The organism is Telluria sp. AC161 (assembly GCF_979258535.1).
Map to the genome: position 1 here is coordinate 4,626,524 of NZ_OZ409861.1, position 230,686 is coordinate 4,857,209.

The window sequence follows — 230,686 nt, forward strand, 5'->3', positions numbered from 1 at the left end:
GATCTCGGCCATCGGCTTGAACGACGTGATGACCATGACGTACAGCGGCAGCAAAAAGAACAGGGCGGCGCTCAGCAAAAAGGCGTAGATGCCGATGCGGGCCGGCGAAAGGCGCGCTGTCATGCGTGCCCGCCGTTCAGGCGCGCGCGGCGGCTGCGCGCATACGCATACGGCGCGAGCAGGGCCAGCACCGGCACCAGCAGCGTCACGGCGCCGGCCGATGCCAGGCCGATGTTCGAGCGCAGGAACAGATGGTCCATGATGAACTTGGCGGGTACTTCGCTGGCGATGCCGGGTCCGCCCTGCGTCATCGCGACGACGGCATCGAACAGCTTGACGACGGCGGTTGAGAGCAGCAGGAACACGGTCGCCACCGTGGGGCCGAGCATCGGCAGCACGATCTGCAGGTACACGCGCCAGGCCGGAATGCCATCGAGCCGCGCAGCCTTGTAGATCTCGGGATCGATGCCGCGCAGGCCGGCCAGCATCAGCGCCATGACCAGCCCCGAAGCCTGCCATACGGTGGCGATGACGACGGTGTAGATCACCAGGTCCTGGTGCACGATCCAGTCGAACGAAAAACCGGGGAAGCCCAGCTGGCGCACGGCGCCTTCGATGCCGCTGCCGGGCGCCAGCAGCCATTGCCACACGAGGCCCGTGGCGATGAACGACATCGCATACGGATACAGGAACACGGTGCGCAGCAGGCCTTCGCCCTTGACGTTCTGGTCGATGAACACGGCCAGCAGAAAACCGATGACCATGCAGGCGACGATGAACACCGCGCCGTAGACGGCCAGATTATGCAGCGAGAGCAGCCAGCGCTCGTTGTCGAACAGGCGCACGTACTGCGCCACGCCAATGAATTTATCGGACGGGAAGGTGCGCGAGGCCGTGAACGACGTGCGCAGTGTCCACAGCGCGCCGCCGACGTAAGCCAGCAGCACCGTCAGCGCCATCGGCAGCAGGGCGATATGGGGACTGAGGTGCCGGGAGAGTCGGGATGCGTGCATGGCGTCAGTACTTCAGGGCGCGGGCAATGCTGCGCTGGACCTTCTCGACGCGCGTGTCCATATTCCAGTACGCGGTCAGGATGTCCTGCATAGCGCCGTTCTGGTCGGGCGTCAGATAGACCTCGGTCACGCCGACCTGGCGCGTGCGGTCCTTGATGATGGCCACGCCCTTTTGCGCGCACAGGTCGAGCTCATTGGACTGGGCATCCAGGCGCACGGGGATCGAGCCTTTCAGCTTGCTGAAGGCGATCTGCAATGCGGGCTGCGAGACGACTTGCGCCAGCAGTTGCTGGGCCTTGATGGCGTCCGGCTTGTCGGTGCGCGGAAAAACGAAGACGTCGCCTTGCATCAGGTAGGGCGTATCGGGCTTGAGGCCGGCGATGCAGCCGTAGTGCTGGCCGGGCAGCTGGCCGGCGTTGGTGAATTCGCCCTTGGCCCAGTCGCCCATCACCTGAAAGCCCGCACGGCCGCTGATGACCAGCGCGGTGGCGTCGTTCCAGTTGCGGCCCGGCGCGCCGGGATCGACGTACGATTTCATGCGCTTGAAGGCCAGCAGCACGTCGCGAAAGGCGGGCGAGAGGATCGTGGCCTGGTCACGGTCGCGAATCACTTTCAGGTACAGATCGCGCCCGCCAATATTGGCGAGTAGAGCCGAGAACAGCACGGTCTCCTGCCACGACTGGCCGCCGTGGGCGAGCGGGATGAGACCCGCGGCCTTCAGTTTGTCGAGCGCGGCGAAAAGTTCGGGCATGCTCGCCGGTTCACGCGTGATGCCGGCCTTCTTGAAGGCGGCTTTCGAGTACCAGATCCACGTCTGCATGTGGATATTGAGCGGCACCGCGTAGTAGTGGCCATCGTGCTTGATGACGTCGATCAGCGGCTCGGGCAGGATGCGGTCCCAGTCCTGGGCCTTCGCGACGGCGTCGACGTTGTTGAGCATATTCTGCTCGATGACGTCGGTGAACTGCCTGGAGGTGTTGAACTGCGCAGCGGTCGGCGGATTGCCGCCAATGATGCGGTTGATGGTGACGGCGCGCGACTGGTCGCCGCCCGCGATGGCGCTGTCGATCCACACGCCGCCGGCAGCACGAAACGCCTGGGCGACCTGCTTGACGGCGTTCGATTCGCCGCCGGAGGTCCACCAGTGGATGACTTCTGCTGTCGGTGCGGCCGCACTGGCTGGCGCGCTACCGAGCACGATACTCAGCGCACCTGCAGCGGCGCACAACCATGCGCAGGCTGCTGCCAGGTTGCGGGATTTGACCATCTTGTCTCCGTTCAGTGCCATGTTTTTTTGGCACGTTGGAAACGTTACCATTGGCTTTGCCTGACTATAGCATCGGGTCAATTGACGGTCAAACTAAACTTGCGGATTGGGGCAGCGACCGAAGCGGAAAAAACGCACATGGTTTTCTTCCTCGTGTAGAGTAATAGTTAATATTTCAAGCGGCGAAAAAGGTGGTTGCCGCACCTGGCGGTTGCATGACGCTTCGGAGGCATGTTGAGAAATTCGAAAATATTTCCACGTGTACGATACCTCGGGATCTATGTTGATCGGGCAGGCCTGTTTGCCTGCCACGCTCGCGCAACATCAATCGCGCTGACCATTGCGCATGGCAGCCGCCCATGAGTCGCCCGGTCATTTTACTTGTCGACGATGAGCCCGCCAACCTGGCCATGATGCGCAAGGTGCTCAGCGATGACTACACGCTGGTGTTTGCCCGTAACGGCGCCGAAACCATGGCGGCGCTCCACAAGCATCGACCGGCCATGGTGTTACTGGACATCGGTCTGCCCGACATCAACGGCTACGACCTTTGCCTTAAAATCAAGCAGAGCGATACGACCGGGACCATCCAGGTCATTTTCGTAACGGCGTACGCCGACCCCGTGAATGAAGCCGCCGGGTTCTTTGCTGGCGGCGTCGACTACATCACGAAACCCGTGTCGCCCCCGATCGTGCGCGCGCGCGTCGCCAGCCATTTATCTCAGGTGCGCGCGGAACTGCTGGCCAGGAGCTACCGCGAGGCCATCTCGATGCTGGGCCAGGCAGGGCATTTCAACGATACCGATACCGGTGCGCACATCTGGCGCATGGCCGCCTATGCAAAGGCGCTTGCCAAAGGAGCAGGGTGGAGCGCCGAAGACAGCGAGCAACTCGAACTGGCAGCGCCAATGCATGACACCGGCAAAATAGGGATTCCCCAGTCCATCCTGCGCAAACCCGGTCCACTGGACGACGCCGAGTGGGCCATCATGAAAACCCATCCGCAGATCGGCTACGACATCCTGAGCAAAAGCGCTGCACAGGTGTTCCAGCTCGCCGCCGAGGTGGCGTTGTATCACCACGAAAAGTGGGATGGCAGCGGCTATCCGGCCGGCCTGGCCGGCGAGGCCATCCCCCTATCGGCGCGCCTGGTGGCGCTCGCCGACGTGTTCGATGCCCTGAGCATCAAGCGCCCGTACAAGGAAGCGTGGGGTGTCGACAAAATCGTGGCCTATGTGGATAGCCGCTCGGGGACGGATTTCGATCCGGCGCTGGTGGCGGTGTTTCACAGGACGCTGCCGGAGTTGCTCGATATACAGCAGACGTGGGATGCGCGGGATGGTGAACTGGACCAGGCGTCGGGGATGATCCAGAAAAAAAGCCCAGCCTGAAAGGGTGGGCTTTTTGAAAGCTGGTACCGACTACCGATTTCGGATTGGCTATTATTTTCTGTTCTGTCGCGTAACGTTCTTCGCAGTTTCTTTACGCGCGACGCCGGCGGCGCAAGCCCGCTATCAGAGCAAGTCCGGCGCCCAGCAAAGCGATCTGGCTGGGTTCTGGCACTTCGGCAGTCGTCAGGCGCAAATTATCCAGATTCAGGATGTAGTTTGGATTGTTCGGCAAGATCGAGAATCCAAAAATTAACTCGCTCGATGTGACTGAAAGAACACCGCGCAGGAAGGCACTGCCAGCCAGCGGATTGGTCAAGGTGTCGGAGGTCAACACATTGCCGTCGCGCCCATAGGCCGTTAGCGTAGCATCCCAGTACGAATAGCTGTCGATGCTGATACCAGTCACAGCGGTAGTGAAGTAACCAATCGGGTTGGTCGAGCTGATGAAGTGATTCAATGGATCACCATTGAAAAAATCAGCCTGCATCAAGGTGCCTTGGTTAAACATCAGACCGATTTGCTCGTACTGGTTGCTCAATGGCTGCAATTGATAATTGCCGGAGGGCGTATCGTCCGCAGTGCCGAGCACGCCATCAATGCCTGGCAAGGTTTCAAAGTCAATCAGGATTTCACCGGCATGGCTACTAGCGGCAGAACATGCCAAGGCCACAGAAAAGAGCGTAGGAATTACATGTCGCAAGAACTTAGGCATTGATTTTCCAGTAAGGGTAATTGCATTATCTGTGAGCACCTTGCAATATTGACCCACCGCAAGATTGAACTTTAAGGCTAAGCACAAATTGGGCCACTTTCGTAGTTTCAATAAAATCAAGCAGTTATTACGCGCTATAGAAGCCTTTCAACTGGGATGTAAGTATTTTCGACAGATATATCCATTTTTTGCGAGCTGAAGTAAGTCCGTCATCCGCCGAAATGGCTTTCCTCGACCATTTCGCGTGAACGGCTGCTTGGTATGGCTGGCAGGGGATATCCGGCTCGTTCTATGCGCTTGCGAGATTGCGTTGCACCTTCACATGCTATGTCGTCGACAAGCGCCATTTGGACTCCTCGATCGTCCATGCACTGCGTGAAAGCGCTTAATCCGTCGCCTGGATTGTTCAAGCCGGGTATACACGAGTTACATGGCACCCAGAAAGCAAAAGGCCCAATCCTGAGGATTGGGCCTTTTGCTTGACTAACTGGTGCCGGCTGCCGGTTTCGAACTGGCCACCTGATGATTACAAATCAACTGCTCTACCAAATGAGCTAAGCCGGCGTGATCTTTAGAGCAAGAATTATACGCTATTTGATCCGCGTGAGGGTCGGTCGTCCACCCTTCTTTGGTGGCTCGTCATCGCCACCCGACGGCGGAGTAGACACTTCCGTATCCGGCACCACCGGCGAATCCACGCCCTTCGATGGCACCGCCGACAGCGCTGGCCCCGCAGGCGCCGTACCCACTTCAGGCGCCGATCCATCCGACGACGCAGCAGGCAATGCACCCACTTCGAACGCCATCCCCTGGCCATTTTCATTGGCATAAATCGCCAGTACATTGTGCACAGGGATGTAGATTTCGCGCGACACGCCGTTGAAGCGTGCCCGGAAGTGGACTGCGTCGTTGTCCATCTTCAGCGCCGAGGTGGCGCCGAAGCTGATGTTCAGGATGATCTCGCCCTTGCGGACGTATTCCATCGGCACCGTCGTCGATCCATCGACCTTGACTGCGAGGTAAGGCGTAAAGCCACTGTCGGTGCACCATTCGTAGATGGCGCGCAGCAGGTAGGGTTTGGTGGAGATCTCTGACATGGTGGTATGGGCTAGCAATACAGGCAAAACGGGCGTTCGCGCCAGTCTATCGGATTCGCCCGAAGAACGTCCGATTCCGGCGCGTACGGTGCGGCTGAGGACAGGGGCGGCAACAAGCCCGCCCCAGGTCCATCAACGACGCATCACTTTCTCGGACGGGGTCAGCGCCTCGATGTAGGCAGGGCGCGAGAAGATGCGCTCGGCGTATTTCATCAGCGGTGCAGCCGTCTTCGACAGTTCGATACCGTAGTGATCCAGGCGCCAGAGCAGCGGCGCGATAGCCACGTCGAGCATCGAGAACTCATCACCCAGCATGTACTTGTTCTTCAGGAACAGCGGTGCCAGCGTCGTCAGGCGGTCGCGGATTTCGGTGCGGGCCTTGTCGTGGATCTTGTCGTTCGACTTGTTGCGCTCGCTTTCCAGCGTGTGCACGTGGACGAACAGCTCTTTTTCGAAGTTGAACAGCATCAGGCGGGCACGGGCGCGCATCAGCGGGTCGGCCGGCATCAGTTGCGGATGCGGGAAGCGCTCGTCGATGTACTCGTTGATGATGTTCGATTCGTACAGGATCAGTTCGCGCTCGACCAGGATCGGCACCTGGCCGTACGGGTTCATCGTCGAAATATCTTCCGGCTTGTTGAACAGGTCGACGTCGCGCACTTCGAAGTCCATGCCCTTTTCGAACAGGACGAGGCGGCAGCGTTGGGAGAACGGGCACGTGGTGCCGGAGTAGAGAACCATCATGGTTTATAGTTCCTTAAGAAACAAAGGGGTGCAGCGCCGAGCACTCACCCCAGAGAAATGATTGCCCGTATTATAGCCAACCGGACAACGAAAGCGAATTACTTCACTTCTTTCCAGTACGATTCATTCAATCGCCAGGCCAAAAAGGCGAAAATCGTCAAGAACAGGAGCACGAATGCCCCCAGTCGCTTGCGTGTTGCCTGGGCCGGCTCGGCCATCCAGACCATGTAGGCAACGAGGTCGGCCGTGGCGGTGTTGAACTCCTGCTGGGTCATGGTGCCGGGGCTCACTTGCTCAAAGCGGGCGAAGGTGTGAACCATCTTGCCGGCTTCATGCGGATCGGGCTGCTCCGTGAACTTCGCCGTGCGGATCCCCTGCTGCAGCCACATGGCGTGCGGCATCGCGACATTCGGCACCACCATATTGTTCCAGCCGGTCGGGCGCGTCTCGTCCTGGTAGAACGTGCGCAGATAGGTGTACAGATAGTCGGCGCCCGAGCCGCCTGGCGACGCCTTGGCGCGCGCGATCACCGACAAATCCGGCGGCACCGCGCCGAACCAGGCCTTGGCATCGTTCGGTCGCATGGCCGTGGTCATCATGTCGCCGACCTTGTCGGCAGAAAACAACAAGTTTTGCCGGATCTGGTCGTCTGTCAGGCCCAGGTCGCGCAGGCGGTTGTAGCGCATCGACGCGGCCGAGTGGCAATTGAGGCAGTGGTTGACGAACAGTTTGGCGCCGTTCTGCAGCGACGCCAGGTCGGCGCGGTCCGGGGCGCGGTCGAGCGGAAAGCTGCCTTCGGCGGCGAATGCCAGGCCGGGCGCCAGGGCCAGGATGGCGATCAGTTTTTTCACAAGCAATGTCATGGGATGTCCTTGTGCGCGGGTCCGAAGGCGTCAGTGCGGGGTGAAGGTGACACGGGTCGGCACCGGCTTGAAGGTGCCCATCGTGCTCCACCACGGCATCAGGAGGAAGAACCCGAAGTACGCCAGCGTGCACACTTGCGAGATCAGCGTGAACGCGGCCGTCGGCAATTGCGTGCCCAGATAGCCCAGCGTCACGAACACCACGGCAAACACCGCATACACCCACTTGTGCCAGTCGGGACGGTAGCGCAGCGAGCGGGCCGGCGAGTGGTCCAGCCATGGCATGCCGGCAATGATCATCACCGACGAGCCGAACAGCACCACGCCCCAGAACTTGGCGTCGAGCACCTGTGGCAGCATGCCGATGACCAGCAGCAGGCCGACCACGGCAATGATCGCCTTAGTTGTGAAGGCCAGGCGCGACTTGAACCAGATGAACACCACGTAGGCCGCGACCGCTGCCATCAGCACGTACATGAAGTCGGCCGTCGTGGCGCGCAGCACCGAATAGAACGGCGTGAAGTACCAGGTCGGCGCGATGTGCGACGGGGTCTTCATCGAGTCGGCCGGCAGGAAGTTGTTGTACTCGAGGAAGTAGCCGCCCATCTCTGGGGCGAAGAACACGACCGCCGAGAACAGCAGCAGGAACACGCTTACGCCGAACAGATCCTTGGTGGTGTAGTACGGGTGCGACGGGATCGTGTCGAGCGGGTAGCCGTCCGGGCCGATGTGGTCCTTGACTTCGATGCCGTCCGGATTGTTCGAACCCACCTCATGCAGCGCCGTCAGGTGGGCCACTACCAGGCCGATGATGACCAGGGGCAGGGCGATCACGTGGAAGGCGAAGAAGCGGTTCAGCGTGGCGTCCGACACCACGTAATCGCCGCGGATCCACAGCGACAGGTCGCTGCCGATCACGGGAATCGCGCCGAACAGGTTGACGATCACCTGCGCGCCCCAGTACGACATCTGGCCCCACGGCAGCAGGTAGCCGAAGAACGCCTCGGCCATCAGGCACAAAAAGATGCCGAAGCCGAACAGCCAGACCAGCTCGCGCGGTTTGCGGTACGAGCCGTACATGAGGCCGCGCGCCATGTGCAGGTAGACAACGATGAAGAAGGCCGAGGCGCCGGTCGAGTGCATGTAACGCACCAGCCAGCCCCACGGCACTTCGCGCATGATGTACTCGACCGAGCCGAAGGCCAGCGCCGCGTCGGGCTTGTAGTGCATCGTGAGGAAAATGCCGGTGACGATCTGCAGCACCAGCACGAGGGCCGAGAGCGAGCCGAACAGATACCAGACGTTGAAATTCTTGGGCGCGTGGTACTTGCCCCACTGATCGTTCCACAGCTTGCTGGCCGGAAAGCGGTCGTCGACCCAGGCCAGTGCCTTCTGCGCCGCCGGTGCATCGGCGGGCAGCTTTGTCTCCTTGAACGCGCCCATGGTTACGCCTCGCCTTTCTCGTCTTTGCCGATCACGATCCTGCTGTCGGAGAGATACATGTACGGTGGGACATCCATATTCGTCGGCGCCGGCTTGTTCTTGAAGACGCGTGCGGACAAATCGAAGGTCGAGCCATGGCACGGGCACAGGAAGCCGCCGGGCCAGTTGTCGGGCAGGTTCGGCTGCGGGCCGGCCGCCAGGCGCGATGACGGCGAACAGCCAAGGTGCGAGCAGATGCCCACGGTGACCAGCACTTCCTTGTGTTCGACGCGCGAGCGGTGGGGGTTCTTGCAGTATTCCGGCATCTCGAGCTGGAATATCTTTTCGGAGGCGGGGTCGGCCAGTTCAGCCTGGTCTTTTTCAAGCGTGGCCATCATGGCGGGGGTGCGGCGCAGGATCCAGACCGGCTTGCCGCGCCATTCGACGACTTTCATTTCGCCGGGGGCGACGTCGCCGATATCGACTTCAACCGGTGCGCCTGCGGCCTTGGCGCGTTCGGATGGCTGGAAGGTGCTGACCAGGGCTCCCGCCGTGGCCACGCCGACGACGCCGCCCGCGGCGCATGTCGCGACCAGCAAGCCCCGTCGACCAGGATCGACCTGCTTTTGAGTACTCATACCAACCCCACTCCGTGAATATACGAATTATAAGAATTAAGTCCGAGCTTCCAGCTTGCAAAATTATATGTGAACGGCAACACCTATAGAAAAAATATTGTCTTGCCTACACGCCTTGGAAAAATGGTCTTTTGCACCATCCCGGCGCCCCGCCGGACGCCGTCGCCGAGAGGCATCGGTTATCATGCAACAACTTATTTCAACAACAATGAGAGGGGTTAATCATGGCAATGATGGACGAATTCAAGAAGTTTGCGATGCGCGGCAATGTGATGGACCTGGCCGTCGGCGTGATCATCGGTGGGGCCTTTGGCCGCATCGTCGATTCGCTGGTCAAGGATGTCATCATGCCGCCGATCGGCGCGCTGTTCGGTGGTCTTGATTTCGCCAATTATTACATTCCCCTCAACAACCAAGGCTATAACCTACCACTTGCCGAGGCACAAAAGGCGGGTGCCGTGCTGGCGTACGGCAATTTCTTGACAATCATGCTGAACTTTATCCTGCTTGCATTTGTCATCTTCCAGATGGTACGCCTGATGAACCGCCTGCGCGGCCCGGTCGAAGCGCCGACACCGGCTGCCACGCCCGAAGACGTACTGCTGCTGCGCGAGATCCGGGATGCCCTCAAAAAGTGAAAGATGACATCGTCCGCGACATAAGGCCCCCGCATCCGTTGCGGCGCTTCTGGGTCCGTTCATGGCTGCTGTTTGCGCAAACGGTCACGGTGGTGCTGGCCATCTGGTTTGTCGTGGCCGCGTTGCGGCCGGCCTGGCTCGAGTCGACGCCGGCGCCGAAGCAAGTGCAGGTGGGCACGCCGGGCAAACCGGTGCCGATGCTGCAGGCGCCGCCCCGGCCCGCCACCGGCAGCTACCGCGACGCTGCCGCCAAGGCGATGTCGTCGGTGGTCAATATCTACACGAGCAAGGCCTCGCGCGAAGCGCATCCGCTGCTGAAAGACCCGCTGTTTCGCCGCTTCTTCGGCGGCGACCGCGCGCCGCAGGACGAGCAACTGGCCAGCCTCGGCTCGGGCGTCATCGTCAGCAGCGACGGTTACATCGTCACCAATTTCCATGTGATCGATGGCGCTGATGCGATCGAGGTGGGCCTGGCCGATGGCCGCAAGGCCGCGGCAACGCTGGTCGGCACCGATCCGGAGACCGACCTGGCCGTGATCCGCATCAAGGAGCGCAACTTGCCGGTGATGGTACTGGGCGACCCGGAACTGGCGCGGGTGGGCGACGTGGTACTGGCCATCGGCAACCCGTTCGGTGTCGGCCAGACGGTTACGATGGGCATCATCTCGGCACTGGGGCGCAATAACCTGCACATCAACCACGTCGAGAATTTCATCCAGACCGATGCCGCGATCAACTTCGGCAACTCGGGCGGGGCGCTGGTCGATACCAATGGCCACCTGCTGGGCATCAATTCGGCGATCTACTCGCAAAGCGGTGGCTCGGTGGGCATCGGGTTTGCCATTCCCGTGTCCACCGCCAAGAGCGTGCTGGACGCCATCGTCAAGAACGGTGAGGTGGTGCGTGGCTGGATCGGCATCGAGTCGCAGGACATCACCCCCGAAATGGTCGAGAGCTTTGGCCTGACTAAACGCAGCGGCGCCATGATTGCCGGCGTGGTGCGCGGCGGGCCGGCCGAGCGTGCCGGCATTCAGCCGGGCGACATCCTGGTGGCAGTTGCTGGTAAAAAAGTGGCTGATACGAGCGAGATGCTCAAGCTGGTGGCCCAGCTCGAGCCGGGCGCGTCCGTACCGATGACGATCGTGCGCCAGGGGCGCGAAACAGCGATCGCCGTCAAGGTCGGTCGCCGTCCACGCCAGACGCCCTGAACTTCTTGAATTCTATTTTCGGACCCACATGCACCTGCGCGACCTGACGCAATACCTGAACGAACTGACCGAGAGCAATAACCGCCCCTGGTTCATCATGAACAAGCCGCGCTACGATATCCTGCGCGAAGAATTCCAGGAGGTTGTCACCGAGCTGATCCGTGCCATCACGGCCTTCGACAAGCAGGTTGCGGCCTGCAACCCGAAGAAGGCGATGTTCCGCATCAACCGCGACATCCGCTTTTCAAAGAACAAGACGCCGTACAAGACGCGCTTTTCGGCCGGCATCACGCCGAACGACAAGCGCCGGCCCAGTGCAGGCGGTGGCTCGACCTATTATTTCCAGATCGATGCCAACGGCAAGCTCGGTTTTGGCGTCGGCGAATACCTGCCGCCACCGCCGCGCCTGAAGGCCATTCGCGAGCACGTGGTCAACGATGCGACGGGTTTTGGCAAAATGTTGAAGAATAAGCATCTCCGCGCCACCTATGGTGACCTCCTGGACGAGGACAAGTTGCAGCGTCCACCAAAGGGTTTCGATGCGGATCATCCGCATGTCGAGTACCTGAAGCTGAAAAGCTTCTTCGTGTGGACCGAAGTCGATCTGGCGCTCAATGCGCCGGAAAAGCTGGTGCCGCAACTGGCGCAGGGATTCAAGGACGCGTTTGCGCTGGTCACCTGGCTGCGCAGCGTTCCAGAACAACACGACGAATAGAGGAGGGCGACATGGCCTTGCATCACGCTACATCCGGCGAGAAAATCGCATTGCAACGCGGCGATAACGATATCGCCCATTTCACCTCGGTGGCCCTGGTCAAGACCGAGCATATGGAACTGATCCGGCTGGTGTTGCCGGTGGAACGCCCCATCCCCGAACACCGGGTCGATGGCGAAGTGACGGTGCTGTGCCTCGAAGGCGAGATCGCCGTCGATGCGCACGGTGCGACGACGTCGCTATTGCCGAACGAAATGGTGTATCTGAGCGGCGGTGTGCCGCACACGATCCGCGCCGTGAAGGACGCGGTGGCGCTCATGACGATCTTGATCGGTGGACCAAGCGAATAAATTTCACGGTCGCGGTATGTGATCTGAATTGGGTTCCCGCCTTAGCGGGAACGACGTGCTACGGGACGTGATCGAAGCCCTTGCGCGTCGAATTCGGCCACCTTCTGTAACGTCGTTCCCGCGGAGGCGGGAACCCAAGTTCGTCATGTAGCCGCTACGCGACTTCAATCCTCGGATCGCGCGCCAGCAAGCCCGCCGCCGTCCGCGCGGCATCGACCCCATCGAACAGCACGCCCGCCACCGCCTCGGTAATCGGCATGTCCACGCCCAGCTTGTGCGCCAGTTCGCGTACTGCCTTTGCACACGGCACGCCTTCGGCCACATGCCCCAGCTCGGCCACGATGGTGGCCAGCGCCTTGCCCTCGGCCAGCGCCAGGCCCACGCGCCGGTTACGCGACAGATCGCCTGTGCACGTCAGGATCAGGTCGCCCATGCCACTGAGGCCCATGAACGTGCCCGGCTGCGCGCCCAGCGCCAGTCCCAGGCGCGTGATCTCGGCCAGTCCGCGCGTGATCAGCGCGGCGCGGGCATTCAAGCCCAGGCCCAGGCCATCCGATGTGCCGGTGGCAATGGCCATCACGTTCTTGACGGCGCCGCCGACTTCCACGCCGACCAGGTCGTCGCACGAATACACGCGCAGGTTGTCGCCATGCGCCAGCGCGACGACGCGTTCGCGTAAAGCGCGCGAGCTCGACGCCACGGTCAGCGCGCACGGCAGGCCGCGTGCTACTTCCTGGGCGAACGATGGGCCGGACAGCGCTGCGCCCGGCACGGCGTCGCCCAGGACTTGCGCGACCACCTGGTGCGGCAGCAGGGCGGTGCCGGCCTCGAAGCCCTTGCACAGCCAGACGACATTCGGGATCGAGCGGCCGCGCAATTGCTCGAGCAGGGGACGCAGGCCGGCCACCGGGCAGGCCAGGATCAGGAGCGGCGTCTCATCCGGCGCGCTCGTGGCGACATGGGCCAGCGCCGCGTCGAAGTCGGCGCTCACACGCAGGGCAGCTGGCAGCGGATGGCCCGGCAGGTAGGCGCGGTTGTCGCGCGCGGCCTCGATCTCTTGCATCTGCTGGGGATTGCGGCCCCACAGCAGCACGTCGTGGCGCGCCGCCAGGGCGATGGCCACGGCAGTACCCCAGGCGCCAGCGCCCAGGACAGTAATTTTGGTGAGCTTATTCTGTTGCATGGAACTCCTGCAGAGGATTACAGGCCCCAGACATCCGAGACCTCGATGTGATCAAAGGCGAATGCGCGCGGGGCGACCGGCAATGCGGCGCATGAGGCGCATGAGGCAATCAACGGGGAGCCGGCAAGACGGCGGGCGGAGAACATGGCGGGCCTGGATGGTGGTTGAAACCGGGACGCCGGCCATCTGGCACGAACGCGGCGTGGCGCCGCGTTCGTCGGGTACGACTGCTGCTTAGTTCGACGGCGCTGCTGCGGCTTCGGCCATGGCCTGGGCGCGCTGCTGGTAGAAGGCTTCGAAGTTGATCTCGGCCAGGTGCACTGGCGGGAAGCCGGCACGGCTGATCACGTCAGCGATGTTTGCGCGCAGGTAAGGATAGATGATGTTCGGGCAGCCGATCCCCAGCAGCGGATCCATCTGGTCAGCCGGAATATTGCGGGCTTCGAAGATGCCTGCCTGCTTGCCTTCGACCAGGAACGCAACCTTGTCCTTGACCTTGGCGGTGACGGTGATCGTCACGGTCGACTCGTAGATGCCTTCGGCGATGCTTTCAGCACCCACGTCGAGCGACACTTCGATCGCTGGCGCTTCTTGCTCCAGGAAGATCGATGGCGAGTTCGGTTGCTCCAGCGACATGTCTTTCAGGTAGACGCGTTGGATTTGGAATACTGGTTGCAGAGTTTCGTCGGACATGGAACGCTTTCTAATAATAGTGGGAAGTGGCGGGCCACTCCGGTTGCCTGGTCGAGCGCGACGTCGTGAACGGGCCGTCGGATCGAACACGACGGCAATTGTAGCAAAATCAACTTGCTTGCAATAGCAGTCTTGCCGCCGACGGCCGCGCTACGCAGTGCGCATACAGCTTACTCGCCCTTGAGCAGCGGGTCCAGGCGGCCTGCCTGGTCCAGCGCATACAGTTCGTCGAAGCCGCCGACGTGCGTATCGCCAATATAAATCTGTGGCACTGTGCGGCGACCGGTGCGCTGCATCATGACCTGGCGCTGCTCGGGATCCAGGTCGACACGGATGCCTTCGATCTCGGTGACACCCTTGGCTTCGAGCAGGCGCTCGGCGCGGACGCAGTAAGGGCAAGATGCGGTGTGGTACAAAACGACGTGAGCTGCCATGATGAATCCTTTCGTGTGCCCGATCGACTCGATGGGGCGGTTTATTTGGTGAGCGGCAAGCCTGCAGCCTTCCAGGCCGCCAGGCCGCCTTCCAGGCTGTGGACGTCCTCGAAACCGGCCGCCTGCAACTGGCGCGCGGCCTTGTCGCTGCGTGCGCCAGTCTGGCAGACCATGACGACAGTCCGGTTTTTCGACTTGTCCAGTTCGCCAATGCGAGCACCCAAGTCTGCCAGCGGGATGTGTTTCGCGTCGCGCAGGTGACCGGCGGCGAATTCTTCGCTGCTGCGTACGTCGACGATCGTGGTCTTGCCGCGGTTGATCATCTGCGTCAGCTGCAGCGGCGATGCGCGTTTTCCGCGCGGCGCCAGGGCTGGCCACAACAGCGCGCCGCCAGCGAGAACCGCGATCGCTACGAGGAAAATGTTATCGATAATGAATTTCACAAGGGTTCCGATTGGTTGAACTGAATCGGGGCATTATAAAATAGATGCTGGACCGGACATCAACCAGAAATTTTGCGAAAAGAGCTTTCATGTACAAAATCGTATTCATGCGCCATGGCGAATCCACCTGGAACCTGGAAAACCGCTTCACCGGCTGGGTCGACGTCGACCTGACTGCCAAGGGTGTGGCTGAAGCAAAGGCCGCTGGCCGCGCGCTCAAGGAGGCCGGTTTCACGTTCGACCTCACGTATACCTCGGTGCTCAAGCGCGCGATCCGCACGCTGTGGCTGGCGCTGGACGAGATGGATGCGATGTATCTGCCGGTCAAGAACGACTGGCGCCTGAACGAGCGCCACTACGGCGCGCTGCAGGGCCTCGACAAGGGCGAGACCGCCGCCAAGTTCGGCGACGAGCAGGTGCTGGTCTGGCGCCGCAGCTACGACACGCCGCCGCCGGCGCTCGAGAAGGATGATTCGCGTACGTCGTTCAATGACCCGCGCTACGCCAGCCTGGACGAGAGCCAGATTCCGCTGACCGAATGCCTGAAAGACACCGTGGCGCGCGTGATGCCGGCCTGGAACGACGAGATCGCGCCAGCCATCCGCGCCGGCAAGAACATCCTGATTTCGGCCCACGGCAACAGCCTGCGCGCCATCATCAAGATGCTCGACAACATCAGCGATGCCGACATCGTGGGCCTGAACATCCCGAACGGCCAGCCGCTCGTGTACGAACTCGACGCCGACCTCAAGCCGATCAAGCACTACTACCTGGGCGACCAGGCGGCGATTGCCGCTGCCATGGCCGCGGTCGCAAACCAAGGGAAGGCGAAGTAATCTTTTGCGTTTGCCAACCATGAAGGACGCCGGCAGCAAGCTGTTGTGCACACTGCTGGCGGTCGCGCTGTCCGGCGCGTTCGCGTCGGACGCGTGGGCGCAGCGCCAGACCGAGCGCAGCCGCCAGAAAGCGGCGGCCGAGAAGCAGCGCGCCGGCATCCAGCAACAGCTGGCGGCCATCAAGCGCGACATCAACCAGACCGAAAACGCCAAGGAAGACGCGGCCGACACGCTGGCCGAGTCCGAGGCCGCCATTTCCGACGCCAACCGCGCGCTGCGCGATCTGGCCGAGGAACAGGATACGACGGCAACCCGGCTGCAATCGCTGGCCACCCAGCAAGCCCAGCTGGCGCAGACCATCGGCGCCCAGCAACAGCAGCTGGCCAGGCTGCTGCGCGAACATTATGTGGCTGGCAACGAAGACCGCATCAAGCTGCTGCTCTCGGGGGATAACCCAAACCGCATCAGCCGCGACCTGCAACTGATGGCGTACGTGTCGCAGGCCCAGGCGCGCCTGCTCGACTCGGTGCGCAGCAATCTGGCGCAGGTCGAAGTCAACCGCGACAAGGTTGAAAACGCCCAGCAAGAGCTGGAAGAAATCGCCCAGGAACAACTCGATCAGAAAGCCATGCTCGAGAAGGAAAAGGCGCGCCGCGCGGCGCTGCTGGGCACGCTGTCGAGCAAGCTGGCCGACCAGCGCAAGCAGGCCGACCGCCTGAAGGGCGACGAAGAGCGCATGTCCGGCCTCGTCGACCGACTGGCGCGCCTGATCCGTGAACAGGCCGAAGCCGAGCGCAAGCGTCAGGTAGCGGCCGCGGCCGCGGCTGCAGCGAAAGCCAAAGCCAAGGCCGAGGCCGATGAAAAAGCCCGCCTGCTGGCACAGGCGCGCGCCAAGGCGGCGGCCGACCGGCGTGCCGAGCGCGAACGTGAACGTGAACGCATCGCGCGCCAGAACGCGAACGCCAAGCCGGGCGTCAAGCCCGAGCCGCTGCCGGCGCCACTTCCCGCACCGGTCAAGGAAGCACCGGTCGTGGTTGAGCAGCCGCGACCAGCGCCAACCCGGCCTGAGCCGGCGCCGGCGCCCGAGGTTGCGCTGGGTCCGGCAGCGCCGTCCGGCTCGTTTGCCTCGCTCAAGGGCCGCATGAGCAGCCCGATCAATGGCAGTGTCGTCGCGCGCTTCGGCACCCGCCGCGGCGACGGTCCGAACTGGAAAGGCACCTTCTTCAAGGCGCCCGAAGGCACCGAAGTACGCGCCGTGGCCCCAGGCCGCGTCGTGCATGCCGACTGGATGCGGGGCTTTGGCAATCTGATCATCATCGACCATGGCGGCGAGTACCTGTCGATCTATGGCTACAACCAGGCGCTGCTCAAACGCCCAGGCGACAGCGTGCGCGCGGGCGAGGCGGTGGCCAGCGCGGGCAACACCGGTGGCAACGAAGAATCGGGGCTATACTTTGAGCTCAGGCGTAACGGCAAGGCGTTCGACCCGGCAGGCTGGGTCCGGTTCTAGGTCACCACAGGGTACACATGGGCATGAAAGCAAAGGGGTTCGGGCTGGTTGGCGTGGGGATGGTGTTGGGTGTGGCGGCGTCGTTCCAGTTGTCCGCCTATGCACAAAAAACCGGCACCGCCACGTCGCTGCCGCTGGACGAGCTGCGCCAGCTGGCCGATGTGTATGGCCTGATCAAGACCGACTACGTCGAGCCGGTCGAAGACAAGAAATTGCTCACTGAAGCCATCGGCGGCATGGTGGCGTCGCTCGACCCGCACTCCGTGTACCTCGACCAGAAAGCGTTTCGCGACATGCGCGAAGCGGTGCAGGGCAAGTTCGTCGGCGTGGGCGTTGAAATCTCGAATGAAGACGGCTATATCAAGGTCGTCTCGCCGATCGAGGACACGCCCGCGTTCAGGGCCGGCATCAAGTCGGGCGACCTGATCACCCGAATCGACAATGTCCCGGTGCGCAATATGTCGTCCGACGACGCCATCAAGCGCATGCGCGGCAAGGTCGGCAGCAAGGTCACGCTCACCATCGCCCGGCCCGGCGACGACAAGCCGTGGGTCGTGCCGCTGGACCGCCGCGAAATCAAGGTCGTCAGCGTCAAGGCGAAAGTGGTCGAGCCCGGCTACGCCTGGCTGCGCATCAGCCAGTTCCAGGAAAATACCCTTGACGAGCTGGCCAAAAAGACCAAAGAACTGTACGCCGAACAACCGGACATCAAGGGCCTGGTGCTGGATCTGCGCAACGATCCGGGCGGCCTGCTGCCGGGCGCGATCGGCGTCACGGCGGCGTTCCTGCCCAAGGCCGATCAGGTCATCGTCAGCACCAAAGGGCAATTGCCGGATTCGAACCAGTCGTTCTATGGCCGGCGCGAATTCTATGCCCAGCGTGGCGATCCGCTCGCCGGGCTGCCGGCCGGGCTCAAGACCGTGCCGATGGTGGTGCTGGTCAATGGGGGCTCGGCCTCGGCCTCGGAAATCGTCGCCGGCGCGCTGCAGGATTACCAGCGCGCGATCGTGATGGGCAGCCGCACGTTCGGCAAGGGCTCGGTGCAGACGCTACGCCAGTTGTCGCCCGATACGGCGATCAAGCTGACCACGGCGCGCTATTACACGCCGAAAGGGCGGCCGATCCAGGCCACGGGCGTGCAGCCCGACCTGCGGGTGGACGAAACGGCGGACGGCGACCTGCTCAATGCGCTGCGTGTGCGCGAGTCGGATCTGCAGCGCCACCTGGTGGCCGAAGGCGAGCAGCCTGCGGCCGCTGGCAAGGACCAGGCGGCAAGCCTGGCCCAGCAACAACGCGCGCTGGCGCTGCTGAAAGACCGCAAGCCGCTCGAGTTCGGCAGCAAGGACGATTTCCAGCTGGCCCAGGCCATCAACCACTTCAAGGGCCTGAAGGTGGTGCTGGCCAAGAGCGAGCCGGTCGAAGAGAAACCGGCGCCGGCGCCGTTGCCGGGCGCGGAAAACAAACCGCCCGAGCTGCATGCGCCAGCCAAGAAGTGATTGTAGTGGTACTTGGGTTCTCGCCTGCGCGGGAACGACGTGCCGGGTGACGCGTGCGGCGTTGCTCCCATTAACCACCGTCGTCCCCGCGCAGGCGGGAACCTAAGCTTGCAGCATCCCGCGCTTTTCCATGAACGACAACCAACTCCTGCGCTATTCGCGCCACATCCTGCTCGACGACATCGGCATCGAGGGCCAGCAACGCCTGCTGGATGCGCACGTCGTCATCATCGGCGCCGGTGGCCTGGGTTCGCCCGCGGCGCTGTACCTGGCCTCCGGGGGCATCGGCCACATCACGCTGGTCGACGATGACACCGTCGACCTGACCAATCTGCAGCGCCAGGTCATGCACACGACCGGGCGCATCGGTGAGCCGAAGGTCGAGTCCGGCCGCGCCACGCTGCTGGCGATCAATCCCGATATCGAGGTCACCGCCCTGCGCGAACGCGCCGGCCCCGAGCGGCTGCTGGAACTCGCGCACGCCGCCACGGTCGTACTCGATTGCAGCGACAATTTCGCCACCCGCCACGCAGTCAACCGCGCCTGCGTGGCGGCCGGCACGCCCCTCGTGTCGGGCGCCGTGATCCGCTTCGACGGCCAGCTGGCCGTGTTCGACGCGCGCCAGCCGACTGCGCCGTGTTACGCCTGCCTGTTCCCCGAGGACACTGGTTTCGAGGATGTGGCATGCAGCACCATGGGCGTGTTCGCGCCGCTGGTCGGGGTCGTCGGCGCGGTCCAGGCTGCCGAGGCGATGAAACTCATCATGGCCATCGGCGAACCGCTGGTCGGTCGTCTCTTGATGCTTGACGGCAAGTACATGGAATGGACTGCGATCGGTGTGGCGCGCAATCTGGCGTGCCCGGTGTGTGCGGCGCGTCATGGTGAGAGCGGCAACACTGTTGATTAGTGGCGTCTTAACGGGCGCCCTGAAACGTGGTGTGCAGGTGAACGTGACATACAATTGCGTACTTTTCGCCGGTACGCTTGTCATATTTCGGGCTTATACTGTGCCGGTTCCATCGATTCCCTTGTCATCACACAGAGCTTATGAATTTTCAACGTACTCAGCGCAACACGCGCAGCACAGGTCGTGCACGCGGTTTTACCCTGGTCGAGATCATGGTTGTCGTGGTCATCATCGGCATTCTTGGCGCGCTGGTCGTGCCCAAGCTGCTGGGCCGCACAGGTGAATCGCGCGTCACGGCTGCCAAGGTCGACATCGCCACGATGATGCAGGCGCTCAAGCTCTACAAGCTCGATAACCAGCGCTACCCGACCACCGAGCAGGGCCTGATTGCACTGACCACCAAGCCGACCTCGGGCCCGTCGGCCAATGGCTGGAAAGAAGGCGGTTACATCGAGAAACTGCCGAAAGACCCTTGGGGTAACGCTTACCAATACCTGTCGCCGGGCGTCAAGGGCGAGGTCGACGTATTCTCGTACGGCGCCGACGGGCAGCCGGGCGGTACTGGCGAAGACACCGACGTCGGTTCCTGGGACTAAGTCATCTCCATGCCGGCCATGCGCACAGCGCGCACACGCGGCTTCACCCTGGTGGAGCTGCTGGTCGTGATGGTCATCATCGGCCTCACGCTGGGCATGGCCACGCTCAACGCCATCCCGAGTCCGCGCCAGGATCTCGACAAGGAAGCGCAGCGCCTGGCGCTGCTGCTGCAACTTGCGCGCGATGAAGCGATCGTGCGCAACCGCCTGGTGGCGTTCGAGGCCAATGGCGACCGCTACCGCTTCATGGTGCGCGGCGACGCCGGCTGGGAGCCGGTCACGCGCGACGACCTGCTGCGCGAGCGTGAATTCAAGAATTCACCCCTGCAATTGATCCTGGAACCGACCGGCACCGGCAGCCCCGACATGCTGCGCATCACGTTCGGGCGCGAGCCGGTCGACCGGCCATTCGTGCTGACGATGGCCAAGGGTGCCAACACGGTCGCGATCCGCGCCGACGGCGTCGGCCACTTCACTGTCGAATGACATCCCCCGCCACCATGCGCCCAGTTTCCCGCCCTGCTGCCGGTTTCACGCTGCTTGAAGTGCTGGTGGCGCTCGTCATCGTCGGCACCGCGCTGGCCGCCGGGCTGCGGGCGGTCGGCAGCCTGACCTCGAACAGCCAGGGCTTGCGCGCGTCGATGATGGCGACCTGGTCGGCCGAGAACCGCCTCGTGCAGATCCGCCTGGGGCGCGAGTTCCCCGAAGTGGGCAAGCGCAGCTTTCCGTGCCCGCAAGGCGGCCTGAACCTGATGTGCGAAGAAGAAGTCCTCACCAGCCCGAACCCGCTATTGCGCAGGATCGAAGTCTCGGTATTTGACGTCGACAAGCCCGGTCGCCGCATTGTCAAACTGATCCAACTGGTTCTGAGGCCTTCCCCGGTATGACGCGGATCCCGAGCAGCAGGCAGCGCCCTGCAGGCTTTACCCTGGTCGAGCTGCTGGTGGCGATCGCCATCCTCGCCATGGTGGCTGTGCTCGGCTGGCGCGGCCTGGACGGCATCGTCCGTGCGCGCGTGGCGCTGACTGCCGACATGGAAACCACACGCGGCATGCAGCTCGCCTTTGCCCAGATGGAAAACGATTGCGAGCACGCGGCCGGCAACGACATCATGGCCGGGCGTCCGGCGCTGCTGTGGGATACCGACCGCCTGGTTCTCGTGCGCAAGGTGTTTGTCGAGAATGAACCGTCGCGCCTGCAGGTGGTGAGCTACCGCGTCGTCGAAGGAAAATTGGTGCGGCGCGAGTCGCCCGGTACGCGCGACCTGATCCAGATCGAGCAATTGTGGCAGGCGATCACGTCCGATGCAGCGGCCGAGAATTCGCCGTCCGTCGTGCTGCAGGTCGGCGTGGTCGGCATGCAGGTGCAGGGCTGGCAGAACAATGCCTGGCGCAACGAACCGACCGCTGTGGGCGGCGGGGCACCGGATCCCGCCTTGACTGAGTCGCCTGCCAAAAACGCGCAGGATCCGACCGGCGTGCAGGTGGCGCTGACCGTGCAGGGCCTGGCCCAGCCGATGGTCAAGGCATTCCTGCTGGGAGGCACCTGATGCATCGCCACCTCACACGCCAGCGGGGCGTGGCCGTCGTGACCGCCATGCTGCTGACCACACTGGCCATTTCCATTGTCGCCAGCCTGTTCTGGCAGCAGCAGGTGCAGGTGCGCTCTATGGAAAACCAGCGCCTGCAGTCGCAGACCAAGTGGATCCAGCGCGGCGCGCTCGACTGGGCCAGCGTCATTTTGCGCGTCAATAACAATAGCAACTACACCTCGCTTGACCAGGTCTGGGCCACGCCGCTGGCCGAAACCCGGCTCGACCAGTACATCGAGCGTGAGCGGATCCAGGGCGAAAACTTCGATGCGTCGCTGTCGGGGCAGGTTCTGGACGCCACGGCGCGCTACAATCTGAACAATCTGGCCAAGGGTGGCAATCCAGACAAAGACCAGGTCAACGTCATGCGCAGCTTGCTGACCAATCTGCGGCTTGAAGCGCGGCTGGCCGTGCCGATCGCCGAGTTCGTCGCCGCCGGGCAGCAGTTGGCCCCCGTGCCGGAAGGTACCGACCCCAACACGGTCGTCCGGCCGCGGCGCACCGGGGCGCCGATGCGGCTGGAGCGGGTCGACGATTTATTGATGGTGCCAGGTCTCAAGCCCGAAGCGGTCGAGCGGCTGCGCCCGTTCGTGATCGTGCTGCCATCGTCGGATACGAATGTGAACGTGAATACCGCGTCGCCCGAAGTGCTGGCTGCCGTGTTGCCAGGGAGCTCGCTGTCCGAAGCCAACTCGCTGATCGCCCAGCGTCAGCGGGCGCCGTGGATTGACGTGTCGAACTTCAAATTGACATGGAAGGGCGGGGTCGAGGGTGTGGAGCCGCGAATTACCGCCAAAAGCACGTATTTCCTCGTGCAGAGCCGGATCCGGCTCGACCGCGCTGCGCTGGACGCCGAGTCGCTGGTGCAGGTCGGCGGTAGCAACCTGATCAACCCCGGTAGTGTGAACGTGATCTGGACCCGCCAGAACTGAGAAGAAAGCGAGACAGTTTGAGTACTCTTTATATCCGGCATCCGGCACGCAGCCAGGGCGAAGGCGCCCTGTGCCGCTTCGCGCTGGTCGGCGACAACGGCGCCATCGGCCAGCAGGGCGAGGGCGTGCTGCGTAATCTGGGCGACGTCGTTGCCGCCAGCCGGCGCGTGGTGCTGGTGCTGGCCGCCAGCGACGTCACGCTGCTGTCCGTGCAAGCCCCGCCGCTGGCCGGCGCCCGCCTGCGCGCAGCGCTGCCGGCGCTCGTCGAAGAACATATCCTGGGCGACCCGCTCGATTGCGTGCTGGTGGCCGGTCCCGTGCAGCTCGATGGCCGCCGGCCTGTGGCCGTGGTGCAGCAGGCCTGGCTCGAGCCGCTCGTGCGCGCGCTGCTCGCGCTCGGTGCGCGCCAGATTGCCGCCATCCCTGAGCAATTGTGCCTGCCGCTGCACCCGGGCAGCGTCAGCGCCGCCGTCGGCAACGGCGAACTGATCCTGCGCCAGAGCCAGTACGATGGCCTGGGCCTGGCGCTCGACGGCAGCCCGGTGATGGCGCTGCAAACGGCGCGCGCGCTGTCGGGTGATGCGCCGCTGGTGCTGTACGTCGACCGTGAACAGCTGGGTGAATACAATGCGCTCGTGGCCGAAGCCGGCCCCGGCATCACGCTGGAAAGCGACGACTGGGCGCACTGGATCGCCGGCGCCAGGGGCAGCACCGGCCCCGTGCTCGACCTGGTGCCGGGCCTGGGCACGGCCGGCGTCGCGCAGCGCGACTGGCGCCGCTGGCGCTGGCCGATCCGCCTGGCGCTGGCGGCCGTGGCGATCAACCTGATCGGCCTGAATGTCGAATGGCTGGGCCTGAAGCGCGAAGCCGACGCCGTGCGCCTGCAGATGAGCCAAACGTTCCGCTCGGTCTACCCAAACCAGCCGGCCATCGATCCGGTCGCGCAAATGCGCCAGAACATCGATCGCGCCAAGGCGGGCAGCGGTCAGGTGGCCGGCAACGAGTTCAACTGGATGGCCGCCGCCTTCGGCGAAGCGACACGCACGCTGGGCGTGCCGCCTGCGATTGCATCAATCGATTACCGCGAACGGACCCTTACCGTGCGCGTCAAACCAGAGTCCACCAACCCCGGCATGGCCGACCAGCTCCGCGCGTCCCTGTCGTCACGTAACCTCAGCCTGGAGTCGCCCGACGCGACTACCTGGCTGATCCGCAGCACGGGAGCCAAGCCATGAGCGCCATCGGCAAACTGAGCGGCCTGCGCGAACGCATGGGCGGCTACTGGAGCGCGCGCACCGCGCAAGAACGCAAGTTCCTGCTCGTCGGCGGCGGCGTGGTGGCCTTGACGCTGCTGTACCTGGTACTGCTCGAACCGGCGCTGACCGGTCGCGAACAATTGCGCCGCGCGCTGCCCGAACTGCGCCAGCAAGCCGCGCAGCTCGACGCGCTGGCGGCCGAAGCGCGCGCCGTCGCGGCCCAGCCGGCGCCGGCCGTCGCACCCGTCACGCGCGAGGCGCTGGCTGCCAGCATGACGGCCAGCGGTCTGAATCCGGCGTCGCTGTCGGTCAGTGGCGAATACACCAAGGTGCAACTTAATGGCGTCTCGTTCGCCAACCTGATGGCCTGGCTCGACGCGCAACGCCGCGACAGCCGCCTGCTGGTGCAGGACGCGCAATTTACCGCCAAGGATGCCCTTGGCCAGGTCGATGCCACGCTCACGCTGCGTCAAAGCACCGAGCCGGCTGCATGAGGCGGGCGCTGACGTGGGGCCTGCTGGTGGCGCTGGCCGTGGTAATCACAGTGCTGGCGTTCCTGCCGGCGGCCTGGCTTGGCCCCATGGTCGAACGCCAGACCGGCGGTCGATTGACGCTGGGGGATGCGCAGGGTACGCTTTGGCGCGGCTCGGCCTTTATCGGCGGGGCGCCGGGCCAGGGCGGTGCGGTGACGCCATTGCTGCCAGGCCGTTTTGCCTGGACCCTGTCGCCACTGGTGGTGCTGGGCAACGTGAACATGACGCTCGAGAATCCGCAGGCGCTGGCCAATCCGGTGCGCGTGCAGGGCAGCTGGTCGCAGTGGCAGGTCAATGCCGGCGAACTCCTGCTGCCAGCCGAGGGGCTGGTCGGCCTGGGCGCGCCGCTCAACACACTCGCGCCCACCGGCCGCATCCGGCTTTCCTGGAATACGCTGGACCTGCTGCGTCAGCAAAACATCGTGACGCTGCAGGGTCGTACCACGCTGTCGATGAGCGACATGGGTTCGCGCATGTCGCCCATCAAGCCGCTGGGCAGCTACGAAATGATCATGGACTGGCGCGGACCGCAGGCCGATCTGACGCTGCGTACCGTGCGCGGCGCCCTGCTGCTGTCGGGCGCAGGCACATTGCAGAACGGCCGCCTGCGTTTTTCAGGCCAGGCAGCGGCCGCCGATGGCTATGAAGACACTCTGGGAACCATGTTGAATCTGCTGGGACAGCGCCGGATGGTGAACGGCAAAAACGTAATCGCACTCGAGTTCAGATAATGAAGAAAACAGACCACACCACCTTCGCGCACCTTGAACTTCCGGCCCTGCGCCGTCTTGCCGCCGGCGCCATGCTGTGCTGCGCCGCTTCCGCTGTCGTCACGACCCTGGCCCTGCCATTGTCGGCCTCCGCGCAAGAGACTGCGAACGCCGCAGCGCTCAGCTTCGTGAATGCCGACATCGAATCGGTGATCAAGGCGATCGGTCACTACACCGGCATGACCTTCATCATCGACCCGCGCGTGAAGGGCACGCTGACGCTCGTATCCGAAAAGTCGCTCAGCAAGAGCGAAGCCTTTGGCCTGCTCACGTCGACCCTGCGCCTGCAGGGCTTCGCAGTGGTCACCAGCGGCGATGGGTATGCCAAGGTGGTGCCCGAAGCCGAAGCCAAGCTGCAATCCTCACCCACGCAAGTGGGCGGCGTGCGCTCCAGCAAGGCCACCGGCGACCAGATCGCCACGCAGGTGTTCTACCTGTCGTACGAATCGGCCGCCAACCTCACCGCCGTGCTGCGGCCGCTGATTTCGCCGAACAACTCGATCATGGCCAACCCGGGCAACAACACCCTGGTCGTGACCGATTACGCCGACAATTTGCGCCGCCTGGCACGCATCATCGCCGCGCTCGACGCGCCGGTGGCGGCCGATCTCGACGTGATCCCGATCCGCAACGCCATCGCCAGCGATATCGCGCAACTCGTCACGCGCCTGATGGAACCGGCTGCCGGCGGCGACTCGGGTCGTGTCACGGTGCTGGCCGATCCGCGCACCAATGCCGTCATCGTACGCGCGCCGTCGCAGGCCCGTGCCAACCTGGCCAAGAGCCTGATCGCGCGCCTGGATCAAGAAAGCTCCACCCGCGGCAATATCCACGTCGTCTACCTGAAAAACGCCGACGCCAGCCGCGTCGCGCAAACGCTGCGCGCCGTCGTCTCGCAAGATGCCTCGGCCGTGCCGGTGCAGCAGCAGGGCACGTCGGGCAGTTCGATCACGTCGGCCACCGGCAGCGGGCAGGGCGGCAGCGGTGCCGGTGGCCTGGGCGGCCAGCAAGGCCAGCAGAGCAGCACCGGCATGGGCGGCACCGGCAACACCTTTGGCCAGCAAAGCCAGCTCACCGCCAATGCGGGCGGCGCGGGCGGCGGCCAGGGTTCCGGCTTCATCCAGGCCGATGCGTCGACCAACAGCCTGATCATCACCGCGCCGGACGCGGTCTACCGCAACCTGCGCTCGGTCATCGACCAGCTCGACGTGCGCCGCGCCCAGGTGTACATCGAGGCACTGGTGGTCGAAGTCACGTCCAACAAGGCGTCCGAATTCGGTGTGCAATGGGTCGGCGCCACGGGCGACTCCGACAGCAAATACCGCTTCGGCGGCGTGCAGAACTACACCGGCGGCAGCTCGAGCAACAGCATCGTCAACCTCGCGCTGGCAGCCAGCCAGGGGACGGGCGCCACGACCACGCCAAACATACCGACGGGCCTGACTTTCGGCCTGTTCCGCCAGATTGGCGGCGAGCTCGGCCTTGGCGCCGTGGCCCGTGCACTGGAAAACGATGGCAACGCCAACATCCTGTCGACGCCAAACCTGATCACGCTCGACAACGAACTGGCCACCATCAAGGTCGGTCAGAACGTGCCGATCATTACGGGCTCATACACCACGTCGGGCAATAACAGCGGCAACCCGTTCCAGACGGTCGAACGGCAAGACGTCGGCCTGCTGCTCAAGGTGCGTCCGCAGATCTCGGAAGGCGGCACCATCAAGATGGCCATCTACCACGAGAATTCGAGCGTCGATGCGTCCACCCGCAACCTGGCGTCGGGCCTGACGACCAATGTGCGCGCCATCGAAAGCAATGTGCTGGCCGACGACGGCCAGATCATCGTGCTGGGTGGCCTGATCGAAGACACCGAAGGCGACGGCGAAGAAAAAGTGCGCGGCCTGGGCGATATCCCGGTGCTGGGCAACCTGTTCAAGTACCGCACACGCTCGCGCAACAAGACCAACCTGATGGTGTTCCTGCGTCCGGTCGTGGTGCGCAGCAAGGATGCATCGAACTCGATCGCGATGGACCGCTACGAATTCATGCGCGCCGCCGGCGCGGCTGGCCGGCCAGAAACGTCGCCGCTGCTGCGTGACCTGGGCGCGCCGCTGTTGCCGCCGCTGGTCGGCGGTCAGCCGCCGGCAGGCGGCAGCATGGCCACCGTGCCGGTCCAGGCCCCGCCGCCGGCCAACGCCGCGCCAGGCGCATCGAACGATGGCGCGGCCAATCGTCCGGGCGCCTCGCGTTCAAGCTCTGCGAACCCGGCGAGCAATGGGGCAGAAACCGCACCGGGCGCAGCATCTGGCGCAGTATCTGGCGCCCCCGTGCCAGCCTCGCAATTTCGCCCGGTGACGCCACCGAACCGGGAGTAATCACATGACCAATCTCTTGCCCTACGCGTTCGCCCGTGACCACGTTGTCCTGGCGCGCGGCACTGGCGAGCCGGGCCAGAGCGTCGAAGTGCTGGTCTCCAGCGCGACCGCGCCGGCCGCCATCGCCGAAGTGTCGCGCCGCTTCGGCCGCATCCAGTTGCGCCGCATGGACAAGGACGAGCTCGACACAGTCATCGCCGGCGCGTATGCCGGTGGCGGCAACGACGCCTCGCAGGTGGTCGACGAATTCGATGCTGACCTCGACCTGACCAAGCTGTTGCAGGACGTCCCGGCGATCGAAGACCTGCTCGAATCGTCCGACGACGCGCCCGTAATTCGCATGATCAACGCGCTGCTGACGCAATCCCTGCGCGAAGGCGCGTCCGATATCCACATTGAACCGTTCGAGCAGACGTCGGTCGTGCGCTTCCGGATCGACGGCGCACTGCGCGACATCGTGCGGCCCAAAAAGGCCATTCACGCGTCGCTGATCTCGCGTATCAAGATCATGTCGCAGCTCGACATCGCCGAAAAACGCCTGCCGCAGGATGGCCGCATCACGCTGCGCGTGGGTGGCAAACCAGTCGACGTGCGCGTCTCGACGCTGCCGACCGGCCACGGCGAACGCGCCGTGCTGCGTCTGCTCGACAAAGAAGCAGGGCGCCTCGACCTGTCGCACCTGGGCATGGCCAGCGACCTGCTGCCGCAGTTCGACCGCCTGATCAACCAGCCGCACGGCATCGTGCTGGTCACGGGCCCGACCGGCTCGGGCAAGACCACGACGCTGTACGCGGCGCTGTCGCGCCTGAACGCGGCGACGGCCAACATCATGACGGTCGAAGACCCGATCGAGTACGACCTGAACGGCGTCGGCCAGACCCAGGTCAATGCCCGTATCGACATGACGTTTGCAAAAGCGCTGCGCGCCATCCTGCGGCAAGATCCTGACATCATCATGATCGGCGAGATCCGCGACCTGGAAACGGCGCAGATCGCCGTCCAGGCCTCGCTGACGGGTCACCTGGTGCTGGCCACGCTGCACACCAACGATGCGGCCTCGGCCGTGACGCGCCTGCTCGACATGGGCATCGAACCGTTCCTGCTGTCGTCGTCGCTGCTGGGCGTGATGGCCCAGCGCCTCGTGCGTAAACTGTGCTCGCAGTGCAAGACCTTCGACGGCACGACCTGGCACGCGGTTGGTTGCGAGCGCTGCGGCCATACCGGCTACCACGGCCGGGTCGGCGTCTACGAACTGCTCGAGACCACCGACCAGATCCGCGCCCAGATCCACAACCGGGCGTCCGAAGCCGACATCCGTGTCGCGGCGCTGGGCGTGGGCATGAAGACCATGCGCGAGGACGGCGAACGCTGGCTGCTCGATGGCACCACCACACGGGCCGAAATCGTGCGCGTGACCAAGGACTAACCGATGCCGGCATTTCGTTACGAGGCCGTCGACAACGGGGGCGCTACCCGCAAGGGCGTGGTCAACGCCGACAGCCCGCGCGCCGCGCGCGCCGACCTGCGCGCACAGGGCCTGACGCCGCTGAGCGTCGAAGCCATCGCTGCCCAGCTCGACGCCGCCGGCGTGGCCCGTTCGCGCGGCATCGGCGAGCGCCTGTCGCAAAACGAACTGGCGCTGTTCACGCGCCAGCTGGCCAGCCTGCTGGAGGCCGGGCTGCCGCTCGAGCAAGCGTTTACCGCTCTGCTCGAACAGGCCGAGCGGCCGTACGTGCGCGACCTGGTCGCGTCGATCCGCGCCGAAGTCATCGGTGGCTCGGCATTCTCCACCGCCCTGACGCACCACCCGCGTGACTTCGCCGAGATTTATCGGGCCCTGGTCGGCTCGGGCGAGCAGATCGGCCAACTGTCGCGTGTGCTCTCGCGCCTGGCCGACTACATCGAGCGCCGCAACGCCCTTGTGCAGAAGGTGCGCCTGGCGTTCACGTATCCGGCGATTGTCACCGTCGTCGCGTTTGCGATCGTGATTTTCCTGCTCACCTACGTGGTGCCGCAGATCGTCTCGGTATTTGCCAACACCAAGCAAAAGCTGCCATTCCTCACGGTCGTCATGCTGGCCGTGTCCGACTTCGTGCGCGCGTATGGCATTGTTGTCGGCATCCTGATTGCCGGCGCGTTCTGGCTGTGGCGGCGCGCGCTGCGCAATCCCGTGCTCAAGCGCCGCTGGCACACGTGGCTGCTGACCGCGCCCATCTACGGCAAGTTCGAGCGCAGCCTGAATACCGCGCGTTTTGCCAGCACGCTGGCGATCACCACCGGCTCGGGCGTGCCGATCCTGCGCGCGCTCGACACCAGCCGCGAAACGCTGTCGAACGTGGCGATGGCCGAACTGGTCGAGCAGGCCACGGCCAGCGTGCGTGAAGGTGTGAGCCTGGCGCGCGCGCTGTCGGCGCAAAAGCTGTTTCCACCGATGCTCGTGCACATGATCCGCGCTGGCGAGATCACCGGCGAACTGCCGGCCATGCTCGAGCGCGCTGCCAATTCGCAGCAGGCCGATCTCGAGCGGCGCACGCTGACCATTGCCGGCCTGCTCGAGCCGGTGCTGATCCTGGCGATGGGCCTGGTCGTGCTGCTGATCGTGCTGGCCGTCCTGATGCCGATCATCGAAATCAACCAGCTGGTGCAATAAGACAATCGCGCAGCAATGCCAATGACCGAGATGCGAAAGACACCATGAACAAGCGTTTGCCCCTTCTTTTGACCCTGCTGGCCCTGCTCGTGCTGGCCGCATCGGGCGCCTATTGGATCCTGCAGCTGTACAAGCCAGAGCAGCGCCCGCTGGCCGCAGCGCCGCTGGCGACGCAGCCGGCACCGAGTCCGGAAGCAGCAGCCACGCTGTTTGGCGGGCAGCCGACGGTCGCGATTTCCAGTTTCCAGCTGACCGGCGTGGTCTCGGCCGGCGCCAACAGCGCCGTGATCCTGGTGGCCGACGGATCGCCGCCGAAAGCGGTCCGCATCGGCCGCGAAATCGCGCCCGGCGTCGTGGTGGCCGAAGTGCATCGGCGTTATGTGATGTTGTCCGATAGCGGCGTCATGAAGCGCGTCGAACTGGCGCCCGATGCCGGCCAGTCGAGTGCGATCAGCCAGCCGGTCCCGCGCGCAATGCCGCCGCAGCCGATGATGGAACCGCAAATGGCGCCGGGTGTGGTCAGCGCGCCGCCGATGATGCAGAGCGCACCACCGAATGGCAATCCGCAAGGGATGCAGGGCCAGCCCCGCGATCCGCCGCCGGAGCAGGACAACCCGGGTCAACAGGGCCAGCCGCAGATGCCACAGAACGCGCAGCCGATGAACGGCGAGCGGCCGGTGATGTAATCGGCCCGGTGTTGGCAGCAGTAGCCGCTCAGCGCCGCAATGCCGTAAACGCCGCCAGTTCCCACGACCGGAAGCCCAGCAGCAGCGTATGTCCCTTGCGCTCGTCGGCCGGCAGGCGCCGGTCGTTGCGGTGCAGCCGCGCCAGTTCGGCCGCCAATTGATCGATCTTCAGTGACAGTTCGAGCGCACTGGCCGGCGACAGCCGCGCCGGCAGGCACAACAGCGCTTCGCCCGCCCCATCGAAGCGACCCGAGAAGTAATCGTTCACCACGTTCTCGCGGAAGAAATGCTGCACCGGGCCATCCGGCAGCCAGCGAAATGCATTCGATACCCGCAGCAGGTAGCGGTTCAGCGGTTTCAGTTCAATCAGCCCCAGCCGGTCGAGCTCGGCGAGCAGCGTGATGCACTCGGCCTCGGTCAGGTCGTAGGTCTCGATGATCTGTTCAATGCTCCAGTGGCCCAGGCAGCAGATCGCCATCAACAGCAGGCGCGGGTTGGCAACGATGGAGCGTTCCTGCGTCAGGCTCAACGCATCGAGCTGGGGTCGCGCCTCGATTGCACCGCGCAGCAGGTCTTCCAGCCCGATGCCGGTAGCTTGGCAAATCTCCGCCAGGCGCGACAGCGCCATATCCTTTTGCCCGAACATGCGCTTGACGCTCGACTCGCTCACGCCAATGCGCTCGGACAGCGTTTTATACGTGATGCCGGCGGCGCGCAAGCGTATGCGCAGCGCGTCCAGGATCAGATCGGGTGAACTCATTGGCGATCCAGAGAAAATGACAACGGCTGACTTTAACGTTGAATCACGGTGCGGACAAGGCGCGTACACCTGAATGGCGCCCCTGGCCAAAAAAACGGACACCGAGGTGTCCGCAAAGAGTGTAAGCACAACGTGCCTGGGGCCGGTTCAATCGTCGTCGCCCGCCACCAGCTTGACCTTCCTGAGCGCCTGCTTGGCGGCAGTGCGCTCGCTCGAGAGCGGCTTGGCATGCGGGCCGGCGGCGCGCGCCTTGGCCAGCGCGGCGATGGGATTGCGCGGCTTGCCCGCTTGCTGCGACGGTTCGATCCGCAACCGCATTTTTTGCCGCGTCGCCAATGCCTTGTTTGCCATGCCGGCCTCCCGCAAAAATTACAGCACGTAGCGTGACAGGTCTTCGTTGACCGCCAGCGCGTCGAGCCGTTCGTTGACAAAGGCAGCGTCGATGCGCACCACCTGGTCTTTTTCCGACCCGGCAGTAAACGAAATTTCCTCGAGCAGCTTTTCCATTACCGTGTACAGGCGGCGCGCACCAATGTTCTCGGTGCGCTCGTTGACCGAGAATGCGATCTCGGCCAGGCGATGGATGCCTTCGTCCAGGAACTCGACCTGCACGCCCTCGGTGGCCAGCAGCGCCTGGTATTGCTTGGTCAGGCTGGCGTGGGTCGACGTCAGGATGCTCTTGAAGTCTTCGATCGACAGCGATTCGAGCTCGACGCGGATCGGGAAGCGGCCCTGCAACTCGGGGATCAGGTCCGATGGCTTGGACAGGTGGAACGCGCCCGATGCGATGAACAGGATGTGGTCGGTCTTGATCATCCCGTACTTGGTGTTCACGGTCGTGCCCTCGACCAGCGGCAGCAGGTCGCGCTGCACGCCGGCGCGCGAGACATCGGCGCCACCGTGCTCGGAGCGGGTCGCGATCTTGTCGATTTCGTCGAGGAACACGATACCGTTCTGCTCGACGTTGGCAATCGCCTTTTGCTTGAGCTCATCTTCGTTGAGCAGCTTGCCCGCTTCTTCGTCGATCAGGATCTTCATGGCTTCCTGGACCTTGAGCTTGCGCGGCTTCTTGCGTGCACCGTTGGCGCCGGCAAACATCGACTTGATCTGCTCGGTCATTTCTTCCATGCCTGGCGGCGCCATGATTTCCATCTGCGGCGCAGCGTCGGACACTTCAATCTCGATTTCGCGATCGTCGAGCGCGCCTTCGCGCAGGCGCTTGCGGAAGGTCTGGCGCGTGGCGTCGCCTTCCTTGCTGTCCGGCGTATTGGCGGTGTTGAAGCCAAAGTCGCGCGCCGGCGGCACCAGGATGTCGATGATGCGGTCTTCGGCCGCGTCTTCGGCGCGCTGGCGCACTTTCTTCGCTTCGCTGGCGCGGGTCTGCTTGATGCCGATGTCGATCAGGTCGCGAATGATGGTGTCGACGTCCCGCCCGACATAGCCGACCTCGGTGAACTTGGTCGCTTCGATCTTGATGAATGGCGCATCGGCCAGCTTGGCCAGGCGGCGCGCGATCTCGGTCTTGCCGACGCCCGTCGGGCCGATCATCAGGATGTTCTTCGGTGTGATCTCATAACGCAGCGGTTCCTCGACCTGCTGGCGGCGCCAGCGGTTACGCAGCGCGATCGCGACGGCCTTCTTGGCCTTGCCCTGGCCGACGACGTGCTTGTCCAGCTCGGAGACGATTTCGGGTGGGGTCATGTTCATGAAGCTGTTCATATCAGTCCAGGGTCTCGATGATGTGGGACATGTTCGTGTAGATGCACAGTTCGCCCGCGATGGTCAGCGCCTTCTTGACCACTTCGGCAGGCGCCATGTCGGTGTTCTCGTACAGGGCCTTGGCGGCCGACTGGGCATAAATGCCACCGGAGCCGATCGCGCCGATGCCGTCTTCCGGCTCGAGCACGTCGCCATTACCCGTGATGATCAGGGTAGATTCGCGGTCGGCCACGAGCAGCATGGCTTCCAGGCGGCGCAGCACGCGGTCGGTGCGCCAGTCCTTGGCCAGCTCGACCGAGGCGCGCAGCAGGTTGCCCTGGTGCTTTTCAAGTTTGCCCTCGAAGCGATCGAGCAGCGTGAAGGCGTCGGCGGTGCCGCCGGCGAAACCGCACAGGACCTTGCCCTGATACAGCTTGCGCACCTTGCGGGCCGAGCCCTTCATGACGACGTTGCCGAGCGTGACCTGCCCATCGCCGCCGAGCGCGACCTGATTGCCGCGGCGTACGCTGACGATGGTTGTACCGTGAAATTGTTCCATTTTTACCTCGTGATTGTCTGGCTACCAGCAGGTGGGGACCGTGCGCGGGATTGCAAGATTATCCGAACGGGAAATACGGATGCGCTGCCACAGCCGGGGTCAGGTCTGACATTCGGACACGACCTCAGCCTTAGCCACTTCCAACAGTGCCACAGCCGGGGTCAGGTCTGACATTTGGACACGACCTCAGCCTTAGCCACTTGCAACAGTGTCTTGCCCGGTAGTCGCATGGTCCAGTGCCAGCTAGTTCCGGCTACGCTACTGTCGAGATTGTGTCGGAATGTCAGACCTGACCCTCGCTTTCGGGCGTGCTGTAGCGTCAATAGCGGTGCGGATACAGCCGAACGCTCTCGCCGGCGCCCAGCAGCCGCAGCAGGGCGGCCACGAGGTGGTTCAGTTCGCGCAGCTCGACCGTGCGGCCGGCTGCCGCTTGCGCATCGAGCCGGGCCAGCAGGCTGCCGGCGCCGGCGTACTCCATGCGCGCAAGCCGTGAGCAGTCGAGCACGAGTGTGTCGCGTTCTGCGGCGTAGGCCTCGATGGCCCCCGTCAATGCCGGGTCCAGGCTGCTGATCACGGCGGGCAGCATGAAGCGGTCGCCGTGGCTCGGGGCCGGTGCGGCGGTCGAGACGTGGCGGGGCGCTTCGAACGAGGGCGGCGAGACTTCGTAGGTGACGCAGTAATCCATCGCTGCTTCTTCGAAATCCTTCTCGCGGTTGGTCAGCAGCAGCAGTTCGAGCAGCAGCAGCCACGGCGCCGGGCTGGCCCCGCGCTTGCCGATGACGAGCATCGGGCGCAGCGTCGTGATCAAGGTGTCGGCGCCGGCCAGCACCAGGCCGCGGTTGCTCGCGCGCAGCGTTTGCAGCGCGGGCAGCAGACAGTCGGCGCCGTCCGCGTCGATGCTGCGCACCTTGCCGAAGTCGAGCCGCACGTTTGGCGCCTGCGCCTCGAGCACGCGGCGCAGGCGGGGCGCGACGGTCGCATCGAGCAGCGTGTCGAAGGTTTCGGTGGCGGTCAGTCCCTGCGCCGGCTGGCTGGCCACCGAGGCGGGCGCGAGTGGTTTCCAGGTGGGCGGCGAGGTTTCGAAGTGGCTGGCGTAATCGATCGCGATGCTCTCGAACAGTTCTTCGCGGCCATCGGCCTGGTACAGGTCGAATAGCATCCACCATGGCAGGCGTTCGTGGCGGCCCAGCGTCGCGAGCGATTCGCGCAGCAATTGTTCGGCAGCGGCACTCTGGCCGTTGGCGTACAGGATGGCGCTTTCGTCGACCGCTGGCGCGCTCGCGGGCGCGGCGGCCTGGTCGGGGATGTCGTCGGGATCGGGCGCGGCGGCCACCGTGACGCCGTTGGCGGGGCGGCGGCCGCTGTCCCAGGCCGGCTCGTCGTCGAACATGTCGGATGCAAATTCGAGTTCGATTTCGTCGATCTTGGCGGCGGTGGCGCGGGCGATTTCACGCTGGCGTTCGCGCTCGGCATCGGACGCCAGGCGTGACGGTTCGCTGCGCAGGCGCGACTCGGGTGGCGGCCAGCTGGGCGCGGCCACCGCATCGTTCTTTTTCTTCAGGAAGGAAAAAAGCCCCATGCTCACAGTTGTCTCGATAACGTGTCCACCATGACCTTAGCACGGACCCTGGCGACGGATGCTGAGCACGCGTGGCTGGGCGTCAGTGTAGCCCAAGGGCAATGTTGGTAGGATATTGAGCAATTGTAGCGTGCGCGCATGGCCAGGACGGCGGCTGTCATGCGTCGTTACAAACATCAGGAAATGGTGTCTGCATATAAAAAAAGCATGCGACGGGTCGCATGCTTTTTTGCTGGTGCTGAATCAAGGTTCAGCACGGTCATCAATCAGTCGCCGTACAGCTTCTGCTTGAGTTCGCGGCGCTGCTGGGCTTCCAGCGACAGCGTGGCGGTAGGGCGGGCGATCAGGCGCGGGATGCCGATCGGCTCGCCGGTTTCTTCGCACCAGCCGTATTCGCCGCCGTCAATCGACTGGATCGACTGCTGGACTTTCTTGAGCAGCTTGCGCTCGCGGTCGCGGGTACGCAGTTCGAGCGCATGTTCTTCTTCGATGGTTGCGCGGTCGGCCGGATCGGGAACCAGCACGGTTTCGCGCAGGTGTTCCGTGGTTTCGCCGGCGTTCTTGAGCAGTTCGCGCTCGAGTTCCTGCAGGCGGTTCTTGAAGAATGCCAGCTGGGCCGCATTCATGTAGTCGCCCTCGCTCATCGCGCGAATCTCGTCTTCCGTCAGGAGGCGTTCGTCGGACTGGGCGGTATTCGGTTTCGTTGTTTTAGTCATGATGCCTTCGATACGACAGAGGTTTGCATTTTATCAGCTTGCCCATCAGTAACACCGCACAAATGGGTGCATGCCGGGCAGGCTGCCTTGATGACGACGGTACGCCATCCTATCTCCGTCCGCGCCGCATGGGCGGCAAGGGCGGTTCACCACTGGCTGTTTGAAGCGCGTCGTGGCGGTCCGTGCGGCCCGGCCTGGCAGACTGTCGACGCATGGCGCGCCGGACATCCCTGCTTGGCCAGTCAAACTGATGCAGTTTATACCAAACACTGTTCCAGTCCGCGGATAAATACGTCTTTTGGTAAATTTTTACCAATAAAGACCATCTTGGTGGCGGGCGTTTCATTCTCCCCCCATTTCGGTCCCACGTCGCTGCCCATGATCTGGTGCACACCCTGGAACACGACCTTGCGATCGACGCCATCCATTCGCAAAACGCCCTTGTAGCGCAGCATTTGCGGGCCGAAGACCTGGACCAGGCTGCCAAGGAATTGTTCCAGGCGCTCCGGGTCGAATGCGCGCTCGCTCTTGAACACGAATGCGGCGATGTCGTCGCTGTGGTGGCTGTGATGATGGTCGTGGCTGCACGACGTATCGTGCACGTGGTCGTGACCGTGGCCGCAATCGGTGCCATGCTCGTGCTGGTGATCATGGTCGTGCCCGTCTTCGCCGTCGACACGCAGGAAATCGGGGTCGATGTCCAGCTTGTCGTTCAGGTTGAAGCCGCGCAGGTCGAGCACGTCGGCAATCGGCGCGCGGCCGAAGTCGCTCGTGGCGATCGGTGCGCGCGGGTTGATGCGCTGCAGGCGCGCCTTGAGCGCATCGACGGCAGTGGCATCGACCAGGTCGGTCTTGGACAGCAGGATCTTGTCGGCAAAGCCTACCTGGCGCTGGGCTTCTTCGTGCGCCGTCAATTGTTCCATCGCATGGCGGGCATCGACCACGGTCACGACGGCGTCGAGCAGGTAGTGGGCGCCAACTTCTTCGTCGACGAAGAAGGTCTGCGCCACCGGCCCCGGATTGGCCAGGCCCGTCGTTTCGATGACGACGCGGTCAAAACTGATCTCGCCGGCGGCGCGTTTTTTCGCCAGGCTGTTGAGTGCCTCGATCAGGTCGCCACGCACGGTGCAGCAGATGCAGCCGTTGTTCATCTCGATGATCTGCTCGCCGGAGTCCTGCACCAGGATTTCGTTGTCGATGTTTTCTTCACCGAATTCGTTCTCGATGACGGCGATGCGCATGCCGTGGTCTTCCTGCAGGATGCGGTTGAGCAGGGTGGTCTTGCCCGCGCCGAGAAAGCCGGTGAGGATGGTGCTGGGGATCAGGTCCATTGGTTCGCTACTCGTGGTTGACATCAAGGTTGGACAAAAGAACCGGGGGATTATGCCGCAATTCTTGCAACCTCACCATCTGGCGTGTCGCGTGCTGATCGCGTTCAAACCATGCACGAAATTTCTGAACCCGATCGCGCTGGGCGCGGTTCGGTCGGCTTCAGGACTCCGGCTTGGCTTTCGCCCGCGGGTGCGCCGCGTCATACACTTTGGACAGGTGCTGAAAGTCCAGGGCCGTATAGATTTGCGTGGACGTGATGCTGGCGTGGCCCAGCAGCTCCTGCACTGCGCGCAGGTCGCCCGACGATTGCAGCAGGTGCGACGCAAATGAATGGCGCAGCACGTGCGGGTGCACGTGCACCGGCGTGCCGGCGCGCAGCGCGTGCTGCTTCAGGCGGGTTTGCACGACGCGCGGCGTGATGCGGGTGTCGCGCGCCGACAAAAACAGCGCGGCGCCCCCGTCGCGGGCGGCAGGGCGCACCGCGAGCCAGCGCGCCAGCGCCTCGCGCGCCGGCCCGCCGACCGGCACCCGGCGCATCTTGTTGCCTTTGCCGGTCACCACCACTTCGCCCGCCTGCAGGTCGAGCCAGCCCAGCGAGCCCGGCTGACCGCCACGCGCATCCTGCCAGGCTACGTCCAGACCTGCCAGTTCCGACACGCGCAGCCCGCTCGAATACAGCAGCTCGAACATCGCGTGATTGCACAGCTCGAACGGCTCCAGGTGGCCGCGCTGGTTTGCTTCCATCAATTGCACGGCATCGTCGACCGCGAGCGCCTTCGGCAGGCTCTGCGCGCGCTTGGGGGCGCGCACACCGTCGACCGGATTGGCGGCAAGCGTCGTCTGGTGCGACAGCCATTCATAGAAGCCGCGCCAGCCCGAGAGCTTGCGCGCAATGGAGCGCGCGGACTGGCCACCGGCATGCAGCTTGCCGGCAAAGCGGCGGATGTCGGCGTGCACCAGCCGGGCCCAGTCGCTGTGGCCGGCCAGCTCCGCGAGCTCGGCCAGGTCGCGCCGGTAGGCCGCGATCGTGTGTGGCGACAACTGGCGCTGGGTGGCCAGTTCGCCGAGGTAGCGCGCGGCCCAGTCGGTTGGCGGCTCGCGCGTGTCCATGCCGGTCAAGCGCGCAGCGGCGCCAGGGCGGTGGTGGCGGTGGCAGCGATGTGGACCAGGAAATCGGTCGCCATCGCGGTGGTGAAACGCGCCGGATCGGGCGAACCGAGCACCAGGAGGCCAAAGCTCTGGCCCGGCGCGCCGAGCGGCAGCATCACCGTCGAGCGGATCGATTCGGCGTCGTCCAGCCAGCGCACCGCTTCGAAATCATTGTTCGGACCGCAATATGGCGCGCGCAGGCTGTTGGCGAAGATACGTGCGTCGTCCGAGACATTGCTGGCAAACCAGGCATCGGCATGTTCCGGGGCCACATGCCACAGGCGCAAGGTCACTTGCGGCACGGTGAAGTGGGTGCGCAAGCCCTCGGTCAGGTCGCGCGCCATCGCGGCGCCGCCTTTCGAGACCAGGAGGGCCTGGGTCCAGGCGTGAAAGCGGTTGGCGATGCCGGCGTTTTCTTCGGCGCGGCGCGACAGGTCGGACAGGCGCAATTCAAGCGCGCGGTACTTGTCGCGCATGACTTCCATCTGGCGTTCCTGGAGCGACACGGTGCGGCCGGTCAGCGGACTCGACAGTTTCACTTCGCCCAGCAAGCCGGCTTGCTCCTGGAAGAACTCCGGGTGATCGGTCAGGTATTGCGCAACAGTGCTGGCGTCCAGTGGTGCAGTGCTCATGGGGAATAGGGTATTGAAATGGATCGGATCATTTTAACCGACGCTGGGCGTTGCACCGGAGAACAAAAAAGACGCCCGCAGGCGTCTTTGCGTGAACGCGGGTGCGGTCAGAAGCGGTGACGGATACCCAGCTGCAAGGCGCGGCCATCGGCGCCCGGCGCTTCGGTAAAGCCGCCCGGATTGCCTGACGTGCCTGGCGAATACTGGGCTTCGTTGTCGTTCTTGATGAACGCCAACGCCGTGTACAGGTCGGTACGCTTGGACAGGTAGTAGTTGTAGCCCAGCGCGTACAGGTTGGCATCGCTGTTGGATGCGGTGCGGTCGTTCTGGTGCGCGTACGACGCGACGACGCGGCCATTGCCGATCTTGTAGTGGAGGCCGACCTGATAGCTGTTGGCGTCCTGCTTGGTGTTGGCCGAAATCGCGTTGGCAAAGATGCCGCGCAGGGCCAGCTGGTTTGGCAGTGGAATGCCTTGCGCGGTCAGCGCCGGTGCCACGGCTTGATCCCAGCCATTCAGATAGTCGGGGATCAACGCCGAGTTCTCGTTGCGCTGGCTGTGGAAGCCAGCGAAGAATTTCCAGCTCTCGCCCAGCGCGTAAGAGCCGCCAACGGTCAGCGTGCGCAGGCTTGGCCGGTTCTGCTGGTCATAACCATGGTTGTAGCCGACGCCGACATCGAAACCGTTGGCTTTGTACGTCAGCGCGCCGGCGCGGAACTTGTTGTAGCGGCCGAGGTAACCCGAATTGCGCGCGCCGTACATCACAGAGCCGCCCAGGCCGTTCGGTAACGCAATGCGGTACTGGATGGCTTCCTGCGAGCGGATGTCCGCGCCCAGTGCGGTAAAGCCGGCGGTGCCGCCCGTGACGTGGCCCCAGGTGCCGGCGGTGCCCGATTCAAACGCATCGGCCATATTGAACACTTCGTAACCCGGCGTGTACATGCGGCCCAGCAGTACGGCGCCGATCGGGGTGATCAGGCCGACCATCGAAGTACGGTCGAACAGGGCTTTTTCCTGGTTGACGGCAGGGCCGCCCGGCGGCTGGATGGCCGCTTGCAGACGGTCGCGGATCGCGACCGGGATGCGCTCCATGCCGCGCAGCAGGTAGCGGCCCGGATTGTCGTTCATCAGGGTTGGCTGCTGCGAACCGGTGTCGAGTTCGACGCGGGCTTCAAGATTGAAAATCGCCTTGTAGCCATTGCCCAAGTCTTCGGAGCCGCGCAGGCCAAGGCGCGAACCGTCGGCGCCGCCGCTGTAGATCTTGGTCGGGCCGCCTTTTTGCCACATCACGCCGGCATCGGCAATGCCGTAGATCTGGACGCTGGTCTGGGCCAGAGCGGTGCTTGCGAAGGTCGCGCCGAGCAGGGCGGCGATAAGGCATTTTTTCATGGTGTCTCCATATTATTTTCTTGTCGCGTGGCATGGGCCCGCCACGCAAATATGCCATTGCCTTGCTGCACTGTACAGAACGCTCGTTCGGATGGGGCCTGGGGGTGCGTTGTCGTTGTGAAAAGGCTACAAAGCGTTGCAAAACGACAAAGGAGGGCACCGTTGCCGGTGCCCTCCTTCGAGAGGTTGCGGTCCGCCGCAGTGGTTCAGAACGTGTGGTGAATGCCGATGTCGTACTGGTTGATCGTGCCCGGGGCGGTCGGGACGCCTTTTTTGCGCGACACGTCAAAATACAGGTAGGTGCGCTTGGACAGGCTGTACTCGTAGCCCAGCGACAGTTGCTTGACCTTCTCCAGGCCATCGGTGTCCTTCTGACCATAGCCAGCGAGGAACTTCCCGGGACCGACCGTGTAATTCGCGCCCACGACCCACGAACTGGTGTCGGTATTGAACAGGCGCGTATTGTCCTCGTCGAGCCGGGTGAACGTGCCCATCAGCTTGAGCTCGGGCGTCGGGCTGACCGATGCGCCGATCGACCAGACCTTCGATTCGACGGCATTGCGCTCATACGCCGCCATCAGCGCAGCCGGACCGTTGTTGTAGGTGCCGGAGATGGAGAACGGATTGGTCGAAGCTTCAGTACCGGCCGCATACTGCGGCGCCGCTGCACTGCCGCGGCCGATGATGGCAACGGCGCCATTGTTTTCTTTGGTGGCGAGCGCCGTGTTGAGCTGGAAGCCGTTCACGACCGGCGAGTTGTACCAGACCGCGTTCGACCAGCGGTTGGCGGTGGAACCGACCGGGTCGAGGGGCTGCGAGCTGTAGCCGGCCACGCTCAGATCGGTATAAAAGCCGCCCGCGGTTTCGATGGCGTGGAATGGCTCGAAGGCGCCGATGGTTTCGTGGAACGGGGTCAGGCCGCGGCCGATGCGCAGCATGCCAAAGTCGCCCTGCAGGCCGACGCGGCTCTGGCCCTGGAACAACCGGCGTCCATCGCCATCGGGGCCGATTTCGGCGCTGCCGGTGTCCGGCTCGTAACGGGTTTCAAGTTGGAACAGGGCCTTGAGGCCATTGCCCAGCTCTTCGGTGCCCTTGAAGCCCAGGGTGTTGGCCGAGCGCTTGCCGATGCTGACGTTCTGGCTGCTGCGTTTGACGATGCCGGCATCGAGGTTGCCGTAGACCTGTACTGACGTCTGCGCATGGGCCGCACCGGCGCAAGCGCCAAGCAGTGCGACAGCCAGGAGAGAGGTCTTCATCGGGGTAATCCTGTCAATAAAGTGAACACGTACATCTGGAGCGTTGAGACCTGGCTGAACGCGCGATACGTGCACCTTAAATCTTTCAAACGTCAAGACTAGCTAATCCGTCAATTATCGGGGGGCCGCCGCGCTCCTTGCCAATAAATCGAACCGTGCTGTTGTATTTTTGAAACGACTGTCAAAAATCGGGGTAGTGCAGCACCTGTCGACGGGGCAACCCGACGTTGCCGGCCTCGGCCTGACCGTTTGTCTTGCGAATATCCGAAACAGTTTCATCTGATTCGTGCTGTTTTGTGACCTCTCAATCGGCTCCGGAATCCAATCGAATCGCCATCTGCCACGGCGTAGACTTTGGCCTCGTTCGCACAGCAGCGCCGCATGGTGCCGATAGCTTGTATATTTGCAACTTCCACGTTGCCGCTGTGTGTCGCAAGCACACTTTCCATGGCTTTCACGTCATGTCTTTCACGTATTCCAACGATGGCTAACCGCGAAGAACTGGCAATCATCCGCAATGCCCGTGCCGGCCAGGTGGCGGCCCAGCTCGCGCTGGGCAAGCTGTACCTGTTTGGCAGCAGCAGCTTGCCGCAAAGCCTTCCTACCGCGCTGCACTGGCTGGAGCGCGCGGCGCGACAAGATTGTCCGCCAGCGTGGCAATTGATCGGCAACCATATCCCGTTTGAACTGGCGCAGCGCGATGCAGCAGGCGTGTCGCAATGGTACGAACGCGCGTATGACGATGGTAGCGTGCATGCCGGTCTCGTGTTTGCGCAACTGGTGCTCGATCCCCTGGCGCCGGCCGCGCAGCAGCAGCGGCAGCCGAAAGCCGTGCGTGCGCTCGAAGACGCCGCGCGGGCTGGTTTTTCGCATGCCCAGGTGCTATTGACCCGGCAACACGAGCAGGCCGCCAGCAGGGCGGCGGCCACGCCGGCCATGGCGGCGCGTACGCCGGCGGTGCAGGGTGCGCTGCATGGCGCACGACTCTCGCCCGCGCAATCCGCCGCCATGGCGCAGCATGCCGGCCTCGACGCGCTGTGGTTCGCGCGGCGCTGGGCCGACTATCTGCGCATGGCGTTGCCGCAGGCGCGGGCGCTGGTCGATGAACACGGCGAACCGGGCGAACTGCGCCGGTTCGCGCCGGATGAGATCACGCTGCTGTCGCGCTGCGCGCGTCTAATGGATCCTGCGCTCGGTGGGGTTCATGGAGTCGGTGACGTTGGTGACGTTGGTGACGTTGGTGATGCGGCCGGCGCCGCGCCGGCGCCCTGCGATCCCGGTGAGCTGGCCATCTTCTGGGAACTGGCTGCCGCCGAACACGATCCCCATGCGCAACTGGCGCTAGGCCTGCGCTCGGCCCGCATGCGGGTGGATGGCCGGCGCATCGGCAGTGGCGATGCGCATGCCGCGCACGTGGCCAATTTCAAACGGGCGATCCGTTGGCTGACACTGGCGGGCGAGCAGGGGCTGGCCGAGGCGTGGTACGCGCTGTCGCGTATCTGTATCAAGCCAGAATTCTCGCAACGTAACGTGGCCGATGCCCAGCGCTACCTCGAACGCGCGGCCGAGATGGGATATCGCGACGCCCAGCTCGAATGCGGCCACAATGCCTGGCGCGCGCGCCGCGAAAACGAGAACAACGACGTGCGGGCCGTGTACTGGCTGCAAAAGGCGGCGCAGCAAGATGCGCCCGATGCAGCCGGCCTGCTGCACAAGATCGCGCCGCGCTTCTACACCACGCCGTACACCGACACGGGCGCCTTGCTGGCGCTGCACGCCGGGGCGCTGGCAACGCATCCGCTGCTGGCGGCGCGCCTCGAACTGGCGCAGCTGTTCAACCTGTCGCGCCCCGAAGCCCTGCTGCTCGATGTGGTCGCCGCCGACCAGGGCCACTGCCTGGTCATCGATATCCGGGCCAGTTACGGGCGCAGCAAGCGGCGGTTGGTGATGGTGGCGCCAGGGCCCGAGCGCCAGGCGCTCGACCGCATCGTGCGCCTGTTCGAGCCGGTCGATTGTGGCCCGGCCGGGCCGGAAGGCAATTACCGCCAGCGCCTGTACCGGCTGCGCACGCTGCTCAACATCGCGCAGCCTGACAGCGACGACGGGGCCGGGACCGACGTCGAATTGGCGGCCTGACGCGCGTGTCGTTCAATCAAGGCACGGCCGCCTGACTTGGCGGCATCAGTCTCAGATCTCGACTTCGCCTTCAAACACCGACACGGCCGGCCCGCTCAGATACACCGGCTGGCCCGGCCCGGCCCAGGCGATGCTGAGTTCGCCGCCACGGGCCGAGACGCGCACCGGCGAATCGAGCAGGCTGCGCCGGATGCCGGCCACGACCGCGGCGCAGGCGCCGGTGCCGCAGGCCAGCGTCTCGCCCGCGCCGCGCTCGAACACGCGCAGACGGATATGGTGCCGGTCGATTACCTGCAGATAGCCGGCATTGACGCGTTTCGGAAAACGCACATGGCGCTCGATCAGCGGACCGGTTTCTTCTACCGGCGCCGCATCGACATCATCGACCACCTGCACCGCATGCGGATTGCCCATCGACACGACCGACACGAAGACGGTCTCATCGCCGACCGGCAATGGCCAAAGCGTGTCGTCGCCCTGCGCCATGCCCGCCAGGCCGGTCGCGTCGAACGGCACGTCGGTCGGCACGAGGCGCGGCGCGCCCATGTCGACCGTGACGCTGCCGTCGTCTTCCAGGCGCGGGCTGATGATCCCGGACATGGTCTGCACGCGGATGCTGCGCGCCTGTGTCAGCCCCTTGTCGACGACAAAGCGCACGAAGGCGCGCGAGCCGTTGCCGCACTGCTCGACCTCGCCGCCATCGTTGTTGAAGATGCGATAGCGAAAGTCCACCCCCGCGTCAGTCGGGCGTTCCACGACCAGGATCTGGTCGGCGCCGATGCCGAAGCGGCGGTCGGCCAGGCGGCGCCATTGATCGATGCTCAGGTCGACTTGCTGGTTGATCGCATCGACGACGATGAAGTCGTTGCCGGCGCCGTGCATCTTGGTGAATTTCAGTTTCATGGCTTCAATCGTACAGCGAAGGTTCACCCGGCGGCCGGGTTTTAAAACGTTTGTGGGTCCAGAAGTATTGTTCCGGCGCCTCGCGCACGCGCTCTTCGATAAAAGCGTTCATGCGGCGGGTCGCTTCGACCATATCGTCGCCCGGGTAGTTTTCCCAGGCCGGATAAAAGCGCACGCGCCAGCCCTGGTAATTCGGCAGGTAGGTAGCAATCACGGGGATGACCTTGGCGCCGGTCGTGCCGGCAATCCGGCCCAGCGCGGTCAGCGTCGCGGCCGGCACGCCGAAGAATGGCACGAACTCGGCATCCTTTTCGCCGAAGTCCATGTCGGGCAGCATGAAGTAGGGCAGGCCATCGCGCAGCGCGCGCAGGATCGGCTTGATGCCTTCCTTGCGCGTGACCAGGCGTACCGGGCCGTAGCGTTCGCGGCCATGGCGCAGCAGGCGATCGAAGTCTTCGTTTTTTTGCGGCACGTACATGCTGCACACGGGAATCACACGGGCGCCGATACCGGCCACGTCCAGGCACACGAAGTGCGGACACAGCAAAATCGTCGGGCCGTCCTGCATGGCGGCCAGCGGCACCGATGGTTCGATCTGGATCAGGCTGCGCACGCGCTCTTCCGGCGCCCACCACAGGATCGAGCGCTCGAAGATGCTGCGGGCGTAAGCGCGGAAATGCTGCTTGGCGATCGTGCGGCGCGCGCGCTCATCGAGCTCGGGCAGGCACAGGCGCAGATTGGTCAGCGCGATCTTGCGGCGCTTGCCCAGGATCACGAACATCAGGCTGCCGATCGCTTCGCCGAAGCGGCCCAGAATGGGCAACGGCAAGAAATGCAGCAACCACATAAATCCCAGCAAGACCTTCATGGTGCGGCCTCGCTGTCCGGACCCGCTACGCCGTCCGGCTGCTTGTAGCGGTTATAGCTCCAGAAATACTGGGCTGGCGCGCGGGCGATCAGTTGCTCCATCGCGCGGTTGATGGCCGCTGCCTGCTCGGCACCCGTGCCGGACAGGTCGCCATCGAACTCGACGAAGCGCACGATGTAGCCGGCGCCGTGCGGACGGCGCTCGGCATACACCAGCAGGATGTCAGCTTTACCAAGCTGGGCCAGCTTGGCCGGCAGCGTCATCGTGTAGGCATTGCGGCCGAAAAAGGGCGCCCAGACGCCTTCGCCTTCCTGTGGCACCTGGTCTGGCAGCAAGCCGATCGGTTGGCCGCCCTTGAGCGTCTTGGCCAGGATGCGCACGCCCGACAGATTGGCCGGCGCCAGATGCAGGTTATGGCGCGCACGGGCGCCTTCGACCAGTGGCTTCAATGCGCTCTTGCGCGGCGGGCGATACATGACGGTCAAGGCCGTGCGCAGCGCGATTTGCTGCGCCGTCATTTCAAAGCAGCCCAGGTGTGGCGTAAGAAAGACAATCCCGCGACCGGCGTCGAGCCGGGCCTGAACCAGGTCCCAATTCTCTACCGTGGCATGCCTGGCAACCCGCTGCGGGTTGGCGCACCAGACGAATGCAAGCTCGATCGCGGCCTTGCCGGCCTCGGCGACGGCCGCGCGCCAGTGGGCGTCATAGCCGGCCTGCGCCAGGTTGGCACGCAGGCGCTTGCGATACGATGGCGACAGGCCATACACCAGCCAACCCATCGCCGCGCCCAGGGCGTGCAGGAGTGGCAAGGGAAAAACGGAAAGTATCCGGAAAAGTACAACTAGCATGTCGATTGTTGGGTAGCGGACGCCACGCGCGTTTCCACACCAAAATTCCAAGGAAGCGTAAAATACCACTTTATGCTGGATCCGCCGAGTTAACAGACAACTTGCGAAGCGGAATATAAATGTCGCTAAAGCGTCGCAGGCTCAGTTTGCTGCGGCAGAATTATGACCCGTAACAGGAGCCTTCATGTCGAACGACTACCTCTTTACCTCTGAATCCGTTTCCGAAGGCCACCCAGACAAGGTGGCTGACCAGATTTCCGACGCCATCCTCGATGCGATCCTGACCGAGGATCCAACCGCCCGCGTCGCTGCAGAAACGCTGTGCAATACCGGCCTCGTCGTTCTCGCCGGTGAAATCACCACCCACGCCAACGTCGACTATATCAAGGTCGCACGTGACACCATCAAGCGCATCGGCTACGACAATACCGATTTCGGCATCGACTACAAGGGTTGCGCTGTCATGGTCTGCTATGACAAGCAGTCGCCGGACATCGCCCAGGGCGTCGACGAAGGCAAGGGCATCGACCTCGACCAGGGCGCCGGTGACCAGGGCCTGATGTTCGGCTACGCGTGCGATGAAACGCCAGAGCTGATGCCAGCTGCCATTTACTACGCGCACCGCCTGGTCGAGCGCCAGTCGCAGCTGCGCAAGGATGGCCGCCTGCCATGGCTGCGCCCGGACGCCAAGTCGCAAGTCACGCTGCGCTACGTCAATGGTCGCCCGGTGGCCGTCGACACCGTCGTGCTCTCGACCCAGCATCATCCTGACGTCACGCACGCGCAGATCGAAGAAGCCGTCATCGAAGAAATCATCAAGACCACGCTGCCGCGCGAGTGGCTCAAGGAAACGCGTTTCCTGGTCAACCCGACCGGTCGCTTTGTCATCGGCGGCCCGCAGGGCGATTGCGGCCTGACCGGCCGCAAGATCATCGTCGACACCTACGGCGGCGCAGCCCCGCACGGCGGCGGCGCGTTCTCGGGCAAGGATCCTACCAAGGTTGACCGTTCGGCTGCGTACGCGGCCCGCTACGTGGCGAAGAACATTGTCGCCGCCGGCCTGGCGCGCCAGTGCCAGGTGCAGGTCAGCTACGCCATCGGCGTGGCGCGTCCGATCAATATCACCGTGTACACCGAAGGCACCGGCGTGATCCCGGACGACAAGATCGCAGCGCTCGTCAACGAGCACTTCGACCTGCGCCCGAAAGGCATCGTCCAGATGCTCGACCTGCTGCGTCCGATCTACACCAAGACCGCCGCCTATGGCCACTTCGGCCGCGAAGAGCCGGAATTCACGTGGGAACGCACCGACAAGGCAGCCGAACTGCGCGCAGCCGCCGGCATCGCATAAGTTCCTGGCGCGCCGACCGCGACCGTACATCCAACCCCAAAAATTGCCCTGCAGTTTTTGGGGTTTTTTCATGCCCAACAGGGTGGAAGGAACATCATGCTGAAAATTCTCGGAAAAGCTGCTTCGCTCAACGTGCGCAAGGTCTTGTGGACCTGCAGCGAACTGGACATTCCGTTCAAGCGCGAAGACTGGGGCGCAGGCTTTCAGTCGCCCCAGCAGGAAGCCTTTCTTGCGCTCAACCCGAACGCGACGGTGCCGGTCATCGTCGATGGCGACTTCGTGCTGTGGGAATCGAACGCGATTTGCCGCTATCTGTGCGCCAACAGCGCCGAACAGCACCTGCTGCCGCCCACGCCGCGCGCTCGCGCGCTGGTCGAGCAATGGATGGACTGGCAAGCCACCGAATTGAACAATGCCTGGCGCTATGCGTTCATGGGACTGGTGCGGAGCAGCCCGGCGCACCGCGATCCGGATCAGATCGCAGCGAGTATCGCCAGCTGGCACCGGCATATCGGCATTCTCGAGCGCCAGCTGATCACCACCGGCGCCTACGTGACGGGCGCGCAATTCTCGCTGGCGGACGTCGTACTCGGCTTGTGCGTCAACCGCTGGCTGCTCACGCCGATGGAGCGGCCGCACTATCCGGCCGTGCTCGCTTACATGGAACGCCTGAATGAACGTTCAGGATTCCGGACGTTCGGCGCCAACGGCGAGCCGTGAATGTTGAACAGTCGGCCGTTGCTGTCGGGTCACGCCGTGTCCCGATGCTCGGCCAGGCAAGCATATCCATGGCGGATCAGGCGTGCTAAACTACTCCGTTCCGAGGAGCGTTGCGACTGAAAGACTCCTTTCAGCCAGGCTCGGATATCAGCAACTGCGCTCACGTTACTTTTTTCTAATCATTGAAAGGAGGGCGTGATGAACGCCGTACTCAAAGAAACTGCCGACTATCTGGTCGCCGACATTTCCCTGGCCGCCTGGGGCGAAAAAGAAATCCGCATCGCTGAAACCGAGATGCCGGGTCTCATGGCCATCCAGGAAGAATACGCTGCCACGCAACCGCTCAAGGGCGCGCGCATTGCCGGCTCGCTGCACATGACGATCCAGACCGCCGTGCTGATCCGCACGCTGGAAGCCCTGGGCGCCACCGTGCGCTGGGCATCGTGCAACATCTACTCGACGCAAGACCACGCTGCCGCGGCCATCGCCTCGGTCGGCACCCCAGTGTTCGCCGTCAAGGGCGAAACCCTGGACGAATACTGGGAATACACCCACCGCATCTTCGAATGGCCAGGCGACAGCCACGCCAACATGATCCTGGACGATGGCGGCGATGCAACCCTGCTGCTGCACCTGGGCGTGCGCGCTGAAACCGACATCTCGGTGCTCGACAAGCCGGGTTCGGAAGAAGAAATCTCCCTGTTCAACGCGATCAAGGGCCGTCTGGCGCGTGATCCGAAGTGGTACTCGAAGCGCCTGCCAGAAATCAAGGGCGTGACCGAAGAAACCACGACCGGCGTGCACCGCCTATACCAGATGCACCAGGAAGGCAAGCTGGCTTTCCCGGCCATCAACGTCAATGACTCGGTCACCAAGTCGAAGTTCGACAACCTTTACGGTTGCCGCGAATCGCTGGTTGACGGCATCAAGCGCGCGACCGACGTCATGATCGCCGGTAAAGTTGCTGTGATCGCCGGTTACGGTGACGTCGGCAAGGGCTCGGCCCAGGCCATGCGCGCTCTGTCGGCACAGGTGTGGGTCACCGAAATCGATCCGATCTGTGCACTGCAGGCGGCGATGGAAGGCTACCGCGTCGTGACGATGGATTACGCCTGCGAACACGGCGACATCTTCGTGACTTGCACCGGCAACTACCACGTCATCACCGAGCAGCACATGCTCAAGATGAAAGACCAGGCCATCGTCTGCAATATCGGTCACTTCGACAACGAAATCGAAGTTGCCGCGCTCAAGAAATATGAGTGGGACAACATCAAGCCGCAGGTCGACCACGTCATCTTCCCTGATGGCAAGCGCATCATCCTGCTGGCCGAAGGCCGCCTGGTGAACCTGGGTTGCGGTACGGGTCACCCGTCGTACGTGATGAGCTCGTCGTTTGCAAACCAGACGATCGCCCAGATCGAACTGTTCATGAACACCGAGCAGTATCCGGTGGGCGTGTACACGCTGCCGAAGAAGCTGGACGAAAAAGTTGCGCGCCTGCAACTGCGCAAGCTGAATGCCCAGCTGACCACGCTGACCGACGAGCAAGCCAAGTACATCACGGTGAGCCAGGACGGTCCGTACAAGCCGGAACACTACCGTTATTAATCAGTCCTGGACTGTGCACTAGCTGTTCCGTTGTTCTGTGAAACGCCTTTCGGGGCGTTTCGTTTATCCAAATCCACGAAAGTCTGTAACGATGCGCCTGTTAATCACCTGGCTGATCAATGCCGCGGCCCTGATGGCCCTGCCTTACCTGATGCACTCCGTCGAAGTTTCGAGCGTCGGCACCGCCCTGATTGCGGCGCTGGTGCTGGGCCTGGTCAATACGCTGATCCGGCCCGTGCTGGTGCTGTTGACGCTGCCAGTGACGCTGCTCTCGATGGGCCTGTTCATCCTGGTCATCAATGCTGTGCTGTTCTGGCTGGTGGCGAACGTGGTGGGTGGCTTTGAAGTGGCCGGTTTCTGGTCGGCCTTCCTGGCAGCCATCCTGTACAGCATCATTTCGTGGGCGCTCTCTTCCTTGCTTCTCTCCGACAAAGATGGAAACTCCTGATTTCAGTATCGAGTTCTTCCCGCCCAAGACGCCGGAAGGCGCCGAGAAACTGCGCGTGACGCGGGCCAAGCTGGCCGAGTTGCAGCCCAGGTATTTTTCGGTGACGTTCGGCGCCGGCGGCAGTACCCAGCAGGGTACGCTGCAGACGGTGCAGGAGATCCAGGCCGCCGGCCACGAAGCCGCGCCGCACCTGTCGTGCGTGGGCGCCACGCGCGAGTCGATCCGCGCCGTCCTCAAGCAGTACCAGGACAGCGGCATCCGGCGCATCGTGGCGCTGCGCGGCGATTTGCCAAGCGGTTACGGCGGCGCCGGCGAATTGCGTTATGCCAGCGACCTGGTCGAATTCATTCGCCAGGAAACCGGCGACTGGTTCCGCATCGAAGTGGCGGCCTATCCCGAAATGCACCCGCAGGCACGTTCGCCGCAGGACGACCTGCAAGCGTTCGCGCGCAAGGTGAGCGCTGGCGCTGACGCCGCCATTACCCAGTACTTCTACAATGCCGACGCGTATTTTTCGTTCGTCGACAATGTGCGCAAGCTGGGCGTGACGGTGCCGATCGTGGCCGGCATCATGCCGATCACGAACTACATGCAGCTGATGCGGTTCTCGGACATGTGCGGCGCGGAGATTCCACGCTGGGTGCGTCTCAAGCTGGCCAGCTTCGGCGACGACAGCGCATCGATCAAGGCCTTTGGCCTGGATGTCGTCACTGGCCTGTGCGAAAAGCTGCTGGCCGGCGGCGCGCCGGGGCTGCATTTCTACAGCATGAACCAGGCAGTGCCGACGACGGCGATCTGGCAGCGGCTCAGGCCTTGAGCGGTTGCGCCAATGTGATTTGAACGCGTGGGCGGCGGAGCCGACCACCCTACGCATGATTGTGGCTTAAAGCGACGTAGGGTGGACCGGGACGCGCAGTCGGCTTGCCGTCCACGCGTTCAACCCACGTTCGATATGCCCGGTTACATCACGCTTCGGTAATCACCCGATCAAGCGGCACATCGTGCGCGTCGCCGACAAATTCGACCAACTGGCACGCATATGCGATGCCCGCCGTGCTCGGGCGCGGCTCGGGCGCCAGCGTCCGGTCATAAAATCCGCCGCCATACCCCACGCGATACCCCAACGCATTGAATCCCAGGCACGGCACCAGCAATGCCGGCGGCCGCGTCACCATGCGCAAGTCGGCCGGCACCGCCACACCCATCCGGTCGGCTACGGTCGGCTCGCCCGGCAACCACTCGGCAAATTCCAGCGCTGCATGGCGCGCCACGACCACGGGGAGCGCCAGTCGTACGCCTGCCGCCGCCATTTCCGCGTACGCTGCGCCCAGGTCCGGCTCGCCCGCGAGCGGCCAGTAGACGGCCAGCGAGGCGTGGGGATTGGCCTGCCACCATGTTAGCACCCGCGCGCCGATGCGCGCGTCCCACGCGGCCTTGTCGGCTGGATCGAGCGCACGCCGCCGGGCCTTGAGTGTGTCGCGCAACAACGCCTTGTGTTGATGTGGTTGCTGTAGAGCACTTGTGTCTGGGTGCGGCACGGAGGCGCGTGGTATTCTTGGTTCGCCGGTCATGGTTTCAATGCAGCGTATTGTGAGAGTGGTGGATGTTTCAATCGAAATTGTCTGTCGGCGTGTTGCCGGCTGCTATTGCCCTTGTTCTGAGTCTGGCGTTCGCGCCAGGCGCAGTGGCCCAGGAAGACCCGGAAGCACCCGCGCCCGAGGTAGCACTGTCCCCCGTTCCGGCGGGTGCGCCCACCGTGGCGGGCGCCGCCAGCCGCGCCGACGACGACAACTTCATGTTGCTGCGCGAAGCGGCGCGCCAGAACGACGAAGCGCGGGCCAACGCCATCGCGTCACGCTTGCCGGTGACCAATTATCTGCTGGCGTCCTACGTTGACTATTATCGTCTGAAACCGCGCCTGCGCGATGCCATCCAGGACGAGGTGCTGCAAGTGCTGCGGCGCCACGAAGGCACGGCGGTGGCCGAGCAGCTGCGCGCCGAATGGCTGATGGAGCTGGGCAAGCGCCGCGAATGGAATACCTTCGAACGCGAAGCGGGTACGCTGGCCCAGTCCGGCAGCCTGCCGATCCGCTGCTACGCGCTGCTGGCCAGGGCCGAGCGCGGAGAGCGCGTCGCCGACGAAGCGCGCGCACTCCTGAAAACCCCGGCCGGCTATGGCGACGCCTGCGGCGCCCTGATCGCGCAACTGGTGGCCAATGGCCAGTTCACCGAAGCCGACCTGCTCACGCAACTGCGCCTGGCGGGCCTGGACAATGCCAGCGGCCCGGCGCGGCGCGCTGCCGTCTTGCTTGGTTTACCCGAAACCCGCGCCACCCAGGCAGTCGACCTGCCTGCCGTGGCCATGGCGCGCGGGATCGGCAACAGCCGCGCCGAGCGCGAGCTGTACCTGGTTGCCGTGGGCCGCATGGCGCGCACCACGCTGCGCCTGGCTGTGGCTGGCCTGGAAAAAAACAGCGCCCAACTGACGGCCGAAGAACGCGCGATCGGCTGGGCCAATGTGGCGCTGGCCGCCTCGATCGTGCTGGCGCCCGAAGCGCACGCGTATTGGGACCGTGCGAATGGTGCGCCATTGAGCGACTTCCAGATGCAGTGGAAGACGCGCATGGCGCTGCGCCGCGGCGACTGGAAAACCGTGCGCGCCACCATTGAAACCATGCCGCCGGCCTTGCGCGCCGACTCGACCTGGGTCTACTGGCTCGGGCGCGCGCACCAGGGCGAAGGGCGCCCGGCCGAGGCGCGCGCGCAGTGGCAGAGCATCGCTGGCCAGACCACCTTCTATACCCAGCTGGCGCAAGAAGAACTGGGCAACCAGGTCGTCGCGCCGCCCCCGATCGCCCCGATCACGGCCGCCGAACTGGCCCAGGCCACGGCGAATCAGAGTCTGCAACGGGCCATCAAATTCTACGATCTGCGCCTGCGCGCCGAAGGCAACCGCGAATGGAGCTGGGGTCTGCGCAATCTGTCCGAGCGTCAGTTGCTGGCCGCCGCCGAGCTGGCGCGCCGCAACGAGCTGCTCGACCGCATGGTCGAGACGTCGCTGCGCACGCGCACTGAACTGAGCTACGACCAGCGCTTCCCGGCGCCGCACCTCGACGTATTGCGGCCCACGGCCCAGGGCCTGAGTCTCGACAAGGCCTGGGTGTATGGCCTGATCCGGCAAGAGTCGCGCTTCATCCGCGATGCGCGCTCGGGCGTGGGCGCATCGGGCCTGATGCAGGTGATGCCTGCTACCGGCAAGTGGGTGGCAGCCAAGATTGGCCTGAATAACTTTGTCACCAGCATGCTCAACGACCTGCACGTGAATATCACGCTGGGCGCCAACTACATGACGATGGTGCTGAACAATTTTGAAGGCTCGCAAGTGCTGGCCACGGCCGCCTATAACGCCGGCCCGAGCCGTTCGCGCACCTGGCGCAGCCGGCTCGACGCGCCGATGGAAGGAGCGATCTTCGTCGAGACCATTCCGTTCACCGAAACGCGCGGCTACGTGCGCAACGTGATGGCCAACGCCACCAATTATGCGTCGATCTTCGAGGGCAAGCCGCAGTCGCTCAAGGCGCGCCTGGGCACGATCACGCCGCGGCCCTCCACGTCCGTGCTGGACTGACGGGCTGACCAGGCCGCGGTTCGCCCCGTCGCCGGGCGAGCGCCTTGACAGCCGCGGCATTGGGCCGCAAGCTGATGTCGATTACCGCAGCCGTCCCGGGCTTCCAAGCGCCGCCCGGGACGCCCTTCGCCACGTACCCGACGAGACCCCATGCAGACCATCGAACGCGACCCGATTCTCACGCACACCCTGGACCAGACCCGCAGCCCCGGCTTGACGCTCATCATCGGCAACAAGAACCTGTCGTCATGGTCGATGCGCCCCTGGGTCGCGGCCATGGCCTTCGGGATTCCGTTCACTGAAATCAAGGTCCTGCTCGACCAGCCAGATACGTCCAACGAGATCGCCCGCTACTCGCACGCAGGCCGCGTCCCGGTGCTGCTGGCCGGCGAAATGACGGTGTGGGACAGCCTGGCGATCACCGAATACCTGGCCGAGCAGTTTCCTGACAAGCATATGTGGCCGCAGGACGTGGCGGCGCGCGCGCTGGCGCGCTCGATCGTGGCCGAGATGCACGCCGGCTTCGGCGAACTACGCAGCGCCATGCCGATGAATATCCAGGCCCGCCTGCCGGGCCGCGGCCGCACGCATGGCGCGCAGGCCGACATTGGCCGCGTCTGCGAAATCTGGGAAGACTGCCTGTCGCGCTTTGGCCATCACCAGTTCCTGTTCGGTGCGTTCTCGATTGCCGACGCGTTCTATGCGCCGATCGTGCTGCGTTTCCAGACCTATGGCGTGATGCTGGCGCCGGCGCTGCAAGCCTATTGCGAGCGCGTGCTGGCCCATCCGGCCGTGGCGCGCTGGGTGAACGAAGCGATGCTGGAAAACCACCCGACGCCGTTGCACGACGCCGATTTGCCGGAGTAAAGCGATGCGCAGTTATGTTGTCGGCGGCGCCGTGCGTGATGCGCTGCTCGGGCTGCCGGTCAAGGACCACGACCACGTGGTCGTGGGCGCCACGCCCGAACAGATGATCGAGGCCGGCTTTCGCGCCGTGGGCAAGGACTTCCCGGTCTTTCTGCACCCGAAGACGCAGGAGGAATACGCGCTGGCGCGCACCGAGCGCAAGACCGCGCCCGGCTACCACGGCTTCGTGTTCCATGCGGCGCCCGACGTCACGCTCGAACAGGACCTGGTGCGGCGCGACCTGACCATCAATGCGATGGCGCAGGGCGAAGATGGCGTCATCGTCGATCCGCTGGGCGGCCAGCGCGACCTGGAAGCGCGCCTGTTCCGCCACGTGTCCGATGCCTTTGCCGAAGACCCGGTGCGCATCCTGCGCGTCGCGCGCTTTGCCGCGCGCCTGCCCGAATTTAAGGTGGCGGGCGACACCAATGTCCTGATGCGCCAGATGGTCGAGGCAGGTGAGGTCGATGCCCTCGTGCCCGAGCGCGTCTGGCAAGAGCTGGCGCGTGGCCTGATGGAACGCCAGCCGTCGCGCATGCTGCTCGTGCTGGACGAGTGCGGCGCGCTGGCGCGCCTGTTGCCCGAACTCGATACGCAGCCGCACACGCTGCGCGTCATCGACACCGCCGCGCAGCAGGATCACCCGCTCGAAATCCGTTTCGCGGCCCTGATGCGCGACGTTGGTACGGCGGCCGTCGAGGCGGTGTCCAAGCGCTTGAAGGTGCCCAATGAATGCCGCGACCTGGCCCTGATGACGGCGCGCGAGCATGGCGTGCTCGCACAGGCACGCACACTCGATGCCGACGCGCTCGTCACGCTGTTCGAGCGCAGCGACGCCTTCCGCAAGAGCGCGCGCTTTGTCCAGATGTTGCTGGCCACGCGTTGTCACGCCAAAGATACTGAACACGATCCCGCAGGCGACTGGCTGCTGCAAGCGCTGGATGCAGCGCGCGGCGTGGATGCTGGCGCCGTGGCGGCGCGCTGCGACCAGCGCGACCGGATCGCCCAGGCCGTCCACATGGCGCGTGTAGAGGCAGTGGCTGCCATTTGTAATAAAGTGTGAAAAACCGCTCTGTAGAGCGTCACAGTTACATGTAGTTACACCCTGCGTACAGTGTGGGCCAGCGGTTTGTTATTCTTCCACATGGTCAATTGTTGCGTTGGAGAAAAACTATGTTCAGGATGCTGGTACGGCGGGTAGGGAGCTGGGTACGGCGCCGCCGCCTGTTATTGGCGAGCCTGGCCGTCGTATTGATGAGCGCGCTGCTGGTGTTTCTGTACACCCGCACCGAGGTGATCGACCCCGAAGTGCGCAGCAACGTCCTGCTCAACCTGCGCGAATTCGAAAAGCTCGACGCCGAATGGGACGCCAACCTGCTGCGCGCCCATACCGGCCGCGCCAGCGTCCGGCCCGACTTGAGTTCGCAACTGCCGCGCATGCGCATCCTGATGGCGCGCCTGGAACAAGCCGCGCCGCTCACCGGCAGCCGCGCCGCCACCGAAGCCTGCGCCGACCTGCGCACGGCGCTACGCAACAAGGAAATGCTGGTGGCCGAGTTCGCGCGGCACAATCCGCGCCTGCGCGCAGCGCTGCTGCACATGCCACCGGCCGTGGCCGACCTCAAGACCGAAATTTCCGGCATCGAAGGCGCGCTGGCGCCGGCCCAGTTCGTCGTGCGGCTCGACACGACCTTGAATGCGCTGCTGACTGACATCCTGCGCTACAACATCGCCCCATCGCCGGCGCTGGCCAACCGTATCGAAGAAATCCTGGGCAATGTCGCCGCCCAGGAGATCGCCTTTTCGCCGGCCGTCGTCGACAAGATGGACGCCGTGATCCTGAGCAGCCGCGTAATTCTCGAAAAGCGGCCGCTGGAAAACCTGCTCGAAGCGCAGATCGCCGCCGTCGGCAGCGACATCGTGCTCGACCGCCTGGAGCAGGAATTCGAGCGGTCGTTCACCACCGTGCTGCTCGAGCGCCAGCGTTTTCGCGGTTACCTGGCGGCGTATTCCGGCCTGTTGCTGGTGCTGCTGGCCTATGCCGGCGTGCGCCTGCGCCGCAGCTACCGCATCATCGGCGTCGTCAACCGCCGCCTGCAGGCGGCCAACGAAACGCTCGAGCAGCGCGTGGCCGAGCGCACCGCCGAGCTGCAGGCGCAGTCGGTCCAGCTCGAGCGCCTGGCCCAGCACGACAGCCTGACGGGCCTGATCAATTACCGGCAACTGACCCGCCTGCTCGAACGGGCGCTGGCCCGGGCCGACCGCCGCGACAGCGTCGTGGTGCTGATGTTCATCGACCTGGACGGCTTCAAGGCGGTCAACGATACCTGGGGCCATGCGACCGGCGACCTGGTGCTCAAGACCGTCGCGCGTCGCGTGCAGGCCAGACTGCGCGCCGAAGATGCGCTGGCGCGCCTGGGCGGCGATGAATTCGTTATCCTGCTCGAAGACGTGACGTCGCGCGATGGCGCGTTGCGCGTAGCGCGCCTGGTGCTGGCGGAAATCGAATCGATCACCGAGGCCGATGGTCATGCCATCAGGATCTCGGCCAGTATCGGCATCGCCAGCGCGCGCGGCCAGATGGGTGCAGCGCGTGGACAGGAAGCGTTGCTGGCTGAGGCCGACCAGGCCATGTACGCCGCCAAGCAGGCCGGCAAGGGCCGCTTCGTGGTCAGCGAGCACGCGCAGTGGCGCGACGAGGACGACCCGGCAGGGCTGGCGCCGGAGCAGGCACGGCGCGAGCGTCCGAAAGAGGGCGCTGCCGACAGCACTGGTACGGGCACAGGCACAAGCAAGGCAGACGCCGACCGGATCGGCTAAGATTTACGGGCGACATCGACTGGTTGTCGCGCACGGGAAGGTGGGAACATGCTGGACAATCCATTACGCCGCTGGTTACAGGGCTTGCGCGGCAAGAAGGGGCAGCCGCCGGTCCTGGTCAAGGAGTTGCACGAGCGCGACCGCCGCCGCGTGCTGCGCCATCTGCTGGCGCTCGACAAGGATGACCGCCTGCTGCGCTTTGGCAGCATGATGTCCGACGACGGCATCACGGCGTATGTCGGCAAGCTCGATTTCGAGCGCGACATCGTCTTTGGTGTCGTGAGCAATGTGTTCCAGCTGGTGGGCATGGGGCACCTGGCGTTCGCGCCGACCGAAGGGCGCACCGGCACGGCCAAGGCGCAGGTGGCCGAGTTCGGCGTGTCGGTGTCGGCCTCGGCGCGCGGGCAGGGCGTGGGCACGCGCCTGTTCCAGCGCGCGGCGATCCACTGCCGCAATTCGGACGTCGACACGCTCTATATGCAGTGCCTGACGTCCAACAAGACGATGATGCATATTGCAAAGAAAGCCGGGATGGTCGTCACGCGCGAATACGGCGAGGCCGACGCCCACCTTGAATTGCCACCGCCAAGCCCGGGCAGCGTGATGGCCGAGGCGTTGGAGGAGCAGTTCGCGGCGATCGACTACACGGTCAAGGCCAATACGCGGGCCGCCGTGAAGTTCTTCACGCCGAAAAAGTAAGCTATCTCGGTAGGGTGGACGGCTTGCCGTCCACGCGTTCAACGTCCGTCACTGCACCACTTCACACCAGCGGCATCGCCGTCGTTTCCTTGATCCGCTGCAGCGCAAAGCTCGACTTCACATCCAGCACGGCCGGATGCTTGAGCAGCGTGCCCATCATGAAGCGCGAGAAGTGGTCCATGTCGCCCACGTGCACGCGCAGCAAAAAGTCCATGTCGCCCGTCATCGCATAGCAGGCGACGACTTCGGGCCAGCTGCCCACCGACACCGCGAAATCGTTGCGCGGCGACGTCGCCGGCAAACCAGGCTGGCGCGTGGTGCTGGCCACTTCGCTGTGCTTTTCCAGCCGCACATTCACGTACGCCAGCAGGCCGAGGCCGATCTTGTCCGAATCGAGCAGCGCCACGTACTGGCGAATCACGCCCGCTTCTTCCAGCCGCTTGATGCGGCGCAGGCACGGCGACGGCGACAGGTTCACGCGCTCGGCCACATCCTGGTTCGACAACCGCCCATCGTTCTGCAAAATCTCCAGGATTTTGCGATCTGTTTTATCCAGCTCAATCTTTGACATACCTTCCCCACGTCCGTCTTTTGTATGGCAATTTTATTGCGCAATTCAAGAAGGAGGGGGAATTGTTTGGAATTTAATGCTGGGGGGGCAGGTCTATACTGGCGCAAGACGGGAGACCACTCCCGCCAAGAAGCGAGATGCAGGAAATGCACCGCTTACGGCAACCGCCACCAGTTTCTTGGAGACACAATGAACGCACCCCTGGACCGCGCCCACCTGGCGTCGCCGCCCGCATCCGCACCCGCACAAGACATCACGCTCGACGACAAATGGACGCTCGAGCGCGGCCGCGCCTTCATGACCGGCACGCAGGCGCTGATCCGCCTGCCGATGCTGCAGCGCGAGCGCGACGTCAAGGCCGGCCTGAACACGGCCGGCTACATCACCGGCTACCGCGGCTCGCCCGTCACCTCGGTCGATCAGACCGCGATGAAGGCCAAGGCGCACCTCGATGCGCACCACGTCAAGTTCCATCCCGGCATGAACGAAGACCTGGCGGCGACCGCTGTCTGGGGCACCCAGCAAACCAATCTGTACAAGGACGCGAAGTACGACGGCGTGTTCTCGATGTGGTACGGCAAGGGCCCGGGCGTCGACCGCTGCGGCGACGTGTTCAAGCACGGCAACAACGCCGGCTCGTCGCAATTTGGCGGCGTGCTGGTGCTGGCCGGCGACGACCACGCGGCCAAATCGTCGTCCACCGCGCACCAGTCCGACCATATCCTGACCCACTGCGGCATCCCGGTGCTGTACCCGTCGTCGGTGCAGGAATACATCGACTTCGGCCTGCACGCCTGGGCCATGAGCCGCTACACGGGCCTGTGGGTGTCGATGAAATGCGTCACCGACATCATCGAGTCAGGCGCCGTCGTCGACCTCGATCCGGACCGCGTACAAACGGTGATCCCGACCGACTTCCAGCTGCCAGAGGGCGGCCTGAACATCCGCTGGCCGGACGCCGTGCTGGACCAGGAAGTGCGGATGAGCAACCACAAATGGTATGCCGCGCTGGCCTATGCGCGCGCCAATAAGCTCAACCGCATCATCTGGGACAGCCCGCAGCCAAAGATTGGCATCATCACCGCCGGCAAGAGCTATCTGGACACGCGCCAGGCGCTGGCCGACCTCGGCATCGACGAGCAGGCTGCGCAGGACATTGGCCTGCGCCTGTACAAGGTCGGCATGACCTGGCCGCTCGAGGCCGAAGGCGTGCACGAGTTCGCACGGGGCCTCGATGAAATCCTGGTGGTCGAAGAAAAACGTCAGGTCATGGAATACGCGCTCAAGGAAGAGCTGTACAACCTGCCTGACGGCGAGCGGCCGCGCGTGGTCGGCAAGTTCGACGACACGGGCGAGTGGAGCAACAAGAACCGCATGGGCCATGGCGACTGGCTGCTGCCGGCCACGTACGAGCTGAATCCGGCGCAGATCGCGCGCGCCATTGCCTCGCGCATCGGGCACTACTGCGCCGGCCACCCGGTCGCCGAGCGCGTCGCTCAGCGCATCGCCTTCCTCGAAGCCAAAGAGCTGGTGCTGCGCAATATCCCGGCCAAGGCGAACCCGGAGACCGACCGCATCCCGTATTTCTGCTCGGGCTGCCCGCACAACAGCTCGACCAAGGTGCCGGAAGGCTCGCGCGCAATGGCCGGCATTGGCTGCCACTACATGGTGCTGTGGATGGACCGTGAAACGTCGACCTTCACGCACATGGGCGCAGAAGGCACGACCTGGATCGGCCAGTCACCGTTCACCGACGAGAAGCACGTGTTCGTCAATCTGGGCGACGGGACCTACTTCCACTCGGGCATCCTGGCGATCCGCGCTGCGGTGGCGGCCAAGGTCAACATCACCTACAAGATTCTCTACAACGACGCGGTCGCGATGACGGGTGGCCAGAACGTCGACGGTCCGCTCGACCCGGGCATGATCAGCCGCCAGATCGCGGCCGAAGGCGTGACCCCCATCATCGTCGTCACCGACGAGCCGGACAAATACCCGAGCGACTACGCCTGGGCGCCCGGCACCACGGTCCGCCACCGCTCCGAGCTGATGGACGTACAGCGCGAACTGCGCGAAATGCCCGGCGTGTCGGCCGTGATCTATGACCAGACCTGCGCCTCCGAGAAACGTCGGCGCCGGAAGAAAGGCGAATTCCCTGACCCGGCCAAGCGCGCCGTGATCAACGAAGCCGTCTGCGAAGGCTGCGGCGATTGCTCGGTGCAGTCCAACTGCCTGTCGGTCGAGCCGCTGGAAACCGAACTGGGCCGCAAGCGCCAGATCAACCAGTCATCGTGCAACAAGGATTATTCGTGCGTGTCGGGCTTCTGCCCGAGCTTCGTCACCGTCGAAGGCGGCGGCCTGAAAAAGTCGAAGAAGGCTGCTGCGTCCGACGCCGCGCCGCCTGTGCTGCCAGAGCCCGTCATTCCATCGGTTGCCACGCCATTCGGCATTCTCGTGGCCGGCGTGGGCGGTACCGGTGTCGTCACGGTCGGCCAGATCCTGGCGGTGGCCGCGCACGTCGAAGGCAAGGGCGCGATCGTCCTCGACCAGAGCGGCCTGGCCCAGAAGGGCGGCCCGGTGATGTCGCACGTGCGCCTGGCCGAACACCAGGCCGACCTGCACTCGACCCGCGTGGGCACCGGCAGCGCCGACCTCGTGATCGGCTGCGACCAGATCGTCACGGCCAGCCGCGATGCCTTGTCGCGCATGGGCGAAGGCCGTACCTGGGCCGCCGTCAATTCGAGCACCGCCACGACGGCGGCGTTCGTGAAGAACCCGGACTGGCAATTCCCGGCCGAAGGTTCGCGCGGCGCGATCGAGCAAGCCTGCGGCAAGGCCAACGTCGAATTCCTCGACGCCGGCAGCATCGCCACGGCGTTGCTGGGCGACGCGATCGCCACCAATATGTTCATGCTCGGCTATGCGTTCCAAAAGGGCCGCGTGCCGCTGCGCGAAGCCTCGCTACTCAAGGCCATCGAACTCAATGGCGTGTCGGTTGCGTTCAACAAGGCGGCCTTCAACTGGGGCCGCAGCGCCGGGCACGATCTGGCCGCCGTCAGCAAGTCGGCGATGCCGGCCAAGGTGATCGAGTTCAAGCGCATGCAGACGCTCGACGATGTCGTCAAGCGCCGGGTCGAGCTGCTCACGGCGTACCAGGACGCAGCGTATGCGGGGCAGTACACGGCGTTCGTCGAGCAGGTCAGGGCGCAGGAAGCGCGCCTGGGCAAGGGCACCCGCCTGTCGGAAGCCGTGGCCAAGTACCTGTACAAACTGATGGCGTACAAGGACGAGTACGAAGTCGCGCGGCTGCATACCGATCCGGCGTTCCGTGAAAAGATCGCCAATATGTTCGAAGGCGATATCACGCTCAAGTTCCACCTTGCCCCGCCGCTGCTGGCCAAGCACGACAAGGAAGGCCGCGCCATCAAGCAGGAGTTCGGCCCGTGGATGATGCGCGCGTTCGGCGTGCTGGCGAAGTTCAAAGGGCTGCGCGGCACCGCGTTCGACGTGTTCGGCTATACCGCCGAGCGCCGCGTTGAACGCGCCCTGATCGGCGAATACCGCGCGACGGTGGCGGCGCTGCTGCCCAAGCTCACGGAGGACAACCTGGCGCAGGCCGTGGCAGTGGCCAGCATTCCGGAAGACATCCGTGGCTACGGGCATGTGAAGGAACGGCACCTGAAAGCGGCGAAGGCGAAAGAAGCGGCGCTGCTGGCGGCATTCCATGCGCCGGTGGGCGCGGCGCCGCGCGCGGCTTGATGGTGTTTTGATCACGCCGGCGCGACATACGCGCCGGCGTTGTTGGATGGATGTTTGTCGGCTTGGCATGCTTCGTTGTCGCCTGGCCTCACTGTGACATTTGGTGGTGTTGTGCAGGAAAACCGCCGTCTATAATCATCCGCATGAGCCCGACATTCTCCCTCCCGCGCAAGGCAATTCCCGTCCGTCTGATGTCAAGCGCGCTGGGTGCGCTATTGGTTCTTGCCGGCTGTGGCGGCGGTGGCGGCTCGCCCGGCGTGGGCGCTCGGCCACCGGTGGCGGATACGGCGCCGGTGACGCCAGCCCCGACCCCGACCCCGACCCCGGCCACCAGTGGCGCCACGCCGGAAGACCTCAATCCCAACCTGCTTGGCGACGCCTACGGCACTTACTGGAACAAGTGCGCCGCGCCGCGCACGGGCGTTGACGCCAGCGGCAAGGCCTTCCCCGATGTGCAGGGCACGCTGCTGGACGAACTGAAATTCCTGCGCGCCTGGACCAACCAGTACTACCTCTGGTACAACGAAGTCCCGAACACCTACAAGATGGCCGATTTCAAGAGCGCGATCGACTACTTCGACGTGCTCAAGACCCCGGCCGTGACCGCCACCGGGCAAGCCAAGGACCGCTACCACTTCACCTATCCGACCGCCGAATGGGACGCGATGCAGACCCAGGGGATCGATCTTGGCTACGGCATCACGTGGTCGCGCAACGCGAGCGGCACGGCGCCGCGCACCTGGCTGATCACGGCCGTGGAGCCGGGTTCGCCGGGCGCCGCCGCGGGCCTGCTGCGCGGCGACCAGCTGACGAAAGTCGATGGCATCGACTTCATCAACACGACCGACACGGCATCGATCGCGCGCCTCAACCTGGCGCTGTTCCCTGACACCGCCGGCAGCGCGCACCGCTTCACGCTGCAGCGCGGTGGCGTGCCGTTCGAGGTGACGATGACGGGCGCCGACGTGCGCATCGCACCGGTCAAGAACGTCAAGATCATCGAGACCGCGAGCGGCAAGGTCGGCTACCTGACCTTCGACACCTTCAACGCGGTCTCCGAAAAGCAGCTGATCGACGCCTTCACCACGTTCCGCCAGGCCGGTGTGAACGACCTGGTGCTCGACATCCGCTACAACGGTGGCGGCCTGCTGTACCTGGCCAGCCAGCTGGCGTATATGGTCTCGGGGCCGGAGGCGACGAATGGCAAGGTGTTCGAGCAATCGCAGTACAACGACAAATTGCCGCGCGAAGCGCCGCTGCCGTTCCGCTCGACCGCATGGGGCTTCGCCTCGAGCAACCCGGTGCGCACCGGCACGCCGCTGCCGACGCTGGGCCTGAAACGCGTGACGGTACTGAGCACGGCCGGCACCTGCTCGGCCAGCGAATCGGTGATCAACGGCTTGCGCGGCGCCGACGTCGAAGTCATCCAGATTGGCGGCACCACCTGCGGCAAGCCATACGGTTTCACGCCGGTGCCCAACTGCGGCACGACGTATTTCTCGATCGAGTTCAAGGGCGTCAACAACAAGGGCTTCGGCGACTTTACCGATGGCTTTGCACCGACCTGCCAGGTCAGCGACGATCTGACGCGGCCCGTGGGCGACGAGAGCGAAGGCCTGCTGGCTGCCGCGCTGACCTATCGCGCCACGCAGGCGTGCCCGGTCTCGACCACGAGCCGCGCCCGCATCGTGCCGATGGAAATCGTGCGACCCCAGGTAAAAGAAATCGCGATCCGGCCGACACCCGGCGCACCGCCGCGCTGAGCAGACCGGCCGTATTGACGGGCGGCGTGGCCAATCGGCGCGCCGCCTTTTGTGTTTCCAGAACTTAACTTTGCGTCAAGAACACGTCTATAATCGTCGGCTTCCCTGTCACCTGCCGGAGCTTCTCGATGATTCGTTCTGCGTTACTGCTGGCCCTGCTGTCTGCACTCCCCCTGGCGCACGCCGCTACCCCCGACCTGACGACGATTTCGGAACGCTCCGGCTTCCAGGCCACCGGCCGCTACGATGAAACGATCGCGCTGTGCGCTGCCTTTGCGCAGGCGTATCCAAAGCAGGTCCAGTGCATCGACTTCGGCATCACGCCGGAAGGCCGCCCGATGAAGGCGCTGGTGGCCAACAACAACGGCGTGTTCACGCCCGCGGCTGCCAAAAAGGCGGGCTTGCCCGTCACGCTGATCCAGGGCGGCATCCACGCCGGCGAGATCGACGGCAAGGACGCGGGGTTCCTGGCGCTGCGCGAGATCCTTGAAGGCCGCGCGGGCAAGGGCGCGCTGGACAAGCAGGTACTGCTGTTCGTGCCAGTGTTTAACGTCGACGGACACGAGCGCTTTGGCAAATGGAACCGCCCGAACCAGCGCGGCCCGGTGGAAATGGGCTGGCGCACCACCGCCCAGAACCTGAACCTGAACCGCGACTACCTGAAGGCCGACGCGCCGGAAATGCAGGCGATGCTGGGCCTGGTAAATGCCTGGGATCCGCTGACCTATGTCGACCTGCACGCGACCAACGGCGCCAAGTTCCAGCACGATATCTCGATCCAGGTCGAGCCGGTGTATTCGGGCGACCCCGAATTTCGCAAGGCTGGCCTGGCGCTGCGCACCAATGTCATCAAGGACATCGCGAAAGAGGGCTCGACGCCGCAGTCGTACTACATGTCGTTCGTGAAGCAGGACGACCCGATGTCGGGCTTCGAGGACAGCGTGTCGGATCCGCGTTTTTCGACCGGCTACTTCCAGCTGCGTAACCGCATGGCGATGCTGGTGGAAACGCACTCGTGGAAAGAGTACCCGGTGCGCGTGCGCATCACCCGCAACACCGTGGTGTCGGTGCTGAACCAGGTCGCAAAGCACGGCGCGGACTGGCAAAAAGCAGCCTATGCGGCCGACGCGCGCGCCGCAAAACTGGGCAACAAAAAGCTGGCGCTGAACTACCGCACCACCGACAAGACCGAGATGGTCAACTTCAACGGCTACGAATACACGCGCAAGCCATCGGAAATCTCGGGCGGCCTGATGACGCGCTACGACGAAACCAAGCCACAGGTGTGGCGCGTGCCGCTGCGCGACGAGGTCGTCGCCGATGTGGAAATTACCGCGCCGGGCGCCGGCTACATCGTGCCGGCGGCGCAAGCGGCCATCGTTGGCGAGAAGCTGCGCCAGCACGGCGTCGTGTTCCGCAAGCTGGACCAGGGCATTGCTCGCGCGAATGTCGAGACCTTCCGCGCCGACAAGGCCACGCTGGACGCCGCCTCGGTCGAAGGGCACCAGCGCCTGACGGTCACGGGCAAGTGGACGGCGGAGCCGCGCGCGGTGACGGCCGGTTCGCTGTTCGTGCCGATCGCGCAGCCAAAGGCGCGGCTGGTGGTGGCGATGTTCGAACCGCAGGCGCCCGATTCGCTGCTGGCCTGGGGCACGTTCAACACGGCCTTCGAGCGCAAGGAATACATGGAAGACTACGTGGCCGAAGACGTGGCGCGCGAGCAGATGGCGGCCGACCCGAAAGTGGCGGCCGAATTTGCCCAGCGCCTGGCATCGGACCCGGCGTTTGCCAAGGATTCGCAGGCGCGCCTGGCGTTCTTCGCCAAGCGGCATTCATCGTATGACGAGCGGTTGAATCTGTATCCGGTGCTGCGTACGGATACGGCGCTGTAACCTGGTCCCTGCGGACCGGCACGCCTTACGTGTCGGTCTGCAGGAGATTGCGTGAATTCGCGTTCGTGCGAAACACGATCGGCTGCTCGATCACGTGGGCGTTGTCCAGCCCGGCCGGGCGCTGGCTGGCAAAGCGGATCACCTTGTCGACTTCGCCGCGCTTGGGCGACTTGCTGCAGACGGGGTCGGTCGCTGCCGCGTCACCGGCGAGCATGAATGCCTGGCAGCGGCAGCCACCGAGATCGCGCCCTTTTTCGTCGCAGCTGCGGCATGGCTCCTGCATCCAGTCATTGCCACGGTACGCGTTGAACGCGGTGCTGGTGCGCCAGATGTCGGCCAGGCCCACGTCGCGCACGTTCGGCAAATTCAAGCCCGGCAGGTCGCGCGCATTGTGGCAGGGCAGCGCCACGCCGTCCGGCGCCACACCAAGAAACACCGCGCCCCAGCCATTCATGCAGGCCTTGGGGCGGTCCTCGAAGTAATCGGGCACCACGAACAGCAGCTTGCAGGCGTCGCCAATCCGTTCGCGGTATTGCGCCACCACGCGTTCGGCGTCGCGCACCTGCTCGAGCGTCGGCATCAGCTGGTTGCGGTTCTTCATGGCCCAGCCGTAGTACTGGGTGTTGGCCAGCTCCAGGTATTCGGCGCCCAGCGCCAGCGCCATCTCGATGATCTTGCCGACATGCGGCAGGTTATACCGATGCAGCACGCAATTCATCACCATCGGGTAATCGTATTGCTTGATTAGCTTGGCGACTTTGAGCTTGAGATCGAAGGTTTTGGTGCTGCTCAGGAAATCGTTGAGCTCACGGGTGGAATCCTGGAACGACAACTGGATATGATCCAGCCCGGCGTTCTTGAGCGCGGCGATACGGGTTTCATTCAGGCCGACACCCGACGTGATCAGGTTGCTGTAAAAGCCCAAGCGACGCGCTTCGGCGACCAGTTCTTCGAGGTCGTCGCGCATCAGCGGTTCGCCCCCCGAAAAGCCCAGCTGCACGGCGCCCAGCGCGCGCGCTTCGCGCATGACCCGCACCCATTCGCCCGTCGTCAATTCATTGCGCACCGCATCGTAATTGAGCGGGTTATAGCAAAACGCGCAGTGCAGCGGGCATTGGTAAGTCAATTCGGCCAGCAGCCAGAACGGCGGCGACACGGTGGGCGCGCTGCTCTTGGCAATAACGGTTGGCAGCATCATTCGATCCACTTGTGCTGATGGGCGTGGGCCAGCAGGCCCTCGATATCGGTGCGCAGGCCGGTAGCCTGGAATTTGGTTTCCAGGTCGTGCACGATCTGGTCGACCGTGGTCTTGCCGTTGCAGCATTTCAGGATTTCGCCGGCGCTGCCATTCAGTTTGACCATGCCTTCCGGGTACAGCAGCACGTAGGCCTGCTGGGCGTCTTCCCATTGCAGGCGAAAGCGCCGGTTCAGTGCCGGTGTGGCGGGGATAAGGGGATCGTTCATGTTGGATAGGCTTTTTCGATGGCGTCCAGCATGGCCCACAGGATGTCCAGTTTGAACTTGAGGATCTCGAGTGCACGCCCCTGCTGCGCCCGGGTCGTGAAATAGTCGAGCGTCACGGCCAGGCCATGGTCGACATCGCGCTGGGCCAGCGGAATGCGGCTGCGGAAATAATGCAGGCCGGCCGGTTCCACCCACGGATACTGGGTTGGCCAGCCGGCCAGGCGGTCCTTGTGGATCTGCGGCGCGAACATCTCGGTCAGCGATGAGCACACCGCTTCTTGCCACGGCGAGCGGCGCGCAAAATCGACATACGCGTCGCAGGCAAAGCGCACCGCCGGCACCACATGCTGGAGCGACCATAGTTCGGCGCGGGGAATGCCGGCGGCTTCGCCCAGCTGGGTCCAGGCTTCCATGCCACCCTGGGCATCGCCCTGGTAATCGTCGTAGCCGTCATGGTCCAGAATGCGGGCGATCCACAGGCGGCGCGTCGCGCGATCGTCGCAATTGGACAGGATCGCCGCATCCTTTTTCGGGATGATGAACTGGTAATAGAAGCGGTTGGCGATCCAGCCGCGCAGCTGTTTGGGCGAGCATTGCCCGGCATTCATGCGCAGGTTGAACGGATGATGGATATGGTAGCTCTTGCCCATCGCCCGCAACTGCTGTTCGAATTCGGCGCGCGACCAGGGCGCCAACTGGCCTTTGCTATCGGGGGAGGGCGTCATAAGGTAATGTCCATGCCGTCGAACGCGACCTCGATGCCGTGCGTGGCCAGTTCGGCACGCTCGGGCGAGTCTTCGCGCAGGATCGGATTGCTGTTGTTGATATGAATGAGGATCTTGCGGCGCGCCGGCATGCGCGCCAGCACCTCGATCATGCCGCCCGGTCCGGACTGCGGCAGATGGCCCATCATGTGGGCCGTTTTTTTCGACAGGCCGAGCGTGATCATTTCGTCGTCGCTCCAGCAGGTGCCATCGACCAGCAGCACATCGGCCTGGCGCATCGCCGCTTCCACCGCATCGGTCATCTGGCCGAGCCCTGGTGCGTAGAACACGCGCGCGCCGCTGGCGCTGTCGTGCAGCATCAGGCCGATATTGTCGCCCGGATGCGGGTCATTGCGGTGCGATGAATAAGGCGGCGCCTTGCTCGACAGCGGAACCGGCAGGAACGTCGTGTCGCGCAGTGGCGCAATCGGGAACGGCTGGCCATCGATCGCCAGCGTGTGCGGCTCGACGCCGCAATAATGGCCAAGCACGCGCGTCAAAGGCAGCGCTTGCGACAGGTCGGCCAGCACCTCGGCGGTCGCATACAGGGGCAGGGGCGTGCCGCGCTCGCGCAGCATCAGCAAGCCAGTCACGTGGTCGATCTGGGCGTCCATCAGCAGCACGGCCGCAATACCGGTGTCGCGCACGGCGCGGGCAGGTTGCAGGGCGGGTGTGGCGCGGATTTGCACCAGGATATCGGGGGATGCATTGACCAGGACCCAGTCGATGCCATCGTCGCTCACGGCGATCGAGGATTGGGTGCGGCTTACAGCCTGGATGGTGCCATTGCGGATGCCATCACAGTTCAGGCAATTACAATTCCACTGCGGAAAACCACCTCCCGCTGCCGAACCAAGAATGCGGATTTTCAACAGCGTATCCAACCTTTCACATGGTTATCGCTGATAACCGGAGTGGCAGGTACCGATGACAGAATCGTTCATCGGTACCTGCCGGAATTAAACATCAACGGTTCAGCACGTACATGGTGATTTCAAAACCCCAACGGAAATCAATTGCTTCAGGTGTTTCCCAGCGCATGGTAAGCCTCCTAGTGAATGCATGATGGTATGTTGCGAGTGATGGTCGTCGGCTACGCGACGACATCTGATTGTGACGCAATCTTGTCGATTCTGCACGACGGCGGGCGCTGCCGTGCGGGGGTATGTACGACGCAGGCAGCAAGCGCATCAGAATGGGTTGGCTGCATCACTGCTTCGCCTGAACACAGGGTTTGCCCGGGCTGGGTTATGATTTCGTCAGCTCTGTGATCACAACAACAACTTTGTGAGGTGAAGATGAAAGACGTTAAAGTAGATGTCCGGGTACGCGTTGACGTCGACGCAGCCAGTGTTGTATTGCTTCTGGCTTCTGCCGCCATGGCGCTTTTCGTCGTGAAACAGCAGAAGAAAGAAAAGCTACAGTAGCTGCATTCGCTGCGAACACCATGGGCCCCGCCAGCAAACGCTGTTGGAGCATGCCATTGCCGCCACGCACGACAATGAAGGACGCCGCTTCTACGGCGTTGCCGGCAACGACGTCAACAGCACGGTCGTCACTTTGCCATCTGCGCCATTGACCAGCTGATATACCCGGTCAAATTCGTTGTCCCCAATCTCGGTCCCTGGCGCACCGCCGAACAGCCGCACCAGTTCCGGCAGTGTATTGGAGTGCCCCACCACCAGCACCGGCCCTTGCAGCGCCTTGACCTTGGCGACCAGCGCCTCTGGCTTGCCTGCGTCGTATTGCTGCACGGGCAGGCTGAGTGACGCGGACAGTGGTTTCGCGGTCTCGAGCGTGCGGACGGTGGCGCTGCTGAAGATGGCCTGGATGCCGGCGCGGTGCAGCATGGTTGCGATATTCTGCGCCCGTTGCCGGCCTTGCGGCGTGAGCGACGGGTCGTTGCCGTCGGCGGCTTTTTCGCCGTGGCGCACGAGGTAGATCATGTCGGGTTCAGCCATGGCAGCGCAGGGCGCGAGCAGGGCAGCGGCCAGTGCCATTTGTCCCAACAGTTGCAAGGGTCGTGTCAGGGAAAATTGCATCGCAGTCTTTCAGCGTGGATGTGGTTAAAAACAGCGTAGCACGGGGCGGTCAGTTGTCGTGCGCGTTGGCGGCGCGATCGGCCGCGACACCCGTGGTGGCGAAGCGTTCGCGATACACTTTCGGCGCAATCCCCAGCTTTTTCAGGAACACCCGTCGCATCTGCGCCTCGTCGCTGAAGCACGCACGTGCCGCGACCGTCTTCAGCGGCAGCGCTACATCGGCCAGCAATTGGGTAGCGCGCTCGAAGCGGCAGGTTTCGATGAATTCCTGCGTGCTCATGCCCACCTCTTGCTGGAACACGCGGGCAATATGGCGCTCGCTCATCATCGCTTTCTGCGCCAGCTGGGCGACCGACAGGCGCTCGTGCAGATTCTCCAGAATCCAGGCCTGCAGCTCACGGATCGTCGGTTTCGCCGTGCGCTCGCTGAGCAGGTGGGCGCTGAACTGCGACTGGCCGCCCGGGCGCTTCAGATACACGACCATCTCGGTGGCCACGTCCAGCGCCAGTGCGCGCCCGAAGTCCTGTTCCACCAGCGCGAGGGCCAGGTCCATGCCCGCCGTGACGCCGGCCGAGGTCCAGACATTGCCGGAGCGGATGAAGATGGCGTCGGCATCGATGTCGATGGCCGGAAAATCGGCGTGCAGGCGATCGGCCACGCCCCAGTGCGTGGTGGCGCGTTTGCCGTCGAGCACGCCAGCGGCGGCCAGGAAGAAGGCGCCCGAGCACAGGGCGCTCAGGCGTTCGAGGCGCGGGGCGGCGTCGCGGATCCAGTCGATCAGGGCAGCGCCTTCGACCAGCGCAGCCTGGATATGGCGCGCACCGACCACCATCGCGGTGTGGGGCAGGGCCAGCGTGTTGACCACCTTCGTGGCCTCGAGCGACATCAGGGTGTCCGAGCGGATCGGCCCGGTCTTGAAGGACGCCACGCGCACATCGTAGCCGGCCGCCTTGCCTTGGCGCGCCAGGTGCAGGTTGGCGTACTCGAACACCGACATGGGGCCGATCGCTTCCATCGCCTTGAAGCCGGGGTAGACGACGATGTCGACGGTGATGGTGTCCAGAGGTGGCGCAGAAGGCATCGGCAGGGCGGTCAGTGGCGAAGATCCGGTCATTATTGCACCAAATCCTGCCATTTCTGCCCAGGCGGCGCCGGTGGCCAGGCCCGCGCCTGCAGAATGGCGGCATTCCATTTTTATTCAGCCAGAGACCATCACCATGAAAACCAAAGCAGCCATTGCCTGGCGCGCCGGCGCGCCATTGACCATCGAAGAAGTCGACCTGGAAGGCCCGCGCGAGGGCGAAGTACTGATTGAACTAAAAGCGACCGGCATCTGTCATACCGATTACTACACGCTGTCCGGCGCCGATCCGGAAGGCCTGTTCCCGGCAATCCTGGGTCATGAAGGCGCGGGCATCGTGGTCGACGTGGGCTCTGGCGTGACGACTTTAAAAAAGGATGACCACGTTATCCCGCTCTACACGCCGGAATGCCGCCAGTGCAAATTCTGCCTGTCGCAAAAGACCAATCTTTGCCAGGCGATCCGCAGTACGCAGGGCCGCGGCCTGATGCCGGACGCGACCAGCCGCTTTTCGCTCGATGGCAAGCCGCTGTTTCACTACATGGGCACGTCGACCTTCTCGAACTACATCGTGGTGCCGGAAATCGCGCTGGCGAAAATCCGTGAAGATGCCCCGTTCGACAAGGTCTGCTACATCGGTTGCGGCGTGACGACCGGCGTGGGCGCGGTGCTGTTTTCGGCCAAGGTCGAAGCGGGCGCCAACGTGGTCGTGTTCGGCCTGGGCGGCATCGGCCTGAACGTCATTCAGGCAGCAAAAATGGTGGGCGCCGACAAGATCATCGGTGTCGACATCAACCCGGCGCGCCAGGCCATGGCGCGCAAGTTCGGCATGACCCATTTCGTCAATCCAAAAGAAGTCGAGAATGTCGTCGACGCGATCGTGCAGATCACCGATGGCGGCGCCGACTACAGTTTCGAGTGCGTTGGCAACGTCAACACGATGCGCCAGGCGCTGGAATGCACGCACAAGGGCTGGGGCAAATCGTTCATCATCGGCGTGGCAGCCGCTGGCGAAGAAATCGCCACCCGCCCATTCCAGCTGGTGACGGGCCGCGAGTGGCGCGGTTCGGCCTTTGGGGGTGCGCGTGGCCGCACCGATGTGCCGAAGATCGTCGACTGGTATATGGAAGGCAAACTCAATATCGATGACCTGATCACGCACCGCCTCCCGCTCGAGCGCATCAATGAAGGGTTCGATCTGATGAAGAGCGGCGAATCGATCCGCTCGGTGGTGCTGTATTAATGGCGTCGGCCGGGCCGGCTCATGCCAGCGCGGCCACGACGAAGTCGACGAAGGTGCGCACCTTGGCCGACAAATGCTTGCGGCTCGGATAGAGCGCATGAATGCCCAGCTCGGCTGACTCCCAGCCGGGCAGCACCTGCACGAGCCGCCCGGCAGCCAGATCCTCGCCCACGATAAAGTGCGGCTGGAACACGATGCCGGCACCGGCCAGCGCCGCCAGGCGGATCATGTCGCCGTTGTCGGCCCGGATGGGGCCATTCACCGGCACGGTGAGATGTTCGCCTGCGGATTCCAGGCGCCAGTCGGTGCCACCCCCGCTCAATGAGTAGCTCAGGCACGTATGCCGGCTCAGGTCGTGCGGCGTCTGCGGCGTGCCGTGTGTGGCCAGGTAGCCGGGCGAGGCGCACACGATGCTGCGCGCGACGCCCAGCTTGCGCGCGATCAGATCCGACTGGGGTAGGGCACCGATCCGGATCGCCACATCGAAGCCTTCTTCGACCAGGTCGACCTTGCGGTCGGACAGCGCAATATCGAGCTGTACCTGCGGGTAGGCCTGGGTGTACGCACCGATGATGCTGCCCAGGCGATGCTGGGCGTAGGACAGCGGAATCGTCACGCGCAGCACGCCGCGCGGCAGCGTCGTCATCTGGCCAGCAATCTGCTCGGCCTCGTTCACATCCCCCAGGATCTGCACGCTGCGCTCGTGGAAGGCGCGGCCGGTTTCTGTCAGGCTCAGGCGCCGGGTGGTGCGGTTCAATAGCCGCGTGCCCAGATGTTCCTCGAGCTTTTGTACTTGCTTGGACACCATGGCGCGTGACACGTCCAGCTTGGTCGCCGCAGCGGCGAAGCTGCCACTGTCGACCACGGCAACATAGGTTTTCATCGAGCCTAGCAAATCCATTGGGCGGGATTGTCAATCAAAAGGAAACAGTCTAACCACGTTCCCCTGCTTTATCAACGACAGGGACGTAGGTACCATGCACGCATCACTTAACGAGGTGCACCATGAATTTGCCCACGATCTTTGTCTCACACGGCTCGCCGATGCTTGCGCTGCAGGACAGCCCGGCACGCCGCTTCCTGCAGGGCCTGGGCCAGACATTGCCACGGCCGAACGCAATTGCGGTTGTGTCGGCGCATTGGGAAACCGCTGGCGGCCCGGCCGTCTCGCTGGCCACCCAGCCGGAAACGATCCACGACTTTGGCGGCTTCCCGCAAGCGCTGTTCGACATGCGCTATCCGGCGCCGGGGGCACCTGCCGCTGCTGAACGCGCCGCAGCGCTGTTCGAGGCGGCCGGCATCCCCGTCGGGCGCAGCGCGACACGGGGCCTGGACCATGGCGCGTGGGTTCCGCTCAGCCTGATGTATCCGGCAGCCGATGTGCCCGTGATGCAGATCTCGATCGTCCATGGCGCCGATCCCGCGCGCCATGAGCAACTGGGCCTGGCGTTGCAGGCCTTGCGCCAGGAGGGCGTGCTGGTCATCGGTTCGGGATCGTTGACGCACAACCTGTATGAAATCCGCGGACACAGCGCCGATGCGCCGCCGCCAGCCTGGGTCAGCGACTTCGGCGCCTGGATGCGCGAGCGGCTGATGGCGAATGACCGCGCCGCCCTGCTGGACTACCGCCAGCTGGCGCCGATGGCTGCAAAAAATCATCCGACCGAAGAACATCTGCTGCCGCTGTTCGTGGCGATGGGCGCGGCCGGGCTGGACGCCAGGGCGTCCGTGCTGCACACGAGTGTCGAACATGGCGTACTGGCCATGGATGCCTACGCGTTCAATTAATCATTTACCTTGTTTTCATTTACGAAAGAACGATCATGCACACCACGACCACACAACTGAATACCAACAACAACGACGCCGGCAAACTGATGCTGCGCGTCGCCCTGGCCGCGATGCTGCTGTTCCACGGCGTTGCCAAACTGAGCGGCGGCATCGGCTTCGTGGCCGACATGCTGGCCAAAGCCGGCTTGCCTGCCGTGTTTGGCTACGGCGTATACATCGGCGAAGTCGTCGCACCGCTGCTCATTTTGTTTGGCCTGTTCACGCGTCCTGCCGCGCTGATCGTGGCCATCAACATGATCGTCGCCGTGCTGCTGGCGCACACGAGCCAGTTCTTCACGCTCAACGAGACTGGCGGCTGGGCACTGGAATTGCAGGGGATGTTCTTCTTTGCTGCAGTGGCAGTCGCGCTGCTGGGTGCGGGGCGTTACAGCATCGGTGGTGTCAATGGGCGCCTGAACTGAATCAAGCTGCTTCCAAAGCCGGGGTCAGGTCTGACATTTGGACACGAGCTCGGCTTTAGTCGAAACAAAGCTGGGGTCAGGTCTGACATTTGGACACGAGCTCGGCCTTCGTCGATGTCGTCCCTGGCCTTCTTGGATGCTGAGCAATCTCAGCGCCGGCCATCCCGCATCCGGTAGCGTGGCCGAATGACACGACCACTCAGACTCGACTTTCCCGGCGCGCTGTACCACGTGACGTCGCGCGGTAACCGGCGTAACACGATCTATCGCGATGAAGCCGATCGCCGGATTTGGTTGGAGGTTCTTGCGAAGGTGTGTGAACGCCACCACTGCGTCATCCATAGCTTTTGCCAGATGACCAATCACTACCATCTGCTGATCGAAACGGTCGAAGCAAATCTTGCGCAATGCATGCGTCAGCTTAACGGCGTGTATTCGCAGCATGTCAATCGACGACATGATCTCGTCGGGCACTTGTTTCAAGGGCGCTACAAAGCGATCCTGGTGCAGAAGGAAAGTTATCTTCTGGAAGTGTCTCGATACATCGTGTTGAATCCACTGCGTGCACATGTTGTCGACGCGCTGGATCAATGGCGATGGAGCAGTCATCGCTATTTTATCGGGGATGAAACGCCGCCTGAATGGCTGGCGCGCGACCGGCTCCTGGAGCGCTTTGGTGACACACGCACCAGCGCCATTGAGGCATATCAGGCGTTTGTACTGGCGGGTGTCGGACAAGCAAATCCGCTGGACGCCACCCGCCATCAAATCCTTCTAGGGGATGAAGTTTTCGTATCGGCGCACCAGCAGATGCAGCGATCAGAAGCGCTCATGGAAACCAAGCGGGCGACGCGGCGCGCAGTAGCGCTTCCCCTGGCTGACTACCAGGCCAGGTATTCTGCCAGGGATGAGGCGATGGCGCGCGCCTACCGATCGACTGCCTATACCATGCCGCAGATTGCGATCGCCTTTGGCGTCTCGACCAAAACAGTCAGCCGGGCGGTTGCTGCTTTCGAGAAAGCGAAACCGCATGCTTAGTGCTGAGGCCGTGTCCAAATGTCAGACCTGACCCCGGCTTTGACCTGACCCCGGCTTTGACAATCACAGCTGCGTCAACGAAATCGTCCCCGCCACCGGCGTCGAACACGGCTCTTCATCAAACGCGATATCCCCCAGCGGATTGGCCACGCCATCCGTTTTCAAATCCGCGAAGCCGAACAGGTTACGGTCCATCAGATGCGACGGCACCACGGTCGACAGTGACGAGAAAATGCTCTCCACGCGCCCCGGATGTTTTTTCTCCCACTCGCGCAGCATGTTCTTGATCTGCTTGCGCTGCAGGTTCTCTTGCGAGCCACACAGGTCGCACGGGATGATCGGGAAGCCTTTGACCTCAGCATAACGCTCGGTATCAGCCTCTTTCACATACGCCATCGGGCGGATCACCATGTGCTTGCCATCGTCCGACACCAGCTTGGCCGGCATGCCTTTTAGTTTCCCGCCGAAGAACATGTTCAGGAAGAAGGTTTCGAGGATGTCGTCGCGGTGGTGGCCCAGCGCGATCTTGTTGCAGCCCAGCTCATCGGCAACGCGGTACAGGATGCCACGGCGCAGGCGCGAGCACAGCGAGCAGGTGGTCTTGCCTTCCGGGATCAGGCGCTTGACGATGCTGTAGGTGTCCTGGTTTTCGATGTGGTAGTCCACGCCGAGCTTGTCCAGGTAGGCCGGCAGGATGTCGGCCGGGAAGTTCGGCTGCTTCTGGTCGAGGTTGACTGCGACGATGTCGAAGTGGATCGGTGCGCGCTCGCGCAGCGTCAGGAGGATGTCCAGCAGTGCGTAACTGTCCTTGCCGCCCGACAGGCACACCATCACCTTGTCGCCGTCTTCGATCATGTTGAAGTCGCCGATGGCCTGGCCGACCTGGCGGCACAGGCGCTTGTGCAGCTTGTGGTTTTCGTGGGCGATCTTTTCCTGCTTCTTGGCGTCGATCACGGGGGCGGCCTCGCCCAGCGGGAAGTCCGCCTCGGTCAGGCGCTCGATAACGGTTTCGTTCATGCTTCGTCCTTGATACGGAATACTTCGACACCGACGCCTTCGCAATCGGCATACACGTCGGGTTTCATCGTCGACACGCCCGCCGCGCGCACGCGCGGATGGGCCAGCATGGCCTCGACCATGTCGTCGCACAGGGTTTCTTGCAGGTGGATATGGCCCTTGGAAATGCGCTGGGCCACCGTCTCGCGCATGAAGTCGTAGTCGACGACTTCAGCCAATTGGTCGGCCTTGGGCGTCGACATCTCGAGCGGAATGTACAGCTCAACATTGATCAGCACACGTTGCTCGCCCTTCTTTTCGAAATCGTGCACGCCGATATTGATCATCACTTCGTAATTGCGCAGGAACAGCCGGCGACAATTGCGCAAGCTCGGGTGGGACAGGGCGGACAACATGGTTAAGCCTTTTGGATAGATGATTCGGTGCTGCGGTTGTTGGGGTCGTCGCTGCGTGGTTCGGTCAGGAACATGACGTCGCGCGTCGATGGCGTCAGGTGCTGGCCGCCATCGACCAGCAGGGTCGTGCCGGTTAACGCGCGGGCGCCGGCGGCATACACGACCGCGTCGGCAATGTCTTGCGGCGTCGAGGAGCGCCCCAGCGGCGTGGCGCGGTGCGCCTGCGTGAAACCTTCTTCGCTCTGCTCGCCCGAGACCAGCGTGATGCCGGGCGCCACGCCCACCACGCGCACGGTCGGCGCCAGCGCCTGCGCCAGCATCGTGGTGGCCGCGTGCAGCGCAGCCTTCGACAAGGTGTATGACAGAAAATCCGGGTTGAGATTGTACAGTTTCTGGTCGAGCAGGTTGATGACCACGGCTTGCTCGCCCTGCGGCGTGGCCGCATGCAGCGCCTGCGCCAGCAGCACTGGCGCTGTGACATTCGCGGCCATATGCGCGTTCAACAGCGCCGGCGAAAAGTCGGTGGCGCTGTCGTATTCGAACAACGACGCGTTGTTCACGATGCACGTCAATGTGCCGAGCGCATCGATGGCGCGACCCGTCAGCAGTCGAACGGCCGCATCGTCGGCCAGGTCGCACTGTAGCAGCATGGCGCGCCGGCCCAGCGCCAGGATGGCGTCGCGCGTGGCGATCGCATCCTGTTCGGAATGGCGGTAGTGCAGCGCGAGATCCCAGCCGGCCCGGGCCAGGCCCAGCGCAATGGCGCGTCCGAGGCGGCGCCCGGCGCCGGTCACCAGCGCAACCCGGGGCAGGGCGGTTGGAACTGTGTCGGTCATCATGGGTGATCAAGCCTGAACGTCAGGCAGTAAATTGTTGATAAAAGCGAATCTGGCTACAATGCCGGCATGTCCCTGCCCACCCCCGACCACGACGCCCTGGCTGCGTCTCACGCCCTGCAACAGCGCATCGCTGACGAGATCGAACAATCCGGTGGGCAGATCGCGTTTTCGCGGTTCATGGAACTGGCGCTGTACGCGCCGCGCCTCGGGTATTACAGCGGCGGCGCCGCCAAGCTCGGCGCCGAGGGCGATTTCATCACCGCGCCCGAGATGACGCCGCTGTTCGGGGCAACGGTGGCGCGCGTGGCAGCCGCTATTATCGCCCAAAGCGCGCCCGACATCATCGAGTTCGGCGCTGGCACCGGCCGCCTGGCGCGCGACGTGCTCGCTGCGCTGGCGCGCCAGGGCGTCGTCGTCAACTCGTACACGATCATCGAATTGTCCGGCGAGCTGCGCGCGCGCCAGCAGGCCAACCTGGCCGATCTGCCGCAAGTACGCTGGCAGGACGCCATGCCAGAGCACTTCAGCGGTGTGGTGCTGGCCAATGAAGTGCTGGATGCAATGCCGGTCGAGCTGGTGATCCGCACTAGCGCTGGCTGGCGCCGCCAGATGGTCACGATCGAGGACGGTGCATTCGCGTTTGTCCAGGCGCCGCTTGATGCCGCGCTACACGAGCAACTGGTGCGCCAGGTGCTAGACCACGAACAGATGATCGAAGGCTATGTCACCGAGCTGCACCCGGTCGGCGCCGGCTTCATGGGCTCGCTGGCGGCGATGTTCGCGGGCGGCCGTGGCGCGGCAATCCTGTTCGACTATGGCTTTCCAGCCCACGAGTACTACCTCGACCAGCGCATCGGCGGCACCCTGATGTGCCACTACCGCCACCACGCGCATCCCGATCCGTTCTATCTGCCGGGCCTGCAGGACATCACCGCCCACGTCGATTTCACGGCGATGGCGCTGGCGGCCCAGGATGCCGGCCTGCCGGTGTTGGCCTACATGAGCCAGGCCGCGTTCCTGATCGGTGCCGGGATTGGTGAACTGTTGCTTGAAAACAACCCTGAGGATGCGCTGCGCTTCCTGCCGCAGTCGCGCGCTGTGCAAAAGCTCGTCTCACCAGCGGAAATGGGCGAATTATTCAAGGTGCTGGTGGTCGGGCAGGCTGTAACATTGCCCGATGCACTCGTCCAGGCTGACCGCAGTCATCGCCTGTGATAATTGTGATATCTTGCACAACGGACACAATTGCGTCTAAGCTGTACGACATTCCAGCGCCATGGTCCGGCCATCCGCCTCGGCCGAGGACGTAGCATCAATGGCAGGCATCAGCGGGCAGATTTGACACACCATGGCCAAGATTCACACACACTATGACAACCTGAAGGTGTCGCGTCACGCGCCCCAGGAAGTCATTCGTGCTTCGTACAAGGCGCTGAGCCAGAAATACCATCCCGACAAGAACCCGGGCGACGAAAAGGCCGCCCGCATCATGGCGGTCGTCAATTCCGCCTACAACGTCCTGGCCGATCCGGTGCGCCGCAAGGAGCACGATGAGTGGATCGCGTCCGAAGAATGGGAAGTCGAGTGGCTGGAAAGCTCGAACGCCAAGGATGGCCAGCTGCGCAAGGGCGGTGACGCGGGCGACGCCTCATCACCCCACAAGCCGCGCCGCGCGCGCCTGATGCGCGATCCGCGCTGGTGGCTGGGCCTGGTTGCCTGTTTCGTGGCCGGCGCCGCCACTGCCGTCCTGCTCTTCCAGCAACCGGGCATGATGCCCGACGCGCTGGCCTGGGGCGGTGTGCAAAAGCCCGTGAGCGTGCTGGCCAGCACGCCGCCGGCCGCAGCGACGCCTGCACCTGCACCTGCACCTGCACCTGCAGCCGCCGAGCCCGCGCCCGCGCCGGACTCCTGGGCCGGCCGCGGTACGCCTGCGATTCGCACGCTCGGCATCGCCCAGCTGGTAGTGCCCGACCGGGTGCCCGATTGCAGCACCGACCTGCAAACCCTGACGGCGCCAGGCGGCGAGCCGTGGCCGGCCGAGTCGGCCTATCTGCCGGGCTACCCGGTGGGCAATGAGGGCACAGGGATGCAGGTGACGATCGACAATAGCGCGAACGCATCGCCGGTGTTCGTCAAGCTGTACGACCTGGAGCGCCGCGCGAACGTGCGCCACGCCTTCGTGCAGCCGCGTGCCACCTTCACGCTCGACAGACTGACGCCCGGCAAGTACGAGGTGCATTACCAGAACGTCGTCGTCGGCGCCGGCAAGGGTGAGTGCGACAGCCGCCAGCCCGCTCCGTAAGTTGTCGTTTTTTATGCGCCGTGCCTGCTTGCGGCACTGCGCATCATGCCAATTTCATTTAATTCGTTCTGCGCCGTAATATACTGGGTCGATACTGCGCGCCCATGCAGCCGCCCCACGCCCAACGCAGGCCAATACGGACCACAATGAACGAACTGGAAGGCCTGACGGCCCTGATCATCGAGCCCCACGCAGGGATGCGCGCCAGCATCCACAGCATGCTCACGCTGTGCGGCCTGACCCGGATCGAGCACGCCAGCACGTCCAACCAGGCGATCAAGCACCTGGGCCTGCGCCAGTTCGACCTCATCCTGTGCGAATACGACCTCGAAGGCGGCCAGGATGGCCAGCAGTTACTCGAAGACCTGCGCCACCACAAGCTGATGCGCCTGGCCACGATGTTCTTCATGGTCACCGCAGAAGGCAATCACAGCAAGGTGGTTAGCGCGGCCGAGCTGGCGCCGACCGACTATGTCCTCAAGCCGTTCACCGCCGACCGCCTGCTCGAGCGCATCGCGCGCGCGCTCGACAAGCGCAATGCCTTCCTGCCCGTGTACACGCTGATGGAGGCGGGCGACCAGGTGGAGGCGCTTGCTGCCTGCATCGAGGGCCAGCGCCTGCACACGCGCTATGCCATCGACTTCTTGCGCCTGCGCGCCGAGCTGCACATGTTTCTGGGGCAGGCCGAGCTGGCCGAGCCGATTTATCGGCACCTGGTCGAGATCAAGGCGATTGCCTGGGCCCGGCTGGGGCTTGCCAAGACGCTGTTCGTGCGCAAGCGCCTGGCCGAAGCCAAAGACATTCTCGAAGAGCTGGTCGACACCAACCGCAATTTTGTCGACGCCTTCGACTGGCTGGCGCGCACCCACGCCGCGGCTGGCGAGCTCGACAAAGCGCAGGCCGTGCTGGCCGACGCGGTGGCCGTCTCGCCCCACGCGGTGCGGCGCCTGCGCACGCTGGCCGACATTGCCTTCGATGCGGGCGACATCGACACCGCTGAAAAGTCGCTGCGCCAGGTAGTGGGCAAGGCCAAGTATTCCGAGTTTCGCGATCCCGAAGACCACGTCAAGCTGGTGCGCACGCTGGTGGGCAAGGGCGATCCGGTGGGCGCGGCGGCCGTCGTGCGCGATCTCGACCGCACGATGGGCGGGCGCGCCACGACGGCGCTGTGCAGCGCGGTGGCCTCGGCCCTGGTGCACGAGTACACCGGCAACGACGTGCGCCTGGGCGAAGCATTGACCACGGCGGTGGCGGCCTGCCAGGATGCGCCGGGCGTGTCGGTCGACATCAAGCTCGAGCTCGCGCGCACGTGCCTTGACCACGACATGGAAGAGGGCGCCTGCTCGGTCGTGCGCGACGTGATGCGCAATGCCGGCGACGAGGCCGTGATGGCGCGCGCGGTGGGCGTCATGGAAAGCGCAGGCAAGGGCGAGCTGGCCCGCTCGATGGTCAAGGAAAGCCGCCAGCACGTGGTCGACCTGGTCGCCAGCGGCGCCGCGCGCGCCAAGAGCGGCGATTACCGGGGCGCGGTCACGCTGATGTTAGAAGCGGCGCACAAGCTCCCGAACAACCCGTCGGTGGCGTTCAATGCCGCGCTGGCGGTGCTGCGCTGCCTGGAAGCAGGCGGCTGGGATGAGCGGCTCGGTGGCCAGGTTCCGACCCTGATCGGCAATGTGCGCAAGCTCGACCCGCTCAATCCCAAGCTGCCGGCGCTGGCCGCGCTGTTCCAGCAAGTGCTCAAACAGCACGACCAGGGCGTGCGCCAGGGGCTGCGCATGCCGCCGCCCAAAGCAGGCTGACGATGGCCGACCTTCCTCACGGCGCCCAGAGCCACCCTACGTCGGGCCGGGTGCGCGATGCGCTGATGCGCAAGCTGAGCGGCACCGAGCGCATGTTCAGTCTTGGCGGCACCATGACGCGCGTGATTGGCATGGGCTACAGCGTCGACGAAGGCTCGGCTGACCTCGCGTATTACGTGATGGCGGATGTGGCGCTGACCCAGCGCATCCTGCGCCTGTCGAACACGGTGGCGTATCGCACGCAGCTGGGCGCGCCTGTGACGACGATCTCGCGCGCCATTTCCCTGCTCGGCTTTGACAATGTGCGTAACGCCGCCCTGGCGATGCTCCTGGTCGACGCGCTCGACGTGGCCGAGCACGGCGTGCGGGTCGAACTCCAGGCGGCGCTGTGTGCCAGCCTGGTGGGCCAGGAAATGGCACACCGCAGCCCCCATCCGGGCGCCGAAGAAGCAGGGATCTGCGCGCTGTTCAAGAACCTGGGACCGATGCTGCTGGCCAGCCACGAGCCAGAGCGCTACCGCGAGATCGCCGCCCTGGTCGCCACCGGCAAGCACACCCACGCGCAAGCTTCGCGCCTGATCCTGGGCTGCACCTTCGAGACCTTGTCCGAGGCCGTGCTGCGCGAATGGCAATTGCCCGAGCTGATCATCGAAGCGCAGGCCTCGCCCGCACCCGGCACACTCGCGGTCGCGCCAGAGCGCGCCGAGTGGATGCGCCAGGTGGCCGCGTTCAGCCAGGACGTGGCGCGCCTGATGGGCCATCACCACGATCCGGCCAATGCGCCCGACGCCGGGGCGCTGCTGGCGCGCTACGGCGTGGCGCTCGGGCTCGACATGCCCGGGCTGGCAGCGCTGTTCGACACCGTCCAGCAAAGCATGAACGGCATGCTGCAGAGCATGAACATGGAGCGCGCCCCCAAGACCGACCCGAAGGCCGGCAGCAGCCTGCCGAACGTGCTGGCGCTCGCAATGCTGGACGCGGGTGAAGCCGATGAAGGCGAGTACTACCCCAGTGGCAAGCCGAAGAATGCGCGCGACCTGTTGCTGGCCGGTGTGCAGGATGTCTCGGTGCTGGGAGGCTCTGCCACGAGCGCCAATGACGTCATCATGGCGGTGCTCGAAACGCTGTACGGCGCGCTGGGCTTTCGCTTCGCCACCATCTGCCTGCGCGACGGCCGGACCGGCACCTTCCGGGCGCGCGCCTCGCTGGGGGAGAACAAGGCCGAGCTGCAGGCCGGCTTCACGTTCCCGTGCGCATTCACACGCGACCTGTTCCACCTGGCGCTGGAAAACAATGCCGACATGATGATCCCGGACGCTTTCAGCCCCAAGATCCGCGATCTGCTGCCGGCCTGGTACAAGACGCTGCTACCCGACGCCGAGAGTTTCATCGTGCTGCCGCTGGTGGTAGGCAAGGCGCAGCTGGGGCTGTTCTACGCCGACCGCATCTTCACGGCGCCCGAAGGCGTGCCGCCGGACGAGACGGCGCTGATCAAGGCGCTCAAGGCGCAGGTGCTGGCCGCACTGGCGCCGGCTTGACGAACAAACCAAGTTTTTTTCACGCCGCGCAAAATGACCCTTGCGGCTTTAGAGTCGGACCGTTACAATCACGCCCCGAAGCAACGCTGTCAGGCGAAGTGGAAAAACCTTCTACCCAAACCTGATTGACAGTACGTTGAGCTTGCTTCATACTCTGCGGTTCTTCGCGGTGGGGTGGCCGAGTGGTTAAAGGCAGCAGACTGTAAATCTGCCCTCTCTGAGTACGCTGGTTCGAATCCAGCCCCCACCACCAAAAGAAGATCGTGAAGTCGAATTGAAGTTGTACCTCGCGGGTGTAGCTCAATGGTAGAGCAGAAGCCTTCCAAGCTTACGACGAGGGTTCGATTCCCTTCACCCGCTCCAGTGTTTTGCGGTGTGCAAGTTGAACATCGCACCAAATCAGCCCTTGTAGCTCAGTGGTAGAGCACTCCCTTGGTAAGGGAGAGGCCACGTGTTCAATCCACGTCAAGGGCACCAGAATTTTGTACGGCAGTCGCGTTGCACTCGTCCGTCAGGTGTGCCTGGTAATTCTCAAAAATATCGTTAGATCTTAGGAGTCTGAAATGGCAAAAGGTAAATTCGAACGGACCAAGCCGCACGTAAACGTCGGCACCATCGGTCACGTTGACCACGGCAAAACCACGCTGACGGCTGCAATCGCGACCGTCCTGTCGAAGAAATTCGGCGGCGAAGCCAAGGCCTACGACCAGATCGACGCGGCACCAGAAGAAAAAGCACGCGGCATCACCATCAACACCGCGCACGTCGAGTACGAGACCGAAAACCGTCACTATGCTCACGTTGACTGCCCAGGCCACGCCGACTACATCAAGAACATGATTACCGGTGCTGCGCAGATGGACGGCGCGATCCTGGTGTGCTCGGCTGCTGACGGCCCAATGCCACAGACCCGCGAGCACATCCTGCTGGCCCGTCAAGTTGGCGTTCCATACATCATCGTGTTCCTGAACAAGTGCGACCTGGTCGACGACGCAGAACTGCTGGAACTGGTCGAAATGGAAGTGCGTGAGCTTCTGTCGAAGTACGAGTTCCCAGGCGACGACGTCCCAATCATCAAGGGTTCGGCACGTATGGCTCTCGAAGGCAAGCCGGGCGAAATGGGTGAAGAATGCATCACCCGTCTGGCCGAAGCCCTCGACACCTACATCCCAACGCCAGAGCGCGCTGTTGACGGTGCGTTCCTGATGCCAGTGGAAGATGTGTTCTCGATCTCGGGTCGCGGTACCGTTGTGACCGGTCGTGTCGAGCGCGGCGTTGTCAAAGTCGGCGAAGAAATCGAAATCGTCGGCATCATCGACACCGTCAAGACCACTTGCACCGGCGTGGAAATGTTCCGCAAGCTGCTGGACCAGGGTCAAGCTGGCGACAACGTCGGCCTGCTGCTGCGCGGTACCAAGCGTGAAGATGTCCAGCGTGGTCAGGTTCTGGCAAAGCCAGGTTCGATCAAGCCGCACAACCACTTCACCGGCGAGATCTACGTTCTGTCGAAAGATGAAGGCGGCCGTCACACCCCGTTCTTCAACAACTATCGTCCACAGTTCTACTTCCGTACGACTGACGTGACCGGTTCGATCGAGCTGCCAGCAGACAAAGAAATGGTCATGCCAGGCGATAACGTGTCGATCACCGTCAAGCTGATCAACCCGATCGCGATGGAAGAAGGTCTGCGTTTCGCAATCCGTGAAGGCGGCCGTACTGTCGGCGCCGGCGTGGTCGCAAAGATTCTGCCTAACTAAGCAGAGCAGAGGGAAGCGGAAGTCATTTCCGTTTCCCTCGAACAGCATTGTCAGTGAGCGCGCGCTTGCTGTATAATGTTGGATTCAGCTGGAAGTTTTCGTAGGGGTGTAGCTCAATTGGCAGAGCGTCGGTCTCCAAAACCGAAGGTCGCGGGTTCGATTCCCTCCGCCCCTGCCACCGAATTCTGGTGCCAGGCACCGAAAGTAAAGAAGAATGTCTAATCAATCCGTGCAAACTGTCAGCACCTCGAATGACAAGTTCAAGGTCGCGCTGGCGGTGGTTGCAGCGATTGCAGGCGTCGTCGGGTTCTTTTACCTGACAGGCCAGAACAAACCAGCCTTGGTCGCCGCAGGCGCCCTTTTGGCTGGTTTAGTTTTTGCTGTCCTGCTTTTGTGGACTTCCACCACTGGCCGTGATTTCCTGAGCTTTGCCAAGGAATCGGTGCGCGAGACCAAGAAGGTCGTTTGGCCGACCCGCCGCGAAGCCTTGCAGATCACGGGCATCGTGTTTGCCTTTGTGGTTGTGATGGCGATTTTCCTGTGGGGCACCGACAAGATTCTCGAGCTCCTGTTGTACGACTTTGTCCTGGGTTGGAAATAAACATGAGCGAAAACGTACAAGAAGATACCGCGCCGGAAGAGATTCCGGCGGCCGGCGTCCCGGCGACCGGCGCTCCGGCGGCCGGCGCTCCGGAAGAAGGCGTTCCAGAGCAGGAAGCAGCACCAGAAGCAGCTGCACCCGTGAGTGTCCCGGTCAGCAACAAGCGCTGGTACGTCGTTCACGTCTACTCGGGTATGGAAAAGAGCGTGATGCGCGCCCTGACCGAGCGGATCGAACGCGGCGGCATGCAAGAACAGTTTGGCCAGATCCTGGTGCCAACCGAGGAAGTTGTCGAGATGCGCAACGGCACCAAGGCCGTTACCGAGCGCCGCTTCTTCCCGGGTTACGTGCTGGTCGAGATGGAAATGACCGACGAAACCTGGCACCTGGTGAAAAACACCAGCAAGGTTACCGGTTTCATCGGCGGCAAGTCGAACAAGCCGACCCCAATCCCGGCGCGCGAGATCGACAAGATCATGCAGCAGGTCCAGGAAGGTGTCGAGAAGCCTCGGCCAAAGACGCTGTACGAAGTGGGCGAACAGGTCCGGATCAAGGAAGGCCCGTTCACCGATTTCAACGGCAACGTCGAAGAAGTCAATTACGAAAAGTCGAAGGTGCGAGTTTCTGTTACCATCTTCGGCCGCGCGACTCCGGTGGAACTGGAGTTCGGGCAAGTCGAGAAAGTCTAAACGTCATAATCGGAACGTCGCAGCAGGTAGGCGGAATCCGGTAAGAGGAGCCCCGCCGGAGACGAGTAGTCGCGGTGGGGCGCTACTACTCAAGTCAAAGATAGGAGCCTTTCATGGCAAAGAAAATCATTGGCTTTATCAAGCTGCAAGTTCCAGCTGGTAAAGCAAACCCATCCCCACCGATCGGTCCAGCACTGGGTCAGCGCGGTCTGAACATCATGGAATTCTGCAAGGCGTTCAACGCCCAGACCCAGGGTGTCGAGCCAGGCATGCCAATCCCGGTCGTGATCACCGCGTTCGCCGACAAGTCGTTCACCTTCGTGATGAAGACCCCACCGGCAACGTACCTGATCAAGAAAGCCGCTGGCATCACCAAGGGTTCGGCCAAGCCGCATACCGACAAGGTTGCATCGCTGACCCGCGCTCAAGCTGAAGAAATCGCAAAAACCAAACAGCCGGACCTGACCGCCGCCGACATGGACGCAGCAGTGCGTATCATCGCTGGCTCGGCACGTTCGATGGGCATCACGGTGGAGGGTCTGTAATGGCTAAGCTGTCCAAACGCGTCAAAGCTATCAAAGCTAAAGTAGACCGCAATAAAGTCTACGCCTTCGACAACGGTCTGTCGCTGGTCAAAGAATTCGCCACTGCCAAGTTCAACGAGTCGATCGACGTCTCGGTGCAACTGGGTGTGGATCCGAAGAAGTCGGACCAAGTGGTTCGCGGTTCGGTCGTGCTGCCAGCAGGCACCGGCAAGACCGTGCGCGTTGCTGTGTTCGCAACGGGCGAGAAGGCTGAAGCTGCACGTGCAGCCGGCGCCGACATCGTCGGTATGGAAGACCTGGCCGAGCGCGTCAAAGCCGGTGACATGCCTTTCGATATCGTCATCGCGTCGCCAGACACCATGCGTATCGTCGGTACCCTGGGTCAGATCCTGGGCCCACGTGGCCTGATGCCTAACCCGAAAGTTGGCACCGTGACCCCAGACGTCGCAACCGCCGTCAAGAACGCCAAAGCCGGTCAGGTCCAGTACCGTACCGACAAGGCAGGTATCGTTCACGCAACGATCGGCCGTGCATCGTTCACCGACGAAGATCTGAAGAGCAACCTGGTTGCCCTGATCGACGCGCTGAACAAAGCCAAGCCAACCACGTCGAAAGGTGTGTACCTGCGCAAGGTCGCCCTGTCGTCGACGATGGGTGCTGGCGTGCGCATCGATCACGCTTCGATCGCTGCTGCTTAATTAGCAAATTCAAGTCCTCGCACCATTGGTGCGGGGCGATTCTTTGGGCTGTCGCAGTAACTGATCGCTGCGGCAGACAATCAAAGACCGTTGGGCCAAGTGCAGAGGTTGGGCATGCGGTTAAAAGACAACCCAACGCAGATGGTGTACCCGAACAAGTTTTGTAGTCCAGCTGCGTGAATTCATCCGCTCAGTTTAAGGCTTCTTAACTTCGGACGCCGTGTGTTCGAACCGATGTGAACATCTCGTTCTCATCATTTAAGGAGATTGACCGTGGGTCTTAATCTGAATGACAAAAAGGCCGTCGTCGAAGAAGTTTCCGCAAAAGTAGCATCTGCGCAAACCATCGTCGTCGCCGAGTACCGTGGCATCCAGGTTAGTCACTTGACCAAGCTCCGTGCATCCGCACGTGCCCAGGGCGTGTACCTGCGTGTTCTGAAGAACACGCTGGCTCGTCGCTCTGTTGAAGGCACGCAGTTTGCCTCGCTGGCTGATTCCATGACCGGTCCGCTGATCTATTCGATCTCGGACGATGCCGTTGCAGCAGCTAAAGTCATCAATGACTTCGCTAAAACCAACGACAAGCTGGTCATCAAAGCCGGTAACTACGCAGGTAAGCAGCTCGACGTAGCTGGCGTTACCTCGTTGGCAAGCATCCCATCCCGTGAAGTTCTCATCTCGCAGCTGTTGGGCGTCATGTTGGCTCCGGTGTCGGGCTTTGCACGTGGTCTGGCTGCCCTGGCAGCCAAAAAAGGCGAAGGTTCTTCCGAAGCAGCTCCGGCCGCAGAAGAAGCTCCTGCAGAAGCGTAAGCTTCCCTTTTTTTCAAGTACCAACCTGAACTACATACAAATCAAAACTGGAGTTTCAAATGGCAATTAGCAAAGACGATATCCTGAACGCAGTGAGCGAAATGTCCGTCATGGACCTGAACGAACTGGTCAAGGCATTCGAAGAGAAGTTCGGCGTGTCGGCAGCTGCAATGGCAGCTCCTGCAGCCGGTGGTGGCGCTGGCGCCGCTGCTGCTGAAGAGCAGACCGAGTTCAACGTTGTTCTGACCGAAATCGGCGCGAACAAAGTCGGCGTCATCAAGGCAGTCCGTGAAATCACCGGTCTGGGCCTGAAAGAAGCCAAAGACGTCGTCGACGGCGCTCCTAAGACGGTTAAAGAAGCCCTGCCAAAAGCAGAAGCTGAAGCCGCCAAGAAGAAGCTGGAAGATGCAGGCGCCAAGGCTGAACTGAAGTAATACATAGGCAAAGGGTGCTGTTCGCAGCACCTGATGCGGGAGTCAAAGCTTGCAAAACTTGCCGGAAGGCGGGAATTGCGGCTTTGGCTCTTTTGTCGTCCCTGCGACAGACGTCGCCAAGGAATGACAGAATAGAGACGGCAACACCGGCTCAGAAATATCGTAACACAGCAGTTTGCTTGTCCTTTTCATCTGGCGCGAAAGAGTAAAGACTTCAGGAATTGTGTGTGGTGGTGGCGCGTGCCACTGGCAAATCCTGAATTCTTCATCCTTTCTGTCACTCACGGAGTGTCCATGCACTACTCATTTACTGAGAAGAAGCGTATTCGCAAGTCGTTCGCGAAACGCGCCAACGTTCACAACGTTCCCTACCTGCTGGCTACCCAGCTGGAATCCTACGAGAACTTCCTCCAGGCTGATGCTGTCCCATCGGGACGCAAGGCCGAGGGTCTGCAGTCGGCTTTTTCTTCGATCTTCCCTATCGTGTCGCACAATGGTTTTGCGCGCCTCGAGTTCCTGTCGTATGTGCTGGGTGACCCTGCGTTTGACGTGAAAGAGTGCCAGCAGCGTGGCCTGACCTTCGCGTCGCCGCTGCGCGCCAAGGTGCGTCTGGTGATCCTGGACAAGGAATCGCCGACCAAGCCGGTCGTCAAGGAAATGAAGGAACAAGAAGTCTACATGGGCGAACTGCCACTGATGACCACGAACGGTTCGTTCGTGATCAACGGCACCGAGCGCGTGATCGTGTCCCAACTGCACCGTTCGCCGGGCGTGTTCTTCGAGCACGACCGCGGCAAGACGCACTCGTCGGGCAAGCTCCTGTTCTCGGCACGGATCATTCCTTACCGCGGTTCGTGGCTCGACTTCGAGTTCGACCCGAAGGATATCCTGTTCTTCCGCGTCGACCGTCGCCGCAAGATGCCAGTGACGATCCTGCTCAAGGCCATCGGCATGACGCCAGAACAGATCCTGGCGAACTTCTTCGTCTTCGACAACTTCGTCGTGCGCAACGACGGCGGCGAACTCGAGTTCGTCCCCGAGCGTCTGCGCGGCGAAGTCGCGCGTTTCGACATCGTCGATCCGAAGTCGGGCAAAACCATTGTCACCAAGGACAAGCGGATCAACGCGAAGCACGTCCGTGACATCGAAGCTGCCGGCATCAAGACCATCTCGGTCCCTGAAGACTACCTGCTGGGCCGCGTGCTGGCCAAGAACATCGTCGACCAGGACACCGGTGAAGTCATCGCTGTCGCCAACGACGAGCTGACCGAAGAACTGCTGGGCAAGCTGCGCGATGCAGACGTGACCGAAATCCAGACGCTGTACACCAACGATCTGGACCAGGGCGGCTATATCTCGCAAACCCTGCGCACCGACGACACCGCTGACCGCACCGCGGCGCGCGTGGCGATCTACCGCATGATGCGTCCTGGCGAACCGCCAACCGAAGAATCGGTCGAAGCGCTGTTCAACGGCCTGTTCTACATGCCGGAACGCTACGACCTGTCGGCTGTCGGCCGCATGAAGTTCAACCGCCGTATCGGCCGTGATGAACTGACCGGCGACATGACCATGTCGAACGAAGACATCCTGGCCGTGATCAAGATTCTCGTCGAGCTGCGCAATGGCCGCGGCGAAGTCGATGACATCGATCACCTGGGTAACCGTCGCGTCCGTTGCGTCGGCGAGCTGGCCGAGAACCAGTTCCGTGCTGGCCTGGTCCGCGTGGAACGTGCAGTCAAGGAACGTCTCGGCCAGGCCGAAGCGGACAACCTGATGCCGCATGACCTGATCAACAGCAAGCCGATCTCGGCCGCGATCCGTGAGTTCTTCGGTTCGTCGCAGCTGTCCCAGTTCATGGACCAGACCAACCCGCTGTCCGAAGTGACGCACAAGCGTCGCGTTTCGGCTCTGGGCCCTGGCGGTCTGACCCGCGAACGTGCAGGCTTCGAGGTGCGCGACGTGCACCCGACCCACTACGGCCGCGTGTGCCCGATCGAAACGCCTGAAGGCCCGAACATCGGTCTGATCAACTCGCTGGCACTGTACGCCCGCCTGAATGAATACGGCTTCCTGGAAACCCCGTACCGCAAGGTCGATGGTTCGAAGGTTACCGATCAGATCGATTACCTGTCGGCCATCGAAGAAGGTCGCTACATCATCGCCCAGGCAAACGCCGCGATCAATGAAAACGGCCAACTGGTCGACGAGCTGGTCTCGTCGCGTGAAGCCGGCGAAACGATCCTGGTCTCGCCAGAGCGCGTCCAGTACATGGACGTTGCACCAGGCCAGATCGTGTCGGTCGCTGCCTCGCTGATTCCGTTCCTGGAACACGATGATGCGAACCGTGCACTGATGGGCGCCAACATGCAGCGTCAGGCCGTGCCTTGCCTGCGTCCTGAGAAGGCCGTTGTCGGTACCGGTATCGAACGCACCGTGGCAGTCGACTCGGGTACCACCGTGCAGGCACTGCGTGGCGGTATGGTCGACTACATCGATGCGGGCCGCGTCGTCATTCGCGTGAACGACGATGAAGCACAGGCTGGTGAAGTCGGCGTCGACATCTACAACCTGATCAAGTACACCCGTTCGAACCAGAACACCAACATCAACCAGCGTCCGATCGTGCAGGTTGGTGACCGCGTCGCCCGTGGCGACGTGATCGCCGACGGCGCATCGACCGACCTGGGCGAACTGGCCCTGGGTCAGAACATGCTGGTGGCGTTCATGCCGTGGAACGGTTTGAACTTCGAAGATTCGATCCTGATCTCGGAAAACGTCGTCAAGGATGACCGCTACACCTCGATTCACATCGAAGAGCTGTCGGTCGTGGCACGTGACACCAAGCTGGGCGCGGAAGAAATCACCCGCGACATCTCGAACCTGGCAGAAAACCAGCTGGCGCGCCTGGATGAATCGGGCATCGTCTACATCGGCGCCGAAGTGCAGGCTGGCGACGTGCTGGTCGGTAAGGTCACGCCAAAAGGCGAAACCCAGCTGACACCAGAAGAAAAGCTGTTGCGCGCGATCTTCGGCGAAAAAGCGTCGGACGTGAAAGACACCTCGCTGCGCGTGCCTTCGGGCATGGTCGGCACCGTGATCGACGTGCAAGTGTTCACTCGCGAAGGCATCCAGCGTGACAAGCGCGCCCAGCAGATCATCGACGATGAACTCAAGCGCTATCGCCTGGACCTGAACGACCAGATGCGTATTGTCGAGGGCGATGCCTTCGAGCGTCTGGAGCGCATGCTGATCGGCAAGATCGTCAATGGCGGTCCGAAGAAGATGGCCAAGGGCGCGGCGATTACTGCCGAGTACCTGGCGGACCTGGACAAGTTCCACTGGTTCGACATCCGTCCGGCAGAAGACGACACCGCGAACGCCCTCGAAGCGATCAAGGAATCGATCAACGAGAAGCGTCACCAGTTCGATCTGGCCTTCGAAGAGAAGCGCAAGAAGCTGACGCAAGGCGACGAGCTGCAGCCAGGCGTGCAGAAGATGGTCAAGGTCTACCTGGCCGTCAAGCGCCGCCTGCAGTCGGGCGACAAGATGGCAGGCCGTCACGGTAACAAGGGTGTGGTCTCGCGTATCGTGCCAGTGGAAGACATGCCGTTCATGGCGGACGGTCGTCCTGCCGACGTCGTGCTGAACCCGCTGGGCGTGCCATCGCGCATGAACGTCGGTCAGATCCTGGAAACCCACCTCGGTTGGGCGGCCAAGGGCCTGGGCTGGCGTATCGGCGAAATGCTGCAGGCGCAAGCGAAGGCACAAGACCTGCGCGTGTTCCTGGACAAGATCTACAACGAAACCGGCCGCAAGGAAGACCTGGACAGCTTCAGCGATGAAGAGATCCTGACCCTGGCGGGCAACCTCAAGAACGGCGTGCCGTTCGCGACCCCGGTCTTCGATGGCGCCCACGAAGAAGACATTCGTCGTATGCTGGATCTGGCGTTCCCGGACGACATCGCTGCGAACCTGGGCATGACCCCGTCGAAGAACCAGGTCACGATGTTCGACGGTCGCACCGGCGAAGCATTCGAGCGCAAGGTCACCGTTGGCTTCATGCACATGCTGAAGCTGCATCACCTGGTTGACGACAAGATGCACGCGCGTTCGACTGGTCCGTACTCGCTCGTGACGCAGCAGCCACTGGGCGGTAAAGCCCAGTTCGGCGGCCAGCGCTTCGGTGAGATGGAGGTGTGGGCACTGGAAGCGTACGGCGCATCGTACGTGCTGCAAGAGATGCTGACTGTGAAGTCGGATGACGTGAACGGCCGTACGAAGGTCTACGAGAACCTGGTCAAAGGTGACCACGTGATCGAAGCCGGCATGCCAGAGTCGTTCAACGTGCTGGTGAAGGAAATCCGTTCGCTGGGTATCGATATCGATCTCGAGCGCAACTAAGCAGGCAGCAAGGCCGCCAGCCTTCGGGCACGGCCTGCGCCTTCAAAACGTCGTTCCCGCGCAGGCGGGAACCTAAGCCCGGTAAGTCACCGGCAAACTTGGATTCCCGCCTGCGCGGGAATGACAGTTTTAAGGGTAGTGGGCTTGGCAAGCACTGGCGAAAATCAGTGAGGAGCTGGCGGCAAGCAAGTCAGTAAAGAATTCAATCACCTGGAGTGATACATGAAAGCACTGCTCGATCTATTCAAGCAAGTTCAGCAAAACGAAAGTTTCGACGCCATCAAGATTGGCCTGGCGTCGCCTGAAAAAATCCGTTCGTGGTCGTTCGGCGAAGTCAAGAAGCCGGAAACCATCAACTACCGCACGTTCAAGCCTGAGCGCGATGGCCTGTTCTGCGCCAAGATCTTTGGTCCTATCAAGGACTACGAATGCCTGTGCGGCAAATACAAGCGCCTGAAGCACCGCGGCGTGATCTGCGAGAAGTGCGGCGTTGAAGTCACGCTGGCCAAGGTGCGCCGTGAGCGCATGGGCCACATCGAGCTGGCTTCGCCAGTCGCGCACATCTGGTTCCTGAAGTCGCTGCCATCGCGTCTGGGCATGGTCCTGGACATGACGCTGCGGGACATCGAACGCGTGCTGTACTTCGAAGCATACGTCGTCACCGATCCAGGCATGACCCCGCTCAAGAAGAGCCAGATCATGTCGGAAGACGATTACGCCGCCAAATACGAAGAGTACGGCGACGACTTCACCGCATTCATGGGCGCCGAAGGTATCCGTGAACTGCTGCGCTCGATCGACATCCACCGCGATGCCGACGCGCTGCGCGTGGAACTCAAAGAGTCGAAGTCCGAAGCCAAGATCAAGAAATACGCCAAGCGCCTGAAAGTGCTCGAAGCGTTCCAGCGTTCGGGCATCAAGCCTGAATGGATGATCATGGAAGTTCTGCCGGTCCTGCCGCCAGAACTGCGTCCGCTCGTCCCGCTGGACGGTGGCCGTTTCGCCACGTCCGACCTGAACGACCTGTATCGCCGCGTCATCAACCGTAATAACCGCCTGAAGCGCCTGATGGAACTGCGCGCACCAGAGATCATTACGCGTAACGAAAAGCGCATGCTGCAGGAAGCAGTCGATTCGCTGCTGGACAACGGCCGTCGCGGTAAAGCGATGACCGGCGCCAACAAGCGTCCGCTGAAGTCGCTGGCCGAGATGATCAAGGGTAAGGGCGGTCGTTTCCGTCAGAACTTGCTGGGCAAGCGCGTCGACTACTCGGGCCGTTCGGTCATCGTGGTCGGTCCACAGCTGAAACTGCACCAGTGCGGCCTGCCGAAACTGATGGCTCTGGAACTGTTCAAGCCATTCATTTTCAACAAGCTTGAACTGATGGGTCTGGCTACGACCATCAAGGCTGCGAAGAAGCTCGTCGAAGTGCAAGAGCCAGTTGTTTGGGACATCCTTGAAGAAGTCATCAAGGAACACCCGATCATGCTGAACCGTGCGCCGACGCTGCACCGTCTGGGTATCCAGGCGTTCGAGCCGGTCCTGATTGAAGGCAAGGCTATCCAGCTGCACCCACTCGTCTGCGCGGCGTTCAACGCCGACTTCGACGGTGACCAGATGGCTGTCCACGTCCCGCTGTCGATCGAAGCACAGATGGAAGCACGTACGCTGATGCTGGCGTCGAACAACATTCTGTTCCCATCGAACGGCGAACCGTCGATCGTGCCGTCCCAGGATATCGTGCTGGGTCTGTACTACGCATCGCGCGAGGCAATCAACGCCAAGGGCGAGGGCATGATGTTCCCGGACGTGTCGGAAGTCATCCGCGCGTACGACAACAAGGAAGTCGAACTGGCGACCCGCATCACCGTGCGTATCGTGGAATTCCCACGCAACGCCGAAGGTGGCTTCGACCAGACCCTGACCCGCTACGAGACCACGGTCGGCCGTGCGATCCTGTCCGAGATCCTGCCAAAAGGCTTGCCATTCTCGGTGCTGAATCGTTCGCTGAAGAAGAAGGAAATCTCGAAGCTGATCAACACGTCGTTCCGCAAGTGCGGTCTGCGTGCGACCGTCGTGTTCGCCGACAAGCTGATGCAGTCGGGCTTCCGCCTGGCAACGCGCGCCGGTATCTCGATCGCCGTCGACGACATGATGATCCCGGACGTCAAGAAGGGCATGATCGCTGCCGCTGAAGCCGAAGTGAAACAGATCGAGCAGCAGTACAGCTCGGGTCTGGTCACCGCCGGCGAGCGCTACAACAAGGTCGTTGACATCTGGGGCAAAACCTCCGATGAAGTCGGCAAGGCGATGATGGACCAGCTGAAAATCGAGCCGGTCACCAAGCGTGATGGCACCGAAGGCACCCAGGAATCGTTCAACGCGATTTACATGATGGCCGACTCGGGCGCCCGTGGTTCGGCAGCCCAGATTCGTCAGCTGGCCGGTATGCGTGGTCTGATGGCGAAACCGGACGGTTCGATTATCGAAACGCCGATTACCGCGAACTTCCGCGAAGGCCTGAACGTGCTTCAGTACTTCATCTCGACCCACGGCGCTCGTAAAGGTCTGGCCGATACCGCGCTGAAGACCGCAAACTCGGGTTACCTGACCCGTCGTCTGGTCGACGTGACGCAGGATCTGGTGGTGATCGAGGACGATTGCGGCACCAACAACGGCACGCACATGAAGGCGCTGGTCGAAGGTGGTGAAGTCATCGAAGCCCTGCGCGACCGTATCCTCGGCCGTGTCACCGGTACCGATGTCGTCAATCCTGAAACCCAGGAAACCCTGTTCGAAGCCGGCACGCTGCTGGACGAAGACATGGTCGAAGAGATCGAACGCGTCGGCATCGACGAAGTGAAGGTCCGCACGCCACTGAACTGCGACACGCGCTTCGGCCTGTGCGCCAAGTGCTATGGCCGCGACCTGGGCCGCGGCATGCTGGTCAACAGCGGTGAAGCAGTCGGCGTCGTGGCAGCACAGTCGATTGGTGAGCCGGGTACCCAGCTGACCATGCGTACGTTCCACATCGGTGGTGCGGCATCGCGTGCAGCAGTGGCGTCGTCGGTCGAAGCCAAGTCGAACGGTACGGTTCGCTTCACGGCAACCATGCGTTACGTCACCAACGGCAAGGGCGCGCAAATCGTCATTACCCGTTCGGGCGAAGTGCTGATCACGGACGATCATGGCCGTGAGCGCGAGCGTCACAAGGTGCCGTACGGTGCGACCCTGATCGTCAAGGATGGCCAGGCTGTCAAAGCTGGTATCGCCCTGGCAACGTGGGATCCGCTGACCCGTCCGATCATCACCGAGTATGCTGGTACCATCCGCTTCGAAAACGTCGAAGAGGGCGTCACCGTCGCTCGCCAGGTGGACGATGTAACCGGTCTGTCGACCCTGGTCGCGATCGATCCGAAGCGTCGTGGTTCGGCCGGCAAGGTGCTGCGTCCGCAGGTCAAGCTGCTGAACGAAGAGAACCAGGAAGTCAAGATCGCGGGCACCGAACACGCCGTGGCCATTGGTTTCCAGGTCGGCTCGCTGATCATGGTCAAGGACGGTCAGCAAGTGTCCGTCGGTGAAGTGCTGGCACGTATCCCGACTGAATCGCAGAAAACGCGAGACATTACCGGTGGTCTGCCACGCGTTGCCGAGCTGTTCGAAGCACGTTCGCCGAAAGACGCCGGCATGCTGGCGGAAGTCACGGGTACTGTCGCGTTCGGTAAAGAGACCAAGGGCAAGCAACGCCTTGAGATCACCGACATGGACGGCAACAAGCACGAGTTCCTGATCACCAAAGACAAGCAAGTGCTGGTCCACGATGGTCAAGTCGTGAACAAGGGCGAGATGATTGTCGACGGCCCAGCCGATCCGCAAGACATCCTGCGCCTGCTGGGTATCGAATCGCTGGCCCGCTACATCGTCGACGAAGTGCAGGACGTGTACCGTCTGCAAGGCGTGAAGATCAACGACAAGCACATCGAGGTGATCGTTCGCCAGATGCTGCGTCGTGTTCAGATCGTCGAAGCAGGCGACACCGACTACATCATCGGCGAGCAGGTGGAGCGTTCGGAGCTGCTGGACCAGAACGACCGCATGAATGCGGTGGGCAAGCTGCCGGCAACGTACGAAAACGTGCTGCTGGGTATTACCAAGGCATCGCTGTCGACCGATTCGTTCATCTCGGCCGCATCGTTCCAGGAAACCACCCGCGTGCTGACCGAAGCGGCGATCATGGGCAAGCGCGACGGTCTGCGCGGCCTGAAAGAGAACGTCATCGTCGGTCGCCTGATCCCGGGCGGTACGGGTCTGGCATTCCACCGCGCTCGCAAAGAGAAGGAAGTGTGGGAAGCGGAAGAGCGCCAGGCATTGCTGCAGCAAGAGAAGGCCAATATGGCTGCCGAGCTGCAAGCGATGGAAGACCAGCAAGTTGCTTCGGCTTCGGCTGAGCAGCACGACGACGGCGAGTAACAAAATTCTATAACGCCGAAAGCACCCGAAAGGGTGCTTTTTTTTTGGGCGCATACAATAGTTTCAAAAAAATTTTAAAACAACGTCGTTTTAAAACAATTTCGTTGTACTATAAGCGGAACTAACTAATATTCGGAGAAGCAGAATGGACTATAGAACTAAATCTTATGGTCGCCAAGAACAAGTTAAGCAACTTTTCAAATTATTCGAGGCTGGTAGGAATGTATCAATGCATGGCCCTCGTCGCTTAGGAAAAACATTTGTATTAGATCGAGTTGTTGATGATGCATTAGCTAACAGATGGACAGCGGTTAAAGCTGAAATTGCAGGGTGCTCAGACAGTAAATCTGTCTTCCGCGAATTATGTAGTCGTCTTGGCACCGCGCGGTCGGGTGGGGCTCAAGCTATTTCATGGATCTTTCAACGGTTGATTCAATTCGCAGATCCTAGGACAGAGGCTGGGGGCGCGTGGTATCAACCCTTCGTAACCCTAGATCACGAAGCCTATTTTGAGCGTCTTGTACATGCAATGCACGATGATTCAAAGACCCGCTGGGTGCTTTTGATTGATGAGCTGCCCATTTTCCTAAAGGCGTTGCATGACAAAGGTCCTCTTGGCGTTGCGAATGCTAGAGATTTCATGAATATGCTTGCTCGATTGCAACAGCAGTATCCAAATGTGCGATGGATGATAACTGGATCCATCGGAATAGAGCCACTCGCGCAAGCAGGTTCATATATGGGGGTACTTGCTAAGTTTGAAAGTTTCGAACTAACCCAGCTTACTTTCGACCAGTCAGTCGATTTCGTGCAAGATCAAGCCAGCCGTGGAAAAATTCTGAACAGAAATGAAATAACCAACGAAGAGGCAACTTTGATTGTAGAGGCTGCAGGATGGAGAGCTGCCTACTATCTTGATGCAATCGCTCAAAAGCTAGAGGGCAAGCCACAATTGGACAGTGAAGGTGCGCGAAACGCAGTTGACTCAGCTGTGAATAAGTTGGTTAATTTTAAAGAGATGAAAGCATTTGGTGTATGGGAAGAACACATTAGAAAGCACTATAATCAGGCCGATAAAGAAGTGGCATTCTTAACTTTGAATTTTCTCAGCAAAAATAGTCAGCCGAAGAAATTTGACGAAGTTGTGAATGAGATAGAAAATAAAAATGGTGATGCTCAAAACCTTCGAGGAATTCTACTGCGACTTGCGAGCGAAGGATTCATTAATTTTGATGGAATAGATACTGATGAGCCGCAGATGTCATTCTCGAACCCATTGTTGCGGCGTTGGTGGTCTGGCGTGCTCCCAAAGTAGGTAACAAAAATGGACTTAACTTATTTTAATCCGAACTCGTTGAACGAAAAAGATTTCGTTCGGGGTTATGTCGCCCGTAATAAGACATATGAATTTTTTTTAAAGCAGCTTGCACTTACGCCTCTAAGTGGAAGTGCTGATCATTATTTAATAGTCGCTCCCAGGGGATTTGGAAAAACATCTTTATTGAGGCGCGTTTCCATCGGTGTGCAAAATGATGCTCAACTGAGTAGTAGATTTATTCCTTTGCGTTTTCGAGAGGAGCAACATAACGTTATTAGCTTAGATATATTTTGGCGAAATTGCTTATTATCTCTAGCTGAGACGCGAGAGGACGAACTGGCCGATCCAAGCGAAGTAGACGCGCTTGACAAGTTATGGGGTAAATTTCCACCAAGGCAAATCCTGTCTCAAGAAGAGCAGGATGGCGAGCCAGCATGGGAGGCTTTCCGGGCATGCTGCGAAAGTTTAAATAGAAGACCTTTGTTGCTAATAGACAATCTCGACACTTTATTAGCCGGGCTACCTTTAAACCACCAGTGGGGATTACGAAGGTGCCTGCAACGAGACGACGGTCCAATTCTCATCGCTGCTTCCTCAAAATACCCGGTAACTATTCAAGACTATTCAGCACCATTTTTCGACTTCTTTAAAATCCACTCGCTAGACAAACTAGATGATGATGAGGTATTCGCCTGCTTACGCAACCTTGCACTTAACCGCGGAAATGCTGGTCAGCATGTATTAGGCTTACTCGAAAAAGATTCCGGCCGCATAGCTGCTTTGAACACACTCGCAGGCGGAAATCCAAGAACTTTGAGTGTTCTATATGGTGTTTTAGAATCCCACATGAGCGCAGATGTTCTATCGCAGTTAACGGCAATGTTAGATACGTTCACGGGTTGGTATCAAGCAAGAACCGAAGAGTTACCTTTGCAGCAGCGAGCAGTATTCGACGCACTTGCGTTGAATTGGGATCCAATGACTGCAGCAGCTTTGGGCGAGGCTACTGGCCTAGATACGTCTGCAGTTAGTAGTCAGCTTTCAAGGCTGGAGAAATCCAGTTACGTTGAGACAGTACCGTTGAGCAGACGAAGTAAGGGGAGAAAGGGCTATCAAGTAAGTGAGCGCTTTTTCAATATTTGGTACTTGATGAGAAATGGTCCTCGTCGGGCGAGACAAAGCATACGGTTTTTGACAAGTTTCCTTCAGACATGCTTTAGCCCGTCCGAGCGCCGTAGTATGGCGATGAAAGCATTGGAGAATAATGGCGCAGATCCAGGCTACAGTCTAGCTTTAGCTAGCTGTATGAGATCAGGCAAGTTGCGTCACCAGTTAATTGATCAAGCTCATACTCGTTCAAGTCAGATAGGTTTGAGCAATGAATATGGACCGTTGATCCATGATTTACGGAATGAACAGGTAAACTTAACTCTTTCTATAGATGCCGATAACATTAGCAGTCAGACAGATTTGAAGAGTGAAGAGATTTCATTTGATGCTATAGTAAAGAAGATTGCCGTTCAGCCCGAGGAAAATGATTTTTATAATCTTTCTCGAGCTTTTATAGATAAAGGAGTTGATTTACTCAACTCTAATTTGATTGAGGAACTTATTGCTGCAATTGACCGAATATCCAGTATTTATCGCGGAAATAGTATCAAGCGATTCCAAGAATTTAACAGTCGTATTACTGTTCTTAAAGGCGCTGCATTAGCACATGTCCAAAGGTTCGAGGAAGCATTGGAAGTTTATCAAACAATTCTGCAATCTGATTCTTATTCAAAAGGATTCATAACTGTCGACATTGTTGCAAATGTAATGTTTTCAGTAGCGTCAATTTATGAAAAAATGGCTCAGCCTCTAAATGAAATAAAAGTATATGATGAAATTATTGAGCGGTTCGGTGATGACTATGATGTCAATTTCGAAAAATATATTGTTCGAGCAATGTATAACAAAGGATTAACTTTGGGTTCTTTGGGGCAGACTGAAGAGGAGTTAAGTTTATACGATTACATAATTGACAACTTTAGCTCTTCTACCATTCCTCAAGTGCACGAGTGGATATCGCATGCGTATATAAACAAGGCTGTCACGATTGGCTTGGTAGGCAATTATGAGGGCGAGATATCGGTGTACGATGAGCTAATTAGTGCATATGAAATCGACGATTCAAGCAGTACTATCCAAGAAAATATAGTTAAGGCAATGTTGTATAAGGCTATCACTTTTGGAAATCTTGGTAGAGATAATGTCGAATCTGAGATATATAGCGAAATCGTGCAAATTTTTGACAAGACTGATGGGGAGGCCATTCAGGAACTGGTCGTCAAAGCATTAATTAATAAGGCAGCTAAACTCAGAGTGGTTGGTGATTACTTAGCCGAGTTAGATATCTATGAAAAAGTCTTGCGCAAGCTTCAGTTGTTTGCTAAAGACAGAATAGACGAATATAAGCCCTCGGTCTTGATGAATAAAGCTCTTACGCTTGGTATTCTTGGGGAGAGTTACAACGAGCGAGCTATTTATGACCAAGTATTTCTTGAGTATGCGGCTGCTGAGAAAGGTGACGTGCAATCATATGCTGCAAAATCTCTTTTCAACAAGGCGCTAACACTGGGCGAGGATGGAGACTTTGAAGGCGAACTCGAAACCTATAACATGATAATCGAAACCTTCGGATTATCAAGTGAGGTTGCCATTCAGGAGTCGGTAGTAAAAGTAATGCTGAACAAGGGTGTTCGTTTGCGTGATCAGGGTAAAAAAGATGAAGCGCTTACGATTTTTGACATTATTCTTGAAAAATATGGTTCGTTAACTGGAGATATTTTCCAAAGCAATTTGGTGATGTCACTTTTTGCAAAAGCTGCTCTACTTGGTGAATCAGGTCAAAGGGCTGCTGAGGTAGCTATATATGAGACTATCATTAATCAATTTGGCGAGCTTGAAATTGCGTCTAGGTTTGTTGTTAGGTCGATCGTAAATCGCGGGATAATTCTTGGAAAAGACGGTGATGCCAAATCAGAGCTTGATAGCTATAACGATGCAATTGTGCGCTTCGAAAATTCAAAAAACGAAGAGGTAGTAAACTGTGTTTTAGATGCTCTTGAATATAGGGCTGATTTTTATCGCGCGTCTGGCCAGTTAGAAAATTCGATTGAGTCGCTATCTAAGGTGATTGCACGAACGGACAAAAATCCATCGGAGTTAATGCAGTTAAGACAGGCTAGAGCTTTGTTTTTCAGAGCTTTGGCTTATGAAAAACTAGGTTGGTTATCTGATTATTCCAAAGATATCGACATGGTAATATCTAATTTCGGACTTGCTAGAAATGAAGATATTGCGGATTATGTAATGACAGCCTATTTATCTAAGGCAGTTTCTTTGCGTAATCAAAATCTGACTGAGCAGTCAAAGAAAGTTTACGAAGCTGGTATAAGCTGGGATAGTTCAGTCTCTAATTTTTATATTGGTCTTGGAAACTTATATTTAGATAATATCGGAGATGTTAGTGCTGCTGTGAGAACTTTTGACTCAGGTATATCGGTTGCAAATAAATTAAGTGACTTGGCTATATTAAAAGCAAATCTGGCGTATGCTCACGGGTTGTTTTTAGATAAGGCTGTTGCTAAGGAGTATGCTATGGCCGCTATGGAAGCAGTTGATAAAATTTCTCCAGCAGGAAGGTATCTTCTTAAAGCTTTGCCGATTTGGAATCTTGAAACTGATTGGGTTGTGGTATTCAGCAACATTGGTGAGGCACTGCTATGCGATGATCCCACATTGTGGGATGCATTTGAAGATGATTTGCAAAGACTATTAGCCTATATCTTGGTGAATAAGCAGGGGCATGAATTTAGAAAATGGCTTGTTTCAAAAGAGCTTGATCAAAAATTCGCGCCACTGTACCACGCATTTGTTGGGGCCGACGAAGGAGAGGATTATTTATTGAAAGTAAATCCAGAAACTCGCCAGGCAGCTGAAGGAATTTACAGTGGCATAGTGCGAAAAAGTAACATATACAGAAGGCTTTTGAGCTAGTTCCAATTGTCTACTCATTGAATGCGCTGATCCTTTATCGAGAGCTGAGCGCCAAAGTCGGCTGCACCTTCTGTATTTTTGCGTTCGATCATAAAGTCGGATCGCATGAGAGAAATAAGGGATAACCATATCACTCGGAAGCTGATGCAGCAAGAGAGGTGCAACATGACTGCCGAGCTGCAAGTGATGGAAGGCCAGAAAGTTGCTTCAGCTTCGGTTCGAGTAATCATCTGAGTTGAAAGCCGAGACGGCACCCTGAGGGTGCCGTTTTTTTCGCCTGTGTTCTCGGCAAGCGCCGTCAGCAGATACTGCCACCGATGCTTTTGCCGCTAATGAAGTCGAATCCAAAGCTGCACACTTAGTCGTTCTTTTTGCTCAAGGTACAAGTCAGATGTTCGTGATCCTTGTGGCGGATACGCATCCCGCTGCCTTGCGTACACGGGTCTCCTCGGTCCGGCCCGATGGCATCGAAGATATCCTTGGCCGCATTGCCTTCGATGGAAAATGCCACTTTCTTGTCGTTCGGCCTGGGCGCTGTCGGATCTCCAAGTCCACCCCCATAGAGCCGGTACGAGGCAGCGGTTTGCACATACGGCCCTAGATCGGTGTCAGCTGCAATAACAGGCAATACGAGTATAAAAATGAGAGGGCATAACCGCTGAATGTTCATAGAGTCGTCTTAATCTAGATCGATGTGGAATTGATCGTGGTGCCTCTGGTGGCGTACGTCAGGTCACGCGTTGGCGGTACCAGATATAGCCAGCGAGTAGGCTGCACAAGGGCAGGCCAAAGGCAGCATACGCTTGCAGGCAGTACGCAGAGCCTTGCCCATTGCGTAAGTGTGAGCCAACATCAGGTGAGTGAAGTTCCATGAGCAGGTTCGCAAACCATATTGCGGCGGGTAGTATGCAGATGATGCCGAGCCACGGTTTTCATGCGTGAGCCGACGAGGCAAATGATTGCTGCGGCCAGATTGATTTTCCAGAAAAGCGACGTAGAGGGCTCTTTGTCACTGACCTCAGCAAACACAGTCGCTGGGTATACCACTACTTTCAAAATGGCGACGTTCAATATTGCACGATAGGTGGAAGGTAGCATTCCAGACGCCCTCATGATTGATGTCCTCGTTGACCAGATGATTTGGTGGGATGCACCACCTGAGGATAATTAGCTATTCCGCATCGTTCTGACTTATGCGCAGTCAGGCAGCGAAGTTATCTCTGCAGCAGACCGGGACGCTGTCTTAGGAACGGCTGCATTTCTGCCGCAAAAATGACGAGCGAAAAGACGCCGCCATGTTTGGCAGATGCAGATTTTCTTAGTTCCGAGACCTATCAGATTGACACTGGTTACCGAATATCCTGCTGTGTTAGCTTAGCCATTCCGCCATAGAGAAATCGGCATGTCCTATCCCCCAGCCCTGATCATCATCGACATGCAACAGGGCATGCAATCCGCGACCACGCCGCCCCGCAACAACCCGATCGCCGAGGACATGATCGCGCGCCTGCATACGGCCTGGCGGGCGGCAGGGCGCCCGGTCATCAGCGTCCGCCATATCAGCCGCTCACCGAACTCCCTCTTCGCACCAGGACAATCCGGCGTGGAATTCCAACCCCGCTTCCATCCACTGGCCCATGAGCACTTGGTCGAGAAGAATGTCCCCGATGCCTTCATCCACACCGGCCTCGAGCGCTGGCTGCATGCGCGCGGCATCACGCATCTGGTGATCGTCGGCGTCAGCACCAATAACTCGGTCGAGGCCACTGCACGCACGGCAGGCAATCTGGGGTTTGCCACCATCGTGGTGTCGGATGCGACCTTCACGTTCGACAAGACGGATTTTGGCGGCACGCATCGTAGCGCCGAGGACGTCCATTTGATGGCCCTGGCGAACCTGCACGGCGAATACGCTGAGGTCATGTCGTGCGACGACGTGCTGCGCCGCTACGCAGCAGACATCGCTTGACAGAGAAATAGCCCTCCGGGCCGTTTAGCTTGTTGTTTCCGTGACCCGGAAGCCCTGGCCAGCCGAACACCCCCTCAGCATGGAATGGTCTACACTCACTTGTCTTTTCAATATCCCGAAATTTTGCCAAGGAGTGAACCATGAACAAACAATGGATGAGTGCTGTCCTGTTCGGCGCCCTGTGCGCCTCCGCCAGCGCTGCCGACATGTCGGTCACGCTGAAAATGGCCACCGATAAAGGCGAAGGCGCCAGCATCGGTACCGTCAAAATCAGCGAAACCCAGTACGGCGTCGTGTTCACTCCTGAGCTCAAGGATCTGACCCCGGGCCTGCACGGCTTCCACGTGCACGCCAACGGCAGCTGCGCACCGAACCAGGCAGACGGCAAGACCGTCCCTGCAGGCGCCGCCGGCGGTCACCTCGACCCGGCCAACACCAAGAAACACGGCACCCCATGGGGCGATGGCCACCTGGGCGATCTGCCAGGCCTCTCCGTTGACGCCAAGGGCATGGCCACCAATCCGGTGCTGGCTCCGCGCATGAAAATGGCGGACCTCAAGGGCAAGGCCCTGATGGTGCACGTCGGTGGCGACAACCATGCCGATCATCCAGCACCGCTGGGTGGTGGCGGCGCCCGCATGGCATGCGGCGTGATCCAGTAATCCGGTAGACGCACAAGCAGCAAACGCGCAGGGCCCATCGCTTGTACACCAAGCGATGGGCCCTGCGTCATTTCAACCCTTCGTTACGGCTGCGGATTCCAGCCTTCTCCGGCGCCAAACGCCGCGAACACCTGGGCGCGGTTCGAGAAACCCGCTTCCACCTCATCGGCGCGCAGCAGGTAGCCGCCGACGCGGCGCGACAGGTCCAGCGGCATGCCGGCGAGGTCGGTGCTGCCGTATTCGCGCCAGCCGCTCACCGCATTGGGCACCACCGGATTGGGCGCAGGCTGGCTGTTTACGCCCAGCCCGGCCCAGCCTGCGGGCGCCACATGCCGGTCCATCCGGGTGTTGATGAACGCGATGTTGTCGTAGCTCGCCGTGCCGCCTGGGCTGCGCGCCAGCCAGGTGGCGCCGTCCGGCACCTCGCTCTTGAGCGGGCCGCGGCCCGGACCACGCGTCAGCGCGCTGTTGAGGAAGACAAAACCCTTGTCGGCCGGATTGATCACGCGTGCCTGCAGCACGTAACCACCGCTGGTCGGGCTGGAGGTATCGCCGATCGTGCGGATCTCGCTTTCCTCGAACAGCGCGGCGCGGCTGCCGCCCCAGATGAAGTCCACGTTGCCCGATACCAGGCTGCGGTAGAACCAGTTGAACCCCTTCAGGTTGAGCGTGTCCTGCTCGCTGTAGAACGCGCTGTTTTTCGCGATCAGGCGGCCACCGTCATTGTTGAAGTACAGCGTTTCGGCCTGGCCGGTGGTGGGACCGCGTAGCGTCGTGTTGTCGATGCTGAGGGTGTCGAGCACGAGCATGTCCGACGTTTCGACCAGCATCACGGCGCGCCCGCCGGTCGCCGCTGCAGCAGCGTTTGCCACCTGGCTCGCGCCGGTAAAGGGATTGAGCGTATTGTGGTTGGTATAGCGGATCACCACGCCGTCGCGGCTCTGGCCGACGATGCTGACATTGTCCTTGCCACGCAAAAAGAGCAGCTCCTCGTACGCGCCGTTCATCACCCGGATCGTCACCGGCTCGGCCCGGGCGAAGTTCTGCATCGCATAACTGAGCGCCCCCTGAACAGTGCGGAAATCGGCCACGCCATCGTCGTCCACCGTCACGCTCGTGCCGCTCGGCGCAGCCGCGCGGGTGGTAAATGCCCATCCAGCAGGCTTGCCGATACCCCGGAACGGCACACCGCCAAGGCTGGTGCCCGTGAAGACGCCGTCGGCGATCGCCACGTAATACCCCGTGTTGTAATCCAGCTTGTTGCTGTGCAGCTTGATGGTCACCGCGTTGCCGACAATCTGGATCGGCGTCGTATTCACCTTGCGGATCTGGTCCTGGCCCGGATAACCGAGCATGTCGGTTTCACCGGTCAGCTTGATCACATCCACCAGTGCATCGTCCGCCTGGCGGAAGACCCGGATCGTGCCGCCCGTGCCGAGGACCGGCGGCTTGTCGAACACCAGCTTGAGCGTGCTGTCGATGTAGGCGGCACTTTCCATCGCCGCTGGCACGGCGACGCCGTCCAGTTGGTACACCTGGGTCGGCTGGACGAATTGCGGCGCAATCATCACCGCAATCGAACGCGTCATGGTGGCGTCCGAGCCGGCCCGGAACAGAATGTTCGCCGTGCCCGCGCCCACCGGTGCGATCGTGGCCGTGGCGCCGTCGAGCGTGACGGTGGCCACGGCAGGGTTGCTCGACTCGGCGGTGAAGCTGTCGGGCGTGCCGTCGGCCGCCACCGCAGTGACCTGCACCTGCAGCGGGGTATCGCCAGCTTCGGCGGCCCAGGTGGGTGTGCCGGGGGCGAGCGTCAGCTGCACCGGTTTCATGCGCGGGTCGCCAATGCGCACGTCATCGATCTGGAAGCTCTTGTTGGCCGTGTACAGCCCGACCCGGCCGCGCGCGGCAAAGCTGCTGTCGGTCACCGAGCCGAGATTTTCACCGTCGAGATACACCGTCAGCGTGGCGCCGACCATCTCGAACCGCACCGTATAGAACTGGGCGTCCATTGCGATCGGTTTGCGCACCGCGCGCTGCCGGTTGAGCGCCGCATTCAGCATCTTGACGATTTCGACCTGGGTGCTGGTGGTGGCATTCTGCACGTTCAGGCCGGCGCCGTACCAGTTGTTGACATCGACGTAGCGGGTGACCAGGAACAGGAACTTGTTCCCGGTGGTGCCGTTGGTCATCGGCCGGATGCGCGCTTCGACAAAGTAGTCGCCCGACGGCACGGCGCCCATCTCGCTGTCCTTGATCAGGGCCAGCACGCCGCCGGTGGTGGCTGCCGTGTATTGCAGAACCTTGTTGGCGCTGCCTGCAGCTTCCGTCACCACGCTGAAGGTGCCGTTCGGGCCTGGCAATGGCTTCAGGTCCCATTTGGCGCTGCCGCCATTCTGGAAGTCGTCGCAGAAGTAGAAGCCGGTCGCGGGGCAGGCCAGCGTCGGCCCTGTATCGACGACGACCTTGCCGGTGCCGCTGATGGTCGTCACCAGCTTGCCGCCGCCGGCCTGCGCCAGCGCGTTGGCCTTGACCAGCGGGATCGGCCGTGCGCTGAAGGTGTACGGCGGAGTCCAGGTGACGGTCGTCGGCACGCCGCAGGCGCCGAGCGGTTTGGCGTTGAGCAGCGAACCGGTGTCCTTGAAGGCGCCGGGAATCGTGCCGCCGAAGTTCTCGACGATATCGCTGCAGGCGGTGGCGCCCGCGACCTCGAACACATTGTTGTTCGACAGGATCTTGGCGGCGTGGCCGACGCCAACGTAATAGCTGGTGGCATAGACCGGGTGCGACGTCGAACCGGCATAGTAGTTGTTGAACAGGTGCACCTGGCCATAGCGCACGCGCGGTGCGCGGCTGGTGACGTCACGGAACACGTTGTTGCTGAACGTGACGCGCAGCTTGCCCTCGTCAGCCGTTGCACCGTCGCCGCTGCCAACCAGGTTGTTCTTGTTGTGCTCGCCGAAGACGTTGTACGACACGGTGACGTAGTCGGACGCATTCGTGATATCGACCGCGCCGTCATGGCACTGCTTCACCTTGCCGTTCTCGACAGGCAGGAAGTTATCCGTGCGCGGCACGTCGGTAAAGCTGTTGTGGTCGATCCAGACATGGCTCGAACCGGTCACGGCGATGGCGTCGAAGGCGCTGTTCCAGTTGCCGCTGGAGCCATCGTTCGGATCCCAGACGGGCGCAACGTCGCACGGATTGACGAGCTTGAGGTTGCGGATGATGATTTGCGAGACGTTCGACAGAATGATGTGGCCGTTGACGATGCCCGCATTGGCGCCGCCGATCAGCGTCGTATTGCTTTTCAGCCGCACCGCGCCGCGCGCCGCCTGGTCCGCGTTGCTGGTGTAGGGCTGGCCTTCGCTCATGTCGAGCACGCCGACGAGCTTGATGATCTTGCTGTCGACGCCGCCGTTCTGGATCGCTGCCAGCAGCTGGGCGCGGTTGGTGACCGTGTAGATCTGGGATTCGACGGCATTCGCGCCGCCGACGGTGCCGCCAGCTTGGCTGGCCCAGCCGTCGGCAGGGGCGCTCTGGCGTGCCGGATCGACTGCAGCCGCAGCGTGTCCGCCGCTGACAAAGAGTAGGGCAGCGCACAGCGCTGCATGCAAACCTGGATAGTGCATGTGGTTCTCCTGGTGGAGGAAATGAGGCCGCGAGCCCGCCGCCGCGCTTGAAGCGCTGCCGGACTGTCCTTGAATGGCGAGAGACGCGAGGTCAGGCGCGTGGTTTGCGTCCGCTGCGTCCGCTGCGCCCGTTTTGCACGAGCGCCAGTGCAGCCAGGCCACCCAGCAGGATCGCGGGCGCGCCGGGTTCAGGCACCGCCACCGCTGTACCGGTTTCCAGGCGCGCGCTCAGTGCGCCGAATTCGCTCCAGTCGACGCCGCTCAGGTCGAGCGCGATGGTATGACTGTCGATGATCGACAGGCCTGGAATGCCGGTGACGCCGCTGGCGCCGGTCAATGTGAACGCCGTGACTGGCAATGCGCCGCCAAGATCGAAACGCATGCTGTAGGCGCCGGGCGCGACGGCATAGTTGGCGATCACGGTCAGCATGCCGTCAGCGGAAAAGTCGATCCCGAACAGGAAATCCGACGTGAAGAACTCCACGCCGGTATCGGTAGGGTCGAGCTTGCTGGTATTGGCGCCCGGGCCGGCCACGAAGCCGTGATCCAGCCCGAGCATGCCGTCGGCCGCGCCGTTGTAGGTGGCAGTGATGCTGGCGTCTTGCAGCATCAGGGGCGCCGCGTGCACGCCCCCCTGACCCAGTGCGACGAGCGCAAGGGCCTGCAGTAGATAGTTGGTTTTCAAGATGTCTCCGGCTTGTATTTTTTTAACTGCGAAGAAGGCTCGATGTCAGAGCCCGTGCCGATCTGGTTGATGCGTCAGGCTACCGGACGATGCATCGCGCCTAACCGGTTCATCGATTCTAGATTGGCCCAACCAAATTCGCAAGTTGGTAAACCATAGCAAGAGATTATTACAACAATTTTAATCATTAACGCCAGATAGGCTGGCGTCAGTTCAACCAGCGAACCCGTTTCAACTCGGCTTTGACGAACGCGTAGATCACCGGCGCGGCAACCATGCCAGCGGGGCCGAACATGATTTCGAACGCAAACAGCACGATGAGCAGTTCCCAGACCTTCGCGCCGATCCGGTGGCCCTGAATCCGCGCGCTCAGGAAATATTCAAGCTTGTGGATGACAAGAAGGAACACCGCTGAAACAACGGCGGCCGGAAACGCGACGCTCAGCGCGATCGTGCAGATCAGGGTGTTCGACACGATATTGCCCACGACGGGCAGCAGGCCAAAGAGGAACGTCGCCAGGATCAGGGTTTTGACGTAGGGAAGATTCCAGCCCAGGGCCGGCATCACGGCTAACAGGTACACCCCCGTCAGTGTCGCGTTGATGGCGGCAATCTTGGTTTGGGCCCAGGCCACGTTCTTGAACGCGGTGGCCAGCATGCTCCAGTGGCGGTGCCATGTCCGGTAGAAGACGGAATGCCTGGTTTCGTCGGTCGGTGTGACGGTAATGCTCACTGCGGCCAGCACCCCTGTGATCCAGCCGATCACGGTCAACAGCAGGCTGCGCAGGATGCCCGAGCCAATGCCCGCGACCGCATTGACATGCTCCTTCAAGGTGTCCGACGCCAGTTCGCGCATCTCGAAGAGCGATTGCGGCACGTACTCAGCCAGCGCCGGTGGCAGGAACTGCTTGATCTGCGTGATCGTCTCGGCCACCTTCAGCGAGAACGCACGCAACGATTCGCCCTCAAGGAGCCGGACCACCAGAACGGTGATGATGGCGAGCACGGCAATCGACCCCAGGCCGACCACGAAGCTCGCGATGAATTCGTGCGAACGCAGCTTTTTGTACAGGTCACGCGTGCGCAGGATACTCAGCAGGCCGCGCGTGAGCACGAATGCCAGGAGGCCAGCCAGCAGCGCCGGTACCGCATGCAGCATCAGGGCCAGAAGCAGGCAGGCGACGAAGATTGCGGTTGCCGCGTCGCGCGGGAGGTTGAATTTATATGAGGTCATAAAGTCGCGGTCAGCGTCGTGTTCAACCATCGCTCGCCTGCTCCCGCAACCACGCCAGCGCCGACGCCGCGCTGTTCAACACCGAGATATGCCCGTCATCCGGCCGCTGCCACAGCCGCGCCGAGCGGCAGCTGCGCGCCAGCCACTCGCTGTGGGCACATGGCACGACGCGGTCCTGCGCCCCATGCACCAGCAGCACCGGCTGCACGATGCGCGCGCAATCGAAGCCCCATGGCGTGACATATGCCAGGTCGTCGTCGATCAGGCCACCCGGGCCTTCGCTCAGTGCCGGCCGGACCACGCTGTCGAACCACGACCAGGTGCCGGACAGCTCGGCCCAGTCCTCGGGCGTGAACATCTCGCGATCAAACTCTTGGTTCAGCCCCTCGTGCTGCACCTTGGCCGCGTGTCCCTGCGCAGCGGCCCGCAGCGCTGCCGCGCCCGATGCTGTCATCCCATTAAACCAGTCCAGGCCTGCCGCATCGAACGGCGCCAGGCCAGCAATGCTGACGGCAGCGATGACCCGCTTGGGCAGCAGCGCAGCGCAGGCCAGCGCGTGCGGCCCGCCGCCCGAATGCCCCATCACGGCGAAGTGCTCGATCCCGAGCTGGTCGGCGATGCGCGCGACGTCTTCGGCGCACGAGGCGACATCGCGGCCGCTGCGTGCGCTCGAGCCGCCGTAGCCAGGCCGGTCGTAGCCGATCCAGCGGATGCCCATTTCAAGCGCCGCGGCAAACAGCGGGGCAGGCGGCTTGCCGATGTTCGGCGTGCCGTGGTGCCAGAATACGGTCAGCTCGGGTTCCTCGAACTCCGGCTTCCAGTCGTAATAGTGCAGCACCCGGCCATCGCCCAGCGTCAGTTCGTTCTCCTGCATTGCATGCCTTTCATCGCTCGATGGCGTGATGCTACAACGAGAAACGGGCTGGTGCGCACTCGTCATGCACGCCAGCCCGTTCAGGTCCTGCTACCGGAGCGAATTATTTCGCCGTTTCGCGTGCCTTGCCGAACGGGTCGCCCGCTTTCCAGGTCGGCATCTTCGGCGCATCGGCCACCGCGCGGCCCAGGTTCAGCGTGAACTGCGCCTGCTGCACCATGCCCGACAAGTCCCAGCTCGGATCGTACTCGTCGCCCACCTGGTGGTACTTGGCGCGGTAGGTCTTGGCCTTGGCGTTGTTGGCGTCGACGTCTTTCACCCAGCTGCTGCCGGCGCCGACCGAGAAGGCGGGCACGCCGGCCTTGGCGAAGCTGAAGTGGTCGCTTCGGAAGTAGCCGCCGCCCAGGTCCGGCTTGCTTGGTGCAATCACCAGGCCCATTGACTTGGCCACCGTGGCCGCCATCGCGCCCAGTTCGGTGCGCTCGCTGCCCGGCACGCTGACGTCCTTGACCAGGCCAACCCAGTTCAGGCTATCGAGGTTCAGGTTGGCGGCGGTCTTGGCGATCGGCCACAGGGGCGCGGCCACATAGGCGGCGCTGCCCAGCAGGCCTTGCTCTTCGGCGCCGACCCACAGGAACATCTGGCTGCGCTTGGCCGGGTTCTTCACTGCTTCGGCGGCCATCGCCAGCAGCGCGCCGGTGCCCGATGCGTTGTCGACGGCGCCGTTGAAGATCGTGTCGCCCTCGGTGCCTTGCTTGCCCATGTGATCCCAATGCGCCGAGTAGATCACCACTTCGTCTTTCAGCTTCGGGTCGGTGCCCGGCACGACGCCGGCCACGTTGAACTCTTCCAGCGTGCGCACCTGCGCGCGCGCCTCGCCCTTGACGCGGGCATTCAGTGCGACCGGCTTGAAGTTCTTGTCTTCAGCGGCGGCGCGCAGCTTGTCCAGATCCTGGCCGCCGGCTGCGAACACCTTGCGCGCCGTGGCGTCGGTCATCCAGCCCTGCAGGCCGCTGCCGACTTTACCTTCGGTGAGCTGGAAGCGTTCGGCGTTGGCCCAGCTGTTCTGTACCACGCTCCAGCCATACGAGGCCGATGCATCGGTGTGGATCAGCAGGACACCGGCTGCGCCCTGGCGCGCCGCTTCTTCGAGCTTGTAGGTCCAGCGACCGTAGTAGGTCAGGCCCGCGCCGTTGAAGCGGTTCGCTTCGGCGGCGGTCGGCGCCGGATCGTTCACCATCATCACGATCACTTTGCCCTTGACATCCATGCCCTTGAAGTCATCCCACTTTTCTTCCGGCGCCACGATGCCGTAGCCGACGAAGACCATCTCGGCGTCGAGCGTGTGATCGGCCTTGCCGTCGCCCGGGCCCCAGACCCAGTCCGCGCCGAACTGCAGCGGCACGGCCTTGCCGTTGGCGACGATGCCGACATTGCTCTTCTCGGGCAGCGAGCGCACGCCGGCGATCTTGACCGGCTGGCGGAAGCTCTTGCCGTTGCCGGGCTTGAGGCCCACGGCGGCGGCCTGCGTTTCAAGATACGTGACGGTCAGCTCGCCGCCGCGCTGGCCGGTACCGCGGCCTTCAAGTGCGTCGGACGACAGGAACGCCATGTGCGCGCGCAGCGGCGCTTCCTGGACGGTTGCCTTGGCCCTGGTCTGGGCATGGGTAGGGAAGGCCAGCGCCAGGCTGCCGGCGAGAGCGGAGAGGATGAGGGAAGAGACGATCTTGTGCATGGAGTCCTGCTGCGAAGTGAATGCCGCGAAGTTGACGCTGCATGGTTAATCAAGCCATTCATCGGGAAGGGCGCACTCGTGGCGCGCGCGGCCATTTTATGACAACTTGTCAGTAAAACCGCAGGATATCGGTCGACATCGTCGTGCCCACCTGCGGCGCCACGTCGTGCGCGCCAGCCGGCAAGAGATGCCGTGGCAGGCCGGGGATGTGTTCCTGCACCGTGATGGCGAAGATCTCGTTGGGCTCACTTTCGATCTCGATTTGCAGTACCCGGTCCCCCATCCCGTACAGCGACAGCGACCACGCGCTTTCCTTGTCACTGAGCGTCACGCCGTCGACACGCGAGCGCAGCGCCCTGGCGCCCTGCATGGCCAGCGCGATATGCGGGGCGCGGTTGGCCGAGCGCACCGTGAATCTGGCCAGCCGCACCTTGCCGACGTGGTTGCGCAGGATGAAGCACTCGGGGAATGCGATCGCATCGTCGCGTGGCGCGACGGCATACCACTGGGGCGCGCTGCGCAGGCCGAACACCTCGACGAAGACGGTCGGCTTCGCGCGGCCCGCGAACAGGTCGCGGCGCCAGTCGTCGAGCGGCTGCTGCGGCAGCAGCCAGTAGGCGCGCCACGAGTTCATGTCCTTGTAATAGACCAGCCCCTCGAGGTTCCCGGGTTCTGCCGCCTGTTCATGTCGTGCTGCAGTGCTATCCGGCAGTGCCAGGCAGGCCGCCAGCGCCAGTGCCAGCGCGCCCGCGACGGCGGCTCTGCTGCGCAGCATCAGCAGGGGACCGGCAAAGCACAGCATGGGCAGCGTCATCAGCATCGGCGGAACATGCATGTGGCCCGGTGCAAGCAGGAGCCAGGCATCGCGCAGCGCCGGCGGGAGCAGGCTCGCGGCCGGCGCCAGGCCGGCCAGCAGGACCAGCAGGCGCACGCCGAATCCTTGCCGTTCGCCCCAGCGCGTATGCAGCAGCGTGAATGCGCCCAGCGCCGCCACTAGCGGCCAGGCCAGCAGCGGGGCGATCGTTGGCAGGAACATGGCGGCGAAGAGCAGGACCAGCGTCGGCCAGGCCAGCGCGCCGAGCACCGTCGCGGCCGTGCCGACACTGCGACGCAGCAGATACAAGCCGGCCACGAATACGCAGGCCGTGACAACGGCAACGGTCAAAGGCAGGCGGTGCTCACCGGCCAGGCCGGCGGCGGCCACCTCGTGATCCCAGCTCCAGGTGCCCACGCGTACCACGAGCAGCAGGAAGCACACGCCAAACGCGCCCTGCGCTGCATCGAGGACACCGTCCTCACCGAACTGGCCCCGCCATGCGCGCGCCAGCATCAGGCAGGACAGGAGCGCCGGCGCCCATACCAGCCACACCGCATGGTGGACGGGGCCGATGATCGGCAGCGAAAAGTAGACGTGCGCCGCCTGGCCGCCCGGTGCCAGCGGCGCCGCACCATAGGCGCGGGCGAGGCGCAGCATGGCGTCGCCCAGCTGACGCGGCGCGGTGCCGGCTGCGCGCGGCTCGCCGCCCCCGAACAACAGCACCGGCGCATCGAGCCGGGTGAGCGGGCCGATGTGGGGCACATCGCCCAGCAGCCATGCCAGCGTCGCATTCGCGGATGCGCCGCGCAGCTCGGGCGCCGCCTGCATCCAGCCCGCCAGGGCCGGTGCACCCGCGCTGCTGGCCTCCAGCATGCGTAGCGGGCCGTCGACGGCGCCATCGAACCGGAGCGCCATGCCGATGCGGCCTGCCAGCGGGTGCTGTTCGATAAATCCTCGGGACCCGAGCATGCCAACCCGCTCGCCGTCGGCAAACAGCAGCACGGTATCGTTGGCCGGCGGGGCGGCGCGCAAGGCGCGTGCGGTTTCGAGCAGGGCGCTGGCGGTGGCCGCACCTAGCAGGGCATCGCGCGGCGCCGCGCCGCTGTCGTAGTGCGTTGCCAGCAGCAGGGCGGGGCGCCGCGCAGCATCGGGCGCAGTACCCGGAATCGTCGCGACGATGTTGTGCACGACCCCGATCGTGTGGTGAATGCCGCCGAACAGCCGGGTAACCGATGTGAGGACGGTGGCGCGCTGCACGGCAGGCGTCAGTCCCAGCGCGCGTAGTTGCTGCATCAGGTAGGTGCGCGCGTGCGCATTGTCGCTGCCGCCGATCGAGCGGGGGCTGGCAGCCAGCACGCTCTGATGTTCGGTGGCGCGCGCGGCCCACGCAGGGGACGCAACCGATGCAACGGGCGCCGGCACGTCGGGCGGGGCCAGCGCCAGCCAGGCCAGGACGGCGAGGGCGGCCAGTGCGACAGCGCCGGCAAGGGCATCTCTGAAACCCGTGATGTGGAAAGCTGGTGATACGGCGCGGACGGCATCCATTGGTTGTTCTCCATGCACCTGTCATCAGGGCGAAAAAAAGCCCGCCGGGTAAACGGGGCGGGCGAAAGAGGACGGTTTTGACTACGAGAGTGTCCAGACATAGGCCAGGTCCGGCGATGAGGGCAAACTTGCCGGCTTGCTACTGACGCCATCATGGAGATGAGAACAATACATATCGACCTCCCTGCGTATTGTTGAAGGGTACATATTTGCCGCTGATGGAATAAATATATGCTAGAGGCTAGCAATTTGCAAATCTATTATGAAGTAATTTAATTTCTATTTGCGGGTTGTTTAGAATGCGACGATGTTTCCGGCACGTCCAGCCAATGCACCGTCTCCGCGCGCATCGCATGCTTTATCCGCCTTTTTACCCATCGCTTCCCCGCCCGTTGTGTGAAATAATTCCCCTCTATTCCCGGGGCCCATTGCCCCGGCCGTGCATGCCGCATCAGGCACCGCACGCGCAATGCATGTGCACCACAGGCCCCCGCGCCAGGAGAACAAATTGGCAGATCAGAACAAACCCATCCGCGTCATGCTGGCCGACGATCACCCCATCGTCATGACCGGTTTTGCCATGTCGCTCGAAGCGGCCGGCATGCAGGTGGTGGGCCAGGCCAAGACCCCGAGCGAGGCCACCGCGCTGTACGCGGCCGAGCAGCCCGATGTCGCCGTGCTCGACATGCGCTTTGGCACCGAGCTGACCGGCATGGATGCGGCCCAGGCCATCCTCAAGTCCGATCCGTCGGCCAAGATCGTTTTTCTCAGCCAGTTTGACCAGGATAGTCTGATCAAGGAAACCTACCGCCTCGGCGCCCACGCCTTCGTCACCAAGGATTGCGACCCGGCCGACCTGGCCACGGCCGTGCGCCACGCGCACGAGGGCAAGCTGTACTTCCTGCCGCATATCGCGTCGCGCCTGGCCAGCATGGCCGTGCGCGGTGAAGTCACGCCGCAGTCGCAGCTCGACGAGCGCGGCCTGGAAATCTTCAAGTTCATGGCCGAGGGCATGACCAACGCCGAAATCGCCGAGCGGCTCGATCTGTCGACCAAGACCATCAGCAATATCAGCCAGTCGATCAAGGAAAAGCTGGGCGTGCACCGCCAGGCCAGTATCACCCTGCTGGCTGTCAAGCACGGCCTGATCGAGCCGTAAGCGATGGCCAAGCTCCTGCGCCGGATGCAGAACGCTTCACGCGCGCGTTCGCTGGCCCCGCTGATCGCCATCGCGCTGGCATTGGCCGCCACCGGCGCCCATGCCGCCCACGCCGCGCAGGCCCCGCAGGCTACGCAAACGGAGCGCGAGCGCGAAGAAGTGCAGGGCTACCGCTTCCAGATCATCACCGGCGACGACAGCGCGGTCACGCACCGCATCGTCGACGATCTGTACAAGCGCCTGGTGCCAACGTTTGCTGCGTTTCGCACCGAGCTCGCGCAAAAGCGCCGCATGCTGTATATCGCGATCGGCCCGACCGCGCTGCGCGATGCGCTGTCGCGCCGCTGCGATTGCGTCGTCATCTCGGCCTATACCTCGAGCCAGGTATGGCGCGGCCTGACGGCGCGCCTGCCCAAGCCACGCCGCATCGCCATCACCGCGGTGTATGCCGAGCCGGCGCCGAACGATCAGATGCGCCTGGCCGAACTCGTGTACGGCCGCCCCGTGCGCGTGGGCGTGCTGCTCGGCCCCGACACCGCCTTCCTGCGCCCGGTGCTGCACGACGCCGCCGAGATCCAGATGTTCACGCCGGGCGACGACCTGAATCACACGCTGAACAGCATGACGCGCGCCGAGACGCTGCTGGCGCTGCCCGACAGCGACATCTACAACGCCGAAAACGTGCGCAACATCCTGCTGTCGACCTACCGCCGCAAGCAGGGCGTGATCGGTTTTTCGGCCGATATGGTCAAGGTCGGCGCGCTGGCCACCACGTATTCGGAAGTCGAAGAAATCAATGCCCAGGTGGCCGAGCTCACGGCCGATTTCGTGCGCAGCGGCGAACTGCCTGCGCCGCAGTTTCCGCGCTACTTCCGCACGATCATCAACGAAGGCGTGGCCAGCTCACTCGACCTGCGCGTGACGGATGCTGCGCGCAACTTCGCCCGCCCAGCGCCGGCGCCGGCGGCGCGATGAACCTGCGTTTCTGGCGCGGCTGGGGTGTCGGGCGGCGCATGGCCGTCATCACGATGCTGCCGGTGATCCTGCTGTTTACGTCCTTCGTCTGGTACTCGTGGTACGCGCACCGTGCGCAGGTGGCCGAAGAGCTGGCCGAGCGTGGCCGTATTCTGGCGCGCGCGCTGTCCGAGACGTCCGAGTACAACGTCATCTCGGGCAACCTGTCCGACCTGCGCCTGACGATCAATGGCCTGGTGCAGTCCGACCGCAGCATCTACCGCGTCGACGTCATCGACGGCAGCGGGCGCGCTGCCGTGCGCGTGGTGTCCGAATCGGCCGCCGACGCCCAGTCGCACTACTACGAAGCCCCGATCCGCAAGCAGGTCGTGTGGATCAACCTGTTCTCGGATAACGGCACGCCGCACGTGTCGGCGTCGAGCGATTCGCGTCCGCCCACACTGACCACCGAAGTGGTGGGCTGGGTGCGGGTGACGATGTCGCCGGCGAACATGATGGCCAAGCAGACCGACCGCTTCCAGATCGAGCTGTCGATGGCGGCGCTGGCGCTGGCCGCCAGCGGCATCCTGGCCTGGGTGCTGGCGCGCTCGCTGATCGTGCCGCTGCGCGAGGCCATTGGCACGCTGCGCCAGATCCGGGGCGGTAACTTCCGCGTCCATCCGCCGGTCACCACCGGTGGCGAGATCGGCGAGCTGCAATCGTCGATCGGCGAGATGTCGCTGGCGCTGGGCGAATCCAAGCGCGACCTCGAAAACAAGGTGGCCGAGCGTACGCGCGACCTGCTCGCCTCGCGCAACGAAGCGCTGCGCGCCGACGCCGACAAGCGCAAACTGATCCAGAAGGTCAACGAGATCATCGAGGACGAACGCAAGAGCATCGCGGTCGAGATCCACGACGAACTCAATGCGTCGCTGATCGCGGCGCGCCTCGAGGCGCAGGCGATTGGCCTGCTGGCAGCCAAGGCGCCTGCCGGTCCCGAGGTGGTGGAAATCAAGCGCAAGTCCGAAGCGATCACCAAGCTCGCGCTCGACCTGTACGCCAACGGCCGGCGCCTGGTGCGCCGCCTGCGGCCCGAGGTGCTCGACATGCTCGGCCTGCACGGCGCGGTCGAAGAGATGGTGCGTCACTACGACACTACATCTGGCTGCCGCTTCGACCTGCACAGCGAAGGCGACTTCGCGCGCCTGTCGAACGAACTGGCCATCTCGGCCTACCGCATCGTGCAGGAGGCGCTGTCGAACGTCATGAAGCACGCCGCCGCGCGCTCGGCGCACGTCAGCCTGCTGCTCGACGAAGGCAAGGGCATGCTGCGCATCCGCGTGGTCGATGACGGCGCCGGCTTCGACACGGCCAGCGCCTCCGAAGGCATCGGCATCATCGGCATGCGCGAGCGCGCCTACGCACTGCACGGCACGATCGAGGTACGCTCGAGCCCCGGCGAAGGCACCGATGTCGCCATCGCCCTGCCATTGACGCTGGCGCCGCCGGCACCGGCCGCGCCCACTGCGCCAACCACGACCGCGCCTGCCGCACCTTCCGGCGTCATCCTGTAAGCATCCTTTTTACTAGCGAAGAACACATGGCTACTGCACCTCTCACGCCCTACGAACAAGGCAATCTGAACCAGACCACCACCTGGGCCGACTGCATCGCCTGGTATCACGACCTCGCGCGCCAGTATCCGGCAGTGCTGCGCTTTGAGCAGGTAGGCGTGTCCGATGCCGGCGTGCCGATCCACGCCGGTGTGGTCAGCAGCGACGGCGTGTTCGACCGCGCCGCGATCAAGGCCGCCGGGCGCGCGGTTTTCTTCAACAATAACGGCATCCATCCGGGCGAGCCGGAAGGCGTCGACGGTTGCATGGCGCTGGTGCGCGACTTTTGCCTCGAGCCGGAGCGCCTGGCCGCGCTGGGCACGACCGTGTTCCTGTTCGTCCCGCTGTACAACGTCGACGGCGCATTCAACCGCGCCGACACGTCGCGCGTGAACCAGGACGGGCCGGAGCAGTTCGGCTTTCGCGGCAACAGCCGCCACCTCGACCTGAACCGCGACTTCGTCAAGTGCGACACGCTCACGGCGCGCGTGTTCAACGAATTGTTCACGGCCTGGGACCCGGACGTGATGGTCGATACCCACACGTCCAACGGCGCCGACTACACCTACACGATGACGCTGATCCACACGCAGGCCGACAAGCTCGGTGGCGGCCTGGGCGAGTTTCTGCGCGCCGAGATGCTGCCCGCGATGTACGCCGGGATGGATGCGCGCGGCTGGCCCACCTGCCCGTACGTGAACCCGGTGCAGGACAGCCCCGATCACGGCATCGCCGAGTTCCTGGAAACCGCGCGCTTTTCCACCGGTTATGCAGCGCTGCACCACACGATCGGCTTCATGCCCGAGACGCACATGCTCAAGCCGTTCCGGGACCGCTACGAATCGATGCGCGCGCTGGTCGACGTCGCGCTGGCCTTCACGGTGCAGAACGCCCCCCGCATCCAGGCGCTGCGCCGCGCGGCCAAGGACGCGGGCCGCACGCAAGCCGAGTGGCCGGTGCGCTGGAAGATGGACGAAGCCAATCCGTCGAGCTTCCGTTTCAAAGGGTATGAAGCCAAGTATAAAAAGAGCGTGCTGGGCGACTACACGCGCCTGTACTACGACCGCAGCAGCGTCTGGGAACGCGATATCGCCTACTACAACCGCTTCCCGGTGGACGTGAGTGTGCCGGCGCCGCAGGCGTATGTGGTGCCGCAGCAGTGGCGTGAGGCGATCGAGCGCCTGGAATGGAATGGCGTGCGCATGGAGCGCATCGACGCCGACCGCATGCAGCAGGTCGCGTACTACCAGATCGACAGCGTGACCTCGCGCCCGACGGCGTACGAAGGCCATATGTTCCATGACGAGGTGGTGATCGAACGGCGTCACGCCAGCGTGCAGCTGCGCGCGGGGGATTATTTGGTGCCGCTGGACCAGGACAATGCGCGCTATGCGGTCGAGACGCTCGAGCCACTGGCGCACGACAGCTTCTTCCGCTGGGGCTTCTTCAATAGCGTGCTGGAAAAGAAGGAGGCGTATTCGGAGTATGTGTTCGAGGACGAGGCCGAGCGGCTGCTGGCGCAGGAGCCAGAATTGGCGGCGAAGTTCGAACAGTGGAAGGGCGAACATCCCGGCTTGCTGACGAACCAGGAAGCGGTGCTGGACTTCATCTTCGCCAACTGCGCGCGCTACCGCGAGCCGGAATGGCGCCGGTATCCGGTGTTCATGATCGAGCGTTGAACACGCCGCCAGAGATTGGCCCGTAACGTAGAAACGTCGTTCCCGCCCTCGCCGGGCGCCTTGGCGGGAACCCCAGTTAGCAGCAGGCCACTATCGCACTTTTGGCCAGCGCATGAGAGCTTGGGTTCCCGCCTCCGCGGGAACGACGTTGTTTTAGGGCGTTGGTAACGCCCCCCACGTCTTTACTTCGACGCTGCAATCCAGCGATCGACCTTCGCTTCCAGCACTGCCAGCGGCAGCGTGCCTTCATCGAGTACCACGCGGTGGAATGCCGGCAGGTTTAACTTGTCACCCAGTGCCGCCTGCGCGCGCTGACGCAGTTCCATGATTTTCAGGGCGCCGATCTTGTATGCCAGCGCCTGGCCCGGCATGACCATGTAGCGCTCGATCTGGGCGCGCGCTTCCAGTTCCGAGTAGCCAAGCGTCTCGCGGAAGTACGTGATCGACTGATCGCGGCTCCAGCCCTTGGTGTGCATCCCGGTGTCGACCACCAGGCGCGCGGCGCGCAGCATCTCGTCGTTCAGGTGGCCGAAATAATCTTCCGGCTTGTCGAACAGGCCCATCTCCTTGCCCAGCGTCTCGGCGTACAGTGCCCAGCCTTCGGTGAACGCCGTGTTGCCGCCAAACTTGCGGAAGTTCGGCAAGCCGAGTTCCTGGGTCAGCGCGATGTGGAAGTGGTGGCCCGGCTGGCCTTCATGCAGGTACAGCGTGACCATGCCGGTGCTGCCGTACTTGGTCGGATCGTTCACCACCGACCAGAACACGCCGGGGCGCGAACCATCGGCCGCCGGTGACGAATAATGGTCCGACGCCGTCTCGCGCGTCAGTTCCGGTTCCAGACGCACTTCGAGTGGCGCCTTCGGCATCAGCGAGAACAGCTTCGGCAGCTTGGTGCGCACGTCGGCGTCGATCTTCTCGAACACGGCGATCACCTGCGCGTCCGACGTGAACGGCTTGTACTTCGGCTGCTCCGACACCCAGCGCGGCAGGCCGGCTGCAGGGCCGGTGTAACCCATCTTCGGGCCGATCTTGCCGTACTCGCCCTGGATGCGCGCCACTTCCTTCTGGCCGATCTCGTGGATCTGCTCGGGCGTCAGGCTTGTCGTGGTCATCGCTGCCACACGCGCCTTGTACCACTCGGCGCCGTTTGGCAGTGAGCCCCAGCCGGCGGTGGTGCGGGTGGCCGGCAGGTAGTCCTTCTCGACATACGTGGCCAGGCGCGCCAGTGCCGGATTGAGCTTCTCGCCCACCGTCTTGCGGTACGACGCCGTCAGCTTGGTCTTGTCGGCGTTTGAAAAGCCCACCGGCAGCGCCTTGATCGGGCTGTAGAAGATGCTGGCTTCCGGCGTGGCCGCGACCAGTGCCTTCAGTTGCGGCAGCAGCGACAGCATCGGCTCGCGCGGATGCACGACGCCGCGCTTGACGCCTTCGCGCATATTCGCGATCGCCTGGTCGATGTAGGCGACCATCTGGTCCAGGCGGCTCAGGTAATTGCGGTAATCCTGCGGCGTGGCGAGCGGCTGTGCGCCCTGGCCACCGGCGTAGTTGGCCATGAAGACCGGCATGTTGAACATCTGGTCCACCGGCAGCAGGTGCTCGGGGAAGGCGCCCAGGCGCAGCGCGGTCTCGAGCTCGAACTTGACGATGTCGTAGCTGGCCTGGTCACGCGGATTGAGGCGCTCGCGCGGGATCGTGCCCAGGCGTTTTAGATAACCGCGGTACAGCGCAAACTGGGCGTCGCGGTTCTTTGGCGCGATTGGCAGGCCAAGCTGACCATCGAAGCGGCCGTCACCGGACTCGGTCGCCCAGACAGGCTCGAAGCGCGCGTAGGCATCGTAATACTCGTCGACCAGTTTGTTGATGGCCTTGCCGGCTTGGGTGTCGGCAGCCGATGCCGATGCTGGTGCGGTGGCCGTGACCGGCGCGGCGCCGGCACTGGCGCACAGAAGCAGGGCGGCCGTGGCCAGCACGCCGGTTTTGAAGAATGGGTTCATCGTGTTCGAGGTCCTGGTAAAGAATCAGTAACTAGCCAGCGGCGTGAGGGCGCCGTTCTTGAATGTATAAACCGTGACGGCCGTTTTCTTCAGATTGCCCTTGGGGTCATAGCCATAGGTGCCAACCACGCCCTGGTAGCTGATCGTGTGCATCGCCACGCCGACCGCCTTGGCATCGACCGTCTTGGCCGACTGGATTGCCTGCGCGATGAACTTGGTCTGGTCGTAGAACGATGGCGCATACACGTCCGGCTCGCGGCCAAAGCGCTTCTTGTAGCCGGCCAGGAAGGCTGCGCCGCCTGGCTGCTTGGCGACGATCGCGCCGGCCTGCGCGCAGCGCACGTTCTCGCCGACCGCGGCGCCGCCGAGTCTTGCCATCTCGGGGCTGCACAGCGTGTCGCCACCCAGCAGCGGCACGTTCAGGCCGAGCTGCTTCATCTGGCGCACCATCGGCGCGGCCTGCGGGGCGTAGCCGCCGTAGAAGATGGCGTCGACTTTCTTGGCGCGCAGCGCGGTGAGAATCGCGGCGAAGTCGCTGGCCTTGTCGTTGGTGAACTCGTGGCCCGCGACCTTGATGCCGGCCTGCTGCGCCTGGCGCTTGAACTCCATCGCGATGCCCTGGCCGAACGCCGTGCGATCGTCGATCACGCCGATGTTCTTGATCTTGAGTTCCTTGGCCGCGTAGCCGGCGACCGAGGCGCCCACCTGCGTATCGCTTGCGACGATGCGAAACACGGTGGGGTAGCCGCTGGCGGTGATCTTGGGATTGGTGCCGACCGTCGACATCAGGATGCCGCTGTCGTTGTAGACGCGCGAGGCGGGAATCGCCACACCCGAGTTGTACGGGCCGAGCACGAACTTGACGCCGGCGTCGGCGAATTTCTGGGCCACGGTCACGCCCTGTTTCGGGTCGCCCGCGTCGTCTTCGGATTGCAGCACGAAGCGCAGCACGTTGGCGCCGACCTGGATCTTCTGTGCGTTGAGCTCTTCGATGGCCATGCGCACGCCGTTTTCATTGTCCTTGCCGGCAAACGCATTGGCGCCCGACAGCGGACCGCTGACGCCGATCTTGACGACCTGCTCGGCAGCGTGCGCGTGCACGCCGATGGTGGCAATCAGTGCGGCCAGCGCCAGCGGCGCCATGGTGATTTTCGATGGCATTGACTCAGTCTCCCGTTGATGTGGACGGGCGCCATCATCGCACGATTCGGGCGCGCGGCGAAAGCGCAGAGCGCCTGTAAAGACTCAGGCTGGCGTGCTGTGCGAGATCAGTTCGAGGGGCAGGGCGGTGGTGGACTTGATCTGTTCCATCGAGAAGGCCGACGACACGCCGGTCAGGCGCGCGGTCTTGATCAGCTTTTTGTAGAAGCGGTCGTAGCCGGCGATATCGGTGGTGACGACCTTGAGCAGGTAATCGACGTCACCGCTCATGCGATGAAATTCCAGCACCTCGGGCAGCGCGATCACGGCGGCGGCAAAGCGCGCCAGCCATTTTTCATCGTGTTCGGGGGTCTTGACGCTGACGAATACGGTGACCGGCAAGCCGACCTTTTCGCGATTGACGATGGAAACGCGGCTTTCGATGAAGCCTTCTTCTTCCAGGCGCTTGACGCGTTTCCAGCAAGGGGTGCTGGACAAACCCACCTTTTCGCTCAGGCCCGAAATGGACAACGTGGCATCCGCCTGCAGGGCAGCGAGGATCGCGCAATCAAACTTGTCGAGTGAATTCATATTCCGCATTGCTGGTTATAAGAATAATTATCCTACTGTTTGATTGAAAACCAGAAAGTTTAGGACGTATTGACCGTCTTTAGCTCGTACCATATTACTGGACAATAACATGTTGTGCGACACCTTTTTTATATTTTTGGCACCTATTCATGCAGACCGAAATTTACCTCGACACCAATGCCACGTCCCCGGTATTGCCCGCCGCCGCTGCCGCCGCCATGGCCGCCATGCAGGACGGCTTCGGCAATCCGAGCAGCAGCCATGCAACGGGCCTGCGCGCCCGGGCGCTGCGCGAGAACGTGCGCGCCAGTGCGGGCCGGGTGGTCGGCGCCGGGGACGGCCGGTTGATGTTCAACAGCGGCGCCACCGAAGGCATCCAGACGGCGGTGCTCTCGGCCCTGTGTGCGGTGCGCGAGCGGCGTGCGCGTGGTGAAGCCTGCGGCGACATCGTCCTGATCGGTGCGACCGAACACAAGGCGATACCCGAAAGCCTGGCGCACTGGAACCGGCTGCTGGGCACGGACCTCGAGCTGCGCATGCTGCCGGTCGATGGCGATGGCCGCCACCGCCTCGACGTGCTGCGCGCGCTGGCGCCGCGCGCGGCGCTGGTATGCACGATGGCGGCGAACAATGAAACGGGCGTCGTGTCCGACCTGCGCGGCATCGAGGCGGTGCTGCGCGATGCCGGGAGCGCTGCACTGTGGCTGGTCGATTGCGTGCAGGCGCTGGGCAAGCTTCCGCTCGACCTGGCCGCGAGCCGCATCGATTACGCGCCGTTTTCGGGGCACAAGCTGTATGCGCCAAAAGGCATCGGCATGCTGTACGTGCGCCGCGGTGCGCCCTACACGCCGCTGATGTGCGGCGGCGGGCAGGAAGACGGCCAGCGTTCCGGCACCGAAAACATGGCCGGCATCGCGGCGCTGGGCGCCGTGTTCTCCGCGCTGGAGCGGGGCGACACGTTCCGTGACGGCGCCGCACTGCTGGCGTGCCGCGCGCGCCTGGTGACGGCGCTGGAAGCAGCCTTGCCAGGCATCGTGTTCAACGCGCCCCTGGCGCAGTCGCTGCCCACGACCATCAATTTTTCGGTGCCGGATGTGGCCAGCGCCACGCTGCTCGACCTGTTCGATGCCGCCGGCATGCGCGTCAGCGCCGGCTCGGCGTGTTCGGCGGGGAAGGCCGGGTCGAGCTATGTGCTCGATGCGATGGGCGTGCCGGCCTGGCGCAGCGCGGCGGCGGTGCGCCTGTCGTTTGGCGCGCTGCTTGACGACGCGTCGCTCGACCTGGCGTGCAAGCGTATCGCGCACTGCGGCGCCGCGCTGGCCGCACCAATTCCAGTGACTGGCGCCGAGCCGGCGATGGATGGCGCCATCGACAGCGCAATGCTGGTGCCCGCCGATGCTGCCCGTGACTGGCTCGCTGCGCATCCGGACGCGATCGTGATCGACGTGCGCGACCTGCGCGAACACAGCGTTGCGGGTGCAGGTGTGGGCACGGTCAGCCTGCATGGCCGTGCGGTACGCAACGTGCCGCTGGCGTGCATTGCCGACCAGGCGCCCCAGTGGCTGGGCGCGACGGCGCCGCTGCTGTTCGTCTGCCGCAGCGGCGCCCGCAGTGCCCGCGCGGCGCAGGCCTTGCGCACATTGGGCCATCCGGGTGCCTGGTCACTGGTGGGCGGATTCGCGCTCGTTATCTGATCTCGGGTAGCATGGCCCCGATGCCAGCGCATCGGTGGGGTGTGTTCGTCAGCGCACAGTAACGACGCGGGTCTTTGCCTAGCATGAGATCAGCCGTGCGCGCCCAGCGTTTCCTGCCCTGATCCGTCCCGGACGCCACTATGCTCCAGCGGTCTGCTGCGCACGCTCAGTCCCGAGGCCCCGTTGAACGTCAAGAACCACAACCTGCCCGCCGGGCAGCGCACGCCGCATGATGCGGCGCGCGCGACCGGCGACGATGCGCCATGGCGCGCAGCACCTCTCGGCGCGCTCCAGCGCGCGGAACACGCACGCCAGTTGGCGGCGCGCCACGTACTGCAACCCACCACCGCCGGCAAGGGCGGCGCCCAGGCCCTGCGCGCCCTCCTGGGCACGGATGCCGATGCCATCGCTGCCTCGTGCGACGCGCTCGACGAGGCCTCCCGCGCCGGCTTCGCGCTGCCGCCTGCCGGTGCGCGACTGCTCGACCAGCACCATCTGCTTGACGCCCAGGTACGCCTGGTGCGCGCCGGCTTGCGGCCGGTCGCCGCGACCCTGCCGACACTGGCCCCGGATGGCGCCGTGCGTGCCTGGCGCCTGGTGCTCGACGTGGTCGCGCATGGCGATGGCCGCATCGACGCCGGGGAACTGGCGTTGTTCGTGGCCGCTTACCAGGAAGGCCCGGAAAGCGCAGCGCTGCGCATCGCCGAACTGGATGCGCTGCCGGCGCTCCTGCGCCTGGCCCTGATCGACAACCTGCGGCGCCTGGCCGCGCGCGCGGCGCGTGCCTGCGCCGCGCATGAACAGGCCGCCGGGTGGGCCGTGCGCCTGCTGGACACGGCCGAGACGCGGCCCGGTGACCTGATCCTGCTGGTGGCCGACATGATGCGCAGCGTCGAGGCCAGCGACAGTTTCATCGCCGAACTGGCGCGGCGCCTGCACGGCCGCGGCGGCGCCGTGAGCCAGGTACTGGACTGGCTCGACGCGCGCCTGGCCGATGGCGACAGCAGCATCGCGCAGCACACGCAGCGCGAACACAGCGAACAGGCCGAGGATGCCATCTCGGCTGGCAACACGCTGGCCAGCCTGCGCCTGCTGGGCGGGATCGACTGGCGCGCCTTCGCCGAGACGCACGGCGCCGTCGACGCGCTGCTGCGCACCGACCCGGATGGCAGTTACGCCGCCATGGACGGCGCCACCCGCGACAGCTACCGGCATGCCATTGCACGCCGCGCCCGGGCTGCCAAAGTCGATGAAGTCGAGGTCGCGCGCGACGCGCTGACGCAGGCCGGCACGCACCGCGCGCCGGGCGAAGGTGGCCTGGACGTGCGCACCCGCCACGTCGGCCACTACCTGCCAGCGCTGGCGCACAAGGCGCCGGTTGCCACGCGCATTGGCGCAACCGCGGTCCTGACACTGCTGCTGACAATCGCCATCCTCGTGCACGCACGCCAGGGCGATGCCGGCGCCTGGTTGCTGGCGCTGATTGGCTTGCTGGCGCTGCCCGGGGCGAGCGCGCTGGCGCTGTCCCTGGTGCGCATGATGGAACGCTGGCGCATCCCGCCTGTCACTACGCCGCGCATGGATTTCAGTGCCGGCATTCCCGACACCTGCCGGACCGTCGTCGCCGTCTGCGCGCAAGCGGGCGACGCTGCCGCGATCGAACGGCTGCGCGAAGAGCTCGAGGTGCGCTATCTCGGCAACCGCGACCCGAACCTGCGCTTTTGCCTGCTGCTCGACCTGCCCGATGCCGCCAGCGAAACGCTGCCGACGGACGACGCATCGCTGGCGCAGGCACGCACTGCCATCGAGGCGTTGAACACCCGGTACGCCCCTGACGGTGACGGGCCATTCATGCTCCTGGCGCGGCCACGCACCTGGAGCGTCGACCAGCAAGCCTGGATCGGCCAGGAACGCCAGCGCGGCCAGATCGCCGACCTGAATGCCTGGCTGTGCGGCGCGCGCGAACGCTTCCTGCTCACCGCCGGCAATACCGGCGCGGGCGCCGCGATGCGCTACGTGATTGCACTGGACGCCAACGCCGGCCTGCCGCGCGACGCGGCGCGCAGCCTGGTGGCCGCGATGGCGCACCCGCTGCACCAGCCGGTGCAGGACGACAGCGGCCGTGTGCTCGAAGGACATGGCATGCTGTTGCCAGCGCGTGGTCCCGCGCCACCGGGCCATCGCGCGCCGCGCTTTGCCCGCATGGGCGGGGCCGCGCTGGATGCGCGCTACGGTTGGGTCGCGATCCACGATGTCGATGCCTGGCGTCGCGCCTGCGGCGACGTTGTGCGCGATGACGGGCGCGCCTGGCCCGGCGCCGTCGAGCGCGATCGCCTGCGCGCCGGCCGCGTGGCAGACTTGCGCGTGGATGCACTGCGCCCGCATAACTACGGTGAGTACATGCTGCGCCGGCACCGCGCCGTGCGCGCGGCCTGGCAATCGGTGCAGCGCCTTGGTCGCGGTCCCGATTACCTCGAGTACGCGCCCGCGCGCTGGATGCTGTTCGACCAGTTGCGCGCGAGTCTCGTCGCGCCGGCGTCCCTCGCCTTGCTGATCCTGTGCTGGAGCCTGCTGGCCGCGCCCGTGTTCTGGACCGCGGCGGTGCTGGCGGTCGTCTTCGTACCGGCGCTGGTTGGCATGCTGGTGGCGCTGGGAGACCGGCCGCTCGACGCACCATGGCGCCAGCACCTGGACGGCTGGGTGCGCGGCGCGCGCCTGACGCTCACGCGCAGCGCCTTGTGGGCAGCCTTCCTGCCGCATGCAGCGCTGGTCGATGCCCATGCCCTCGTGCGGGGTCTGTGGCGCCGGCACGTGACGCAGCGCGGCTTGCTCGACACGCAGACGGCGGCGGTCCCGGGCCGCTCGCTGGAAATCAGCGGCCGCGCCATGTGGTTCCCGCCGTTGCTGGCGATGGGCACTGCCATGCTGGTGAGCTTTGCCAACCCGTACGCCTTGTTCGCCACGGCGCCGATGCTGCTGGTATGGTTCCTGTCGCCGGTGCTGGCCTGGTGGACGGGGCACGTAACCCGCCGCAGCGCGCGCCTCGCCCCGGCGCAGGACCATTTCTTGCGCGCGCTGGCGCGCCGCACCTGGGGCTTCTTCGAACGCCACGGCGCCGATGGCCATGGGCTGGCGCCGCACGCCGTGCTCGAACATCCCGAGCCCGCGGTCGATGCACGGGTCTCGCCCGACGGGATCGGCCTTGGCCTGCTGGCCACGCTGAGTGCGCGCGACTTCGGCTTCCTGCCACTGGGGGGACTGCTGGAACGCAGCGAGCGCGCATTCGCCTCGCTGGCGCTGCTCGAACGGTGGAACGGCCATCTGCTGCAGTGGTACGACGGCGCCACGCTGGCCCCGCTCGAGCCACATCATGTCGATACCGCCGCCAGCGGCAGCCTGGTGCTGGCGCTGCGCACCTTTGCCGTCGGCATGGACGAATTGCTGGATCAGCCGATCGCCGGCGCTGCGCCGGACGGCATCCGCGCCACGCTGCTGGTCGTGCGCGAGCACGCGCACGGCGCGCCGGCGTCATTCCTGAACGCGCTGGACGAGATGGATGGCGCGCTGACGCCCGAACGCTGCCGCGCCCTCGATACGCTGCCGGGCCTTGCCGATTGCCTGCGCCTGGCGCTGGCCAATGCCGAACGCTTGACCGCCAGTCTGCCCGAGGATGCGGCGGCAGAGCCGGCGCTGCTCGCCTGGGTCGAGCGTCTGCATGCCGGCTGCACCGCGCAGCTGGAAGACCTGTACGCGCTGGCGCCGTGGATGCGCGCCGTGCAGGAATACGTCCTGGGCGCCAGCCTGACCCGGATCCCGACGCTGCGCGAACTGGCGCAGCTCGACGCGCCGGCAACGGGTGGCGCCGGCCTGGCTGCCCTGGTAGGTGCGGGCCGCGCTTGCGCACAGGCGCGCATCGAACGGCTGGCCGCGCTGGCTACCGCAGCGCGCGACGCCGCCCGCATGGACTTCGGCGCGCTGGTCGACCCCGCCACCGGCCAGCTGGCCGCCGGCTACCACGTGCGCGACAAGCGCCTGGACGGCGACAGTTGCGACTTGCTGGCGTCCGAATCGCGCATGGCCAGTTTTGCCGCCGTGGCCCAGGATCAGCTGCCGCAGCAGCACTGGTGGTCGCTCGGGCGCCCGCAGCGCATGGCTGGCGGGAGCACGCTGCTGCTGTCGCGCCGTGGCGCCATGGCCGATCTGCTGGCGCCGCAACTCTGGATGCCGGTCTGGCGCGACACGCTGCTCGACGCCGCCGCCCGCGCGCTGGTGCGCGCCCAGGCTGCACATGCCAAAAGCAGGGACGTGCTGTGGGGCTTTTCGCCATCCCGTTGCAATGCCGTGGACGCCGCTGCGCGCTACCGCTCCGGCCAGTTCGGCTTGCCCGCCGCCGCGCTGCAGCGCCAGCGTGACGACGACCTGGTCGCCGCGCCGTACGCCGCCGCGCTGGCGCTGGGCATGACGCCGGGCCTGGCCAGCACCAATCTGCGCGCTTTTGCGGCGCAAGGCATGCTGGGCGAACTCGGATTGTATGAAGCACTCGACTATGCGCCCGCCCGTTTGCCGCAGGGCGAGCGTCAGGTCGTCGTTCGGGCCTACGCTGCGCGGCATCAGGCGATGCTGCTGCTCGCGTTGGCCCGCCATCTGCTGGGCGAACCGATGCAGCACCGCTTCTGCCGCGATCCCGAATTCCGGGCCGCGCTGCCCTTGCTGCAAGAACCGGTGCCGGTCTCCGGCGCAGCCGCCGAACGCCGCTACACGGGCGCGGCAACGGCCAGCCAGAGCGTGACGGCGCGCCCGTATGCGCGCGTCATCGGAAGCGAACCCCCGGTGCTTCCCGAAGTTCAGCTGCTGTCCAATGGCCGCTATCACCTGGTCGTGGCCAGCGATGGCACTGGCGCCAGCCGCTGGGATGATAAACAGATCACCCGCACCGGCATCGGCGAGACCGGTTTGACATGCCATGTGCGCGACGTCGCATCCGGCCAGGTCTGGCCGGGCCTGTTGCCAGAGAGCGAGCGCGAAACGGTGTTCTCCGAGGGCCGGGCCAGCGTGCGCTGTCTGGACAACGGGCTGGCCATGCACACCGATATCGTGGTGGCGCCGGACGACGACGTCGAGCTGCGCCGCATCCGCATCGTCAATCAGGGCCTGCAGCCGCTGACGCTCGAGCTGACCAGCAGCGTGGCGCTGGCCGGGCCGGCGCTCGAGCCGGGCGGCCGCAGTCACATCATGATCGAATTCGACGCCCCGCACGACAGCCTGCTGTGCGTCACGGCGGCCGATGCGCCCGTCGTCATGCACCGCATGGCAGTGCGCGACATCGCGCCCGCCGTGACGGTGGAAACGGACCGCGCGCGCTTCATCGGCCGCGGCCACGATCTGCGCGCGCCGCAGGCTATCGGCGCCGGCGGCGCGCTGCCCGGCCTCGTCGCCGAACCGGATGACGCGTTGCTGGCCTTGCGCCGCACCGTCACGCTGGCGCCGCAACAAGAGATCACGGTCGACCTGGTGCTGGGCGTTGCCGCCAGCCGGGCGATGGCGCGTGAACTGGCGGCCCGCTACAGCGCCGGCCATGCGGTCGACCGCGCGATCGACGCGGCCTGGACCCAGGCCCAGGCCTTCCTGCGCCGCATGGACGTGAGCGAAGCCGATGCGCAGCTGTGCAACCGCCTGGCCGGTTGCCTGCTGCAGCCGGTACCGGCCCTGCGCGCCGACCCGGCCGTCATCGCGCGCAATGTGCGCGGCCGCGCCGACCTGCTCGCATACGGCATCGATGGCGTGCAGCCAGTACTGCTGCTGCAGCTGGCGGACGGTCCGGATACCGGCCTGGCACGCCAGGTGCTGCAGGCGCATACCTACTGGCGCAACCGCGGCGTCGCGGTCGACCTGCTGGTGCTGTGCGACAGCCGCGCCGTGCGCGAGGGCGTAATGACGCTGGCGATGGCCCTGGTCGATCCCGACACCTTCGATGCGCCGGGCGGCGTGCATCTGTTCCTGCGCGAAGACGTCGCACAGGAAGACCGCATCCTGCTGCGCTCGAGCGCAAGCGTGCTGCTGCTGTCGGGCCGGGGCGACCTGGCCGATCAGCTGCGCCGCGCCGCACGGCCCGGCGCTGCCTTGCCGTCGCCGCTGGTGGCTGGCGCGACCACGCCGTGGATGACGGAAGCACTGCCCACCGTGCAGCCCGAACGCCTGTTCGACAACGGCATCGGCGGCTTCACGCCCGATGGCCGCGAGTACGAGGTGCGCAGCAGCGCCGCAGTGCCGGTGCCGCAGGCGCCCTGGGCCAACCTGCTGGCCAACCCCGGCTTTGGATCGGTGGTCTCGGAACGGGGCCATGCCGTCACCTGGAGCGGGACGCGCGCTGCACGCCTGAGCGCCGGCAGCGACGATGTCGCACCGCAGGATGGCGAAGCGTTCTACCTGCGCGACGAGGACAGCGGCGCCTTCTGGTCGCCCACGCCGTGGCCGGCGCCATCGCCGGAACCCTACCTGACCCGGCACGGCGTCGGCTACACCGTGTTCGAACACGGCGCGCACGGCATCCATTCGGCGCTGCGCTGCTTCGTGGCGCCGGATGTGCCCATCAAATACAGCGTGCTCCGGCTGCGCAATGACAGCGATGCGCCGCGGCGCCTGAGCGTGACCGGATTCGTGGCATGGCAGCTCGACAGCGTCGACGCCACGCCCGGCCTGCAGGTCGTCACCGGCATTGACCTGGCCAGCGGCGCGCTGTTCGCGCGCAATGCGTTCAGTGACGACTTCCGCGACCAGGTGGGGTTCTTCCATGTCGACGCCGAAGACGTCGCCGCAACCTGCGACCGCGACGAATTCATCGGCCGCCAGGGCAGCATCGCGCAGCCGGCGGCGCTGGGCCGCAGCAGCCTGTCCGGCGCCAGCGGCGCGGGGCGCACGCCGTGCGCGGCCCTGCAAACGGCGATCACGCTGGCGCCGGGCGAAGAGCGCGAACTGGTGTTCGTGCTGGGCGTGGCCGGTCCCGGCACGCTCGATGCCAGCCGCGAGGTGCAACTGCACGGTGGCGCGCGCGCCGCCGCTGCCGCGTGGGAGCGCCTGCACAACTGGTGGTCTGACACGCTCGGTGCGGTGCAACTGCACTCGCCCGACGCATCGCTCGACCTGCGCGTCAACACCTGGCTGCCGTATCAGGCGATCAGCGCGGCGTGGGGCGAGCGTTCTCCCGCCATCCGCCTGCAGTCGCTGCTCGCCAGCGTGCATGCCCGGCCCGAGCTGCTGCGCGACGCGTTGCTGCAGGCGGCGCGCGATTTCGCCTCGGCGCAGTCCAACCTGCCGGCTCCTGCGGTCGACGATTTCCTGTGGCTGCCCCATGTGCTGACGCGCTACCTGGCCGTCACGGGCGATTACGCACTGCTGGCCGTGCTGCCATTTGGCGCCGATCCCGGCGACGCCACGCGGCTGGCTGCCGGGGACGACCTGTACCAGCACTGCGTGCATGGCCTGCGCGGCTGCCTGCGCTTCGGCCAGCGCGGCCTGCCGCTGGCGGCGGCGCGCCTGCACGACGATGACGCCACGGGCCGTGTCGAAAGCGTGCGCACGGGCTTTTTCATGACCACCGTACTGCAGCGCTTCGCCGACGTGGCGGACCGGCGCGGCGACTTCGGGTTTGCCACCACCTGCCGCGGCGCCGCGCTGGCGCTCAGGGCGCAGTGCGAAGAGCATGGCTGGGACGGCGACTGGTACCGCTGGACGTGGCTGGACAGCCGTAATGCACTCGGTTCGATCGCCAACGCCGCTTGCCGCGTCGAGTTGTCGACCCAGGGCTGGGCGGTGCAGGCCGACGCCGAACACGGTGCGGCTGCGCTGCGCGCCGCAGCGCTGCGCCTGGTCGACGAGGCGCACGGCGTCACGCTGCTGTGCGATCCGGCGGTCGACGGGCACTGGAGCGAGCGCGTCGTGGCCAGCCCCGGCCAGGACCACGGCGCCGTCGCGCTGGCGGCGACGGGCTTCGCGCGGCTGGGCGACGCCGGCCGCGCGTGGCAGCTGGCCGGCATGCTCGATCCACTGGCGCCAACCCTGGCGCCGGACCGCACGGCCGACCACAGTGCGCCGCCATACTTTATCGCGGGCGGCGTGCGCACGGTGGCGCCGCACATCGGCCGCGCCATCGGCGGCTTGCATACCGCCTCGGCTGGGGCCACCTGGCTGCTGGCGATCGAAGCGCTGCTGGGTGTGGAGCGCAACGGCGCGCGCCTGCACCTGACACCGCACCTGGCGCCGGGCTGGGAAGGTTTCAGCCTGCGCTACCGCTATTACAGCGCGTTCTACGAGATCACGGTGCATGCGGGCGACGGCATGGAAGGCTTGCTGCTCGATGGCCAGCCATGTCCTGACTGGACGTTCGAGCTGCAGGATGACCGGCGCGATCACCGGGTGGAGCTGTGGATCGCGGGGACGCCGGCCGGCGCCTAGGGCCAGCGCGCGGGGCGTGGCGGGCCAGCCACAGCCGGTGCTGAAAATCGCCGGGTGCGGTGGCCGGCCGCGCGGTGCCAATCGGCTTGCGCTATATAATTCGGGAACGGCCCCTGATCGCCGCCGATCTCCCCATATTCGTGACCGATCGCGCATGTTGCGCACGGACCTGACACTGACGACCGCATGACACTAGCCACTGACCAGAATGTTGACCGCCACGGTATTTCTCCTACCGGACTGCAATTCCTTTCGATCCGCGACGCCGTCATGGACCGCTGGGAACGGGAAGTGCGCGCGCGCGTCGACGGCGCCCAGAATCTGCTGCGGCCTGTGCTGACCAACACGCTGCCGGCGTTTTTCGACAATATCGCTGAAGCCCTGAGCCCGGACCATCCGCGCACGCAGGCTGCGAGCGGCAACAATTCGGCCAGCGTGCACGGGACTGAGCGCGCCCGCATGACGCCGTTCGGCCCCGACCAGGTGGTCCACGAATACCAGATCCTGCGTGAGTCGATTGGGGTCGTGGCCAAGGGCAGGGTGGTCCTTGACGACGACCACTGGCGCATCATCGACGCGTCGATCAACGCCGCCATGCGCGAGGCGGTGCGCTCGTTCACACAGATTCACGAAGATCTGCGGCACAAGATGGCGGCCGCGCTGTCGCACGACATGCGCACGCCGCTGTCGGTGGTCGCGCATGGCGCGCAGCTCATGTCGATGACGGCCGACTGGGCGCAGGTGAAAAACGTCGCCGCCCGGATCGGCACCAATGCCGACCGACTCAACGAAATGATGGCCGAACTGCTCGACGCGCTGACGTTCCAGGGCGCGGCGAAGATCCCGTTGCACCTGACGCACTTCGATATCCTGGGCCTGACGCGCGAACTGGGCGAGCAATACGGGCACGGTCAGCACGGCACGCAGGTTGTCGTCGACGTGGCCGGCGAGCCGGTCACGGGCCACTGGTGCCGCGCCTCGCTCTGGCGCGCACTGGAAAACCTCGTCAACAACGCGATCAAGTATGGCGACGGCGGTACCGTCAGCATCAGGGCGCACCAGACGCGCGGGCGCATGATGCTGAGCGTTCACAACGAAGGCAACGCGATTCCTGAAGAGCAGCACAACCGGATCTTCGAGTACCTGCGCCGCGAAACAGGGCCGTTCTCGGCCACCGGCTGGGGCATCGGTCTGCCGTTCGTCAAGGCCGTGGGCGAAAGCCACGGCGGCAGCGTGTCGGTCGACAGCTCGCCCGAGCTGGGCACGACGTTCCTGATCGACATCCCCGTCGACTGCCGTCCTTTCGTGGGCGACAGCGCCCAGTGCGCCGCCTCGGCGTGATCCCGCCGCAGGTCGCGTTCAGCAGATGACTGTGACCCTGCCTAGCAGCGCCCGGACGGCGCCGAGGTCGGGCGCGTGCGCTCCCGCCCTCCGGCCTGCGGCGCTGCCCGCCGCCACCGCAAACGCCAGGTGTGCAGCCATGCCTGCATCGGGCCACTGCTGCAGCGAATAAATCAGCCCGGCCATCCCCGCATCGTCCGCGCCCAGCGTGTCGACCACGTCGACCATGTCGACGACGGGCGCCTGCGCATGCCACGTCTGCGCGCCGTGATACAGCGACGCGCCGCCGGCGCCGCGCGTGAGCAGCACCAGCGCTGCCGGATTGCGCGCGCGCAGGCGCCCCAGCGAGCCAAGCGTGTCGTGGCTGCGAAACAGTGCGCGCAGGTCGTCGTCGGACACCTTGATGACGTCGGCCAGTTCGGTCATGCGGCGCAGCGTCGCGTCGTAGGCTGGTCCCATCAGGTTGCGCCAGTGCGGGTCATAACTGATGCGCAGCCCATGCGCTTTCGCCTGTTCGGCCAAGGCGATCAGTGCGAGGTCGAGCGGTCCACGCGCCAGGCTGGTGCCGCCGAAGTGCAGCCACTGCACCTCGTGCGGCCAGCCGGGTGGCATCATCGTCACATCGAAATGCAGGTTCGCTGCCACGTCGTCGCTGACGATGTCATGCGGCGGCGTGGCAGCGCGCTGCAGGTAGCGCAGGTCCAGGCCCGCCGCTTCGCTGGCGCGCCACAGCGCATCGCCGGCCATGCAACGGCTGATGGCGCCAGCGAAACCGCTGGCGACACCCAACGCAGCCAGTGCCCGCGCCACGTTCCAGGTCGAGCCGCCGGCGTGGCTGCGCCATGTGTCGCCGTCCTGGTGCAGCAGGTCGGCCAGCGCCTCGCCCGCGCAGAGGATGGCAGCGGGCCCGCTCATCGCGCCTCTCCGCTGCTGCTCTCACGGACCATCAGCTGCACCGTAAGTGTCTGTTCGAGGCCGGACGTGGCGGTCTTGTCCAGCAACAGGTCCACGCCCATCCGGCCCAGCAGATCCTTGTCGATTTTGATGCTCGAGAGTGGCGGCACCGCGGCCGCGGCGGCGCTGATGTCGTCGAAGCCGACGATCGCGATGTCGTGCGGGACCTGCAGGCCGCGCGCCAGGCAGTGGCGCATGGCCGCCAGTGCGGCGCTGTCGTTGTAGCAGAACAGCGCATCGGGCCGCGGTTCGCGCGCCAGCAGGGTGTCGACCGCCCCGTGCAGATTGTCCTGCGTGTCGCCGATGCTGGGCAGCTGGATTTCGAGGTCGGGATCGGCCAGCATGCGCGCCTCGAACAGGGCCTTGCGAAAGCCCCGATAGCGCTCAAGGATGCTGTGGTGCGACAGCGGGCCGGTGAGCATCGCGATGCGGCGCCGCCCCAGCGCGAGCAGGTGGCGCGTGGCCAGGTAGCCGCCCAGCGCATGGTCGGAATTGACCGAGCGGTAGCCGGGCAGGCGCATGTCGAGCAGTACCAGCGGCTTGCCGGTGTCGCGCAGCGCGGCCACCAGTTCCGGCTCAAAAAAGCCGGCGCACAGCAGCGCGTCCGGTTGGTGCAGGCGCACCAGATCCAGCATTGGCTCGGCCGGGCCAACCACGACGAACGACAGCGCGATGCCGTGCTTGCGGCAGGCATCCTCGGCCCCGTGCAGCACCGGCAGGTAAAACGGGCTGGCCGCTTGCGTGTTGTGCTGGCGGTGCAGCAAAAAGGCGACGCGGAGGATCTCGCGCTGGCGCAGATTGCCGACGTCGTACCCCAGCTCGCGCGCCGTGGCGCAGATGCGCGTGCGCGTTTCGTCGGCCAGGCCTTCCTGGTTTTTCAGCGCGCGCGAGACTGTACCGATCGAGTAGCCGGTGGCGCGGGCGATGTCGCGGATCGTCACGGCCATGTCCAGGGCCGGTCAGTACGCGGTCTGCGTGTACGGGCGGGCTTCTTTCGCCGTGCCCCAGTCCTTGTTCGGCGTGGCCTGCATCGTGAAGACGAGTTCACCGCCGGCCATGATGTCCTGGTGACGCAGGAAGGTGCGCGCGAGCGGCTTGCCGTTCAGGGTCACGCGCCCGACATAGCCATTGGTGGCCGACAGATTCTCGGCGCGCACGGTGAAGCGCTTCCCGTTCGGCAGGTTCAGCGTCGCCTTGTCGAGGAACGGGCGCCCGATCACGTACTCGTTGCTTCCCGGGGCGACCGGATAGAAGCCCAGCGCCGTGAACGCGAACCAGGCCGACATCTGGCCCAGGTCGTCGTTGCCCGACAGGCCATCGGGCTTGTCGCTGTACTGCGTGGCCATGATATTGGCCAGGCGTTCCTGCGTGCGCCACGGCGCGCCGGCGTAGTTGTACAGGTAGGCGACGTGGTGCGACGGCTCGTTGCCGTGGGCGTAGTGGCCGATCAGGCCCGAGATGTCTTCCATGTGTGCGTACAGGTTCTCGTCGACCTTGGCGTCGAACACCTGGTCCATCTTGGCCACGAGCTGCGCGTCGCCGCCCAGGAAGCCGATCAGGCCCGCGTTATCGTGCGGCATGTACCAGGAATACTGCCACGCGCTGCCCTCGGTGTAGTCGCTGCCGAAGTTCGACTGCGCCGGATCGAACGGGGTGCGGAATTCGCCGGTGGATTTGCGGGCGCGGATGAAGCCGGTGTCCTTGTCGAACACGTTGCGGTAGTTCTGGGCGCGCCGGTAGTAGCGCGCCGCAACATCCTTCTTGCCCATCTTCTCGGCCATGCGCGCGATGGTCCAGTCGTCGTACGCGTATTCGACGGTCTTGGAGGCCGCTTCCTTTTCCAGGTCGATCGGCACGTAGCCCAGCTTCATATAGTGTTCGAGCCCGCCGTACGGGCCGTATTCGGCACTGGCGGTCATCGCGGCCAGGGCCTTGTCGGCGTCGAAGCCGCGGATGCCCTTCATGTAGGCGTCGGCGATCACGGGCACCGCGTGGTAGCCGATCATGGTCCAGGTTTCCAGGCCGTGGAACTGCCACACCGGCAGAACGCCGTAGGGACTGTGCTGCTGCGAGGCGATCAGCGAGTTGACGAAGTCGGCGCTGCGCTGTTCGGGCGCGACGAGCGTGAGCAGCGGGTGCAGCGCGCGGTAGGTGTCCCACAGCGAGAACGTCGAGTGGAAGCGGAAGTCCCTGGCCTTGTGCACCGCGTTGTCCGGGCCGCGGTAGCTGCCGTCGAGGTCCATGAACAGCGAGGGCGCGAGCATCGTGTGGTACAGCGCCGTGTAGAACTGCGTGCGCATCGGCGCCGGCGCCTCGACCTTGACGGCGCCCAGCGCCTCGTCCCAGGCCTTGCCGGCGCGGCGGCGCTCGGCATCGAAATCCCAGCCCGGCATTTCGGCCAGGTTGGCAATCGCATTGTCTTCGCTGACGGGCGAGAGCGCGACCTTTACCAGCAGGGTGCCGTCGGCCGGCACGCCGAAACTGAAGTCGCCCATCAGCGCCTTGCCTTCGACCAGCGCGCGGTCGCCCGGCGTCTTGCCCGGCTGGGCAAAGCCCTTGTACTCGACGGCTTCTTCGCGATTGAGCAGCTGGCGCGTGTCGATCGGACGCGAGAACCGGATCGCGAAGTACAGCTGGCGGCCCGGCGCCCAGCCGCGCGTTTCGCGCATGCCAGTGACAGTGCTGGCGTCGCGCATGCGCAGGCGCGACCACAGGTTCTTGCCGTCGTAGTTGTAGATGCTGGTGCGCAGATCGAGCAGCACCTTGGCCGGCTCGCCGGCCTTGAACTTGTAGCGGTGCAGGCCAACACGTTCACTCGCGGTCAGCTCGACGTCGACGTCATGGTCTTTCAGGCGCACGGCGTAGTAGCCGGGTTCGGCCTGTTCCTGGTCGTGCGAGAAGCGCGAGCGGTAGCCCGAGAACGGCCGCTCGGGGTAGCCCGGCTCCAGTTTGGTTTCGCCGCTGTAGGGCATCAGGAGCACGTCGCCCAGGTCCGAGTGGCCGCTGCCCGAGAAGTGCGTGTGCGAGAAGCCGAGGATCGAGCCATCGCCGTGGTTGTAGCCAGCGGCCCACGGATAACTCTGGCGGAAGTGGCGGTGCTGGGTGTCGGGACTGAGCTGCACCATCCCGAACGGGCGGCTCGCGCCCGGGAAGGTATGGCCGTCGCCGCCGGTGCCGATGAAGACGTTCACCGCCGCGGCTGGGGAGCCCGGCTCGGCCGCCTGCAAGGGCGCCGCACTAAACAACAGGACGGCGAAGGAAAGGGATCGGGGCTTGAAACGAGCTGTCATTGGTGTCTCCACACGTGGCGGGAGCGCACAGCCCGCCGCCTGTTTTTCATACGCTGCGCCAGAGGCACATCCAGCGCGCAGGCGATGTCATCAACGCGCGCGCTCGAGCCTGTGTACAGGTTATAGGTGGAGTCAGGTTTCCCGGCAATCATTACCGGATTTTACTCGGCTGTTTAGCCGGTTTACTAAACAAACTGGCCGGTTAGCGCCGAACGATCTTCGCGATGGCCTCGATTTCGACCAGCGTATCGGGTGACGCGAGCGAAGCGACACCGATGCCGGTCAGGGCAGGGCGGGGCAAGCCCAGGTGCTGCACAAGGATCGGCGCGACGGTGTCGAGGTGCTCGCCGACTTCACCGCGCACGTAGACGCGCAGTTGCAGGATCTGTTCGACCGACGAACCGGCCGCGTCCAGCACCGTGATCAGGTTGCGCGCGGCGCCTTCAGTCTGCGCGGCCAGCGTGGTGTGCCTGACCTGGTAGTCCCGGTCCCAGTCGACCTGGCCTGAGACGAACACCAGGCCAGTGTCATGGTCGATCGTGGCATGCGACAGGCCGTGCGGCGCGCCGTCGTACAGGGCAGGTGGGTTGATGCGTTCGATGGTCATGGGGCGCTCCTGGGCAGGTGAGGGAATCGGCCAGCATAGACAGGCCCGCCCCGCGCGGCAATCGGGCGCCGCTTGTAGCCGATACAAGCGGGGCTAGCGTGCCGCCAGCCGCGCCCTGACCCGCTCCAGCATCCACATCATGAACGGATCGTTCTGCGCCGTCGGGTGGAACGCCGCGACCAAGCCATAACCGGGCGGATACTTGGGCAGCGCGATCTCGTGGATGCCGTCGCATGGCAGCAGGCGCGCCGGCATGAAGGCCACCATCGCCGAACCCTTCAGGTACTCAAGGGCCATGAAGAACGACGGCGCCGACGCCACCACGCGCCGCTGCAGACCCTGGCGCGCGAACCAGCCGTCGGCCGATCCCGTGAAACTGGCGCCGCCCGGATTGGTGACGATGAAGTCGTGCGTCACCAGGGCGGCCAGCGACATAGTCCCCGCGTCGGCCAGCGCGCGGTCGGCCGTCACGCAGCGGTACTGCTCGAGAAACAGCGGCATCGATACCAGGCCCGGGGCGGCGATGCCCTCGGCAGTGAAGATTACGTCGATCTCGCCCTGGTGCAGCTTGCGCGTCAGGGCGCTCACTTCGAGGTCGACCACCGCGATCTTCACCTTCGGCGCCGCATGGCGCAGGTCGCGCACCAGGTCGGCCACGATCACCTTCTGCGTGTAATCGGTGCCAGAGACCACCAACGTGCGCTCGACGTCTTGCGGCCGCACGGTCGATGGCAGCGGAATCGCATGCAGGCCGGCCAGCACCTGCGCGATATGCGGCGCGATCAGCCTGGCGTACGGCGTGGCTGCCATGCCCTGGCCGGTACGCACGAACAGCGGGTCGCCCAGGATGGTGCGGATTTTCTTCAGTTGCAGGCTGACGGCCTGCTGCGACACGTCCAGGTGCTCGGCCGCCGCCGAGATGGTGGGAAAGCGCGCGAGCGCGTCGAGCGTACGCAGGTGGGAGATATCGAGTTGGTCGATCATGCGGCAACATAACGAAAAGCGGGGGTCAGGTCTGACATTCGGACACGAGCTCGACAGTTGGGTAGTCGAAACTAACTGGCACCGGGCCATGCAATACTGAACAAGCTACCATTGTAAGTGGCCAAGGCTGAGGTCGTGTCTGAATGTCAGACCTGACCCCGGCTGTGTTGACTGTGACCCCGGCTGTGTTGACTGTGACCCCGGCTGTGTTGACTGAACGGCATTGCCGCAGGACCCGGTTCACTTATCCTCCTTGAAACAGGTCAAGGTTGATGGTCAAGCTGACAACGCACGGCACGCATGGCGCAAGGTGACAGGCTAGAGAAGTTGCAAGCTTGTCATCATGAAAACTGCATATCTGACCATCCTTGCCCTGTCGTTGTGCTGCAGTCCGGCCAACGCCGGCCCTGCCGAACACCAGGAGTTCGACGCCACGCTGTACACGCCGTTCCATGCTGGCACGTTAGCGGCACGCACGTTCACGCTGACGTTCGCGTATCCCGGCCTGGCGCAGCCGGCCGATGTCGACTGGCGCGTTGACCTGCGCGCGCCGGGCGGGCAGACCGTGTTGCAGTGGCGCGGCCAGGTGACGTTGGCCGGTGACGAGATCACGGTGACGGTGCCCTGGTCGGGGCGCCTGGGCAGGCAGCCGGCGCCTGACGGCATCTATCGCGTGCGCCTGCACGCGCTGGTGCAACGCGCGCCACATGACGCGATCGACCAGGAGTGGGAGATCGCGGTCGGCACGCCGCGTGGGTTGGCCACGCCCGCCTTTGCACCGCTGCCCGGTGCCTTCATGCCGGGGGCAGTGCAGGCCCCCGGCGCGCTGCCCTATACCGTCTGGCTGGGTAATCTGCACAGCCAGACCAACCACAGCGACGGCGGCGCCGATGTCGCCAGCTGCCGGAGCGCCCAGCGGCCGCAGTCGGCGCCGTATGGGCCTGCCGATGCCTTTGCCTATGCCCGTGGACGCGGCCTGGACATCCTCGTCGCGTCCGAACACAACCATATGTTCGACGGTTCGCCAGGCAGCGCGCCCGATGCCGACCCAGCCGCCGCCCGTGCCCTGTACCGCGCGGGCCTGGCCGCCGCCAGCATGTTCTCGGCGCAGCATCCGGGCTTTCTGGCGCTGTATGGCCTCGAGTGGGGCGTCATCGAGAAGGGCGGCCATATCAATATCTTCAACAGTGACGAGTTGCTGGGTTGGGAGACGAACGCCAATGGTGCGCCGTTCGCCGACACGATCACGCCGCGCAGCGATTACGCGGCGCTGTATGCGCTGATGCGCCAGCGCGGCTGGGTGGGTCAGTTCAACCATCCGACGCCAGCGGGCCAGTTCCAGGTGGGTGGCGTGCCGCTCGCCTACACCGAGGATGGCGGCGCCGCGATGGTGCTGTGCGAAGTGATGAACACCAGCGCATTCTCGAACAATGTGACCGAGACCGAAACCCGCCGCAGCAGTTTCGAAGGCGCCTGCAACCGCTTGCTCGAAGCGGGCTACCGGCTGGCCTTCAGCACCAACCAGGACAACCACTGCGCCAACTGGGGCGCATCGTACGGCAACCGCACCGGCGTGCTGCTGCCAACGGGCGTCGCGCTGAACCGCGCCAGTCTGGTCGACGCCCTTAGAGCGCGCCGCGTGTTCGCGACGATGGACAAGGCGTCCCAGCTGGTGTTGATGGCCAACGGCCACGTGATGGGCGAGCAGTTCACCAACCGCGGGCCGCTCACGTTGACGGCGAACTTCGCCAGCCTTGGCGGCAGGCAGGTGGCGGCAGTGGCGATCATGGAAGGCGTCCCGGGCCGCAATGGCGAGGTCACGCGCTTGTCGCAGCAGGCAGAAACCACGATCACGCCAGCGCCGGGCGCGCACTTCTATTATGCCAAGGTCACGCAGGACGACGGCAACGTGCTGTGGTCCGCGCCGGTGTGGGTCATGCAGGCAGAATCGGCGTATTGACAGCGGGTCGCCGCGTTTCAGCAGGCGCTTTCGCCGGCCTGACGCCCATGCTATTCTGCTCCCGCCTTCAGCCCGGCCGGGCTGTCATTTTCCGCGAGAGACCATGAACAAAAGCACCCTGCTGCGCGCCACCACCGCAGCCTTCCTGGGCGCGTGGAGCGCTTACGCGTTCGCGCTCGATCCCCTCAGCTACGCCAAATACGACCAGGTCAAGACCACGGCCCTGCACCTGGACCTGAAGGCCGACTTCGCGAAGAAAAGCCTGGACGGCTACGCCGAGCTGACGCTGAACTGGATCGACAAGAAAGCGACGACGCTCGACCTGGATACGCGCGAGCTGACGATCTCGAAGATCGAAGCGCAGGATGCGAAGGGCGCCTGGCGCAAGGCCGACTACACGCTCGGCAAGTTCGATGAAGAGAAGGGGCAGCCCCTGCAAATCAAGCTGCCGGTGCGCCAGACCAAGGTACGCATCCATTACCGCACCGCGCCAACGGCCACCGCACTGCAATGGTTGCAGCCGGTGCAGACCATGTCGGGCAAGTACCCGTTCATGTTCAGCCAGTCGCAGGCGATCAATGCCCGCTCGTGGGTGCCGATCCAGGACACGCCGGCCGTGCGCTTTACCTACACCGCGCGCATCGAGGCGCCGGAAGGCCTGCGCGTGGTGATGAGCGCCGATAACGACATGAAGGCAACCGGCAAGGGCGGCTGGAAATTCACGATGCCGCAGCCGATTCCATCGTACCTGCTGGCGATCGGCATCGGCGAGCTCGAAGCGCGCACGCTGGGCGGCCGCACCGGCGTGTACGCCGAACCGCAGCGCATCAAGGCGGCCGAGTACGAGCTGGCCGACACCGAGAAGATGGTCGCCGCGGCCGAGAAGCTGTACGGCCCGTATCGCTGGGGGCGTTACGACATGCTGGTGCTGCCGCCATCGTTCCCGATCGGCGGTATGGAAAATCCGCGCCTGACATTCCTGACCCCGACCATGATCGCGGGCGACCGCAGCCTGGTCGACCTGGTGGCGCACGAACTGGCGCACAGCTGGTCGGGCAACCTGGTCACCAACGCGACCTGGAAGCACTGGTGGCTCAACGAAGGTTTCACGACCTACGTCACCACCCGCATTCTGGAAGAAATCTACGGCAAGGAAGTCGCGCTGATGAACCTGCAGCTCGAGCAGGAAGAAGCGCTCGAGATGCTGAAGGACCTGCCGCCGGCAAAGCAGGCGCTGGTTTCGCGCCAGGCTGACACCAACGCTGCCGATTACCCGGACACCTCGCTGGCCTATCCGAAAGGCGCCTGGTTCCTGCACACGCTCGAGCAGCGCGCCGGCCGTGCCGCGTTCGATCAATTCCTGCGCGGCTGGTTCGACCAGCACGCGTTCCAGAGCGTGACCAACGAGCAGTTCATCGCCTACCTGCGCGCGCAGCTGCTGGCGAAGAACCCCAGGATCATGAGCGACGCGGAACTCGACGAGTGGATCCATGGCCCGGGCATCCCGGCCAGCGGGCAGCGCGCCGTGTCGCAGCGCCTGGCCAAGCTCAATGCCGCGATCGACGGCTGGACGAAGGGCACGGTATCGACCGCGCAGTTGAACGCCAAAAACTGGAACGCCGTCGAGTGGATGAAGTTCCTGAACGATATCGACAAGAAGGCCGACGCCGCCAAACTGGCAGAACTCGACCGCGCCTATGGCCTGGCCAAGTCGACCAACAACGAAGTGGCATTTCGCTTTTACCGCGCGGCGGTGCATGCCGGCTACCGCGACGTGCGCCCGGACATGGAAGCATTCCTGATGAGCGTGGGCCGCCAGAAGTTCGTGGTGCCGCTGTACGCCGCGCTGCGCGAAAAGGCCGAGGACCGCACCTGGGCCGAGGGCGTCTACAAGAAGGCGCGCGAGCGTTATCACCCCGAGACGCAATCGAGCGTCGACAAAGCGATGGGCAAGCCATGATGACGCGTTCTTCCAGCGGACTGTTGAAACACATCGCCGGCGCGGTACTGGTCGCGTTCTGCGGCGCCGGCCTGGCCGTCGCGCAAACGGCGACAGCACCCACCACTGCAGCGGCCCCCGCCTACAACCTGGACGCCGACGTCCAGCGCGTGTTGAAAACCTTCGACGTGCCGGGCATCGCCATCGCGGTGGTCAAGGATGGCAAGGTCGTCGTCACGCAGGGCTTCGGCGTGCGCAAGCTGGGCGACCCGACACCGGTCGACGGCAAGACGCTGTTCGAGATCGCGTCGAACTCCAAGGCCTTTACTGCCGCCGGCCTGGCGATGCTGGTCGACCAGGGCAAGTTGAACTGGGACGACCCGGTCATCAAGCACCTGCCCGACTTTCGCATGTACGACAGCTACGTGACGGCCGAGATGACGGTGCGCGACCTGCTCACGCACCGCAGCGGCCTGGGTCTGGGCGCCGGTGACCTGATGTGGTGGCCGACCACCACCTTCACCAGCGACGAAATCATCCACAACCTTCGCTACATCAAGCCGGCGACCAGTTTTCGCAGCAGCTACGCCTACGACAACCTGCTCTACATCGTGGCCGGCAAGATCATCGCGCAAAAGTCCGGCAAGGACTGGGGCACGACGATGCGCGAATGGATCCTCGATCCGGTCGGCATGAATGCAACCACCACCAGCCTGGCCGCGCACACGGCCGGCATGAACGTGTCGGCGCCGCACAGCAAGATCAATGGCAAGGCGGCGGTCGTCAAGCCGATGCCGGTGGCGAACGCCGTCGGCGCGGTGGGCATCAACACCAACGCCGAAGACATCGCGCGCTGGATGAACGTGCTGCTCGATAACGGCCGCCTGCCGACGGCGGCGGGCGGCAAGGAAGTACGCCTGTGGTCCGACAAGCAGGCACGCGAGATGTGGACGGCGCAAACGCCGATGACGGTCAGCCAGCCCAAGCCGTCGCTCGCGGCGACGAGGCCCAACTTCATGGCCTACGGCCTGGGCTTCCAGCTGCGCGACTACCAGGGCAAGCTGGTGGCAATGCACGGCGGCGCGCTGCAGGGCTTTTATTCGCGCGTACTGCTGGTGCCGGAAGCGAAGCTCGGCATCGCGATCTTCACCAACGCCGAAAGCGGCCCGTCGCTCAATGCACTGCAATATCGCCTGCTTGACGGCTACCTGGGCGTTGCGCCGACCGACTGGATCGGCCGCATCGCCGACATCGCGAACGAGGCCAGTGCGAAGGAAGCAGCCCGCGTAAAAGGTGAAAGCACGGGTCGCGCAAAAGCGTCGAAACCGTCGCTGGCGCTGGCCGGCTATGAAGGCGAGTACGAAGATGCGTGGTACGGCAAGGCGACGATCAAACGCGCCGGCAGCAAGCTGGTGATGTCGTTCGCGCGCACGCCCGACCTGACGGGCGAAATGGAGCACTTCCAGCACGACACCTTCATCGTGCGCTGGAAGGAGCGCAACTTCAACGCGGATGCATATGCGACGTTCTCGCTGGAGCCCGATGGTTCGATCGAGCGGCTGCGCATGAAGCCCGTATCGACCGAGACGGACTTCAGCTATGACTTCCAGGATTTGATGTTCGTGCCTGTGAAGAAGGCGAAGTGAATTCTTTTGGGTGGCTGCGCTGCTGACTTGGGTTCCCGCCTGCGCGGGAACGACGTGCTACGCTACCTCTGCCACGTCATTCCCGCGAAGGCGGGAATCCCAGTCCTGCGCCCGCCACCGACCTATTTCTTCCCCCACACCTTCATCATGTCGTCCGAGCCCTGCGAGCGCACCCCGTTGTCCGACAGGATTTCCTCGGTCGCATCGAGTGTCGCCTGGCGCGGCAGGATCATCGTCTCGCCATAGCGCTGGTCGAACTTCAGCACCACCTGCTCGTCCTTCAGGTCGCGCAGCAGTGCCACCAGATGCGCCAGGCTGCGTACCGGCTTGCCATTGACCGATTCCACGACCGACCCGAAGCGGTTGCTGTAGCCGCTCACCAGCTTGTGCGGGAAGAACGGCGCGCTGATCACGACCAGCTCTTCGCGCTCGGGCGTGGGCGAATCGCCGCGCTGCGTCACGAGCGGACTGGCGTTGAACGCATACGCATTCATCCCCGGCGCGCTGCCGCTGACAAAGGCCATGAATTCGCTGGTGGCGCGCGAGAACGCCACCGGGCCATAGATGAAGTACGACGGATAGCCGCCATCCAGGTCCGGGATCAGGAGCGGGCGCGCGCCGGTGGCGGGCACCTCGACCTTCATCGGCTTGCCGCCGCGGATGATCGACATCGGCACCTTGCCGTTCTTCGCCACCTGCTGGATGCGGTACTGGAAGCGCACGCGCAGGCTCGAGCCCAGCTTGACCATCCCCTGGTTGTCGATCGCATGCTCACCGATGTGGGTGATCACGTCCCATTCCTTCAGCGGCCAGGCGGCGTCGGTGCGGTACGGTCGGTGCACCACAGCGCCCTCGACCGATTTATCGAGCTTGAGGTACTGGCGCAGCGCCGGGCTTTCCAGCGTCTGCACGCTGTCATGCAGCAGCGGCTTGCCATCGTAGGTGCCGTCGGCCACGTCGCGCAGGAACAGTTCGATTTCTTCGTTGGGGATCACGTAGCCGATGCTCTGCGCATTGGTCACGTTGGCGAACGCCAGGCCGATCATGCGCTCGCCGGCGATTACCGGCCCGCCGCTGTTGCCCGGGTTGATCGGCGCGTCGATCTGGATGCGCAGGCCCGAGCTGAAGGCGCCGTAGTTGACGAATTCCACGCGCGAGATGATGCCGGTGGTGGTTGACAGCGAATTGCCGCCGACCGGGTAGCCGTAGGCGAACACCTGCTGGCGCACGTCCGGCAGCACGGCGGCGCGCGGCACCGGCGGGCGCTTGTCAAAGAACGAGGGGTCGTCGAGCTCCAGCACCGCCAGATCGAGCCCGCGCGCCAGCGCGATGACCTTCGCCGACACCTTGTCGCCCGACTGGCTGGCCTGCACCTCGACCTGGCTGGCGTAACCCACCACGTGGGCATTGGTCAGGATGCGCTTACCCTCGATGATGACGCCGGAACCCGTGATGGCCATTGGCGCCGACTTGGTCCAGGGCTTGTACGGGTCGGGCCGGCGCACGGTCGCAAAAATCTTGACGACCGAGTTTTCGACGGCAGGCAGGGCGGGGGCGGGCGTGGTGGTGCGCGTTGCGGCAGGGACGGCGGGGGTGGGAACAGCGGTGGCGGCGGCCGGCTGGGCGTCTGGCGGTACTGATTCCTGGGCATGGAGCGCGCCGGAGACGGCCAGCGCGAGAACGGCGAATCGCAAAGTCTTCATGGTTTCCTTCGGTTGCACGGGAGGGCTATCAACCGAAAGAATATACACGTGCGCCGCAAAAGAAAATACGTGGGAAGGCCTCGGCCTTCCCACGTCATGCAGGCTGCTTACTTCTTGACGAACTTGAGCGTCATGCGATCGCTCTCGCCGATCGCCATGTACTTCTCGCGGTCCTTGTCCTTGTTGGCCAGCACCGGCGGCAGCGTCCAGACGCCTTTTTCATGATCTGCCTTGTCCTTCGGATTGGCGTTCACTTCCGACTTTGCGGCCAGCTTGAAGCCGGCCAGGTCGGCCATGCGGATCACATACGCCTCGTGCATGTAGCCGCTCGATGCCTTGGCATCCTGCGTCATCTTGACCGGCAGGCGGTGCTCGACCACGCCCAGCACGCCGTTCGGTTTGAGGACCTTGTGGACTTCTTTGAGCGTGGTGACCACGGCCTCGTCGCCCGCGCCCAGCCAGTTGTGCAGGTTGCGGAAGGTGACGACCATGTCGGCGCTGTTCGGCGCGCCCAGCTCGAAGCGGGTCGGCGGCTCGAACACCACCGGCATCACCTTGTCATACACCTTGGCGTCGGCAGCGAGCTTTTCGCGATAGGCCTTGCCGCCGCGCGATTCTGGCGCACCGGCAGCGCCAATCAGCTTGCCGTTGTCGCGCAGGTAGGGCGCCAGGATCTCGGTGTACCAGCCGCCGCCCGGCGAGAGCTCGATGACCGTCATGGTCGGCTTGATGCCGAAGAAGGTCAGGGTTTCGTAAGGGTGGCGGAACGCGTCGCGGGCCTTGTTGGCGGCGGCGCGGTGCTCGCCGGCGATGGCGGATTTCAGGGCGTCGTCCGCGTGCGCGGCGCCGGCGATGCCGGTTGCCAGCATTGCGGCCAGGATCAGTCGTTTCATCGTGCGAGGTCTCCATGATGGTTGACGACGGGCGGTGCGCCGTCGTCGCTGCGCTGATGATCAGGGAGGCACGGCGCACAGTCAAGCATTCGTCACATATGCATAGGCGCAGGGCGTTTTCGCCAGTACTGGCAGCCTGCAAGGTGCGCGAGCTCCTACGCAAAGTACGTACATATTTGTGCATTGAGGTGGCACAACAATTGCCTATTCAAAAGCTTAACTTACTGCTATGGTTGAGCGGTTTGTCACGTTTTCATCTGTCATAAAACCAAAGCATAAGAGCTGTAATTACAAGAGCGGCCCGAGCTGTTCGCGGAACCGCTGCCCGGACGAAGGTTATTCAGGAGATCTCATGGAACGCCGTACCTTTCTTAATCTCAGCAGCGGGGCAGCCGCCTCGATGCTGCTGCCTTTCGGTCGCGCCATCGCTGCCGAAGAGCTCACCAGCAGCATGCCAGTGGCCGCCAAGAAGGCGCTGGCCGATGTCGCGCTCAACGCCGCCACCAAGGCCGGCGCCAGCTACGCCGACGTGCGCATCGGTCGCTACCTCAACCAGTTCATCACCACGCGCGAGCTGAACGTCGAAAACGTGGCCAACACCGAGTCGGCCGGCGTGGGCGTGCGCGTGATCGTGAATGGCGCCTACGGCTTTGCCGCGACGTCCGACATGTCGACCGATGGCATCGCGAATGCGGCGCGCCAGGCCGTGGCAATCGCCAAGGCCAACGCCAAGCTGCAGACCGAACCGGTGCGCCTCGCACCAGTCAAGGGCGTGGGCGACGTGTCGTGGAGCACCCCGATCAAGAAAGACTGGCGCACCGTGCCGATCGCCGAGAAGACCGATATGCTGATCGCCGCGAACAAGGCCGGCATGGAAGGCGGCGCGAACTTCATGCAGTCGATGCTGTTCCAGGTGAACCAGCAAAAGTATTTTGCCTCGACCGATGGCTCGTACATCGACCAGGACGTGCATCGCCTGTGGGCGCCGTTCTCGGCCACCGCGGTCGACAAGGCCAGCGGCAAGTTCCGCTCGCGCGCGGGCCTGAGCTCCCCGGTGGGCAAGGGGTACGAGTACTTCGACGCGCGGCCCGAGCACAAGATCAAGGCCGCCGGCGGCATCGCCACGCTGTACACCGAATCGTATGACATCATCGAAGACGCCCGCGCCGCCGGCCGCGACGCCAAGCGCAAGCTGACCGCCAAGTCGGTCCAGCCAGGCAAGTACGACCTGATGCTGGCGCCCGAGCACCTGTGGCTGACCATCCACGAGAACGTCGGCCACCCGACCGAACTCGATCGCGTGCTGGGCTTCGAAGCCAACTACGCCGGCACCAGCTTTGCCACGCTCGAGAAGCTGCAATCGAAGAGCTTCAAGTACGGCTCGCCAATCGTCAACATCTTCGCCGACAAGACCACGCCAGGCTCGCTGGGCGCCGTCGGTTTCGACGACGAGGGCGTGAAGTCCAAGCGCTGGGACATCATCAAGGACGGCATCCTGGTCAACTTCCAGGCCACGCGCGACCAGGCCCACATCATCGGCGAAAAAGAATCGCATGGCTGCTCGTATGCGGACGGCTGGAACACGGTCCAGTTCCAGCGCATGCCGAACGTCTCGCTCGCACCGGGCAAGACCAAGCTGACGCCGGACGAAATGGTCAAGGGCATCAAGAAGGGCATCTACATCGTCGGCGACGGCTCGTTCTCGATCGACCAGCAGCGCTACAACTCGCAGTTTGGCGGCCAGCTGTTCTACGAAATCAAGGACGGCAAGATCGGCCAGATGCTGGAAGACGTGGCGTACCAGTCGAACACCCAGGAATTCTGGGGTGCCTGCAGCGCCATCTGCGATGAACGCGACTGGCGCATGGGCGGCTCGTTCTTCGACGGCAAAGGACAGCCGCCGCAGATCAGCATCGTCTCGCATGGTTCGTCGACCACGCGCTTTAACGGCATCAATGTGATCAACACCGCTCGCAAGATCGGCTAAGCAGGGGCGCACATGAGTATCTTGACCCAGGAACAAACCAAACGCATCACCGACCGCGTGCTCTCGCTGAGCAAGGCCGATGAATGCATCGTCAACATCGAGGGCAACCGCATCGGCAATATCCGCTTTGCGCGCAACGCCGTCTCGACCGCCGGCCTGGCCGACGACGCCCGCATCCAGGTGCAGGTCGCCTTCGGTAAAAAGCAGGGCACCGCGACCATCAACGAATTCGACGACAAGTCGATCGAGCGCGCAGTGCGCCGCGCCGAGGACCTGGCGCGCCTGGCGCCGGACAACCCGGAATTCATCCCGGCCATCGCCAAGACCGCGTACAAGCCATCGGATACGTTCGTGCAGAAGACCGCCGACATCGATCCGGAATACCGCGCGCAGGCTGCGGCCTATGCGATCGAAGGCTGCCGCAAGCGCGGCCTGGTGTCGGCCGGCTTCTTCACCGACCGCACCAGCTTCCAGACCATCGCGAACTCGAATGGCCTGTTTGGCCACCAGGTGGCAACGTCGCTGGACTTCACGCTGACCGTGCGCACCGAAGACGGGCGCGGTTCGGGCTGGGTCAAGCGCTCGGCGCGCGACGCCGCCAAATTCGATCCGCGCGAAGCGGCCGAAATCGCGATCGAGAAAGCACTGCGCTCGGTCGACGCCAAGGCGCTCGAACCTGGTCGCTACACGGTCATCATGGAGCCGGCCGCCACGTCTGATCTGCTCAGCTTCATGCTGGGTGGCTTCGATGCGCGCCGCGCCGACGAGGGCCGCAGCTTCCTGTCGAAAGCCGGTGGCAAGAACCGCCTGGGCGACAAGCTGTTCGACCAGCAGGTCAATATCTGGTCCGACCCATGGGACAAGGATGTCGCGGTGCTGCCGTGGGACGACAACATGCTGCCGCGCGAGCGCGTGGAGCTGGTCAAGGACGGCAAGATCAATGCACTGGACTACTCGCGCTTCTGGGCGCAGCAGAAGAACCAGCGCGCAGTGGGCGCGGCCGGCAACATCATCATGGCCGGCACCAACAAGACCACTGAAGAACTGATCGCGAATACCAAGAAGGGCGTGCTGGTCACGCGCACCTGGTACATCCGCATGGTCGATCCGCAATCGGTGCTGCTCACGGGCCTGACTCGCGATGGTACGTTCTACGTCGAAAACGGCAAGATCAAGCACCCGATCAAGAACTTCCGTTTCAACGAAAGCCCGGTGTCGATGCTGAACAATATCGAGGAAATCGGCAAGCCGGTGGTCATCGGCGCCGATGAAGCACGCTACTCGATGCTGATCCCGTCGATGAAAATCCGCGACTTCAACTTCACGTCGCTGTCGGACGCAGTGTAAGTACCTCCAGGCCGTCGTTCCCGCGCAGGCGGGAACCCAAGTTCTCATGAGCCGCAATGACGCATGCAAGCTTGGGTTCCCGCCTTCGCGGGAACGACGTGCAGGCGCTCACGCGAGCGCAAACGTAAACGGATAACTCATGGAACGTCGACAATTCCTGCATATCGGCGCCGGCACGGCTGGCGCGCTGTTCATTCCGGTCTTCGGCAACGCGATCGCGGCCGAAGACCTGCTCAACCCGATGGCGGCAAGCGCCAAGAAAGCCCTGGCCGACACCGCGATGAACGCGGCGACGCAAGCCGGCGCGTCGTACTGCGACGTGCGCATCGGGCGCTACCTGAACCAGTTCGTCATCACGCGCGACCTGAACGTCGAGAGCATCAACAACACCGAATCGAGCGGCGTCGGCGTGCGCGTGATTGCCGGCGGCGCCTACGGCTTCGCCTCGACCAACGACATGACGACCGACGGCGTGGCCGGCGCCGCACGCCAGGCCGTGGCGATTGCCAAGGCCAACGCCAAACTGCAGACCGAGCCGGTGCGCCTGGCGCCCGTCAAGGGCGTCGGTGAAGTGGCATGGGCCACGCCGCTCAAGAAAGACTGGCGCACGATTCCGGTCAAGGAAAAGGCCGACATGCTGATCGCCGCGAACAAGGCGGGCCTGGATGCGGGCGCGAACTTCATGACCGCGTCGCTCTTCCAGATCAACCAGCAAAAGTATTTTGCCTCGACCGACGGCTCGTACATCGATCAGGACATCCACCGCCTGTGGGCGCCGATCAATGCCACCGCCGTTGACAAGAAGAGCGGCAAGTTCCGCTCGCGCGGCGGCCTGGGCGCCCCGGCGTCGATGGGCTATGAATACTTCGACGCGCGCGCCGAGAACAAGGTGCGCGCCGCCGGCGGCGTCACGAGCCTGTACAAGAACGCCTACGACATCATCGAAGACGCCCGCATGGCCGGCAAGCAGGCACGCGAAAAGCTGTCGGCCAAGTCGGTCGAACCGGGCAAGTACGACCTGGTGCTCAGCCCCGAACACCTGTTCCTGACGATCCACGAAAACGTCGGCCACCCGACGGAACTGGACCGCGTGCTCGGTTACGAAGCCAACTACGCCGGCACCAGCTTCGCAGGCCTCGACAAGTGGCAGACGAAGGCGTTCAAATACGGCGCCGAGCGCGTCAATTTTGTGGCGGACCGCACCACGCCAGGCTCGCTCGGCCTGATCGGCTACGACGACGAAGGCGTAGCGGCCAAGAAGTGGGACATCATCCGCAACGGCGTCCTGGTGAATTACCAGGCCACGCGCGACCAGGCCCACATCATCGGCGAGAAGGAATCGCACGGCTGCTCGTACGCCGACAGCTGGAGCACGGTGCAATTCCAGCGCATGCCGAACGTCTCGCTCGAGCCGGGCAAGAGCCGGCTTACCCCGGATGAGATGGTGGCCGATGTCAAGAAGGGCATCTACATCCTGGGCCGCGGTTCGTACTCGATCGACCAGCAGCGCTACAACTTCCAGTTTGGCGGCACGCTGTATTACGAGATCAAGAACGGCAAGATCACGAACCCGCTGGAAGACGTGGCCTACCAGGCCAACACGCAGGAATTCTGGAATGCCTGTACGGCGATCTGCGACGAGCGCGATTGGCGCATGGGCGGGTCCTTCTTCGATGGCAAGGGCCAGCCAAGCCAGGTGAGCGCCGTGTCGCACGGGTCGAGCACCACGCGCTTCAACGGCATCAATGTCATCAACACCGCACGCAAGATCGGCTGAGGAAACCAAGATGAAAGCGCTCAATCAGGACCAAGCAAAACGCATCACCGACCGCGTGCTCGCCATGTCGAAAGCCGACGAGTGCACCGTGTCGATCGAAGGCAGCCGTGTAGGCAATGTGCGCTTCGCGCGCAACAGCGTCTCGACCGCCGGCCTGACCGAAGACATGCAGCTCGTCGTGCGCGTGGCCTTCGGCAAACGCAGCGGCACCGCGATCGTCAACGAATTCGACGACAAGTCGCTGGAAAAAGCCGTGCGCCGCGCCGAAGAACTGGCGCGCCTGTCGCCGGAAAACCCGGAGTTCATGCCGGCGATTTCCAAGCAGGCCTACCGCGCCACCAGCACCTTCGTGCCGGCCACCGCAGCGATCGACCCGGATTTCCGGGCGTCGGTCGCGGCCACCAGCATCGAGATGGCGCGCGCCAAGAAACTCGTCACGGCGGGCTTCTTCACCGACAGCACGCGCTTTTCGACGATCGCCAATTCGAACGGCGTGTTCGGCCACCAGGACTTCACCGACCTGTCGTTCAGCCTCACCGCGCGCACGGAAGACGGCCGCGGGTCGGGCTGGGTCACCCGCGCCGCCGTCGATGCAGCGCGCTTCGATGCGCGTGAAGCATCCGAGGTCGCCATCGAAAAGGCGCTGCGTTCGGTCGACGCCCGTGCGCTGGAGCCAGGCCGCTACACGGTGATCCTGGAGCCGGCGGCGACGTCGGAAATCCTCGGCAATATGTTCAGCGCGTTCTCGGCCCGTTCGGCCGACGAAGGCCGCAGCTTCCTGGCCAAGAAGGGCGGGGGCAACCGCCTGGGCGACAAGCTGTTCGACAGCCAGGTCAATGTCTGGGCCGACCCGTGGGACAAGGACGTACCGGTTGCGCCATGGGACAACGAATCGCTGCTGCCGCGCGAGCGCACCCAGTTGATCAAGGATGGCCGCATCGCCTCGCTGGACTATTCGCGCTACTGGGCGCAAAAGACGGGCAAGCGCGCTACTGCGGAACACGGCAACATGATCATGGCGGGCGGTACCAAGTCGCTCGAAGAGCTGATCGAAGGCACTAAGAAGGGCATCGTCGTCACGCGCACCTGGTATATCCGCATGGTCGATCCGCAGTCGCTGCTGCTCACGGGCCTGACCCGCGACGGCACGTTCTACGTCGAAAACGGCAAGATCAAGTACCCGCTCAAGAACTTCCGCTTCAACGAGAGCCCGGTCACGATCCTGAATAACATCGATGAACTGGGCAAGCCGCAGATCATCGGTGGCGACGAGGTGCCGTTCCAGATGGTGCTGCCGCCGATGAAGGTGCGCGACTTCAACTTCACGTCGCTGTCGGACGCGGTCTGACGGTCGGGCATCGACATGGCCAGTTTTGACTTCTACTTCACACGCCTGATGTACGAATCGGGCAACTGGGACGTGGATGTCCGCATGCCGAGCAACGTGCTGAACTCCCTCGTGGAGTACACCACGTTGCGGGTCGATACGACGGAGCGCATGGTGGCCTTGTCCGACCCGAAGATGCTGCAGGCGCCGTTCTGCTACCTGGCCGGCCACAAGCTGGTGCAGTTCACGCCCGCGGAGCGGCGCAACTTCGAACAGTATGTGCGTGGCGGTGGTTTTGTCTTTGTCGACGACTGCAACCACGACATCGACGGCCTGTTCGCCAAGTCGTTCGAGGCCGAGATGGCGAAGATCTTCGGCCTGAACGCACTGAAGAAAATCCCGAACAAGCACCCGCTGTACTCGTGCTTCTTCAAGTTCGAGGACGGCCCGCCCACGACCGGCATGGAGCTCAATGGCTGGGGCGACGACCTGGTGCACGAGTACCTGAAGGCGATCGAGATTGGCGGGCGCGTGCGCGTGCTGTACTCGAACAAGGACTATGGTTGCGAATGGGACTACGACTTTCGCAACAAGCGTTTTCTGGCGGTGGACAACACCCGCTTTGCAGTGAACATCATTCAATATGCGTTGGGAGCATGACCAGTGGCTGACAGTAATTCGATAGCGTGGGACGAACAGGAAATCGCTGCACTGACAGCAAAAGTGGGCGAGCTCAAAGCCAGCATGGCGCGCGTGATCATCGGCCAGGAAGACGTCGTCAACCTGCTCGTCACGTGCTTGCTGGCCGGTGGCCACGCGCTGGTCGAGGGCGTGCCGGGGCTGGGCAAGACGCTGCTCGTGAAATCGCTGGCGCAGGCGACCGACATGCAGTTCCGGCGCGTGCAGTTCACGCCCGACCTGATGCCGTCGGATATCGTCGGCACCGAGATTCTCGAAGAAGACCAGGCCACGCGCCAGCGCGCGTTCCGCTTTCAGCCTGGCCCGGTGTTTACGCAAGTGCTGCTGGCCGACGAGATCAACCGCGCGCCGCCAAAAACACAGTCGGCGCTGCTCGAGGCAATGCAGGAGCGGTCGGTCACCTTCGCCGGCCAGACGCACAAACTGCCACGGCCCTTCTTTGTTCTGGCCACGCAGAACCCGATCGAGCAGGCCGGAACGTACCCGCTGCCGGAAGCGCAGCTGGACCGCTTCCTGCTGCGCATCGATGTCGTATACCCGACCGAAGACGAAGAAGTGCTGATGGTCTCGCGCACGACGCACGCCGGTTTGCAGGACGCCGAGCCAGTGATGGATGTCGCCACGCTGCTGCGCCTGCAGCAACTGGTGCGCGACATCGAGATCGGTGACCATCTGGTGCGGTATGCCACGCGCCTGGTGCGCGCCACGCGCCCGAGCGAGACCACGGTCGATGCCGTCAAAAAGCACATCGGTTGGGGCGCCGGGCCGCGTGCCGGCCAGGCGCTGGTGCTGGCGTCGAAAGCACGCGCATTGATGCAGGGCCGGCTGGCCGTGACCCGCGACGACATCGGCGCGATGCTGCTGCCGGTACTGGCGCACCGCGTGCTGCGCAACTTCGAGGCCGAAGCCGACGGCATCGCCATTGCGGATGTGTTGCAGTCGTTGCAGCGCGAGATCAAGGTAGCGTAATTGGCGATCGCAGAATGTCGTCCGTGAATCCGGCGCTGATCGCGCACACGACCAGGCTCGATCTCGTGATCCGCCACGTGCTGGCCGGGCTCGGGCACGGCATCCACGCGGGGCGCGAGCGCGGGGCCGGTGTCGAGTTTTCCGAGTACCGCTCGTACGTGCCGGGGGACGAGTGGCGCCGCGTCGACTGGAAGCTGGCCGCGCGTGCCGACCGTTATTTTGTGCGCGAGGCGGAGCGTGACAGCCACGTCGCCGTCTGGCTGATCCTCGACGCCAGTGCGTCGATGGCCGAACCGAGCCGCAGCATTGAGGGCATCGACAAACTGACCTGTGCGCGCACGCTGCTGGCCTGCGTCGCTGCCATCGCGCAGCGCCAGGGCGATGCGTTCGGCCTCGTGATCCTGAGCGACGGCAAGGTGACGTTCACGCCGGCCAATCGCGGCCCGCGCCATCTGCAGCGCGTGCTGGCGCAGCTGCAGCGCGCCACGCCCGCCGGCCAGTTGCCGGACGCCGCCGCACTCAAGGCCAGCCTGCACTTTGCCCTCTCGCCCAGCGCGATTTATGCGGCGAGCGACCTGCTCGACTGGCCATCGCCGCTGTCGCTGGCATTGACCCGGCTGCGCCAGATGCGCCACGACGTGCGCGTGTTGTGCCTGCAGACGCAGGCCGAGATCGACGCCAGCTTCCCGGACACGCAGGCGTACCGCGACCCCGAGCATGACGAAGGGGTGTTCCGCTTCGGCGCCGACCTGAAGGAAGGCTACCGCCGCAACCGCATGGAACACTTCGACCGGGTGACGGCCCAGTGCCGCAAGAATGACATGCCGTTGACGCTAGCCGCCATCGAGCAGGCGCCGGGCGACGTCCTGCGGCGCTGGCTGCGCCGGCCATCGAGGTAATCGCCCATGAATGCACTCTGGTGGTTTGCGCTTCCCGTATTGCTGCTGCCGGTCTGGTGGCACCGGCGCAAGCGCGTGCAGAACCAGGCCGCGCCCATGGCCACCGCGCGCTTCCTGCCGCGCACCGAGCCGAAACAGACGCGCGTGTGGCGCTGGAGCGATCCGCTGCTGCTGCTGGTGCGTTGCTTGTTGCTCGCGGTGCTCATCGCTTGGCTGGCTGACCCGGTCTACCCGTGGCGTGGCGACACGGTGGTCGTGACCGCGGGCACCGATTCCGTTTGGGTCGAGCGTGAAGCGGCGCAGGTTGGCCTGACGAAGGCCGAGCGCGTGACGCTGCCGGCGGCGCAGGCATTGAGCTGGTTGCACACGCATGAACGCGAATGGGCTGGCGACGCCCGCCTGCTGGTGCTGGGCGACGTGCCGATGCCGGCCACGAAGCCGGTGTTTGGCCGTGACATCACGGTGCGCACGCAGCCGACCGCGCCGGCCAACGTGGAACGGCACGTGGTCATCGCCAGCGAGCGAGCGCAAGCCTGGCGCCGCCTGTTCGCGGCGCAGGATGGTGTCGAGAAGATCGTCGTGGACGAGGCGCCTGGTGCCAGGACGGACCTGATCATCTGGGACCGCGCCGGGGCGCCACCTGCGGCGCTGCGCGCGGCGCTGTGGTGGGTGACCAATCCCGCAGCCTTCCCCGAGCTGGCCAAGGCGCGTACGCTGAACGGTTTGCAGTACGCCGACAGCGCGCGTGGCCGCCTGTGGCATCACCCCGCATGGCCGCCGCAGGATGTGGACGCCGCGCGTGCGCTGCTCGACACCTGGCAGCAGCTGCACATCGGGCGACGTCCCTACACCTTGCCGTCGCAAACGTTCGCCGCCTCGAAAGGCGCCAACGCACCGGCGCCGAGCGGCGCATTGCGCGACATCCTGCTGGCCATCCTGGTTGGCTTGTTCGTCCTTGAAAGGAGTCTCGCGCATGCACGGAGGCGTTGAGATCACCAAACGCGTATGGCGCGCAGCCCAGCTGCGCCGCATGCCGCTCTGGATCGGCGGGGCCTTGCCCTGGCTGGTCATTCCGTCGGGCCCGGGTTTGCTGGCCTGGGCCGGCTGGTGCGCGCTGGACTGGGTCAAGCTGCGCCGCCGAGTGGCGTATGAATGGCCAGCGTGGCTCGATGGCGCCGTGCCAGAGATGGAAGACAGTGCGGCCCTGCTCGACGCGGCTGACACGCCGATCGCGCGCCTGCAGCAGCAGCGCCTGTTCGCGCGGCTCGATGCGGCCGTCTCGCGCCAGCAGCTGCGCCAGATCGCGCGCCAGCATGTATCGAGCGGTCTGCCGATCCTGCTGGTCAGCGCGGTGCTTGCGGGGATGGTGTGGTACGCGACCACGCGGCCGGCGCAGGAGGGTGCCGTCACGTCGCCCAGCCCCGCCAGCAGTGCGACCGCCGCCACGCTGGCCGGCCTGACGCTCAAGCTCGCGCCGCCTGCCTACACGGGCGTGGCGGCATCCACCTCGGCGCCGCGCGATCTGCAGGTGCCGGAGCAGACGGTCGTGACGTGGTGCCTGACCGGTGGCACGGGCGGCAACAATAAAATTGAGCTGGGTAACGGTGAAACACTCGAACCCGGTGAACAGTGCGCGCGCTGGACGGCCACCGAATCGGTCGTCTGGCGCTGGCGCGGCGCGCGCCACACGCTGCGCGTGATTCCCGATGCGCCGCCCGAGATCACGATCAGCGCACCGAGCCAGATGATCCAGGACCTGCGCGACAACGCGACGGGCACCACGATGACGGTCCAGGTCAAGGACGACTACCGGATCACCCGCGCGACGCTGCACATGACGCTCGCGCAAGGCAGCGGCGAGAACGTGCGTTTTACGGATCGCGAGATGCCGCTGCCAGCATCAAACAATCCCAAGCTGCGCAACTGGTCCAAGACGTGGGCTTTGAACGAACTGGCGATGGAGCCGGGCGACGAGCTGTATTTTTTCGTCCGCGCGACCGACAACGCGGGCCGCGCGCAGACCGTGCAGTCACCGACTTACACGGTGCGGCGTCCGGCGCCGGAACAGGAAGCCGAAGAAGAGAGCGCGGCGATGCCGTCACTGGTAAAGCCAGCGTCGCTGCGCAGCCAGCGCCAGATCATCATCGACACCGAACAGCTGATCGCCGACATGCGCAGCACGAAGCTGGCAGCCGCCGACGTGCGTGATCGCAGCGAGCGGATCGGCGACGACCAGGCGCAGCTGCGCCGCCGTTACGGCCAGTTCCTGGGCGAAGAGTCGACGCTGTTCGGCGAAGAAGCGGCCAAGGCGCCACGCGCCGCCGAAAAGCCTGCCGAAGAAGGCCACGAGGGCCACGATCACGCGCCCGGTGGCCATGACCACGATCACGACGAGCCAAATCAGCGCAAGGGCGGCATCGTCAACGAAACGCAGCAGATCCTGGCAACCTACGGCCACGCGCACGACGAAGCCGAGAACGCGACGATGTACGACGAAGGCACCAAGAAGGTGCTGCGGCGCGCGCTGGTCGCGATGTGGGACGCCGAAAAATCACTGCGCGCGGTCACGCCGAAAAGCGCGCTGGCTCCCGAACACAAGGCCCTGGAAGCGATCAAGGAATTGCAGCAGGCCGAGCGCATCTACCTGCACAAGACCGCCTTCACGCCGCCACCGATCAAGGAAGAAAAGCGCATGACCGGCGAGATGGATGGCGCTGCCAGCTACCGCCGCACGCAGGCGGAGCAGGCGGCGGCGCTGCCGGAAGAGCTGCGCGCGCTGGTGCAGGCCTTATCGGGTGAGGCCGCGCTGCCGGGGCTGTGGATGCGCACCGCAAACGACTGGGTGCGCACGCGCCTGGTCGAGGACGAGCAGCGCCTGGCGGCGCAGCGCGCGATCCAGGACGTGGCCGACGGCTGCATCGCCTGCCGCCCGGTGCTGCGCGCCTGGTTGCGTTCCGGCGCGGGGCAGGTGCTGTTGCAGGCGAAGACCAGCGTCGATACGGCGTTCGCGCGCCGCTGGCGCGAGTCGGCTGATGGAGTCGCCAAGCCATGAATCTGAATTGGGCAGGGACAGCCATGAACCAGCAGTGGCTCATCGCCGCCATCGTAGTCGTAGGCATCGTCAGCGCCGGCCTGTATCTACGCCGCCGCCAATGGCTCGATGCGCTGCTGGTCATCGTCGCCGCCGCGAGCCTGGGCCTGTTCGCGCTGGACTTGCGCATGCCGGGCGAGGGCGGCCGCACGCTGGCCATCGATCCGGCCGCGCCACCGGCGTCGCTGGAAGGTGTGAACAGCCTGACGCTGAAGGGCGATGGCCTGCGCGCCGCCGAATGGAACGATTTGCCGGCACGGCCGTTGGCTTGGGAAGCGCCACGCGGCGGCGCGCTGCGGCTTGCGTTCCCCAGTCAGGTGGCGCTGGGCCGCCAGTTCACGCTGACGGTCAAGCGCGACGACAAGACCGACGCGCGGCTGCAACTGCTGGCCGAGAATGGCCAGCAGTTGGCAGAAGCGCGCGGCACCGGCGACCTGCACGTCGACTGGATGCCACCGGTGGTCGAGCGCGTCGTGCTCAAGGCGCGGCTGCTCGACGCCAAAGACAAGGTGATTGCCGAGGGACCGGTCCCGTTCACCGTGCACGAACCAGTACCGCTGCAGGTTGTCGGCCGCTTCGGCGCGCCATCGTTCGACCTGCGCGCACTGAACGACATGCTGACCGCCAGCGGCGCGCTGCTCGACTGGCAAGTCACGCTGGGCCGTGCCATCACGCGCACCGAAGCGCCGCGCACCGAGATGGCGTCGCCCAACCTGATGGTGATCGACGCCGCACGCTTCGAGCGGATGGCGGCGGGTGAACGCTCCGCGCTGCTGGACCGTGTGGCCAAGGGCATGCCGCTGCTGGTCCTGGGCGGCAACGCGAACGATCCCGGCATCTGGTCACGCACGCTGCAATTGCCGCTGCGCGCACAGCCACTGGGCGCAAAGATTGATGCGCCTCTGGAGATGCCGGTGGCCTCGCTGCTGCCCGCATCGCGCGACCCCGGTCCATGGCGCGGCACTGACAATATGGTCTGGACCCGTGACTGGCAACAGGGCCGTATCGCCTGGCTGGGCGTGACCGAATGGCACCGCCACGCGATCGCCGAGCCGCGCGCGCTGGCGCTGTGGTGGCAGGGCGTACTGGATCGCGTGGGTGTCGAAGAGCGGCACAAGACCGAATGGCTGGCACCAGGCGACATGCCGCTGGCAGGCCAGCGCCTGGAACTCTGCGCGCGCGGTGTCAGTGGCCAGGTCACGCTCCCCGATCTGAAGCAGTCGCTGGGCTGGCAGCGTCGCGCAGACCGCGCCGATGCATCCTGCGCAGCGCTGTGGCCGCAAAAAGCAGGCTGGTTGCAACTGCAGGACCAGAGCGCCGGCCCGCATGCAATCTACGTGTATGCGAAGAACGACTGGCCCGGATGGCAGGCAGCCGAACGGCGCGACGCGACAGCTCGCTACGCGGCCCGTTCGCAGATCCAGCCGGCAACCGGACCAACACGGCCCGCACCATCCTGGCTATTCGCCCTCGCTTTCGCAGCAGCCATATTGTTGCTGTGGTGGCGCGAGCGGCGCTGAAAAAAAGCCGGGGTCAGGTCTGACATTCGGACACGGCCCCAGCCTTAGTGATGGGTCTTCAGACGACTGTGCAATTACCGCGCCGAAATCGATCATAAAGGCGAACGTCGCTTTACTTTTTCGAGCGCGAATTGAGCGACTAGTGAAGAGGTCGTGTCCGAATGTCAGACCTGACCCCCGCTGTTGAACTATCAGCCCATCAGAACGTGTAGTCCGCCTTCACATACGCCGTGCGGCCGTTCATCCCGAACGGGCAGGTCTCCCAGCAATACGTGAAGCCCAGTTGCGGGAAGGGTGCTGCGCGTACCGGATCCCATTTGGTTGGGTAGGTGTCGAACAGGTTGTTGATCCCTGCTGACAGGCTCAGGCTCTTGTTGAACGTGTAGCGGCCCGTCAGGTCGACGATCCATTTGGCTTCCCACGTCTGCACGAATGGCGCCGTGAAGCCCTGGCCCTGTACTTCGCCGAAGTAGTTCGCACGGCCCGTCACGTTCCAGGCGCCGGCCGTGTAGTCCGCGGAGACGACGTGGTGCTTGCGTGGCTGGCCGCGTTCGATCAGCGTCACCTGCGCATCGTCGAACAGCTGCGCGCCGGTCAGCACGGGCGATTGCGAATTGCGCGCCTTGACCTCGGTCTTGTTGAAGCCCAGCTGGCCGGACAGCACCAGGGTCGAGCCCTGGCCGCGGATGGTCTGCTGCGCCACCAGGTCCAGGCCCGTGGTCGACGTATCGATCGCATTGGTGAAGAACTGCGCCTGGCCCACGCGCAGCGGATCGAGGATCGCGCGGATCGGGCAGGCGGCAGGCGTTGCGCAGGCGCCCGACTCCGGCGAGATCGTGCTCGAGAACACGATGCGGTCGTCGATCTTCGTGCGATACACGTCGGCGGTCAGCGAGAACGTGGTGGTTGGCCGCAGGATCACGCCGATGCTGGCGCTCTTGGACGTTTCTTCCTTCAGCGGTGCGATGCCGAAGGCGCGCGTGACGGCGCTATCTTCACGCGCCGTCAGCGTTTCGGTCAGCACGCCGGCCGAATTCAGGTTGGTCGAGACCGAGCTGTAGAACTTCTGCTGCACGCCTGGCGCGCGGAAGCCCGTCGATGCGCTGCCGCGCAGGCCGAACGAGCGGCTCGGGTCCCAGCGTGCATTGAGCTTGCCGATCGTGGTGTTGCCGAAGTCCGAATAGCGCTCGTGCCGCACTGCCGCGCCGACCGAGACATCCGGGCCGAACTTGCGTTCCAGGTCGAGGTAGTACGCCGTGTTGTGGCGGCCCTGGTCGACCGCCGTCGATGGCGTATAGCCCGGGAAGCCCTGGATGCCCGAGGCCGCGATGCCGCCGGTCTGGTCGCGGATGATGATCGCAGGGTTGTTGGTGCGGCCATACTGGTACGAGACCGGGTCGCCCGCTTCGATCTCGTAATTGTCGCGACGCCACTCGAAGCCCGCGGCCACGAACAGTTCACCACCCAGCAGATTGACCGGGCCCTTGAAGTCGAGGTTGAACGTGGTCTGCTCGAACTTGAGCGTGCCGGTGTCGGCTTCGCGCGGCGATTCGCCGTTTTCGTACCAGTAGCTGACGTTGATCGAGTTCCGTTCGTGGAACTGGAGCTGGCTGCGGCCGTGGTTCACGCTCGCGTCCACTGACCAGTCCTTGCCCAAGTCGTGGCGGTAGCCGACGGCGAGCGACGCATCCTGCACGGTGGTGACGATGTTCGGCAGGAAGCCTTCCGGGTACACCGCCGGCACGTTGCGCCCATCTTCTTTCGGGCGGAAGAAGCCGCCCGAGTCGCCCTTGCGTTTCGAGGCGCCGCCGAACGCATACAGCTCGCCGCCGCCCATCGGCAGGGCCGAATTCATCCACAGGTAGTAATCCTTGGCGTTGCTGTCGCCCAGGCGCTGCGTGACGCGTGGCGGATTGACGCGCGCCGTGTCCAGGCCGGCGCGGTTGGTTTCGTCGCGCTTGCGCGCTTCAACCGACAGGTTCAGGTAGCCGCCATCGCTGCCCAGCGCGAAGCCGCGGCTGGCGCTGGCCGAGTAGGTGTCGCCATCGCCTTCGTCGGTCGTGCCGGCGCTGGCGCTGACGATGCCGTTGCCGACACCCTTCTTGAGGATGATGTTGATGACGCCCGCGATCGCGTCCGACCCGTACTGGGCGGCGGCGCCGTCGCGCAGCACTTCGATCGACTGGATCGCTGACAGCGGGATCGCGTTGATGTCGGTGCCGGCCGAGCCGCGGCCGATCGTTTGCTGCACATTGACCAGCGCCTGCTGGTGGCGGCGCTTGCCGTTGATCAGCACGAGCAGCTGGTCGGGGCCGAGGCCGCGCAGCGTGGCGGGGCGGATGATGTCGGTGCCGTCGCTGACGAAGGTCGACGTGAAGTTGAACGACGGGTCGAGGTCTTGCAGCACCTTGCCCAGTTCGAGCGTGCCGGCCGACTGGATGTCTTTGGTGCTGATCAGGCCCACCGGCACGGCGGTATCGAGCGCCGTCTTGGCCTGGGTGCGCGAGCCGAGCACCACGACTTGCGACATATTGCTGTCGGCTTCCTGTGCGCTGGCTGGTGCGAGCGCCGCCAACAGGGCCGACGCCAGCAGGGCGCGTCGTGGCAGTGTTTGTTTCATCATCCTCTGTCCCCTTTTCATCGATTTTTTATGTTGCTCTGTTATCAGAGCATTATTTAATCTTAGCAACGGGGTAGGGCGCCGACGATAAAGCATGTGAAATAAGTAAATACGAACGTGCCTCTAGAGCAAATGCGTCGTACAAAAGAGACATGTTTGCTCGTTAGACGATACTTTCATGAGCAGCGAGTAATGCTTTGAGTATTAAGCACTTTTCTATAAGAAATTATGTTCGAAAAGTATTGTTTTATTGTTACGTTATTTAACAAGTTTTTCAAATGTGCGCGGCTCGCGACAAGCTACGATAGCCATTAACCATGCCAAACAGGCACGGCGGCAGGCGGTTGATTCCGCCGACTGGATTTCACCATGCCCGCGCGCCGCGCGAGCGAAATCCGCCGACCACCTCAGGCAGCACACCATGATCCAGCGACGAACCGACGAGCGAACCGCGCTTGCCACCGAATATGCGTTATTCCTGGCCGAGACGCGCGGCGTCAACGCAGGGCTGGTGTACCTCGAAAGCTGCAACGTCTCACGAGCGATCCTGCTGCGCGCCATGCAGGATCCCGCCGCCCGGCGTGTCCGGGAACGGCGCCAACGGCAACGGAACGATTAGCATGAATATCACCCAGCTTTGCAAACGCTATGGCCTCGAGCATTACGGCAGTCTCGAAAGCGCCTGGGACGCCCACAGCGCCACCGGCATCGTCCTGATGCAGCTCTGGCACGCGCCCAACCAGAAGATCAATGACCACCCACTCCCGGGCGCGCAGCTGCGCGTGCGCTGCCTTGACGCATCGGACATCCCGGTGCCGCTGGACGACGCGCGGGCAGCGCGCGGGCGCAGTATCGAAGCGGTGGAGGGCGGCGCGCGCGGCTATGCCGCGATGTCGATTCCGCCGACGCAGTCGCGCGGCGCCGGCGCCTGGGCCAAGTACGCCAATCTGGAACGCGTGTTCCCCGTGCTGGCGCTCGAGCGCGAGTCATGCGGCACCGTGTTCGCGGTGCTGGGCGCACCGGTGCCGGCGTCCGAACTGGGCGTGGCGTCGCCCGAGCCGGGGCATCGGGCGGGCACGGCGCGCCATGTCAGCCTTGATGGTCGCGCATCCATTCCTTGAGGCCGTTCACCCAGTTCTTGGCCGGCAGGTTCAGGCGCCGCCTGATCTCGCCGGCGCGTTCGTAGAGCACTGAAAAGTCCAGCTGCGGCGCGTCCCTGAACGCCACCACCACCACGTTGGCATCGTGCACCTCGGGCAGCCAGACGACGGCGTCGAACACCTGCTCCATGTTCAGGAAATTCTTGTCGTAGTTGCTGAAGTCGCCGAACACATTGGCGGTCATGACACCGCCCGGCGCCAGGCAATCCAGGCAGCCCTGGTAGAACGCTTCCGAATCGAGCACCGGGCCGCGCGCGTCCTGGTCGTACAGGTCCACCTGCAGCACGTCGGCCTTGCCGTGGTTGGCCGGATCGAGTACGAAGTCCATCGCGTCCTGCTCGCGCACGTCCAGGCGCGCATCGTTTTCCGGCAGGCCGAACAGGGCGCGGCAGATCGCGATCACGTTGGGATTGAGTTCGACGGCCGTCACGCGCGCATCGGGAAAGCGGGCATACGTGAACTTGGTCAGCGCGGCGCTGCCCAGGCCAAGCTGCACGACGTGGCGCGGCGCACTCTGGAACAGCGTCCACATCATCATCATCTGCACGTATTCGAGCTCGATCGTGTCCGGCTTGGCCAGCCGCATCGCGCCCTGCACCCACGAGGTGCCAAGGTGCAGGAAGCGCACGCCCTCGAATTCGTCGATGGTGGCAGGGGGATGGCCGGGCTGGGCGAAGCGCGGATCGATGACGGTGGGTGACTTGGCGGACATGGCATGAAGCGTTGGAGGGCAAAGCCGATGTTACCAGAGCTGTTGTTGCAGGCTCTCAGGTCGCCGCCAGCGCTGGCAGGAACAGCGTTACGGCCAGGCCGCCGCCGTCGCGATTGGCCAGCAGGATGCGCCCGCCGTGCGCCTCGGCGATCTCGCGTGCGAGCGCAAGACCAAGGCCGGTGCCGGCGCGCTTGGTCGAATAGAACGGCACCAGCGCGTGGGTCAGCACCGCGTCGCTCATGCCGCTGCCCCGGTCCATCACGTCGATGCGCACCTGGTCCTGCACGCGCCGTATCTGCAACTGCACGTCCTCTGGCCGGGAACCCGACTCGTGCGCGTTCTTCAACAGATTGAGCAGCGCCTGCTCAAGCTGCGCGGCGTCGATCCAGGCTGCATCCGGCGGCAGCTCGTCCACCACGGTAAAGGTCACCTGGCCGGCCAGGCGCGTGACCAGGGCTGGCCAGCTGCAGGCTTCCAGGCGCGGCGTGGGCAGCTTGGCAAAGCGTGCGTAACCCGAGATGAAGCTCTCCAGGTGACGCGTGCGTTCGCCGATCGTTTCCAGGATCTGCGGCAGGCGTTCGAGCTGGCCGCGCCGTACCAGCTCGGCCCCGGAGTGCGCCAGCGACGCCAGTGGCGCCAGCGAGTTGTTCAATTCGTGGCTGATCACGCGGATGACTTTTTTCCAGGTCTGGACTTCCTGGCGCCGCAGTTCGACGGTCAGGTGGCGCAGCAGCAGCAGCTCGTGGCGCCGGCCATTGAGCGTGAAGGTGCTGCGCGCCAGGTGATAGACCTCTTCGGCCTCGCCTTCGCCAGCGGTAAACAAGCCGTCGCCGCCGCGCGCCAGCGCGTTGCGCAGGGCTGCCGAGGCACCATCGAGCACCGCCCGCAGGCTGTGGCCTTCAAGCTTGCGCCCCTGCGCCAGCAACTGGCGCGCGGCGATGTTGGCGAACACGATGGCGCCGCCGGGCGCCGTCGAATCGGCCACCAGCAGCATCGCCACCGGCGTGTTCTGCACCATCGAGTCGAGCAGCAGCTCGCGCTGCACCAGCCCCAGGCGCTGCTCGCGCAGCACGTTGCCCAGGTTGTTGTGGGCGGCAATCAGGTCACGCAGTTCATCGTTGTGCGGCCAGTGCAGGCTGCACGAAAAGTCGCCGTCACGGTAGCTGTCGACGGTGCCCTCGAGTGCCCGGAACAGCGACAGCACCGGCTGCAATTGCGCGCGCAGCGTGATGACGGCCAGTGGCACCAGCCCAAGCAGGCAGATGGTCAGCACCAGCAGCGGCCGGGCGGGCAGCAGGTGATCCAGCAGCAGCGCAGCGATTACGGCCAGCGCAAGCAGGGTGCCCACCAGCGCCGACAGCCGTATGACCAGGGAAAACCTGGGCTGGTGCGCGCTGCCCGTCATGGCCGCGCGATGCCCAGCCGCTCCATGCGGCGGTACAGCGCCTGGCGCGACAGGCCAAGATCGGCGGCCGCCTGCGCCACCACGCCGCCCGCACGCGACAGGGCCGCCACGAGCGCGGCGCGGTCCGGCTCTGCTTCCTGGCCTGATATCGGTGCCGGCGTGCTCGCTGCCGGCAGCCCCAGGTCGGCCACCATGACGGTATCGCCATGGGACAGCAGACTGGCGCGCGCCATCACATTTTTCAGTTCGCGCACATTGCCGGGCCACGGGTAGGCCATCAGCGCCGCTTCGCTGGCCGGGTGCAGTGCCTTGCCGGCGGCCAGGAACGAACGGGCCAGCGGCAGGATGTCGCCCGGGCGTGCGCCCAGCGGCGGCAGGCGCAGCTCGATCACGTTGAGGCGGTAGAACAGGTCTTCGCGAAAGGTGCCGGCGCGGATCATCGCGCCCAGGTCGGCGTTGGTGGCGCTGATCACCCGCACGCGTACCTGGCGTTCGCGGTTCGAGCCAAGGCGCTCGAAGCGGCCCGTTTCCAGCACCCGCAGCAATTTCATCTGGCCGGCCAGCGGCAGGTTGCCGATTTCGTCGAGGAACAGCGTGCCGCCGTCGGCTGCTTCAAACTTGCCTTCGCGTGCTTTCGATGCGCCCGTGTAGGCGCCGGCGTCGGCGCCGAACAACTCGGCCTCGATCAGCTCTGACGGCAGGGCGCCGCAATTGAGCACCACGAACGGGCCGTCAGCCACCTGAGAATTGGCCTTGATGATGTCGGCGATGCGCTCCTTGCCGGCGCCGTTCGGGCCGGTAATCAGCACCGGCACGTCGGCGCGCGCGACCTGGCAAGCCAGGTGCAGCACGCGTTCGGTGGCCGGGTCTTGCCAGACCAGGCCGCGCAGGTCGAAGTTCTGCTCGAGCGCCAGCCGCGCCTTGCGTTCGTGCTGCAGGCGGCTGCCCAGCGCGCGGTTGGCTTGCCCCAGTTCGATCAGGTTGGACACGCTGGCCAGCAGGCGCTCGTCGTTCCACGGCTTGGGCAGGTAGTCGGCGGCGCCCGCCTTGACCAGGTCGACCGCCGCGTCCAGGTGCGTCCACGCGGTCAGCAGGATCACTGGCAGGTCGGGATAGCGTGCGCGGATCGCGCGAAACAGCGTCACGCCTTCTTCACCCGACGTGGTGTCGGCCGTGAAGTTCATGTCCTGGATGACCAAGTCGATCGGTTCGCGCGCCAGCAAGTCCAGGCCTTCTGCAGGCGAGAGCGCGCGCAGCGTGGCGATGTCGTGCAGCGAAAACAGCACGTCGAGCGCCATGGCCACGGCGGCATTGTCGTCAATGATGAGAACTGTGGGCATGGCCGCCAGCATAGCACCCGCGCGCGCCCTCACAGGCTGCGGGTGGCCAGCGCCGGCGACGTGCGTGCCGCACGCCAGGCCGGGCCATACGCCGCCAGGATGCCGATCACCCAGAACATCAGGGCGCCGCCGATCAGGTACGCCACCGGCAGGCGCGCCATGTCGAGCTTGGTCACCAGGAGCTGGTTCAGACCAACGCCCAGCAGCACGCCGCCGATCACGCCGACGCTCGTGATCATCACGTTCTCGACGATGAAGTAGCGCAGGATGTCGATCCTGCGCGCACCAAGGGCACGCCGCACGCCGATCTGCTTGCGGCGCTGCGTCACCCACAGGCTGGCCATGCCGACGATGCCGCTGCAGGTCACCAGGAGCAGCAGCACGCTGACCGTCACCAGCATCCACGACAACGCAAGGTCGGCGCGGTAGCGGTTCTTGCGGTCTTCCTGGGTTGTCTTGATGCGCATGATCATCGGTGTGGCTGACGATGCGCGCAGTGCCTGCTCGGCGGCCTGCATTACGCGGTCGCGCTGCCCCGGTTCGCTGCGCATCGCATACATCGCGCCGCCACTGCCATAGTGCCGCGCTGGCATGATCATCGAAAATTCGCCGCGCTCGCCCACTTCGGCGTGGGCGCTCGCCAGGCGCTCGACGACCCCGATCACCCGGGCGCTTGGCGTGCCATCGCCGGTACCAAAGTACAGGGACTTGCCCACCGCCGATGCGCCGGGCCACAGCTTGCCGGCCAGGGCGCGCGTCACGATCATCTGCGTTGGCTCCCCGGCGTTGGTCGTTTCGTTTACCTCGGGGATGTCCTGGCTGGAAAAATCGCGCCCTTCGACCAGTTGCAGGCCCAGCGTCCTGACCAGCGAATCGCCCGTGAAATAGGTCGATGCGTAGGCGCTTTCGCGCGCCTGGCGCGGATCGGCCGCGATGCTGGACGTGCCGCCGCTGTTCGACATCGGCATCTGCGACACCTGCGCCACCGCCACCATGCCCGGCACCGCGCGCAGCACCTGGAGCTCGCGCTTGATCGAGGCGAGCATCTGTTCCGGCGTGTCCTGGTTCAGATGACGCAGCGAAAAATAGAAGGTCGCGGCTTCGTCCTCCAGCCCGGATGGCCGCGCTGCCACGGCGCGCCGGTCATTGACGATGTGCAGGGCGTTGGCCAGGATCGCCAGGCTCAGGGCGACCTGCATGGCCACCAGAATGGGGCCGGTCTTGTTGCGCATGAGCGCCGACAGGATGGGGCGGATTTCCATGGTCAGTCTCCCGTGATGGTGTGGTGAGCGTTCATTGCGATTTGAGCTGGATGGCGGGCGTGACCTGGCACGCGCGCCAGGTCGGCAGCAGGCCCGCAATCAGTGCAGCGGCAATCGACAGCACGAAGGTCAGGGCCAGCATTTGCCAGTCCATGCGCGCCACGGCCGCCATGTCCTTGCTCTGCATGCCGATCAGGGCCAGCGCGCCGACGGCCAGCCCCAGTCCCAGCACGCCGCCGGCCAGGCCCACCACGCCCGTCTCGATCAGGAACTGGCGGAAGATGTCGCGCTTCGACGCGCCCAGGGCGCGGCGCACGCCCACTTCGGCGGCGCGTACCGAGAACTTCGCCAGCAGCAGGCCGACCGTGTTGACCAGGCACAGGGCCAAAAAGCCAAAGGCGAGCCAGGCCGACAAGCGGGTGTCGTTACCCACCACTTTCTGCTTTTCCATCCATGCCATGACGTCGTACAGTTCGACCGGTGCCGGGCGCGGCAGGCGGCCCAGCTTGCGCTGCTCGCTGGCGTAATTTTCGAGCGCGCTCTGAAGATCGGCGCGATCGGCGCCGGAGCGGGTCTCGAACCAGAGCTGGATCCAGGTGCACTCCGAGGCCAGCAGGCTGGCGTAGCCCGGATCGCGGGCCTGGCTGCAATTGACGCTGCCATAAGGTTGCAGCTCCTTGCGCACCGCAGTGGTCAGCGGGATCATGAATTCTTCACCGGTGGCCGGACCGCTTCCGATCAGCTTGTAATAGCGCGGCATCGGGTTCCAGTCGCCCAGCACGCCCACTACCGTGAACGGTTCGCCGCCCATGCGCAGGCGCTGGCCCACCGGGTTGGCCTCGCCGAACATTTTTTCGGCCACGGTGCGGTTCAGGATCACCACATTGGCGCCGCGCGCCTCGTCTTCTTCACTCCACGGCTGGCCGTACCGGAACGGCACGTCGAACATCGCGAAGAATGTACGCGTCGGCGCCAGGCCATACGACTGAAACGGCGCGCTGCCGGCGCGTGGCGGCTCGACCGGCATGCCAGTGGCGAACATGGCCACACCACGTTCGGCAGGCGCGATGCGCAGCAAATTCATCGCGTCCTGGTACGTTGACTGCATATCGATCGGTTCCGATCCAGGGATGTAACCGTTGCGCGCGCCGTTGTCGATGAACGGCACGAACAGGCGCTCGCTCTTGGCCGGAATCGGGTCGCCCGACATCGCGTGCAGGATGGTCAGCGTGCTCACGCTGGCGGCCACGCCGATCGCCAGCGTCAGCACCATCAGCACGGTGAGATACGGATTGCGGCGCAGGCTGCGCACGCCAAGCATCAGGTAATAGCCGAACATTGCTGCTCCTTATGCCGTGACGTCGGTATGGGCCTGGTGCAGCGATGGCGCGCGCCGCACCAGATCCGACACCTGGCCATCGATGATGTGCACGTTGCGGTGAGTGCGCACGGCCAGTTCCGGGTCGTGGGTCACCATCAAAATCGTGGTGCCGGCCGCATTGATTTCTTCGAGCAGTTCCATCACGCCGCGCGCCATCTGCGTATCGAGGTTGCCGGTCGGTTCATCGGCCAGCAGCAGTTTCGGACTGCCGGCCAGTGCGCGCGCGATCGCCACGCGCTGCTGCTGGCCGCCCGAGAGTTCGGCCGGATAGTGCTTCATGCGCGAGGCCAGGCCCACCTTGCCGAGGGCATCCTCGATCCGTTCCTTGCGCTCGCGCGCATTGAAGCCGCGGTAGCGCAGCGGCACGTCGACGTTGTCGAACAGGTTCAGGTCGGGGATCAGGTTGAAGCCCTGGAAGATGAAGCCGAGCTTTTCGTTGCGCAGGCGCGAGCGCGCCGCGTCGTCCAGGCCCTTGACGTTCACGCCGTCGAGAATGAACTCGCCCGACGTGAATTCTTCGAGCAGGCCGGCGATGTTCAGAAAGCTCGTCTTGCCCGAGCCGGACGGGCCGGTCACGGTGACGAATTCGCCCTGGCTGACGTGGATCGCGAAGCCGCGCAGCGCGTGCGTCTCGATCATGTGGGTGCGGTACACCTTGCTCAGGTTGGTCATGCGCAGCATAGTCTGGCTCCGTGGTTCATTGATTGATTGAGACGCGTGGGGCATTGTCGAAGGCATCGGTGCCCGAGACCACCACCTTGTCGCCGGCTTTCAGGCCGTCGATGATTTCAACGGCCGAGATACTGGTGGCGCCGATCCGGATCGGCGTGCGCACGGCCACGCCGTCATGCATCACGTAGGCATGACGCCCACCTTCGTTCTCGACGAACGGGCCGCGCTGCACCATCAGCACATCCGGTTTTTCCTCGATCAGCAGGCGCGCGCTGACGCGCTGGCTCTGGCGCAGGCCGGTCGGCTGCGCGCCATCGAAGCGCACCCGCGCCAGCACGTGGCTCTTGACCACCTCGGGCGACAGCGCCGACAGCGTGCCGGTGGCGCGCCCCGACGGCAGGGTGATCTCGGCGCGCATGCCCAGGCCCATGTCGCCGGCATAGGTTTCGGGCACTTCCAGTTCGACCTCCAGCCGCGACAGGTCCACCAGCGTCATCAACGGCGCGTTGGCGGCGACCACCATCCGGTGCTGCACATTGAGCGTGCCGATAAAGCCATCGACCGGCGCGCGCACGGTCAGTTCGTCGACGCGGCGCTGGGCATTGGCCATCGACAGGCGCTGGCGTTCCAGTTCATTGGTCTTGGTCTTGATCGCCAGTTCGACGTCGTCGCCTTCGAGCACGGCGGCCTGCCTGGCGTGGCTGGCGCGGATGCCGGCTGAATTGACGGCATCCCTGGCCTTCTGGTAGTCGATCTTGGCGATGATGCCGATCTGGCCGACGCTGTCGTAGCGCTCCAGCGTGCGCTGGGCCGACAGGCGGTCGATCTCGGCGGTGTCGGCTTCGCGCTGGGCCAGCAGCTTCTGCTTGCGTGACAGGATCTGCTGGCGCGCCACTTCGGCCTTGAGCTGCTCCCAGGTCGACACTTCGCGTTTCAGGGCATCGGTCAGGTCGGGCGATTCGAGCAGCGCCAGCACATCGCCCTTCTTGACCGTGTCGCCGGCGGCAACCTTCAGGTTGACGGTGGCCGGGGCGGTGGCATACAGCGTGGGGCTGACGGCGGCCACTACGCGGCCATTGACGGCGGCGTCGCGCACCAGCGTGCCGCGCGCTACCTCGGCGATGCGGATGCGGCTGGCCGAGACGCTATGTTCGCTGTTGTTCCAGGCGGCGTACAGCGTGGCGCTGACGGCGACCAGCGCAGCGGCCGCGCCGATCATCCAGGCGCGGCGCTTGAATCGTTGCGCCGGGGGCGGCGTCAGGGTGGTGTCCTGCCGGGATGGTTCGGGGATCATGGTGGTCCAGTAACGACGGTGTGATGGTCGTTATTGCACGATCCGTGCCAGGCGTTAAGTCATTGATTCGTATGGAGGGGAATCGCGGACACCGCTGTCCGCGGTGTCCGTCCGGGCGGCCGCGGACACGGCCGCCGGTCAGGACTTACTTCTGTGGCTTCTGCTTCTGCGCGTACTTGCCGACGATTTCGCCCTTGGCCAGAACATGGCCCTTCATCGCAGCCAGCACCTGATCGCGGTCGGCGCCAAACGGCACGTCCAGCATCGTGTCGAGTGCCATCACCTGGAAGTGGTAGCGGTGCGCTGCTTCACCCGGTGGCGGCTTCGGCCCGTAGTAGCCCGGCGAACCGCGCGTCGTCAGGCCTTGCAGCACGCCGTCCGGATCCGACAGGCGGGCTTGCTCCTGCACGCCTTCCGGCACGCTGGTGACATTGGCCGGGATATTCCACATCACCCAGTGCACGAAGGGCAGGGCGGGTTTGGCGTCCGGGTCTTCCGCGATGATCACGTACGACTTCGCACCGGCCACCGCTTTCCACGCCAGCGCCGGTGAGACGCCATCGGCGTACTCGGTATAGCGCTCGTTCATCATGCCATTGGCGGCAAAGCTGGGCGACGAGACGGTCATTTGCCCTTTTGCCTCGGTCTCGGGGCGCTTGAGCGCTAGCGGCACATTGGTGCCTTTGCTGGTTTGCTGTTCGAGCGGGCCTGCTGGCGCCTTCGGCGGCGTGGCCGCCATCGCCTTGCCACCCGTGTAGGCGACCCGATAGATCACGCCGTTGGCATCATCCGCCATCAAGAGCGAACCGTCCTTCGCCATCGCCAGTCCGACCGGGCGCGCGATGTGGGTCTTGCCGCCGTCAGTCAGGAAGCCCGTGACGAACGGCTCGACCTTCGTCGGCTGGCCGTTCTGGTAGCGCACACGCACGATTTCGTAGCCCGATGCCGGCACCCGGTTCCACGAACCGCGCATCGTCACGAACGCATCGCCCTGGTACTCGGCCGGGAACGCGCTGCCGGCGCCGAACACCCATTGCATCGGTGCTGCGTGCGCCGTGTAGCCAAGCACCATCGGCGTGCTGCGCGCTTTCCACTGCTCCTTGGTGATCTCGCCCACGGGCGTGCTTTGCGGGTAGATCTCATTGGCGCCATACACGTGCGGCCAGCCATACTGTTTACCCAGTTCGATCTTGTTGATCTCCTCGGCCTGCACGTCGTCGCCGAGGAAGTCGATGCCATGGTCGAAGCCCCACAGCTCGCCCGTCGTCGGATGCCAGGCATAGCCGATCAGGTTGCGCAGGCCGCTGGCAAAGATGGTGCGCTGCTTGCCGTCCGGCGAAATGCGCAGCAGCGTGGCGTTTTCGGGATTGCTCTCATTGCAGGTATTGCAGGTGCTGCCCACGCTCAGGTACAGCATGCCGTCCGGGCCGAAGGCCATCGTGCGGTTCGGGTGCTGGCCCGAATCGGGCAGGTCGCCGATCAGCATCTTGAGTTCGCCCAGGCGACCATCCTTCTGGATGTCGGCCACGAACAGCTCCTTGACCGTCACCAGATACAGCTTGTTGTCGCGGATCGCCAGGCCGTGTGCGCCAGTGCGGTTGGCCACCGTGATCGGCTCGCCGTCGGCGCGGCCGTCGTTGTTGGTGTCGCGCAGCAGCAGCACGTCGCCCTGGTCACGACGGCTCACATAGATGTCGCCGCTGGGCGCGACGGCGATGATGCGGGCATTTTTCAGGCCGGTTGCGAAGGCACTGACCGTGAAGCCGGGCGGTGCCTTGAGTGCACGGATCCGCTCGGGCGTCGCTTCGACCTTGTTGGGCTTCCAGACGTTGATCTTGGTGGAGAACTGGGTGCCATCGCCCTGCTGGGCAGTGGCGGAGCCGAACACGAGGCATAGTGCGGCGGCGAGCGAAGCGCGTTTCATGAGGGCCTGCCTTTCCTGGACATTGTTATAGAGATGGTCAAGATGGCATCCTGCCAGTGTTTACTGCCTCGGTATGTTGGGAAACGAACATTGTCTGCAGGGGCGTTCATTATGCAAAAAAGATAATTTCGCCATTGGAACGTTTTCCTTCTTGCAAGTTCGCCATGCCGTCTGCACATGCACCTTGCAACCGGCGCCGCCGGCTCTTTTCAGGACTGACCTTGTCGTCGTTCGACCATCTGCAGCACCTCTGGCGTTCCTCCCTCGCCACACTGGCGCCATCGATCGCGCCGCCGCCGAACCACTTCTTCACGCCCCAGGATATCAGGCGTCTGCACGATCAGGATGGTGCCAACCGTGCCAGCATCGATGCCCAGACTTGGGACGATCTGCTGCTGCCATCGTTCGAGGACAAGCTGGCGCTCGATGCCAGCATTTTCGGGCGCCAGGTACTGCACCGGCGCCTGCGCGCGGGTGTGGACGATGCCGCCTGCAGCGCCCAGCGCACGCGCCTGCAAGGCTTGATCGCCGACCCCGCGCACCTGGCCGCGCTGCACGCGCAACTGCGGATACTGCGCCATGCGGATGTCGATGTGAGCGCGCTGTTGTTCGGCGAGACGCCGCCCGTGACGCCGTGGTGGGCGCGCTGGTTATGGCTACTGCCGGTGCTGCTGCTGGTGTCGGTCGCGGCGCTGGTGACGTTGCCACTTGGCTGGATGCTGACGCTGGCCGCGCTCGCGCCGCTGATGGCGCTGCAGATCCGCTATCACCAAGAGATGGAGGGCTGGACCGCGACCATCCGCTCGCTGGGCGCGCTGCTTGCCACCGTGGGCCTGCTCGGCAAGGGTGGCGGGGCGTTGACCGAACCGTTCGTGGCGGCGCGCGCAGCCGCCGCGCGTCTGCACGTGCGCCTCGACCGGCCCTTCGCGCTGCGCATGATTCCGGGCGGCAGGCAGTATGCCGACTGGTTCGCTGCCGGGAATATCGCGCATTACTTCAGGACGGCGCGCATCGTGTTCGGGCAGCGCGCGTTTCTGCGCGAGTGCTATCTGGCGTGCGCCAATCTGGAAGCCGACGTGGCACTGGCGCGGCACCTGCACGCGATGCCGCGCTGGTGCTGGGCCGAACGTGGCGGGGCGCGCGAGCTGCTGCTGGAAGATGGCGTGCATCCGCTGATGGCGCAGCCGGCGCCGCTGTCCTTGTCGCTGCATGAGCGCGGCGCGTTTGTCTCAGGCCAGAACGCGTCGGGCAAGAGTACCTTCCTGCGCATGGTGGGCCTGAACCTGCTTGCGGCGCGCGCGTTCGGCTTTTGCTACGCCACGCGGGCGCGCCTGCCGGCGGTGCCGGTGCGCGCCAGCATGCAGAACGAGGATTCGCTGCTCGGCGGCGAGAGCCTGTACATGGCGGAATTGCGGCGTGCCCGCGAACTGCTCGAAGCAGCCGGCCAGACGGCCGGTGTGTGCCTGATCGATGAGGTGTTTCGCGGCACGAACCATCTCGAGTCGGTGTCTGCTGCCGCTGCGGTGCTCGAGCAGTTGTCTGAGCACGACCTGGTGCTGGTGTCGTCGCACAATCTGGTGCTTGCGCCGCTGCTGCAGGCGGGGTTCGACGCTATCTGCATCGATACGACCAGCGGTCGGCCAGTGCTGCAGAAAGGCGTGCTGCGTAATCCGAACGGGATTGCGCTGCTGGCCAGGGAGGGTCTTGGCCCGCAAATCGAGGGCAGGGCGGCGGAAGTGGCGCGCTGGTTGAGCGGCCACTTGCTGGAGCCGGTGACCGGCGCGCCGACGGCGCAGCAGGCGTGACAGGTTAGAACGCATGACAAAATCTGTTGCTTCGTCTGGCGGCAACATGCTTGTACACTGAGCCATGCCGCCCGGCCGCTTTCGGCCAAGAGCAGACATTGCTGGAGAATGAAAATCAAAGATAAAGACGTTATACAAGCATTGACGCAGGACGGCATATCTTTGGACCGCTGGCTTGCTGTTGACAGTCATCTTGTGGGGTATTTTGATGAGATGGGCCGTCTAATGCTCCAGGTGTTAGAGGACGACGTCCTCTCATCAGCAGCAGCAAAGATGCTACGGAAGCGTGGTCAAATTCAAGAAAATACTGAGGGTGATGAGCCCATTTAATCAGGTCTGCTTCGGGACGACACCGGCCTGTCGATCTACCGATATACAAAGGAATCGAATGCACGGCTTTCGGAAGATTTAAAGCTGGAAGGCGTCGTCAGATCGGAGATACATCAGATCTGTCTCGGGCGGTACGACGTCCAATTTCTCTTCTACTCAGGAACCAGAATGTGCGTTCAAAGTTTGGTTGAGGTGTTTGAGGGCGAGGAGCTAGTCGCTACGTGGGACGAAGAGCGAAATTGGACTACCACGGCCTTTCAAAAGCTCATGAACGAGACGGTCGATAGTTGCGTCGTGCTAAGCAAGCAGACCATGGAGATCAGGTTTCAGAGCGGACTGCAGCTGCGCCTGCATGACAATTCGACCCAATACGAGAGCCTTCAAATCTACCCTGACGTCATCGTTATTTGAAGAACGAACCACTGCTTCGAGTCGGAAGCGGACGCAACCGAAGGTCGGCAACCACCAAAGAGCAGTGATTTAACCGAGGAACCAGAATACCCACAAATACGGATTGCTGCTCTCCCGCTGGGTTACGGTTGGTGAGGATAGCATCGCCATTCGCGGAGGGCTTAACGCTACCGCCAGACCGGCAACAAACAAATTTAACGCCCCTACATCCTGGACTTGCAGCATGAGCAAACTATTAAGCTTTCTTTTCGGTTCGCGTCCGCAGACTTCGGCCGGGGTCCGCGAGGATCTGAAAAAAGCATCGATTTCCCAACTGGTCGATTGGTCGCGTCACTATGACGGATTCCTACGAGAGGGAGTGCTGGTCCGCGCTGTCGAGCTCCGCTCGCCAGAACTTCTCGACGCAATCTTGGAGCGATTGAACGACTGGGTTCCGCAGGTACGTCAAGCTGCCCGCACGGCGCTCCTCACGCTTGTACCGTTGCTCCCGCCCTCCGCCATCTTGAAAACGCTTCCTGACATTGATCGGTTGCGACTTGCCAAGCGCGAGAATCATTCCGACTGGATTGACAAATACCACGCCACAGTCGTTGACGCCTTGGGGGGCGATGCTCTAGTTGCCGAGGCAGTCATGGGTACTGGCGAGATTGCGCGCTCTTGCTTCGACATCGTCAAATCGCATTCCCTACTTGGCGCAGACCGGTTGGCGCAGCGCGTGCTCGCCAAGGGGGCCGACTTCGGCACGTCGCTTGCCGCTTGGCGTTTGGGAAGTACGTTGGAAGCAAACGAGCGGAGAACCTTGGCAGCAACCGGGTTGGCGAGTGCCTTCGGCGCAGTTCGCACGGTCGCTCTGCGCGAGGCATTGACCTCTGCGGACGAACACGCAGATGCTTTGGCCGAGCAGGCTCTACTAGATTCGCAAAGGTCGGTACGTGAAGTAGCGATGTGGTACTTAAAACAAAAAGGCTATCCGGTTGCGCAGTTTTATGTCGACCGCCTTACACAGGACGTGCTGGCGATGCGCAGGACGCGTATTTGCCTGGCCTCGTTGGCGGCATGTGGCACGCGCGACCATATCGCGCTCATCAGACGGTTTGCAGACCTTCCGCACGCTCGGACGCAGACAACTGCTGTCATGTCATGGGCTCGTCTGGCTCCTGATGCCCGCGATGAAATCCTGCGATTTGCGTTACTTTCCCAATTTCCCAGGGTTCGAAAACTGGCTCTCGTGTTGATGGAAGATCTCGGCGCATACATCGATCTGGACGAAGCACTGACCCTGGTGGAGGAAAGATCTGACCATGCACTCGCCCTTTCACTAGCGCGACGGGAGCCTTGGACATGGATCACAACCATCCTGAAGATGGCAAACAGCCCAGTCAAATCACCGGGCAAGGAACATCTGATTTGTGAGCTACAACATTGGCTGGCTGAGTCCGCTAATATCTATACCAAACCGACCGATGCACAGGCCAAAGACTTAACTTCGGTACGTACCCGGCGAGTGCTTAAGGAACTGATCGGCCAAGATGTCTTTTGTAGGAACGGGGCATTTCTGCACGTCTTTGAATTGCATGGCCTTACCTGATGAGCTGGATGTCTGCCTCGGGCCGATAAGGCTGCATTCCGCCAGAAGCGGACATGGGGCCGACCGTTTAAACGCTGTTAATAGACCTGCTCTGCGCACAAAAATGATATCTCAAAGTTGGTCACTGATAGCTGGCGCGGTGGCGTTTGGAATCTACGCAGTTGTTATGGCGGCAACGTCTGGCTTTGGGCTGACGGCTGCTTTTCTCTCAGTCCTGGTCGCATTCGTAGCGGGATGCTTCAAAGCAGACGCGCCCCGATTTTTTGCAGGCTTGACGCTGGCCCTGTGCTGCTGGATTGCCTTGGGTTTAGTTGCAGGCACGGCGTCTGAGCGTTCATCTGCAATTGTTGTCGTGCCAGTCGTACTAACAATGGCGTTTGGTCTTGGAGCGATAGCATTTTTCGCCGGACACCTGACGCGCCGAATCGCTGGGACCTTAAAGTCATAGCCTGAATGTCTGCAATGGGTCGGTTCCGGCCTGTCGCGGTCACCGCTGAATTTTCAACCTGCCAACCTGCTACGCTGGCCCGAACGGCCGGGTTCGGCCGACAGCTGCCTGTCAAGGCGGTCGCCGGATTTTAAGCCTTGCGACCTCCTATGCTGATGCGAACTACCGGCCCCGGCCCAGCCTGTGTAAACAAGTGCGATTGGCGTGTTCCGGGGTCTCTCTACCACTCTCGACCTTGCAAAAACGCCGTAGCAAGCGTTTTAAAAGGTCAAGTGTCGCTAGGCCGGCATCCAACATTTTCCGCTAGTTTTCTACGGCAAAATTATTACGAAGCTGCATGGCGCCGATTACGCCTTGCTGGCCGCGTTCCTGTGGCGGCGCGACCACCCCAGCATGCCGGCGCCAAGCAGGAACATCGACGCCATGGCCGGTTCCGGCACCTCGTTGACGGGCTCCAGCAGGACGAATGACAGATTATCGGCATAGCCATCGTTGTCGCCCGAGACGAGGCGCTCCATTGATAGCCAGAAGGACAGCTTGCGGGTTCCGGTAGGCATGAATCCCGCTGCCTCGCGATAGTACAGGCCGGTCTGGTTGCCGCGATCCGCCGGGGTGACGGGACCGATCGCGGAGCTGCCTATCTCGTTGTCGAGGTCATCAAAAAACTGCACGTAGAACAAGGCGTTATCGCCCTGGTCGGCCCAACCGCCAAGCCAGCCGCTCAGGGAATACGAGATGTTCGTGGTCGTCGACACGCTCAAGTCGAGTGTCTGGAAGCCGACGGCATACTGCCCCAGCCCGGCAAACATGTTGCTGCCGCGATCGGCCGGGCCAGGCTGACTGGGCAGCACCCAGTTGCTGCCATAGTTCACCGACTGGACCATGTTGTAGTCCGGGTAGCCCGTCCAGCCGTTCATGCCCGCTTCGGCATCGCCATTGACAACGAGGTTCTGACGGTAGATGGCTGCGGCCTGGCCGCTGCAAGCCACGGCGAACAAGACGGCGGCAACGAGAAATCGAGACTTCATAAAAGCTCCTTGTAAAGATCAAACGACGCGGTACTGGTCGAGTTGGGCGGCCCCGCGCATTGCCGGGTCGCTGATTGACGGCGAGCCGTTTTCCAGATGGCCGGCAAAGCGGCGCAGCCAGCCTGGCAGGCCATTCACGCGCAAGCTGTAGTCGTACCAGTTCGAGCTCGATGCCAGCGGCAACCGGATTGTGCTCGTCGAGCGTGCCACGACTCGCATTTCCATTGGCTTGTTTGCGTAATACTTGTTGGCGGTGAGCTGGAAGGTGCAGGGCTGCGCGCCGTTGTTAACCAGATCGATCACCAGTTCGCCAGCCCTGCGGTCGGCGCGCATACGCATTTCCGGCCATCCTGCGGTGACTGCGCCACGCACGTCCCCGACGATGTGGCGGTGGAAGCCGTTCGGTCCCAATATCCACAGGTCGTAAGCGGCCGCGGTGTTCCAGCTGCCTTGCAGCTGTTTCCCGGGTTCGACGGTATAGCGACGCGGGATCTGGTCTAGCGCGAGACGGTCGTACACATGGAACACCGCTCCGGCTTCGCCGAGGTTTTCGAAGTTGAGCACTACCTGGCCGCCTCCGGCCGGCACCTGGGCCTGTACCTGGAGCTCGTAGGGCAGGGCGCGTGCCGGCCGCACACCGGCCGCCTGGACGGGCGCTGCCAGCGTGGCCGGCGTCGTGGGCACCTTGGTGTTCGGCAGGCCCATCGCCATTGCGCGCCGCGACGCCGTTTCTGGCAGCAGTTGCGCGAAGCCGTTGTCGTTCGGGTTGGCGAAGTCGAAGCAGGACAGCAGGTTGCCGCTCACCGCGCGACGCCATGCGCTGATGAGCGGTTCGCGCACGCCAAAACGCGCCTCGATGAAGCGCAACACCGAGGTGTGGTCGAAGACCTGCGAGTTCACCCAGCCGCCCTTGGTCCAGGGCGAGATGACGTACATCGGCACGCGTGGCCCGAGCCCGTAGGGGCGGTGGTGCGTGCGTGCGTCGGCGCCGTTAAGCACATGATGGTATTCGCCGGTCGTATCGACTGTCGACGCGCCGGCGAGCTGGGACTGTGCAGAATTGCCGCCGTTATCCGTGTAAGCCGGGACTGACGGCGGCGGCATGTGGTCGAAGAAGCCGTCGTTCTCGTCGAAGTTGATAATCAGGACCGTCTTGCTCCAGCTGTCGGGATTGGCCGTCAGGGCGTCGAGCACGCGCGCGATGTAGTCAGCGCCCGAAGCGGGGCTCGAGGGGCCCGGGTGTTCGGAGCCTTCGGCTGTGGCCACGACCCAGCTGACCTGCGGCAGTCGGTTGGCCAGCACGTCGGCTTTGAGCAGGTCGAGGTCGCGTGTGCTGGTGCCTCGGTCGCGCAGCGCTTGCGAATAGCCGGGCCTGCGATACCACGCGTTGCGGAAGGAGCGAAATCCTGCCAGCGAGTTATCGGTGAAGTTGTCCGCCATGTTCTGGTAGACCTGCCAGCTGATGCCGGCCGCTTGCAAGCGCTCCGGATAGGTAGTCCACAGGTAGTCGGTGGACGTATCCGGATTGAAGTCGTCGCGGCTGTTGTCGGTCGAGGGGCCGCCTGCCACCGCAAGAGGATCGTTGTGGCCGCTGAACAGGAACAGGCGGTTCGTGTTGGTGCCGGTTTGCGTCGCGCAGTGGTAGTGGTCGCAAATCGTGAAGGCACGCGCGAGCGCGAACTGGAAGGGGATATCGGCCTCGGCGTAGTAGCCCATCGAGTGGTTCTGCTTGACCGTGCACCAGTCGTTCATTCGTCCGTTGTCCCACGCCAGTTGTGCATCCAGCCAGGCGTGCGGTGTCCCGGCCACGCGCATCACCGGGAAGTCCTGCACTGTATTGAGCCGGAACGGCGCGATGGCGCGGCCCTGGGGCCAGTTCGGCCGGCCCGGCACCGGCGCGCCTCCAACCGAGCGCTGCACGAAGACCGACTTGCGATTGAAGAGGTTCTGGCGGTCCATTACCGGGATCGGAAAGGGATCACCGAATCCGCGCACCCCTTCCAGAGTGCCAAAGTAGTGGTCGAAACTGCGGTTTTCCTGCGTCAGCACGACGATATGCTCGACGTCCTGCAGGCTACGGGTGCGCTGATTGGCGGGGAGGGCCAGGGCTTTCTGTATGGATGGCGGAAAGGCAGCAAGGACGGCGCTGGCGCCACTGGTCTTGCCCATTGTGCGGAGGAAGTCGCGACGGCTCATGCGTGCACCTTTGTGCATGCGAACGCGGAATCGAAAATTTGCATTTGATTGATCCAGGTCGGTTGTCAGGGAAACACAAAAACTGCAGCCTTGCGAGGATCAGCTTAGGGATGAAAGATGAACAGTTGATGACGAGCCAAGATAAAGTTCGTGCGTTGCTTGTTTCCGCAGCAATGCAGGACAAGCACAGTACGGCGTGCGGAGCCGCTCTCAAGCGCTCAACAGTACTGAGAAAGATGAAGCCGAAGTCGCTCAGGTCTACGGGATCGAAGCGCTTTACCGGACCATTGCAAAGCGATGCGGATTACCCATATGCTCAATTGATCCGTCTTCGCTTGTGCGGTTCGGATGACCGCTCGGGCTCCATGCACGAGCAAACTGCGCAGATAAGCGTCGCCGCGCTTGCTAATGCCGAGCAATCGCCCTTTTCCTCTCGAGCTGTTTTGTTTGGGCGTGAGCCCAAATGAAGCAGCCACCTCCCGCCCGCTAGCAAATTGGCTGGCGTCACCTACTGTCGCCAGCAGAGCCGTTGCGCACGCCGAAAATGTAGCAACCTGCCACCGCGCGCAACGCGCGGTTCTCATTTTCGCGACGATCGGCGCGGCGTCCTTGCATGTCAGCATTTCTATCGCTACGCTTCATGCATTTTGAAAATCATGATCATGCGCTACGGTCCCATCGCCCTTGCCACGTTGTTGACATGCGCGCACGTCCCCGCCGTTGCAGCTCCTTCCAAACCAGCTATCCCTGCCCAGGCGGGCAAGGCAGGCTGGCATCGCGCCGCCCCCTTGCCTGGCTGGATCCAGCCGCTGGCCGAGATACCGCGCACCGAGCGCCTCGACCCCGTGGTGCTGCGCCTCGACGAGACGCAGGCGCTGGTCGGTGACCAGAGCGCCTACCTGGTCAACCGCGCGATCCAGGTCAACGAGCGCAGCGCGCTGCCGGCGATCGGGCAGGTGAGCCTGAGCTACCAGGCCGATTACCAGACCTTGAGCCTGCACCGGGTCGCCATCCTGCGCGACGGCAAGGTGCTGGAGCGCACGGCGAGCGTCGACGCACGCGTCCTGCAGCGCGAGGCGGCGCTGGGACAGGGCATGTATGGCGGCGCCAGCACCGTCCAGCTGTTGCTGGAAGACGTGCGGGTGGGCGACACCTTGTGGCTGACCTATAGCGTGGCGGGCGCCAACCCGGTATTCGGAAAGCAGTGGTTCGACGAATATGCGTGGGACCGCCTGACGCCGGTCGAGCAGCGCCGCCTGACCGTGCTCTATCCGAAGGGGCGCAAGCCGGCCTGGCGCCAGTTGGGCGACTACCGCGCCGAGGCGATCGCGCCGCGCAGCGCCCAGGCCGGGGCCCACGAGATGCTGGTATTCGAGGGCAGGGGCATCGATGCGATCGAGGCCGAGCCGGCCATCGCGCGCGACTATCTCGCGGCGCGGATGCTGCAGTTTTCCGAATTCCCCGACTGGGCCTCGGTGGCGCGCTGGGCCAGCGGCCTGTTCCCGCCGGCGACCGCCAGTCCCGCCCTCAAGGCGCTGGCCGAGGAGTTCCGCGGCCGCGGCGCGCCGGCCGCGCAGGCTGCTGCGGCCCTGCACTGGGTGCAGGACGAGATCCGCTATTTCAGCGTTGCCATCGGCGAGAACTCGCACAAGCCGCAGGCGCCTGCCACGGTGCTCCAGCGCCGCTTCGGCGATTGCAAGGACAAGAGCTACCTCCTGGTCACGCTGCTGGGCGAGCTCGGGATCAGGGCGCGGCCGCTGCTGCTGTCGGCCAGCGTGCCGGCGCTGCCAGCCAAGGGCGTGCCATCGCCGGGCTGGTTCGATCACGCCATCGTCGAACTGCAGGTCGACGGCAAGCTGTATTACGTCGACCCGACCGCCGCCGGCCAGCAGGCGGCGCTGGCAACGCTGTCGGCGCCGTTCCCTGGCGCCGCCGCCTTGCCAGCCGATCCGGCCGCCACCGCGCTGATCGTGCTGCCGGAGCAGGGCGGCCAGGCGCCCGACTACGAAATCGTCGAAACCATGACGGTCGCCGATTATGGCGGCGACGCGGCGCTGGCCACGCGTGAGATCTTCCGCGCCGGGATGGCCGAGCGCGCGCGTCCTGAGTTTGCCGCGCTCTCGCCGCTGGAACTGAAAAAAACCGCGCTCAAGGGTTACGAGAAACGCTATCCCGGCGTCGCGCTGCTCGAGGCGCCCGTTATCGTCGACGACAAACAGGCCAACCAGCTGGAGCTGCGCGCACGCTTTCGCCTGCCGCAGGCGGTCAAGGCGGTCGATGGCGTCCATGCGATCGATTACCGGGTGCGGCCGCTGGAAGGGGTGATGAACCTGCCCGACAACCTGGAGAGGCAATTCCCGCTCGAGATGCCGGCGGCGCGCTTCCATGGCCGCTACCGCCTCGACATCGTGTGGCCAGACGACGTGCGCGCCGCCCAGGCGCCATGGGTGCGCCAGATCGACAATCCCTACTTCCAGGCGCAGGAAAGCTACGTCTTTCGCGGCAACCAGGTCAACCACATGGTCGATTATCGCGCCAAGGCGCTGATCGTCCCCGCCGCCGAGGTGCCAGCGCTGCAAGCGCAAGGCAAGCAGCTCGAGGAACTCGCCTATGGCCGCTACAGCCTGCGCGAGACCGACAGGATCGCCAAGCCGGCGCTCGGCTACAGCGCGCGCGACGTCGACTTGGTGCGCATGGCGACGGTTGCTGCCATGCTGGCACAGGCGATGGACCCGCGCGACGACGCCAGGATCGGCCGTGCCGATGCCTGCCTGCTGATCAAGGCTGCGCGCGACACCAGGGGCCTGCTGGAGCAGTCCACTCTGGACGCGCTGGCCCGTGCCCAGCGCGTCGTCAAGGGCGATGCACGCGACCCGGCGGCGCGCGCCTGCCGCGCGGGGCTGAGCTTCGAGGCCGGCGACCATGCGGCCAGCGTGCGCCTGTACCGCGAGCTCGGCGGCGAACTGGCCGCCACGGATATCAGCGGCCTGCGCAGCCTGGCCTGGGCGTTGCTGGAAGAGGGCGAGGTGGATGCGGCGCTGGCGGCCATGCAGCGCTACCTGGAGGCGCAGGCCAAGGCCGATCCATCCGCCGGCGCCGAACTCGATATCATCGACCAGGTCGCGCTGCTGCAGCGCGGCCGGCGCCCGCTGCCACCCAGCGCCGTGCAGCGCGCCGCGGCAGCGCCCGATGCGCCCTGGCCGCGGCCCCTGCTGGCGATGCAGGCCGGCCTGATCGCCCAGGATGCACTGCTGGCCCAGGTCGAGGCGTTGCCTGCGCAGGCGCGCGCCCATGCCCTGACCGAGGCGCTGTTCTACATCGGACAGCAGCGGCTGGCGGCCGGCGACCAGGCCGGCGCGCTGGCGGCGTTCAGGCGGCTGGCAGAAGCCGGCATCCGCAGCTCGCCCCTGTATTTCCAGGCCATGGCCGCACTGAGGAAGCAGTTCATGACGGCCGGCACGGGGCAGGCGCCGCCGGACGCCGCCGATCCGGCCCTGGCGGCGCAGTGGTACCGGAAGGCCGCCGACAACGGCGACGACCGGGCCGCCCTGGCGCTGTCCGAGTCGTACCGCCTTGGCCGAGGCGTGCCGCAGGACGAGGCGAAGGCGGTGGCGCTGCTGCGCACCAGCGCGGAGCGCGGCAATCCCTACGCGATGGCCCTGGTGGGCCGGCGCTACTTCGATGGCGATGGCTATCCCAAAGACCCCGCCTATGCGATCTTCTGGTACCAGCGCGCGGCGGCGCTCGGCGTGGCTGACGCCAGCTTTGCATTGGGACAAGCGCTGTACGAAGGGCGCGGCGTGGAGCGCGACCTGGCCAAGGCGGCGCAGCTGTACCGCCTCGCGGCAGACCAGGGCAGCGCTTCCGCCCAGCTCGAGCTCGGCTATATGTACGCGCACGGCGAGGGACTGGTCAAGGACATGAGACAGGCGGTGGCCTGGTATCGCCAGTCCGCCGAACAGGGCAACGCGATCGCCCAGCACAATCTGGGCTTGCGCTACGAGTTTGGCGATGGCGTTGCGGCGGACGAAAAGACCGCCCTGGCCTGGTATCGCAAGTCGGCGGAGCAGGGCTACGTCATGGGGATGACCAAGTACGGCTACATGCTGGAAAGCGCGAAGACAGTGGCGCGCGACCCGGCGCAGGCGCATGGCTGGTACCTGAAATCCGCGCATCTGGACGACCCGATCGCATTCTACAATCTGGGCCAGCAGTACAGGCTCGGGCGCGGGGTGAAGGCCGATCCGGCCGAGGCCTACAAGTGGTACCTGAAGGCGGCGCAAAAGGGTGACATCGATGCGATGACCCAGGTCGCCACTCTCTTGCAGAACGGCGAGGGCGTGCCCAGGGATATGGAGGCGGCCGTGCGCTGGATGACCGCCGCGGCCGACGGGGGGAAGCCATCGGCATCCTGCGTCTTGGCATCATGTATTTCGAGGGCAGCGGCGTGGCGCGCGACTACGCGCGCGCCTACTCCCTGTTCGAAAAATCCGGCGCAGACGGTTCGGTGGCCGGCTTCTACTGGCTTGGGCGGATGTTCGAGGACGGCCTTGGCCGCGAACGGGATGCGGCCAGGGCGCGCGCGCTGTATGCGCTGGCGCCGGACATCGAGGAAGCCAATATCCGGCTGGCCGTGCTGCGTGCCACAGGCCGCGGCGGTCCGCGCGATACCGCGTATGCCCGGAGCCTGCTGGAACGCTGGGCGAAACAAGGCGAGACTCGATGGCTGGAGCAGCTGGCGCGCGCCTTCGAGGACGGCGTGGATGAGGCGCTGGCGAAGCAGGTACGCGCCCGCCTGCGCCAGGCCGGCACGCGCGGCTAGCGGCTCTCAGCCAGTGACCAGCGGCTGGCGACAATCGCCCGGCGTCGCGCCCGCGTAGTTGTCGGCGATATCGGCCAGCCGCGTGCGCGGCGCCGGCTCGATCGCACGGTACTTGAACGCCGTGCGCGTGCCCTGCGGGCCGCGCGGCAACACCCGCACGCTGCGCACGCCCTGGCGCTGCAGCTGGTCGACCAGCTTCCGGGTCGCGCCATCGGACTTGAACCCGCCCAGCGAGATCGCATGGCGTAGCGGATTGGCGCCTTGCATGATGAAGAAATTGCCGACGCCGCGTTCCTTCAATTCGGCAGCACGGCGCTGGGCGTTGACGTATGTCGAACGGTTTTGTCAGGCGCGCTCGGTCTAGCAGCATTAGTCGAGCTGCAAGGCCCTGGCGATATCGTCCCACGCCACGGCCTTGTAGTTCTGCGCCCCGTCCGGCATGCGCTTGTAGCCGTCGTGCACCACCAGCATGCCACGCGCGAACGGGCCGCCGAGATTGGTCGATGTCACGTCCAGTCCATCGGTCTCGGATGCGCCGTCGATGCCGTTGACCGCGTCGAGTCCCACCCGGAACGCGCCGCGCACCGCAAACGGCGCCGCCGCATCGAACACGACGTAGCTGTTATTGCCCTGGCTCGACACCACCAGATAGCTGCGTTTTGCGCCGTGGTAGATGCCCATGCCTTCGACATCGTCGTGCAGCCATTCGCCCACCGGCATGATCATCTTTAACGTCGCGGGTTGGTCGGCACGCGCCGACGTCACCCACAGGCCGCGGTCTTCTTCGCCCACGAACAGCAGGCCGCTGCGGTCATCCGCCACGCAACCTTCTGGCTGCGACGCCAGCTTGAACGTGCGCGCCAGCCGTGCACCGAACTGGCCGCCACTGCGCGTGATCTGGTAATGCTCGTAGCGGCCGTCCTTGTCGTTGACGAACGCGTCGAGGCCACCTTCGGGCGTGCGCAGCAGGCAGGTGCCGTAGATGTCGCCCAGACCGGTGGGCAGGCGCGCCGCTTCGCGCAGCTCGCCCTGTGCATCGATCGTAAACAGCACCATCGCCTGCTCGTCGCGCTGGGTGGCCACGGCCAGGTCGAAGCGTTCCGCGCCGAAGCGCACATCCTGGCGCAGGTCGACGTTGTTCAGACGGCCGGCTGCGAGCAGTTGCGTCTGACGGCCCTGCAGGTCATACACCAGCATGCCCTGCTTCTTGTTGGTGCCCAGGATGCGCGATTTGGCAGGGTCGGTCGGGTGAATCCAGATCGCCGGATCGTCGGCCGCGTCGCCCAGCTGCGCGACGGGTTCGGTCTGCATGCGGGGCAGCACGATCGGCAGGTGTTTGGGCGGCGCGCTGCCGGCCTTCCAGGCCAGCGCCGGGGCTTGCCAGCCTTGCTTCGTGCGCACGGCCAGCTTGTCGGACGCCGGCGCCAGCGCCACCAGTTGTTGCGCACCGAGCGGGCGGGCCGGCAGCGCGCGCCAGCGCTTGCCGTCGCGCTTCCAGGTCAGCAGGGCACCCTTGTCGTCGATCGCGGCCACGCCGCCCGGCAGGACGGCCAGTGCGGTCAGTTCACCCGTCAAGCGACCGTGCGGCGCCTGCAGCGCTACCGGCGTGCGGGCTGGCGGGCCTTCGGCATCGGCGCCATACGCCCACAGGCCCATGCCTTCTTCGGCCGCGAACAGCGTGCCACGCGCATCGTCGACGCGGCACACCTCGACGCCGGATGGCAGCGCCAGACGGCGCACCAGGCGGTGTTCGTTGCTGGCGCCACTACCCCCACTACCGCCGCTACCCAGCAGCCATTGCTGCGCCTGGCCATCCTTCGCGACCAGGAATACGTAGTCGAGCTGCTGCGCATCGCGGTACAGGCAGGCCGCCTCGATGCCGAAGCCCGTGTCCGGTAGCACGGGCAATGCGCGCAGTGTGCCGGCCTTGACGTCGATCTGCACCGGCAGCGCGCGTTCTGCGTTGGCGTCGACGACGATGGCCAGTGCGCCTCCGTCCAGCGGGCGCAGGTCGAGTCGTTCGCCACGCAGTGGCAGGCGGGCGCGCTCGCGGCCATCGGCGCCGACCAGGCGCAGCGCGCGCTTGTCCAGCGCCAGCCAGCCGCCGCCGGGCAGCGCGGCCAGTTCTTCGGCGTCGTTCAGGGTGGCCGGCACCGTTGGTGCAGCGCCCCATGCCGGCGCGGCCAGGGAGCAGGCCAGCAGGACGGCTTGCAGGATCGGAGAAACGGTCTTGTTCATCAGAAGATGCTCGCTTTCAGGCCGATCTTGTAGGTGCGGCCGTATTGTTCGTGCTGCGCATTGCGCGACTTGTCGCCCAGGTACACATAGTAATGTTCGTTATTCAGGTTGCTGGCGTCGAACGTGAGCTGCCAGCGCTTGTCCAGTTTCCAGGACATCGACAGGTCCAGCTGCTTCTGGGTGTCGACGAAGCGGTCCTGTGTCGCGTCCAGCGTATCCTCGCCCAGCTCCAGCAGATACGGCGACTTGTAGTTCATTGCCAGGCGCGCGCTGAACGGACCGGCTTCGTAGCCGAGCATCACGTTGCCGACGCGGTTCGACTGGCCCGGCATGCGGATCGTGCGCGCGGCGCGGCCACCGTCGCCATCGGCGCTGTCGATTGTGGCGCGCGAATTGGTGATGCTGCCGTTGATGCCGACCAGCAGACCATTGAACGGCGCGGGCAGCATGCGCAGCGGCTGCTGCCAGGCCAGCTCGATGCCGCGCACGCGGGCCTTGTCGCCATTCTTGTACGAGATCGCGCTGCTGTAGTCGGCCCAGGCGCCACTGCCGGCGAGATCCGTGGTGTAGGTGAAGTCGCGGATGGCCTTGGTGAAGACATAGGCCGAGACCACGCCATCGCCGCCGATCACGCGCTCGATGCCCAGGTCCAGGTTGTGCGAGCGCAGCGGCGCCAGGTCAGGGTTGCCGATCGTCGCTTCGTCGTCGCCGTCCAGGCTCACGCCCGGCGCCAGCTGGGCGAAGTTGGCGCGCACGACCGAGTTGCTCCATGCGGCGCGCACGCTGGTGGCCTGGTCGACGTCAAAGCGCAGGTGCACGCCGGGTAGCCAGTTGGTGTACGAGCGGCTGGCGGAGCGTGGTGTGATGTCGTCGTCGGCCACTTGCGAGCCGTCGGCCGTAAAGCGCGTGCGCTCGGCGCGTACGCCGGCCAGCAGCGACCAGGCGCCGCGGCGCAGGCTCGTTTGCAGGTAGGCGGCGTCGATGTCCTCCTGCAGCTTGAAGTCGTCCAGCGCCGAATCGACGGCCACGCGGGCCGGGTCGCGTGCCAGGCCGGCCAGGCGTGCACGCACCAGCGCCGGATCGATCGCGTAACCGAGATTGCCGAACGGGTAATTCAGGCGCGTGCCATTCACGAACGCGCTCATCGAGGTCGGGCCGGCGCCAAAGTAATCGTCGTCGGTCGGGTCGTCGCTGCCGTATTCCCAGGCCTCGGTGTCGGTCTTCTTGTCGCGGCGCGTGGTCTTGGCGCCGAACTTGACGGCGCCGTTCCAGTCGCCGGCGTCGAAGTCGCGCTGCAGGTCCAGGCGCAGCTGGCGGGTGCTGTCTTTGGCGGAGGCGCGTTCGAGCGCGAACGAATCGAGTTCGTAGTTAGCGGCGTCGGCCACGCCGGCGGGCGCGATCAGATGTGGCGTGCGGGGATTGGTAAAGCCGATGCCATCGAAGCTATCGAGATTGGTGAAGCGCGCATCGGCAATCGCGTCCGGCGTCTTGTCGGTGGCGCTGCTGGCCGCTGCTTCGGCGTGCAGCTTCCAGTACTGGCCCATGCGGCGATCGAGCGAACCGGTGAGCGAGCGGATCTCTTGTGTGTACTTGCGCTGGCGCAGGCGGCGCTCGAGGGTGGCGGTGTCCGTTTCACCTTCGAGCACACCGTCTTCATTGCCTTCGAAGTCGCCGATCGTCATGCGGTCGCGCGATTCTTCGTCCGAGAAGCGGCTGATGAAGCCGCGCAGCGCGTAGCTCGTCGCGGCGTCCGGGCGGTAATCGAGATTGATGGCGCCGGCGCGGCGTTCGCGCGTGGGCAGGTAGTCGCGCAGCTCGAAACCGGCCAGGCGCTTGCCGTTCCAGTCGCCGCCCGTTTCCACGTTGTCCGAACCGAACTTGCGCTTTTCGCCCGAGATGCCGGCGGCCACGCCCAGTTTGCCGTCCATGAAACGCTGGGCCCACAGCAGGTTGGCGCTCGGGCTGTTCTGGCTCGTGTTGGTGTCGTGGCCGACCGCCGCGCCCACGTTCAGCAATGTGCCAGGCAGGTCGAATGCGGACAAGGTCTTGACCTCGACGCTGCCGCCCAGCGAGTTGGCATCCTGGTCCGGCGTGGCCGACTTGGTCACTTCGAGCGAGCGGATCATCCCGGCCGGCAGTACGTCCAGCGCCACTGCGCGGCGCGTCGCTTCCGGCGACGGTACCAGCGCGCCGTTGATGGTCACGCTGTTGTAGTCCGCATCCAGCCCGCGCACCACGACATAGCGGCCTTCGCCCTGGTCGCGCTGGACCGAGACGCCTGGCATCCGCGCCAGCGCCTCGGCCGCGTTCTTGTCCGGCAGGTGGCCGATGTCGTCGCTGCTGACGACACTGACGATATTGTCGGCCTGCTCCTGGGCGGCGATAGCGCGCGCCAGGCTGGCGCGCTGGCCGGTGACGATCACGCTGGCCGTTTCGGCGGCATGTACGCCAGCGGCGGCCAGCAGGCCGGCGGTCAGGGCGGGGAGGGCAAAGTGGCGCATGGGGGAGAATCCAATGGTTGGGATGCGGCGGATTCTGGTGCCTGAATGTGACCTATCGGTGACCACGAGCGGTCGCCATCCGGTATCTGACGCGGTGCACGGTTTTCCTGAGCCGAATTGACCCTGCCGCTTTTGACGACGCCACCGGGCGGGCAGTGAGCCGGGACGCTTTGCGCGATTTTATGTGAGCTGTTTTGACCCTGTGCGGCGGCGCCACAGCTTTGCCATCCTGTCATCCTGCGGTCATCTGGTTGCGCTATGTTCCGGCGATCTTCCCTGACCGCGCCGCCCATGTCTCCCCTGATCCGCCAAGCTCTGTTGATCGCCGGCCTGCTCGGCGCCGTCGTGTTCCTGTTTGCCGGCGCCGGTCCGGCCATCCCGTTCGCGGCGTGGGACCTGGTGGACATCGCCAGCGAGGGCGGCACGGCCCTGCTGGCGGCCTTGTGGTGCGGGCTCGTCCTGACCAGCCGGCCGGACGGCGTGGTCACGCGCCTGCTTGCCGGTGGCCTGGCCTGCATCATGCTGGGGTCGTGGGCCGACTGTCTGGATGAAGTGTTCGATGTCGAGAAGGCCGCGTTGTGGGACAACGTGCTGGAGGCGCTGCTGCCGCTGGGGATGCTGGTCCTGACCGCCGGCATGGTCTATTGGCGCCGCGAGCAGGCCACGCTGTCGGACCATATGCGCAAGCGCGAACGGCTGTTTCGCAACCACCGGCCGTTCGACCGCATTACCCAGCTGGCCGACGCGGCCTACCTGCGCGCGCAACTGCACATCGAGAGCAAACGGACGGACGGCGTTGGCTCGCTGGTGCTGTTCGATATCGACGCCTTCCACCGCATTAACCGCGAACATGGCCAGCCCGAGGGCGACCGCGCACTGCAGGCCGTCGCCCACATGCTGCTGCTGAACCTGCGCAACGACGACCTGCTGTGCCGCTATGCGGGTGACCGTTTTGCCGTGCTGATGCCGGGCCTGGCCGAACCCGAGGCGCGCGCTGCCGCCGGCCACCTGTGCCGGATGGTGTCGTCGATGCACTACCACGCACCGGGCGGCCGGGTGCACATCACGCTGCGCCATGGCTGCGCGCCGGCACGCGGCGCGCCCGATGCGCTCCTGAGCGCGCTGTGTCGGCAGATGGACCGCCAGATGGACCCCGCGTGATCGCCTGGCAGGCCGCCACGGCAGCCTCGTCCGCGGCGCGCCGGCACAGCGCGCTGGCGCTGGAATACGGCCGCTCGCGCGACGCGCTTGACGCCGACCTGCTGCGCGGATGCGATCCGGGCGCGGACAGCGCAACGACCCCTGGCCAGTACCTGCAGCAGCTGGCGAACACCCTGCGCCTGCTGGACAGCCCGGACACGAGCTTCATGCTGGGTCAGCAACTGCTGCCAGGGCACGACGGTGCGGCCAGCCATGCGCTGGCGCAGGCGCCCAACCTGCGCACGCTGCTGCAGACGCTGTGCCGCTTCCACGCGGGCCTGACGCCGCTGCTGCGCCCGCGCTTTGAGACCTGGGGCGACGTGGCGCTGCTGTACTGGGTCGATGCGTATGGCGCGCCGAGCCTGCGGCCGGCGCTGGTCGAGATGCACATGACGGCCGTGGTGGCGCTGTGCCGCTGGCTGGGCGGCGAGCGCCTGCCGTGGCGTTTCTGCTTCAATCGCGGCGCGCCGCGCCACATTGAGCAGCATCATGTGCATCTTGGTGCCGAGCTGCGCTTTGGCTGCCAGCTCGACGCGATGCTGCTGCCGGCTGGCTGCCTCGATCGGCCATGGCCACGCGCCAGCGAGATGGCGGCGCGCCTGGCGCACCAGGCGGCCGAACTGGAACCCCGCGAGGCACCCGGTCTGCTGGCGGCGCTCTACGATTACCTGCTGGCGCGCGTGCGCGACGCGCCCACGCTCGAGCGCACGGCGGGCGACTTCGGCGTCAGCCCGGCCACCTTCAAGCGCCAGCTGCTGCGGCACCATACCCATTTCCAGGGTGAGCTCGACGGGGTGCGCACGCACGTGACGCTCTGGCTGTTCCAGGCCGAGGGGGCCGACAACGATGCGGTGGCGCGCCACCTGGGCTTTCACGACGTAGCCAACTTCCGGCGCTCGTTCAAGCGCTGGACGGGGCTCACACCGGGGCCGATCCGCGCTGCGCTGGCCGGAGAGCTGGGCTGGTTCGCGGGGCGCCTGCAGCACGCCTGATTTCGCTGCACTGCCGCGAAAATGGTATCGTGCGCGGTCATTGTCGCCCGCCGAAGAAGAGGAATGCGTCCCAGTCCCACCCTGCATATCGTTTGTCCCACCCAGAAACGGGGCTTCCCGGCGTTCATGTCGGTCGTCTTCGTCTGGGTCGTGGCGTCCGGCCTGGGCAATGGCTGGCAACACGATCCGTCATTCGGATTCATGCTGCTGACGGTCGGCGCACTGGTCATCATGGTCCTGGCGGCGTGGGCGCTGTATCGCAATTTCGTGTTCCAGGATGCGCTGTACATCGCGCGCGAAGGCAGTCTGCCGTCGTCGGTGCCGCTGGCGCTCATGGTCCACGAGATACGCGCCGTGCGCCTGTTGCCCAAACATGAGGCATGGACGCCGGAGGGCAAATGGGATGCGCTGGGGTTTGGCCAGGGCCGCATCGAGATCGATACCGCCACCCATCGCTACCACTTCGGCATCGGCCTGGAAGAACACGAGGCCGAGGCCGCGCTGCAGCGCATCATCGAATTTTGCCGTGAGCAGGGCATTGTTGCCGCCGCGGCCTGAAAGCGCAGTCCAACCACGCATGAGGAAAGCCATGTCCGCCAACTTTGCCGTTCGTCTTTGCAGCCTGCTGCTCATCGGTGGTATCGCTGCCCAAGCGTATGCGGCCGAGACGCCGATCACACTCGACACGCCCACCGGACAGCTGGCCGGCACGCTCGAACTGCCGGCAGGCGCCGACAAGCCGCGCGTGGCCTTGCTGATTGCCGGTTCGGGCCCGACCGACCGTGACGGCAACAGCTCGATGATCCCGGGCCGCAACGACAGTCTCAAGCTGCTGGCGGCCGGGCTGGCCGACGCCGGCATTGCGACAGTCCGCTACGACAAGCGGGGCATCGGTGGCAGCCATGCGGCCGGCTCTGCCGAATCGGCGCTGCGCTTCGAGATGTTCGTCGACGATGCGGCGGCCTGGATCGCCCGACTCAAGGCCGATCCGCGCTTCGCATCGGTGGCCGTGATCGGGCACAGCGAAGGCTCGCTGATCGGGATGCTGGCGGCGCGGCAGACCGATGCGGCGGCATTCGTGTCGATTGCCGGCATTGCCGATGGCGCCTCGACCCTGATGCGCAAGCAGCTCGAAGGCAAGCTGCCGCCCGAGCTGGAGAAGGAAAGCGAGCGCATTCTGGTGTCGCTGGAAAGCGGCGCGGTCGTCGATCCGGTGCCGCCGGCGCTGGCAACGCTGTTCCGGCCAAGCGTGCAGCCTTATCTGATTTCGTGGTTCAAGTATGTGCCGGCGCAGCGCATCGCAGAGCTGACGATGCCGGTGCTGGTCGTGCAGGGCAATACCGATATCCAGGTGGACGTGGTGCAGGCCAACCGGCTGCACGGCGCCCGCCCGGGGGCGAAGCTGGCGATCATTCCGGGCATGAACCACGTGTTCAAGCACGTGCGCGCGGTGCCGGAACTGCAGGTGGCCAGCTATGGCGATCCGAGCTTGCCGGTCTCGCCCTTGCTGGTGAAGTCAATCGCCGACTTTTTGCAGCAGGGCGGCGCGACCACGCCTTGATGGCGTGCCCGGCCACATCGATACGCCCATCCATCCCTTCTGCGCCTACCCATGATCGAACGCATTCACCTGTCCATCATCCGCGAGGTCGATCGCCGCGGTTCACTGACCGCCGCTGCCGACGTGTTGTGCCTGACCCAGTCGGCGCTGAGCCACGCGGTCAAGAAGCTCGAAGTGGGGCTGGGCACGCCGGTGTGGACGCGCGAGGGCCGCTCGCTGCGCCTGACCCAGGCCGGCCACGCGCTGCTGGCGCTGGCCGAGCGGGTGCTGCCGCAGCTTGAACATGCCGAAGGCCAGATGCTGGCCTACGCGCGTGGCGAGCGCGGGTCGCTGCGCATCGGGATGGAGTGCCATCCCTGCTACCAGTGGCTGCTGAAAGTGGTCGAACCCTATCTGGCGGCCTGGCCCGAGGTGGATGTCGACGTCAAGCAGCGCTTCCAGTTCGGCGGCCTGAAGGCGCTGCTGGGCTACGAGATCGACTTGCTCGTCACGCCCGATCCGCTGTTCAAGCCGGGGCTGCGTTTCGTGCCCGTGTTCGACTTCGAGCAGGTGCTGGTGGTGCACAGCGGCCATCGGCTGGCGGGGCGCGCGCATGCTACGCCGCGTGACCTGTCCGATGAGGTCCTGATCACCTATCCGGTCGATATCGAGCGGCTCGACATCTATAACCAGTTCTTCGTGCCGGCCGGCTGCGCGCCGCGCGAGCGCAAGGCGATCGAGACCACCGACATCATGCTGCAGATGGTGGCCAGCGGCCGCGGCGTGGCGGCGCTGCCGCGCTGGCTGGTGGAAGAGTACGCGGGCCGCATGCCGGTGGCGCCCGTGCGGCTGGGGGAGGCGGGCGTGTTCAAGCAGATTTTCCTGGGCACACGCGAGGTCGACGCCGGCACCACGTACCTGGATGCGTTTGTCGAGATCGCCCGCCATGCCGAGTTGTAGCAGTGATGCCACATTGGCCACGGTCTGCGTCAAGACGGCGAACGACTGCCTGCAAAATCAGCAAACTGGTTGACCCATCATCACAATGCGTCTATACTCGCAGGTTCTCGATTTATTCTGCACATCGTATACGCATTCGCAGCCGCTCCATTTTACTGAGTGGCTTTCGTCGCCTGTCTTTGTCATTGTCATCGGGACTAGGTTTCAGTCCCCGGATCAGCACGTTGCAGGTTCGGGTCATTAATGAGTAGTACTTTGTTGGATTAGGAACGATGCCAACCATCAATCAACTGATTCGCAAACCGCGTGAAGCTGCGGTTGTGAAGAGCAAGTCGCCGGCACTGGAAAACTGCCCGCAAAAGCGCGGCGTGTGCACCCGTGTGTACACCACCACGCCTAAGAAGCCAAACTCGGCGCTGCGTAAAGTCGCCAAAGTGCGTCTGACCAACGGTTTCGAAGTCATTTCGTACATCGGCGGTGAAGGCCACAACCTGCAAGAACACAGTGTCGTGCTGCTGCGCGGCGGCCGTGTGAAAGACTTGCCGGGTGTGCGTTACCACATGGTTCGCGGTGCACTGGATACCCAGGGCGTCAAAGACCGTAAGCAAGCTCGCTCGAAGTACGGCGCGAAGCGTGCCAAGGCTGCGAAGAAGTAATTCTTCGGCGTGTCATGCACACGTCACATTAATTAGATAAGTTGAGCCGGCCGCAAGGCCGAGTAAGTGAAGGGTCAAGAGGGCCTTTCGCGAGTGCACAGCGTGCACTCAACTGAAGACATGAAGGAATCGAAATGCCACGTCGTCGTGAAGTACCCAAGCGCGAAATCCTGCCGGATCCAAAATTCGGTAACCAGGATGTCGCCAAATTCGTCAACGTTCTGATGCTGTCCGGCAAAAAGTCGGTTGCAGAAAACATCATCTACGGTGCATTCGAACACATTCAATCCAAGTCGGGCAAAGACCCGCTGGAAGTGTTCACGACCGCGATCAACAACGCTAAGCCGCTGGTGGAAGTCAAGTCCCGCCGTGTCGGTGGCGCCAACTACCAGGTGCCAGTGGAAGTTCGTCCGGTTCGTCGTATGGCGCTGTCCATGCGTTGGTTGCGCGAAGCCGCAAACAAGCGCAGCGAAAAATCCATGCCGCAACGTCTGGGTGGTGAACTGCTGGAAGCGGCTGAAGGCCGTGGCGGCGCGATGAAGCGTCGTGACGAAGTGCACCGTATGGCAGAAGCGAACAAGGCGTTCTCGCACTTCCGCTTCTAAGCAAAAGGGCGAAGGTAGGGGGATTATTTCCTTGTGCTAACGTCCCCGTAGTATCTGTTGTTCAGGCCGGGCTCATTTTGATCATCAAGATGATGCTCGGTTTTGTCCATTCAAAGATTTAGGAAAAATTATGGCACGCAAGACCCCCATCGAGCGCTACCGCAACATCGGTATTTCGGCTCACATCGATGCTGGTAAAACCACCACCACCGAGCGCGTCCTGTTCTACACGGGCGTCAACCACAAAATCGGCGAAGTGCACGATGGCGCAGCGACGATGGACTGGATGGAGCAAGAGCAAGAGCGCGGCATTACCATTACCTCGGCAGCGACGACCTGCTTCTGGAGCGGTATGGCCAACAACTTCGCCCCGCACCACATCAACATCATCGACACCCCGGGCCACGTTGACTTCACGATTGAAGTCGAACGCTCGATGCGCGTGCTCGACGGCGCCTGCATGGTTTACTGTGCAGTCGGCGGCGTGCAGCCACAGTCGGAAACCGTGTGGCGTCAGGCTAACAAGTACAAAGTTCCACGTCTGGCCTTCGTCAACAAGATGGACCGTACTGGCGCGAACTTCTTCAAGGTCTACGAGCAGATGCGTGCTCGCCTGAAGGCAAACCCGATTCCGCTGCAGATCCCGATCGGCGCCGAAGAGAACTTCCTGGGCGTGGTCGATCTGGTCAAGATGAAGGCCGTGTACTGGGACGACGCGTCGCAGGGCATGAAGTTCGACTACCGCGACATCCCTGCTGAACTGCAGGACGAAGCCAACGAATGGCGTGAAAAGCTCGTCGAGACCGCTGCTGAAGCGACCGAAGAGCTGATGAACAAGTACCTGGAAGAAGGCGACCTCTCGGAAGAAGAGATCAAGGCCGCTCTGCGCCAGCGTACCATCGCGTCGGAAATCGTCCCGATGATGTGCGGTACCGCGTTCAAGAACAAGGGCGTGCAAGCCATGCTCGACGGCGTGATCGAATACCTGCCATCGCCAATCGACATCCCGCCAGTCACGGGTACCGATGAAGATGACCAGCCAGTCACCCGCAAGGCAGAAGACGACGAGAAGTTCTCGGCGCTGGCATTCAAGATCATGACCGACCCGTTCGTTGGTCAGCTGATCTTCTTCCGCGTCTACTCGGGCACGATCAAGTCGGGCGACACCGTCTACAATCCGATCAAGAACAAGAAAGAGCGTCTTGGTCGTATTCTGCAGATGCACGCTAACCAGCGCGAAGAAATCAAGGAAGTCCACGCCGGCGACATCGCCGCTGCGGTCGGCCTGAAAGATGCAACCACGGGCGAAACCCTGTGCGATCCATCGTCGATCATCACGCTGGAAAAGATGGTCTTCCCTGAGCCGGTGATTCAGCAGGCAGTCGAGCCAAAAACCAAGGCCGACCAGGAAAAAATGGGCCTGGCACTGAACCGCCTGGCACAAGAAGATACCGTCGTTCCGCGTGCGTACCGATGAAGAATCGGGCCAGACCATCATCGGTGGTATGGGCGAGCTGCACCTGGAAATTATCGTTGACCGCATGAAGCGCGAATTCAACGTGGAAGCAACCGTGGGCAAGCCACAGGTTGCATACCGCGAAACGATCCGTAAGGCAGTCACCGACGTCGAAGGCAAGTTCGTCAAGCAGTCGGGCGGTCGTGGTCAGTACGGTCACGCAGTCCTGACGATCGAGCCACAAGAGCCGGGCAAAGGCTTCGAGTTCGTCGACGCGATCAAGGGCGGTGTCATTCCTCGCGAATACATCCCTGCAGTCGAAAAAGGTGTGCGCGAAACCCTGACCTCGGGCGTGCTGGCTGGTTATCCAGTCGTTGACGTCAAGGTCACCGTGACCTTCGGTTCGTACCACGACGTCGACTCGAACGAAAATGCATTCCGCATGGCCGGTTCGATGGCGTTCAAAGACGGCTGCCGCAAGGCCAGCCCGGTCATCCTCGAGCCGATGATGGCCGTGGAAGTCGAAACGCCGGAAGACTACGCCGGTTCGGTGATGGGCGATCTGTCGTCGCGTCGCGGTATGGTGCAGGGCATGGACGAAATTCCAGGCGGCGGCGGCAAGATCATCAAAGCCGAAGTGCCACTGTCGGAAATGTTTGGTTACTCGACCTCGCTGCGTTCGGCGACCCAGGGCCGTGCGACCTACACGATGGAATTCAAGCACTATTCGGAAGCGCCTAAGCACGTGATTGACGCCATCGTCACTGCCAAGTCGAAGTAATCAGCAATACAAGCAATTCAAGGGAGACGGGACGTCCTGTCTCCCTTTAAACAGAACATATCGTTTCTTTAAAGGAATCTGGAAATGGCAAAAGGTAAATTCGAACGGACCAAGCCGCACGTCAACGTCGGCACCATCGGTCACGTTGACCACGGCAAAACCACCCTGACGGCTGCTATCGCAACTGTCCTGTCGAAGAAATTCGGCGGTGAAGCCAAGGCCTACGATCAGATCGATGCGGCACCGGAAGAAAAAGCACGCGGCATCACCATCAACACCGCGCACGTTGAGTACGAAACCGAAAACCGTCACTACGCACACGTTGACTGCCCAGGCCACGCCGACTACATCAAGAACATGATTACCGGTGCTGCGCAGATGGACGGCGCGATCCTGGTGTGCTCGGCTGCTGACGGCCCAATGCCACAGACCCGCGAGCACATCCTGCTGGCGCGTCAGGTTGGCGTTCCGTACATCATCGTGTTCCTGAACAAGTGCGACCTGGTCGACGACGCAGAACTGCTGGAACTGGTCGAAATGGAAGTGCGTGAGCTTCTGTCGAAGTACGAGTTCCCAGGCGACGACGTCCCAATCATCAAGGGTTCGGCACGTATGGCCCTCGAAGGCAAGCCGGGCGAAATGGGTGAAGAATGCATCACCCGTCTGGCCGAAGCACTGGACACCTACATCCCAACGCCAGAGCGCGCTGTTGATGGCGCGTTCCTGATGCCAGTGGAAGACGTGTTCTCGATCTCGGGTCGCGGTACCGTTGTGACCGGTCGTGTCGAGCGCGGCGTCGTCAAAGTCGGCGAAGAAATCGAAATCGTCGGCATCATCGACACCGTCAAGACCACCTGCACCGGCGTGGAAATGTTCCGCAAGCTGCTGGACCAGGGTCAAGCTGGCGACAACGTCGGCCTGCTGCTGCGCGGTACCAAGCGTGAAGATGTCCAGCGTGGTCAGGTCCTGGCAAAGCCAGGTTCGATCAAGCCGCACAACCACTTCACCGGCGAGATCTACGTTCTGTCGAAAGATGAAGGCGGCCGTCACACCCCGTTCTTCAACAACTATCGTCCACAGTTCTACTTCCGTACGACTGACGTGACCGGTTCGATCGAGCTGCCAGCAGACAAAGAAATGGTCATGCCAGGCGACAACGTGTCGATCACCGTCAAGCTGATCAACCCGATCGCGATGGAAGAAGGTCTGCGCTTCGCAATCCGCGAAGGCGGCCGTACCGTCGGCGCCGGCGTTGTTGCAAAAATCCTGCCTAACTAATCAGGGCAAGATGGTGGATCGGCTCTCTTTCGGGAGAGTCTGATTGACACAACGATGGGGACAGACTTTTCGGTCTGTCCCCATCTGTTTGGGTGGGAACGATGTTATACTCCCGCCTCTTGTGCAGTAACGAAGTATCTCGACCACATTGCCGGCACCAAGCCGGAACGTTCTTTTAAAGGAAATCGCATGTCCGCTAACCAGAAAATCCGTATTCGCCTGAAAGCATTCGACTACAAGCTGATCGACCAGTCGGCCCTGGAAATCGTCGAGACCGCGAAGCGCACCGGCGCCGTCGTCAAAGGCCCAGTCCCACTGCCAACCCGTATCCAGCGTTTCGACGTGCTGCGTTCGCCACACGTGAACAAGACCTCGCGCGACCAGTTCGAAATCCGTACGCACCAGCGTCTGATGGACATCGTGGACCCAACCGACAAGACCGTTGACGCACTGATGAAGCTCGACCTGCCAGCTGGCGTCGATGTCGAAATCAAACTGCAGTAATCGCATTTAAGTATTGGCGGCATTGGCCGCCGATGCTGCAAGAAGCCAGGTTGACCGTATTGCGGGCAACCTGGCTTTTGTCATTTCTGGGCGCGACTCCCATCATGCCGGGCGCATGAACTGCGCTCCGGCAGCCATCAAGCATTGTCGGCACTGGCAGGGCGTGATGTAATCGACAGGTTTGCTTAGCTCGATTGCCCGCCCATGCGTCAGATGCATATAGTTTCCCTCTTGCGTGCCACGACGTGGCGCGAACTCGCCGGCCTGGCGATCGGCGCGCTGCTGCTTGCTTCGATCGCCAAGAGGCTCGCACCTGAAGCGGTCAAGCCGCTGCTGCATCATGCCGGTCTCGCGCTGCCCCTGCTGCTGCTGATGGCAAAGGACATCGCGCATGCCCCGCAAGCGTGGCAACGGCTGCGCAGCGCCCATGCGGCGAGGGCGCCTTGGTATGCGCACTTGACGGCGCTGCTGCCGCCTGAACTGCCGGGACTGTTCAAGCTCGATCGCCTGCTGTGGCTCGGTTGCCTGCGCCGAGTGCAGGGCAAGCTGGCTCCTGCCACGCTGCCTGATGGCGTTGCACTGACTTACCTCGAACGCGGTGCCTACAACACGGCGCGCGCCGTGGTCTTCGTCGCGCTGCTGCTCGAGCTGCCCACGCACGCGCTGCTGCTGCACCTGTTCATCAAGGATCCCGACGCGCTGCTGGTGATCCATATGCTGGGTGCCATCGCCGTGCTGTACACACTAGCGTGGGTGCTGGGGGACCGCTGGCATATCGGTGCAGGGCGCCATGTGATGACGGCAGAAACCCTGCACCTGTGCGTGGGCGCGCGGGTGGAGGGCACGCTGCCACTGGCGGCGATCGCACGCGTCGAACCGGTCGACCTGCTGCTGCCGACGTGGCGCCATCGGCACGGTGTAGCGCGCAGGGATACGCTTGTCGTGACGCCATTCGACAAGCCGAACTGCGTGCTGGTGCTGCACAAGCACGCGCAGGTCGATATCCTGCTGCATCAAGTGACGACGCGGCTGCCGCAGTACGTGTTCCTGTATCTCGACCGCCCGGCATTGCTGGCGGCGCACGTCGATCGGATGCGTCCGACTGTCAGCATGCCATGCTGATGCAGGAGCAGGGCGCAAGGAGCCGCGCTGGATCTGTCGCGTTCATCGTGCTGGCGCACGTGCTGTTCGTGCTCGCATTGGTGCACTACGCCAGTCCCCGGCCCGACAATGCCAGCACGCCGGTCGACTACATCGCGTTTGCGTTCATCGTAGCGCCGGTGAAGCCGGTGCCGCCACCGGCACCGATACCGCAGGCGCGCAGCGCGCCATCACCAGTTGCCGTCCCGACCGTGCGGCCACCCCGCATCGCCACACCGCGTGCGATGCCGGCGTCGCCCGAGCCGATAACGATCATCGCACCGCCGCAGGAAACCCCATCGGCCACGCCAGCCGAGACGACGACGGCACCTGCATCGGCGCCGACCGGAAAACTGGACATGGAGTCGCTGCGCGGCCTGGCCCGGCAGGTGGAAAAAGAGCGCGTGCCAACGCCACTGGAACGCGTGCGCACCGCGGAGCAACTGCGCGGCGCCGATGACAATAACCTGGCGCGCGCGATCAAGAGGGCGAAGAACCCGGACTGTCAGAAAAAGTATGCCGGCGGCACAAACGTCAACCTGCTGCTGTTGATCCCGCTGGCCATCGATACGATCACTGGTACCGGCTGCACGTGGTAGCTGCCAAAAACAGCCGGGGTCAGGTCTGACATTCGGACACGATCTCTACCGTACCTTGACCGAGCGTCGGATAAATGCTTGCTTGCTGGCGAAGTTGCCCTAGCAGCTTCCTGGAACTTTAGCTAAAGCTGAGGCCGTGTCCGAATGTCAGACCTGACCCCGGCTTTGTTATGGCCAGCTTATTTGCTGCCGGTCTTCCAGCGCATGCCAAAGCCGAAGTGGCGGTCCATCAGTTCATGCGCGCTGGTGGTGCCTTGCTGCTGGAAGTATTCGGCCAGTTTGGTGATCACGAGCTGGCCGCCGCGGTTTTCGATCAGCGCGATCGCGCACATGATCTGGCGATCGCCGCCGTCGAGTTTGACTTCCACTGGCGCCTGGCCCGGTGCGGTGATCGTCACCACGCCATTGGTCACGCTCCAGTTGGCGGCGCCCTCGTAGATGAACGAGAAGATCACGGCGCGCTTGATCTGGTCGAAGCGCTCGCCGTTGATGAACAGGTTTTCGCCATTCGCGGCGGCGCCCGTACGGTCGTCGGCGTCGAGCTTGATGAACGGATCGCGCTCGTAGTCGCCGAACGTGTTGCCCAGTGCTTGCACCAGGCCGCGGCGGCCGTCCGTCAGCTCATACATGCAGCCCAGATCGAGGTCGATGCCGGTACGGCCCTTGCGTGACGCTTGCGCCTTGTTGGCCATCTCGCCCGCCTTGTGCGCAAGGTCGCCGGCCATGCTGGTCAGGCGGTCGAGGAAGCCGCCGCCCCTGGCCGCTGCGGCCGGTGGCGGCGTGGATGGTGCCGGTGGCGGCGCGATCGCGGCCTGGTTCCAGTTCAGGTTGACGTGGATGCGGCCATAGCCGCCGCCCGCGCGCTTGTCGAGCGAGACCTTGTCGCCGCGCTTGTCGAGCGTGATTTTTGATAGCGAGACGCGTGGCGCGGCTGGCGTCGCAACGGGAGCAGGTGCCGGCGTGGACACCGGCGTCGGCGCTGGCGTTGCCGGCTTCGACGAAGATCCCGCTTCGGCACCGCCAAAGTGTGCGAGCAGCGCCGACAGGCCGCCACTGAAACCCTGGCCGACCGCGCCGAAGCGCCACTGGCCGTCGCGGCGATACAGCTCCGCCACGATCACGGCTTTCTCGTCGCCGAAGTCGGCGCCCGACCACGGGAAGCGCAGCGCGCTGCCCAGCGTGAGCGAGCTCGCGCCCAGCGTGCGCATGCTGGCCGCGCCGTCGATCGCGGCGACGAATACCAGCTTGGCGATCGATGCTGGCAGCTGGTCGAGGTTCACGGCGAAGCTGGCGCGGCCCGACGACTGGTTCAGGCGCACTGCGCCCTCCGGGCTGGCCAGCTGGTTGTAGAAGACCATGTAGCGGTCGTCGGACAGCTTGTCATTGGCATCCAGGCCGAAGCAGGACACATCGACCGAGGCGCCGTTGGCGGCAATCTCGACGTCGACGTTGAAGACGTGGCCGCTGCCCAGATCGGCCAGCTTGCCTTTCTGGCCGCGCGAATAGGTGGTCATGTTCATGAGGGTTCCCCTTCCAGGAATGGTTTGTGATCCAGTTCGGCGCCGTGGAAACCGAACAGGCGCGATTGCTCGACCGTGCGTTCGGCCCAGGCGCGATGGGTGGCGACTTCGCACATGGCGTCGTTCATGCGAAACACGGCCGGCGCCGACTGGTCGAGAATCGCGCGCGCCACCGCCAGGTCTTGCGGCGACACCTTGAAGTGCTGCTCGATCGGCGCGATCTGGGTCGGATGGATAGCGGTCTTGCCGATCATGCCGTGCGCCAGGTCTTCGATGACTTCCTGGTCCAGCAGCTCGGGCAGGTCGAGATACTCGAACACGGGCGCGGTCAGCATGAAACCGTAGGGCCGGAACGTGGTGACCAGGCGCGAGATGACGGGGCCCAGCGGCGTGCGGTACAGCGTCATGCCGCGCGGCCGGCGCAGGCCCAGCAGCGCCAGCAAATCGTTGCCGCCGATGCGCAGCGCCAGGATGCGATGGCGTACGCCAGGCGCTTCGAGCACGGCGCGCAGGCCCTGCATCTCGAGGTCATCAAAGGCTTCGGCCGTTTCCAGCGTCGGCATCAACACGTGCTCGGTGTGGCGCAGCAGCCGGTAGTAGTTGTCGAAGTTGTGGCGGGTGATCTTGGGCAGCACGAAGCCGGTAAGTTTGTCGGCGCCCGGCATGGCCAGCACGCGCTCCAGCACTTCGGTATTGCGCACCCGGACGAAGCGGTCGGCCGCCACGTCCACGCGCATATTGGCCAGCACCACCGACAGGTTGAACAGCGAATAGCTCAGCTCCCGGTCGGCGATGGCGTCCTCCGTGCAGAAGATCAGCGACCGCGCCTGCGGGATCAGGTCGCCGTTGGCGATCTCCGCCAGGTCCTTGTGATTGGCCGGCACGTACAACGACGCGCCCAGTGATTTAGCCATCGGATGCACTCCTGATCAGGGATACTGCGTGATAGGGCAGGCTCGGGTCGATCTCGACCGGGACCTGTTTTTCTTCGGCCAGCGCGGCCAGGTGCGCCACAGCCGGCGCATCCGCCTCGCGCAGTACCAGCAGGCGCGGCACGCGCCGCAGCAGCACGCGCGTGGCTTCGCCGATGCCCGGCTTGACGAGGTTGACGTCCGCCACGCCATAGCGCCCCATCGCGGCCCGAAGATAGGCTTGCGAGCGCTCGCGCGCACCATGCGCATCCACTGCCGGCGCATCGGCGACATTCGCCGCCAGCGCCAGCGCGGTCAGGTCATCGGCAAACCCCTGCGAGCGGTCGATGCCGGCAAAGTCCGCATAGAACACACAGCCGTGAAAATCGTCCGCGCCCAGATCGTCGGGCATGACGGTGCGGCTCACCAGGCCCGATACTGTGGCGTTCAGGATGCTCGACGGGATCAGGTAATCGTCGCACGAGGCGGCGCAGGCGGCAGCGCCGGCCAGATCCGACAGCACGTACAGGCCCGTGTCGATCGTCACGCCGTGACGCAGGTTGAACGCGTTGACCGAGCCGGCCAGTTCGCGCGCGATGACGCCCTTGCCGGTCCAGCCGTCGACGAACACGATCGATTCGGGCGCGTGGCCCTGGGCCAGGATGTGGCGCAGGGCGGCGGCGTCGATGCCGCGGTCGCGCACGATCGATACGCAGTAATGCACGGCGTCGCGCCCGAACCGTTCGCGCAGCAGGCGCGCCACGACCACGCCCACCGGCGTGCCGGCGCGCGCCAGCGAGACGATCGTGACCTGGTGCGCGCGACGCGCCGCGATCAGGCCCGCCAGGCGCAGGCAGTCCTGCGCCATGCGCGGGTTGTTGGCGGCGCAGGCAGCGTCGAACAGGCGCATGTAGCGCGCGGACGGCGCGGATTCCGGCGACAGCATCTGGCTGTAGTGACGCTGGCCGCTCTGGATCAGCGCTTCCTTCTCGGCGACGTCGACGAAGTCCGGCTGCGGCAGGCGGCGCAGCAAAAAGTCGACGTCGCCATCGCGATAGCTGCCCGGGAAGGGGGCATGCGAGATCACAGCGCCCCCACGGTGACGCCGGCCAGCTGCGTGCCGCGTGGGATGATTGCGTAGTCGCAGGCGGCCATGAAGCGCGCATCCGAGCGGCTGTCGCCCATGCCGAAGGTGACGATCTCGCCGTGTTCGGCCTTCAGCCGCGCCGTGATGTGCGCGACTGCGTGGGCCTTGTCCAGCGCCTTGGGCAGGATCGCCAAGTTGTTGCCGTTGCGGTGCACGACATAGTCGCGATTGCCGTCCGCGATCCACGGTCGCACCACGTGTTCTTCGAGCGGCGCGAGGCGCTCGCTCAGCTTGTCCGGGTCTTTCACGACCAGGAAGAACGGCGTGCCGATGTCTTCGATCATGCGCGCGCGGCCAGCGTAACCGGTGCGTGCGCCATGGGCGTCGATGTGGGCCGCCAGCTCCAGCAGGCCGGGCAGGGCCGTGTGCATCGCCGTGCGCACGCCTTCCAGAAAGGGCCGGTCAACCGCGCCGCCCGGTTCGAGCACAACGCCGCCGTAGTTGATGACGGCGTAGCTGGTGAACGGCAGGTGCACGCGGCGCAGGCCGTCGAGGTCGCGCGCGGTGGTCGGGATCATCGTCATCCCGTCCTGCAGCAGCGCGAGAAATGAGCGCTGGGCCGGCGTGGTGTATGAACAGATGCTGCCGTCCTTGTAGTACGCAGCAGGCTGCAGCGCATCGGGGGCATCCCGGTGCGTGCCGCACTTGCCGAAGGTCTGGAACAGCGTGTCGTCCAGGTCAGCGAACAGGAACTTCTTCAACGTGGTCCTCGGACTGGAAATGGAACAGGCGCGCGCGCAGGGTATCGGCCAGCGCGAACAGCGCGGGGCCGGGGGCGGTTTCAAAGCACAGCAGGACATGGTCGTACTGGCCGGGTGCGACGTTGTACAGGTAGTTGGCGATGCCTTCGCCGTAGTTGTCGGGGAAGGTCAAGGCGTGGCCCACCGCGCCCCAGGTCAGGATCGGCGAGCGGGTCGTCGACTGCACCACCACGTCGACGCCGCGCGCTTGCAGGGCCGCGCCGAGCAGCGTGGACGCGTGCATGAATTCCCCGGTGCCCAGCACCAGCACGCGGCTGCCAGGGGCGAATTCGCCGGCCAGGCGCGCGGCAAGGGCGGTCGGCGCCTTGACGGCATGGTCGATCCCCAGGCGGCCGAACGTGCTGCTGGCGCCGCGGTCGGCGTCGTGCTCGAAGCGCTGGGCCGCGCCCTGGTCCGGTGGCAGCGGGCCTTGCGCGAACGTGAACTGGCCGTCGACCAGCGCGCCGATGGTGGCCGGCAGGCCGAAGCGCGCATCGAGTTCGCCGGGGGCGGCCGGGCCCATGAAATTGGTGATCGTCGCCAGGTGCACGCGCTCGATGCCGGGGTTCAGGCGCTGGCAGGCAGCGGCCAGGTTAACGAAGGTGTTGCCGGTGCTGGCTTCATCGTCGACCATCACGACTGTGCGCGCCGCCATGAACAGCGCGTGCAGCGCCGGATCGGTAGGCTCGTGCAGGAACTGGCGCGGCGCGTGGCTGTGCGCCTCGGCGAATTCGATCAGTGGCCCGGCGCCCACGCGGTAGCGCGTGGTGTACAGGAACAGCGCCTGCTGCGCCGGATGCGCGCGCAGCCAGGCTTCGAACACGCCCTGGCCCAGGCCAATCGCAGTTTCAGCCATCGCGATGAAGAGCACCGGACCATTGACCGGTGGAACGGTGGCCGCCAGGCGCTCGTGCACGGCCAGCATCGCGCGGGGCGACGCCGGCCAGTGCTTGCCCAGCACCTTGCTCAAGAAGAGAAAACCACGCTTGGCATTGGCGCGCGCGGCAAAGCCGAGCAGCTCGTCGACCTCGGCCGCGCCGCTGTCGATGCGCAGGTCGAGCGTGCCGGTGGGCAGTTCGATGCGCTGCAGGGTGGAAGAGGGCGCAACCATGGTCATGCCAGTTCCGTGGCGACGCTGACTTCGGCCACGCGCATGCCGTTGGCCACGGGCGGTACGGTGACGCTGTCGACACCGTCGGCGAAGCAGCGCAGCGCGATGTAGGGCAGGTTGGGGCCAGCCAGGCATGCCATGGCGATCCCGCCCGACATGCGCGGGTTGATCTCCAAGAGGCGCGGGCGGCCGCCGCCTTCGCGGAACTGGGCGTTGAATACGCCGTTCAGGCGGTAGTCGGCGCACAGGCGCGTGGTGGCGTCCAGGATGTCCTGGCGCATGTCGATCAGCTGGCCGCTGCCCGCTTGCGGCAGTTTGCGGCGCACGACGGCGGTCACCAGGCGGCCATTGTCGCCGACGCAGTCGACGCTGTATTCGGGGCCCTCGAGGAACTCCATCAGGAGCATGGTGCGAAATTCGCCCATCTCGGCCAGGCCGCGGCGCAGGTCGTCGTAGCCGACGTGGTACTCGGCGCCGGCCAGCAGCAGCGCGGCGCTGCTGCGCGCTTCATCGACGATGGCAAAGCCCAGGCCATAGATCGAATGCGACGGCTTGACACACAGCCTGGCGTGGCGCGGACGCAGTTCGGCCCAGGCAGCGTCGAACTGCGCGATGTTTTCAAAGACGCGAAACTCGGCCACCGGCGCGTCGGGCAGCACGGTTTCGGCGTAGAAGTCGGCCTTATCGTGGATGCGTTTGAGTTCGGCGGGCGGCGCGGCCGACAGCACGCGCGTGCCAATCTCGGCGAAGCGTCCCAGTTCGGACGCCAGCAGCGTGGCTTCACGGCCGGGCACGAAGATGTCGATCTTTTGCTCGCGACAGAAGGCCAGGCACCAGTCGATATACGCCTCGCTTTTCAGGCCGACCGGCTCGATATGAAATTCGTGGGCCAGGCGCGCAGCAGGTGCATGGCGGTTGGCGTTGCTGTGAACGATGGTGAAACGGCCGTCGGTATCGGCCTCGCGAATCAGCTTGATCGCAGCATTGACGGACGAAAAAGTCCTGTTGTACCAAACGCGCATGCGCTATTTCCTGAAGATGTTGCAGACAGGGCCCGCATGTGGCGCGGGCCCGGGGGATTACATGGCGACCGGCGAGGCGAACGACTCAGACGTTGACGCCGAACGAGCGGGCCAGAGGACCCAGGCCGCCCTTGAAGCCCTGGCCGACGGCGCGGAACTTCCATTCGCTGCCGTGGCGGTACAGTTCACCGAAGATCATTGCGGTTTCGGTCGAGCTGTCTTCGGACAGGTCATAGCGCGCGATCTCGGTTTCGCCGGCAGCGTTCAGGCAGCGGATGTACGCCTTGCTGACCTGGCCGAAGCTCTGGCGGCGCGCTTCGGCATCGTGGATGGTGACGCAGAACGAGATCTTGTCGATGTCGGCCGGTACGCGGTTCAGTTCAACGGCGATCTTTTCGTCGTCGCCCTCGCCCTGGCCGGTGGTGTTGTCGCCTGCGTGGACCACAGAACCGTCGGTCGACTTCAGGTTGTTATAGAAGATGAAGTCGGTATCGCCGCGCACTTTGGCGTCGGTCTTGAGCAGGAAGGCGCTGCCGTCCAGATCGAAAGCGGAACCGTCGGTCGAGCGGGGATCCCAGCCCAGGCCGATGATGACCTTGGTGAGGCCCGGTGCTTCCTTGCTCAGGTTGACGTTGCCGCCTTTTTGCAGACTGATTGCCATACGAACTCCTTGTTCCGTTGAGGGTTGACTGGCCGCCGGTACACTGGCGAACCTCGGGGATGGTCCCGCCAATATAGGCGGTAAGCGATCAATTGTACATGGGGCTGCAGCATGTGGATTTCAACCGTTTTTCATAGGAGGATGTACGTACTTGCGGCCTACAAAAGTCAGGCCTGCGCACGTAGCGGGCGAAAGAAGGCGCGGATCTCTTCGGCCAGCATCGCAGGCTGTTCGAGCGCCGCGAAATGCCCGCCCGCCGGCATCGTGTTCCACTGCCGCACGTCGAAGCTGCGCGCGACCCAGCTGCGCGGCGGCATCGGCAGCTCGAACGGGAACAGGGCCACGCCCAGCGGGGGCGCAACGCGCGTCGTCAGTGCCATGGGCCGCGCGCGGCCCTCGACATACATGCGAAAGGATGACCCGATCGATCCGGTAAACCAGTACAGGCTGATATTGGCCAGCAGCGTGTCAAGGTCGATGGGGCCATCGCTCCAGGCCTGGAATTTTTCGGCAATCCACGCGGCCAGGCCGGCCGGCGAATCGTGCAGGCCCACTGCCAGCGTGTGCGGCTTGGTGCCCTGCAGCCGCGCGTAGGCGCCTTCGCGATCCAGAAACCCGGCGGCGCGGCGCAGGAAATCCTGTTCGTCGTCCGTCAGCTGTTCGCCAGCGGCCTGCGGTGGCCGGAACGAGCCGGGGATGTAGTTCAGGTGCATGCCGATGACCTGCTCCGGGAAGCGCTGGCCCAGCCAGGCGCTCACGCCGGCGCCGATGTCGCCGCCCTGCGCGCCGAAGCGCGGGTAGCCCAGGCCCGTCATCAGTTCGGCCCACAGGCCCGCGGTTTCGAATGCGCCGATGCCCTTGTGCGTGGGTTGCGACGAATAGCCGAAGCCGGGCAGCGATGGCGCCACCACGTGGAAGCTGTCGCGCGGATCGGCGCCGTGCGCGCCCGGGTTGGCCAGCAGCGGGATGATCGCTTCCATCTCGAGAAACGAGCCGGGCCAGCCATGCGTGAGCACCAGCGGCATCGGATCGGGCCCGGCGCCGCGCTGGTGGACAAAGTGGATAGTCTGGTCCTGCACGCGTGCACGGTACTGCGGCAGGCGATTCAGGCGCGCTTCGACCGCGCGCCAGTCGAAGCCGTCGCGCCAGTGCGCCAGCAACTGCGCCAGGAAGGCGGGATCGATGCCTTCGCTCGCTCCCTGGCCGGCGATGGCTGGCGCGAGGCGGGTACGCGCCAGGCGCGCATGCAGGTCGGCCAGGTCGGCCTCGGGAACGGCGATGTGAAACGGTTCGATGTGCATGGCGGCCGGGAGCTGGGAAGGTAGTGCCGATTGTAAGGTGCCCTGAAGACGGCGCACGATTTGGAGGATCAGGCAAAGACCGGCCAGCTTCCGGCAACGGCGCGGGCGGCGCGGCTCACATACTGGCTGCTCTCTCCAACACACAAGGAATCACCATCATGACCACGATCGCTCTCGTTACCGGCGCCAGCCGCGGCCTGGGACGCAACACCGCACTGCACATCGCCCGCCGCGGCGGCGACGTGATCATCACCTACCAGAGCCGCCAAGCCGAGGCCCAGAAAGTGGTCGACGAAATCCGCGCTTTGGGCCGCCAGGCGCTGGCGCTGCAGCTCGACGTGGGTGACGTCGCCAGCTTCCCCGCGTTTGCCGCCAGCCTGCGCGCGGCGCTGGCAGATACCTGGGGCCGCGAACAATTCGACCACCTCGTCAACAATGCGGGCCACGGCGCCATGGCGCCCATCGCCGACACCACCGAGGCGCAGTTCGACCATCTGGTCGACGTCCACTTCAAGGGCGTGTTCTTCCTGACCCAGGCGCTGCTGCCGTTGCTGGCTGACGGTGGGCGCATCGTGAACCTGTCGTCGGGCCTCACCCGTTTCGCGCTCCCGGGCTTTGGTGCGTATGCGGCCGTCAAGGGCGCGGTCGAGATCCTGAGCCTCTATCTCGCCAAGGAACTGGGCGGGCGCGGCATCGCGGTCAATACCGTGGCGCCGGGTGCGATCGAGACGGATTTCCTGGGCGGCGCGGTGCGCGACACGCCGGACTTGAACGGCGTGTTTGCCGGCATGACGGCGCTGGGCCGGGTCGGGGTGCCGGACGATATCGGGCCGATGATCGCCAGCCTGCTGGGGCAGGACAATCGCTGGATCAACGGCCAGCGCATCGAAGTCTCGGGCGGGCAGGCGATTTGATGCGCCTTGCGCTCAGGCGGCGTGCAGGCGCTCGTGCGCGGCGCTCACGTCGCGCACCGGCGGCAGCCCGAACATGCGTCCGTACTCGCGCGTGAACTGCTGCACGCTTTCATAGCCGACCGCATGGGCGGCCGTGCTGGCGTTGACGCCGTCGGCGAGCATCAGGCGGCGCGCCTCGATCAGGCGCAGCTGCTTCTGGAACTGCAGCGGTGTGAGCGACGTTACCGCGCGAAAGTGCTGGTGGAACGAGGAAGGACTCATGCCGGCCAGGCCGGCCAGCTGTTCCACCGGGAGCCGGCGTGCATAGTCGGTGCGCAGCAGCGCGACGGCGCGCGCCACGCGGCGCACGTGACTGTCGGGCAGGCCAAGGCGCCGCACCGCCGCGCCGTGGCGACCGGCCAGCAGCCAGTAATGGAATTCGCGCACCAGCGCGGCCTGCAGCACCGGCAGCGCGGCGGGCCGCTCGATCAACCCCATCAAGCGCAGGGCGGTGTCTGCCAGGTGCGCGTCGGTCGGCGCGCTGCGCACCGGCGCGCCGGTGGTGTCTTCGATCGTCGCCATGTCGGTGGCCAGATCGGCAATCACGGCCGGATTCAGATCCAGCACCAGTGAACAATAGGGCGCCCTGCTGCTGGCCTGCCTGATCTGGCTGAGGGTAGGCACGTCGGCCATGATCAAGAGAGAATCGCCCGCATGGAACGTGAGCGTTTGCCCGCCCGTGCTGACTTCTTTGCTGCCTTGCAGGACCAGGCAGGCCAGCGGGCGGGCGATCTGGCTGGTCAAAGCGCTGCGCTCGTTCACGCGGATCGCGACCAGGCCGGCGATCGGCGTGGGCGCGATGCCGTCGCGGTCGGCCTGGAGGGCGGCGTAGCGCAGGACGCGGGCGAGAAGTGGCGTGTGCATGCGCCAAGTGTAGCGCGACGAACCCGCGTCAGGCAGCTTTCCCGAGCGATGCATCGGCGTCGTTGCCTGCCTGGGCGCTGTCGTGCGGCCGCGCTTCACGCGTGAGCTGCACGGTCTGCACCGGCAAGGCCAGTGCCACGTCCTGCGCCTGCAGCAGCGCCACGATGCGCAGATAGATCTCCTGCTGGATATCCATGTAGATCGTGTAGTCGGTATTGTCGACGTAGTACACGACTTCGTAGTTGAAGCTCGGCGCGGCCAGGCCGCTCAGGTGGGCGCGGTCGAAGCGCACCTGTGGCTGGGCGCGCACGATCTCTTCCAGCAGGGCTGGCAGCGCGCGCAGGATCGGTTCGGGCGTGCGGTGCGACACGCCGAACCCGAACACGACACGGCGCGACGCCATCCGGCGCAGGTTCTGGATGCGGCTCTTGAGCAGGTCGTTATTCGAAAACACGATCTGCTCGCCGCCCAGGCTGCGCACGCGGGTGGTCTTCAGGCCGATCTTCTCGACCGTGCCCAGCATCTTGTCGACGATGATGAAGTCGCCCACGACGAACGGTTTGTCGAGCACGATCGAGAGCGACGCGAACAGGTCGCCCAGGATGCTCTGCACCGCCAGCGCGATGGCGATACCGCCGATACCCAGGCTGGCCACCAGTGTGGTGATGTTCACGCCCAGGTTGTCGAGCACCATCAGCGCGACAATCGCCCACAGCGCGACACGTACCAAAAAGGTGACGGCGGCCGAGGACGTGACGCGGTCCGGGTCTTCGCTGCGCTGCGCGCGCGTGACGCGCAGCCAGGTGCGCAGGCCCGTATCGCCCCACAGCGCGACCTGGACCAAGAGCGCCGTGATCGCGAAGCGGCCGATGAACAGGTCCGCCTTCGCGGGCAGGGTCAGCAGGCTGGCGCCGACATACAGGCCGACAAAGCCCAGCACCACCAGTTTGGTTGAGCGCAGCGTGGCGGCGGCGATGTCGTGCAGCAGCGCGGGCGTGCCCGTTTCGGTCTGCGTGGCCCCCACGCCCAGGCGCCGTGCGATGATCGACTTGAGAGCGTCCAGGCCGATGGTCACGGCCACCATGGCTGCCAGGGCGATCAGCCAGTCGGCCACGGGATTGGCAAGGATGATGTAGTTCATGTCAGGCCGCGGCGCGTTCTTCGATCGGTTGTTCGGCGCCCGGCGCCGGCAGTGCTGCCAGCGCGGCCAGGAAGTCGTCGCCCCAGCGCGTCACGTCATGACCGCGCACGATCGCCGCCATGCGCCCGGCGCGGTACGCCACTTCGTCGGCGCCCATCGTCAGCGCGTCGTACAGCGTGGCGCTCATCGCGTTGGCATCGTACGGGTTGACCAGCAGCGCGCCGTGCAGTTCGACGGCGGCGCCGGCGAATTCGGACAGCACCAGCGTGCCGGGCCGGCCTGTCGCATGGCGGGTGGCGACGTATTCCTTGGCCACCAGGTTCAGGCCATCGCGCAGCGGCGTGATCCAGGCGATGTCGCAGGCGGCGTAGTGGGCCACCACCTGCTCGAACGGCAGGCTGCGGTAGAAGTAACGCACCGGCACCCAGTCCATCGTGGAGAAGCGCCCGTTGATGCGCCCGACGATGCGGTCCAGGTCTTCGCGCAGGCTGTCGTAGATGTCCATGCCGCTGGCGGCCGGGGTGATGATGTTCAGCAGCGTGACCTTGCCCAGCAATTCCGGGTGCTGTTCAAGCATGCGTTCATAGGCCTGCAGCTTTTCCAGCGAGCCTTTCACGTAGTCGAGGCGCTCGATCGAGACGATGCCGGTCTTGCCGTCCAGGTAGGCGTCAATCTCCGCGATCTGCTGCTGCACGGCGTCGGTTTGCACCAGCGCGTCGATCAGGTCCGTGTTGGTGCCGACCGGATGGGCGCCCAGCGCGACCTGGCGGCCATTCACCTCGAGCGCGGTGGTCATGTGATCGACCCCCAGCGCGCAGCCGAAGGTCAAAAAGCGCGGCGCGCAGCCCACGCCGTCGACGATCTGCACCGGCGCGCAGGAACGGGCGGCGTCGACGAAGTTCTCGACGTAGCGTGGAATATGAAAGCCCACGTAGTCGCATTGCAGCAGGCTGCCGATGATGTCGCGCCGCCATGGCAGGATGTTGAAGACGTCGCTCGACGGGAACGCCGTGTGGTGGAAGAAGGCGATCTTCAGGTCGGGCCGCAGTGGGCGCAGGAAGGCCGGCACCATCCACAGGTTGTAGTCGTGGATCCAGGTGGTGGCGCCGTACGCCGCTTCACGCGCGGTCTGCTCGGCGAACAGGCGGTTGATCTCGAGGTAGCGTTCCCAGTGGTCCTGGCGGAACACGGCCTTGTCGGGGAACGAAAAGATGATCGGCCAGAACGCCTCTTTCGAGAACTTCTTGTAGAACTGGTCGATATCGTCCGGCGTGAGCGCGATGCGGGCTGCTTTCAGGTGCGGATAGCGCGCCGCATCGACCGCGACGTGTGGAATGAAGCCGGCCGGTGTGCGGCTGTTCTGCTGCGACCAGGCGACCCACGAACCCTTGCGGCCGCCGGCAAAAAAGCTCAATAGCGTGGGCATGATGCCGTTCGGGCTTTTCGGGCGTCGCGCGTACGTCACGCCATCCTCGACCACTTCGTCGTAGGGCAGGCGGTGATACACCATCACCAGTTCGGCGTCGCCGCAGGCTGGAGCGGGGGCAGGGCTGTCGTCGCCATCGAAGCGCAGGCCATGGCGGCCAAGTGCTTCGAGGATGCCGCCGCAGCCGGCGGCGTCGGCCACCACCACGCGCGGCGACTTGCGCACGGCTTCGACCAGCGCCGGTTCGGCGGCGCCCACGACCACGCCGCGAAAACCCGCCTCGAACATCGACAGGTCATTCAGTGTGTCGCCCGCCACCAGAATATGGGCCGGATCGAACCCGGCCACTTCAGCCAGGCGGCGCACGGCGGCGCCCTTGCCGACGCCGCGCGGCAGTACGTCCAGGTATTGTCCGGCCGAGAACAGCAGATCGCACCCGAGGGCGTCGACTGCGGCGCGCAGTTCCGGTGTGATGGCGGACTCGGTCGCATAGAACGAACAGCGCCGCTCCTGCGGCACGAGCTGGCGGACCAGTTGCGGAAAGCCACTGAGCGCGCGCAGCACTTCATGGGTGCCGGGCCAGGTGGCGGCGATCTCGTGCGCGATGGGCTCGACCGGGCGCAGGTCGGCATCGACGATCGTGGCGCCGACGTCAGCGATGATGTAATGAGGACGCGGGACGGTGGGATCGCTCAGCAGCGGAATGACGGTTTCCAGGCCTCGGCCGGTAACGAAGACCAGTTTGGCGCCGGGCAGGGCGCCCGAGAACAGTTCGCGGATGCGGCGCCGCGCCTCATGGGTGCCGGCCAGCAGCGTGCCGTCGAGATCGGTAGCGAGGACAAGGCGGGAAGGGTCGAGCAGGCGGGGCCAGCGTTGTGTATCAATGACAGTCATGTTGTACATCCTTGCAGCAATGCGTCCGCCAGCAGACCAGGGGTGGACTGACGGCGCAGGTCGGGGCCCGCGAAGTCGCCGGGGAGGCGCGCGGGCCGGGGAAAGGCGGATGGCGCGAAGCGCGCTTTGTTGTACGAAGAGTTGCGTGTTCGAAAAGGCCAGGGCCGCCAGGCGGAGAAGGGCGGGCAGCGCCGGCATGGATGCCGGAAACCACGTGCGCCAGGTGCACACGACGAAGCCCGTCCTCGAAATACATTTGTACAATAACATTTTGATGGGGCAGGCACAACCGGCGATTCGGCTCGGCCGCCGGGTTCCGGTGATGCCAATCTTCTGCCGAAAAGTTGAAACACCGAAAAAAGCTATTGCAAAAGTTCCAGCATGCCTCGTATAATTCGGCTCCCCGGGCGGTTAGTTCAGTTGGTTAGAATACTTGGTCGACATCCAAGGGGTCGCAGGTTCGAATCCTGCACCGCCCACCAGAAATTCAAGTCGCAGGCTCCCAGCAATGGTTGATGCCTGTAGAGACAAAGGCGCACGATGCTGTGCCTGTCTGTGCCGTTCAGCTCGAACGGATTCTTCATTCTCCAGATACTGCGAAAAGCGCAACAGGACCGGTCTCGATGCCGATTTTTCCTGTTGCGCCGTTGCCGTTTGCGCGCTATACTAGCTGGCTTCGGTACGGGGGCGTCTTTTATTGCCCGTATTATTTAGTAGTTCAACTACCCCCGCCCAATCGTAGGTGGGAATGGAGAAAAAATGAGCTTGGGCCTTCTCGGTCGCAAGGTTGGCATGATGCGTATCTTCACGGACGAGGGTGATTCAATCCCTGTCACCGTGCTGGATGTGTCGAACAACCGTGTCGCACAAATCAAAACCCCTGAAACTGATGGCTACACCGCAGTTCAGGTCGTCTACGGTCAACGTCGTGCTTCGCGCGTGACGAAAGCCGCTGCCGGTCACTACGCCAAAGCTGGCGTCGAAGCCGGTACGATGCTGAAAGAATTCCGCATCGATTCCACCAAAGCCGCCGAACTCAAAGCCGGTGACACCATCGATGCTTCGCTGTTCGAAGTGGGCCAGAAAATCGACGTGCAAGGCACCTCGATCGGTAAAGGCTACGCCGGTACCATCAAGCGTCACAACTTCGCATCGGGCCGTGCTACCCACGGTAACTCGCGTTCGCACAATGTTCCTGGCTCGATCGGTATGGCCCAGGATCCAGGCCGCGTGTTCCCAGGCAAGCGCATGACCGGTCACATGGGCGACGTCACCGTCACCACCCAGAACCTGGAAGTTGCTCGCATCGACACCGAACGTCAGCTGCTGCTGATCAAAGGTGCCGTACCTGGCGCGAAGAACGGCCAAGTGGTCGTCAAGCCTGCTGTTAAAACCAAACTCAAGAAAGGAGCGTAAGCCATGGAACTGAAGCTCCTGAATGAGCAAGGTCAAGACGGCGCCAATGTTGCAGCCGCCGATGAAGTGTTCGGTCGTGAATACAACGAAGCCCTGATTCACCAAGTCGTCGTCGCCTACGCTGCTAACGCACGTGGCGGTAACCGCAAGCAGAAAGATCGTGAAGAAGTCCACCACACGACCAAGAAGCCATGGCGCCAAAAAGGTACCGGCCGCGCTCGTGCTGGTATGTCGTCGTCGCCACTGTGGCGCGGCGGTGGTCGTATCTTCCCGAACAGCCCAGAAGAAAACTTCACGCACAAAGTTAACAAGAAGATGTTCCGCGCAGGTATCTGCTCGATCTTCTCGCAACTGGCCCGCGAAGGCCGTCTGAGTGTCGTCGAGAACCTGTCGATCGAAGCACCAAAGACCAAGCTGCTGTCGCAGAAACTGCTGGGCATGGGTCTGGACTCGGTCCTGGTGATCACCGATACCATCGATGAAAACCTCGAGCTGGCATCGCGCAATCTGCCGCACGTTCTGGTCGTTGAGCCTAAGCACGCTGACCCGATGTCGCTGGTGTTCTACAAGAAAATCCTGGTCACGAAAGCTGCTCTGGCCAAGATCGAGGAGATGTACGCATGAGCGCCGCAATCAAATTTAGCGAAGAGCGCCTGATGAAGGTGCTGCTGGCTCCGATCATTTCCGAGAAGGCTACCTTCGTCGCGGAAAAGAACGAGCAGATCGTGTTCAAGGTCATGCCTGACGCGACCAAGCCAGAAATCAAGGCTGCTGTCGAACTGCTGTTCAAAGTCGAGGTCGAATCGGTCCAGACGTTGAACCGTGAAGGCAAGCAGAAGCGTTCGGGCCGTTTCAACGGTCGTCGCAACCACACCAAGCGTGCTTTCGTGTGCCTGAAGCCAGGCCAGGAAATCAATTTTGTCGAGGAGGCTAAATAATGGCACTCGTTAAGATGAAGCCAACCTCCCCAGGCCGTCGCGGCATGGTGAAAGTTGTGACTGAAGGCCTGTACAAAGGTCGTCCATTCGCAGCCCTGGTTGAAAAGAAATCGAAAACTGCCGGCCGTAACAACAACGGTCACATCACCACCCGTCACATGGGCGGCGGTCACAAGCAGCATTACCGTCTGGTCGACTTCAAGCGCCAGAAGGATGGCATCCCTGCCAAGGTCGAGCGTATCGAATACGACCCGAACCGTACCGCGCACATTGCACTGCTGTGCTACGCGGACGGTGAGCGTCAGTATGTCATCGCCACCAAGAACATGGCTGTCGGCGATAGCATCATGAATGGCTCGGAAGCGCCGATCAAGGCCGGTAACTGCCTGCCGATCCGCAACATTCCAGTCGGTACCATCATGAACTGCGTCGAAATGCTGCCAGGTAAGGGTGCCCAGATGGCCCGTACCGCCGGCGCCGGCGTCGTGCTGATGGCACGTGAAGGCACCTACGCTCAGGTCCGCCTGCGCTCGGGTGAAGTCCGTCGCGTGCACATCGAGTGCCGCGCTACCATTGGCGAAGTCGGCAATGCCGAACACAGCCTGCGCAAGATCGGTAAAGCTGGCGCGATGCGCTGGCGTGGTGTTCGTCCAACCGTTCGCGGTGTGGTCATGAACCCTGTCGATCACCCGCACGGTGGTGGTGAAGGTAAAACTGCAGCCGGTCGTCACCCAGTGTCCCCATGGGGCCAGCAGACCAAGGGTAAGAAGACGCGTTCGAACAAGCGTACTTCGTCGATGATCGTTTCGCGCCGCGGCAAGAAATAAGGATAAAAAATGACTCGTTCATTGAAAAAAGGGCCGTTTATTGACGCCCACCTGGTGAAAAAAGTCGAAGCCGCGCAAGCGAACAAAGACAAAAAGCCAGTCAAAACCTGGTCGCGCCGCTCGACGATCTCCCCAGACTTCATCGGTCTGACGATCGCTGTTCACAACGGCAAGCTGCACGTTCCTGTGTACGTGTCGGAGAACATGGTCGGCCACAAGCTCGGCGAGTTCGCGCTGACCCGTACGTTCAAGGGCCACGCCGCTGACAAGAAGGCGAAAAAATAATGGAAACTAAAGCTATCCTCAAAGGCGTGCGCCTGTCGGAACAAAAAGGCCGCCTGGTGGCCGATCTGATCCGCGGCAAGAAAGTTGACGCAGCACTCAACATTCTGCAATTCAGCCCAAAAAAGGGCGCGACGATCATCAAGAAGGTTCTCGAGTCGGCGATCGCCAACGCGGAACACAATGATGGCGCGGACATCGACGAACTGAAAATCGTTCAGATCTATGTCGAAAAGGGCCCGATCCTGAAGCGTTTCACGGCACGTGCAAAAGGCCGCGGCGATCGTATTTCTAAACAATCCTGTCACATTTACGTGACTGTCGGTAACTAAGGAGTCACAGAATGGGTCAGAAAATCCACCCAACCGGCTTCCGCCTGGCGGTCACCCGTAACTGGTCGTCGCGTTGGTATGCTGGTAACGGCAACTTCGCAGCCATGCTGCTGGAAGACCTGGAAGCACGCGCTTTCCTGAAAAAGAAGCTGAAGAACGCTTCGGTCGGTCGCATCGTCATCGAGCGTCCTGCCAAGAACGCGCGTTTCACCATTTACTCGTCGCGTCCTGGTGTCGTGATCGGTAAAAAAGGCGAAGACATCGAAGTGCTGAAGTCGTCGCTGGCGAAGATCATGGGCGTGCCAGTGCACGTCAATATCGAAGAGATCCGCAAGCCTGAGATCGATTCGCAGTTGATCGCCGATTCGATCTCGCAACAGCTCGAAAAGCGCATCATGTTCCGTCGCGCAATGAAGCGCGCGATGCAAAACGCAATGCGTCTGGGCGCTGTCGGCATCAAGATCATGTCGTCGGGTCGCCTGAACGGCATCGAAATCGCACGTACCGAATGGTACCGCGAAGGTCGCGTGCCACTTCACACCCTGCGCGCCGATATCGACTACGGCACCAGCGAAGCATCGACCACGTACGGCATCATCGGCGTCAAGGTCTGGGTCTACAAGGGCGACCGTTCGGTCACCGGCGAAGCACCAGTCATCGACACCCCGCCGGACGACAAGAAGCCACGCGGCCCACGTCGTGACGATGGCAAGCCATCGCGCGGCCCACGCCCAGCAGGCGGCGCACGTCCAGCCACTGCAGCACCAGTTGTCCGCGCTCGTCCAGCTGTCAAGCTGGCGACCCCGGCTGCCGCTGCACCTGCTGCTGCCCCAGCTGAGAAAGCAGGAGAATAAGCATGCTGCAACCATCGCGCAGGAAGTATCGTAAAGAGCAGAAAGGCCGTAACACTGGCATTTCGCACACCCGCGGCACCGCGGTCTCGTTCGGTGAATTCGGTCTGAAGGCAGTTGCCCGCGGCCGTATCACTGCACGTCAGATCGAGGCGGCACGTCGCGCCATGACCCGTCACATCAAACGTGGCGGTCGTATCTGGATCCGTATCTTCCCGGACAAGCCGATTTCGAACAAGCCAGCTGAAGTTCGTATGGGTAACGGTAAAGGTAACCCGGAATACTACGTCGCTGAAATCCAGCCAGGCAAAGTCCTGTATGAGATGGACGGCGTTGATGAAACCCTGGCGCGCGAAGCATTCCGCCTGGCCGCTGCCAAACTGCCACTGGCTACCACGTTCGTGGTTCGCCAGGTCGGTCAATAACAGGAGTTGTATATGAAAGCATCGGAACTCCGCGGCAAGGACCAGGACGCGCTGCAGAAGGAGCTGAACGAGCTGCTCAAGGCCCAATTCGGTCTGCGCATGCAAGTCGCCACCCAGCAGCTCGGGAATACCTCGCAGCTCAAGAAAGTACGTCGCGATATCGCGCGTGTGAAGACTGTGATGAACACGAAGGAAGCCAAATGAACGACACCACTAAAACGGCGCTGAAGCGTACGCTGGTCGGTAAAGTCGTGTCCGACAAAATGGACAAGACGGTAACCGTACTGATCGAACGTCACGTCAAGCATCCGCTGTACGGCAAGATCATCGTGCGCTCGAACAAGTATCACGCGCACGACGAAGCGAACGAAGCGAAAATTGGCGACACCGTCGAGATCGCAGAAGGTCGCCCGATCTCGAAGACGAAAGCCTGGACGGTCACCCAGGTGCTGTTGGTAGCACCAGTCCTCTAAGCTTTAAAAATTGTCTTGCGTGGCCCGCTGGTATCTGAGATACTAGCGGGCTTCGTTCATGTGTTGCCGCAGTTTGTCCCCCTCGGCAAGTGCGGCCTGTAACGAAGAGCGTTATTGGAAAGTCCAATCACCCAATCGTGGTGCTCCAGCAGGGGCGTTACGGCGGGACCAAGACTGACCGCAGGCCCACAAATTGTGGGGTTTCTTCGGCTTAAGTTGGGAAAGAAAATACTATGATTCAAACCGAAAGCCGGCTCGAAGTAGCCGACAACACGGGTGCAAAGGAAGTTCTGTGCATCAAGGTGTTGGGCGGCTCGAAGCGCCGTTACGCGAGCATTGGCGACATCATCAAGGTCACCGTTAAAGTCGCAGCCCCACGTGGTCGCGTCAAAAAAGGTGAAATTTACAATGCCGTGGTTGTGCGCACCGCAAAAGGTGTGCGTCGCCCGGATGGTTCCCTGGTCAAGTTCGACGGCAATGCCGCTGTCCTGCTGAACGCCAAGCTGGAGCCAATCGGTACCCGTATCTTCGGACCAGTGACGCGCGAGCTGCGCACTGAAAAGTTCATGAAGATCGTGTCGCTGGCACCTGAAGTTCTGTAAGGATACGACATGGATAAGATTCGTAAAAACGACGAAGTCATCGTTCTGGCCGGGAAAGACAAGGGCAAGCGCGGTGTCGTTCAACAGCGTGTAGACGCTGAACACGTCATCGTCGAAGGCGTCAACGTCGCTAAAAAAGCGACCAAGCCTAACCCGATGACCGGTGTTACTGGTGGTATCGTCGACAAGACAATGCCGATTCACGTGTCGAATGTCGCGCTGTTCAACGCAGCGACCGGCAAGGCAGATCGCGTTGGCTTCAAAGACCAGGACGGCAAAAAAGTCCGCGTCTTCAAGTCGAGCGGCGAAGTAGTGAAGGGGTAAGAATAAATGGCCCGTCTCCAAGCAATTTACAAAGAAAAAGTCGTCGCCGAGCTGACCGAGAAATTCGGTTACAAGTCGGTGATGGAAGTGCCACGTCTGACCAAGATCACCCTGAACATGGGTCTGTCGGAAGCAGTCGCTGACAAGAAGATCATCGAGCACGCCACTGGCGACCTGACGAAGATCGCCGGCCAGAAGCCAGTGATCACCAAGGCACGCAAGGCAATCGCTGGTTTCAAGATCCGCGAAGGCTACCCGATCGGCACGATGGTGACCCTGCGCGGCGCCCGCATGTACGAATTCCTGGACCGCTTCATCACCGTGGCTCTGCCGCGCGTGCGTGACTTCCGCGGTGTCAATGGTAAATCGTTCGATGGTCGCGGCAACTACAACATCGGTGTCAAGGAACAGATCATCTTCCCAGAGATCGACTACGACAAGATCGATGCACTGCGTGGCATGAACATCTCGATCACCACGACTGCTAAGACCGACGAAGAAGCCAAAGCGCTGCTCGCCGCCTTCAAATTCCCGTTCAGGAACTAAGAGCAATGGCAAAACTTTCACTGATTAACCGCGAAAAGAAGCGTGCAGACCTGGTGGAGAAATTCGCCCCGAAGCGTGCCGCTCTTAAAGCGATCATCGACGACCAGTCGAAGACGGAAGAAGAACGCTACGAAGCGCGTCTGAAGCTGCAGGCTCTGCCGCGCAACTCGGCGCCGACCCGTCAGCGTAACCGCTGCGCCATCACTGGCCGTCCACGTGGCACATTCCGTAAATTCGGTCTGGCACGTACCAAAGTCCGCGAATTCGCCATGAAGGGCGAAATTCCTGGTATGACCAAAGCAAGCTGGTAATAGGAGAATATGCAATGAGTATGAGCGATCCTATCGCCGATATGCTGACCCGCATTCGCAACGCACAAGTTGTTCAGAAAACCACGGTCGCAATGCCGTCGTCAAAAGTCAAGGTTGCCATTGCCAACGTCCTGAAGGACGAGGGTTACATTGAGGATTTCGCTGTCACCTCCGAAGGTGGTAAAGCGGAACTGAAAATCGGTTTGAAGTATTACACTGGCCGTCCGGTCATCGAGCGCCTTGAGCGCGTGTCCCGTCCAGGCCTGCGTATCTACAAAGGTAAAGACGAGATCCCAACCGTCATGAACGGCCTGGGCGTGGCAATCGTGTCGACTCCGCAAGGCGTCATGACTGATCGCAAAGCGCGCGCTACCGGTGTCGGTGGCGAAGTGATTTGCTACGTGGCTTAAGGAGTAGACGATGTCTCGAGTAGCTAAGATGCCTATCGCCGTCCCTGCCGGTGCCGAAGTCGCGATCAACGCGTCGTCGATCACCGTCAAGGGCCCGCTGGGCTCCCTGACCCAGGCCCTGAACGGCCTGGTCAAAGTGGAAAACAACAATGGCACGCTGACCTTCGACGTAGTCGATGATTCGCGTGAATCGAACGCCATGTCCGGCACCCTGCGTGCTCTGGTCAACAACATGGTAACCGGCGTGACCAAGGGCTTCGAGAAGAAGCTGAACCTGGTCGGCGTGGGCTACAAGGCAGCAGTGCAGGGCAACGCCCTGAACCTGTCCCTGGGCTTCTCGCACCCGGTGCTGCACGCAATGCCGGAAGGCGTTACTGCAGCAACTCCGACCCCGACCGAGATCCTGATCAAGGGTATCGATCGTCAAAAGGTCGGCCAGGTTGCCGCTGAAGTTCGCGCTTACCGCTCGCCTGAGCCTTACAAAGGCAAGGGTGTCCGTTATTCGGACGAAGTGGTGAAGCTTAAAGAAACCAAGAAGAAATAATCGGAGCTGACATGGACAAGAAAGAA

At 63.7% G+C, this 230,686-nt stretch carries 194 protein-coding genes, 6 tRNA genes, 3 pseudogenes and 1 riboswitch (2 of these 204 cut by a window edge); of the genes and pseudogenes, 119 read left to right on the top strand and 84 right to left on the bottom strand.

Going from position 1 to position 230,686, the window contains the following annotated elements; genetic code table 11:
• The 3 genes in view from ACZ0AJ_RS20585 to ACZ0AJ_RS20595 are tightly spaced (at most 4 nt apart) and all read right to left on the bottom strand, a layout consistent with a single transcriptional unit that may run on beyond the window.
• Positions 1-123 carry the 5' end (the start) of a carbohydrate ABC transporter permease gene (locus ACZ0AJ_RS20585; RefSeq protein ID WP_183554619.1) on the bottom strand. It extends 708 nt beyond the left edge of the window, so 123 of the gene's 831 nt are visible here — the first part of the coding sequence; its start codon is at positions 121-123; its stop codon lies beyond the left edge, outside the window.
• Entirely contained in the window at positions 120-1,013 is an 894-nt protein-coding gene (locus ACZ0AJ_RS20590; RefSeq protein ID WP_499456304.1) for a carbohydrate ABC transporter permease, read from the bottom strand. Before ACZ0AJ_RS20590 ends, ACZ0AJ_RS20585 begins: the two co-directional genes overlap by 4 nt.
• A 4-nt stretch (positions 1,014-1,017) precedes the next feature.
• On the bottom strand, positions 1,018-2,280 hold the full coding sequence (locus ACZ0AJ_RS20595) for an ABC transporter substrate-binding protein (protein ID WP_499456325.1): 1,263 nt from the start codon (positions 2,278-2,280) through the stop codon (positions 1,018-1,020).
• Positions 2,281-2,639: 359 nt separating this feature from the next.
• On the opposite strand from ACZ0AJ_RS20595, the gene ACZ0AJ_RS20600 reads away from it, so the two are divergent.
• Entirely contained in the window at positions 2,640-3,671 is a 1,032-nt protein-coding gene (locus tag ACZ0AJ_RS20600; protein ID WP_499456306.1) for a response regulator, read from the top strand.
• A 91-nt stretch (positions 3,672-3,762) separates the two neighbouring features.
• Here the strand turns inward: ACZ0AJ_RS20600 and ACZ0AJ_RS20605 are convergent, their stop codons facing one another.
• From ACZ0AJ_RS20605 to petA, 7 genes are all read right to left on the bottom strand, one after another.
• Complete coding sequence (locus tag ACZ0AJ_RS20605) at positions 3,763-4,383, bottom strand: PEP-CTERM sorting domain-containing protein (protein WP_499456308.1); 621 nt, start codon at positions 4,381-4,383, stop codon at positions 3,763-3,765.
• Positions 4,384-4,871: 488 nt separating this feature from the next.
• A tRNA-Thr gene (locus ACZ0AJ_RS20610) sits at positions 4,872-4,947 on the bottom strand.
• A 26-nt stretch (positions 4,948-4,973) separates the two neighbouring features.
• The gene (locus ACZ0AJ_RS20615; protein ID WP_499456309.1) at positions 4,974-5,480 is read right to left on the bottom strand and encodes a ClpXP protease specificity-enhancing factor; all 507 of its coding nucleotides are present in this window, start codon (positions 5,478-5,480) and stop codon (positions 4,974-4,976) included.
• Positions 5,481-5,612: 132 nt separating this feature from the next.
• Positions 5,613-6,224 carry a glutathione S-transferase N-terminal domain-containing protein gene (locus ACZ0AJ_RS20620; RefSeq protein WP_183554595.1) on the bottom strand — a complete coding sequence of 204 codons (612 nt, stop codon included), beginning with the start codon at positions 6,222-6,224 and terminating at the stop codon, positions 5,613-5,615.
• A gap of 98 nt (positions 6,225-6,322) precedes the next feature.
• Complete coding sequence (locus ACZ0AJ_RS20625) at positions 6,323-7,087, bottom strand: cytochrome c1 (protein WP_499456311.1); 765 nt, start codon at positions 7,085-7,087, stop codon at positions 6,323-6,325.
• A gap of 30 nt (positions 7,088-7,117) precedes the next feature.
• Positions 7,118-8,530 carry a cytochrome b gene (locus ACZ0AJ_RS20630; protein ID WP_499456313.1) on the bottom strand — a complete coding sequence of 471 codons (1,413 nt, stop codon included), beginning with the start codon at positions 8,528-8,530 and terminating at the stop codon, positions 7,118-7,120.
• Between the two features lie 2 nt (positions 8,531-8,532).
• The gene (gene petA / locus ACZ0AJ_RS20635) at positions 8,533-9,147 is read right to left on the bottom strand and encodes a ubiquinol-cytochrome c reductase iron-sulfur subunit (RefSeq protein WP_499456314.1); all 615 of its coding nucleotides are present in this window, start codon (positions 9,145-9,147) and stop codon (positions 8,533-8,535) included.
• A 224-nt stretch (positions 9,148-9,371) separates the two neighbouring features.
• Here petA and mscL point away from each other — a divergent pair, with 224 nt between their 5' ends.
• Genes mscL through ACZ0AJ_RS20655 form a run of 4 tightly spaced genes read left to right on the top strand, consistent with a single transcriptional unit; the run spans position 9,372 to position 12,058 of the window.
• On the top strand, positions 9,372-9,785 hold the full coding sequence (mscL, locus tag ACZ0AJ_RS20640; RefSeq protein ID WP_499456315.1) for a large conductance mechanosensitive channel protein MscL: 414 nt from the start codon (positions 9,372-9,374) through the stop codon (positions 9,783-9,785).
• A complete protein-coding gene (locus ACZ0AJ_RS20645) occupies positions 9,782-10,993 on the top strand; it encodes a trypsin-like peptidase domain-containing protein (protein ID WP_499456316.1) in 1,212 nt (403 codons plus the stop codon). The genes mscL and ACZ0AJ_RS20645 overlap by 4 nt, the downstream gene beginning before the upstream one ends.
• A gap of 28 nt (positions 10,994-11,021) precedes the next feature.
• Positions 11,022-11,708, top strand: a complete 687-nt coding sequence (locus ACZ0AJ_RS20650) for a DUF2461 domain-containing protein (RefSeq protein ID WP_183554585.1) — start codon at positions 11,022-11,024, stop codon at positions 11,706-11,708.
• 11 nt (positions 11,709-11,719) lie between these two features.
• Entirely contained in the window at positions 11,720-12,058 is a 339-nt protein-coding gene (locus ACZ0AJ_RS20655; RefSeq protein WP_499456317.1) for a cupin domain-containing protein, read from the top strand.
• A 154-nt stretch (positions 12,059-12,212) separates the two neighbouring features.
• On the opposite strand, the gene ACZ0AJ_RS20660 is transcribed toward ACZ0AJ_RS20655, so the two are convergent.
• The 4 genes from ACZ0AJ_RS20660 to ACZ0AJ_RS20675 form a co-directional block, all read right to left on the bottom strand.
• Complete coding sequence (locus tag ACZ0AJ_RS20660; RefSeq protein WP_499456319.1) at positions 12,213-13,241, bottom strand: NAD(P)H-dependent glycerol-3-phosphate dehydrogenase; 1,029 nt, start codon at positions 13,239-13,241, stop codon at positions 12,213-12,215.
• Between the two features lie 234 nt (positions 13,242-13,475).
• Entirely contained in the window at positions 13,476-13,934 is a 459-nt protein-coding gene (secB, locus tag ACZ0AJ_RS20665; protein WP_183554579.1) for a protein-export chaperone SecB, read from the bottom strand.
• A gap of 170 nt (positions 13,935-14,104) precedes the next feature.
• Positions 14,105-14,368: a glutaredoxin 3 gene (gene grxC, locus ACZ0AJ_RS20670; RefSeq protein WP_183554577.1), complete on the bottom strand. Its 264-nt coding sequence runs from the start codon at positions 14,366-14,368 to the stop codon at positions 14,105-14,107.
• A gap of 41 nt (positions 14,369-14,409) precedes the next feature.
• Entirely contained in the window at positions 14,410-14,811 is a 402-nt protein-coding gene (locus ACZ0AJ_RS20675; RefSeq protein WP_183554575.1) for a rhodanese-like domain-containing protein, read from the bottom strand.
• An 89-nt stretch (positions 14,812-14,900) separates the two neighbouring features.
• On the opposite strand from ACZ0AJ_RS20675, the gene gpmA reads away from it, so the two are divergent.
• The 16 genes from gpmA to ACZ0AJ_RS20755 all read left to right on the top strand — a co-directional run bounded on the left by gpmA (position 14,901) and on the right by ACZ0AJ_RS20755 (position 30,949).
• Positions 14,901-15,647, top strand: a complete 747-nt coding sequence (gene gpmA / locus ACZ0AJ_RS20680; RefSeq protein WP_332531917.1) for a 2,3-diphosphoglycerate-dependent phosphoglycerate mutase — start codon at positions 14,901-14,903, stop codon at positions 15,645-15,647.
• Between the two features lie 19 nt (positions 15,648-15,666).
• On the top strand, positions 15,667-17,157 hold the full coding sequence (locus tag ACZ0AJ_RS20685) for a murein hydrolase activator EnvC family protein (RefSeq protein ID WP_499456822.1): 1,491 nt from the start codon (positions 15,667-15,669) through the stop codon (positions 17,155-17,157).
• A 17-nt stretch (positions 17,158-17,174) separates the two neighbouring features.
• Positions 17,175-18,653 (top strand): S41 family peptidase, encoded by a 1,479-nt coding sequence (locus ACZ0AJ_RS20690; RefSeq protein ID WP_499456321.1) that lies wholly within the window; start codon positions 17,175-17,177, stop codon positions 18,651-18,653.
• 130 nt (positions 18,654-18,783) lie between these two features.
• Positions 18,784-19,560, top strand: a complete 777-nt coding sequence (locus ACZ0AJ_RS20695) for a HesA/MoeB/ThiF family protein (RefSeq protein WP_499456323.1) — start codon at positions 18,784-18,786, stop codon at positions 19,558-19,560.
• A gap of 140 nt (positions 19,561-19,700) precedes the next feature.
• Entirely contained in the window at positions 19,701-20,156 is a 456-nt protein-coding gene (gspG, locus tag ACZ0AJ_RS20700; protein ID WP_499456324.1) for a type II secretion system major pseudopilin GspG, read from the top strand.
• An 18-nt stretch (positions 20,157-20,174) separates the two neighbouring features.
• A complete protein-coding gene (gene gspH, locus ACZ0AJ_RS20705) occupies positions 20,175-20,642 on the top strand; it encodes a type II secretion system minor pseudopilin GspH (protein WP_499456326.1) in 468 nt (155 codons plus the stop codon).
• Between the two features lie 14 nt (positions 20,643-20,656).
• The gene (gene gspI, locus ACZ0AJ_RS20710) at positions 20,657-21,043 is read left to right on the top strand and encodes a type II secretion system minor pseudopilin GspI (protein ID WP_183554564.1); all 387 of its coding nucleotides are present in this window, start codon (positions 20,657-20,659) and stop codon (positions 21,041-21,043) included.
• Positions 21,040-21,705 carry a PulJ/GspJ family protein gene (locus ACZ0AJ_RS20715; RefSeq protein ID WP_499456327.1) on the top strand — a complete coding sequence of 222 codons (666 nt, stop codon included), beginning with the start codon at positions 21,040-21,042 and terminating at the stop codon, positions 21,703-21,705. Before gspI ends, ACZ0AJ_RS20715 begins: the two co-directional genes overlap by 4 nt.
• Entirely contained in the window at positions 21,705-22,679 is a 975-nt protein-coding gene (gene gspK / locus ACZ0AJ_RS20720) for a type II secretion system minor pseudopilin GspK (RefSeq protein ID WP_499456328.1), read from the top strand. Before ACZ0AJ_RS20715 ends, gspK begins: the two co-directional genes overlap by 1 nt.
• Before the next feature lie 17 nt (positions 22,680-22,696).
• Complete coding sequence (gene gspL / locus ACZ0AJ_RS20725) at positions 22,697-23,914, top strand: type II secretion system protein GspL (protein ID WP_499456329.1); 1,218 nt, start codon at positions 22,697-22,699, stop codon at positions 23,912-23,914.
• Positions 23,911-24,429 (top strand): type II secretion system protein M, encoded by a 519-nt coding sequence (locus tag ACZ0AJ_RS20730; protein ID WP_499456330.1) that lies wholly within the window; start codon positions 23,911-23,913, stop codon positions 24,427-24,429. Before gspL ends, ACZ0AJ_RS20730 begins: the two co-directional genes overlap by 4 nt.
• Entirely contained in the window at positions 24,426-25,199 is a 774-nt protein-coding gene (gene gspN, locus ACZ0AJ_RS20735; RefSeq protein ID WP_499456331.1) for a type II secretion system protein N, read from the top strand. Before ACZ0AJ_RS20730 ends, gspN begins: the two co-directional genes overlap by 4 nt.
• Positions 25,199-27,613 carry a type II secretion system secretin GspD gene (gene gspD, locus ACZ0AJ_RS20740; RefSeq protein WP_499456332.1) on the top strand — a complete coding sequence of 805 codons (2,415 nt, stop codon included), beginning with the start codon at positions 25,199-25,201 and terminating at the stop codon, positions 27,611-27,613. Before gspN ends, gspD begins: the two co-directional genes overlap by 1 nt.
• Before the next feature lie 4 nt (positions 27,614-27,617).
• The gene (gene gspE / locus ACZ0AJ_RS20745) at positions 27,618-29,039 is read left to right on the top strand and encodes a type II secretion system ATPase GspE (protein ID WP_183554549.1); all 1,422 of its coding nucleotides are present in this window, start codon (positions 27,618-27,620) and stop codon (positions 29,037-29,039) included.
• Positions 29,040-29,042: 3 nt separating this feature from the next.
• Positions 29,043-30,263 carry a type II secretion system inner membrane protein GspF gene (gene gspF / locus ACZ0AJ_RS20750; protein WP_499456334.1) on the top strand — a complete coding sequence of 407 codons (1,221 nt, stop codon included), beginning with the start codon at positions 29,043-29,045 and terminating at the stop codon, positions 30,261-30,263.
• Positions 30,264-30,307: 44 nt separating this feature from the next.
• Positions 30,308-30,949, top strand: coding sequence for a hypothetical protein (locus ACZ0AJ_RS20755; RefSeq protein WP_258837064.1), 642 nt, complete (start codon positions 30,308-30,310; stop codon positions 30,947-30,949).
• 28 nt (positions 30,950-30,977) lie between these two features.
• On the opposite strand, the gene ACZ0AJ_RS20760 is transcribed toward ACZ0AJ_RS20755, so the two are convergent.
• The 11 genes from ACZ0AJ_RS20760 to ACZ0AJ_RS20810 all read right to left on the bottom strand — a co-directional run bounded on the left by ACZ0AJ_RS20760 (position 30,978) and on the right by ACZ0AJ_RS20810 (position 42,018).
• Positions 30,978-31,709, bottom strand: coding sequence for a helix-turn-helix domain-containing protein (locus ACZ0AJ_RS20760; RefSeq protein ID WP_183554543.1), 732 nt, complete (start codon positions 31,707-31,709; stop codon positions 30,978-30,980).
• 147 nt (positions 31,710-31,856) lie between these two features.
• Entirely contained in the window at positions 31,857-32,060 is a 204-nt protein-coding gene (locus ACZ0AJ_RS20765; RefSeq protein WP_183554541.1) for a hypothetical protein, read from the bottom strand.
• Between the two features lie 18 nt (positions 32,061-32,078).
• Positions 32,079-33,416: an ATP-dependent protease ATPase subunit HslU gene (gene hslU, locus ACZ0AJ_RS20770; protein WP_183554539.1), complete on the bottom strand. Its 1,338-nt coding sequence runs from the start codon at positions 33,414-33,416 to the stop codon at positions 32,079-32,081.
• 13 nt (positions 33,417-33,429) lie between these two features.
• Complete coding sequence (gene hslV / locus ACZ0AJ_RS20775) at positions 33,430-33,966, bottom strand: ATP-dependent protease subunit HslV (protein ID WP_183554537.1); 537 nt, start codon at positions 33,964-33,966, stop codon at positions 33,430-33,432.
• A gap of 319 nt (positions 33,967-34,285) precedes the next feature.
• Complete coding sequence (locus ACZ0AJ_RS20780) at positions 34,286-35,545, bottom strand: STAS domain-containing protein (RefSeq protein WP_499456335.1); 1,260 nt, start codon at positions 35,543-35,545, stop codon at positions 34,286-34,288.
• 266 nt (positions 35,546-35,811) lie between these two features.
• Complete coding sequence (dksA, locus tag ACZ0AJ_RS20785) at positions 35,812-36,261, bottom strand: RNA polymerase-binding protein DksA (protein ID WP_183554535.1); 450 nt, start codon at positions 36,259-36,261, stop codon at positions 35,812-35,814.
• A 257-nt stretch (positions 36,262-36,518) separates the two neighbouring features.
• Entirely contained in the window at positions 36,519-37,592 is a 1,074-nt protein-coding gene (locus tag ACZ0AJ_RS20790; RefSeq protein WP_499456337.1) for a CobW family GTP-binding protein, read from the bottom strand.
• A gap of 160 nt (positions 37,593-37,752) precedes the next feature.
• Positions 37,753-38,703: a tyrosine recombinase XerC gene (gene xerC / locus ACZ0AJ_RS20795; RefSeq protein ID WP_183554529.1), complete on the bottom strand. Its 951-nt coding sequence runs from the start codon at positions 38,701-38,703 to the stop codon at positions 37,753-37,755.
• Positions 38,704-38,708: 5 nt separating this feature from the next.
• Positions 38,709-39,374, bottom strand: coding sequence for a DUF484 family protein (locus ACZ0AJ_RS20800; RefSeq protein ID WP_499456338.1), 666 nt, complete (start codon positions 39,372-39,374; stop codon positions 38,709-38,711).
• Between the two features lie 107 nt (positions 39,375-39,481).
• Positions 39,482-40,762, bottom strand: a complete 1,281-nt coding sequence (locus ACZ0AJ_RS20805) for a porin (protein WP_499456339.1) — start codon at positions 40,760-40,762, stop codon at positions 39,482-39,484.
• A 206-nt stretch (positions 40,763-40,968) separates the two neighbouring features.
• Positions 40,969-42,018, bottom strand: a complete 1,050-nt coding sequence (locus ACZ0AJ_RS20810) for a porin (RefSeq protein WP_499456340.1) — start codon at positions 42,016-42,018, stop codon at positions 40,969-40,971.
• Between the two features lie 483 nt (positions 42,019-42,501).
• On the opposite strand from ACZ0AJ_RS20810, the gene ACZ0AJ_RS20815 reads away from it, so the two are divergent.
• Positions 42,502-44,154, top strand: coding sequence for a tetratricopeptide repeat protein (locus tag ACZ0AJ_RS20815; protein WP_499456341.1), 1,653 nt, complete (start codon positions 42,502-42,504; stop codon positions 44,152-44,154).
• A 51-nt stretch (positions 44,155-44,205) separates the two neighbouring features.
• Here ACZ0AJ_RS20815 and dapF read toward each other — a convergent pair whose 3' ends face one another.
• Genes dapF through ACZ0AJ_RS20830 form a run of 3 tightly spaced genes read right to left on the bottom strand, consistent with a single transcriptional unit; the run spans position 44,206 to position 46,773 of the window.
• Positions 44,206-45,057 (bottom strand): diaminopimelate epimerase, encoded by an 852-nt coding sequence (dapF, locus tag ACZ0AJ_RS20820; RefSeq protein ID WP_499456342.1) that lies wholly within the window; start codon positions 45,055-45,057, stop codon positions 44,206-44,208.
• A 4-nt stretch (positions 45,058-45,061) separates the two neighbouring features.
• Positions 45,062-45,925, bottom strand: coding sequence for an LpxL/LpxP family acyltransferase (locus ACZ0AJ_RS20825; protein ID WP_499456343.1), 864 nt, complete (start codon positions 45,923-45,925; stop codon positions 45,062-45,064).
• Entirely contained in the window at positions 45,922-46,773 is an 852-nt protein-coding gene (locus tag ACZ0AJ_RS20830; RefSeq protein ID WP_183554515.1) for a lysophospholipid acyltransferase family protein, read from the bottom strand. The genes ACZ0AJ_RS20825 and ACZ0AJ_RS20830 overlap by 4 nt, the downstream gene beginning before the upstream one ends.
• Before the next feature lie 184 nt (positions 46,774-46,957).
• Here ACZ0AJ_RS20830 and metK point away from each other — a divergent pair, with 184 nt between their 5' ends.
• From metK to metF, 5 genes are all read left to right on the top strand, one after another.
• Positions 46,958-48,124 (top strand): methionine adenosyltransferase, encoded by a 1,167-nt coding sequence (gene metK / locus ACZ0AJ_RS20835; protein ID WP_183554512.1) that lies wholly within the window; start codon positions 46,958-46,960, stop codon positions 48,122-48,124.
• Positions 48,125-48,220: 96 nt separating this feature from the next.
• Complete coding sequence (locus ACZ0AJ_RS20840) at positions 48,221-48,844, top strand: glutathione S-transferase family protein (protein ID WP_499456344.1); 624 nt, start codon at positions 48,221-48,223, stop codon at positions 48,842-48,844.
• A gap of 96 nt (positions 48,845-48,940) precedes the next feature.
• Positions 48,941-49,013: riboswitch (S-adenosyl-L-homocysteine riboswitch) on the top strand.
• Between the two features lie 29 nt (positions 49,014-49,042).
• Positions 49,043-50,455, top strand: coding sequence for an adenosylhomocysteinase (gene ahcY / locus ACZ0AJ_RS20845; RefSeq protein WP_499456345.1), 1,413 nt, complete (start codon positions 49,043-49,045; stop codon positions 50,453-50,455).
• 91 nt (positions 50,456-50,546) lie between these two features.
• The gene (locus ACZ0AJ_RS20850; protein ID WP_332531946.1) at positions 50,547-50,903 is read left to right on the top strand and encodes a phage holin family protein; all 357 of its coding nucleotides are present in this window, start codon (positions 50,547-50,549) and stop codon (positions 50,901-50,903) included.
• A complete protein-coding gene (gene metF, locus ACZ0AJ_RS20855) occupies positions 50,890-51,720 on the top strand; it encodes a methylenetetrahydrofolate reductase [NAD(P)H] (RefSeq protein ID WP_183554502.1) in 831 nt (276 codons plus the stop codon). Before ACZ0AJ_RS20850 ends, metF begins: the two co-directional genes overlap by 14 nt.
• Positions 51,721-51,868: 148 nt before the next feature.
• On the opposite strand, the gene ACZ0AJ_RS20860 is transcribed toward metF, so the two are convergent.
• A complete protein-coding gene (locus ACZ0AJ_RS20860; protein WP_499456346.1) occupies positions 51,869-52,474 on the bottom strand; it encodes a 5-formyltetrahydrofolate cyclo-ligase in 606 nt (201 codons plus the stop codon).
• A gap of 32 nt (positions 52,475-52,506) precedes the next feature.
• Here ACZ0AJ_RS20860 and ACZ0AJ_RS20865 point away from each other — a divergent pair, with 32 nt between their 5' ends.
• From ACZ0AJ_RS20865 to ACZ0AJ_RS20885, 5 genes are all read left to right on the top strand, one after another.
• A complete protein-coding gene (locus ACZ0AJ_RS20865) occupies positions 52,507-54,531 on the top strand; it encodes a lytic transglycosylase domain-containing protein (RefSeq protein WP_499456347.1) in 2,025 nt (674 codons plus the stop codon).
• A gap of 150 nt (positions 54,532-54,681) precedes the next feature.
• Complete coding sequence (locus tag ACZ0AJ_RS20870) at positions 54,682-55,398, top strand: glutathione S-transferase family protein (RefSeq protein ID WP_183554496.1); 717 nt, start codon at positions 54,682-54,684, stop codon at positions 55,396-55,398.
• Positions 55,399-55,402: 4 nt separating this feature from the next.
• Complete coding sequence (locus ACZ0AJ_RS20875) at positions 55,403-56,500, top strand: multifunctional CCA addition/repair protein (protein WP_499456348.1); 1,098 nt, start codon at positions 55,403-55,405, stop codon at positions 56,498-56,500.
• Between the two features lie 110 nt (positions 56,501-56,610).
• A complete protein-coding gene (locus ACZ0AJ_RS20880) occupies positions 56,611-58,257 on the top strand; it encodes a diguanylate cyclase (RefSeq protein ID WP_499456349.1) in 1,647 nt (548 codons plus the stop codon).
• Between the two features lie 48 nt (positions 58,258-58,305).
• The gene (locus tag ACZ0AJ_RS20885) at positions 58,306-58,956 is read left to right on the top strand and encodes a GNAT family N-acetyltransferase (RefSeq protein WP_499456350.1); all 651 of its coding nucleotides are present in this window, start codon (positions 58,306-58,308) and stop codon (positions 58,954-58,956) included.
• A gap of 61 nt (positions 58,957-59,017) precedes the next feature.
• Here the strand turns inward: ACZ0AJ_RS20885 and ACZ0AJ_RS20890 are convergent, their stop codons facing one another.
• The gene (locus ACZ0AJ_RS20890; protein WP_183554481.1) at positions 59,018-59,527 is read right to left on the bottom strand and encodes an Lrp/AsnC family transcriptional regulator; all 510 of its coding nucleotides are present in this window, start codon (positions 59,525-59,527) and stop codon (positions 59,018-59,020) included.
• A gap of 189 nt (positions 59,528-59,716) precedes the next feature.
• Here ACZ0AJ_RS20890 and ACZ0AJ_RS20895 point away from each other — a divergent pair, with 189 nt between their 5' ends.
• The 3 genes from ACZ0AJ_RS20895 (at position 59,717) to ACZ0AJ_RS20905 (ending at position 66,941) form a co-directional block, all read left to right on the top strand.
• Positions 59,717-63,286: an indolepyruvate ferredoxin oxidoreductase family protein gene (locus ACZ0AJ_RS20895; protein WP_499456351.1), complete on the top strand. Its 3,570-nt coding sequence runs from the start codon at positions 59,717-59,719 to the stop codon at positions 63,284-63,286.
• Positions 63,287-63,429: 143 nt separating this feature from the next.
• Positions 63,430-65,049, top strand: a complete 1,620-nt coding sequence (locus ACZ0AJ_RS20900) for a S41 family peptidase (protein ID WP_499456352.1) — start codon at positions 63,430-63,432, stop codon at positions 65,047-65,049.
• Between the two features lie 128 nt (positions 65,050-65,177).
• Complete coding sequence (locus tag ACZ0AJ_RS20905; RefSeq protein WP_499456353.1) at positions 65,178-66,941, top strand: M14 family metallopeptidase; 1,764 nt, start codon at positions 65,178-65,180, stop codon at positions 66,939-66,941.
• Between the two features lie 25 nt (positions 66,942-66,966).
• On the opposite strand, the gene pqqE is transcribed toward ACZ0AJ_RS20905, so the two are convergent.
• The 5 genes from pqqE to pqqA form a co-directional block, all read right to left on the bottom strand.
• Positions 66,967-68,136: a pyrroloquinoline quinone biosynthesis protein PqqE gene (gene pqqE / locus ACZ0AJ_RS20910; protein WP_499456354.1), complete on the bottom strand. Its 1,170-nt coding sequence runs from the start codon at positions 68,134-68,136 to the stop codon at positions 66,967-66,969.
• Positions 68,136-68,405 (bottom strand): pyrroloquinoline quinone biosynthesis peptide chaperone PqqD, encoded by a 270-nt coding sequence (gene pqqD, locus ACZ0AJ_RS20915; protein ID WP_499456355.1) that lies wholly within the window; start codon positions 68,403-68,405, stop codon positions 68,136-68,138. The genes pqqE and pqqD overlap by 1 nt, the downstream gene beginning before the upstream one ends.
• Positions 68,402-69,130 (bottom strand): pyrroloquinoline-quinone synthase PqqC, encoded by a 729-nt coding sequence (gene pqqC / locus ACZ0AJ_RS20920; protein WP_499456356.1) that lies wholly within the window; start codon positions 69,128-69,130, stop codon positions 68,402-68,404. The genes pqqD and pqqC overlap by 4 nt, the downstream gene beginning before the upstream one ends.
• Complete coding sequence (gene pqqB, locus ACZ0AJ_RS20925; RefSeq protein ID WP_499456824.1) at positions 69,127-70,044, bottom strand: pyrroloquinoline quinone biosynthesis protein PqqB; 918 nt, start codon at positions 70,042-70,044, stop codon at positions 69,127-69,129. The genes pqqC and pqqB overlap by 4 nt, the downstream gene beginning before the upstream one ends.
• A gap of 91 nt (positions 70,045-70,135) precedes the next feature.
• The gene (gene pqqA / locus ACZ0AJ_RS20930) at positions 70,136-70,360 is read right to left on the bottom strand and encodes a pyrroloquinoline quinone precursor peptide PqqA (protein ID WP_499456357.1); all 225 of its coding nucleotides are present in this window, start codon (positions 70,358-70,360) and stop codon (positions 70,136-70,138) included.
• Between the two features lie 107 nt (positions 70,361-70,467).
• Between pqqA and ACZ0AJ_RS20935 the strand changes: the two genes are divergently transcribed.
• Positions 70,468-70,596 (top strand): hypothetical protein, encoded by a 129-nt coding sequence (locus ACZ0AJ_RS20935; protein WP_499456358.1) that lies wholly within the window; start codon positions 70,468-70,470, stop codon positions 70,594-70,596.
• Positions 70,597-70,686: 90 nt separating this feature from the next.
• Here the strand turns inward: ACZ0AJ_RS20935 and ACZ0AJ_RS20940 are convergent, their stop codons facing one another.
• Positions 70,687-71,211 carry a SixA phosphatase family protein gene (locus tag ACZ0AJ_RS20940; protein ID WP_499456359.1) on the bottom strand — a complete coding sequence of 175 codons (525 nt, stop codon included), beginning with the start codon at positions 71,209-71,211 and terminating at the stop codon, positions 70,687-70,689.
• A 49-nt stretch (positions 71,212-71,260) separates the two neighbouring features.
• Positions 71,261-72,325 (bottom strand): GlxA family transcriptional regulator, encoded by a 1,065-nt coding sequence (locus ACZ0AJ_RS20945; protein WP_499456360.1) that lies wholly within the window; start codon positions 72,323-72,325, stop codon positions 71,261-71,263.
• A gap of 103 nt (positions 72,326-72,428) precedes the next feature.
• Between ACZ0AJ_RS20945 and ACZ0AJ_RS20950 the strand changes: the two genes are divergently transcribed.
• Complete coding sequence (locus ACZ0AJ_RS20950) at positions 72,429-73,535, top strand: S-(hydroxymethyl)glutathione dehydrogenase/class III alcohol dehydrogenase (protein ID WP_499456361.1); 1,107 nt, start codon at positions 72,429-72,431, stop codon at positions 73,533-73,535.
• A 19-nt stretch (positions 73,536-73,554) separates the two neighbouring features.
• On the opposite strand, the gene ACZ0AJ_RS20955 is transcribed toward ACZ0AJ_RS20950, so the two are convergent.
• On the bottom strand, positions 73,555-74,418 hold the full coding sequence (locus ACZ0AJ_RS20955; protein WP_499456362.1) for a LysR family transcriptional regulator: 864 nt from the start codon (positions 74,416-74,418) through the stop codon (positions 73,555-73,557).
• A gap of 122 nt (positions 74,419-74,540) precedes the next feature.
• On the opposite strand from ACZ0AJ_RS20955, the gene ACZ0AJ_RS20960 reads away from it, so the two are divergent.
• From ACZ0AJ_RS20960 to ACZ0AJ_RS20970, 3 genes are all read left to right on the top strand, one after another.
• Positions 74,541-75,323 carry a DODA-type extradiol aromatic ring-opening family dioxygenase gene (locus ACZ0AJ_RS20960; protein WP_499456363.1) on the top strand — a complete coding sequence of 261 codons (783 nt, stop codon included), beginning with the start codon at positions 74,541-74,543 and terminating at the stop codon, positions 75,321-75,323.
• 35 nt (positions 75,324-75,358) lie between these two features.
• Entirely contained in the window at positions 75,359-75,787 is a 429-nt protein-coding gene (locus ACZ0AJ_RS20965; RefSeq protein ID WP_499456364.1) for a DoxX family protein, read from the top strand.
• A 186-nt stretch (positions 75,788-75,973) separates the two neighbouring features.
• Complete coding sequence (locus tag ACZ0AJ_RS20970; RefSeq protein ID WP_499456365.1) at positions 75,974-76,825, top strand: transposase; 852 nt, start codon at positions 75,974-75,976, stop codon at positions 76,823-76,825.
• A gap of 63 nt (positions 76,826-76,888) precedes the next feature.
• Here ACZ0AJ_RS20970 and ttcA read toward each other — a convergent pair whose 3' ends face one another.
• Genes ttcA through ACZ0AJ_RS20985 form a run of 3 tightly spaced genes read right to left on the bottom strand, consistent with a single transcriptional unit; the run spans position 76,889 to position 79,076 of the window.
• Positions 76,889-77,842: a tRNA 2-thiocytidine(32) synthetase TtcA gene (gene ttcA / locus ACZ0AJ_RS20975; RefSeq protein ID WP_258837095.1), complete on the bottom strand. Its 954-nt coding sequence runs from the start codon at positions 77,840-77,842 to the stop codon at positions 76,889-76,891.
• Complete coding sequence (locus ACZ0AJ_RS20980; protein ID WP_258837096.1) at positions 77,839-78,237, bottom strand: dihydroneopterin aldolase; 399 nt, start codon at positions 78,235-78,237, stop codon at positions 77,839-77,841. Before ACZ0AJ_RS20980 ends, ttcA begins: the two co-directional genes overlap by 4 nt.
• Before the next feature lie 2 nt (positions 78,238-78,239).
• Positions 78,240-79,076 carry an SDR family oxidoreductase gene (locus ACZ0AJ_RS20985; protein ID WP_499456366.1) on the bottom strand — a complete coding sequence of 279 codons (837 nt, stop codon included), beginning with the start codon at positions 79,074-79,076 and terminating at the stop codon, positions 78,240-78,242.
• 66 nt (positions 79,077-79,142) lie between these two features.
• On the opposite strand from ACZ0AJ_RS20985, the gene ACZ0AJ_RS20990 reads away from it, so the two are divergent.
• The 19 genes from ACZ0AJ_RS20990 (at position 79,143) to ACZ0AJ_RS21080 (ending at position 104,482) form a co-directional block, all read left to right on the top strand.
• Positions 79,143-80,291 carry a class I SAM-dependent methyltransferase gene (locus tag ACZ0AJ_RS20990; protein WP_499456367.1) on the top strand — a complete coding sequence of 383 codons (1,149 nt, stop codon included), beginning with the start codon at positions 79,143-79,145 and terminating at the stop codon, positions 80,289-80,291.
• A gap of 133 nt (positions 80,292-80,424) precedes the next feature.
• Positions 80,425-81,378, top strand: a complete 954-nt coding sequence (locus ACZ0AJ_RS20995; protein ID WP_499456368.1) for a J domain-containing protein — start codon at positions 80,425-80,427, stop codon at positions 81,376-81,378.
• A 146-nt stretch (positions 81,379-81,524) separates the two neighbouring features.
• Positions 81,525-83,177 (top strand): response regulator, encoded by a 1,653-nt coding sequence (locus ACZ0AJ_RS21000; RefSeq protein ID WP_499456369.1) that lies wholly within the window; start codon positions 81,525-81,527, stop codon positions 83,175-83,177.
• Between the two features lie 2 nt (positions 83,178-83,179).
• Positions 83,180-84,715, top strand: a complete 1,536-nt coding sequence (locus tag ACZ0AJ_RS21005; protein WP_499456370.1) for an HDOD domain-containing protein — start codon at positions 83,180-83,182, stop codon at positions 84,713-84,715.
• A 168-nt stretch (positions 84,716-84,883) separates the two neighbouring features.
• A tRNA-Tyr gene (locus ACZ0AJ_RS21010) sits at positions 84,884-84,968 on the top strand.
• 36 nt (positions 84,969-85,004) lie between these two features.
• A tRNA-Gly gene (locus tag ACZ0AJ_RS21015) sits at positions 85,005-85,078 on the top strand.
• Between the two features lie 39 nt (positions 85,079-85,117).
• Positions 85,118-85,192: transfer RNA gene (locus tag ACZ0AJ_RS21020), tRNA-Thr, on the top strand.
• Positions 85,193-85,278: 86 nt separating this feature from the next.
• Positions 85,279-86,472 (top strand): elongation factor Tu, encoded by a 1,194-nt coding sequence (gene tuf / locus ACZ0AJ_RS21025; RefSeq protein WP_183554297.1) that lies wholly within the window; start codon positions 85,279-85,281, stop codon positions 86,470-86,472.
• A gap of 102 nt (positions 86,473-86,574) precedes the next feature.
• Positions 86,575-86,650, top strand: a tRNA-Trp gene (locus ACZ0AJ_RS21030).
• A gap of 36 nt (positions 86,651-86,686) precedes the next feature.
• Positions 86,687-87,073, top strand: a complete 387-nt coding sequence (gene secE, locus ACZ0AJ_RS21035) for a preprotein translocase subunit SecE (RefSeq protein WP_183554440.1) — start codon at positions 86,687-86,689, stop codon at positions 87,071-87,073.
• A gap of 2 nt (positions 87,074-87,075) precedes the next feature.
• Positions 87,076-87,762 (top strand): transcription termination/antitermination protein NusG, encoded by a 687-nt coding sequence (gene nusG / locus ACZ0AJ_RS21040; protein ID WP_499456371.1) that lies wholly within the window; start codon positions 87,076-87,078, stop codon positions 87,760-87,762.
• Positions 87,763-87,875: 113 nt separating this feature from the next.
• A complete protein-coding gene (gene rplK / locus ACZ0AJ_RS21045) occupies positions 87,876-88,307 on the top strand; it encodes a 50S ribosomal protein L11 (protein ID WP_137172442.1) in 432 nt (143 codons plus the stop codon).
• Complete coding sequence (gene rplA, locus ACZ0AJ_RS21050) at positions 88,307-89,005, top strand: 50S ribosomal protein L1 (protein ID WP_183554438.1); 699 nt, start codon at positions 88,307-88,309, stop codon at positions 89,003-89,005. Before rplK ends, rplA begins: the two co-directional genes overlap by 1 nt.
• A gap of 273 nt (positions 89,006-89,278) precedes the next feature.
• On the top strand, positions 89,279-89,815 hold the full coding sequence (gene rplJ, locus ACZ0AJ_RS21055) for a 50S ribosomal protein L10 (RefSeq protein ID WP_183554436.1): 537 nt from the start codon (positions 89,279-89,281) through the stop codon (positions 89,813-89,815).
• A gap of 59 nt (positions 89,816-89,874) precedes the next feature.
• Entirely contained in the window at positions 89,875-90,249 is a 375-nt protein-coding gene (gene rplL / locus ACZ0AJ_RS21060; RefSeq protein ID WP_183554434.1) for a 50S ribosomal protein L7/L12, read from the top strand.
• Between the two features lie 294 nt (positions 90,250-90,543).
• A complete protein-coding gene (rpoB, locus tag ACZ0AJ_RS21065; RefSeq protein ID WP_499456372.1) occupies positions 90,544-94,653 on the top strand; it encodes a DNA-directed RNA polymerase subunit beta in 4,110 nt (1,369 codons plus the stop codon).
• Between the two features lie 222 nt (positions 94,654-94,875).
• Entirely contained in the window at positions 94,876-99,123 is a 4,248-nt protein-coding gene (gene rpoC, locus ACZ0AJ_RS21070) for a DNA-directed RNA polymerase subunit beta' (RefSeq protein ID WP_183554430.1), read from the top strand.
• Between the two features lie 145 nt (positions 99,124-99,268).
• On the top strand, positions 99,269-100,438 hold the full coding sequence (locus ACZ0AJ_RS21075; protein ID WP_499456373.1) for an ATP-binding protein: 1,170 nt from the start codon (positions 99,269-99,271) through the stop codon (positions 100,436-100,438).
• A 9-nt stretch (positions 100,439-100,447) separates the two neighbouring features.
• Positions 100,448-104,482 (top strand): hypothetical protein, encoded by a 4,035-nt coding sequence (locus ACZ0AJ_RS21080; RefSeq protein ID WP_499456374.1) that lies wholly within the window; start codon positions 100,448-100,450, stop codon positions 104,480-104,482.
• Positions 104,483-104,840: 358 nt separating this feature from the next.
• On the opposite strand, the gene ACZ0AJ_RS21085 is transcribed toward ACZ0AJ_RS21080, so the two are convergent.
• The gene (locus tag ACZ0AJ_RS21085; protein ID WP_499456375.1) at positions 104,841-104,993 is read right to left on the bottom strand and encodes a hypothetical protein; all 153 of its coding nucleotides are present in this window, start codon (positions 104,991-104,993) and stop codon (positions 104,841-104,843) included.
• 891 nt (positions 104,994-105,884) lie between these two features.
• Here ACZ0AJ_RS21085 and ACZ0AJ_RS21090 point away from each other — a divergent pair.
• A complete protein-coding gene (locus tag ACZ0AJ_RS21090) occupies positions 105,885-106,451 on the top strand; it encodes a cysteine hydrolase family protein (protein ID WP_499456376.1) in 567 nt (188 codons plus the stop codon).
• A gap of 140 nt (positions 106,452-106,591) precedes the next feature.
• Entirely contained in the window at positions 106,592-107,113 is a 522-nt protein-coding gene (gene sodC / locus ACZ0AJ_RS21095) for a superoxide dismutase [Cu-Zn] SodC (protein ID WP_499456377.1), read from the top strand.
• An 83-nt stretch (positions 107,114-107,196) separates the two neighbouring features.
• Here sodC and ACZ0AJ_RS21100 read toward each other — a convergent pair whose 3' ends face one another.
• The 6 genes from ACZ0AJ_RS21100 to ACZ0AJ_RS21125 all read right to left on the bottom strand — a co-directional run bounded on the left by ACZ0AJ_RS21100 (position 107,197) and on the right by ACZ0AJ_RS21125 (position 117,632).
• Positions 107,197-110,742 (bottom strand): pectinesterase family protein, encoded by a 3,546-nt coding sequence (locus tag ACZ0AJ_RS21100; protein WP_499456378.1) that lies wholly within the window; start codon positions 110,740-110,742, stop codon positions 107,197-107,199.
• A gap of 91 nt (positions 110,743-110,833) precedes the next feature.
• Positions 110,834-111,427, bottom strand: coding sequence for a hypothetical protein (locus tag ACZ0AJ_RS21105; protein ID WP_499456379.1), 594 nt, complete (start codon positions 111,425-111,427; stop codon positions 110,834-110,836).
• A gap of 208 nt (positions 111,428-111,635) precedes the next feature.
• Positions 111,636-112,691 carry an AI-2E family transporter gene (locus ACZ0AJ_RS21110; protein WP_499456380.1) on the bottom strand — a complete coding sequence of 352 codons (1,056 nt, stop codon included), beginning with the start codon at positions 112,689-112,691 and terminating at the stop codon, positions 111,636-111,638.
• Complete coding sequence (locus ACZ0AJ_RS21115) at positions 112,684-113,535, bottom strand: alpha/beta fold hydrolase (RefSeq protein ID WP_499456381.1); 852 nt, start codon at positions 113,533-113,535, stop codon at positions 112,684-112,686. The genes ACZ0AJ_RS21110 and ACZ0AJ_RS21115 overlap by 8 nt, the downstream gene beginning before the upstream one ends.
• A 103-nt stretch (positions 113,536-113,638) precedes the next feature.
• Entirely contained in the window at positions 113,639-115,270 is a 1,632-nt protein-coding gene (locus ACZ0AJ_RS21120) for a M28 family peptidase (protein WP_499456382.1), read from the bottom strand.
• 109 nt (positions 115,271-115,379) lie between these two features.
• Entirely contained in the window at positions 115,380-117,632 is a 2,253-nt protein-coding gene (locus ACZ0AJ_RS21125; protein ID WP_499456383.1) for a M28 family peptidase, read from the bottom strand.
• A gap of 508 nt (positions 117,633-118,140) precedes the next feature.
• Between ACZ0AJ_RS21125 and ACZ0AJ_RS21130 the strand changes: the two genes are divergently transcribed.
• Genes ACZ0AJ_RS21130 through ACZ0AJ_RS21145 form a run of 4 tightly spaced genes read left to right on the top strand, consistent with a single transcriptional unit; the run spans position 118,141 to position 123,037 of the window.
• On the top strand, positions 118,141-118,791 hold the full coding sequence (locus ACZ0AJ_RS21130) for a response regulator (protein ID WP_183554407.1): 651 nt from the start codon (positions 118,141-118,143) through the stop codon (positions 118,789-118,791).
• Positions 118,792-118,794: 3 nt separating this feature from the next.
• Positions 118,795-119,766, top strand: a complete 972-nt coding sequence (locus ACZ0AJ_RS21135) for a hypothetical protein (protein WP_499456384.1) — start codon at positions 118,795-118,797, stop codon at positions 119,764-119,766.
• Positions 119,763-121,319, top strand: coding sequence for a sensor histidine kinase (locus ACZ0AJ_RS21140; protein ID WP_499456385.1), 1,557 nt, complete (start codon positions 119,763-119,765; stop codon positions 121,317-121,319). Before ACZ0AJ_RS21135 ends, ACZ0AJ_RS21140 begins: the two co-directional genes overlap by 4 nt.
• Positions 121,320-121,345: 26 nt before the next feature.
• Positions 121,346-123,037, top strand: coding sequence for a M14 family zinc carboxypeptidase (locus ACZ0AJ_RS21145; protein ID WP_499456386.1), 1,692 nt, complete (start codon positions 121,346-121,348; stop codon positions 123,035-123,037).
• 182 nt (positions 123,038-123,219) lie between these two features.
• Here the strand turns inward: ACZ0AJ_RS21145 and ACZ0AJ_RS21150 are convergent, their stop codons facing one another.
• The 3 genes from ACZ0AJ_RS21150 to ACZ0AJ_RS21160 form a co-directional block, all read right to left on the bottom strand.
• Complete coding sequence (locus ACZ0AJ_RS21150) at positions 123,220-125,031, bottom strand: DUF885 domain-containing protein (protein WP_499456387.1); 1,812 nt, start codon at positions 125,029-125,031, stop codon at positions 123,220-123,222.
• A gap of 24 nt (positions 125,032-125,055) precedes the next feature.
• On the bottom strand, positions 125,056-126,192 hold the full coding sequence (locus tag ACZ0AJ_RS21155; protein WP_258837116.1) for a branched-chain amino acid ABC transporter substrate-binding protein: 1,137 nt from the start codon (positions 126,190-126,192) through the stop codon (positions 125,056-125,058).
• An 84-nt stretch (positions 126,193-126,276) separates the two neighbouring features.
• The gene (locus ACZ0AJ_RS21160) at positions 126,277-126,762 is read right to left on the bottom strand and encodes an Lrp/AsnC family transcriptional regulator (RefSeq protein WP_499456388.1); all 486 of its coding nucleotides are present in this window, start codon (positions 126,760-126,762) and stop codon (positions 126,277-126,279) included.
• A 149-nt stretch (positions 126,763-126,911) separates the two neighbouring features.
• Here ACZ0AJ_RS21160 and ACZ0AJ_RS21165 point away from each other — a divergent pair, with 149 nt between their 5' ends.
• The 3 genes from ACZ0AJ_RS21165 (at position 126,912) to ACZ0AJ_RS21175 (ending at position 138,248) form a co-directional block, all read left to right on the top strand.
• A complete protein-coding gene (locus ACZ0AJ_RS21165; RefSeq protein ID WP_499456389.1) occupies positions 126,912-128,456 on the top strand; it encodes an aminotransferase class V-fold PLP-dependent enzyme in 1,545 nt (514 codons plus the stop codon).
• A gap of 183 nt (positions 128,457-128,639) precedes the next feature.
• On the top strand, positions 128,640-136,907 hold the full coding sequence (locus ACZ0AJ_RS21170) for a GH36-type glycosyl hydrolase domain-containing protein (RefSeq protein ID WP_499456390.1): 8,268 nt from the start codon (positions 128,640-128,642) through the stop codon (positions 136,905-136,907).
• A gap of 186 nt (positions 136,908-137,093) precedes the next feature.
• Entirely contained in the window at positions 137,094-138,248 is a 1,155-nt protein-coding gene (locus ACZ0AJ_RS21175; RefSeq protein WP_499456391.1) for a sensor histidine kinase, read from the top strand.
• Between the two features lie 18 nt (positions 138,249-138,266).
• On the opposite strand, the gene ACZ0AJ_RS21180 is transcribed toward ACZ0AJ_RS21175, so the two are convergent.
• The 5 genes from ACZ0AJ_RS21180 to ACZ0AJ_RS21200 form a co-directional block, all read right to left on the bottom strand.
• Entirely contained in the window at positions 138,267-139,163 is an 897-nt protein-coding gene (locus ACZ0AJ_RS21180; protein WP_499456392.1) for a PfkB family carbohydrate kinase, read from the bottom strand.
• Positions 139,160-140,149, bottom strand: a complete 990-nt coding sequence (locus ACZ0AJ_RS21185) for a LacI family DNA-binding transcriptional regulator (protein ID WP_499456393.1) — start codon at positions 140,147-140,149, stop codon at positions 139,160-139,162. Before ACZ0AJ_RS21185 ends, ACZ0AJ_RS21180 begins: the two co-directional genes overlap by 4 nt.
• A 12-nt stretch (positions 140,150-140,161) precedes the next feature.
• Complete coding sequence (locus tag ACZ0AJ_RS21190) at positions 140,162-142,492, bottom strand: GH92 family glycosyl hydrolase (RefSeq protein WP_499456394.1); 2,331 nt, start codon at positions 142,490-142,492, stop codon at positions 140,162-140,164.
• A 202-nt stretch (positions 142,493-142,694) separates the two neighbouring features.
• A complete protein-coding gene (locus ACZ0AJ_RS21195; protein ID WP_499456395.1) occupies positions 142,695-143,099 on the bottom strand; it encodes a RidA family protein in 405 nt (134 codons plus the stop codon).
• Between the two features lie 93 nt (positions 143,100-143,192).
• A complete protein-coding gene (locus tag ACZ0AJ_RS21200; protein WP_499456396.1) occupies positions 143,193-144,083 on the bottom strand; it encodes a LysR family transcriptional regulator in 891 nt (296 codons plus the stop codon).
• Positions 144,084-144,426: 343 nt separating this feature from the next.
• Between ACZ0AJ_RS21200 and ACZ0AJ_RS21205 the strand changes: the two genes are divergently transcribed.
• The 3 genes from ACZ0AJ_RS21205 to ACZ0AJ_RS21215 all read left to right on the top strand — a co-directional run bounded on the left by ACZ0AJ_RS21205 (position 144,427) and on the right by ACZ0AJ_RS21215 (position 149,628).
• The gene (locus ACZ0AJ_RS21205) at positions 144,427-146,043 is read left to right on the top strand and encodes a CehA/McbA family metallohydrolase (RefSeq protein WP_499456397.1); all 1,617 of its coding nucleotides are present in this window, start codon (positions 144,427-144,429) and stop codon (positions 146,041-146,043) included.
• Between the two features lie 103 nt (positions 146,044-146,146).
• Positions 146,147-148,003, top strand: a complete 1,857-nt coding sequence (locus ACZ0AJ_RS21210) for a M1 family metallopeptidase (protein ID WP_499456398.1) — start codon at positions 146,147-146,149, stop codon at positions 148,001-148,003.
• On the top strand, positions 148,000-149,628 hold the full coding sequence (locus ACZ0AJ_RS21215; RefSeq protein ID WP_499456399.1) for a serine hydrolase: 1,629 nt from the start codon (positions 148,000-148,002) through the stop codon (positions 149,626-149,628). The genes ACZ0AJ_RS21210 and ACZ0AJ_RS21215 overlap by 4 nt, the downstream gene beginning before the upstream one ends.
• Before the next feature lie 122 nt (positions 149,629-149,750).
• Here ACZ0AJ_RS21215 and ACZ0AJ_RS21220 read toward each other — a convergent pair whose 3' ends face one another.
• Positions 149,751-151,331, bottom strand: a complete 1,581-nt coding sequence (locus ACZ0AJ_RS21220; RefSeq protein ID WP_499456400.1) for a S1C family serine protease — start codon at positions 151,329-151,331, stop codon at positions 149,751-149,753.
• Between the two features lie 107 nt (positions 151,332-151,438).
• The gene (locus ACZ0AJ_RS21225; RefSeq protein ID WP_499456401.1) at positions 151,439-152,224 is read right to left on the bottom strand and encodes a class I SAM-dependent methyltransferase; all 786 of its coding nucleotides are present in this window, start codon (positions 152,222-152,224) and stop codon (positions 151,439-151,441) included.
• A 352-nt stretch (positions 152,225-152,576) separates the two neighbouring features.
• Here ACZ0AJ_RS21225 and ACZ0AJ_RS21230 point away from each other — a divergent pair, with 352 nt between their 5' ends.
• The 10 genes from ACZ0AJ_RS21230 to ACZ0AJ_RS21275 all read left to right on the top strand — a co-directional run bounded on the left by ACZ0AJ_RS21230 (position 152,577) and on the right by ACZ0AJ_RS21275 (position 165,840).
• Complete coding sequence (locus ACZ0AJ_RS21230; protein ID WP_499456402.1) at positions 152,577-154,211, top strand: TldD/PmbA family protein; 1,635 nt, start codon at positions 152,577-152,579, stop codon at positions 154,209-154,211.
• A gap of 12 nt (positions 154,212-154,223) precedes the next feature.
• Entirely contained in the window at positions 154,224-155,558 is a 1,335-nt protein-coding gene (locus ACZ0AJ_RS21235) for a TldD/PmbA family protein (protein ID WP_499456403.1), read from the top strand.
• Between the two features lie 139 nt (positions 155,559-155,697).
• A complete protein-coding gene (locus tag ACZ0AJ_RS21240; RefSeq protein WP_499456404.1) occupies positions 155,698-157,335 on the top strand; it encodes a TldD/PmbA family protein in 1,638 nt (545 codons plus the stop codon).
• A 10-nt stretch (positions 157,336-157,345) separates the two neighbouring features.
• Positions 157,346-158,683: a TldD/PmbA family protein gene (locus ACZ0AJ_RS21245; RefSeq protein ID WP_332533293.1), complete on the top strand. Its 1,338-nt coding sequence runs from the start codon at positions 157,346-157,348 to the stop codon at positions 158,681-158,683.
• A 15-nt stretch (positions 158,684-158,698) separates the two neighbouring features.
• Complete coding sequence (locus ACZ0AJ_RS21250) at positions 158,699-159,322, top strand: DUF4159 domain-containing protein (protein ID WP_183554362.1); 624 nt, start codon at positions 158,699-158,701, stop codon at positions 159,320-159,322.
• A gap of 3 nt (positions 159,323-159,325) precedes the next feature.
• The gene (locus ACZ0AJ_RS21255; RefSeq protein ID WP_499456405.1) at positions 159,326-160,330 is read left to right on the top strand and encodes an AAA family ATPase; all 1,005 of its coding nucleotides are present in this window, start codon (positions 159,326-159,328) and stop codon (positions 160,328-160,330) included.
• A gap of 14 nt (positions 160,331-160,344) precedes the next feature.
• Positions 160,345-161,229, top strand: coding sequence for a DUF58 domain-containing protein (locus ACZ0AJ_RS21260; RefSeq protein WP_499456406.1), 885 nt, complete (start codon positions 160,345-160,347; stop codon positions 161,227-161,229).
• A gap of 6 nt (positions 161,230-161,235) precedes the next feature.
• Positions 161,236-162,219 (top strand): BatA domain-containing protein, encoded by a 984-nt coding sequence (locus ACZ0AJ_RS21265; protein ID WP_499456407.1) that lies wholly within the window; start codon positions 161,236-161,238, stop codon positions 162,217-162,219.
• The gene (locus ACZ0AJ_RS21270) at positions 162,203-164,281 is read left to right on the top strand and encodes a hypothetical protein (protein WP_499456408.1); all 2,079 of its coding nucleotides are present in this window, start codon (positions 162,203-162,205) and stop codon (positions 164,279-164,281) included. The genes ACZ0AJ_RS21265 and ACZ0AJ_RS21270 overlap by 17 nt, the downstream gene beginning before the upstream one ends.
• A complete protein-coding gene (locus ACZ0AJ_RS21275; protein ID WP_499456409.1) occupies positions 164,278-165,840 on the top strand; it encodes a hypothetical protein in 1,563 nt (520 codons plus the stop codon). Before ACZ0AJ_RS21270 ends, ACZ0AJ_RS21275 begins: the two co-directional genes overlap by 4 nt.
• A gap of 199 nt (positions 165,841-166,039) precedes the next feature.
• Here the strand turns inward: ACZ0AJ_RS21275 and ACZ0AJ_RS21280 are convergent, their stop codons facing one another.
• Entirely contained in the window at positions 166,040-168,463 is a 2,424-nt protein-coding gene (locus ACZ0AJ_RS21280) for a TonB-dependent receptor plug domain-containing protein (RefSeq protein WP_499456410.1), read from the bottom strand.
• A 418-nt stretch (positions 168,464-168,881) separates the two neighbouring features.
• Here ACZ0AJ_RS21280 and ACZ0AJ_RS21285 point away from each other — a divergent pair, with 418 nt between their 5' ends.
• Complete coding sequence (locus tag ACZ0AJ_RS21285; protein WP_258837139.1) at positions 168,882-169,079, top strand: hypothetical protein; 198 nt, start codon at positions 168,882-168,884, stop codon at positions 169,077-169,079.
• Position 169,080: 1 nt separating this feature from the next.
• Positions 169,081-169,581: a hypothetical protein gene (locus ACZ0AJ_RS21290; RefSeq protein ID WP_499456411.1), complete on the top strand. Its 501-nt coding sequence runs from the start codon at positions 169,081-169,083 to the stop codon at positions 169,579-169,581.
• On the opposite strand, the gene ACZ0AJ_RS21295 is transcribed toward ACZ0AJ_RS21290, so the two are convergent.
• The 8 genes from ACZ0AJ_RS21295 to ACZ0AJ_RS21330 all read right to left on the bottom strand — a co-directional run bounded on the left by ACZ0AJ_RS21295 (position 169,550) and on the right by ACZ0AJ_RS21330 (position 179,610).
• On the bottom strand, positions 169,550-170,332 hold the full coding sequence (locus tag ACZ0AJ_RS21295; RefSeq protein ID WP_499456412.1) for a spermine/spermidine synthase domain-containing protein: 783 nt from the start codon (positions 170,330-170,332) through the stop codon (positions 169,550-169,552). The genes ACZ0AJ_RS21290 and ACZ0AJ_RS21295 overlap by 32 nt on opposite strands.
• 55 nt (positions 170,333-170,387) lie before the next feature.
• Positions 170,388-171,737, bottom strand: coding sequence for a sensor histidine kinase (locus tag ACZ0AJ_RS21300; protein ID WP_499456413.1), 1,350 nt, complete (start codon positions 171,735-171,737; stop codon positions 170,388-170,390).
• The gene (locus ACZ0AJ_RS21305) at positions 171,734-173,077 is read right to left on the bottom strand and encodes a sigma-54-dependent transcriptional regulator (RefSeq protein ID WP_499456414.1); all 1,344 of its coding nucleotides are present in this window, start codon (positions 173,075-173,077) and stop codon (positions 171,734-171,736) included. Before ACZ0AJ_RS21305 ends, ACZ0AJ_RS21300 begins: the two co-directional genes overlap by 4 nt.
• A gap of 29 nt (positions 173,078-173,106) precedes the next feature.
• On the bottom strand, positions 173,107-174,339 hold the full coding sequence (locus tag ACZ0AJ_RS21310; RefSeq protein ID WP_499456415.1) for an ABC transporter permease: 1,233 nt from the start codon (positions 174,337-174,339) through the stop codon (positions 173,107-173,109).
• 31 nt (positions 174,340-174,370) lie between these two features.
• Positions 174,371-175,678, bottom strand: a complete 1,308-nt coding sequence (locus ACZ0AJ_RS21315) for an ABC transporter permease (protein ID WP_499456416.1) — start codon at positions 175,676-175,678, stop codon at positions 174,371-174,373.
• 9 nt (positions 175,679-175,687) lie between these two features.
• Positions 175,688-176,401, bottom strand: a complete 714-nt coding sequence (locus ACZ0AJ_RS21320; protein WP_183554333.1) for an ABC transporter ATP-binding protein — start codon at positions 176,399-176,401, stop codon at positions 175,688-175,690.
• 16 nt (positions 176,402-176,417) lie between these two features.
• Entirely contained in the window at positions 176,418-177,686 is a 1,269-nt protein-coding gene (locus tag ACZ0AJ_RS21325; RefSeq protein WP_499456417.1) for an efflux RND transporter periplasmic adaptor subunit, read from the bottom strand.
• Positions 177,687-177,831: 145 nt separating this feature from the next.
• Positions 177,832-179,610: a YbhB/YbcL family Raf kinase inhibitor-like protein gene (locus ACZ0AJ_RS21330; RefSeq protein WP_499456418.1), complete on the bottom strand. Its 1,779-nt coding sequence runs from the start codon at positions 179,608-179,610 to the stop codon at positions 177,832-177,834.
• Between the two features lie 221 nt (positions 179,611-179,831).
• Between ACZ0AJ_RS21330 and ACZ0AJ_RS21335 the strand changes: the two genes are divergently transcribed.
• The 3 genes from ACZ0AJ_RS21335 to ACZ0AJ_RS21345 all read left to right on the top strand — a co-directional run bounded on the left by ACZ0AJ_RS21335 (position 179,832) and on the right by ACZ0AJ_RS21345 (position 183,744).
• The gene (locus tag ACZ0AJ_RS21335) at positions 179,832-181,415 is read left to right on the top strand and encodes a MutS-related protein (protein ID WP_499456419.1); all 1,584 of its coding nucleotides are present in this window, start codon (positions 179,832-179,834) and stop codon (positions 181,413-181,415) included.
• A gap of 108 nt (positions 181,416-181,523) precedes the next feature.
• A complete protein-coding gene (locus tag ACZ0AJ_RS21340) occupies positions 181,524-181,745 on the top strand; it encodes a hypothetical protein (RefSeq protein ID WP_499456420.1) in 222 nt (73 codons plus the stop codon).
• A gap of 634 nt (positions 181,746-182,379) precedes the next feature.
• On the top strand, positions 182,380-183,744 hold the full coding sequence (locus tag ACZ0AJ_RS21345; protein ID WP_499456421.1) for a hypothetical protein: 1,365 nt from the start codon (positions 182,380-182,382) through the stop codon (positions 183,742-183,744).
• Between the two features lie 795 nt (positions 183,745-184,539).
• Here the strand turns inward: ACZ0AJ_RS21345 and ACZ0AJ_RS21350 are convergent.
• The 3 genes and pseudogenes from ACZ0AJ_RS21350 to ACZ0AJ_RS21360 form a co-directional block, all read right to left on the bottom strand.
• Positions 184,540-185,220: a PEP-CTERM sorting domain-containing protein gene (locus tag ACZ0AJ_RS21350; RefSeq protein WP_499456422.1), complete on the bottom strand. Its 681-nt coding sequence runs from the start codon at positions 185,218-185,220 to the stop codon at positions 184,540-184,542.
• A gap of 18 nt (positions 185,221-185,238) precedes the next feature.
• Complete coding sequence (locus ACZ0AJ_RS21355) at positions 185,239-187,416, bottom strand: phosphocholine-specific phospholipase C (protein WP_499456423.1); 2,178 nt, start codon at positions 187,414-187,416, stop codon at positions 185,239-185,241.
• 346 nt (positions 187,417-187,762) lie between these two features.
• Positions 187,763-187,949 (bottom strand): annotated as a pseudogene (locus tag ACZ0AJ_RS21360) (transposase); the annotation flags it as partial.
• Positions 187,950-188,078: 129 nt separating this feature from the next.
• On the opposite strand from ACZ0AJ_RS21360, the pseudogene ACZ0AJ_RS21365 reads away from it, so the two are divergent.
• Together ACZ0AJ_RS21365 and ACZ0AJ_RS21370 are read left to right on the top strand one after the other, a co-directional pair.
• A pseudogene (locus ACZ0AJ_RS21365) lies at positions 188,079-191,801 on the top strand (DUF3857 domain-containing protein); the annotation flags it as partial.
• A 41-nt stretch (positions 191,802-191,842) separates the two neighbouring features.
• Entirely contained in the window at positions 191,843-192,238 is a 396-nt protein-coding gene (locus ACZ0AJ_RS21370) for a tetratricopeptide repeat protein (protein WP_499456825.1), read from the top strand.
• Between the two features lie 6 nt (positions 192,239-192,244).
• Here ACZ0AJ_RS21370 and ACZ0AJ_RS21375 read toward each other — a convergent pair whose 3' ends face one another.
• From ACZ0AJ_RS21375 to ACZ0AJ_RS21385, 3 genes are all read right to left on the bottom strand, one after another.
• Positions 192,245-192,538 (bottom strand): hypothetical protein, encoded by a 294-nt coding sequence (locus ACZ0AJ_RS21375; protein WP_499456424.1) that lies wholly within the window; start codon positions 192,536-192,538, stop codon positions 192,245-192,247.
• A 69-nt stretch (positions 192,539-192,607) separates the two neighbouring features.
• Complete coding sequence (locus ACZ0AJ_RS21380) at positions 192,608-194,476, bottom strand: phytase (RefSeq protein WP_499456425.1); 1,869 nt, start codon at positions 194,474-194,476, stop codon at positions 192,608-192,610.
• Complete coding sequence (locus ACZ0AJ_RS21385; RefSeq protein ID WP_499456426.1) at positions 194,476-196,977, bottom strand: TonB-dependent receptor; 2,502 nt, start codon at positions 196,975-196,977, stop codon at positions 194,476-194,478. The genes ACZ0AJ_RS21380 and ACZ0AJ_RS21385 overlap by 1 nt, the downstream gene beginning before the upstream one ends.
• 291 nt (positions 196,978-197,268) lie before the next feature.
• Between ACZ0AJ_RS21385 and ACZ0AJ_RS21390 the strand changes: the two genes are divergently transcribed.
• The 12 genes and pseudogenes from ACZ0AJ_RS21390 (at position 197,269) to ACZ0AJ_RS21445 (ending at position 208,688) form a co-directional block, all read left to right on the top strand.
• Positions 197,269-198,138, top strand: coding sequence for a GGDEF domain-containing protein (locus ACZ0AJ_RS21390; RefSeq protein WP_499456427.1), 870 nt, complete (start codon positions 197,269-197,271; stop codon positions 198,136-198,138).
• On the top strand, positions 198,135-199,169 hold the full coding sequence (locus tag ACZ0AJ_RS21395) for an AraC family transcriptional regulator (protein WP_499456428.1): 1,035 nt from the start codon (positions 198,135-198,137) through the stop codon (positions 199,167-199,169). The genes ACZ0AJ_RS21390 and ACZ0AJ_RS21395 overlap by 4 nt, the downstream gene beginning before the upstream one ends.
• A 63-nt stretch (positions 199,170-199,232) precedes the next feature.
• On the top strand, positions 199,233-199,727 hold the full coding sequence (locus ACZ0AJ_RS21400; protein ID WP_499456429.1) for a hypothetical protein: 495 nt from the start codon (positions 199,233-199,235) through the stop codon (positions 199,725-199,727).
• Positions 199,728-199,758: 31 nt separating this feature from the next.
• Entirely contained in the window at positions 199,759-200,730 is a 972-nt protein-coding gene (locus ACZ0AJ_RS21405) for an alpha/beta hydrolase (protein WP_499456430.1), read from the top strand.
• 51 nt (positions 200,731-200,781) lie between these two features.
• Complete coding sequence (locus tag ACZ0AJ_RS21410; RefSeq protein ID WP_499456431.1) at positions 200,782-201,669, top strand: LysR family transcriptional regulator; 888 nt, start codon at positions 200,782-200,784, stop codon at positions 201,667-201,669.
• Positions 201,670-201,941: 272 nt separating this feature from the next.
• Positions 201,942-202,325, top strand: coding sequence for a 30S ribosomal protein S12 (gene rpsL / locus ACZ0AJ_RS21415; protein ID WP_005663517.1), 384 nt, complete (start codon positions 201,942-201,944; stop codon positions 202,323-202,325).
• 134 nt (positions 202,326-202,459) lie between these two features.
• Positions 202,460-202,930 (top strand): 30S ribosomal protein S7, encoded by a 471-nt coding sequence (gene rpsG / locus ACZ0AJ_RS21420; protein WP_183554302.1) that lies wholly within the window; start codon positions 202,460-202,462, stop codon positions 202,928-202,930.
• Positions 202,931-203,060: 130 nt separating this feature from the next.
• Positions 203,061-205,167 (top strand): annotated as a pseudogene (gene fusA / locus ACZ0AJ_RS21425) (elongation factor G).
• Between the two features lie 84 nt (positions 205,168-205,251).
• Positions 205,252-206,445, top strand: a complete 1,194-nt coding sequence (gene tuf, locus ACZ0AJ_RS21430) for an elongation factor Tu (RefSeq protein WP_183554297.1) — start codon at positions 205,252-205,254, stop codon at positions 206,443-206,445.
• A 189-nt stretch (positions 206,446-206,634) separates the two neighbouring features.
• Positions 206,635-206,949, top strand: coding sequence for a 30S ribosomal protein S10 (gene rpsJ, locus ACZ0AJ_RS21435; protein WP_183554295.1), 315 nt, complete (start codon positions 206,635-206,637; stop codon positions 206,947-206,949).
• A gap of 213 nt (positions 206,950-207,162) precedes the next feature.
• Positions 207,163-208,071, top strand: a complete 909-nt coding sequence (locus tag ACZ0AJ_RS21440) for a hypothetical protein (RefSeq protein WP_499456432.1) — start codon at positions 207,163-207,165, stop codon at positions 208,069-208,071.
• Positions 208,065-208,688 (top strand): hypothetical protein, encoded by a 624-nt coding sequence (locus tag ACZ0AJ_RS21445; RefSeq protein WP_499456433.1) that lies wholly within the window; start codon positions 208,065-208,067, stop codon positions 208,686-208,688. The genes ACZ0AJ_RS21440 and ACZ0AJ_RS21445 overlap by 7 nt, the downstream gene beginning before the upstream one ends.
• Before the next feature lie 179 nt (positions 208,689-208,867).
• Here the strand turns inward: ACZ0AJ_RS21445 and ACZ0AJ_RS21450 are convergent, their stop codons facing one another.
• From ACZ0AJ_RS21450 to ACZ0AJ_RS21485, 8 genes are all read right to left on the bottom strand, one after another.
• Positions 208,868-210,208: a TerD family protein gene (locus ACZ0AJ_RS21450; protein ID WP_499456434.1), complete on the bottom strand. Its 1,341-nt coding sequence runs from the start codon at positions 210,206-210,208 to the stop codon at positions 208,868-208,870.
• Entirely contained in the window at positions 210,205-211,122 is a 918-nt protein-coding gene (locus tag ACZ0AJ_RS21455; protein WP_499456435.1) for an HpcH/HpaI aldolase/citrate lyase family protein, read from the bottom strand. The genes ACZ0AJ_RS21450 and ACZ0AJ_RS21455 overlap by 4 nt, the downstream gene beginning before the upstream one ends.
• The gene (locus ACZ0AJ_RS21460; RefSeq protein WP_499456436.1) at positions 211,115-212,206 is read right to left on the bottom strand and encodes a cysteine protease StiP family protein; all 1,092 of its coding nucleotides are present in this window, start codon (positions 212,204-212,206) and stop codon (positions 211,115-211,117) included. The genes ACZ0AJ_RS21455 and ACZ0AJ_RS21460 overlap by 8 nt, the downstream gene beginning before the upstream one ends.
• Positions 212,203-212,967 (bottom strand): HAD family hydrolase, encoded by a 765-nt coding sequence (locus ACZ0AJ_RS21465; protein ID WP_499456437.1) that lies wholly within the window; start codon positions 212,965-212,967, stop codon positions 212,203-212,205. Before ACZ0AJ_RS21465 ends, ACZ0AJ_RS21460 begins: the two co-directional genes overlap by 4 nt.
• Positions 212,945-214,123: a phosphoribosyltransferase domain-containing protein gene (locus tag ACZ0AJ_RS21470; RefSeq protein WP_499456438.1), complete on the bottom strand. Its 1,179-nt coding sequence runs from the start codon at positions 214,121-214,123 to the stop codon at positions 212,945-212,947. Before ACZ0AJ_RS21470 ends, ACZ0AJ_RS21465 begins: the two co-directional genes overlap by 23 nt.
• Positions 214,120-215,139 carry an ATP-grasp domain-containing protein gene (locus ACZ0AJ_RS21475; protein WP_499456439.1) on the bottom strand — a complete coding sequence of 340 codons (1,020 nt, stop codon included), beginning with the start codon at positions 215,137-215,139 and terminating at the stop codon, positions 214,120-214,122. The genes ACZ0AJ_RS21470 and ACZ0AJ_RS21475 overlap by 4 nt, the downstream gene beginning before the upstream one ends.
• Positions 215,140-215,224: 85 nt before the next feature.
• Complete coding sequence (locus ACZ0AJ_RS21480; protein WP_183554281.1) at positions 215,225-215,800, bottom strand: TerD family protein; 576 nt, start codon at positions 215,798-215,800, stop codon at positions 215,225-215,227.
• 167 nt (positions 215,801-215,967) lie between these two features.
• Positions 215,968-217,101, bottom strand: a complete 1,134-nt coding sequence (locus tag ACZ0AJ_RS21485) for an epoxide hydrolase family protein (protein WP_499456440.1) — start codon at positions 217,099-217,101, stop codon at positions 215,968-215,970.
• A gap of 158 nt (positions 217,102-217,259) precedes the next feature.
• On the opposite strand from ACZ0AJ_RS21485, the gene ACZ0AJ_RS21490 reads away from it, so the two are divergent.
• On the top strand, positions 217,260-218,015 hold the full coding sequence (locus ACZ0AJ_RS21490) for an SDR family NAD(P)-dependent oxidoreductase (protein ID WP_499456441.1): 756 nt from the start codon (positions 217,260-217,262) through the stop codon (positions 218,013-218,015).
• A 12-nt stretch (positions 218,016-218,027) separates the two neighbouring features.
• On the opposite strand, the gene ACZ0AJ_RS21495 is transcribed toward ACZ0AJ_RS21490, so the two are convergent.
• Genes ACZ0AJ_RS21495 through ggpS form a run of 3 tightly spaced genes read right to left on the bottom strand, consistent with a single transcriptional unit; the run spans position 218,028 to position 222,379 of the window.
• Positions 218,028-218,918, bottom strand: coding sequence for an AraC family transcriptional regulator (locus tag ACZ0AJ_RS21495; RefSeq protein ID WP_499456442.1), 891 nt, complete (start codon positions 218,916-218,918; stop codon positions 218,028-218,030).
• A gap of 28 nt (positions 218,919-218,946) precedes the next feature.
• Complete coding sequence (locus tag ACZ0AJ_RS21500) at positions 218,947-220,059, bottom strand: mechanosensitive ion channel family protein (RefSeq protein WP_499456443.1); 1,113 nt, start codon at positions 220,057-220,059, stop codon at positions 218,947-218,949.
• A gap of 1 nt (position 220,060) precedes the next feature.
• Positions 220,061-222,379, bottom strand: coding sequence for a glucosylglycerol-phosphate synthase (gene ggpS / locus ACZ0AJ_RS21505; protein WP_499456444.1), 2,319 nt, complete (start codon positions 222,377-222,379; stop codon positions 220,061-220,063).
• 405 nt (positions 222,380-222,784) lie between these two features.
• Here ggpS and ACZ0AJ_RS21510 point away from each other — a divergent pair.
• The 18 genes from ACZ0AJ_RS21510 to rplR all read left to right on the top strand — a co-directional run.
• Positions 222,785-222,861 (top strand) — tRNA-Val (locus ACZ0AJ_RS21510).
• Positions 222,862-223,138: 277 nt separating this feature from the next.
• Positions 223,139-223,795, top strand: coding sequence for a 50S ribosomal protein L3 (gene rplC, locus ACZ0AJ_RS21515; protein ID WP_183554268.1), 657 nt, complete (start codon positions 223,139-223,141; stop codon positions 223,793-223,795).
• A 3-nt stretch (positions 223,796-223,798) separates the two neighbouring features.
• Positions 223,799-224,419 (top strand): 50S ribosomal protein L4, encoded by a 621-nt coding sequence (gene rplD / locus ACZ0AJ_RS21520; RefSeq protein ID WP_183554266.1) that lies wholly within the window; start codon positions 223,799-223,801, stop codon positions 224,417-224,419.
• Complete coding sequence (gene rplW / locus ACZ0AJ_RS21525; RefSeq protein WP_183554264.1) at positions 224,416-224,733, top strand: 50S ribosomal protein L23; 318 nt, start codon at positions 224,416-224,418, stop codon at positions 224,731-224,733. The genes rplD and rplW overlap by 4 nt, the downstream gene beginning before the upstream one ends.
• Positions 224,733-225,560, top strand: coding sequence for a 50S ribosomal protein L2 (gene rplB, locus ACZ0AJ_RS21530; RefSeq protein WP_183554262.1), 828 nt, complete (start codon positions 224,733-224,735; stop codon positions 225,558-225,560). The genes rplW and rplB overlap by 1 nt, the downstream gene beginning before the upstream one ends.
• A gap of 9 nt (positions 225,561-225,569) precedes the next feature.
• The gene (gene rpsS / locus ACZ0AJ_RS21535) at positions 225,570-225,845 is read left to right on the top strand and encodes a 30S ribosomal protein S19 (RefSeq protein ID WP_119811777.1); all 276 of its coding nucleotides are present in this window, start codon (positions 225,570-225,572) and stop codon (positions 225,843-225,845) included.
• On the top strand, positions 225,842-226,174 hold the full coding sequence (gene rplV / locus ACZ0AJ_RS21540; RefSeq protein ID WP_183555278.1) for a 50S ribosomal protein L22: 333 nt from the start codon (positions 225,842-225,844) through the stop codon (positions 226,172-226,174). The genes rpsS and rplV overlap by 4 nt, the downstream gene beginning before the upstream one ends.
• Positions 226,175-226,185: 11 nt before the next feature.
• Positions 226,186-227,028: a 30S ribosomal protein S3 gene (gene rpsC / locus ACZ0AJ_RS21545; protein ID WP_183554260.1), complete on the top strand. Its 843-nt coding sequence runs from the start codon at positions 226,186-226,188 to the stop codon at positions 227,026-227,028.
• 2 nt (positions 227,029-227,030) lie between these two features.
• Complete coding sequence (gene rplP / locus ACZ0AJ_RS21550; protein WP_145653055.1) at positions 227,031-227,450, top strand: 50S ribosomal protein L16; 420 nt, start codon at positions 227,031-227,033, stop codon at positions 227,448-227,450.
• Between the two features lie 12 nt (positions 227,451-227,462).
• Positions 227,463-227,654, top strand: coding sequence for a 50S ribosomal protein L29 (gene rpmC, locus ACZ0AJ_RS21555; RefSeq protein WP_183554257.1), 192 nt, complete (start codon positions 227,463-227,465; stop codon positions 227,652-227,654).
• Positions 227,651-227,923 carry a 30S ribosomal protein S17 gene (rpsQ, locus tag ACZ0AJ_RS21560; RefSeq protein WP_183554240.1) on the top strand — a complete coding sequence of 91 codons (273 nt, stop codon included), beginning with the start codon at positions 227,651-227,653 and terminating at the stop codon, positions 227,921-227,923. Before rpmC ends, rpsQ begins: the two co-directional genes overlap by 4 nt.
• A gap of 233 nt (positions 227,924-228,156) precedes the next feature.
• Positions 228,157-228,525 (top strand): 50S ribosomal protein L14, encoded by a 369-nt coding sequence (rplN, locus tag ACZ0AJ_RS21565; protein WP_183554239.1) that lies wholly within the window; start codon positions 228,157-228,159, stop codon positions 228,523-228,525.
• A gap of 9 nt (positions 228,526-228,534) precedes the next feature.
• Positions 228,535-228,849 (top strand): 50S ribosomal protein L24, encoded by a 315-nt coding sequence (gene rplX / locus ACZ0AJ_RS21570; RefSeq protein WP_171085179.1) that lies wholly within the window; start codon positions 228,535-228,537, stop codon positions 228,847-228,849.
• Positions 228,850-228,855: 6 nt separating this feature from the next.
• Positions 228,856-229,395 (top strand): 50S ribosomal protein L5, encoded by a 540-nt coding sequence (gene rplE, locus ACZ0AJ_RS21575; RefSeq protein ID WP_123069942.1) that lies wholly within the window; start codon positions 228,856-228,858, stop codon positions 229,393-229,395.
• A gap of 5 nt (positions 229,396-229,400) precedes the next feature.
• On the top strand, positions 229,401-229,706 hold the full coding sequence (gene rpsN, locus ACZ0AJ_RS21580; RefSeq protein WP_183554238.1) for a 30S ribosomal protein S14: 306 nt from the start codon (positions 229,401-229,403) through the stop codon (positions 229,704-229,706).
• Positions 229,707-229,720: 14 nt separating this feature from the next.
• Positions 229,721-230,116 (top strand): 30S ribosomal protein S8, encoded by a 396-nt coding sequence (rpsH, locus tag ACZ0AJ_RS21585; RefSeq protein ID WP_183554237.1) that lies wholly within the window; start codon positions 229,721-229,723, stop codon positions 230,114-230,116.
• A 10-nt stretch (positions 230,117-230,126) separates the two neighbouring features.
• Positions 230,127-230,660, top strand: a complete 534-nt coding sequence (rplF, locus tag ACZ0AJ_RS21590; RefSeq protein WP_183554236.1) for a 50S ribosomal protein L6 — start codon at positions 230,127-230,129, stop codon at positions 230,658-230,660.
• Between the two features lie 11 nt (positions 230,661-230,671).
• On the top strand, positions 230,672-230,686 hold the beginning of the coding sequence (gene rplR, locus ACZ0AJ_RS21595; RefSeq protein WP_258837174.1) for a 50S ribosomal protein L18. The gene runs 348 nt beyond the window's last position; 15 of the gene's 363 nt are visible here — the first part of the coding sequence; it begins with the start codon at positions 230,672-230,674; the stop codon falls past the right edge of the window.

Coding starts and splice junctions, on each gene's coding strand:
- ACZ0AJ_RS20590 (WP_499456304.1), bottom strand. CDS start 1,013: ATGCACGCATCCCGACTCTCCCGGCACCTCAGTCCCCATATCGCCCTG.
- ACZ0AJ_RS20595 (WP_499456325.1), bottom strand. CDS start 2,280: ATGGTCAAATCCCGCAACCTGGCAGCAGCCTGCGCATGGTTGTGCGCC.
- ACZ0AJ_RS20600 (WP_499456306.1), top strand. CDS start 2,640: ATGAGTCGCCCGGTCATTTTACTTGTCGACGATGAGCCCGCCAACCTG.
- ACZ0AJ_RS20605 (WP_499456308.1), bottom strand. CDS start 4,383: ATGCCTAAGTTCTTGCGACATGTAATTCCTACGCTCTTTTCTGTGGCC.
- ACZ0AJ_RS20615 (WP_499456309.1), bottom strand. CDS start 5,480: ATGTCAGAGATCTCCACCAAACCCTACCTGCTGCGCGCCATCTACGAA.
- ACZ0AJ_RS20620 (WP_183554595.1), bottom strand. CDS start 6,224: ATGATGGTTCTCTACTCCGGCACCACGTGCCCGTTCTCCCAACGCTGC.
- ACZ0AJ_RS20625 (WP_499456311.1), bottom strand. CDS start 7,087: ATGACATTGCTTGTGAAAAAACTGATCGCCATCCTGGCCCTGGCGCCC.
- ACZ0AJ_RS20630 (WP_499456313.1), bottom strand. CDS start 8,530: ATGGGCGCGTTCAAGGAGACAAAGCTGCCCGCCGATGCACCGGCGGCG.
- petA (WP_499456314.1), bottom strand. CDS start 9,147: ATGAGTACTCAAAAGCAGGTCGATCCTGGTCGACGGGGCTTGCTGGTC.
- mscL (WP_499456315.1), top strand. CDS start 9,372: ATGGCAATGATGGACGAATTCAAGAAGTTTGCGATGCGCGGCAATGTG.
- ACZ0AJ_RS20650 (WP_183554585.1), top strand. CDS start 11,022: ATGCACCTGCGCGACCTGACGCAATACCTGAACGAACTGACCGAGAGC.
- ACZ0AJ_RS20655 (WP_499456317.1), top strand. CDS start 11,720: ATGGCCTTGCATCACGCTACATCCGGCGAGAAAATCGCATTGCAACGC.
- ACZ0AJ_RS20660 (WP_499456319.1), bottom strand. CDS start 13,241: ATGCAACAGAATAAGCTCACCAAAATTACTGTCCTGGGCGCTGGCGCC.
- secB (WP_183554579.1), bottom strand. CDS start 13,934: ATGTCCGACGAAACTCTGCAACCAGTATTCCAAATCCAACGCGTCTAC.
- grxC (WP_183554577.1), bottom strand. CDS start 14,368: ATGGCAGCTCACGTCGTTTTGTACCACACCGCATCTTGCCCTTACTGC.
- gpmA (WP_332531917.1), top strand. CDS start 14,901: ATGTACAAAATCGTATTCATGCGCCATGGCGAATCCACCTGGAACCTG.
- ACZ0AJ_RS20685 (WP_499456822.1), top strand. CDS start 15,667: ATGAAGGACGCCGGCAGCAAGCTGTTGTGCACACTGCTGGCGGTCGCG.
- ACZ0AJ_RS20690 (WP_499456321.1), top strand. CDS start 17,175: ATGGGCATGAAAGCAAAGGGGTTCGGGCTGGTTGGCGTGGGGATGGTG.
- ACZ0AJ_RS20695 (WP_499456323.1), top strand. CDS start 18,784: ATGAACGACAACCAACTCCTGCGCTATTCGCGCCACATCCTGCTCGAC.
- gspG (WP_499456324.1), top strand. CDS start 19,701: ATGAATTTTCAACGTACTCAGCGCAACACGCGCAGCACAGGTCGTGCA.
- gspH (WP_499456326.1), top strand. CDS start 20,175: ATGCGCACAGCGCGCACACGCGGCTTCACCCTGGTGGAGCTGCTGGTC.
- gspI (WP_183554564.1), top strand. CDS start 20,657: ATGCGCCCAGTTTCCCGCCCTGCTGCCGGTTTCACGCTGCTTGAAGTG.
- ACZ0AJ_RS20715 (WP_499456327.1), top strand. CDS start 21,040: ATGACGCGGATCCCGAGCAGCAGGCAGCGCCCTGCAGGCTTTACCCTG.
- gspK (WP_499456328.1), top strand. CDS start 21,705: ATGCATCGCCACCTCACACGCCAGCGGGGCGTGGCCGTCGTGACCGCC.
- ACZ0AJ_RS20730 (WP_499456330.1), top strand. CDS start 23,911: ATGAGCGCCATCGGCAAACTGAGCGGCCTGCGCGAACGCATGGGCGGC.
- gspN (WP_499456331.1), top strand. CDS start 24,426: ATGAGGCGGGCGCTGACGTGGGGCCTGCTGGTGGCGCTGGCCGTGGTA.
- gspD (WP_499456332.1), top strand. CDS start 25,199: ATGAAGAAAACAGACCACACCACCTTCGCGCACCTTGAACTTCCGGCC.
- gspE (WP_183554549.1), top strand. CDS start 27,618: ATGACCAATCTCTTGCCCTACGCGTTCGCCCGTGACCACGTTGTCCTG.
- gspF (WP_499456334.1), top strand. CDS start 29,043: ATGCCGGCATTTCGTTACGAGGCCGTCGACAACGGGGGCGCTACCCGC.
- ACZ0AJ_RS20755 (WP_258837064.1), top strand. CDS start 30,308: ATGAACAAGCGTTTGCCCCTTCTTTTGACCCTGCTGGCCCTGCTCGTG.
- ACZ0AJ_RS20760 (WP_183554543.1), bottom strand. CDS start 31,709: ATGAGTTCACCCGATCTGATCCTGGACGCGCTGCGCATACGCTTGCGC.
- ACZ0AJ_RS20765 (WP_183554541.1), bottom strand. CDS start 32,060: ATGGCAAACAAGGCATTGGCGACGCGGCAAAAAATGCGGTTGCGGATC.
- hslU (WP_183554539.1), bottom strand. CDS start 33,416: ATGAACATGACCCCACCCGAAATCGTCTCCGAGCTGGACAAGCACGTC.
- hslV (WP_183554537.1), bottom strand. CDS start 33,966: ATGGAACAATTTCACGGTACAACCATCGTCAGCGTACGCCGCGGCAAT.
- ACZ0AJ_RS20780 (WP_499456335.1), bottom strand. CDS start 35,545: ATGGGGCTTTTTTCCTTCCTGAAGAAAAAGAACGATGCGGTGGCCGCG.
- dksA (WP_183554535.1), bottom strand. CDS start 36,261: ATGACTAAAACAACGAAACCGAATACCGCCCAGTCCGACGAACGCCTC.
- ACZ0AJ_RS20790 (WP_499456337.1), bottom strand. CDS start 37,592: ATGGACCTGATCCCCAGCACCATCCTCACCGGCTTTCTCGGCGCGGGC.
- xerC (WP_183554529.1), bottom strand. CDS start 38,703: ATGGACACGCGCGAGCCGCCAACCGACTGGGCCGCGCGCTACCTCGGC.
- ACZ0AJ_RS20800 (WP_499456338.1), bottom strand. CDS start 39,374: ATGAGCACTGCACCACTGGACGCCAGCACTGTTGCGCAATACCTGACC.
- ACZ0AJ_RS20805 (WP_499456339.1), bottom strand. CDS start 40,762: ATGAAAAAATGCCTTATCGCCGCCCTGCTCGGCGCGACCTTCGCAAGC.
- ACZ0AJ_RS20810 (WP_499456340.1), bottom strand. CDS start 42,018: ATGAAGACCTCTCTCCTGGCTGTCGCACTGCTTGGCGCTTGCGCCGGT.
- ACZ0AJ_RS20815 (WP_499456341.1), top strand. CDS start 42,502: ATGGCTAACCGCGAAGAACTGGCAATCATCCGCAATGCCCGTGCCGGC.
- dapF (WP_499456342.1), bottom strand. CDS start 45,057: ATGAAACTGAAATTCACCAAGATGCACGGCGCCGGCAACGACTTCATC.
- ACZ0AJ_RS20825 (WP_499456343.1), bottom strand. CDS start 45,925: ATGAAGGTCTTGCTGGGATTTATGTGGTTGCTGCATTTCTTGCCGTTG.
- ACZ0AJ_RS20830 (WP_183554515.1), bottom strand. CDS start 46,773: ATGCTAGTTGTACTTTTCCGGATACTTTCCGTTTTTCCCTTGCCACTC.
- metK (WP_183554512.1), top strand. CDS start 46,958: ATGTCGAACGACTACCTCTTTACCTCTGAATCCGTTTCCGAAGGCCAC.
- ACZ0AJ_RS20840 (WP_499456344.1), top strand. CDS start 48,221: ATGCTGAAAATTCTCGGAAAAGCTGCTTCGCTCAACGTGCGCAAGGTC.
- ahcY (WP_499456345.1), top strand. CDS start 49,043: ATGAACGCCGTACTCAAAGAAACTGCCGACTATCTGGTCGCCGACATT.
- ACZ0AJ_RS20850 (WP_332531946.1), top strand. CDS start 50,547: ATGCGCCTGTTAATCACCTGGCTGATCAATGCCGCGGCCCTGATGGCC.
- metF (WP_183554502.1), top strand. CDS start 50,890: ATGGAAACTCCTGATTTCAGTATCGAGTTCTTCCCGCCCAAGACGCCG.
- ACZ0AJ_RS20860 (WP_499456346.1), bottom strand. CDS start 52,474: ATGACCGGCGAACCAAGAATACCACGCGCCTCCGTGCCGCACCCAGAC.
- ACZ0AJ_RS20865 (WP_499456347.1), top strand. CDS start 52,507: ATGTTTCAATCGAAATTGTCTGTCGGCGTGTTGCCGGCTGCTATTGCC.
- ACZ0AJ_RS20870 (WP_183554496.1), top strand. CDS start 54,682: ATGCAGACCATCGAACGCGACCCGATTCTCACGCACACCCTGGACCAG.
- ACZ0AJ_RS20875 (WP_499456348.1), top strand. CDS start 55,403: ATGCGCAGTTATGTTGTCGGCGGCGCCGTGCGTGATGCGCTGCTCGGG.
- ACZ0AJ_RS20880 (WP_499456349.1), top strand. CDS start 56,611: ATGTTCAGGATGCTGGTACGGCGGGTAGGGAGCTGGGTACGGCGCCGC.
- ACZ0AJ_RS20885 (WP_499456350.1), top strand. CDS start 58,306: ATGCTGGACAATCCATTACGCCGCTGGTTACAGGGCTTGCGCGGCAAG.
- ACZ0AJ_RS20890 (WP_183554481.1), bottom strand. CDS start 59,527: ATGTCAAAGATTGAGCTGGATAAAACAGATCGCAAAATCCTGGAGATT.
- ACZ0AJ_RS20895 (WP_499456351.1), top strand. CDS start 59,717: ATGAACGCACCCCTGGACCGCGCCCACCTGGCGTCGCCGCCCGCATCC.
- ACZ0AJ_RS20900 (WP_499456352.1), top strand. CDS start 63,430: ATGAGCCCGACATTCTCCCTCCCGCGCAAGGCAATTCCCGTCCGTCTG.
- ACZ0AJ_RS20905 (WP_499456353.1), top strand. CDS start 65,178: ATGATTCGTTCTGCGTTACTGCTGGCCCTGCTGTCTGCACTCCCCCTG.
- pqqE (WP_499456354.1), bottom strand. CDS start 68,136: ATGCTGCCAACCGTTATTGCCAAGAGCAGCGCGCCCACCGTGTCGCCG.
- pqqD (WP_499456355.1), bottom strand. CDS start 68,405: ATGAACGATCCCCTTATCCCCGCCACACCGGCACTGAACCGGCGCTTT.
- pqqC (WP_499456356.1), bottom strand. CDS start 69,130: ATGACGCCCTCCCCCGATAGCAAAGGCCAGTTGGCGCCCTGGTCGCGC.
- pqqA (WP_499456357.1), bottom strand. CDS start 70,360: ATGCGCTTGCTGCCTGCGTCGTACATACCCCCGCACGGCAGCGCCCGC.
- ACZ0AJ_RS20935 (WP_499456358.1), top strand. CDS start 70,468: ATGAAAGACGTTAAAGTAGATGTCCGGGTACGCGTTGACGTCGACGCA.
- ACZ0AJ_RS20940 (WP_499456359.1), bottom strand. CDS start 71,211: ATGCAATTTTCCCTGACACGACCCTTGCAACTGTTGGGACAAATGGCA.
- ACZ0AJ_RS20945 (WP_499456360.1), bottom strand. CDS start 72,325: ATGACCGGATCTTCGCCACTGACCGCCCTGCCGATGCCTTCTGCGCCA.
- ACZ0AJ_RS20950 (WP_499456361.1), top strand. CDS start 72,429: ATGAAAACCAAAGCAGCCATTGCCTGGCGCGCCGGCGCGCCATTGACC.
- ACZ0AJ_RS20955 (WP_499456362.1), bottom strand. CDS start 74,418: ATGAAAACCTATGTTGCCGTGGTCGACAGTGGCAGCTTCGCCGCTGCG.
- ACZ0AJ_RS20960 (WP_499456363.1), top strand. CDS start 74,541: ATGAATTTGCCCACGATCTTTGTCTCACACGGCTCGCCGATGCTTGCG.
- ACZ0AJ_RS20965 (WP_499456364.1), top strand. CDS start 75,359: ATGCACACCACGACCACACAACTGAATACCAACAACAACGACGCCGGC.
- ACZ0AJ_RS20970 (WP_499456365.1), top strand. CDS start 75,974: ATGACACGACCACTCAGACTCGACTTTCCCGGCGCGCTGTACCACGTG.
- ttcA (WP_258837095.1), bottom strand. CDS start 77,842: ATGAACGAAACCGTTATCGAGCGCCTGACCGAGGCGGACTTCCCGCTG.
- ACZ0AJ_RS20980 (WP_258837096.1), bottom strand. CDS start 78,237: ATGTTGTCCGCCCTGTCCCACCCGAGCTTGCGCAATTGTCGCCGGCTG.
- ACZ0AJ_RS20985 (WP_499456366.1), bottom strand. CDS start 79,076: ATGATGACCGACACAGTTCCAACCGCCCTGCCCCGGGTTGCGCTGGTG.
- ACZ0AJ_RS20990 (WP_499456367.1), top strand. CDS start 79,143: ATGTCCCTGCCCACCCCCGACCACGACGCCCTGGCTGCGTCTCACGCC.
- ACZ0AJ_RS20995 (WP_499456368.1), top strand. CDS start 80,425: ATGGCCAAGATTCACACACACTATGACAACCTGAAGGTGTCGCGTCAC.
- ACZ0AJ_RS21000 (WP_499456369.1), top strand. CDS start 81,525: ATGAACGAACTGGAAGGCCTGACGGCCCTGATCATCGAGCCCCACGCA.
- ACZ0AJ_RS21005 (WP_499456370.1), top strand. CDS start 83,180: ATGGCCGACCTTCCTCACGGCGCCCAGAGCCACCCTACGTCGGGCCGG.
- tuf (WP_183554297.1), top strand. CDS start 85,279: ATGGCAAAAGGTAAATTCGAACGGACCAAGCCGCACGTAAACGTCGGC.
- secE (WP_183554440.1), top strand. CDS start 86,687: ATGTCTAATCAATCCGTGCAAACTGTCAGCACCTCGAATGACAAGTTC.
- nusG (WP_499456371.1), top strand. CDS start 87,076: ATGAGCGAAAACGTACAAGAAGATACCGCGCCGGAAGAGATTCCGGCG.
- rplK (WP_137172442.1), top strand. CDS start 87,876: ATGGCAAAGAAAATCATTGGCTTTATCAAGCTGCAAGTTCCAGCTGGT.
- rplA (WP_183554438.1), top strand. CDS start 88,307: ATGGCTAAGCTGTCCAAACGCGTCAAAGCTATCAAAGCTAAAGTAGAC.
- rplL (WP_183554434.1), top strand. CDS start 89,875: ATGGCAATTAGCAAAGACGATATCCTGAACGCAGTGAGCGAAATGTCC.
- rpoB (WP_499456372.1), top strand. CDS start 90,544: ATGCACTACTCATTTACTGAGAAGAAGCGTATTCGCAAGTCGTTCGCG.
- rpoC (WP_183554430.1), top strand. CDS start 94,876: ATGAAAGCACTGCTCGATCTATTCAAGCAAGTTCAGCAAAACGAAAGT.
- ACZ0AJ_RS21075 (WP_499456373.1), top strand. CDS start 99,269: ATGGACTATAGAACTAAATCTTATGGTCGCCAAGAACAAGTTAAGCAA.
- ACZ0AJ_RS21080 (WP_499456374.1), top strand. CDS start 100,448: ATGGACTTAACTTATTTTAATCCGAACTCGTTGAACGAAAAAGATTTC.
- ACZ0AJ_RS21090 (WP_499456376.1), top strand. CDS start 105,885: ATGTCCTATCCCCCAGCCCTGATCATCATCGACATGCAACAGGGCATG.
- sodC (WP_499456377.1), top strand. CDS start 106,592: ATGAACAAACAATGGATGAGTGCTGTCCTGTTCGGCGCCCTGTGCGCC.
- ACZ0AJ_RS21100 (WP_499456378.1), bottom strand. CDS start 110,742: ATGCACTATCCAGGTTTGCATGCAGCGCTGTGCGCTGCCCTACTCTTT.
- ACZ0AJ_RS21110 (WP_499456380.1), bottom strand. CDS start 112,691: ATGGTTGAACACGACGCTGACCGCGACTTTATGACCTCATATAAATTC.
- ACZ0AJ_RS21115 (WP_499456381.1), bottom strand. CDS start 113,535: ATGCAGGAGAACGAACTGACGCTGGGCGATGGCCGGGTGCTGCACTAT.
- ACZ0AJ_RS21120 (WP_499456382.1), bottom strand. CDS start 115,270: ATGCACAAGATCGTCTCTTCCCTCATCCTCTCCGCTCTCGCCGGCAGC.
- ACZ0AJ_RS21125 (WP_499456383.1), bottom strand. CDS start 117,632: ATGGATGCCGTCCGCGCCGTATCACCAGCTTTCCACATCACGGGTTTC.
- ACZ0AJ_RS21135 (WP_499456384.1), top strand. CDS start 118,795: ATGGCCAAGCTCCTGCGCCGGATGCAGAACGCTTCACGCGCGCGTTCG.
- ACZ0AJ_RS21140 (WP_499456385.1), top strand. CDS start 119,763: ATGAACCTGCGTTTCTGGCGCGGCTGGGGTGTCGGGCGGCGCATGGCC.
- ACZ0AJ_RS21145 (WP_499456386.1), top strand. CDS start 121,346: ATGGCTACTGCACCTCTCACGCCCTACGAACAAGGCAATCTGAACCAG.
- ACZ0AJ_RS21150 (WP_499456387.1), bottom strand. CDS start 125,031: ATGAACCCATTCTTCAAAACCGGCGTGCTGGCCACGGCCGCCCTGCTT.
- ACZ0AJ_RS21155 (WP_258837116.1), bottom strand. CDS start 126,192: ATGCCATCGAAAATCACCATGGCGCCGCTGGCGCTGGCCGCACTGATT.
- ACZ0AJ_RS21160 (WP_499456388.1), bottom strand. CDS start 126,762: ATGAATTCACTCGACAAGTTTGATTGCGCGATCCTCGCTGCCCTGCAG.
- ACZ0AJ_RS21165 (WP_499456389.1), top strand. CDS start 126,912: ATGCAGACCGAAATTTACCTCGACACCAATGCCACGTCCCCGGTATTG.
- ACZ0AJ_RS21175 (WP_499456391.1), top strand. CDS start 137,094: ATGACACTAGCCACTGACCAGAATGTTGACCGCCACGGTATTTCTCCT.
- ACZ0AJ_RS21180 (WP_499456392.1), bottom strand. CDS start 139,163: ATGAGCGGGCCCGCTGCCATCCTCTGCGCGGGCGAGGCGCTGGCCGAC.
- ACZ0AJ_RS21185 (WP_499456393.1), bottom strand. CDS start 140,149: ATGGCCGTGACGATCCGCGACATCGCCCGCGCCACCGGCTACTCGATC.
- ACZ0AJ_RS21190 (WP_499456394.1), bottom strand. CDS start 142,492: ATGACAGCTCGTTTCAAGCCCCGATCCCTTTCCTTCGCCGTCCTGTTG.
- ACZ0AJ_RS21195 (WP_499456395.1), bottom strand. CDS start 143,099: ATGACCATCGAACGCATCAACCCACCTGCCCTGTACGACGGCGCGCCG.
- ACZ0AJ_RS21200 (WP_499456396.1), bottom strand. CDS start 144,083: ATGATCGACCAACTCGATATCTCCCACCTGCGTACGCTCGACGCGCTC.
- ACZ0AJ_RS21205 (WP_499456397.1), top strand. CDS start 144,427: ATGAAAACTGCATATCTGACCATCCTTGCCCTGTCGTTGTGCTGCAGT.
- ACZ0AJ_RS21210 (WP_499456398.1), top strand. CDS start 146,147: ATGAACAAAAGCACCCTGCTGCGCGCCACCACCGCAGCCTTCCTGGGC.
- ACZ0AJ_RS21215 (WP_499456399.1), top strand. CDS start 148,000: ATGATGACGCGTTCTTCCAGCGGACTGTTGAAACACATCGCCGGCGCG.
- ACZ0AJ_RS21220 (WP_499456400.1), bottom strand. CDS start 151,331: ATGAAGACTTTGCGATTCGCCGTTCTCGCGCTGGCCGTCTCCGGCGCG.
- ACZ0AJ_RS21225 (WP_499456401.1), bottom strand. CDS start 152,224: ATGAAACGACTGATCCTGGCCGCAATGCTGGCAACCGGCATCGCCGGC.
- ACZ0AJ_RS21230 (WP_499456402.1), top strand. CDS start 152,577: ATGGAACGCCGTACCTTTCTTAATCTCAGCAGCGGGGCAGCCGCCTCG.
- ACZ0AJ_RS21235 (WP_499456403.1), top strand. CDS start 154,224: ATGAGTATCTTGACCCAGGAACAAACCAAACGCATCACCGACCGCGTG.
- ACZ0AJ_RS21240 (WP_499456404.1), top strand. CDS start 155,698: ATGGAACGTCGACAATTCCTGCATATCGGCGCCGGCACGGCTGGCGCG.
- ACZ0AJ_RS21245 (WP_332533293.1), top strand. CDS start 157,346: ATGAAAGCGCTCAATCAGGACCAAGCAAAACGCATCACCGACCGCGTG.
- ACZ0AJ_RS21250 (WP_183554362.1), top strand. CDS start 158,699: ATGGCCAGTTTTGACTTCTACTTCACACGCCTGATGTACGAATCGGGC.
- ACZ0AJ_RS21260 (WP_499456406.1), top strand. CDS start 160,345: ATGTCGTCCGTGAATCCGGCGCTGATCGCGCACACGACCAGGCTCGAT.
- ACZ0AJ_RS21265 (WP_499456407.1), top strand. CDS start 161,236: ATGAATGCACTCTGGTGGTTTGCGCTTCCCGTATTGCTGCTGCCGGTC.
- ACZ0AJ_RS21270 (WP_499456408.1), top strand. CDS start 162,203: ATGCACGGAGGCGTTGAGATCACCAAACGCGTATGGCGCGCAGCCCAG.
- ACZ0AJ_RS21275 (WP_499456409.1), top strand. CDS start 164,278: ATGAATCTGAATTGGGCAGGGACAGCCATGAACCAGCAGTGGCTCATC.
- ACZ0AJ_RS21280 (WP_499456410.1), bottom strand. CDS start 168,463: ATGATGAAACAAACACTGCCACGACGCGCCCTGCTGGCGTCGGCCCTG.
- ACZ0AJ_RS21285 (WP_258837139.1), top strand. CDS start 168,882: ATGATCCAGCGACGAACCGACGAGCGAACCGCGCTTGCCACCGAATAT.
- ACZ0AJ_RS21290 (WP_499456411.1), top strand. CDS start 169,081: ATGAATATCACCCAGCTTTGCAAACGCTATGGCCTCGAGCATTACGGC.
- ACZ0AJ_RS21295 (WP_499456412.1), bottom strand. CDS start 170,332: ATGTCCGCCAAGTCACCCACCGTCATCGATCCGCGCTTCGCCCAGCCC.
- ACZ0AJ_RS21300 (WP_499456413.1), bottom strand. CDS start 171,737: ATGACGGGCAGCGCGCACCAGCCCAGGTTTTCCCTGGTCATACGGCTG.
- ACZ0AJ_RS21305 (WP_499456414.1), bottom strand. CDS start 173,077: ATGCCCACAGTTCTCATCATTGACGACAATGCCGCCGTGGCCATGGCG.
- ACZ0AJ_RS21310 (WP_499456415.1), bottom strand. CDS start 174,339: ATGGAAATCCGCCCCATCCTGTCGGCGCTCATGCGCAACAAGACCGGC.
- ACZ0AJ_RS21315 (WP_499456416.1), bottom strand. CDS start 175,678: ATGTTCGGCTATTACCTGATGCTTGGCGTGCGCAGCCTGCGCCGCAAT.
- ACZ0AJ_RS21320 (WP_183554333.1), bottom strand. CDS start 176,401: ATGCTGCGCATGACCAACCTGAGCAAGGTGTACCGCACCCACATGATC.
- ACZ0AJ_RS21325 (WP_499456417.1), bottom strand. CDS start 177,686: ATGATCCCCGAACCATCCCGGCAGGACACCACCCTGACGCCGCCCCCG.
- ACZ0AJ_RS21330 (WP_499456418.1), bottom strand. CDS start 179,610: ATGAAACGCGCTTCGCTCGCCGCCGCACTATGCCTCGTGTTCGGCTCC.
- ACZ0AJ_RS21340 (WP_499456420.1), top strand. CDS start 181,524: ATGAAAATCAAAGATAAAGACGTTATACAAGCATTGACGCAGGACGGC.
- ACZ0AJ_RS21345 (WP_499456421.1), top strand. CDS start 182,380: ATGAGCAAACTATTAAGCTTTCTTTTCGGTTCGCGTCCGCAGACTTCG.
- ACZ0AJ_RS21350 (WP_499456422.1), bottom strand. CDS start 185,220: ATGAAGTCTCGATTTCTCGTTGCCGCCGTCTTGTTCGCCGTGGCTTGC.
- ACZ0AJ_RS21355 (WP_499456423.1), bottom strand. CDS start 187,416: ATGAGCCGTCGCGACTTCCTCCGCACAATGGGCAAGACCAGTGGCGCC.
- ACZ0AJ_RS21370 (WP_499456825.1), top strand. CDS start 191,843: ATGTATTTCGAGGGCAGCGGCGTGGCGCGCGACTACGCGCGCGCCTAC.
- ACZ0AJ_RS21380 (WP_499456425.1), bottom strand. CDS start 194,476: ATGAACAAGACCGTTTCTCCGATCCTGCAAGCCGTCCTGCTGGCCTGC.
- ACZ0AJ_RS21385 (WP_499456426.1), bottom strand. CDS start 196,977: ATGCGCCACTTTGCCCTCCCCGCCCTGACCGCCGGCCTGCTGGCCGCC.
- ACZ0AJ_RS21390 (WP_499456427.1), top strand. CDS start 197,269: ATGTCTCCCCTGATCCGCCAAGCTCTGTTGATCGCCGGCCTGCTCGGC.
- ACZ0AJ_RS21400 (WP_499456429.1), top strand. CDS start 199,233: ATGCGTCCCAGTCCCACCCTGCATATCGTTTGTCCCACCCAGAAACGG.
- ACZ0AJ_RS21405 (WP_499456430.1), top strand. CDS start 199,759: ATGTCCGCCAACTTTGCCGTTCGTCTTTGCAGCCTGCTGCTCATCGGT.
- ACZ0AJ_RS21410 (WP_499456431.1), top strand. CDS start 200,782: ATGATCGAACGCATTCACCTGTCCATCATCCGCGAGGTCGATCGCCGC.
- rpsL (WP_005663517.1), top strand. CDS start 201,942: ATGCCAACCATCAATCAACTGATTCGCAAACCGCGTGAAGCTGCGGTT.
- rpsG (WP_183554302.1), top strand. CDS start 202,460: ATGCCACGTCGTCGTGAAGTACCCAAGCGCGAAATCCTGCCGGATCCA.
- tuf (WP_183554297.1), top strand. CDS start 205,252: ATGGCAAAAGGTAAATTCGAACGGACCAAGCCGCACGTCAACGTCGGC.
- rpsJ (WP_183554295.1), top strand. CDS start 206,635: ATGTCCGCTAACCAGAAAATCCGTATTCGCCTGAAAGCATTCGACTAC.
- ACZ0AJ_RS21440 (WP_499456432.1), top strand. CDS start 207,163: ATGCATATAGTTTCCCTCTTGCGTGCCACGACGTGGCGCGAACTCGCC.
- ACZ0AJ_RS21445 (WP_499456433.1), top strand. CDS start 208,065: ATGCTGATGCAGGAGCAGGGCGCAAGGAGCCGCGCTGGATCTGTCGCG.
- ACZ0AJ_RS21450 (WP_499456434.1), bottom strand. CDS start 210,208: ATGAACATGACCACCTATTCGCGCGGCCAGAAAGGCAAGCTGGCCGAT.
- ACZ0AJ_RS21455 (WP_499456435.1), bottom strand. CDS start 211,122: ATGGCTAAATCACTGGGCGCGTCGTTGTACGTGCCGGCCAATCACAAG.
- ACZ0AJ_RS21470 (WP_499456438.1), bottom strand. CDS start 214,123: ATGACCATGGTTGCGCCCTCTTCCACCCTGCAGCGCATCGAACTGCCC.
- ACZ0AJ_RS21475 (WP_499456439.1), bottom strand. CDS start 215,139: ATGCGCGTTTGGTACAACAGGACTTTTTCGTCCGTCAATGCTGCGATC.
- ACZ0AJ_RS21480 (WP_183554281.1), bottom strand. CDS start 215,800: ATGGCAATCAGTCTGCAAAAAGGCGGCAACGTCAACCTGAGCAAGGAA.
- ACZ0AJ_RS21485 (WP_499456440.1), bottom strand. CDS start 217,101: ATGCACATCGAACCGTTTCACATCGCCGTTCCCGAGGCCGACCTGGCC.
- ACZ0AJ_RS21490 (WP_499456441.1), top strand. CDS start 217,260: ATGACCACGATCGCTCTCGTTACCGGCGCCAGCCGCGGCCTGGGACGC.
- ACZ0AJ_RS21495 (WP_499456442.1), bottom strand. CDS start 218,918: ATGCACACGCCACTTCTCGCCCGCGTCCTGCGCTACGCCGCCCTCCAG.
- ACZ0AJ_RS21500 (WP_499456443.1), bottom strand. CDS start 220,059: ATGAACTACATCATCCTTGCCAATCCCGTGGCCGACTGGCTGATCGCC.
- ggpS (WP_499456444.1), bottom strand. CDS start 222,379: ATGACTGTCATTGATACACAACGCTGGCCCCGCCTGCTCGACCCTTCC.
- rplC (WP_183554268.1), top strand. CDS start 223,139: ATGAGCTTGGGCCTTCTCGGTCGCAAGGTTGGCATGATGCGTATCTTC.
- rplD (WP_183554266.1), top strand. CDS start 223,799: ATGGAACTGAAGCTCCTGAATGAGCAAGGTCAAGACGGCGCCAATGTT.
- rplW (WP_183554264.1), top strand. CDS start 224,416: ATGAGCGCCGCAATCAAATTTAGCGAAGAGCGCCTGATGAAGGTGCTG.
- rplB (WP_183554262.1), top strand. CDS start 224,733: ATGGCACTCGTTAAGATGAAGCCAACCTCCCCAGGCCGTCGCGGCATG.
- rpsS (WP_119811777.1), top strand. CDS start 225,570: ATGACTCGTTCATTGAAAAAAGGGCCGTTTATTGACGCCCACCTGGTG.
- rpsC (WP_183554260.1), top strand. CDS start 226,186: ATGGGTCAGAAAATCCACCCAACCGGCTTCCGCCTGGCGGTCACCCGT.
- rplP (WP_145653055.1), top strand. CDS start 227,031: ATGCTGCAACCATCGCGCAGGAAGTATCGTAAAGAGCAGAAAGGCCGT.
- rpmC (WP_183554257.1), top strand. CDS start 227,463: ATGAAAGCATCGGAACTCCGCGGCAAGGACCAGGACGCGCTGCAGAAG.
- rpsQ (WP_183554240.1), top strand. CDS start 227,651: ATGAACGACACCACTAAAACGGCGCTGAAGCGTACGCTGGTCGGTAAA.
- rplN (WP_183554239.1), top strand. CDS start 228,157: ATGATTCAAACCGAAAGCCGGCTCGAAGTAGCCGACAACACGGGTGCA.
- rplX (WP_171085179.1), top strand. CDS start 228,535: ATGGATAAGATTCGTAAAAACGACGAAGTCATCGTTCTGGCCGGGAAA.
- rplE (WP_123069942.1), top strand. CDS start 228,856: ATGGCCCGTCTCCAAGCAATTTACAAAGAAAAAGTCGTCGCCGAGCTG.
- rpsN (WP_183554238.1), top strand. CDS start 229,401: ATGGCAAAACTTTCACTGATTAACCGCGAAAAGAAGCGTGCAGACCTG.
- rpsH (WP_183554237.1), top strand. CDS start 229,721: ATGAGTATGAGCGATCCTATCGCCGATATGCTGACCCGCATTCGCAAC.
- rplF (WP_183554236.1), top strand. CDS start 230,127: ATGTCTCGAGTAGCTAAGATGCCTATCGCCGTCCCTGCCGGTGCCGAA.